The organism is Pseudomonas sp. WMBT8, assembly GCF_050916005.1.
Lineage (GTDB): Bacteria > Pseudomonadota > Gammaproteobacteria > Pseudomonadales > Pseudomonadaceae > Aquipseudomonas.
This window is the reverse complement of sequence record NZ_CP188096.1, coordinates 1,888,111-2,102,679: the sequence shown is the minus strand read 5'-3', so window position 1 is coordinate 2,102,679 and position 214,569 is coordinate 1,888,111. Positions and strand designations below refer to the sequence as shown.

The 214,569-nt window shown below is 59.2% G+C and carries 260 protein-coding genes, 10 tRNA genes and 2 pseudogenes (1 of these 272 only partly in view); 113 read left to right on the top strand and 159 right to left on the bottom strand.

Annotation, left to right across the window (positions count from 1 at the left end; genetic code table 11):
• The 14 genes from ACO77H_RS09830 to ACO77H_RS09765 form a co-directional block, all read right to left on the bottom strand.
• A protein-coding gene (locus ACO77H_RS09830) for a major capsid protein (protein ID WP_432755358.1) crosses the window boundary here: on the bottom strand, positions 1-485 show its 5' portion. The gene continues 484 nt to the left of window position 1, outside the view; 485 of the gene's 969 nt are visible here — the first part of the coding sequence; the start codon lies at positions 483-485; its stop codon lies beyond the left edge, outside the window.
• Between the two features lie 9 nt (positions 486-494).
• A complete protein-coding gene (locus tag ACO77H_RS09825; RefSeq protein ID WP_432755357.1) occupies positions 495-1,241 on the bottom strand; it encodes a DUF6651 domain-containing protein in 747 nt (248 codons plus the stop codon).
• 121 nt (positions 1,242-1,362) lie between these two features.
• Positions 1,363-1,989: a hypothetical protein gene (locus tag ACO77H_RS09820; RefSeq protein ID WP_432755356.1), complete on the bottom strand. Its 627-nt coding sequence runs from the start codon at positions 1,987-1,989 to the stop codon at positions 1,363-1,365.
• A 32-nt stretch (positions 1,990-2,021) separates the two neighbouring features.
• The gene (locus ACO77H_RS09815; protein ID WP_432755355.1) at positions 2,022-3,107 is read right to left on the bottom strand and encodes a hypothetical protein; all 1,086 of its coding nucleotides are present in this window, start codon (positions 3,105-3,107) and stop codon (positions 2,022-2,024) included.
• On the bottom strand, positions 3,107-4,486 hold the full coding sequence (locus tag ACO77H_RS09810; RefSeq protein WP_432755354.1) for a DUF4055 domain-containing protein: 1,380 nt from the start codon (positions 4,484-4,486) through the stop codon (positions 3,107-3,109). Before ACO77H_RS09810 ends, ACO77H_RS09815 begins: the two co-directional genes overlap by 1 nt.
• A gap of 2 nt (positions 4,487-4,488) precedes the next feature.
• Complete coding sequence (locus ACO77H_RS09805) at positions 4,489-5,808, bottom strand: terminase (RefSeq protein ID WP_432755353.1); 1,320 nt, start codon at positions 5,806-5,808, stop codon at positions 4,489-4,491.
• Positions 5,783-6,259, bottom strand: coding sequence for a DUF2280 domain-containing protein (locus tag ACO77H_RS09800; RefSeq protein WP_076964447.1), 477 nt, complete (start codon positions 6,257-6,259; stop codon positions 5,783-5,785). The genes ACO77H_RS09805 and ACO77H_RS09800 overlap by 26 nt, the downstream gene beginning before the upstream one ends.
• Before the next feature lie 31 nt (positions 6,260-6,290).
• Complete coding sequence (locus ACO77H_RS09795) at positions 6,291-6,914, bottom strand: putative metallopeptidase (RefSeq protein ID WP_432755352.1); 624 nt, start codon at positions 6,912-6,914, stop codon at positions 6,291-6,293.
• Positions 6,880-7,350, bottom strand: a complete 471-nt coding sequence (locus tag ACO77H_RS09790) for a proteasome subunit beta (RefSeq protein ID WP_432755351.1) — start codon at positions 7,348-7,350, stop codon at positions 6,880-6,882. Before ACO77H_RS09790 ends, ACO77H_RS09795 begins: the two co-directional genes overlap by 35 nt.
• Complete coding sequence (locus ACO77H_RS09785; RefSeq protein ID WP_432755350.1) at positions 7,347-7,823, bottom strand: DUF2514 family protein; 477 nt, start codon at positions 7,821-7,823, stop codon at positions 7,347-7,349. The genes ACO77H_RS09790 and ACO77H_RS09785 overlap by 4 nt, the downstream gene beginning before the upstream one ends.
• Before the next feature lie 11 nt (positions 7,824-7,834).
• Positions 7,835-8,062 carry a hypothetical protein gene (locus ACO77H_RS09780; protein WP_432755349.1) on the bottom strand — a complete coding sequence of 76 codons (228 nt, stop codon included), beginning with the start codon at positions 8,060-8,062 and terminating at the stop codon, positions 7,835-7,837.
• A 26-nt stretch (positions 8,063-8,088) separates the two neighbouring features.
• A complete protein-coding gene (locus ACO77H_RS09775; RefSeq protein WP_432755348.1) occupies positions 8,089-8,709 on the bottom strand; it encodes a glycoside hydrolase family 19 protein in 621 nt (206 codons plus the stop codon).
• A gap of 3 nt (positions 8,710-8,712) precedes the next feature.
• Entirely contained in the window at positions 8,713-9,054 is a 342-nt protein-coding gene (locus ACO77H_RS09770; RefSeq protein ID WP_432755347.1) for a hypothetical protein, read from the bottom strand.
• Positions 9,051-9,389: a hypothetical protein gene (locus tag ACO77H_RS09765; protein ID WP_032859704.1), complete on the bottom strand. Its 339-nt coding sequence runs from the start codon at positions 9,387-9,389 to the stop codon at positions 9,051-9,053. The genes ACO77H_RS09770 and ACO77H_RS09765 overlap by 4 nt, the downstream gene beginning before the upstream one ends.
• A 186-nt stretch (positions 9,390-9,575) precedes the next feature.
• Between ACO77H_RS09765 and ACO77H_RS09760 the strand changes: the two genes are divergently transcribed.
• Both ACO77H_RS09760 and ACO77H_RS09755 read left to right on the top strand, forming a co-directional pair.
• A complete protein-coding gene (locus tag ACO77H_RS09760) occupies positions 9,576-9,758 on the top strand; it encodes a type II toxin-antitoxin system HicA family toxin (protein ID WP_432755346.1) in 183 nt (60 codons plus the stop codon).
• Positions 9,759-9,806: 48 nt separating this feature from the next.
• A complete protein-coding gene (locus ACO77H_RS09755) occupies positions 9,807-10,268 on the top strand; it encodes a type II toxin-antitoxin system HicB family antitoxin (protein WP_432755345.1) in 462 nt (153 codons plus the stop codon).
• A gap of 124 nt (positions 10,269-10,392) precedes the next feature.
• Here ACO77H_RS09755 and ACO77H_RS09750 read toward each other — a convergent pair whose 3' ends face one another.
• The 13 genes from ACO77H_RS09750 to ACO77H_RS09690 form a co-directional block, all read right to left on the bottom strand.
• A complete protein-coding gene (locus tag ACO77H_RS09750; protein WP_432755344.1) occupies positions 10,393-11,073 on the bottom strand; it encodes a hypothetical protein in 681 nt (226 codons plus the stop codon).
• Entirely contained in the window at positions 11,070-11,654 is a 585-nt protein-coding gene (locus ACO77H_RS09745; RefSeq protein WP_432755343.1) for a recombination protein NinG, read from the bottom strand. The genes ACO77H_RS09750 and ACO77H_RS09745 overlap by 4 nt, the downstream gene beginning before the upstream one ends.
• Positions 11,651-12,379, bottom strand: coding sequence for a metallophosphoesterase (locus tag ACO77H_RS09740; RefSeq protein WP_432755342.1), 729 nt, complete (start codon positions 12,377-12,379; stop codon positions 11,651-11,653). Before ACO77H_RS09740 ends, ACO77H_RS09745 begins: the two co-directional genes overlap by 4 nt.
• Complete coding sequence (locus tag ACO77H_RS09735) at positions 12,376-12,843, bottom strand: recombination protein NinB (protein WP_432755341.1); 468 nt, start codon at positions 12,841-12,843, stop codon at positions 12,376-12,378. Before ACO77H_RS09735 ends, ACO77H_RS09740 begins: the two co-directional genes overlap by 4 nt.
• Complete coding sequence (locus ACO77H_RS09730) at positions 12,840-13,028, bottom strand: helix-turn-helix domain-containing protein (protein ID WP_432755340.1); 189 nt, start codon at positions 13,026-13,028, stop codon at positions 12,840-12,842. Before ACO77H_RS09730 ends, ACO77H_RS09735 begins: the two co-directional genes overlap by 4 nt.
• Entirely contained in the window at positions 13,025-13,762 is a 738-nt protein-coding gene (locus ACO77H_RS09725) for a hypothetical protein (protein ID WP_432755339.1), read from the bottom strand. Before ACO77H_RS09725 ends, ACO77H_RS09730 begins: the two co-directional genes overlap by 4 nt.
• Complete coding sequence (locus ACO77H_RS09720; RefSeq protein ID WP_432755338.1) at positions 13,755-13,973, bottom strand: TraR/DksA C4-type zinc finger protein; 219 nt, start codon at positions 13,971-13,973, stop codon at positions 13,755-13,757. The genes ACO77H_RS09725 and ACO77H_RS09720 overlap by 8 nt, the downstream gene beginning before the upstream one ends.
• A gap of 1 nt (position 13,974) precedes the next feature.
• Complete coding sequence (locus ACO77H_RS09715; RefSeq protein WP_432755337.1) at positions 13,975-14,784, bottom strand: ATP-binding protein; 810 nt, start codon at positions 14,782-14,784, stop codon at positions 13,975-13,977.
• Positions 14,774-15,640: a DnaT-like ssDNA-binding domain-containing protein gene (locus tag ACO77H_RS09710; RefSeq protein ID WP_432755745.1), complete on the bottom strand. Its 867-nt coding sequence runs from the start codon at positions 15,638-15,640 to the stop codon at positions 14,774-14,776. The genes ACO77H_RS09715 and ACO77H_RS09710 overlap by 11 nt, the downstream gene beginning before the upstream one ends.
• Positions 15,640-16,395: a phage antirepressor KilAC domain-containing protein gene (locus ACO77H_RS09705; protein ID WP_432755336.1), complete on the bottom strand. Its 756-nt coding sequence runs from the start codon at positions 16,393-16,395 to the stop codon at positions 15,640-15,642. The genes ACO77H_RS09710 and ACO77H_RS09705 overlap by 1 nt, the downstream gene beginning before the upstream one ends.
• Positions 16,396-16,479: 84 nt before the next feature.
• Positions 16,480-16,722: a hypothetical protein gene (locus ACO77H_RS09700; protein ID WP_432755335.1), complete on the bottom strand. Its 243-nt coding sequence runs from the start codon at positions 16,720-16,722 to the stop codon at positions 16,480-16,482.
• Between the two features lie 18 nt (positions 16,723-16,740).
• Positions 16,741-16,950: a hypothetical protein gene (locus tag ACO77H_RS09695; protein WP_198865702.1), complete on the bottom strand. Its 210-nt coding sequence runs from the start codon at positions 16,948-16,950 to the stop codon at positions 16,741-16,743.
• A gap of 29 nt (positions 16,951-16,979) precedes the next feature.
• On the bottom strand, positions 16,980-17,189 hold the full coding sequence (locus tag ACO77H_RS09690) for a hypothetical protein (protein WP_432755334.1): 210 nt from the start codon (positions 17,187-17,189) through the stop codon (positions 16,980-16,982).
• An 89-nt stretch (positions 17,190-17,278) separates the two neighbouring features.
• Here ACO77H_RS09690 and ACO77H_RS09685 point away from each other — a divergent pair, with 89 nt between their 5' ends.
• Positions 17,279-18,109 (top strand): S24 family peptidase, encoded by an 831-nt coding sequence (locus ACO77H_RS09685; protein WP_432755333.1) that lies wholly within the window; start codon positions 17,279-17,281, stop codon positions 18,107-18,109.
• 69 nt (positions 18,110-18,178) lie between these two features.
• Positions 18,179-18,502 (top strand): hypothetical protein, encoded by a 324-nt coding sequence (locus ACO77H_RS09680; RefSeq protein WP_432755332.1) that lies wholly within the window; start codon positions 18,179-18,181, stop codon positions 18,500-18,502.
• A 51-nt stretch (positions 18,503-18,553) separates the two neighbouring features.
• Here the strand turns inward: ACO77H_RS09680 and ACO77H_RS09675 are convergent, their stop codons facing one another.
• Complete coding sequence (locus tag ACO77H_RS09675) at positions 18,554-18,871, bottom strand: DUF1654 domain-containing protein (protein WP_432755331.1); 318 nt, start codon at positions 18,869-18,871, stop codon at positions 18,554-18,556.
• A gap of 449 nt (positions 18,872-19,320) precedes the next feature.
• On the opposite strand from ACO77H_RS09675, the gene ACO77H_RS09670 reads away from it, so the two are divergent.
• From ACO77H_RS09670 to ACO77H_RS09580, 19 genes are all read left to right on the top strand, one after another.
• Positions 19,321-19,575 carry a hypothetical protein gene (locus ACO77H_RS09670; RefSeq protein WP_432755330.1) on the top strand — a complete coding sequence of 85 codons (255 nt, stop codon included), beginning with the start codon at positions 19,321-19,323 and terminating at the stop codon, positions 19,573-19,575.
• A gap of 1,041 nt (positions 19,576-20,616) precedes the next feature.
• On the top strand, positions 20,617-20,892 hold the full coding sequence (locus ACO77H_RS09665; RefSeq protein ID WP_432755329.1) for a hypothetical protein: 276 nt from the start codon (positions 20,617-20,619) through the stop codon (positions 20,890-20,892).
• Positions 20,889-21,149 carry a hypothetical protein gene (locus ACO77H_RS09660; RefSeq protein WP_432755328.1) on the top strand — a complete coding sequence of 87 codons (261 nt, stop codon included), beginning with the start codon at positions 20,889-20,891 and terminating at the stop codon, positions 21,147-21,149. Before ACO77H_RS09665 ends, ACO77H_RS09660 begins: the two co-directional genes overlap by 4 nt.
• On the top strand, positions 21,133-21,672 hold the full coding sequence (locus tag ACO77H_RS09655) for a DUF2591 domain-containing protein (RefSeq protein WP_432755327.1): 540 nt from the start codon (positions 21,133-21,135) through the stop codon (positions 21,670-21,672). The genes ACO77H_RS09660 and ACO77H_RS09655 overlap by 17 nt, the downstream gene beginning before the upstream one ends.
• 125 nt (positions 21,673-21,797) lie before the next feature.
• On the top strand, positions 21,798-22,025 hold the full coding sequence (locus tag ACO77H_RS09650; RefSeq protein WP_432755326.1) for a DUF551 domain-containing protein: 228 nt from the start codon (positions 21,798-21,800) through the stop codon (positions 22,023-22,025).
• 43 nt (positions 22,026-22,068) lie between these two features.
• Positions 22,069-22,800 carry a hypothetical protein gene (locus ACO77H_RS09645; RefSeq protein ID WP_432755325.1) on the top strand — a complete coding sequence of 244 codons (732 nt, stop codon included), beginning with the start codon at positions 22,069-22,071 and terminating at the stop codon, positions 22,798-22,800.
• Entirely contained in the window at positions 22,797-23,294 is a 498-nt protein-coding gene (locus ACO77H_RS09640; RefSeq protein ID WP_432755324.1) for a siphovirus Gp157 family protein, read from the top strand. Before ACO77H_RS09645 ends, ACO77H_RS09640 begins: the two co-directional genes overlap by 4 nt.
• A 7-nt stretch (positions 23,295-23,301) precedes the next feature.
• Positions 23,302-23,940: a hypothetical protein gene (locus tag ACO77H_RS09635; protein WP_432755323.1), complete on the top strand. Its 639-nt coding sequence runs from the start codon at positions 23,302-23,304 to the stop codon at positions 23,938-23,940.
• 2 nt (positions 23,941-23,942) lie between these two features.
• Positions 23,943-24,254 carry a hypothetical protein gene (locus ACO77H_RS09630; RefSeq protein ID WP_432755322.1) on the top strand — a complete coding sequence of 104 codons (312 nt, stop codon included), beginning with the start codon at positions 23,943-23,945 and terminating at the stop codon, positions 24,252-24,254.
• Positions 24,255-24,311: 57 nt separating this feature from the next.
• The gene (locus ACO77H_RS09625; protein WP_432755321.1) at positions 24,312-25,073 is read left to right on the top strand and encodes a DNA cytosine methyltransferase; all 762 of its coding nucleotides are present in this window, start codon (positions 24,312-24,314) and stop codon (positions 25,071-25,073) included.
• 160 nt (positions 25,074-25,233) lie between these two features.
• A complete protein-coding gene (locus ACO77H_RS09620; protein ID WP_432755320.1) occupies positions 25,234-25,776 on the top strand; it encodes a hypothetical protein in 543 nt (180 codons plus the stop codon).
• Positions 25,777-25,864: 88 nt separating this feature from the next.
• Complete coding sequence (locus ACO77H_RS09615; protein WP_432755319.1) at positions 25,865-26,326, top strand: hypothetical protein; 462 nt, start codon at positions 25,865-25,867, stop codon at positions 26,324-26,326.
• Between the two features lie 49 nt (positions 26,327-26,375).
• Positions 26,376-26,846: a class I SAM-dependent methyltransferase gene (locus ACO77H_RS09610; RefSeq protein WP_432755318.1), complete on the top strand. Its 471-nt coding sequence runs from the start codon at positions 26,376-26,378 to the stop codon at positions 26,844-26,846.
• Between the two features lie 250 nt (positions 26,847-27,096).
• Complete coding sequence (locus ACO77H_RS09605; RefSeq protein ID WP_432755317.1) at positions 27,097-27,303, top strand: hypothetical protein; 207 nt, start codon at positions 27,097-27,099, stop codon at positions 27,301-27,303.
• Positions 27,290-27,469 (top strand): hypothetical protein, encoded by a 180-nt coding sequence (locus ACO77H_RS09600; protein ID WP_432755316.1) that lies wholly within the window; start codon positions 27,290-27,292, stop codon positions 27,467-27,469. Before ACO77H_RS09605 ends, ACO77H_RS09600 begins: the two co-directional genes overlap by 14 nt.
• Positions 27,466-27,642 carry a hypothetical protein gene (locus tag ACO77H_RS09595; protein WP_432755315.1) on the top strand — a complete coding sequence of 59 codons (177 nt, stop codon included), beginning with the start codon at positions 27,466-27,468 and terminating at the stop codon, positions 27,640-27,642. Before ACO77H_RS09600 ends, ACO77H_RS09595 begins: the two co-directional genes overlap by 4 nt.
• Entirely contained in the window at positions 27,639-28,016 is a 378-nt protein-coding gene (locus tag ACO77H_RS09590; RefSeq protein ID WP_432755314.1) for a hypothetical protein, read from the top strand. Before ACO77H_RS09595 ends, ACO77H_RS09590 begins: the two co-directional genes overlap by 4 nt.
• A gap of 142 nt (positions 28,017-28,158) precedes the next feature.
• Entirely contained in the window at positions 28,159-28,461 is a 303-nt protein-coding gene (locus tag ACO77H_RS09585; protein ID WP_432755313.1) for a hypothetical protein, read from the top strand.
• Positions 28,461-28,904, top strand: coding sequence for a hypothetical protein (locus ACO77H_RS09580; RefSeq protein WP_432755312.1), 444 nt, complete (start codon positions 28,461-28,463; stop codon positions 28,902-28,904). Before ACO77H_RS09585 ends, ACO77H_RS09580 begins: the two co-directional genes overlap by 1 nt.
• A gap of 32 nt (positions 28,905-28,936) precedes the next feature.
• On the opposite strand, the gene ACO77H_RS09575 is transcribed toward ACO77H_RS09580, so the two are convergent.
• The gene (locus tag ACO77H_RS09575; RefSeq protein WP_432755311.1) at positions 28,937-29,134 is read right to left on the bottom strand and encodes a hypothetical protein; all 198 of its coding nucleotides are present in this window, start codon (positions 29,132-29,134) and stop codon (positions 28,937-28,939) included.
• 333 nt (positions 29,135-29,467) lie between these two features.
• Here ACO77H_RS09575 and ACO77H_RS09570 point away from each other — a divergent pair, with 333 nt between their 5' ends.
• The 4 genes from ACO77H_RS09570 to ACO77H_RS09555 all read left to right on the top strand — a co-directional run bounded on the left by ACO77H_RS09570 (position 29,468) and on the right by ACO77H_RS09555 (position 35,330).
• The gene (locus ACO77H_RS09570; RefSeq protein WP_432755310.1) at positions 29,468-29,869 is read left to right on the top strand and encodes a hypothetical protein; all 402 of its coding nucleotides are present in this window, start codon (positions 29,468-29,470) and stop codon (positions 29,867-29,869) included.
• On the top strand, positions 29,755-30,936 hold the full coding sequence (locus ACO77H_RS09565) for a tyrosine-type recombinase/integrase (RefSeq protein WP_432755744.1): 1,182 nt from the start codon (positions 29,755-29,757) through the stop codon (positions 30,934-30,936). The genes ACO77H_RS09570 and ACO77H_RS09565 overlap by 115 nt, the downstream gene beginning before the upstream one ends.
• Positions 30,937-31,689: 753 nt before the next feature.
• Positions 31,690-33,639, top strand: a complete 1,950-nt coding sequence (locus tag ACO77H_RS09560; RefSeq protein WP_432755373.1) for an acyltransferase family protein — start codon at positions 31,690-31,692, stop codon at positions 33,637-33,639.
• A 65-nt stretch (positions 33,640-33,704) separates the two neighbouring features.
• Positions 33,705-35,330 (top strand): hypothetical protein, encoded by a 1,626-nt coding sequence (locus ACO77H_RS09555; RefSeq protein WP_432755372.1) that lies wholly within the window; start codon positions 33,705-33,707, stop codon positions 35,328-35,330.
• A gap of 49 nt (positions 35,331-35,379) precedes the next feature.
• Here ACO77H_RS09555 and ACO77H_RS09550 read toward each other — a convergent pair whose 3' ends face one another.
• From ACO77H_RS09550 to ACO77H_RS09415, 28 genes are all read right to left on the bottom strand, one after another.
• Positions 35,380-37,182, bottom strand: coding sequence for a hypothetical protein (locus ACO77H_RS09550; protein ID WP_432755371.1), 1,803 nt, complete (start codon positions 37,180-37,182; stop codon positions 35,380-35,382).
• 56 nt (positions 37,183-37,238) lie between these two features.
• A complete protein-coding gene (locus tag ACO77H_RS09545; RefSeq protein WP_432755370.1) occupies positions 37,239-39,947 on the bottom strand; it encodes a host specificity factor TipJ family phage tail protein in 2,709 nt (902 codons plus the stop codon).
• On the bottom strand, positions 39,944-40,339 hold the full coding sequence (locus ACO77H_RS09540; protein WP_432755369.1) for a hypothetical protein: 396 nt from the start codon (positions 40,337-40,339) through the stop codon (positions 39,944-39,946). Before ACO77H_RS09540 ends, ACO77H_RS09545 begins: the two co-directional genes overlap by 4 nt.
• Before the next feature lie 10 nt (positions 40,340-40,349).
• A complete protein-coding gene (locus ACO77H_RS09535) occupies positions 40,350-40,856 on the bottom strand; it encodes a DUF1833 family protein (protein WP_169901801.1) in 507 nt (168 codons plus the stop codon).
• On the bottom strand, positions 40,853-41,308 hold the full coding sequence (locus ACO77H_RS09530) for a transposase (protein ID WP_432755368.1): 456 nt from the start codon (positions 41,306-41,308) through the stop codon (positions 40,853-40,855). The genes ACO77H_RS09535 and ACO77H_RS09530 overlap by 4 nt, the downstream gene beginning before the upstream one ends.
• A complete protein-coding gene (locus ACO77H_RS09525) occupies positions 41,305-44,220 on the bottom strand; it encodes a tape measure protein (RefSeq protein ID WP_432755367.1) in 2,916 nt (971 codons plus the stop codon). The genes ACO77H_RS09530 and ACO77H_RS09525 overlap by 4 nt, the downstream gene beginning before the upstream one ends.
• A 320-nt stretch (positions 44,221-44,540) precedes the next feature.
• Positions 44,541-45,053 (bottom strand): hypothetical protein, encoded by a 513-nt coding sequence (locus tag ACO77H_RS09520; RefSeq protein WP_432755366.1) that lies wholly within the window; start codon positions 45,051-45,053, stop codon positions 44,541-44,543.
• A 59-nt stretch (positions 45,054-45,112) separates the two neighbouring features.
• Positions 45,113-46,282, bottom strand: coding sequence for a phage tail tube protein (locus tag ACO77H_RS09515; protein ID WP_432755365.1), 1,170 nt, complete (start codon positions 46,280-46,282; stop codon positions 45,113-45,115).
• A 67-nt stretch (positions 46,283-46,349) separates the two neighbouring features.
• Positions 46,350-46,541 (bottom strand): hypothetical protein, encoded by a 192-nt coding sequence (locus ACO77H_RS09510; protein ID WP_432755364.1) that lies wholly within the window; start codon positions 46,539-46,541, stop codon positions 46,350-46,352.
• Positions 46,541-46,945, bottom strand: coding sequence for a phage tail terminator-like protein (locus ACO77H_RS09505; RefSeq protein ID WP_432755363.1), 405 nt, complete (start codon positions 46,943-46,945; stop codon positions 46,541-46,543). The genes ACO77H_RS09510 and ACO77H_RS09505 overlap by 1 nt, the downstream gene beginning before the upstream one ends.
• Positions 46,942-47,331 (bottom strand): HK97 gp10 family phage protein, encoded by a 390-nt coding sequence (locus ACO77H_RS09500; RefSeq protein WP_432755362.1) that lies wholly within the window; start codon positions 47,329-47,331, stop codon positions 46,942-46,944. The genes ACO77H_RS09505 and ACO77H_RS09500 overlap by 4 nt, the downstream gene beginning before the upstream one ends.
• 2 nt (positions 47,332-47,333) lie before the next feature.
• Positions 47,334-47,714: a glutamate 5-kinase gene (locus ACO77H_RS09495; RefSeq protein ID WP_432755361.1), complete on the bottom strand. Its 381-nt coding sequence runs from the start codon at positions 47,712-47,714 to the stop codon at positions 47,334-47,336.
• 1 nt (position 47,715) lies between these two features.
• Positions 47,716-48,084 carry a hypothetical protein gene (locus ACO77H_RS09490; RefSeq protein WP_432755360.1) on the bottom strand — a complete coding sequence of 123 codons (369 nt, stop codon included), beginning with the start codon at positions 48,082-48,084 and terminating at the stop codon, positions 47,716-47,718.
• A 4-nt stretch (positions 48,085-48,088) separates the two neighbouring features.
• A complete protein-coding gene (locus ACO77H_RS09485; RefSeq protein ID WP_432755359.1) occupies positions 48,089-48,367 on the bottom strand; it encodes a hypothetical protein in 279 nt (92 codons plus the stop codon).
• A 49-nt stretch (positions 48,368-48,416) separates the two neighbouring features.
• Positions 48,417-49,385 carry a major capsid protein gene (locus ACO77H_RS09480; RefSeq protein ID WP_432755358.1) on the bottom strand — a complete coding sequence of 323 codons (969 nt, stop codon included), beginning with the start codon at positions 49,383-49,385 and terminating at the stop codon, positions 48,417-48,419.
• Positions 49,386-49,394: 9 nt separating this feature from the next.
• Positions 49,395-50,141 (bottom strand): DUF6651 domain-containing protein, encoded by a 747-nt coding sequence (locus ACO77H_RS09475; protein WP_432755357.1) that lies wholly within the window; start codon positions 50,139-50,141, stop codon positions 49,395-49,397.
• Between the two features lie 121 nt (positions 50,142-50,262).
• Entirely contained in the window at positions 50,263-50,889 is a 627-nt protein-coding gene (locus ACO77H_RS09470) for a hypothetical protein (protein WP_432755356.1), read from the bottom strand.
• 32 nt (positions 50,890-50,921) lie between these two features.
• Positions 50,922-52,007 (bottom strand): hypothetical protein, encoded by a 1,086-nt coding sequence (locus tag ACO77H_RS09465; RefSeq protein ID WP_432755355.1) that lies wholly within the window; start codon positions 52,005-52,007, stop codon positions 50,922-50,924.
• On the bottom strand, positions 52,007-53,386 hold the full coding sequence (locus ACO77H_RS09460; RefSeq protein WP_432755354.1) for a DUF4055 domain-containing protein: 1,380 nt from the start codon (positions 53,384-53,386) through the stop codon (positions 52,007-52,009). Before ACO77H_RS09460 ends, ACO77H_RS09465 begins: the two co-directional genes overlap by 1 nt.
• A 2-nt stretch (positions 53,387-53,388) precedes the next feature.
• Positions 53,389-54,708, bottom strand: a complete 1,320-nt coding sequence (locus ACO77H_RS09455; RefSeq protein ID WP_432755353.1) for a terminase — start codon at positions 54,706-54,708, stop codon at positions 53,389-53,391.
• Entirely contained in the window at positions 54,683-55,159 is a 477-nt protein-coding gene (locus tag ACO77H_RS09450) for a DUF2280 domain-containing protein (RefSeq protein ID WP_076964447.1), read from the bottom strand. Before ACO77H_RS09450 ends, ACO77H_RS09455 begins: the two co-directional genes overlap by 26 nt.
• A gap of 31 nt (positions 55,160-55,190) precedes the next feature.
• Positions 55,191-55,814: a putative metallopeptidase gene (locus tag ACO77H_RS09445; protein ID WP_432755352.1), complete on the bottom strand. Its 624-nt coding sequence runs from the start codon at positions 55,812-55,814 to the stop codon at positions 55,191-55,193.
• Positions 55,780-56,250: a proteasome subunit beta gene (locus tag ACO77H_RS09440; RefSeq protein ID WP_432755351.1), complete on the bottom strand. Its 471-nt coding sequence runs from the start codon at positions 56,248-56,250 to the stop codon at positions 55,780-55,782. The genes ACO77H_RS09445 and ACO77H_RS09440 overlap by 35 nt, the downstream gene beginning before the upstream one ends.
• Positions 56,247-56,723, bottom strand: coding sequence for a DUF2514 family protein (locus ACO77H_RS09435; RefSeq protein WP_432755350.1), 477 nt, complete (start codon positions 56,721-56,723; stop codon positions 56,247-56,249). Before ACO77H_RS09435 ends, ACO77H_RS09440 begins: the two co-directional genes overlap by 4 nt.
• 11 nt (positions 56,724-56,734) lie before the next feature.
• Positions 56,735-56,962, bottom strand: coding sequence for a hypothetical protein (locus ACO77H_RS09430; RefSeq protein ID WP_432755349.1), 228 nt, complete (start codon positions 56,960-56,962; stop codon positions 56,735-56,737).
• Positions 56,963-56,988: 26 nt separating this feature from the next.
• Positions 56,989-57,609: a glycoside hydrolase family 19 protein gene (locus ACO77H_RS09425; RefSeq protein ID WP_432755348.1), complete on the bottom strand. Its 621-nt coding sequence runs from the start codon at positions 57,607-57,609 to the stop codon at positions 56,989-56,991.
• 3 nt (positions 57,610-57,612) lie between these two features.
• Positions 57,613-57,954 carry a hypothetical protein gene (locus tag ACO77H_RS09420; protein WP_432755347.1) on the bottom strand — a complete coding sequence of 114 codons (342 nt, stop codon included), beginning with the start codon at positions 57,952-57,954 and terminating at the stop codon, positions 57,613-57,615.
• Positions 57,951-58,289, bottom strand: coding sequence for a hypothetical protein (locus tag ACO77H_RS09415; protein ID WP_032859704.1), 339 nt, complete (start codon positions 58,287-58,289; stop codon positions 57,951-57,953). Before ACO77H_RS09415 ends, ACO77H_RS09420 begins: the two co-directional genes overlap by 4 nt.
• Before the next feature lie 186 nt (positions 58,290-58,475).
• On the opposite strand from ACO77H_RS09415, the gene ACO77H_RS09410 reads away from it, so the two are divergent.
• Together ACO77H_RS09410 and ACO77H_RS09405 are read left to right on the top strand one after the other, a co-directional pair.
• Positions 58,476-58,658 carry a type II toxin-antitoxin system HicA family toxin gene (locus ACO77H_RS09410; RefSeq protein WP_432755346.1) on the top strand — a complete coding sequence of 61 codons (183 nt, stop codon included), beginning with the start codon at positions 58,476-58,478 and terminating at the stop codon, positions 58,656-58,658.
• 48 nt (positions 58,659-58,706) lie between these two features.
• The gene (locus ACO77H_RS09405; RefSeq protein ID WP_432755345.1) at positions 58,707-59,168 is read left to right on the top strand and encodes a type II toxin-antitoxin system HicB family antitoxin; all 462 of its coding nucleotides are present in this window, start codon (positions 58,707-58,709) and stop codon (positions 59,166-59,168) included.
• A gap of 124 nt (positions 59,169-59,292) precedes the next feature.
• On the opposite strand, the gene ACO77H_RS09400 is transcribed toward ACO77H_RS09405, so the two are convergent.
• The 13 genes from ACO77H_RS09400 to ACO77H_RS09340 form a co-directional block, all read right to left on the bottom strand.
• Positions 59,293-59,973, bottom strand: a complete 681-nt coding sequence (locus tag ACO77H_RS09400; protein ID WP_432755344.1) for a hypothetical protein — start codon at positions 59,971-59,973, stop codon at positions 59,293-59,295.
• Positions 59,970-60,554 carry a recombination protein NinG gene (locus ACO77H_RS09395; RefSeq protein ID WP_432755343.1) on the bottom strand — a complete coding sequence of 195 codons (585 nt, stop codon included), beginning with the start codon at positions 60,552-60,554 and terminating at the stop codon, positions 59,970-59,972. Before ACO77H_RS09395 ends, ACO77H_RS09400 begins: the two co-directional genes overlap by 4 nt.
• Positions 60,551-61,279: a metallophosphoesterase gene (locus ACO77H_RS09390; RefSeq protein ID WP_432755342.1), complete on the bottom strand. Its 729-nt coding sequence runs from the start codon at positions 61,277-61,279 to the stop codon at positions 60,551-60,553. The genes ACO77H_RS09395 and ACO77H_RS09390 overlap by 4 nt, the downstream gene beginning before the upstream one ends.
• A complete protein-coding gene (locus ACO77H_RS09385) occupies positions 61,276-61,743 on the bottom strand; it encodes a recombination protein NinB (RefSeq protein WP_432755341.1) in 468 nt (155 codons plus the stop codon). The genes ACO77H_RS09390 and ACO77H_RS09385 overlap by 4 nt, the downstream gene beginning before the upstream one ends.
• Entirely contained in the window at positions 61,740-61,928 is a 189-nt protein-coding gene (locus ACO77H_RS09380; RefSeq protein ID WP_432755340.1) for a helix-turn-helix domain-containing protein, read from the bottom strand. The genes ACO77H_RS09385 and ACO77H_RS09380 overlap by 4 nt, the downstream gene beginning before the upstream one ends.
• A complete protein-coding gene (locus ACO77H_RS09375; protein ID WP_432755339.1) occupies positions 61,925-62,662 on the bottom strand; it encodes a hypothetical protein in 738 nt (245 codons plus the stop codon). The genes ACO77H_RS09380 and ACO77H_RS09375 overlap by 4 nt, the downstream gene beginning before the upstream one ends.
• Positions 62,655-62,873, bottom strand: a complete 219-nt coding sequence (locus ACO77H_RS09370) for a TraR/DksA C4-type zinc finger protein (RefSeq protein ID WP_432755338.1) — start codon at positions 62,871-62,873, stop codon at positions 62,655-62,657. Before ACO77H_RS09370 ends, ACO77H_RS09375 begins: the two co-directional genes overlap by 8 nt.
• A gap of 1 nt (position 62,874) precedes the next feature.
• On the bottom strand, positions 62,875-63,684 hold the full coding sequence (locus ACO77H_RS09365; protein WP_432755337.1) for an ATP-binding protein: 810 nt from the start codon (positions 63,682-63,684) through the stop codon (positions 62,875-62,877).
• Positions 63,674-64,540: a DnaT-like ssDNA-binding domain-containing protein gene (locus ACO77H_RS09360; protein WP_432755745.1), complete on the bottom strand. Its 867-nt coding sequence runs from the start codon at positions 64,538-64,540 to the stop codon at positions 63,674-63,676. Before ACO77H_RS09360 ends, ACO77H_RS09365 begins: the two co-directional genes overlap by 11 nt.
• A complete protein-coding gene (locus tag ACO77H_RS09355) occupies positions 64,540-65,295 on the bottom strand; it encodes a phage antirepressor KilAC domain-containing protein (RefSeq protein ID WP_432755336.1) in 756 nt (251 codons plus the stop codon). Before ACO77H_RS09355 ends, ACO77H_RS09360 begins: the two co-directional genes overlap by 1 nt.
• A gap of 84 nt (positions 65,296-65,379) precedes the next feature.
• Positions 65,380-65,622 (bottom strand): hypothetical protein, encoded by a 243-nt coding sequence (locus ACO77H_RS09350; protein ID WP_432755335.1) that lies wholly within the window; start codon positions 65,620-65,622, stop codon positions 65,380-65,382.
• A gap of 18 nt (positions 65,623-65,640) precedes the next feature.
• Positions 65,641-65,850 carry a hypothetical protein gene (locus ACO77H_RS09345; RefSeq protein WP_198865702.1) on the bottom strand — a complete coding sequence of 70 codons (210 nt, stop codon included), beginning with the start codon at positions 65,848-65,850 and terminating at the stop codon, positions 65,641-65,643.
• Between the two features lie 29 nt (positions 65,851-65,879).
• Positions 65,880-66,089 (bottom strand): hypothetical protein, encoded by a 210-nt coding sequence (locus ACO77H_RS09340; protein WP_432755334.1) that lies wholly within the window; start codon positions 66,087-66,089, stop codon positions 65,880-65,882.
• Positions 66,090-66,178: 89 nt separating this feature from the next.
• Here ACO77H_RS09340 and ACO77H_RS09335 point away from each other — a divergent pair, with 89 nt between their 5' ends.
• Positions 66,179-67,009, top strand: a complete 831-nt coding sequence (locus ACO77H_RS09335) for a S24 family peptidase (RefSeq protein WP_432755333.1) — start codon at positions 66,179-66,181, stop codon at positions 67,007-67,009.
• Between the two features lie 69 nt (positions 67,010-67,078).
• Positions 67,079-67,402, top strand: a complete 324-nt coding sequence (locus tag ACO77H_RS09330) for a hypothetical protein (protein WP_432755332.1) — start codon at positions 67,079-67,081, stop codon at positions 67,400-67,402.
• A gap of 51 nt (positions 67,403-67,453) precedes the next feature.
• Here ACO77H_RS09330 and ACO77H_RS09325 read toward each other — a convergent pair whose 3' ends face one another.
• On the bottom strand, positions 67,454-67,771 hold the full coding sequence (locus ACO77H_RS09325; RefSeq protein WP_432755331.1) for a DUF1654 domain-containing protein: 318 nt from the start codon (positions 67,769-67,771) through the stop codon (positions 67,454-67,456).
• Positions 67,772-68,220: 449 nt separating this feature from the next.
• Here ACO77H_RS09325 and ACO77H_RS09320 point away from each other — a divergent pair, with 449 nt between their 5' ends.
• From ACO77H_RS09320 to ACO77H_RS09230, 19 genes are all read left to right on the top strand, one after another.
• Positions 68,221-68,475 carry a hypothetical protein gene (locus tag ACO77H_RS09320; protein ID WP_432755330.1) on the top strand — a complete coding sequence of 85 codons (255 nt, stop codon included), beginning with the start codon at positions 68,221-68,223 and terminating at the stop codon, positions 68,473-68,475.
• A 1,041-nt stretch (positions 68,476-69,516) separates the two neighbouring features.
• On the top strand, positions 69,517-69,792 hold the full coding sequence (locus ACO77H_RS09315) for a hypothetical protein (RefSeq protein WP_432755329.1): 276 nt from the start codon (positions 69,517-69,519) through the stop codon (positions 69,790-69,792).
• Positions 69,789-70,049: a hypothetical protein gene (locus ACO77H_RS09310; protein WP_432755328.1), complete on the top strand. Its 261-nt coding sequence runs from the start codon at positions 69,789-69,791 to the stop codon at positions 70,047-70,049. The genes ACO77H_RS09315 and ACO77H_RS09310 overlap by 4 nt, the downstream gene beginning before the upstream one ends.
• Positions 70,033-70,572, top strand: coding sequence for a DUF2591 domain-containing protein (locus ACO77H_RS09305; protein WP_432755327.1), 540 nt, complete (start codon positions 70,033-70,035; stop codon positions 70,570-70,572). The genes ACO77H_RS09310 and ACO77H_RS09305 overlap by 17 nt, the downstream gene beginning before the upstream one ends.
• Before the next feature lie 125 nt (positions 70,573-70,697).
• Positions 70,698-70,925 carry a DUF551 domain-containing protein gene (locus ACO77H_RS09300; protein WP_432755326.1) on the top strand — a complete coding sequence of 76 codons (228 nt, stop codon included), beginning with the start codon at positions 70,698-70,700 and terminating at the stop codon, positions 70,923-70,925.
• A gap of 43 nt (positions 70,926-70,968) precedes the next feature.
• A complete protein-coding gene (locus ACO77H_RS09295; protein ID WP_432755325.1) occupies positions 70,969-71,700 on the top strand; it encodes a hypothetical protein in 732 nt (243 codons plus the stop codon).
• A complete protein-coding gene (locus tag ACO77H_RS09290; protein ID WP_432755324.1) occupies positions 71,697-72,194 on the top strand; it encodes a siphovirus Gp157 family protein in 498 nt (165 codons plus the stop codon). Before ACO77H_RS09295 ends, ACO77H_RS09290 begins: the two co-directional genes overlap by 4 nt.
• 7 nt (positions 72,195-72,201) lie before the next feature.
• On the top strand, positions 72,202-72,840 hold the full coding sequence (locus ACO77H_RS09285) for a hypothetical protein (RefSeq protein ID WP_432755323.1): 639 nt from the start codon (positions 72,202-72,204) through the stop codon (positions 72,838-72,840).
• A gap of 2 nt (positions 72,841-72,842) precedes the next feature.
• The gene (locus tag ACO77H_RS09280) at positions 72,843-73,154 is read left to right on the top strand and encodes a hypothetical protein (RefSeq protein ID WP_432755322.1); all 312 of its coding nucleotides are present in this window, start codon (positions 72,843-72,845) and stop codon (positions 73,152-73,154) included.
• 57 nt (positions 73,155-73,211) lie between these two features.
• Positions 73,212-73,973 (top strand): DNA cytosine methyltransferase, encoded by a 762-nt coding sequence (locus ACO77H_RS09275; protein WP_432755321.1) that lies wholly within the window; start codon positions 73,212-73,214, stop codon positions 73,971-73,973.
• Positions 73,974-74,133: 160 nt separating this feature from the next.
• Positions 74,134-74,676 carry a hypothetical protein gene (locus tag ACO77H_RS09270; protein WP_432755320.1) on the top strand — a complete coding sequence of 181 codons (543 nt, stop codon included), beginning with the start codon at positions 74,134-74,136 and terminating at the stop codon, positions 74,674-74,676.
• A gap of 88 nt (positions 74,677-74,764) precedes the next feature.
• Entirely contained in the window at positions 74,765-75,226 is a 462-nt protein-coding gene (locus tag ACO77H_RS09265; RefSeq protein ID WP_432755319.1) for a hypothetical protein, read from the top strand.
• A gap of 49 nt (positions 75,227-75,275) precedes the next feature.
• Entirely contained in the window at positions 75,276-75,746 is a 471-nt protein-coding gene (locus tag ACO77H_RS09260) for a class I SAM-dependent methyltransferase (RefSeq protein ID WP_432755318.1), read from the top strand.
• A 250-nt stretch (positions 75,747-75,996) separates the two neighbouring features.
• A complete protein-coding gene (locus ACO77H_RS09255; protein ID WP_432755317.1) occupies positions 75,997-76,203 on the top strand; it encodes a hypothetical protein in 207 nt (68 codons plus the stop codon).
• Entirely contained in the window at positions 76,190-76,369 is a 180-nt protein-coding gene (locus tag ACO77H_RS09250; RefSeq protein WP_432755316.1) for a hypothetical protein, read from the top strand. Before ACO77H_RS09255 ends, ACO77H_RS09250 begins: the two co-directional genes overlap by 14 nt.
• Positions 76,366-76,542 (top strand): hypothetical protein, encoded by a 177-nt coding sequence (locus ACO77H_RS09245; protein ID WP_432755315.1) that lies wholly within the window; start codon positions 76,366-76,368, stop codon positions 76,540-76,542. Before ACO77H_RS09250 ends, ACO77H_RS09245 begins: the two co-directional genes overlap by 4 nt.
• Entirely contained in the window at positions 76,539-76,916 is a 378-nt protein-coding gene (locus ACO77H_RS09240) for a hypothetical protein (protein ID WP_432755314.1), read from the top strand. Before ACO77H_RS09245 ends, ACO77H_RS09240 begins: the two co-directional genes overlap by 4 nt.
• A gap of 142 nt (positions 76,917-77,058) precedes the next feature.
• Positions 77,059-77,361, top strand: coding sequence for a hypothetical protein (locus ACO77H_RS09235; RefSeq protein WP_432755313.1), 303 nt, complete (start codon positions 77,059-77,061; stop codon positions 77,359-77,361).
• Entirely contained in the window at positions 77,361-77,804 is a 444-nt protein-coding gene (locus ACO77H_RS09230) for a hypothetical protein (protein ID WP_432755312.1), read from the top strand. Before ACO77H_RS09235 ends, ACO77H_RS09230 begins: the two co-directional genes overlap by 1 nt.
• Before the next feature lie 32 nt (positions 77,805-77,836).
• On the opposite strand, the gene ACO77H_RS09225 is transcribed toward ACO77H_RS09230, so the two are convergent.
• Positions 77,837-78,034 carry a hypothetical protein gene (locus ACO77H_RS09225; protein ID WP_432755311.1) on the bottom strand — a complete coding sequence of 66 codons (198 nt, stop codon included), beginning with the start codon at positions 78,032-78,034 and terminating at the stop codon, positions 77,837-77,839.
• Positions 78,035-78,367: 333 nt separating this feature from the next.
• On the opposite strand from ACO77H_RS09225, the gene ACO77H_RS09220 reads away from it, so the two are divergent.
• Together ACO77H_RS09220 and ACO77H_RS09215 are read left to right on the top strand one after the other, a co-directional pair.
• On the top strand, positions 78,368-78,769 hold the full coding sequence (locus ACO77H_RS09220; protein WP_432755310.1) for a hypothetical protein: 402 nt from the start codon (positions 78,368-78,370) through the stop codon (positions 78,767-78,769).
• Positions 78,655-79,836: a tyrosine-type recombinase/integrase gene (locus tag ACO77H_RS09215; RefSeq protein WP_432755744.1), complete on the top strand. Its 1,182-nt coding sequence runs from the start codon at positions 78,655-78,657 to the stop codon at positions 79,834-79,836. The genes ACO77H_RS09220 and ACO77H_RS09215 overlap by 115 nt, the downstream gene beginning before the upstream one ends.
• A 68-nt stretch (positions 79,837-79,904) precedes the next feature.
• On the opposite strand, the gene ACO77H_RS09210 is transcribed toward ACO77H_RS09215, so the two are convergent.
• From ACO77H_RS09210 to thrS, 9 genes are all read right to left on the bottom strand, one after another.
• A tRNA-Pro gene (locus ACO77H_RS09210) sits at positions 79,905-79,981 on the bottom strand.
• 90 nt (positions 79,982-80,071) lie between these two features.
• On the bottom strand, positions 80,072-80,428 hold the full coding sequence (locus ACO77H_RS09205) for a MerR family transcriptional regulator (protein WP_003174972.1): 357 nt from the start codon (positions 80,426-80,428) through the stop codon (positions 80,072-80,074).
• Positions 80,409-80,711 carry an integration host factor subunit alpha gene (gene ihfA / locus ACO77H_RS09200; protein WP_002553164.1) on the bottom strand — a complete coding sequence of 101 codons (303 nt, stop codon included), beginning with the start codon at positions 80,709-80,711 and terminating at the stop codon, positions 80,409-80,411. The genes ACO77H_RS09205 and ihfA overlap by 20 nt, the downstream gene beginning before the upstream one ends.
• A 3-nt stretch (positions 80,712-80,714) precedes the next feature.
• Complete coding sequence (gene pheT, locus ACO77H_RS09195; RefSeq protein WP_172314741.1) at positions 80,715-83,093, bottom strand: phenylalanine--tRNA ligase subunit beta; 2,379 nt, start codon at positions 83,091-83,093, stop codon at positions 80,715-80,717.
• 26 nt (positions 83,094-83,119) lie between these two features.
• A complete protein-coding gene (gene pheS, locus ACO77H_RS09190) occupies positions 83,120-84,136 on the bottom strand; it encodes a phenylalanine--tRNA ligase subunit alpha (protein WP_169953514.1) in 1,017 nt (338 codons plus the stop codon).
• Positions 84,137-84,244: 108 nt separating this feature from the next.
• A complete protein-coding gene (gene rplT / locus ACO77H_RS09185) occupies positions 84,245-84,601 on the bottom strand; it encodes a 50S ribosomal protein L20 (RefSeq protein ID WP_003174975.1) in 357 nt (118 codons plus the stop codon).
• A 29-nt stretch (positions 84,602-84,630) separates the two neighbouring features.
• Positions 84,631-84,825 (bottom strand): 50S ribosomal protein L35, encoded by a 195-nt coding sequence (rpmI, locus tag ACO77H_RS09180; protein WP_002553160.1) that lies wholly within the window; start codon positions 84,823-84,825, stop codon positions 84,631-84,633.
• A 60-nt stretch (positions 84,826-84,885) separates the two neighbouring features.
• Positions 84,886-85,437, bottom strand: coding sequence for a translation initiation factor IF-3 (infC, locus tag ACO77H_RS09175; RefSeq protein ID WP_169851780.1), 552 nt, complete (start codon positions 85,435-85,437; stop codon positions 84,886-84,888).
• Positions 85,437-87,359 carry a threonine--tRNA ligase gene (gene thrS / locus ACO77H_RS09170; protein ID WP_169953513.1) on the bottom strand — a complete coding sequence of 641 codons (1,923 nt, stop codon included), beginning with the start codon at positions 87,357-87,359 and terminating at the stop codon, positions 85,437-85,439. The genes infC and thrS overlap by 1 nt, the downstream gene beginning before the upstream one ends.
• 350 nt (positions 87,360-87,709) lie before the next feature.
• Here thrS and ACO77H_RS09165 point away from each other — a divergent pair, with 350 nt between their 5' ends.
• Positions 87,710-88,021: a hypothetical protein gene (locus ACO77H_RS09165; RefSeq protein WP_169953512.1), complete on the top strand. Its 312-nt coding sequence runs from the start codon at positions 87,710-87,712 to the stop codon at positions 88,019-88,021.
• Positions 88,022-88,310: 289 nt separating this feature from the next.
• On the top strand, positions 88,311-88,523 hold the full coding sequence (locus tag ACO77H_RS09160) for a cold-shock protein (RefSeq protein WP_003234260.1): 213 nt from the start codon (positions 88,311-88,313) through the stop codon (positions 88,521-88,523).
• Positions 88,524-88,594: 71 nt separating this feature from the next.
• Here the strand turns inward: ACO77H_RS09160 and ACO77H_RS09155 are convergent, their stop codons facing one another.
• Together ACO77H_RS09155 and ACO77H_RS09150 are read right to left on the bottom strand one after the other, a co-directional pair.
• Positions 88,595-88,909, bottom strand: coding sequence for an I78 family peptidase inhibitor (locus ACO77H_RS09155; protein ID WP_169953511.1), 315 nt, complete (start codon positions 88,907-88,909; stop codon positions 88,595-88,597).
• Positions 88,910-89,056: 147 nt separating this feature from the next.
• Positions 89,057-89,362: a hypothetical protein gene (locus ACO77H_RS09150; RefSeq protein ID WP_169953510.1), complete on the bottom strand. Its 306-nt coding sequence runs from the start codon at positions 89,360-89,362 to the stop codon at positions 89,057-89,059.
• Between the two features lie 135 nt (positions 89,363-89,497).
• Between ACO77H_RS09150 and ACO77H_RS09145 the strand changes: the two genes are divergently transcribed.
• The gene (locus tag ACO77H_RS09145; protein ID WP_169953509.1) at positions 89,498-89,710 is read left to right on the top strand and encodes a hypothetical protein; all 213 of its coding nucleotides are present in this window, start codon (positions 89,498-89,500) and stop codon (positions 89,708-89,710) included.
• Between the two features lie 19 nt (positions 89,711-89,729).
• Here the strand turns inward: ACO77H_RS09145 and ACO77H_RS09140 are convergent, their stop codons facing one another.
• Genes ACO77H_RS09140 through ACO77H_RS09110 form a run of 7 tightly spaced genes read right to left on the bottom strand, consistent with a single transcriptional unit; the run spans position 89,730 to position 96,696 of the window.
• Positions 89,730-90,758 (bottom strand): nucleoside hydrolase, encoded by a 1,029-nt coding sequence (locus tag ACO77H_RS09140; RefSeq protein WP_172314743.1) that lies wholly within the window; start codon positions 90,756-90,758, stop codon positions 89,730-89,732.
• A gap of 28 nt (positions 90,759-90,786) precedes the next feature.
• A complete protein-coding gene (gene rbsD, locus ACO77H_RS09135; RefSeq protein WP_169953506.1) occupies positions 90,787-91,188 on the bottom strand; it encodes a D-ribose pyranase in 402 nt (133 codons plus the stop codon).
• Positions 91,185-92,102 (bottom strand): ribokinase, encoded by a 918-nt coding sequence (gene rbsK, locus ACO77H_RS09130; RefSeq protein WP_169953504.1) that lies wholly within the window; start codon positions 92,100-92,102, stop codon positions 91,185-91,187. Before rbsK ends, rbsD begins: the two co-directional genes overlap by 4 nt.
• A 22-nt stretch (positions 92,103-92,124) precedes the next feature.
• The gene (locus ACO77H_RS09125; RefSeq protein ID WP_169953502.1) at positions 92,125-93,147 is read right to left on the bottom strand and encodes a LacI family DNA-binding transcriptional regulator; all 1,023 of its coding nucleotides are present in this window, start codon (positions 93,145-93,147) and stop codon (positions 92,125-92,127) included.
• 3 nt (positions 93,148-93,150) lie between these two features.
• Positions 93,151-94,128: an ABC transporter permease gene (locus tag ACO77H_RS09120; protein WP_169953500.1), complete on the bottom strand. Its 978-nt coding sequence runs from the start codon at positions 94,126-94,128 to the stop codon at positions 93,151-93,153.
• Positions 94,125-95,678, bottom strand: coding sequence for a sugar ABC transporter ATP-binding protein (locus ACO77H_RS09115; RefSeq protein ID WP_169953498.1), 1,554 nt, complete (start codon positions 95,676-95,678; stop codon positions 94,125-94,127). Before ACO77H_RS09115 ends, ACO77H_RS09120 begins: the two co-directional genes overlap by 4 nt.
• A 58-nt stretch (positions 95,679-95,736) precedes the next feature.
• Positions 95,737-96,696, bottom strand: coding sequence for a sugar ABC transporter substrate-binding protein (locus ACO77H_RS09110; protein ID WP_170057814.1), 960 nt, complete (start codon positions 96,694-96,696; stop codon positions 95,737-95,739).
• Between the two features lie 516 nt (positions 96,697-97,212).
• On the opposite strand from ACO77H_RS09110, the gene ACO77H_RS09105 reads away from it, so the two are divergent.
• The 3 genes from ACO77H_RS09105 (at position 97,213) to ACO77H_RS09095 (ending at position 99,441) form a co-directional block, all read left to right on the top strand.
• On the top strand, positions 97,213-98,301 hold the full coding sequence (locus tag ACO77H_RS09105; protein ID WP_057438625.1) for an asparaginase: 1,089 nt from the start codon (positions 97,213-97,215) through the stop codon (positions 98,299-98,301).
• Positions 98,302-98,495: 194 nt separating this feature from the next.
• Complete coding sequence (locus tag ACO77H_RS09100) at positions 98,496-98,747, top strand: DUF1654 domain-containing protein (RefSeq protein ID WP_057438624.1); 252 nt, start codon at positions 98,496-98,498, stop codon at positions 98,745-98,747.
• A 4-nt stretch (positions 98,748-98,751) separates the two neighbouring features.
• A complete protein-coding gene (locus tag ACO77H_RS09095; protein WP_432755309.1) occupies positions 98,752-99,441 on the top strand; it encodes an endonuclease in 690 nt (229 codons plus the stop codon).
• A 37-nt stretch (positions 99,442-99,478) separates the two neighbouring features.
• Here ACO77H_RS09095 and ACO77H_RS09090 read toward each other — a convergent pair whose 3' ends face one another.
• A complete protein-coding gene (locus tag ACO77H_RS09090) occupies positions 99,479-99,853 on the bottom strand; it encodes an SPOR domain-containing protein (protein ID WP_346266498.1) in 375 nt (124 codons plus the stop codon).
• 247 nt (positions 99,854-100,100) lie between these two features.
• On the opposite strand from ACO77H_RS09090, the gene csrA reads away from it, so the two are divergent.
• The 3 genes from csrA (at position 100,101) to ACO77H_RS09075 (ending at position 101,113) form a co-directional block, all read left to right on the top strand.
• Positions 100,101-100,295, top strand: coding sequence for a carbon storage regulator CsrA (gene csrA, locus ACO77H_RS09085; RefSeq protein WP_007920550.1), 195 nt, complete (start codon positions 100,101-100,103; stop codon positions 100,293-100,295).
• Positions 100,296-100,504: 209 nt separating this feature from the next.
• Positions 100,505-100,771, top strand: a complete 267-nt coding sequence (locus ACO77H_RS09080; RefSeq protein WP_432755308.1) for a hypothetical protein — start codon at positions 100,505-100,507, stop codon at positions 100,769-100,771.
• Between the two features lie 90 nt (positions 100,772-100,861).
• The gene (locus tag ACO77H_RS09075; RefSeq protein ID WP_169953490.1) at positions 100,862-101,113 is read left to right on the top strand and encodes a hypothetical protein; all 252 of its coding nucleotides are present in this window, start codon (positions 100,862-100,864) and stop codon (positions 101,111-101,113) included.
• Here the strand turns inward: ACO77H_RS09075 and ACO77H_RS09070 are convergent.
• The 9 genes from ACO77H_RS09070 to ACO77H_RS09030 all read right to left on the bottom strand — a co-directional run bounded on the left by ACO77H_RS09070 (position 101,100) and on the right by ACO77H_RS09030 (position 109,719).
• Positions 101,100-101,780: an HAD-IA family hydrolase gene (locus ACO77H_RS09070; RefSeq protein ID WP_170043458.1), complete on the bottom strand. Its 681-nt coding sequence runs from the start codon at positions 101,778-101,780 to the stop codon at positions 101,100-101,102. The two genes, ACO77H_RS09075 and ACO77H_RS09070, sit on opposite strands and share 14 nt — an antisense overlap.
• A gap of 93 nt (positions 101,781-101,873) precedes the next feature.
• Complete coding sequence (gene pcp / locus ACO77H_RS09065; RefSeq protein ID WP_432755307.1) at positions 101,874-102,512, bottom strand: pyroglutamyl-peptidase I; 639 nt, start codon at positions 102,510-102,512, stop codon at positions 101,874-101,876.
• 7 nt (positions 102,513-102,519) lie between these two features.
• A complete protein-coding gene (locus tag ACO77H_RS09060; RefSeq protein ID WP_169953484.1) occupies positions 102,520-103,470 on the bottom strand; it encodes a DUF979 domain-containing protein in 951 nt (316 codons plus the stop codon).
• Positions 103,467-104,192: a DUF969 domain-containing protein gene (locus ACO77H_RS09055; protein ID WP_169953482.1), complete on the bottom strand. Its 726-nt coding sequence runs from the start codon at positions 104,190-104,192 to the stop codon at positions 103,467-103,469. Before ACO77H_RS09055 ends, ACO77H_RS09060 begins: the two co-directional genes overlap by 4 nt.
• Positions 104,193-104,453: 261 nt before the next feature.
• A complete protein-coding gene (locus ACO77H_RS09050) occupies positions 104,454-105,290 on the bottom strand; it encodes a 5'-nucleotidase, lipoprotein e(P4) family (protein WP_169953546.1) in 837 nt (278 codons plus the stop codon).
• Positions 105,291-105,429: 139 nt separating this feature from the next.
• Positions 105,430-107,877 carry a TonB-dependent siderophore receptor gene (locus ACO77H_RS09045; protein ID WP_432755306.1) on the bottom strand — a complete coding sequence of 816 codons (2,448 nt, stop codon included), beginning with the start codon at positions 107,875-107,877 and terminating at the stop codon, positions 105,430-105,432.
• A 76-nt stretch (positions 107,878-107,953) separates the two neighbouring features.
• Complete coding sequence (locus ACO77H_RS09040; RefSeq protein ID WP_432755305.1) at positions 107,954-108,796, bottom strand: FecR family protein; 843 nt, start codon at positions 108,794-108,796, stop codon at positions 107,954-107,956.
• Entirely contained in the window at positions 108,793-109,314 is a 522-nt protein-coding gene (locus ACO77H_RS09035; RefSeq protein ID WP_170043454.1) for a sigma-70 family RNA polymerase sigma factor, read from the bottom strand. The genes ACO77H_RS09040 and ACO77H_RS09035 overlap by 4 nt, the downstream gene beginning before the upstream one ends.
• A gap of 328 nt (positions 109,315-109,642) precedes the next feature.
• A tRNA-Val gene (locus tag ACO77H_RS09030) sits at positions 109,643-109,719 on the bottom strand.
• A 184-nt stretch (positions 109,720-109,903) separates the two neighbouring features.
• Between ACO77H_RS09030 and ACO77H_RS09025 the strand changes: the two genes are divergently transcribed.
• On the top strand, positions 109,904-111,187 hold the full coding sequence (locus ACO77H_RS09025; protein ID WP_169953476.1) for an NAD(P)/FAD-dependent oxidoreductase: 1,284 nt from the start codon (positions 109,904-109,906) through the stop codon (positions 111,185-111,187).
• 164 nt (positions 111,188-111,351) lie between these two features.
• On the opposite strand, the gene ACO77H_RS09020 is transcribed toward ACO77H_RS09025, so the two are convergent.
• From ACO77H_RS09020 to leuC, 19 genes are all read right to left on the bottom strand, one after another.
• Positions 111,352-111,428, bottom strand: a tRNA-Asp gene (locus ACO77H_RS09020).
• A gap of 105 nt (positions 111,429-111,533) precedes the next feature.
• Positions 111,534-111,610, bottom strand: a tRNA-Asp gene (locus ACO77H_RS09015).
• A 55-nt stretch (positions 111,611-111,665) separates the two neighbouring features.
• Positions 111,666-111,741, bottom strand: a tRNA-Val gene (locus tag ACO77H_RS09010).
• A gap of 107 nt (positions 111,742-111,848) precedes the next feature.
• A complete protein-coding gene (locus ACO77H_RS09005) occupies positions 111,849-112,613 on the bottom strand; it encodes an SDR family oxidoreductase (protein WP_170043540.1) in 765 nt (254 codons plus the stop codon).
• 11 nt (positions 112,614-112,624) lie between these two features.
• On the bottom strand, positions 112,625-113,836 hold the full coding sequence (locus ACO77H_RS09000) for an O-succinylhomoserine sulfhydrylase (protein WP_169953475.1): 1,212 nt from the start codon (positions 113,834-113,836) through the stop codon (positions 112,625-112,627).
• A 66-nt stretch (positions 113,837-113,902) separates the two neighbouring features.
• Positions 113,903-115,408: an amidophosphoribosyltransferase gene (purF, locus tag ACO77H_RS08995; RefSeq protein ID WP_432755304.1), complete on the bottom strand. Its 1,506-nt coding sequence runs from the start codon at positions 115,406-115,408 to the stop codon at positions 113,903-113,905.
• Positions 115,409-115,449: 41 nt separating this feature from the next.
• On the bottom strand, positions 115,450-116,007 hold the full coding sequence (locus ACO77H_RS08990; RefSeq protein WP_169953471.1) for a CvpA family protein: 558 nt from the start codon (positions 116,005-116,007) through the stop codon (positions 115,450-115,452).
• Positions 116,008-116,250: 243 nt separating this feature from the next.
• Positions 116,251-116,910: an SPOR domain-containing protein gene (locus ACO77H_RS08985; protein ID WP_170043451.1), complete on the bottom strand. Its 660-nt coding sequence runs from the start codon at positions 116,908-116,910 to the stop codon at positions 116,251-116,253.
• Positions 116,894-118,201: a bifunctional tetrahydrofolate synthase/dihydrofolate synthase gene (folC, locus tag ACO77H_RS08980; RefSeq protein WP_170057808.1), complete on the bottom strand. Its 1,308-nt coding sequence runs from the start codon at positions 118,199-118,201 to the stop codon at positions 116,894-116,896. The genes ACO77H_RS08985 and folC overlap by 17 nt, the downstream gene beginning before the upstream one ends.
• Positions 118,198-119,118: an acetyl-CoA carboxylase, carboxyltransferase subunit beta gene (accD, locus tag ACO77H_RS08975; RefSeq protein ID WP_172313046.1), complete on the bottom strand. Its 921-nt coding sequence runs from the start codon at positions 119,116-119,118 to the stop codon at positions 118,198-118,200. The genes folC and accD overlap by 4 nt, the downstream gene beginning before the upstream one ends.
• A 244-nt stretch (positions 119,119-119,362) precedes the next feature.
• Entirely contained in the window at positions 119,363-119,995 is a 633-nt protein-coding gene (locus ACO77H_RS08970; RefSeq protein WP_170043449.1) for a phosphoribosylanthranilate isomerase, read from the bottom strand.
• Positions 119,996-120,059: 64 nt separating this feature from the next.
• Positions 120,060-120,884 carry a tRNA pseudouridine(38-40) synthase TruA gene (gene truA, locus ACO77H_RS08965; RefSeq protein ID WP_169953538.1) on the bottom strand — a complete coding sequence of 275 codons (825 nt, stop codon included), beginning with the start codon at positions 120,882-120,884 and terminating at the stop codon, positions 120,060-120,062.
• Between the two features lie 238 nt (positions 120,885-121,122).
• Entirely contained in the window at positions 121,123-123,672 is a 2,550-nt protein-coding gene (locus ACO77H_RS08960; protein WP_432755303.1) for a FimV/HubP family polar landmark protein, read from the bottom strand.
• A 162-nt stretch (positions 123,673-123,834) separates the two neighbouring features.
• Positions 123,835-124,845, bottom strand: coding sequence for an aspartate-semialdehyde dehydrogenase (locus ACO77H_RS08955; RefSeq protein WP_169953461.1), 1,011 nt, complete (start codon positions 124,843-124,845; stop codon positions 123,835-123,837).
• A 239-nt stretch (positions 124,846-125,084) separates the two neighbouring features.
• Complete coding sequence (gene asd, locus ACO77H_RS08950) at positions 125,085-126,197, bottom strand: aspartate-semialdehyde dehydrogenase (RefSeq protein ID WP_169953460.1); 1,113 nt, start codon at positions 126,195-126,197, stop codon at positions 125,085-125,087.
• A gap of 64 nt (positions 126,198-126,261) precedes the next feature.
• Complete coding sequence (leuB, locus tag ACO77H_RS08945; RefSeq protein ID WP_432755302.1) at positions 126,262-127,344, bottom strand: 3-isopropylmalate dehydrogenase; 1,083 nt, start codon at positions 127,342-127,344, stop codon at positions 126,262-126,264.
• A gap of 51 nt (positions 127,345-127,395) precedes the next feature.
• Positions 127,396-128,160 carry a class I SAM-dependent methyltransferase gene (locus ACO77H_RS08940; RefSeq protein ID WP_432755301.1) on the bottom strand — a complete coding sequence of 255 codons (765 nt, stop codon included), beginning with the start codon at positions 128,158-128,160 and terminating at the stop codon, positions 127,396-127,398.
• A gap of 129 nt (positions 128,161-128,289) precedes the next feature.
• Positions 128,290-128,934, bottom strand: coding sequence for a 3-isopropylmalate dehydratase small subunit (leuD, locus tag ACO77H_RS08935; RefSeq protein ID WP_169953454.1), 645 nt, complete (start codon positions 128,932-128,934; stop codon positions 128,290-128,292).
• A gap of 10 nt (positions 128,935-128,944) precedes the next feature.
• Positions 128,945-130,363 (bottom strand): 3-isopropylmalate dehydratase large subunit, encoded by a 1,419-nt coding sequence (gene leuC, locus ACO77H_RS08930; RefSeq protein ID WP_169953452.1) that lies wholly within the window; start codon positions 130,361-130,363, stop codon positions 128,945-128,947.
• Positions 130,364-130,509: 146 nt separating this feature from the next.
• Between leuC and ACO77H_RS08925 the strand changes: the two genes are divergently transcribed.
• On the top strand, positions 130,510-131,400 hold the full coding sequence (locus ACO77H_RS08925) for a LysR family transcriptional regulator (RefSeq protein WP_169953450.1): 891 nt from the start codon (positions 130,510-130,512) through the stop codon (positions 131,398-131,400).
• A 63-nt stretch (positions 131,401-131,463) separates the two neighbouring features.
• Complete coding sequence (locus ACO77H_RS08920) at positions 131,464-134,757, top strand: EAL domain-containing protein (RefSeq protein WP_432755300.1); 3,294 nt, start codon at positions 131,464-131,466, stop codon at positions 134,755-134,757.
• Between the two features lie 28 nt (positions 134,758-134,785).
• Here ACO77H_RS08920 and ACO77H_RS08915 read toward each other — a convergent pair whose 3' ends face one another.
• The 13 genes from ACO77H_RS08915 to gltX all read right to left on the bottom strand — a co-directional run bounded on the left by ACO77H_RS08915 (position 134,786) and on the right by gltX (position 144,969).
• Positions 134,786-136,105 (bottom strand): hypothetical protein, encoded by a 1,320-nt coding sequence (locus tag ACO77H_RS08915; protein WP_262377068.1) that lies wholly within the window; start codon positions 136,103-136,105, stop codon positions 134,786-134,788.
• A gap of 169 nt (positions 136,106-136,274) precedes the next feature.
• Entirely contained in the window at positions 136,275-137,027 is a 753-nt protein-coding gene (locus ACO77H_RS08910; RefSeq protein ID WP_432755299.1) for a hypothetical protein, read from the bottom strand.
• Positions 137,028-137,306: 279 nt separating this feature from the next.
• Positions 137,307-138,605: a hypothetical protein gene (locus tag ACO77H_RS08905; protein WP_432755298.1), complete on the bottom strand. Its 1,299-nt coding sequence runs from the start codon at positions 138,603-138,605 to the stop codon at positions 137,307-137,309.
• A 558-nt stretch (positions 138,606-139,163) separates the two neighbouring features.
• A complete protein-coding gene (locus tag ACO77H_RS08900; protein ID WP_170043442.1) occupies positions 139,164-139,613 on the bottom strand; it encodes an Hsp20 family protein in 450 nt (149 codons plus the stop codon).
• Between the two features lie 118 nt (positions 139,614-139,731).
• Positions 139,732-140,691, bottom strand: coding sequence for a tRNA dihydrouridine synthase (locus ACO77H_RS08895; protein ID WP_169953442.1), 960 nt, complete (start codon positions 140,689-140,691; stop codon positions 139,732-139,734).
• A gap of 67 nt (positions 140,692-140,758) precedes the next feature.
• A complete protein-coding gene (locus ACO77H_RS08890; protein ID WP_169953440.1) occupies positions 140,759-141,190 on the bottom strand; it encodes an acyl-CoA thioesterase in 432 nt (143 codons plus the stop codon).
• 55 nt (positions 141,191-141,245) lie between these two features.
• A complete protein-coding gene (locus tag ACO77H_RS08885) occupies positions 141,246-142,079 on the bottom strand; it encodes an alpha/beta hydrolase (protein WP_169953439.1) in 834 nt (277 codons plus the stop codon).
• Between the two features lie 30 nt (positions 142,080-142,109).
• On the bottom strand, positions 142,110-142,649 hold the full coding sequence (locus ACO77H_RS08880) for a TetR/AcrR family transcriptional regulator (protein ID WP_169953437.1): 540 nt from the start codon (positions 142,647-142,649) through the stop codon (positions 142,110-142,112).
• 183 nt (positions 142,650-142,832) lie between these two features.
• Positions 142,833-142,908: transfer RNA gene (locus ACO77H_RS08875), tRNA-Glu, on the bottom strand.
• 78 nt (positions 142,909-142,986) lie between these two features.
• Positions 142,987-143,062, bottom strand: a tRNA-Ala gene (locus ACO77H_RS08870).
• Between the two features lie 49 nt (positions 143,063-143,111).
• A tRNA-Glu gene (locus ACO77H_RS08865) sits at positions 143,112-143,187 on the bottom strand.
• 77 nt (positions 143,188-143,264) lie between these two features.
• Positions 143,265-143,340, bottom strand: a tRNA-Ala gene (locus ACO77H_RS08860).
• A 147-nt stretch (positions 143,341-143,487) separates the two neighbouring features.
• Complete coding sequence (gene gltX / locus ACO77H_RS08855) at positions 143,488-144,969, bottom strand: glutamate--tRNA ligase (RefSeq protein WP_432755297.1); 1,482 nt, start codon at positions 144,967-144,969, stop codon at positions 143,488-143,490.
• 198 nt (positions 144,970-145,167) lie between these two features.
• Here gltX and ACO77H_RS08850 point away from each other — a divergent pair, with 198 nt between their 5' ends.
• On the top strand, positions 145,168-146,214 hold the full coding sequence (locus tag ACO77H_RS08850) for an HlyD family secretion protein (RefSeq protein WP_169953433.1): 1,047 nt from the start codon (positions 145,168-145,170) through the stop codon (positions 146,212-146,214).
• On the top strand, positions 146,204-147,754 hold the full coding sequence (locus ACO77H_RS08845) for an MDR family MFS transporter (RefSeq protein WP_432755296.1): 1,551 nt from the start codon (positions 146,204-146,206) through the stop codon (positions 147,752-147,754). Before ACO77H_RS08850 ends, ACO77H_RS08845 begins: the two co-directional genes overlap by 11 nt.
• Before the next feature lie 120 nt (positions 147,755-147,874).
• On the opposite strand, the gene uvrB is transcribed toward ACO77H_RS08845, so the two are convergent.
• Positions 147,875-149,890 (bottom strand): excinuclease ABC subunit UvrB, encoded by a 2,016-nt coding sequence (gene uvrB / locus ACO77H_RS08840; protein WP_169953429.1) that lies wholly within the window; start codon positions 149,888-149,890, stop codon positions 147,875-147,877.
• A 343-nt stretch (positions 149,891-150,233) separates the two neighbouring features.
• Here uvrB and ACO77H_RS08835 point away from each other — a divergent pair, with 343 nt between their 5' ends.
• Both ACO77H_RS08835 and ACO77H_RS08830 read left to right on the top strand, forming a co-directional pair.
• The gene (locus ACO77H_RS08835; RefSeq protein ID WP_169953427.1) at positions 150,234-151,430 is read left to right on the top strand and encodes an amino acid aminotransferase; all 1,197 of its coding nucleotides are present in this window, start codon (positions 150,234-150,236) and stop codon (positions 151,428-151,430) included.
• A gap of 115 nt (positions 151,431-151,545) precedes the next feature.
• Entirely contained in the window at positions 151,546-151,755 is a 210-nt protein-coding gene (locus tag ACO77H_RS08830; RefSeq protein ID WP_169953425.1) for a hypothetical protein, read from the top strand.
• On the opposite strand, the gene ptrR is transcribed toward ACO77H_RS08830, so the two are convergent.
• Positions 151,752-152,633, bottom strand: a complete 882-nt coding sequence (ptrR, locus tag ACO77H_RS08825) for a putrescine utilization regulator PtrR (RefSeq protein WP_170057797.1) — start codon at positions 152,631-152,633, stop codon at positions 151,752-151,754. The genes ACO77H_RS08830 and ptrR overlap by 4 nt on opposite strands.
• A gap of 104 nt (positions 152,634-152,737) precedes the next feature.
• Between ptrR and ACO77H_RS08820 the strand changes: the two genes are divergently transcribed.
• Together ACO77H_RS08820 and ACO77H_RS08815 are read left to right on the top strand one after the other, a co-directional pair.
• Entirely contained in the window at positions 152,738-154,129 is a 1,392-nt protein-coding gene (locus ACO77H_RS08820) for an aldehyde dehydrogenase family protein (protein WP_169953421.1), read from the top strand.
• Between the two features lie 82 nt (positions 154,130-154,211).
• Positions 154,212-155,075, top strand: a complete 864-nt coding sequence (locus ACO77H_RS08815) for a sensor domain-containing diguanylate cyclase (RefSeq protein ID WP_170043437.1) — start codon at positions 154,212-154,214, stop codon at positions 155,073-155,075.
• A 37-nt stretch (positions 155,076-155,112) separates the two neighbouring features.
• Here the strand turns inward: ACO77H_RS08815 and tspO are convergent, their stop codons facing one another.
• Positions 155,113-155,553 carry a tryptophan-rich sensory protein TspO gene (tspO, locus tag ACO77H_RS08810; protein ID WP_169953417.1) on the bottom strand — a complete coding sequence of 147 codons (441 nt, stop codon included), beginning with the start codon at positions 155,551-155,553 and terminating at the stop codon, positions 155,113-155,115.
• 115 nt (positions 155,554-155,668) lie between these two features.
• Complete coding sequence (locus ACO77H_RS08805; RefSeq protein WP_169953415.1) at positions 155,669-155,902, bottom strand: hypothetical protein; 234 nt, start codon at positions 155,900-155,902, stop codon at positions 155,669-155,671.
• Positions 155,903-156,118: 216 nt separating this feature from the next.
• On the opposite strand from ACO77H_RS08805, the gene ACO77H_RS08800 reads away from it, so the two are divergent.
• The gene (locus ACO77H_RS08800; protein ID WP_432755295.1) at positions 156,119-157,165 is read left to right on the top strand and encodes an NAD(P)/FAD-dependent oxidoreductase; all 1,047 of its coding nucleotides are present in this window, start codon (positions 156,119-156,121) and stop codon (positions 157,163-157,165) included.
• Between the two features lie 12 nt (positions 157,166-157,177).
• Here the strand turns inward: ACO77H_RS08800 and ACO77H_RS08795 are convergent, their stop codons facing one another.
• From ACO77H_RS08795 to ACO77H_RS08785, 3 genes are read right to left on the bottom strand one after another with little or no spacing between them, the layout of a single operon-like run.
• On the bottom strand, positions 157,178-157,393 hold the full coding sequence (locus ACO77H_RS08795) for a cytoplasmic protein (protein WP_346266496.1): 216 nt from the start codon (positions 157,391-157,393) through the stop codon (positions 157,178-157,180).
• A gap of 14 nt (positions 157,394-157,407) precedes the next feature.
• On the bottom strand, positions 157,408-157,677 hold the full coding sequence (locus ACO77H_RS08790; protein ID WP_432755294.1) for a Rho-binding antiterminator: 270 nt from the start codon (positions 157,675-157,677) through the stop codon (positions 157,408-157,410).
• Between the two features lie 16 nt (positions 157,678-157,693).
• On the bottom strand, positions 157,694-157,924 hold the full coding sequence (locus tag ACO77H_RS08785; RefSeq protein ID WP_169953408.1) for a thioredoxin family protein: 231 nt from the start codon (positions 157,922-157,924) through the stop codon (positions 157,694-157,696).
• Positions 157,925-158,039: 115 nt separating this feature from the next.
• Between ACO77H_RS08785 and ACO77H_RS08780 the strand changes: the two genes are divergently transcribed.
• The 6 genes from ACO77H_RS08780 (at position 158,040) to ACO77H_RS08755 (ending at position 161,550) form a co-directional block, all read left to right on the top strand.
• Positions 158,040-158,609 carry a MarR family winged helix-turn-helix transcriptional regulator gene (locus ACO77H_RS08780; RefSeq protein WP_432755293.1) on the top strand — a complete coding sequence of 190 codons (570 nt, stop codon included), beginning with the start codon at positions 158,040-158,042 and terminating at the stop codon, positions 158,607-158,609.
• Positions 158,606-159,292, top strand: a complete 687-nt coding sequence (locus ACO77H_RS08775; RefSeq protein ID WP_169953404.1) for an MOSC domain-containing protein — start codon at positions 158,606-158,608, stop codon at positions 159,290-159,292. The genes ACO77H_RS08780 and ACO77H_RS08775 overlap by 4 nt, the downstream gene beginning before the upstream one ends.
• A gap of 141 nt (positions 159,293-159,433) precedes the next feature.
• Positions 159,434-159,601 carry a DUF2986 domain-containing protein gene (locus ACO77H_RS08770; protein ID WP_169953403.1) on the top strand — a complete coding sequence of 56 codons (168 nt, stop codon included), beginning with the start codon at positions 159,434-159,436 and terminating at the stop codon, positions 159,599-159,601.
• Positions 159,602-159,669: 68 nt separating this feature from the next.
• Complete coding sequence (locus ACO77H_RS08765; protein WP_169953401.1) at positions 159,670-160,296, top strand: glutathione S-transferase family protein; 627 nt, start codon at positions 159,670-159,672, stop codon at positions 160,294-160,296.
• Between the two features lie 65 nt (positions 160,297-160,361).
• Positions 160,362-160,892 (top strand): AAA family ATPase, encoded by a 531-nt coding sequence (locus ACO77H_RS08760; RefSeq protein WP_273866837.1) that lies wholly within the window; start codon positions 160,362-160,364, stop codon positions 160,890-160,892.
• A gap of 37 nt (positions 160,893-160,929) precedes the next feature.
• Entirely contained in the window at positions 160,930-161,550 is a 621-nt protein-coding gene (locus ACO77H_RS08755; RefSeq protein WP_432755292.1) for a LysE family translocator, read from the top strand.
• Between the two features lie 40 nt (positions 161,551-161,590).
• On the opposite strand, the gene ACO77H_RS08750 is transcribed toward ACO77H_RS08755, so the two are convergent.
• Genes ACO77H_RS08750 through ACO77H_RS08730 form a run of 5 tightly spaced genes read right to left on the bottom strand, consistent with a single transcriptional unit; the run spans position 161,591 to position 168,298 of the window.
• Positions 161,591-161,887: a DUF3144 domain-containing protein gene (locus tag ACO77H_RS08750; protein ID WP_170043428.1), complete on the bottom strand. Its 297-nt coding sequence runs from the start codon at positions 161,885-161,887 to the stop codon at positions 161,591-161,593.
• A 57-nt stretch (positions 161,888-161,944) separates the two neighbouring features.
• Positions 161,945-162,655, bottom strand: a complete 711-nt coding sequence (locus tag ACO77H_RS08745; protein ID WP_170057786.1) for a tRNA (adenine(22)-N(1))-methyltransferase TrmK — start codon at positions 162,653-162,655, stop codon at positions 161,945-161,947.
• Positions 162,652-164,109 (bottom strand): efflux transporter outer membrane subunit, encoded by a 1,458-nt coding sequence (locus tag ACO77H_RS08740; protein WP_432755291.1) that lies wholly within the window; start codon positions 164,107-164,109, stop codon positions 162,652-162,654. The genes ACO77H_RS08745 and ACO77H_RS08740 overlap by 4 nt, the downstream gene beginning before the upstream one ends.
• Positions 164,106-167,207: a MexW/MexI family multidrug efflux RND transporter permease subunit gene (locus tag ACO77H_RS08735; RefSeq protein WP_432755290.1), complete on the bottom strand. Its 3,102-nt coding sequence runs from the start codon at positions 167,205-167,207 to the stop codon at positions 164,106-164,108. Before ACO77H_RS08735 ends, ACO77H_RS08740 begins: the two co-directional genes overlap by 4 nt.
• On the bottom strand, positions 167,204-168,298 hold the full coding sequence (locus ACO77H_RS08730; protein WP_170057783.1) for an efflux RND transporter periplasmic adaptor subunit: 1,095 nt from the start codon (positions 168,296-168,298) through the stop codon (positions 167,204-167,206). Before ACO77H_RS08730 ends, ACO77H_RS08735 begins: the two co-directional genes overlap by 4 nt.
• Before the next feature lie 119 nt (positions 168,299-168,417).
• On the opposite strand from ACO77H_RS08730, the gene soxR reads away from it, so the two are divergent.
• From soxR to ACO77H_RS08710, 4 genes are all read left to right on the top strand, one after another.
• Entirely contained in the window at positions 168,418-168,912 is a 495-nt protein-coding gene (gene soxR, locus ACO77H_RS08725) for a redox-sensitive transcriptional activator SoxR (protein ID WP_169953389.1), read from the top strand.
• Positions 168,913-169,136: 224 nt separating this feature from the next.
• Positions 169,137-170,435 (top strand): MFS transporter, encoded by a 1,299-nt coding sequence (locus ACO77H_RS08720; RefSeq protein WP_432755289.1) that lies wholly within the window; start codon positions 169,137-169,139, stop codon positions 170,433-170,435.
• A gap of 77 nt (positions 170,436-170,512) precedes the next feature.
• The gene (locus ACO77H_RS08715; RefSeq protein ID WP_170043423.1) at positions 170,513-171,406 is read left to right on the top strand and encodes a bestrophin family protein; all 894 of its coding nucleotides are present in this window, start codon (positions 170,513-170,515) and stop codon (positions 171,404-171,406) included.
• A gap of 112 nt (positions 171,407-171,518) precedes the next feature.
• A complete protein-coding gene (locus ACO77H_RS08710) occupies positions 171,519-173,378 on the top strand; it encodes a DUF3857 domain-containing transglutaminase family protein (RefSeq protein WP_432755288.1) in 1,860 nt (619 codons plus the stop codon).
• On the opposite strand, the gene ACO77H_RS08705 is transcribed toward ACO77H_RS08710, so the two are convergent.
• Entirely contained in the window at positions 173,359-173,859 is a 501-nt protein-coding gene (locus tag ACO77H_RS08705) for a DUF2938 domain-containing protein (RefSeq protein ID WP_346266495.1), read from the bottom strand. The two genes, ACO77H_RS08710 and ACO77H_RS08705, sit on opposite strands and share 20 nt — an antisense overlap.
• Positions 173,860-173,970: 111 nt before the next feature.
• On the opposite strand from ACO77H_RS08705, the gene ACO77H_RS08700 reads away from it, so the two are divergent.
• Both ACO77H_RS08700 and ACO77H_RS08695 read left to right on the top strand, forming a co-directional pair.
• On the top strand, positions 173,971-174,633 hold the full coding sequence (locus tag ACO77H_RS08700) for an ArsR/SmtB family transcription factor (RefSeq protein ID WP_169953377.1): 663 nt from the start codon (positions 173,971-173,973) through the stop codon (positions 174,631-174,633).
• Between the two features lie 20 nt (positions 174,634-174,653).
• Positions 174,654-175,091: an N-acetyltransferase gene (locus tag ACO77H_RS08695; RefSeq protein ID WP_432755287.1), complete on the top strand. Its 438-nt coding sequence runs from the start codon at positions 174,654-174,656 to the stop codon at positions 175,089-175,091.
• Here ACO77H_RS08695 and ACO77H_RS08690 read toward each other — a convergent pair.
• Entirely contained in the window at positions 175,085-175,702 is a 618-nt protein-coding gene (locus ACO77H_RS08690) for a helix-turn-helix domain-containing protein (protein ID WP_432755286.1), read from the bottom strand. The genes ACO77H_RS08695 and ACO77H_RS08690 overlap by 7 nt on opposite strands.
• A 142-nt stretch (positions 175,703-175,844) precedes the next feature.
• Between ACO77H_RS08690 and ACO77H_RS08685 the strand changes: the two genes are divergently transcribed.
• The 3 genes from ACO77H_RS08685 to ACO77H_RS08675 all read left to right on the top strand — a co-directional run bounded on the left by ACO77H_RS08685 (position 175,845) and on the right by ACO77H_RS08675 (position 178,573).
• Positions 175,845-176,981, top strand: coding sequence for an NAD(P)/FAD-dependent oxidoreductase (locus ACO77H_RS08685; protein WP_170043420.1), 1,137 nt, complete (start codon positions 175,845-175,847; stop codon positions 176,979-176,981).
• Positions 176,982-177,008: 27 nt separating this feature from the next.
• Positions 177,009-177,395 carry a RidA family protein gene (locus ACO77H_RS08680; RefSeq protein WP_432755285.1) on the top strand — a complete coding sequence of 129 codons (387 nt, stop codon included), beginning with the start codon at positions 177,009-177,011 and terminating at the stop codon, positions 177,393-177,395.
• A 116-nt stretch (positions 177,396-177,511) separates the two neighbouring features.
• A complete protein-coding gene (locus ACO77H_RS08675) occupies positions 177,512-178,573 on the top strand; it encodes a YkvI family membrane protein (protein WP_169953367.1) in 1,062 nt (353 codons plus the stop codon).
• Here ACO77H_RS08675 and ACO77H_RS08670 read toward each other — a convergent pair.
• From ACO77H_RS08670 to ACO77H_RS08655, 4 genes are read right to left on the bottom strand one after another with little or no spacing between them, the layout of a single operon-like run.
• Positions 178,570-179,679, bottom strand: a complete 1,110-nt coding sequence (locus ACO77H_RS08670; RefSeq protein WP_170043417.1) for an agmatine deiminase family protein — start codon at positions 179,677-179,679, stop codon at positions 178,570-178,572. The two genes, ACO77H_RS08675 and ACO77H_RS08670, sit on opposite strands and share 4 nt — an antisense overlap.
• Before the next feature lie 20 nt (positions 179,680-179,699).
• Positions 179,700-180,785: an extracellular solute-binding protein gene (locus tag ACO77H_RS08665; protein ID WP_432755284.1), complete on the bottom strand. Its 1,086-nt coding sequence runs from the start codon at positions 180,783-180,785 to the stop codon at positions 179,700-179,702.
• A gap of 1 nt (position 180,786) precedes the next feature.
• A complete protein-coding gene (gene aguB / locus ACO77H_RS08660) occupies positions 180,787-181,695 on the bottom strand; it encodes an N-carbamoylputrescine amidase (RefSeq protein WP_432755283.1) in 909 nt (302 codons plus the stop codon).
• A gap of 4 nt (positions 181,696-181,699) precedes the next feature.
• Entirely contained in the window at positions 181,700-182,752 is a 1,053-nt protein-coding gene (locus ACO77H_RS08655) for an agmatine deiminase family protein (protein WP_170057774.1), read from the bottom strand.
• A 135-nt stretch (positions 182,753-182,887) separates the two neighbouring features.
• On the opposite strand from ACO77H_RS08655, the gene ACO77H_RS08650 reads away from it, so the two are divergent.
• From ACO77H_RS08650 to ACO77H_RS08595, 12 genes are all read left to right on the top strand, one after another.
• Complete coding sequence (locus ACO77H_RS08650) at positions 182,888-183,757, top strand: LysR substrate-binding domain-containing protein (RefSeq protein ID WP_172313117.1); 870 nt, start codon at positions 182,888-182,890, stop codon at positions 183,755-183,757.
• Positions 183,754-184,326 (top strand): G/U mismatch-specific DNA glycosylase, encoded by a 573-nt coding sequence (gene mug / locus ACO77H_RS08645; protein WP_432755282.1) that lies wholly within the window; start codon positions 183,754-183,756, stop codon positions 184,324-184,326. Before ACO77H_RS08650 ends, mug begins: the two co-directional genes overlap by 4 nt.
• 158 nt (positions 184,327-184,484) lie before the next feature.
• A tRNA-Asn gene (locus ACO77H_RS08640) sits at positions 184,485-184,560 on the top strand.
• 87 nt (positions 184,561-184,647) lie between these two features.
• A complete protein-coding gene (locus tag ACO77H_RS08635; protein ID WP_178123805.1) occupies positions 184,648-184,953 on the top strand; it encodes a ParA family protein in 306 nt (101 codons plus the stop codon).
• Between the two features lie 354 nt (positions 184,954-185,307).
• Positions 185,308-185,622 carry a DUF3077 domain-containing protein gene (locus tag ACO77H_RS08630; protein ID WP_170043413.1) on the top strand — a complete coding sequence of 105 codons (315 nt, stop codon included), beginning with the start codon at positions 185,308-185,310 and terminating at the stop codon, positions 185,620-185,622.
• 5 nt (positions 185,623-185,627) lie between these two features.
• Positions 185,628-185,966 carry a hypothetical protein gene (locus ACO77H_RS08625; RefSeq protein ID WP_432755281.1) on the top strand — a complete coding sequence of 113 codons (339 nt, stop codon included), beginning with the start codon at positions 185,628-185,630 and terminating at the stop codon, positions 185,964-185,966.
• The gene (locus ACO77H_RS08620; protein WP_170043411.1) at positions 185,963-186,262 is read left to right on the top strand and encodes a hypothetical protein; all 300 of its coding nucleotides are present in this window, start codon (positions 185,963-185,965) and stop codon (positions 186,260-186,262) included. Before ACO77H_RS08625 ends, ACO77H_RS08620 begins: the two co-directional genes overlap by 4 nt.
• 41 nt (positions 186,263-186,303) lie before the next feature.
• Entirely contained in the window at positions 186,304-186,483 is a 180-nt protein-coding gene (locus ACO77H_RS08615) for a hypothetical protein (protein WP_432755280.1), read from the top strand.
• A complete protein-coding gene (locus ACO77H_RS08610; RefSeq protein ID WP_170043409.1) occupies positions 186,480-186,806 on the top strand; it encodes a hypothetical protein in 327 nt (108 codons plus the stop codon). Before ACO77H_RS08615 ends, ACO77H_RS08610 begins: the two co-directional genes overlap by 4 nt.
• Positions 186,807-187,221: 415 nt before the next feature.
• On the top strand, positions 187,222-187,965 hold the full coding sequence (locus tag ACO77H_RS08605) for a hypothetical protein (protein ID WP_432755279.1): 744 nt from the start codon (positions 187,222-187,224) through the stop codon (positions 187,963-187,965).
• A 302-nt stretch (positions 187,966-188,267) separates the two neighbouring features.
• Positions 188,268-188,663 carry a DUF1640 domain-containing protein gene (locus ACO77H_RS08600; RefSeq protein WP_170043407.1) on the top strand — a complete coding sequence of 132 codons (396 nt, stop codon included), beginning with the start codon at positions 188,268-188,270 and terminating at the stop codon, positions 188,661-188,663.
• Positions 188,664-188,733: 70 nt separating this feature from the next.
• The gene (locus ACO77H_RS08595) at positions 188,734-189,354 is read left to right on the top strand and encodes a hypothetical protein (RefSeq protein WP_169953352.1); all 621 of its coding nucleotides are present in this window, start codon (positions 188,734-188,736) and stop codon (positions 189,352-189,354) included.
• Positions 189,355-189,372: 18 nt separating this feature from the next.
• Here the strand turns inward: ACO77H_RS08595 and ACO77H_RS08590 are convergent, their stop codons facing one another.
• Genes ACO77H_RS08590 through ACO77H_RS08580 form a run of 3 tightly spaced genes read right to left on the bottom strand, consistent with a single transcriptional unit; the run spans position 189,373 to position 192,947 of the window.
• Positions 189,373-190,605 carry a CaiB/BaiF CoA transferase family protein gene (locus ACO77H_RS08590; protein ID WP_169953349.1) on the bottom strand — a complete coding sequence of 411 codons (1,233 nt, stop codon included), beginning with the start codon at positions 190,603-190,605 and terminating at the stop codon, positions 189,373-189,375.
• A 24-nt stretch (positions 190,606-190,629) separates the two neighbouring features.
• Complete coding sequence (locus ACO77H_RS08585; protein WP_432755278.1) at positions 190,630-192,159, bottom strand: 3-hydroxyacyl-CoA dehydrogenase; 1,530 nt, start codon at positions 192,157-192,159, stop codon at positions 190,630-190,632.
• A gap of 2 nt (positions 192,160-192,161) precedes the next feature.
• The gene (locus ACO77H_RS08580; RefSeq protein WP_169953344.1) at positions 192,162-192,947 is read right to left on the bottom strand and encodes an enoyl-CoA hydratase-related protein; all 786 of its coding nucleotides are present in this window, start codon (positions 192,945-192,947) and stop codon (positions 192,162-192,164) included.
• A gap of 262 nt (positions 192,948-193,209) precedes the next feature.
• Here ACO77H_RS08580 and ACO77H_RS08575 point away from each other — a divergent pair, with 262 nt between their 5' ends.
• From ACO77H_RS08575 to ACO77H_RS08560, 4 genes are all read left to right on the top strand, one after another.
• Complete coding sequence (locus ACO77H_RS08575; RefSeq protein ID WP_169953341.1) at positions 193,210-194,049, top strand: IclR family transcriptional regulator; 840 nt, start codon at positions 193,210-193,212, stop codon at positions 194,047-194,049.
• A 67-nt stretch (positions 194,050-194,116) separates the two neighbouring features.
• A complete protein-coding gene (locus tag ACO77H_RS08570; protein ID WP_170057768.1) occupies positions 194,117-195,271 on the top strand; it encodes an acyl-CoA dehydrogenase family protein in 1,155 nt (384 codons plus the stop codon).
• 83 nt (positions 195,272-195,354) lie between these two features.
• The gene (locus tag ACO77H_RS08565; protein ID WP_170043403.1) at positions 195,355-196,629 is read left to right on the top strand and encodes an MFS transporter; all 1,275 of its coding nucleotides are present in this window, start codon (positions 195,355-195,357) and stop codon (positions 196,627-196,629) included.
• A gap of 187 nt (positions 196,630-196,816) precedes the next feature.
• A complete protein-coding gene (locus ACO77H_RS08560) occupies positions 196,817-197,569 on the top strand; it encodes an alpha/beta fold hydrolase (protein ID WP_169953333.1) in 753 nt (250 codons plus the stop codon).
• A 70-nt stretch (positions 197,570-197,639) separates the two neighbouring features.
• Here the strand turns inward: ACO77H_RS08560 and ACO77H_RS08555 are convergent, their stop codons facing one another.
• Complete coding sequence (locus ACO77H_RS08555) at positions 197,640-199,151, bottom strand: nucleobase:cation symporter-2 family protein (RefSeq protein ID WP_169953331.1); 1,512 nt, start codon at positions 199,149-199,151, stop codon at positions 197,640-197,642.
• A 172-nt stretch (positions 199,152-199,323) separates the two neighbouring features.
• Here ACO77H_RS08555 and ACO77H_RS08550 point away from each other — a divergent pair, with 172 nt between their 5' ends.
• Together ACO77H_RS08550 and ACO77H_RS08545 are read left to right on the top strand one after the other, a co-directional pair.
• Entirely contained in the window at positions 199,324-200,274 is a 951-nt protein-coding gene (locus ACO77H_RS08550) for a LysR family transcriptional regulator (RefSeq protein ID WP_172313130.1), read from the top strand.
• Between the two features lie 143 nt (positions 200,275-200,417).
• Positions 200,418-201,251, top strand: a complete 834-nt coding sequence (locus tag ACO77H_RS08545) for a nucleoside-binding protein (RefSeq protein WP_169953330.1) — start codon at positions 200,418-200,420, stop codon at positions 201,249-201,251.
• Here the strand turns inward: ACO77H_RS08545 and punC are convergent.
• Positions 201,248-202,432, bottom strand: a complete 1,185-nt coding sequence (gene punC / locus ACO77H_RS08540) for a purine nucleoside transporter PunC (protein ID WP_170043401.1) — start codon at positions 202,430-202,432, stop codon at positions 201,248-201,250. The two genes, ACO77H_RS08545 and punC, sit on opposite strands and share 4 nt — an antisense overlap.
• 122 nt (positions 202,433-202,554) lie before the next feature.
• Between punC and punR the strand changes: the two genes are divergently transcribed.
• Positions 202,555-203,472: a DNA-binding transcriptional activator PunR gene (gene punR / locus ACO77H_RS08535; protein WP_169953328.1), complete on the top strand. Its 918-nt coding sequence runs from the start codon at positions 202,555-202,557 to the stop codon at positions 203,470-203,472.
• Positions 203,473-203,571: 99 nt separating this feature from the next.
• Positions 203,572-203,772 (top strand): annotated as a pseudogene (locus tag ACO77H_RS08530) (LysR substrate-binding domain-containing protein); the annotation flags it as partial.
• Here ACO77H_RS08530 and ACO77H_RS08525 read toward each other — a convergent pair.
• Positions 203,769-204,392, bottom strand: coding sequence for an HAD family hydrolase (locus tag ACO77H_RS08525; protein WP_170043400.1), 624 nt, complete (start codon positions 204,390-204,392; stop codon positions 203,769-203,771). The pseudogene ACO77H_RS08530 and the gene ACO77H_RS08525 sit on opposite strands and share 4 nt — an antisense overlap.
• 209 nt (positions 204,393-204,601) lie before the next feature.
• Entirely contained in the window at positions 204,602-205,795 is a 1,194-nt protein-coding gene (gene fabV / locus ACO77H_RS08520) for an enoyl-ACP reductase FabV (RefSeq protein ID WP_432755277.1), read from the bottom strand.
• A gap of 328 nt (positions 205,796-206,123) precedes the next feature.
• Between fabV and ppnN the strand changes: the two genes are divergently transcribed.
• From ppnN to ACO77H_RS08505, 3 genes and pseudogenes are all read left to right on the top strand, one after another.
• Positions 206,124-207,497 (top strand): nucleotide 5'-monophosphate nucleosidase PpnN, encoded by a 1,374-nt coding sequence (gene ppnN / locus ACO77H_RS08515; RefSeq protein ID WP_169954154.1) that lies wholly within the window; start codon positions 206,124-206,126, stop codon positions 207,495-207,497.
• Positions 207,498-207,605: 108 nt separating this feature from the next.
• Positions 207,606-207,707 (top strand): annotated as a pseudogene (locus tag ACO77H_RS08510) (AbrB/MazE/SpoVT family DNA-binding domain-containing protein); the annotation flags it as partial.
• An 84-nt stretch (positions 207,708-207,791) separates the two neighbouring features.
• Positions 207,792-208,166 carry a hypothetical protein gene (locus ACO77H_RS08505; RefSeq protein ID WP_169954155.1) on the top strand — a complete coding sequence of 125 codons (375 nt, stop codon included), beginning with the start codon at positions 207,792-207,794 and terminating at the stop codon, positions 208,164-208,166.
• Positions 208,167-208,281: 115 nt separating this feature from the next.
• Here ACO77H_RS08505 and mqo read toward each other — a convergent pair whose 3' ends face one another.
• Together mqo and ACO77H_RS08495 are read right to left on the bottom strand one after the other, a co-directional pair.
• Positions 208,282-209,928, bottom strand: a complete 1,647-nt coding sequence (gene mqo, locus ACO77H_RS08500) for a malate dehydrogenase (quinone) (RefSeq protein WP_169954289.1) — start codon at positions 209,926-209,928, stop codon at positions 208,282-208,284.
• A gap of 275 nt (positions 209,929-210,203) precedes the next feature.
• Positions 210,204-210,830: a TetR/AcrR family transcriptional regulator gene (locus tag ACO77H_RS08495; RefSeq protein WP_169954157.1), complete on the bottom strand. Its 627-nt coding sequence runs from the start codon at positions 210,828-210,830 to the stop codon at positions 210,204-210,206.
• A 108-nt stretch (positions 210,831-210,938) separates the two neighbouring features.
• Between ACO77H_RS08495 and ACO77H_RS08490 the strand changes: the two genes are divergently transcribed.
• From ACO77H_RS08490 to ACO77H_RS08475, 4 genes are all read left to right on the top strand, one after another.
• Complete coding sequence (locus ACO77H_RS08490) at positions 210,939-212,009, top strand: sugar phosphate isomerase/epimerase family protein (RefSeq protein WP_169954158.1); 1,071 nt, start codon at positions 210,939-210,941, stop codon at positions 212,007-212,009.
• Entirely contained in the window at positions 212,006-212,896 is an 891-nt protein-coding gene (locus ACO77H_RS08485; RefSeq protein WP_432755276.1) for an alpha/beta fold hydrolase, read from the top strand. The genes ACO77H_RS08490 and ACO77H_RS08485 overlap by 4 nt, the downstream gene beginning before the upstream one ends.
• A gap of 142 nt (positions 212,897-213,038) precedes the next feature.
• On the top strand, positions 213,039-213,587 hold the full coding sequence (locus tag ACO77H_RS08480) for a cytochrome b (RefSeq protein WP_170057761.1): 549 nt from the start codon (positions 213,039-213,041) through the stop codon (positions 213,585-213,587).
• Between the two features lie 383 nt (positions 213,588-213,970).
• Entirely contained in the window at positions 213,971-214,450 is a 480-nt protein-coding gene (locus ACO77H_RS08475; RefSeq protein ID WP_170043395.1) for a GNAT family N-acetyltransferase, read from the top strand.
• Positions 214,451-214,569: the final 119 nt, after the last annotated feature.

The window sequence follows — 214,569 nt, the reverse complement described above, 5'->3', positions numbered from 1 at the left end:
TTGTTGATGGCGATGTAACTCACGCCGGCAGTGGCCGAAACATCGTTGGTGGCAGACGGCTGGTTACCAATCGCAGCTACCAGGGCGGCAATCGCAGTGTTCAGCTGGTCCGACATGATGGCTTCTGACAGGTTGCGGCTGATTACTTCCAGCGCCTCTTCCGGGTTCTTCTGCACCCACGACAACTGCGCCGGCTCCCACAGGATGGGACCGAAGCCGCCCGCGATCTTCACAGAGTCGTACTGCTTCTGTGCCAGAGGCGTTGCAGCCTGGGCACCGTTTGCGGCGTAACGGTCTACGCGACGCTGGGCGCCATGCAGGCCGGCCCAGAACGACTCTTGAAGGAAGTCGCCGTCAATGCCTTGAGTGGTCAGGCGGATGGAACCTGCCGAAGCAGCGTTGAATTTCTCAACGTCTTGCGCCAGGGTCTCGATGGTAACGCGTTTGAGGTATTCGTTGAATACCTTCATATTCGAAAGGGCCATTGGGCCTCCTTATTCGCTAGCGGTCAGGCCTTTGATAGCAGCGACTCGATCTTCCTTGCTGCCACCAAAATTGCCCTTGGATTGGTTGTTCGATCCACCGCCGTTGGGAGCACCGCCGCCATTGGCGCCGGAGCCCTTCAGGATGTGATCGCGATGGGGGTACTGTGAGACGAGGGTTTCAAGCGCTTCGTTGAAGTCAGCCAGTTCGCCTGGGCGAGCGCGGCTGAAGATCTTCTGGCCCTGGGTGTCATAGGCGACCACCTTGCCTTCCTCAATCTTGAAGTTGCTGCCAAACGCGGCCTGGACCATATCGGCCGGAACAGCCATTTTCTCGGCGATGAACTGGGAGCGTGCGAAGCTGCCACCGATCTTTTCGGCATACAGCTGCTGCTCGAAGGTCTGCGCCTTGCCGTTGGCTTCGTCCAGCTGACTTTGGAAGGCCTTGCTGATCTCGCCCTTCACCTTCTCGATCTCGCCGGCATCCACCAGCGTTTTAGCGTCGAGATTTGCAACAATGCCCAGGGCCTTTTTGGCCGCCGCAGGGTCGTCGATGCCTTCGAAGCTCTTTACGATCTTCTCGGCGGATTCGGCGCGTACGCGGTGGTCTTTGGCTTCGGCGTTCAGGCGGGTGATGGTGCTGCGAGTGCCCGCAGCATCAAAGGCGACTTCTTTGCCATCGTCTTCGACATATACGGGCTTGCCATCCAGGATCTCAGCGTATTGCTTGCCGTCCACTTCAACAGTCTTGAGTTTCATCATGTCTCTCTAGGCCATCCGGCCATTAGTTGGTGAGCCATCCGGCCCTGTCGCGCCCCGTCCGTCCGAACCGCAGGCAAAAAAAACCCCAGCGGTTGCTGGGGTATCGTTTTCTGTACTATCAGAATGGGAGTTCGTCATCTGGTATGAGGCGCAGATCAAATGCCTCTGCTGCTTGTTTCAGTAGATCTATAGTCCACTCGTCGAAATCGAATTTGTGTACCGATATACCGGTAACAACCTCAAAACAAAGCCCATCCAGTTTTTTCAACCCGAGATTGTTAACAGCTGTAATAATCGGCTTAAGATCATGTCCGCTCCAGTCAAGTTCAAATGACTCACCAGGCTCTAGTTTGCAAGGGATCTTTCCTTTGCTCTTGTCCGGCAGGTCATACCGCAAAGACCTGTGCTTGTTTCCGTGACAGATCCTAATATCTTTGACAGCGCATGCTCTCAGCCCACTACAGCCGACTCTCAGAGTAAGCCAGGCGAGGTCTTGCTCCTGAACCAACATTAGCTGCTCGCTATCACGCGCCAGCTGAAAGCGCTCACTTCGCCTTACCATGCAAAGGCTAGCGATAACTGCAAGCAGAGCGCCAATACCTGACACCCAATCACCTACGCTGCCCCAGTCGGGCACGTACTTAACCGTTGATTGAGGATTCAGGTTAATGCCTGCAGTCAGGCCTCCTAGCGCAGACAGGCCAACTACAAACAGAACCGCAACAACTACTGCGACAATCTTCATCGAAACGTACCAGCGCCTGGAAAAGCTGCGGATTATATGGCACTAGACATGCGCCTGCGAAGCTCGTCTAGGTTCAGGATTCTGCCCTTGTCGTTGTAGAAGTCGCCCAACGTTAGCTTTTCCTGGCGCAGCAGCTTTCCACGCTCTGGTCCGAGGATTTCATCCTGTCGCGCCGCCGACTGTTGCCCCAGCCACTTGGCATAGTTCGTTGACTGCGGAACCTGACCATCCATGCTAGCTCTGGTCGCCTCGTCGCGAATCCCAAGAGATATTGCGCTCTTGAGGATCGGCAGCTTGGTCGATCGGCAGCACCAGTGGATTCTCCCAGGGCCGGCAAGCCATGGGATTTTGTGCCCTATAGGCAGGTAGGTCCCAAGGGTGTAAGGCAACCGGTCCCTGATGCGACAGGTCGTCGACGTGCGCGTGTCGAGGGTGCTTATCCACTCAACGTGACTGATGATGTCGCTGTTCGCCTCGAAAGCCTTATCACTGGCAGCCTCGGCGGTACTCGATACGGCAGACCTGACAACGGTCTCGATCTCCCTGCGCGACTTCTGCAGGATTCCGTCGGCGTACTTCTCTGCCCTGGTACCCATGATGTTGCGGACGATTTCGGCAGTAGTTCTCCCCTCGACCACGCCAGCACGCACAGCATCGCGCACCGAAGCAGCACGAGACGCCTCGATGCCATCCATCCACTCCCTGAGCAGGCGCCCCTGGAATGGACGGGCTTGGGCAATCGCCTTGACCTGGCTGAACTGCGCAACGGCAATCGGGAAGGACTCCTGCACAACGGCGGGGATCACAGCCTGAAGCGCGCCCTGCTGGAATGCGATCTCATAACTGATAACGCCGTCAGTGGCCTGGTCAAGTGCCTGACGGACATCCACGAAAGTTGACTGATTCAGGCGCAGGACTGTGGATAGAGCCGCATCCACCGATGCCGCCGACAGGTTAGGGCCGAGGCTGTCGATCGCCGCAATCAGCGCAGCTCGAAGCTCAGAATCCCTGCAGTTGACGATCTTTATGATTGCCACGACCTGGGCATTGCTCAGATGTTGCAGGTCAACCTCATGCCCGATCAGCTTATCTAACAGCTTCTCGTTTGCGGTTTTCATCACAGCGTACCGAGTGCAGGGCCTTGGCCTTCAATCTTGGCCAACTCCAGGGACCATTCGTATTCGTCACTGATGACGCCACGGCGCTGCATCTCGGCGAACAGGGTTTCCTTGGACAGCATCTCGGCATTGGCCATAGACACCAGCGTCGGCAGCGACACCTCTGGCATGTAGTCAACATCGAAGTTGCCACGAATCTCGACCGCTCCGCCATCGCCAAGACCACGATAGTCAGCCATGGCCTGGAGCAACTGAGCCAGGCAATCGCCGAAGTGGCTTGCCATCCTTGCTAAAGGGGAAAGATCCTGAGCGGCCTCTTCTTCGGCCTGCGTGGCAGTTTTGGTGGCACTCTTCTCTGGCGTGAGCAGCTTGGCGCCTGCCATGCGCATCTCGTCGAGTAGGTCTTGCAGCGCCTCCCGGCCAGCCTTGACGGCAGCTCCGGTGTGCTCGACGTACTTGAGATCTCCATCTTTTGGAAGGTCTGTCAGCGAACCGGTACCCACCTTGAACTCTGGCGGTACAGGCTTTCCCTGATTGTCGTACATAGCCTGCACACCGATCCGCACCAGAATCGGTACACGGATAACGTGAAGGATATTGTCCTGGTCGCTCTGGCTCTGCCAATGCTTGACGTTGAGGTGAGCAAGCTCCAGCAGTGGCGGCTTCGCGGTCATGAAGCCTGTGCGGCCCGTGTAGAAGGTCACCAGGGGGATGTATTTTAGGCTGTTCGTGCCCTCGTCATGCAGAACCATCGCCCCACCCTTCTCCTGTGCGCGGTAGGTCCGCCACGACCCAGGCTCAAGGACCCGAACCTGATAGACGCACTTGACGCCAAAATAGCCATCCGGCTCTTCGACAGACTCGGAGTACCTGAACATAGTGAGTTGGCCGCCATTGGAGCGCCAGCCAAGAACCTGTTCTGGCTTGATCAGTATTGCGTACGGACGAACACCTGCTGCGATTTCCTGGGCCTGGGTGCGGACACCTTCGGCAACGGGGTGATCCACAAGCGCATGGCAAAGGCCGTGACTCAAGCCCTGGCGGAAAAACTCGACAGACCAGGAATTCAGGTCATTGCCAGCATGGTCAATGTCCTTGGCCATTTCCTTGATCTGATCCGGGACATCGTCACCGATCTGCAAACGCTCGGCGAACACCCTGGAGGTCATGTTGCCGACCGTCTCCGAGTAGGCAGGAAGCAACGTGGACAGCCTCAGGCGCTCCTTGTATGAACAATCGTCCTCTGCCGGATACTGAGGCAGCAGGCTCTTGCCTTCATTCCTCATTGCCATCGTACCGCTCATGAGCGGAGTAATCACGGCCCAGTAGGCGCGCATGGCGTCGACAGCAGGCAGCGTGATTGCCGGGTTATCGCTCATGGTTACATTCTCAGTGGTTGGGTTGATGTCATCTCTGCATTAATCGGGTAACGCTTGGCGATGAAGTAGCCGCCGGCATCGTTCATGTGGTCGTGACCCTTCTTAGGATCCTTGTCAGGCTCGCCATTGTCGTTGTAGGTCTGCCGCTCAAGGCACAAAGTGAACTGAGGGCATTGATCAATGTTCACCTTCATCCGGCGCTCGCCGTAGGTGTTCAGGAACATGGCATTAACTGAATTCACGCGGTCTTTCACGCTTGGGTTGGTCGAATCGACCACAACCGTGAAGCCTGCCTTCCTGAGCAGTGATAGATCGGACTCGCTGGCGTTCTTGCTGCTAGTGTTCTGTCCGCTGGCATCCGGGTAGACCGCGATGCTGTGCCCTACAAACCGCGCCTGGATCTTCTCGATCATGTCAGGCGTGTCCCGCACAGAGTGGAACTCATCTAGCGCCAGGGGCAGGCCGTCACGCACGACATAGACAACCGCCGCCATCTTCATGACGTTGAAGTCCATGCCGATATGCAGGGCCTCTCCCGGCTTGATTCGCTCGCTGGTCCGGCACTCTTCACGGCTGAAGGTGTAGTAGACAACGCCCGAGTAGTTCTCAAACCCAGCCTCGTATTCCTGGCGGAAAGTACGCGGGTCCATCTTGCGTTTGGCCGCATCGAGCTCTTCAGGAGGGACGTTCCCGCCCTGGAGTGACGTGTACTGCCAACTCTTGTGATCCGGCTCGCCGCCTGGCTTGCCGTCCAGATAAGTGTCGTAGCAGTGGTTGAAGCCTTTCGGAGTACCAATGCGTAGCGCATGGCCGCCCTTGCGGACTCCTACGTCGGGAATCGTGTACTGGCAGGTCGAAAGCATCGGGCGCAGCACTTCTTCCCAGGCTGCGTATTTGCAGTCCGCCCATTCATCCACCAGGACAAAGAACAGGCCCGACCCGCGCAGATCGTCGTAGTTCTCAAGACCCACGCACCGGATCAAGTGACCGCTCTTGAGCGTTATCAGCATGTCGGTTTCGTTTGGCTTGCTCTCACGCCACTCTGGCGGGATGGCCTGCTTCAGCCTGCGCCAGAAGACGCGCCGGGCCTGTTTCTGTGTAGGGGCCGCGTACCAAATCTCATCCTCGACGCTCACGCCCCACTCAGCAGCCAGTCGCGCAGCTCGGCGCATCTCAGCCTTGCCGAGGAAAGTCTTACCAAACCGGCGCCCACACACAGCATCGCGAAAGCGCGCATTGGGCTGGAATCCCCAGACGTAAATGTTGGCCTGCTTCTTCGTCAGCTGAACCGGTGCATCATAGGTACGGGGTAGTCGGGACATTCTCGTCTGGCTCCAGCGTGTACTCAGCAATGGCGTGCTGCTGATCCGCCTGAGAGCCAAGGGGCTTTTCAGGTTCAAGGCGACGATTCACGTAGACGTCGCCAACCTCTTTAGCGGCCTGCTCCAGTAGCTGGGCAGTAAGCGCCATGTTCTTTGAGTTTTCGGCCTTTACGGCCATCCGCCCGAGGGCGCGCAAACGATAGGCGCGGTTAGCGATTGGTATCTCAGCCGTCTCTTCACGGAATCGCTTACGGGTGTCATGGAACAAGGTCACCCACTTCACCGCTAAGTTCACCCCGGCGCGCTTGGTGGGGTCGTGCGACTCACATAGCTGGCGAGATATCTCAATGCCGAACTCCTGTTTGACCTGCTCCACCACCTGGGAGGGAGTGTCAAAGCACGCCAACGCCTGAACGATGAAGCCTTTCACCTCATTTTTCAGGGCTGCCATAGATTTGGTTCCGTCTAATGCCTGTCAAAAATCAGGCCGACTTGAGCAGACAGGTTCCGCAGGCCCTCGCAATGTTCAATTTCCCCACCTCGGCAGGACTGTTTGCAGCGTCCACCAACGCTTGAACGTCAGGGCTTGCACCGTAGCGGCGGACAACACCGACGAACTCCTCGACATCGTGACCACGCATCTCCAGCTTCGGCGCCCCTTCCTTGTTGAAGGCAGGCTGACCGTACTTATCGTTGGCGTGGGCGATGTGATAAAGCTCATGCTCTACCAGGGCACAGAAGTCGGTGTCGCTGCACTGGGCGCAGTAGTCAGCAGCCAAGGTGACAATGAAGGCCGGCACATCGCCGAACCAATCACGCATCTGTTGCTCCATCCTGGCTTTCTGCCAGCCACCGGCGCGGAACGCTACCTGCTCGGCCTGGCCCAGGACTGTTCTACCCTGCTTCTCGAAGCTCGACGACGCCCACATAACCCGGATGCCTGCATCCAGTAGGTGGGCATGGTCTTCGTTGTGAATGGTGCCGGTGTCGGCGAGGATCTCAGCCTGGAGCCATTCCCACACCTCAGGCGCTGGAGTCAGGCGAATACCGAAGTCGGAGAGGTCAGACAGCTCAAGCAGTGACGCCGGGGGCATTGGTCTTTGCATCGGCCACCCCCTCGTTGATGATCACAGTGCGAACAGCGCCGCCGGTGTAGATGTCTCGCTTGATGGCCGCGCGAACTGCGTCTTCTGCGCTTGCGCCCATATCCATTGCGGCGATGGCATATGCATAGCCACTGCCAATCGCATCAGGGTTTGCCAAATCGAGATCCTGCTTCCAGATGCCCGTCTTGTCGTCATAGCCGACCATCAGCAGCCTTCCACCGTCGACGGCATAGCCTGAGCACTCCACGGGAACTGCTGAGGGCGTACCGAAGTAGGCGGCGATCAAAGCCCTCTCATCGCATACCGCGCCTGATAGGAAGAAGCTGACACCATCGACAACCTGGCACTTTTGCGCGGTGTCAGAAACGATGCGATCGTTTCGAGTCTGGCGGCCGTCATAGGCGATCACGCCGTCTTTGTACGCAATGGTGGTCATGGCTTTGCTCTCATGGCGTCGTAGCTGGCTTCACAGGCGAATCCGGCCCGACGACTTGAGTCAAGCGCTGCTGCCAGTTGGCCCGCATGGTTATCAGCTTCTGTGCGCAACTGGGCGAGCAGATAGGTAAGGTCTTCGATTGTCTTGCCTCTTGCGGCAAGGCGGGCACGGAGATTGGCGCGATCGGCAAGCAGCTTGGTCTGTTGTTCGCGCAGGCTGACACCCATAGCAACAAGCTCAGCAGCATGAGAGTCATCGCTGATCTTTTGATTGGCTGCATCGGTGCGTACCTGCTCAATGGTGTCTTGGAGTTCTTGTTCCGCCTTCCTAGCCTTCTCGCTGTCGTCCTTGGCTTTGGTCGCAATGCCTGCCACGTACTCGGCATGATCCGTCTGGGCGTTGTCCAGGCGGTGCGTCTGGATGGCTACGCCGATCACCAGCGCAACAATGGCGGCAATCAGGTAGCGGACCATTGAGGGACTCCTTACTCAGCCAGAGGCTCGTCGAACGCCTCGATCTGTTTGTCGATCACCTTCAGCGTTTCATTCCGGGCGCCGAGCTTGAAGACGATACGGTTGTGTTCCGCAGAGCCAAGCGCGAGCCACTCGTCTGTGCCCATGAACGCTTCAAGCTTCTTGATTTTTTCAATCTCGTCGGCCTTTTCGGCCAATACGCCTTGCTGGTATTCGGTCAATGCTTTGGTGTCAGCCATGGGGCCATCCTTAGTGGTTGGTGAGTTCATGCCAGCACCTTCAAGGCCACTTGGTAGAGCGCTTCGCGTTCAGCCGCCCCGTTTGGGGTGCGTCCGCGCTTACCGGTGTTGATGATGCTGCCGATGTTCTGGATATCGCCGGCGTCGGCCAGCGCGTTAAGCCCGCTCTCGCTCCAGAAGCTGGCAGCGGAGATGGCCGCGTTCTTGGGGGATTCGAGCAGTGACGGCGTATTAACCAGGTCAATACCCATCAGGCGGCCGTACAAGGCGTAGTTCGACTTACCGGTAATCTGGATCAATCCACGACCGCGGTACTTCCAGCCATCGCCTGGTGCTGTGTTACCCATGCGACTGTTGTAGGCGACGTTTGCAATGCGCTCTGGCTGGTGGGCGTAATCGGCGGCCAACTTGGCATCGAACAGGCGCGGCCAAGTACGCTGCAGCGCAAAGGCGCTATAGCTCAGGTTCTCGACCACACGGGAAAGCCTGCCGCTTTCGTGCCCTATCTGGGCCAGGAAGGCAGCAATACGCAGCTTGGTGTTGATCTGATACAACGCACAGGCATCGTTCAGCGGGTCAGCCCACAGGCGTGCTGTTGCATCCTGGCAGCGCATGATCGCCACCAGATGGGAAGGTGTGATTTTCAATGCTCAGCCCTCGCGCTTGCTTATGCCAGGCGCTTTTTCACAGCGAAGACAGTGCTCGCAGTTAAGCGTCCGGCACAGCCAGACCTTCACCCGCTGCCAGTAGGTGACCATGAAGATGTGGCGGGCACCGGCCAGGGCCAGGGACACATGAAGCGTCAGACCTGCGGTGGTCGGGCCGAAGAAGATGTTCTGGCTGCGCACCATCACGACGAAACCGGTAATGGCGATGGTCGAGTAGATCAGCTTCCCGAGGATGCCGTCCCTCACCTTCCCGCTCAGTACGCACCAGGTCGCCCACAGTGCGATCAGGCCGCAAGCTATGGAGTTGATCAATTCAAGGTTCATGGTGGATTGCCTCCCCCGAACCGCTGGCGGATAAGCGCCCAGAGGTCAGCGGCTTTGATGGCTCGGTTGATTGCTGCAAGGAGCGAACCGCCGAACGTGCCCAGGAGAAAGCCAATGCCGGCGACGATCTTCGGCTCAGTGACATTCAGGTAAGTGCTCACCATGCTCGTCAAATACAGCGAGCAGGCCACACCAGTGATCAAGAACACCATCCAAGCACGCCAGTCGGACAAGTCATCCTTGTGCCACCAGCTTGCAACAACGGCCCCAATCAGGCCCGCAATCAACAATTCGAACCTGTCGATCTTGTCGAGCAGGCGCTGTAGATACTCCATGCGCTCGACTCCGTGGGGCATGTTTTGAATAGGTCGGCTCCAACAGCACTCCCAGCCATAGCGATGGGTGTGGTGGAGCCGTAAATAGCGATCATTTCATAGAAAAATGAATATAAATAAACATATGTGTTTACATGACACATAAATGTTTATATACTGAGCCCATCAACACACATAGGAGGGTTGATGAAGTACAGCGAGTTCAGGAGGTGGTTAGAGGCCCAAGGGGTCGAGTTTTCGAAGTCAGCAAATGGAAGCCACTTCAAAATTCGCTACAAAGGCCGCCAAACGATCTTCCCAAGCCACGGATCAAAGGAAATAGGTGAAGGGCTTAGGAAGGAAATAATCAAACAACTGGGCCTCAAGTGAGGCCCCAACCACCTGAACGCGCTACAAGTCAGCCCTAAGAGAGGAATCATGTTCGACTACAAAATCGTGGCTCACGAGGAAAACGGCCATTACTGGTCATCCTGCCCGGACATCCCAGAAGCTCACAGCGTCGGGGATACCCTGGAAGAGCTGGTCGCGAACGCAGAAGAAGGCATAGCTCTGGCTATGTCGATTTACGTGGAGCGCCGCCAGTCCATCCCAGAATCTACCGACCGTGGAGATTTGCCGGTTCGACTGCCTGGCGTAATCATCGCCAAGGCCCTGTTGTGGAATCTGCTTGTACGCGACGGAAAGACTCGTGGCGATCTGGCGGAAATGCTCAAGATCTCACCAACTGCAGCGGGCCGTTTGATTGACTTTGAGCATGCGTCGAAGCTGGGAAGCATCGAAAACGCATTGGCACTGTTTGGGCTTCGGCTACAGATCACCAGCGTTAATGCCTATGCGGTCGGAACCCATAGCCATCCCAAGATGGGCGTGGAGATATAACGCAAAAACCCGGCTCAATGGCCGGGTTTCTTTACAGTCAACCTCGTTACGCGCAGGAATGACAGGATGAGCTAATAATGCGACATGGCGACATGATATTGCAAGCCCTTTTGAGGGACTATTTTCAAGCCGCCTCCACGGACAGCACCCCAACCGCTTCAAGCATGTGCTGTGCATCGACCAAAGCCTCGTCCACCATCGACTCCAGCACTCCTTTGATGGCCTTGTTCCAACGCTGATAGGTGCGCTCTGTCAGGCCCTGTGAATCCCAGTTCGTCATATCGTAGTTTGACTCGGATAGGACGATCATCTCCCCAGGCTTCGACTCGGCCACTGACCTGGCGTGCTTGTTGGCGCGCGCAACATCTGCGTCGGCTGCTTTGTTGCGCCAGTCCCACTGGCCCTCATCCTTGTTTTCCCGATGCTTTGGAGCTTTGACCTCGATCACGGCGCGCTTTATGCCTTTCGACTGCTGCGGCACAGCCCACACTAGTACCGCCTGCTGAGTGAAGCGCAGCGGCGCCGGCGAAGGCACAACCGCGACAAGCCGCCCGATGGAGTCGATCTTGCGCCCGCGGTGCGTGCTGTACTTCGCCACCAATGCATTCCAGTGGCGCGGGCTGAGCTGGGCATGCAGAAGCTTGTGCACGATGCAGTCAGCAAGCAGGGCCGCATCCTTACCGGTGATCTCCCCCTTCAGTTTGCTGGTCTGCACTCGAGGCTCGACGTTGCACCCGCCGGCACTGTTGATAGTTTCCGCTGCCAGGGCGCGGACGACTGCAGAAATAACGTTTTGGTAGTTCATGCGGCAGCCCTCTTGAGTTCTCTGGTCTTTGCCCGGTAATCGGCGGCCATCGCCTTCAGCTCTTCCACGGTGTACTTCTTTGGCTCATGAGGGCCTTCAAGCCACTCGACAGCCTCGATGCCAATCTTCTCGATCAGGCCAGGCCGATACCCCAGAAGGTTCCCGGACTTGCCCATGTTGCAGTTGCGATTGCACTGAAGGTTTACGTTGAGTGGCTCGAAACGGAGCTCTGGGGCGGCTGCAGTCGTCCTGTAGTGGCCGGCGCAGTACTGAACATCAGCCGTGGTCCCGCAGCTAATGCATGGCTGTCCCGCGTCACGCTGGCGGATCCATGCATTGAAAGCGTGTTGCGTGTCCTTGAGGTGATCCGCTCGAGTCTTGAGCGCCTCCTTGCGCACCTTGATATCCCGGCGGCCGGCCTGGGCCAGCGACTTCTTCTCCTTGGCCTTCTGCACTTCTACGGTGGCCAGCGCACACTTAGGGCTGCACACCGCCTGCCCCAGCCGCTGCGGGACGAATGAGTCCCTGCATGCTGGGTTGCGGCATGTCTTGGGCTTGGGTTGTTTGGCAGAGAGGCTCATGCGCGTCCCTCCCAATCCCAGTGGATTTTTGGATTCACCGGTGGGATGAATTCGAGCGTCTGGAGATTCATCAGCGTGAAGTGCCCGCCACGATGTCCGCCAGTGTCGATATAGGCAACGTTCCCCAGCCAAGTCGCCTCGCTTACGACCTCATGCCCGACGATCATTGCTAGCAAATCTGGAATACCTGATTCGTCCATAGCATCGATACGCTTGCGGCTCCACATAGCTGTGTTGCGCATGTTCTTCTGTTCCTGGCGGCTGTGGATTGGCTCAAGCAACTCGGCCCGGAACTGAGCCCAGGTGGCGCGACCGCATTCAGCGTGAACAATGCCGACCAATCCGCCAGCAGTCTCGACCTCGATGGCGAATGGCAGCTCGGCGAACTGGACACGGAACTCTTCCTGCTCGTCGCGATTCATCCCGGCGAACCAGGAGCCGCCGTTATAGATCCAGTTTTCCGCATCGCAGGTGTCGAAGCGCACGACATAATCGTCATGGTTTCCGCGCACCGCGTTGAACCATGGCTTGTCAAGCCAGGCCAGCACGTCACGGCACTCAGGCCCCCGGTCGACTAGATCACCAACGCTGAAGAGTCGGTCAACTGCAGGATCGAATTCGGTGGCATCCAGCGCGCTCTGCAGCCGGGTGAAGTGCCCGTGAATGTCGCCAACCGCGAAATCTCGGCCGGCAGTGTTCATCTCAAATCGCTTTATCTGGCTCATGCCGCAGCCTCCCATTGCTCTGGCATCTGCCCTTTCGGCTCGCTCCAGGTGACGCCCTTGTCGGCGCCGAAGGCGTACATGCACTCGATCACGTCGCCCAGCTCGGCCACGGTCATGCGCTTGGTGCTGACCCCCAGCATGACCACGCCACCGTTGATGCCCTGGGCCATGCGGATCTCCTGGCGCGCCGCAGCCGTCATCAGCGCCTTCCAGTCCTCGCTGTCGAGCTTCTGCATGACGCCATTGACCGGCCATTCAACCTGGCGGGAGATGTCGCCAAGCATTGCCCACAGCTTGGCGTTCTGCTCCAGGGTGCGGCGGGACTTGACCGGGCGGACGATAATCTCGACGGCGCTATCCGCCGAAAGCTCGAAAGCAAACAGGTAGGCCAGCTTGAACACGTCACGGACGCGGTTACGGCCAGAGATCCAGAAGTGGCGCGGCTTGTGGATTACGTTGGTCATGGCTTCACCGCCTGCCAGTAGGTCGATTGGCCTTCCGAGGTTTTAACGAGCCCCTTGCGCTTCAAGCGCTGGCACGCCTTGCTGACTTCCTCGCGGGTTGAGCCGAGGCCGCTGTGCATGGCCCAGGCGGTAGAGCCGTTGATTCCACGAAGGTGAGCGAGTACTTTCTCGTCAAGCGGCTTCATGACTGCGCTCCCTGGCCCAGGGCGGCGTCGATGGCTGAATCAATGGATGGCTTGCCGTCGGCTATGTACAGGCCGCCGGCAAGGATTCGCTCAAGGGCGCACGGGAGCTTTGTCTCGCCGAATTTTTCGCAGAGGAAGCGATACCGCTCAGCATCCTTGCGCTGGGTGTCGAGGTCAGGCTCGACACCCTGATTGGCGCCGTTGATGCGCTCAACCGTGACGCGCCAGTCACCAATCTCCACGCCGCCGCTGGTTACACCTTCTTCGGTGACAACGCTGCGACCTGAATTCAGCTCACTAGCAACGCTGATCAGGATTCGCGAGCATGCCGACCAGATAGCGGCGCGACCTTCATCGGCTAGGAGTTGGTCCCCGGCACGCTGCACGATCTTCCACTTGTCCGAATCCTTGCGCAGTACCTCCACCTCAGCCTTCAGCTCAGCATTCACCTGCTCGTAGGCTTCGTAGCCGGTGCGTATGCCGGCGACTTCGGCGCGGAGCTGGTCGCGCTCGGCGCAAATGGATTCAAGATCCATGCTGCCCGCGTACTCTGCGTTGACTGAATCAAGCGCAAGTCGCTCAAGCCTCTCGTTCTCGGCGATAAGGGCCAGGACTACCTCTGGGCTCGTAGCTGCGTCGAAATCATCGAAAAGCTTGCTGATCGGCACATCCTGGGATGTCTGGACTTCGACGATGCGCGTAGCCAGCCGCTTCAGTTCGGAATGATCACCCACGGCGCACCCCCAGCTTCCGCACGTCTTCCAGCGCCTTGCACGGAGCGCAAAGCTGAACCCCCGGAATAGCCACACGACGACCCTCCGGTATCCCCTCTCCGCACTCCACGCACTCTGTGGCGCTTATTCCGGTGTAGCTTGGGATCTGGGCAAGGGACCGATTCAGGGCCTCTTGGATTACGATGTCGGCGTCATCACAGATGTCGGCCATGTCAAAAACCCTCCTTGCCACGTTGCGATTCCCACTCAAACGGAATGACGATCACCCCGCCTTCCCGAAGCCTGTCTGCGCAACGCTCACCGATAGCGCTGGCCAAGGCCTTCGCGTCGAGGTTGGAGACGATGACGGTAGGCCGCAGCTCTTCGTAGCGGCCGTTGATGATGGCGAACAGGGTCGTCAGCTCGAAGTCGCTGGGCTTTTCCTTGCTCACGCCGATTTCGTCGAGGATCAGCAGTGATGGGCTGATCAGGCTCGACAGGATCTTGCTTTCGCTTTGATCAGTGGAGGAATCGTTGAACGTCGCCTTGATGGCCTGGAGCACTGAGCCGATGGTGCGATACACGGCGGTAGCGCTCGACGTGGCCATGATCTGGTTGGCGATAGCGACCGACAGATGAGTCTTGCCGGTACCGGGCTTGCCCAGCAACAGTAGGCAGCGGCCGGCGGCGGCGATCTGCTTGAACTCAGCGGCGTACCGGGCACAGGTCTTCAGCGCCTTCTTCTGCTCGGCAGTGTCCGCGATGTAACCGTCGAAGGTTTTGCCAGAGAAGCGCTTAGGGATCAGTGCAGAGCCCAGCTTCTCAGCCATTCGAATACGCAGCGCCTGGGCTTCCTGAGCCTCCTTGCGGGCGGTTTCTTCCTCGTTGCGGATACGGCTGCATTCAGGGCAACCGGTCTTGAACTCCTTGCCGAAAATTACGTTGACCTGTTGCGGGAACTGGCCGTGGTCTTCACAGGCACCGGTGGTTTGCTGCGGAGCCGGGGTAGTGCCGGGCATCGAAACGACTTTTTCAGAACGCATAGGTACCATCCTCCCGCTGGATCAGGCCGGCGGTGTAGTCGCGCTCAGAAAAGCCGGTGTGGCGAGATGAAACCTCACGCTTCACGAATGGCCTGACGTTGCTGGCCCGGTTCTTGTCGTCTTTCACCCACTTCACGAGCAGGGATACCCATTTGGTTTGGGTTTGCAGAAGACCGGTTGTTTCGTGGTGGGCTGTGAAAGGGGCCACGGCCTCCTTGGTGAACAGGTCAGTCGAGACGCCGAAGTGGATGCAGTAGGTCTTCAGCAGATTGGCGTCAGGCATCCAATCAAGGGTCATCTCGACTGGAGCCTTTGGGTCAACAGGCGGTTCGTCATCTTCCAGGGGAAGGTCTTCAAGATCATCGAAGCCTTCGAAGCCCGATCCCTGAATTTCTTCACCCGCGTTGAGAGAGTGGTGTTGATCCCTTCCATTCCCTTCCCCTTCCCTTCCGGGGGGGAGGACTCGACTACCATTCGACGACTCCTCGTCGAGCACTCGACTACCACTCGGCGAGCTTTGGTCAGGGCCTCCGATAAATGCAGGGTATTTGAAGGTGCGCTTGTCGATTTTCTGGTGCCGCCAACCGCGCACATGCAGGTAGGTTTTGCTCTCGACTGAGTAGAGAGCAATCAGGTTGGATGACTTCAGTTCGCCCAGCAGGCCATCAACCGATTCAACGGTTATGTCGTCGCCAGGGAACACGAGGGCCTTAATGGTCCGCGGCGACAACGGGTGATTGCCGCCGTCGTCGCAGAAGTTCCAGATGCCGATGAATAGGAGGCGAGCCAGCGGCGTGCAGGACATCACCTGCTCACTCGACCAGAACTCGGGTTTGACTGTTCGGATGCGCGCCATCATTGGGCCTCCAGTTTGTACTGAGCCCACAGGCCGGCAACCCAGTTGACTCCCTTGGGGGTGAATTTGGATTGGTTGTAGGCATGACCGCTGTCACTGGTGCCGGCGCGCACTTCAAAGCGCCCTGCGTCGATGTGAGGCTGGTAGGCCTGCCACTCACCGCCCATTCGGTACATGATTTTTTTGTCTAAGAGGAATTCGCGGAATCGTGATTCATTGGCCTTGAGCAACTTGGCGGTCTGGCGGAAGCCTTTCAGTCCAGTTGATTCGACGTAACGTTCTACGAAGGCGATCTTAGGCGCAGCCTCAATGAGGGCCTGATTAGCCTGCTGCTGTAGTTCAAACTGTTCGGCCCAGGCACGAGCCGCTGCTGCCGGATTGGAGAAGTCAGGAAGCGTCGCGATAACGCGAGGCCCTTCCAGAGTCTTGAGCTTTTGAAGTACCGACCTGCGGACGGCCTTCGACTCACGCATGCCGACCAACATGCACTGATCAAGGCTCAGGTTATAAGTGGCGACCTGGTTTCCGTGGTAGGGGGTGAAATACTTTTGCACCCCCTCAAGCTCATCGCCAAGCTCATCCTCGATGCGAGAAAGGAAGTGGTCATTCCTAACTGTTGGCTCGCCCGCGAGAGACCGTGCGCCGTTGATCAATTCACGTAGCTCAATGCTGGTCATTGTCCGCGCCACGTTTTGCGATTGCAGAAAACGTGGCGCGGATTCGTTGTTATTGACGACTGATTGGGGAATTGGCATTATTCACTCCAGAACGTTTTGCAATGCGCTGTTGAAGAAACCACCCGGCCAGGTGGTTTTTTTTCGTCTGCTGTTTGGTTGTGGCTAATCAGGACCATCATCAGCCCCTCCTTTTTCGGCCCTTTCGAGGCCCTTTTTGTGTTCAACCAGAGAAAGCAGAGGCGCTTTGCGCTTCATCTGCTCCATCTGGGCCTGGATCGCGAGTGATCTACCTGCACGCAGGTACTCTTTCGTCGCGTTTTCAAGGCTCCATCCGAGCTCGACACTTAACTGTCTAACCTCGTCCTGAGCCCCTTCTTCCAGGAGGTCGAAGGTTCTTTCAGGCATAGGTCCTCCATAGGGCTCTTAAGCTGATTTATCCTGTGCACAGGCATTCATCTCTCGTATCAGCTGGGCGGCACCTAAGCGGCGTGCAACCATTGAAAGTTCGTGGATGTAAGTAGCGAGCTGCATGCCGGCCTGTTTGGCTTCCATGCGCAGGTAGCGCAAATCTTCAGGGGTGTATCGCGCCTTGATCACAGCGCTGCGTTTGTGTGACGGGTCGTCATATGCCATTGGTGAGGCTCCTTGGTTGTTCGAAAGGGTTAAGCGGCGGATTTCTTGAGCGGCTGGGATGGGTCGTCTTCGCGCTTGGCTACAAGCACCCCGCCCGATTCCTTCTCCAGGACGCATTGCATTGGGTAGGAGAACCCGCCCGTGGTCCGGCACTGAGATACCCGGCTGCCGGTCACGCCAAGGGCGTCGCCGATAGCGCGGCCAGTGCCGAAATGTTCAAGTGCTTGGTCGTAGGTCATGGTTGTGTCTCCAGTGTCTACGCCGAGTTTAGAGTTCTTAACAGCACAAGGCAAGTTATCTAAACACTGTTGTGTTTAGAATCCTAAATATGGAATTCAAAGACCGCGTAATGACGCGCATGAGGAAGCTCAACCTCAACGCAACCGACATCAGCAAACTGACTGGCGTTTCTAAAGCGACGGTCAGCTTTTGGTTGAGCGGAACCAATGGCGCCAAGGGGAAGAACTTGCTTTCCCTGGCCAAGGCCTTGGAGTGCTCACCTGATTGGCTTTCAGAGGGTACTGGAGAGCCTGAAGACTCCGGCGCCGTCTATTCCCCTAAGGCAGGCTCATCGAGCGCTGAGCTCGTCGCGCACATGCTGGCATCGAAGGCAGGGAAAAATCTGTCAGAAAAGGCGCGCGAAATGGTTCTGGCGGCGGCAGTTCAGGCGGATACATCTATCGAAGATGATCAGTCGTACCTGCCGGCCAATCTGGCGACCTTACGACCGCTAAAGGAAGAAATACTCATCCCTCAGTACGATGTCCGTGGCGCTATGGGGCATGGCCAGGTGCCAGCCGACTATAATGAAGCAGTGCGCAACCTGGTCGTGCGCGAGGAAATGCTGCGCGAGAAGGGTGTTACCTACACGTCAACTTCTGCCCTAGCCATGATCACCGGTTGGGGCCAGAGTATGGAAGGCACTATCAATGACAAGGACCTAGTCATTGTGGACCGGGGAATTACCGAGTTCATTGGAGAGGGAATCTACGTCGTGACCTGGCATCAGGAGCTGTACATAAAGCGGATGATGCGGCTAGACGAAGACCATTACAGACTGATCTCCGACAATCAGCATTACGAAAACCAGACAGCACGGATTGATGACGTAACCATCCACGCCAAAGTTCTGCTCATCTGGAATGCCCGTAAAGCTTAATAACCCCTCGACCCGATCCATATCCAGCAGATGCGCCGCTGATCAAAAGAGGCCACTTAGGGAATTAGAATGACCAACCGCGACAACTACTCTGGGGCTAGCCGTATTTCGGATCCGACGCAGAGCCAACCTTCTACCCAGCCTAAAAAACCGAAATGGCTCTTGGGGATCATCGCAACCATCGCCCTTTTTGGTGTCATTTTTGTGGTCGCATGGCTTTCTGGACCTATGTCCGATCAAGAATATGCGCAGCACGAAATAGACCTTTGCTGGGGAGACCGTGACGCTAATCCGGTGCCGGCGGTTAGGGATAATATCCAGTGGACGTGCTTGGACAAGCTCTATAAGTACGAATCAAAATACGGGACGTTGGCAGGCGCTAGACGCGGATAATTTGCCAAAACCATGAAAAAGCCCGCCACTGAGCGGGCTTTTTTGTTCCCGTCAAAAAGGTGCCACCTCTTCGACTGAAATGAACTCCTCAACCTCTTCAACCTGAGGGTCATCTTCGGATAAGGCCTCCCATTTAAGCGTGACCGTGCCGTCATCGTTGAATGTCATCTCTATACCGTCTGTCTCAGACAGGAGCCCCATGACCTCATCCCATTCACGGTCTCCATCCGTGTCGAGGCGATGAATTGTCACCCATCGCTGCTGCTGGGCGACTGGATGATTGATCATCGACGAAACTCGTAGCCCGAGGCTTTCTAGGCCGCTCATCACCGCCCTCTCCTGCTGCCCCTGCTTTTTCTTATTGGCCATTTCACGCTCCATTTGACTGTATATCTATACAGTTATAGCCCGATGATACCCATCGTTTTATGAGCCGTAAACCTTTGATCTAACACCCCTGCCCAAGAGCCCATTCGCATCGCCTGTTAAGTTTTCTTAAAATATGTGTTGACGTATTTTGTTAAGTTTTCTAAATTGTCGACATCGCAGCGCTTCAGGGACTGCGAAGGGCCTACCAAGACCCGCCACACGACTGGTGAAGCCGCCAGATAGCCAGGGATCAGCGAAGTGATCTCCCAGCCCCCTAACCGGGGACCGACTGGAACCAACCGTTCTTTGACATTAGATACACGCCGATGAGTGCAGCCAGTAGCTGCTCACGGCTCACAGATGGCGACCTGCTGTTTCAGGCCTGCCATCTGGGTTCACAAATGCCTCTAGTCCCCCTGGAGGTATTTGGAAGCCCAGGAGACCAAGACATGCCCAAGTACATGATCGACTACATCCGACTTTGCCGGGAGTGCAGCCTTGATCTGCGAACGGTAGGAAACATGCTCAGCATCGTGATCCCTTCACTGCAGCGCGAAGCTGCCGAAATTCGCAAGGCCGTAAGCGAGTTTGCAGGGCAGTTTCCTGAATTGGAGCAGGATGCTGAGGAGCTGGAATTGGCGATTCGCGCCGGACTTCAACGCTGCAAACCTCAGCCGCTGCAGCAAGATCTATTCGCTGCATGAACCCACTCCTTGCACGTCCGCCAGACGAAAATTGGCCCGATCCTTTCCTTGGGGAGACTCGTATAGGGAGAGGACGTATCGGAAATCACCTTGAATCGTCCTGATCAAATGTCGTTACAGGCAGGGTGATCCCCGATGCAGATGAATGCCCAGGCTGATGGGTAAGTGTAAGACCTGAGGGATCGCGGGAATCGTGGCCGGTAAAGTGAGTAAGCGCCCAGATGGCCACGGCGAGTCCAAGAATAAGCGGCTGAAACCTTCGCCCCGGTGAAACTCCGGTGTCACTAAGGCCGCTAATAGTCGTGCCGGGATCAGCTCCGGCCTCTGCATCAACCCCGGGGCCCACTGCACATCCCGCCGGGAGGGAGCCGAAAGGTAGCAGAAGCCCGCACATGCGGATTGATTCAATAGGTGGCCACTGCCTTCCCAGTGAGCGAACAACGGAGGGTTTGCCATGAAGTGGAACTAAATAGGCGCTCAGTCGCCAACCCCGCGCCACGTAGGGAGGTCTATGTGGAGCACCGAAAGCCCGGGCAATGCTCGGGCTTTTTTACGCCCGCCAACCGGGTGAACCAACGAATGGAGAGAGTCATGAGCCGTTACCCGTACACAGAAGCATACGACGCTCTTCGGAGCATCCCTGAGAAGGCTAAAGACGGCCTCAGTACGAAGCTGAGCCGAGCTGAATCTGCGCAACTGGTTTCGTTCGTGGCAAGCGCCCTTGGATGCTCAGCCGAAGATCTGGCAATCAAGATCGCTGACTATTCAGCGTCCGCCCGTTCCGCCTAACCCCAAACACTGGAGGTCGCCATGAGCGACGTGAATTGGAGTCGATCCCCTACTGGAGCGCAAGCATGGGCGCCAGAAACAACAAAGTTCATGGCGGGGTTCTACAAAAAAGACGAAATGGGTCGGTGGTATTACGCCACATCAAGGAATAGCGGGTGGTGGAAGATTGATACGCCATCTAGCTATCGAAGGAAGCAAATGGAACAACGACCAACAGAACCAACCGAATAACCCCGCCATGTGGAGGCGACCATGACTTACGAAGTAATAGTTGAAGGGTACGTCCTCCAGGTGGAGGTGACGTATTGCGAGGAAGCTCTGCCAGACGAGTACCGGAATGGCAGCCGGGAACTGACGTTCAACGTGTTGTCCGGGACCATGTACGACGCCGACCGCGTCCCGATGGACGTGTGCCAGATGGAATTGGCCGTGATTGCCGAAAGCAAGGAATACGTTCCCATGATCGAAAGGGAGCTGTGGTTCGAAATTGACGCCCGCAAGCTTGGAAAAGGGAGGCTGGCAGCATGAAAAACTATCACCAGCGCGCCATTGAAATGATCCAGCAGCAGATCACGCAGATCTGCAAGTCATGCCGACCCGATGAAGACTTCTGCGAAGGCTTGATCCAGGCGAATGTCGGGCAAGGCCATATCAGCACCGAGGAATCGGTGGAGCTGATGCAGCTTCTGGTCAACGCCGTATCGGAAAGGCGTCGGGAACTACAGCAACAGAGCGCGGCCAAGCGGCTTGCAGACTACGAACTCCAATATGGGCGAGCGCTATGACCATCATCGCCGGATCATTCAAAGGTATCGCCGAGGCCCTGAGAAATCAGGGTTTCTTGTTTCTGGTAGACGTGAAATGGATCGAGCAGCCTTGCAAGTGTGCGGGCCGCTGGACTTGCAAGGTGGCGATGTGAGTGAGTTCGTAGAAGTGAAGACGAAAGACCTGTCGGGTGTAGCGCTTGATTGGGCTGTGGCGAAGGCTGAAGGCGTTGCCGTGGTCACTGACCCCAATTCCCCAAGCTGTCGGCAGATGGTGGAAGACGCCGAGGCTATCAATGGCTGGTACTGCTATTCGCCATCCACCGATTGGAGCCAGGGCGGCCCGCTGATCGAAAAGCACGCCGTTACGTTGACACCCTTTGCCATCAGTTTCGGCGGATCGCCTTCGTATTGGCTTGTTCAGCCCTGGGATCAGAACTGCTTTCCTGTGTGCGGCTCAACTCCACTCATCGCCGCCTGCCGCGCCATCGCTGCCTCAGTCCTCGGCGACACCGTAAAAGTGCCAAAGGAGCTGCTGTCGTGACCACCCACCAGCAGCACAGGCGCCGCGCCATCCGCTGGGCCTTCTTCATCACCGGCCTGATCTTCTACGCCGTCCTATTCCTGGGCCCCGCTATCGGCGGGCTCATCACTCAATAGGTAAACGTCATGACCGAATGGATTGCATGTAGCGAACGACTGCCCTTGCAAATCGGCGAAGTGGAAGTTTTCGAGTCGATACCCGTAATTGCAACCGATGGACATATCGTCCGCCAGTGCGACTTCGATGCTGGTAATTGGGTGGGTACGCCATGGGCGCAATGGAATACCTACAACGAAATCCCGCCAAGCCAGATAACACACTGGATGCCACTTCCAACTCCGCCAGCCCAATAACCCCCTTCACAGCGCCCCTCTCCGGTGGCGCGGAGAGATAGTCATGTCCGATAAAAACATGCAGATCTGGAATCGCGTCGAGAAGACCGATACCCGGTACACCAAAGACGCCAAGGTCGGCGGCCAGCAGATCACCAGCCTGAACGGCACGGCGATGATCATGAAGGCCACGGAGATATTCGGCCCGGTCGGCATTGGTTTTGGCTGGACGGTGCTGGAAGAACGCTTCGACAAGGGCGCCGAGATCTTCGTCGGCGAAGGCGATAAGCGCGCCACGCTGGGGTTTGAGCTGAACCACACTGTGAAGATCCGCTTCTGGATCAAGCAGGACGGCGAACGCGGCGAGTTCGAACAGTATGGCTGTACACCGTACCTCTACAAGAGCAAGTACGGCACAACGACCGATGGCGAGGCTCCAAAGAAGTCCCTCACCGACGCCATCAAGAAGTCCCTGTCGATGCTCGGGTTCAGCGCCGACGTGTTCCTGGGGATGTTCGACGACAAGGATTATGTCAGCGCCCTGGCGGACGAGCAGGCCATCGAGCAGGCCGAGGATCAGGCTGCCGAGGAAGACCGGCAGAAACAGGAGCGCCTGGATTACATCGCTTCCGTCATCGAATCTCTCAAGACCGCCAGGACGCCGAAGGAACTCAAGTCGTTCCATGACGTGGCCGTGCGCCGCCTCACGCTGCGCAACGACACCAAGGCCGTCACCCGGATCGTGCGCGAGTACGACGAGCAGAAAGCCCGCTTTGATCAGGAGTCAGCAGCATGACCACGCTCTACACGATTGCTGAGCAGTTCAAAGAGCTGGCCGCCCTGGCTGATACCGCCGACGAAGACCTGGCAGTCGCCCTGCGCGACACCATGGAAGGGATCGAAGGCGAGTTCCAGGAGAAGGGAAAGGCCATCGCCATGATCACCCTGAACATCGACGGCGACCTCGAGGCCATCCAGTCACAGATTGATCGGCTGACCGAGCGCAAGCGGATCATCAACAACCGCAAGGAAAGCCTAAAGGAGTACCTGCGCAGCAACATGGAAGCGGCGGGGATCACCAAGATCACCCACCCGTTGTTCACCATCACCTGCGGCAAGGGCAAGCCTGTCGTGGTCATTGACGACGAGAAGGCCATCCCTGATGACTTCGTAAACGTCAAAGTAACCAGCGCACCGGACAAGGCGGCCATCGCCAAGGCTTTGAAGGATGGTCAGGAAGTCCCAGGCGCCCACCCTGAGATCGGCAAAAGCTCGATCAGCATCAAGTGAGGTCATCATGATCAGCAACCACCTAAGCATGGTCGAGGCTCTTCGGCCAGCATGCAACGAACTGGCCCACGACATCGAAGCCTTCTTGATCAGTGGAGGGACTATCCAGGTGCTGGAGGGGCCGAACTTCAGGCCGCCACCGGCAAGACACCACCCAGCTCCAAGGCCCAAGCCAGCCAAGGCAGCAAGCCAGGAGCCCAAGCAAATGACATGCCTGGACAAAATGGCGCTCCGCGATATAGAGCGCGATGAAATGAAGGCATTGCGCGATAAAGCCAAGGATGAAGAGCTGGAGTACGTCAGGAAGCTGGCCGAGACCATGACCTACACCCAGGCCATCCTGATAACCGGCATGCACCTGCGGACGCTGCACAGGCTTGCGGAGAAAGGCGGATTCAAGTTTCAGCGATCAGATTCGCGCAGCAACAAGGATCTGCGGTTTATCGATGAAGAGCGCGACGCCAGAAACGCCGGTCTGATCCGTGAATTCCTGGCGCGAGGTTTCAGCAGAAACCAGGCGCGCGAAAGTACTCAGACCACTCGGAAGAGTTTCGAGCGGCTGCTTGAGAAGTTCGGCATCGACTATCCGAAAGACACCAAAGGCCCAGCGCCTGCCTTTTTCGCGAAACCAGCCCAGCAGGCCTGATCATGGCGGCCCAACAGAAAGAACGATCGGCAAAGACCGCGGCGAAGCGAAAGAGCCGCGGCGAGGAAGAGTTGAGACTCCACACCATGGCCGGCACCCGCCAGGCCTTAGCTGACCTGATGGCCTGGCACGGCATCGAGGAACAGGGCGAGGCCATGACCTTGATGATTCACCACCTGCACGGCCTGGGTCCGGCGGGATCAGCTCAGCTTCTCGCTCCGCCGCGACACGAAATAACCATCAGCGAAAACGTGTCGGCGAAACTTCAACTCGCCTACAACCGCGAATCGCTGCGCATCTGCCACGACGAATAACCCACCCTACTCGCTGCATCCGGTAACCGGAGGGCGGCGCCTACCTGAGAGACGCGTATGGCCGCTTACTATAACGAGTTCGACCCCTACGCAGCCCAGTGGCTGAGAAACCTGATAGAGGCCGGCCACATCGCGCCAGGCATCGTGGATGAAAGGAGTATCGAAGATGTCCACCCAAGCGACCTGCGCGGGTTCACGCAATGCCACTTCTTTGCAGGGATCGGAGTTTGGTCGCTCGCCCTTCGCCGTGCCGGGTTCCCAGATGATCGACCTGTTTGGACCGGTTCCTGTCCTTGCCAACCTTTCAGCGCGGCAGGCGCTGGAGCTGGGTTTGAGGACCCAAGACACCTTTGGCCAAGCTTCGCCTGGCTCATCGGCCAGTGCGAACCTCCAGTCATCTTTGGAGAGCAGGTTGCGAGTGCATCTGAATGGCTCTCACTTGTGCGAGGTGGTATGGAAGGAATGGGTTACGCATTCGGGGCAATGCCTATCCAGGCCGCGAGCGCTGGTGCGTTCCACCTACGGGACAGGATTTACTTTGTGGCCAACGCCGGCGGCCAGGGACTGGCGGAGCGAATCAGCAAGCCCGGAGTTCTACACAAAGTGGCTTGCTCACCCCAAGGGCAAGACGCTACCAATGCTATTAGCTTTGGCCAAGCATGGTTCAACGGACCCGATGGCAAGAAGCGGCCAATTGAACCCGGCATTTACCCGCTGGTTGATGAATCTGCCAGCAGAGTGGGACGACTGCGCGCCTACGGAAACGGCCTTGACGCTAAAGCAGCAACGCAGTTCATAGCCGCCTATCTCGAAACATAGAGGTATCCCCATGATCCGCCAATACTGATTCAGCGAGCTAATGGCTCGACTGACCAATGCTGAGTGGACGGTCATTCAAGATGACCGAGGCAATTATGTGTTTATGCCGGTTGCCTACAGAGGCCGTCGGTTGTGATTTCTGATTATTTGGAGGTGGGTCATGAGTGAAGTTCTTCGATTTAAAACCTGGGTTCCGCAAGAGATCGGCGGCTCAATGATCGAGGATGCCGTGCGCGCATCCGACTTCGACCGGGTAACCGCCGAGCGTGACGCTCTGCAACAGCGCCTGACCGCAGCGGATGATCGCCTGGATCATGCAGTCACAGCGCTGAACGAAATTGCCAAGGTTTCTCGGATGGGTGAAAAGCCTTTTGAGATTGCGACCATGGCTATCGGTGAAATGTCTGCTGGCATAGAGCGGCCCACGCCAATAGCGGAGGTGCCCGATGGCTACTGCATCATGCCCCGCCAACTTACCGCTGAGAATGGCGCCAAAGCCTTGCTGCTCGGCGAGTTCAAGCTGCTGGTCACCAAAGAGTGCCCTGAGTGCTGCGAGCTTGAAGAGCCAGTCGAAGGCTGCTCAATATGCGACGGTGAAGGCGAGTACGGGCAGAAACACACCATCCCGTGGGATCAGATCAAATTCATCTACAGCAAGGCCGTATCGGGCCTGGCCATGAAGGCTGAGTCAGCCAAAACCTGAAAGGAGTACATCCGTACTCCACCCGCAAAACCTGTAACCCCTCCCCCTTCAAAGTCAGCCGCTATAGCGGCAAGGATGCGTTCGCCCAATGAAAGTTACCGACGCAGAAATCCTGCAGGCCATATGGCGCGCGCAGGTCAAAAAAACAGCCCGTGGCGTGATCGACAACTACATCGGCGGCACCAAGGGCCTGAAGCGCGATAGCGAGCAGGACAGACACTTTTCTCAGTATCAATACATGATCGGTCGCGGGAACCTTGGCATTGCGCTTGGCAAGGGCCAGCTCGCTCGGCGCTTAAAGGCGTTGATCGGAGGGGAAAACCTTCAATGGCAGGGGGCGCCCGGCCATGTATACGAGTTTCGTACCGATGCAGCCATGGACGTGTTCCGGTTTGCACGTAACTGGTGGGCAGACCATGGAGTGCCGAGCGGCTGGGATGCGGACAATCAGTGCATGCGAACCATGCGCCTCGATAATTACGACGACCTGGCCGCCCAGCTCGAACAGGAACTGCTGGAGCGCTTCGGAAATCAGGCGGTGACGCCATGAGCGCCACCCTCTGGTTCGCCTACGTCTTCATCTACAAGGGGCCGAGGCCATGAACGCACAAGTCCTCGACCCATGCAGCGCCAGCCGAATGATGTGGTTCGACAAAGGCGACCAGCGCACCCTGTTCGGTGATATCCGCGATGAAGAGCATGTGCTGTGTGATGGGCGGGTGCTGAAGGTCGAGCCCGACGTGATCATGGACTTCCGGAACCTGCCATTCCCCGATGCCACCTTCAACATGGTGGTATTCGATCCCCCGCACCTGGTGCGCGCCGGCCGCGAAAGCTGGCTGCGGCTGAAGTACGGAATCCTGACCGACGACTGGCGCGACGATCTGCGCAAAGGTTTCGCGGAGTGCTTCCGGGTTCTTCGGCCCGGACAGTTCCTGATCTTCAAGTGGAACGAGACCCAGGTCCGGGTCAGCGAAATCTTGGCGCTTACCGACGAACAGCCGCTGTTTGGCCACAAGTCTGGGAAGCGCGAGAAAACGCACTGGATCACCTTCATGAAGAAACCCTAACCCACCTTCTGCCGCCCAGCGCGGCAAGGACACCCCATGTTCTTTATTCCAAAACCAATGAAGTGCCCCAAGTGCGGAACGACTGGGTATTTCGATAGCACTGTCCCATGCCCAAAGTGTCTCGACGAGTTCATCCGCCAGCATGTTCCGGTAATGGTCCACGACCCAGACGGCAAGCCGTACGAACCTGAAAGTCAGGCGACCCTCGACTAATCAAAGCACTGCCGCCAGGTGCGGCAAGGAACCCCCTATGTCTCAGATTGAAATATGGGAAGGACAACGGTTCGCCGCGCAGATGATTGAGCAGGCATCCCACCTACCCAAGTGCATGTTTGATGGTTGCGGGCCGGTGGAGACGATGGTGCGCAACCTTGAAACGGCGTCCCAGGTTCGGCCGGCGGATTACGCGAAGGGAATGCGCCAGGTGATCGAGGTGGCCCGCCATGTCAGCAGCTGAACTGCACGGCCAGAAGATCAACCCATTCGAGCAGGGCTTTCTGGCCTTCATCAAGGGTGCAGGCCCCAAAGACAACCCATTCGACGGGGAAAAATCACCCGTCTCTAACCATCGCTGGGCAGCCGGCTGGAACAAAGCACAGCGTGAAGCTGGGAGGAAGGCATGAGTCAGCACATTGAAATTACTGGCCGGGCGCTGGCCGTCTTGTGGCGCCAATTCCGCGAGTGGGAGCACACGATAGCCTGGATTGCCGGAAACGGAACCATGAAGCGCTGGCATATCGCCTCCAAATCTAAAGCGCTGATCAAGCACGATCGTATTTTACGGGGTGATGCATGAGCGACTACAGCGAACTGAAGCGGCTGGCCCAGGAAGTTAACGATGATTTCCCCCTCAAGGAAGACCTGTGGAACATGGTGTGCACACCATCAGTTGCGATGCACCTAGTGGCAGACATCGAAAAGCTAAAGGCCGAGAACGAAACCTTAGTGGCTGCTGCAGCGGCGCTGCGAGATGAATGGCGGAAAGATCAAGCTGATGCCGAGCGATATAGATGGCTGCGTGACCCGGACAACCAGGAAGACCTTGAGCCGGACAGCGACTACCTGATGCCGCCAATCATCTGCGGCTATGCAGAGCATGAAGACATCCTTTCGATGGAATCGCTCGACAAGGCAATCGACGACGCCATGGGCAGTGGAGATCAGCCATGACCACCCACCGAATCAAAGACAACGCCGGCCGATGGCACCGCGTGTCGAAGTCAACCGCCAAGTCAGGGAGCTACGTCAGCTTCTACCGTGGCGAGCCAAGCCGGCTTTGGATGCCGGGTCAATTCAAGGCTGTGGAGGTCGTATGAGCGACAAGATCAAAGATGACTTAGATGCTGCTATTGCGCACATTCGCGAGCTTGAAACAATCAACAGGTCAGAGCGCGTCACAGTAGACCTGGCCTTTAAGGCCATTAATAGCCAGCTTGGCGCGATGGATGCGCTGGCGCAACGCGCACTCGGCCTGGAGAAAGCCCTCGCTGGCATGCTGTTCGCGTTCGACGACGGCGTAGGACGTGACTGGTCTGCACCACTGCTGGACTACGCACGCACGCTTACACCTGCCGCCGAGTTCCAGTCCCGCGCCAAAGCTGGGGAGGATGAGTGATGACTGATCCAGTAACTCTGTGGGTTACCGGTGCCAGCTGCGGCCTACTGGCAGGCATATTTATTGGAACCATTGGTGGCGAGTGGTGGAATGCAAAGATTTCAAGGGAGTCCGAAGGCGAGAAGTTGGACATGCATCAGATCTATGGTGAGGCGTATTGCGACTATTCACACGGTCCAGCAGTCGGGTTTGCTGGAAAGCCGTCCCTCAGGATCCGCCCATCGACAACCTTTGAAAATGTTCGGGTTCAACCATCAGTACTTTGCGGCCTTTCAGTTAAAAGCCCTGTCACTGACGAAGTTACAAAGCTTTCATGTGGCGACCCAGAGTGCTCCACCTGCTACCCAATGACCCGCGAGCAAGCCAACGAAATCAACCAGCGGTTTTTGCAGGAGCGTGGATATGGCGCATTAAAGCAAGCCGCCAGCCTCAACAACAAGTAAGCGCTCCCCTCCACTCTTACCCGTGATCAGACTCAAAAATCGAGCTTGGAATGCTCAAACGCTGAATAGGCTTCCTGCGCTTGTAAAAGATCAGCATGCAGAGCGGAAAACTCTTTCTTGTCAGCCGCCTTCCAGGGATCAGGGACACGCTGCAGAAAGTCTTCCAGGCGCTTGCCAGCACTGGCGACCCGCCGAATCAAAACCGCTACTTCATTCCAGTATGTGCTCATAGAAACGCTCCTTTACCTGCTGACAAATGAACAAACAAGCAGCGAGGCGCCAAGCCCAAGTAGGGTCGGTCATGTGAAAAACAAACCAAGAACCAAAGCAGGTACACCGACCAAAAACCATGGTTCTACAAAACATCTCAACAACTTCATCAACGCACTCTATAGCGAGCGATGAAGTTTACTAAACGATCGGCACAATTTTAAAGAAAGTTAGCCGGTTTTCAATTCCCGATGGCCTCTGGCGCCAGCTATCTGCACAGCCGAGACCACCCCAACTCAACACCTAACCACTCTCAACAGCACCAGCCGGCGACGGCCTGGCGAGGTATTTCTATGGCCAACACAAAGCTGGCGACGGTCCTAGAGACCGCGCCGCGTTTCATCCGCGCTTCGGCAGCACCCGCATATCTCGGCATGTGCCGAGAGGTTTTCAAAAACACCGTCCGTCCTCACGTCCGTGAATTCCCCATTGGAAAACAGGGCGTTGGCTTTGACCGCCACGAGCTGGACCAGTGGGCAGACGCCTACGTCGAAGCCATGGCGATTGAAAAACAGACCGATCAGGACAACAATCCGCCCCGCAGTGGGCGCCAAGGAGCAAAACAATGGCGCGAAAAACAATGTCGGGCCTCTACGAGAGGAACGGGATTTGGCACATCGACAAAGTCGTCAGAGGTTGCCGACTTCAAGAAAGCACTGGAACAAGCGAGAGGGAAGAAGCCGAGCAGTACTTGATCCATCGGCTGGAAAAGCTGCGCCAGGAGAAGGTTTACGGCGTGCGCCAGGTGCGAACCTGGCGTGAGGCTGCCACGCGGTTCCTGGTGGAGTTCAAAGACCAAGCATCAATCGGGCTTTCCGCTTCACATATTGAGCAGCTCGACCCGTACCTCGGCGATCTGCCAATCACGCACATCGATGACGGCACCCTGGCGCCGTTTGTGCGTGATCGGCAGAGGCCGACCAGGACAGCACAGGGAAAGGTCAGGCCAGGCGTATCGAACAGGACGGTGAACATCGCCCTACAACGAGTCGTCAGGATCTTGAACCTATGCCACCGCAAGTGGCGGGATGCAGAAAAGCGGCCGTGGCTGGAAAGCGTGCCGATGATATCGATGATGGAAGAAAAGAAGTCCAGCAGGAAACCTTACCCGCTGTCATGGGATGAGCAGTCAATGCTGTTCGCCGAGCTGCCGGACCACCTTTTGAGGATGGCCCTCTACAAAGTGAACACCGGGTGCCGGGAACAGGAAGTCTGCAAATTGCGGTGGGATTGGGAGATACGCGTGCCGGCGCTTAACACCAGCGTGTTTCTGATACCTGCCGGGTTCGGCGGGCGAAGTGAGAAAGCTGGGGTGAAGAATGGCGATGAACGCCTGGTGATCCTGAACAAGGTGGCCATGTCGATCATCGACAAGCAGCGCGGCCTGCACAAAGACCTGGTGTTCCCGTACGGGCAACCAGATCAGTTCGGGCCAACGGCAATTCATCGCATGAATGACTCGGCCTGGAAGAAAGCCAGGGTGCGCGCAGCGGACAAGTGGGAGAAGACTCACCAGGCGCCGGCACATCCTGGGTTTAGATCGATCAGGATTCACGACCTGAAACACACCTTTGGCAGAAGGCTACGTGCAGCAAGCGTGACAGAGGAAGATCGCAAAGCATTGTTGGGGCATAAGAACGGCAGCATTACGAGCCACTATTCTACCCCGGAGCTGCAGCATCTGATTGAGGCTGCGAACAAAGTATCTGCAACCGACTCTCGCGGGCCGGCGCTGACTATCTTGAGGAGAAAAACGGGATGACCCCCGCAAAAGTCCCTACGCATGAAAAAGCCCAACCTTTTCAGATTGGGCTAAGTCATTGAAAAATATGGTCGGGACGGAGTGATTCGAACACTCGACCCCTAGCACCCCATGCTTGCGGGCATTCCCAAAAGCCTTAATTACCAATACTTTACGCGGACGCCCACTGCAATCGACGTCTAACAAGGTTGGGCAAGGTATCACGAATCCCCGCAAAACTCCCTACAGGCTTTCGGACAGAAAGCCCCTGCGCCACGGCGTTCTGCCGACCAAGCACAATCAACCCCCCCTGCACCACCACGACTGCGCATACAGCACACCATCAACCAACTCCACGCCGCTCATCGTAAACGCATTGGTGGCCATTCCTGACATGAATGCGTCCAGAAGCGCGGGCAGAGGATCCGCATCAAGCGGCATGCCGACGTTAACCCGAGCAATATTACTCGTGCGGTTCATAGACTCGCACATCTCGTTGTTGACCAGCAGGTCACCACGGACTGGGACGGCCGCCCTTATGTCTGGCCAAGGCCGCGCTACGCCTCGCTCTCTCATAGGGGTGACAAGGAAATGCATGGCTCTCTCGATACTGGTTATGGATACAGCATCGTAAAAGCTTCGTGCCTCTTTTCAAGTCCCGGCTGATAGGCGGCTGCTTGATCTGTCCGTCATAAGCCTGACACGCCCAGCGTTCGCTTGTAGAATCCGGCGCGATATCAATTTGCCCCCGGTTACGCCGGAGAAAGGGAAGTCATGCAAACCAAAAACACAGGCTTCAGGTCTGACATAAACGGCCTGCGCGCCATAGCGGTCATTGCCGTGGTCCTATATCACTTTGGTGTGAAGGGCTTTTCTGGTGGGTTCGCCGGAGTTGATATCTTCTTCGTGATATCTGGCTTCCTCATGACCGGCATTATCTTCCGGCAGACGGACACCGGGAAATTCAGCCTAATCGGCTTTTACCTGTCACGCGCCAAGCGAATCATCCCGGCCCTGGCCGTGCTGTGCCTGGCACTATTGGTTGGCGGATGGTTCCTACTTATCCCCAGCGACTATAAAGAGCTGGGCAAGCACGCGGCATCGAGCATCGCCTTCCTGTCGAACATGGTTTATTGGAAGGAGGTCGGCTACTTCGATACCGCGTCACATGAAAAGTGGTTGTTGCACACATGGTCGCTGTCCGTCGAATGGCAGTTCTACATGGTGTACCCACTGATCATCCTTGCAGCGCGCAAGCTGTTCAGCTTCAACACCACCAGGATGCTTCTGGTTTTGCTCGGCGTGGGCTCATTCGCACTTTGCCTGTACGCAAGCACGCACTACCCGAACACGGCTTTCTATACGCTCCCTGCCCGGTCCTGGGAAATGATCGTTGGCGGCCTTGTCTACCTGTTCCCTGTGCAGATGAAGAAATCTCACAAGCAGTCGGCCAGCATCATTGGCCTGATGATGATCGCTGCCAGTGTCTGGCTTTTCACAGCTACAGATGTTTGGCCGGGTTGGCTTGCCCTGCTCCCGGTGCTGGGGACCGCCCTGATGGTCTGCGCGGCAGATCAAACCTCGATCGTCACCAACAACAAAGTAGCCGGCTGGATCGGTGAAGCCTCTTACTCAATCTACCTATGGCACTGGCCAGTTGTGGTTTTGATCGGCTACTACGGCATGGCGAACAACGTCCCAGTCGTAGCTGCGGGGATTGCTGCGTCTGTAATTCTTGGTTTTGCGTCTCTGTACCTGGTGGAAACGCCTTCCCGGATCATTAAGGTGCCGCTCCCTCAATTGCCACACCTCGCCTGCTACGCGGCCCTGGTCCTTGTAGTTGGCGCCTCGGCCTCGCTTGTATTCGTGAAGCGCGGCGTTGAATCCCGAGTCAGCGACATCGTGGCGGCAGCAGATCGGGAGCGAACCAACAAGAACCCGGCGAGCAAGGATTGCTTTATTGAGTCTGGCGTCGACTCCCCCAAGTGCGTTTTCGGCAACCCAGAGAAGCCGGTAGGCGTTATCGTTATGGGTGACAGCCACGCCGACGCCATCGTTAGCGCGGTGACTGATGCCGCCGGCCCAGAACGCTCAACGCTGTACCTGGGATACATCAGCTGCATGACGATCCCAGGTATGAAGCTGCAAGGGATGCCCGCCGATTACCGGTGTGGTGACTTTGTCAGCAAGCAGATTCAGGAACTCAGTAGCACCCTGCCAGGCGTGCCTTTGGTGGTGACAAACAGATCATCCGTCTATGTCCTGGGCCACAACGAGCGCAAAGACCCGACCACTGGACCGCCGATGTATTTCAGCGAGCCTGGCCCACTGGATGCTGCTTATAAGGAAGAGTTTCGGAAGCGCTACGTGTCTTCGATGTGCGAACTTGCCAAGCACAGGCCTGTGTACGTGACCAAGCCAATCCCGGAAATGGGCGTAAACGTTCCGACTAAACTTGCCAGGGATGAAGTGAAGTTCGGCAAAACCGCTGACATCACGGTATCCCTGGACAGCTACCGCGAGCGCAATGCGTTTGTGGTGTCGGTGATGAGCGATGCGGCCGTAGCCTGCGGAATCAACCTACTGGACCCTGAACCGGCCCTTTGCGATGCGACCGCCTGCTATGGCTCTGTCGATGGAAAGTCGCTGTACTGGGACGACAACCATTTGAGCGAATCAGGCAACAAGAAGTTGGTGCCAATGTTTAATCAGATATGGAATTAATCCACACAAAAAAACATAACCCTTAGAACCAATGAGGGGGCCATTTTCACAACATGGAGCTATGAATGCAAAGCAGCTACAGAGATTTCGTTTCCAGCACTAGGACATTATCGGTACTTGGCGTTATAGCCATGCTCGTTATTGCAGGACTGGTCCTGATGCTCAGGAACCTTGAGCCTCTGACAAACAACATAGCCTACACAGAGGATGGGGTATGGCTCGGTACAGCCATGACCAAGGGTTGGTGGTACACCATAGTAAATGCCAAGACAGATTACTTTGTGTGGGGCAACCTGCTGTTCGTTTACTTGGCGACCCTAGTATCTGATTTTTTCTGTGGTGATAAGCTGGCCTGCTACCCGCAAGCACTATCTTTCTGGTCCTACTTTTTCTACGCCTCAGTGAGCGTCCTTTGCTACTACGTCACGAAAGGGTTTCTGCCGACAGCAATGCGGTGGGCGGTGTTTCTCGCCACGCTGATGATCCCGCTGGGGGATTCTTCGGGCGAGGTGTTCGGAAAGATATCGAACATTGGGTTCTACTTTGTGTTCATCACTGCGCTGCTGATGTTCGCAAAAAGCAGAAGCACCAAAGCGACCCCAATCACAGATATCGCACTACTGCTCTGTGCTTCAACAAACCCGGTATGCCTGGTGCTGACCCTGGCGTTTTCTGTTTTCACGCTGATTGATCGTGATATCAAGAAGTGGATCAAGAAATATGGCGCTGTAACGGCTGGCTGCCTTGTCATTGGCGCTCTCATCTTCTTTAGAATGATCGAATCACCAGCCAAAGGTGTGATCGGTAACTTTAGATTTGAAAGCCTGATCGAAGTCAGCCTTGCGCGGTCTTTCATATATCCGTTCGTATTTCCTTTCTACAACCACCTCACCGACACAGTCGTTGTGATTTTGTCGCTGGCGCTACTGGCATTGTTCGCCGTCTTGCTGACAAAGGAAAAGTCCCGAGAGATCAAAAGCCTCATTTCCATGTGTGCAATTGCATACGTGATTTATGCATTCTTCACCGTCTACATGCGCAAAAACCTGACAGAAGTCCTGGGTGGTTACGCGGGAACATTCCCAGACCGCTACTTCATGGGCCTAAACATAATCGTCACCTTCTCGTTCCTGGTGCTCGCCGGCTCGGCCCTGCGCGGTAGCAAAGCAGTGCGTGTTCTCGGTGCACTGTGCCTGGCTTCGTTCGCCGCGCTGTATCTGGCCAACATCGGCTGGCTGTTTGAAGGCAAGGCTACCCGCACATCAATCGCTGGCGCAGAGAGTTTCCAGGATCAGCTTTGCTCGGCATCGCTGCTGCCTGCAGATGCTGCGGGCAACGTCACCGTCGCTCTGTACCCTATAGGCTGGGCTGCATTGTTTCCGAAAGAAATGGTGACGGCCTCGGCGGGAACGGTCACATGTATGCAAGAAGACACGTCCTACTATGTCACCGACCCTAACTGGGCAAACGGCATTGCAAGGCGGTGGCCGGGGTTCTTCCTGCACAACACGCCTGAAAATGCTGCTGCCTTCAAGATCGGGAACACCGTTCAGTTCGCCGACAAGACGACACGCAAAATCACAAACACGTCAATCACCGATGACCGGCTAAACGTGTTCGTGGAAGGCGAAATACTGCAAGCAAAAAATACCGGGTTCCCATTCAGGTTCACGGTAGTAGAGAAAGAATAAAGCCCCGCAAAAAAGGGCCCAGGCATTTCAGCCTGGGCCCACTCGCGAACTATGCGTAGTACCCATTTATGCGCTTGATCGAAATATCAAACTTCGCGTCTCCGGCCACCCCGCCGTTATGGGTTTGGATATCAATTGTAGATGATGTCTTGGTTGGGATGTATGCAGTAAACCCTCCTGCGCCTGGAGTCACCTTAACAGCTACGTCATCTGCAAACTTTGCAAAATCAGACAGGCCGGCAGTCCTATATAGCCTGTAGTGTCCGCTCCCTAGGGACGTACATGCGAACCCTTCAGGCCCGGCGAGAATGGTCCCATTCGCCGCAATGGTGAACGAGTAGTCCCTATCAAGGCATAACCAATAAACCAGTGACGTAGTTTCCGCAAAAGAACAGTGTTCATTCCAGATTACTTCACAGTTAGGCCCAACTGACCAAAATGGCCTACCGGCGGTGGGGGTGTAACCAAATCCAGCTAAGAACCTCGATGCGCTGCCGAGATTTATCGTAACCCTCCCACCTCCAGAGCTTACCGCCTGGATGTGGTTGAGCACGTACCGCGCAGGGTCCACTCTCGCAAACATGGATCCTTCAATATTTACGAGTACTGGATACACAGATGTATTGTTTACAAAAACATCAGAAACCCCAGCATTGAGCTCTGCATAGAGCCCCAGAATGTTGATAACACTAGCAATATCGCCAGCCCTTGCAGTAAGTAGCAGGCCCGTATGAGAAAACCCAGGAGTGCCATTACCCTCTAGCGTAAGACCATCGAACGTTAAGCAGGCGCCAACCGCCATATCAATGGCATTACCCCAAGTACTGGCGAGACGCGTGTTAGTCCAATGCATTGCATTCGGACCGCTGATACCAAGCGTCGGACCGCCACGGATACCTGCATAGCAGCCAATAGCGTTGAAATTTCGAATGGTGCTAGTGACAACATCATTCAACTCCATAGCAAGAGTCAGGTTCTGCGCGTTGTAGTTATAAATTTCAGTCCGCGTTTTGCTGTTGATCTGAATCCCGGCCCCGCCGCTGTTATCCGTATTTGGGGTCGTTACGTTTGGGCCAACAATGGTCAGGTTGCCAATGCGATCAAACCCACCAAAGTTTTGAGTCATTGGCGATGAACCGGAAAACTTAAAGGCGAAGTCACCATGCTGGTTGCTGATGATGGTCCCCCCTGGAGTCTCCCCTTCAATGTCGTAACGCTTGCTTGCATGACCTGGAAATCCGACCTCAGGGTCGGCGGCGTAATCGCAAATAGCTGGGGCGGACATGTAGTGCACGCCATTCTTGATAACGACCTTTCCGCCTTTTGCGACGGCCGCCACAAGGCCCGCAGACCCCGAGGTACTCAGCGTGATCCGGTCGAGGATCCAGTTGAAGAAGCCTTTGACGGTGGATACGACGCCGGTCGGCAGTGTTGCGCCGATCTGGTCATAGCCTTCTGGTGAGGCCAGGTCCTGCCGCAATGCTTGATCGTCAATCTCAACCAGCTTGGTAAGGTCAGTTGCCCAGGTCCCTGTGAGCGTTACTGGGAAGGCAGCGGGGAACTTCACTCTGTAGGTCCGACCGTCACGATCAATCAGTTGGGTCGGTCTGCTTACGGTGAGTGGCTGGCCGTCTACATAAACAAGGTGCACCGGTTCAAAGCCGGAGTTGGCCAGGAAATCGGAGAAGTCCTGTTCCATTCCGCGAATGGACTTCCTGCTGACCCCCTTGCGGTCCAGATATGAAGGGCTTGAACCATTGGCGAAGAGGTCAATATTTCCTGCGTTGTCAAAGAGATCGCGTGGATCGCTGGAGCCATCGGGCTCTACGGGGTTGCCAGTGTTGTATCGCATGTTTTCTCCAGACGAAAAAAAGCCCGCTCAGTGGCGGGCTTGCGCAAGGTGTCCGGCTATGCCGGCGGGAAGTTGTTGTCGTCTAGATAGACGCGAGCATCGTAATTAACGGCTGTGACGCTGCAGCTGACAGTTCCGCTTGGGTTCACCTCCTTGATGAGCGCGGGGTAGCAGAATTTTGTCTTTGGCCCGAACTGGAGCACTGGCGCGTCCATGGCGCTATCAAGTACTGGCGTGAAGTCCAGACTTGGAATGGTCAGTCGGTAGTCGTCAATGCGGGTTGCCCTATAGGGCCCGGATGCACTCCCATCGCGGCGGCGCAATGCAATCCAGTGCTCACCGCCGGCGGACCAGTTGAGCCTTTCGGATGAGACCAGCATGTGCTCGGAACCCATCGGGGCATACCCCTTGAGCATGGCGCTCTGGCCGTATCCCGGGGTTGTATCTCCCAGCAGCGCATAGTCCAGGTAGCCACTATTGAGTGCGTCCAGCTCCGTCGTGAAGCTGTAGCGTTTACGCTGGTAGACCTGCTGACGGCGGCGGCGCATCCCCCAACGCCAGGCCCGTGTTTTATCGCCTACGCCCTCCAGCCGAACCTTCTCGGTCCTTAAGCCCTGGTCACCTGCGAGTCGGCATTCAACCGTTTCTACCTGCCAGGTCTTGCTGCTCAGGTACTCGACGTCGATACCGTCAAAATCGTCGGCTGTCACATGCTCAGCCTCACGCTTCAGCGGCTTGGTCATGACCTGCGGGTTATAGATGTGGTCGAACTCTGGCCCGCGGGGCTCATCCCGCACCGGACGGATCAGCCCTCGATCAATCGTAAGCTCGGCGAACCCAGCTTGCAGAGCCTCGATCATGCAGGCCTTAACGGTGCTGGGCGTGTCAATTGATCTGTCGTAATAGTCGCCGCGCGCCGTCCATATGGCGTGCAGGCGATCCAGTTCGGCAAGATCAATGTCAGAATTCCCATCCTCAACCGAGTACCCAACACTGCGCGCAACATGGCCAATCCAGGCCGAAATATCACGCGTTGGCTCTTCGGCCGCCCAGGCCCCGCCACGACGAACCGGCAGGATACGGGTTGCGATGAGGGATACCTGGCTCTCAGATTGCGAGGCAATCCTGTTGCCGCCTTTGACCCTTAGAGCAATCATGGTTACGCCGGCATAACTCGTTGGAGCCGCCAAGTTCGCCCGAAGCCCGTACCACTGAACTGTCTCGGCGTGCTGGGTGCTTGTGGACTTCGCCCCAATCCTGCGCATCCTCACCTCTGGACGCATAGCGACAGGAATCGTGATGGTTTCTGTCCACCCAAGCTGGTCGAGCGTGGCGGCGTAGTACGGTATTGAGACGGAGGTCCAGGCACCGGCAGTGGTGATATCCCGGTACTGCAATTCGACCTGTACGCCGTTCTGCCCTACCCACCCCTTTGAGTCGACAATCGCCAGGCCCTGGGGGAAGAAGACGTCCCATGCAATAGTTTTGGTGGTGACGCCATCCGGACAGGCCGGGAATGGACCAGCCCAATCACCCTCCTGCGTGGAGCCATCAAGCCTCAGCGTTGCAAGCGTTGTCGAAAGTGCGTCAAACCCTGGCCACGCCTCATCATCTTCGCCATCACTCGTAAGGCGATCGACTGTGATCGCCGATGTACTCGCAGAGGTGATCCTGTAGCGAAGGCCGCGAAAGCCTATACCCATGGACACATCGCCGGTTTGCAGGCCAACAGCAGCACCGCCATCCGCCCAGTTGAGGGTCATCTCATCTGGTGCACCGCCAACGCCTGGCGTATACGAGTGAACAACGTAGTTGCCGGCGTTTGCACCAACGATCTCGATCTCCATCCCAACGAATGGGGCGACCTGGCCAAGGTCTCCTTTGATAATGTCCCGAGCCGCACCACCATCAACGACGGTGTAGGGATAGCCAACTTCGACACGAACGAGCATGCCGGCGGCCCAGCCAAGTGGGAATTCGCCTGCGCCGTCCGGAATAGAGATGGTGAAACCAGCAAACTGGTAGGACTGAGCCACCGGTACCGGCGCAACGGCATACGTTGCTTTCAACTCGATGCCTGCGGTACCGGTCGAGGTAGCCCCAACCTCTGGCGCGGAATGCCACCACTTGGCGGCAGATTCAGCGGTCAAGTCGGCGCCTGGGCCATAGATCTTGATCTCGGCATCAGCCCCCAAAGAGATTACCGGCGTATCGCCGATAGTGATGTTGCCGACAGGAATCTGGTATTTCCCGCGCCCAACACACAAGAGCATCTCAATCCACTGAGATCGCGGGTCTCTGAAGTAACGGTTTGGCGGAATCGCATAGTCCGGGTACGGCCGCTGTCTGCCGGCGATCTCCCGTATTAGGGAGTTCAGCTTTACCTGGTTTCCTTTGACGGTGGCCAAGCCGAGATCATTACCGCGCTTCATGCCGCCGCCATTGTTCAGCGATGGCATTTTTGGCATCAGCGCGCTCATCACGGCCTTGGCGCCGAACACCAGCGCCAGGGTAATAGAGAACGGATCGGTGCCTTTGGGCTCCCGGTAGATATCGACGCAGTCCTCGGGGCCGAATTCGATAGTTGCCCATTGAGTCGGCAGCGCGCGCTCACCATTGATGAACACGCTCACCGGCAGCGCCGCGGGCTCAACCTCCTCGGGCATGCCGTCTGCGTGAAACCACGAAAGCAAACTCTGTCGCTGCGATACCCCGCGCGTCTCGGCCGGGAACGGAACGATCTTGTTTGGATAGATTGAGATCATTGTCTGTCCCGGTAATAGATGACGGTGTTGTGGTCGCGCGCCCACTGGCTCAGCGGAAGGCATCGGGCGCCGCGCGTAGGGTTGATCTCCAAGACCTTCAGGCGGTCTCCGGCATCGACCACAAGGGCTACGTGGATGCAGATGTGCCCGCGCATGACGGCGGCGATAGCCCCCGGCTCCGGCTGGCAAACCTCCATGTGCTCGGCCTCATTGCGGTACGCCCGGGTGAACTCCTTCGGCTCGGTATTGCGCACATGGCCCCAGCTAGGCAGGAGGCGCATGCCCTGGTACCGGTGGCGTGCGTCCCGAACCATTCCCCAGCAATCGAACTTTTCAGGACCGCGCGCGCCATCCTCATACCTGCAAGACAGGTACGAATTGATCCATTCCATAAGGAGGCCTTTAGAGGTATTTGAGGCAGGGGGTGAAGTTGGTGCTGTAAAGCGCGCGCGGCCATGCGGTACCAATCAGGTCGAAGAACCCGCACTGCATGGTTGCTTGGTTCTGCTCGAAGGAATCGCTGTCGACTGACATCCGATACGGCTTTTCACACGGCGCTGACAGGTCGCTGGCGAGATAAACCCGATATGTAGCTGTGACCCTGGCATTAGCATCCAGGGCCTGATCAGCAAACGCTTGAACTCGTCCAGTGGTGTTGTCCACCCCAAACGCCAGCGCCTGGTTGCCTTTATTGTTCTTCGATGCCAAGGCGATGCCGATGTTGGCCGCCTCAAACGTCAATAGTCGACCGTCCTCCGTGCCACAGATTCGATCCTTGAACCCGTTACAAATCAGCACAGAGGAATCCCAGGCAGGACACGTTAGCTCCAGAGTCCTGACGAAGGCTTCCTTGCCTCCCGAAGCAAGAGCTTCGCGATAAATCTGCCCAAGAATGGCTGAGTCGGTCATGGTTCTGGCCACTCCCTATTAGCTGCCATGTCGATGATGTTCATCATGAACCAGTACTGCGGGAACAATTCCCAGCCTGGCGGGATCAGTGGCGGCTCTCGAAGCTCAAGGGTTCCGGCGAACTCCCAGCGCCGGACCTGAACGAGCGTCGGCCCGGTGTAGTGCCCAGTAAACCGGCACTCGTACTCCTTGAAGCCGGTCGGCGTAAGAAGCGTTGCCTTGAACCACTCAACGCCCTGTGAAAGCGCCCGGGCGTACCACCCCTGAAAAAACGCCATCTGGTTGCTGTCGCAATTCCATTTGGCGTTGATCAGGTAGGGAACCTCGTCGAAGTTGAGCCGCTGACGCGCTCGGCCTGACTCCATCTGCGTACGAAGCATAGGGTCTACAGGGGTTTCGAGCGCGTAGCCGTCTTGCAGCGGGACGGGTAGCTCTGCTGGATACTCAATCATGAACCCACCCCTGCCATTCCGAATTTACTGCTCATGGCCTGATACAACTCGCCGTCTCCCATGATGCTGGCCACGCAGATTTGTAAGACGCTCTGCCCGTCTTCTGAGGTTGTCTTCGACACCTTCCCAGCATTGGCCTTGTCCTCGATAAGGTTCACGGTAAGGCTCACCTGTGTCCCTTGCTGCTGAGAGGTTTCGGCCCCTTGCACTTTGTTGACAGAGACGCTACTCCCGGCCATAGATACGCGCTCGCCGGAGTTGATAGCCTCAAGAAGAGACCTGTTCCGCCTCGTGCCTTCGGCATTTACGACAAACTCTTGCCCGTGCACGATGCCAGCAGGCGCCTTCCTTCCGCCGCCCCCCGTATACCCGCCAGATTCGAACCCCTTGATCAGCGCGAAGGCAGCCAGCAGAGCGCCACCACCAACCACCGCCGCAGCACCGAACGAGCCAATAGACGCGACGAGTGCCGCCGGCAGCCAGGCTGCCAGCGTTGTGCCGGCTGCTGCTGTCTGTACCGCCGTCGTAGTAGCTGTTGCTGCCACGCTAGAGGCTGTAGCAACACCGTCTGCGGCAACCTTCGCCGTAGCCACTGCAGCCGCACCGGTAGCTTCAGCGGCTGTCACCGCGCCTACCTGGGCGATCTGCTGCGCCGCTAGTGCCGCAGAGGTTTGCCCGAATGCAAGCTGAATGCCCTGGTTTACTAGCCATTGAGCGGCCATCTGACCAAGGCTGTTCACCACACCACCCGCAAGCCCCCGGATAACTTGGGTTGCAGACTCACCAAACGTCTGACCATCGAAGGTCATCTTTTCAAACGCGCTTCCGACGCTGGTGGTGATGTTGCTAAACGCCCCGGTGAACATTGACTGGGTCTGTCCAGCAACGTTGGTGGCGCTGGCCTGGAAGTTCTGCAGGGCGGCAGTCCAGCCATTGAGCGGGCTGAGCATTGCCTGATCCATCTGCGCCCATCCAGCTGTCAGCGCTGCCTGTTGCTTCGGCAGAAACTCCTGCGTTAGCGCGATCTGCGCCTGCAAGTCCTGACGCTGCTTCTCCGTCGTGGCGTTGGCCAGTTCGGTACGCAGTTGCAGGATTCGGTCATTGGTCTGCTGCTCAAGCTGCACGCGCTGCTGAAGGCGCTGTGACTGCTGGTCGCCCATCCCGACGCCGGCAGCTTCCAGGCTGTACTGCGTGCGCTGGGTGCTGAGCTGCTTCTCAAGCTGCGCCCGGTATTGCTCGGCCTGGGTAAGGCCTTGGGCGCCCTTGATGGCGGCGGCGTAGTTCGTCGAGGCCTGGGCCAGCGCCTTGCCGTACTCCTCCTGGCTGATCTTGCCCTTGTCCATAGCCAACTGAAGCTGGACCTGCTCCTTCTGTAGGGCCCGCGCCGCTTCCGCAGCTGGGTCGTACTGGGCGTAAAGCTTGGCGAATGTACTTAATGCTTCGGGAACACCCTTTCCTGCAGCTGCCTGAGCCTTAGCCGTAGCCGCCGCAGCGCTTTTGGTTGCCTTCTCAGCCGCTACCTTTGCATCTTTCTCTTCGGCGTACTTGAGAAGTAGCTTTTCCTGCTCAGGAAGAAGCTTTCCGATCTCACCGGTCTCAATCGCATATCGAACTTTTGCCGCTTCCGAATTCTGCCCTTGTAGTGCAGCTTGCTTTTTGAGGCTCGCAAGAAGCTTGTCAAACTCCGCGTTCACAGGCGCTGCGGGACCTTCACCTGCAGGCTTCTGGTCGCCAATGCTGGATGCAGACTTCTCCATTCTCGTAACAATCGTACGAATGGTGCCGGCCTTCCCCTCCAGTTCTGAAATTTGAGCATCTAGCTCTTTTCGGTCATAGAACCGAAACTTAAACAGAACAGTGTCGCTAGAATCATCTTTGGATAGCCGAGCACGGGCCCCCTGCAGGTCACGAATACCGGCCAGAGTCACCCCAAGCTCATTGTTCAGCCCGGCAACGGTCTGCTTGTCGGCTCGGAAGAAATCCAGAAACTCACCGGAGTTGAACCCGTCCATGGCCCTTGCCAAAGAAGCAATACCGTTTGCAAGCCTACTGCTAGCGCCTGCCGCCTCGTCCAGTCTTCCTACCGTAGCAACTAGAGCATTGTTGAAAGCTGTTATGGCTTGGCCGACGGTTAGATTTAGGCTTGAGCTGAGTTGGTCTACCTGATCCTTCTGCTTTTGCAGGGCCTCTACGATAGCGGCTGACGTCAGCTTTCCCTCGGCCCCTAACGAACGAAGTTGGCCGATGGTGACGCCAAGGCCGCGCGCAATTGCCTGCGCCAGTGCTGGTGTTTGCTCAAGGATTGAATTCAGTTCATCGCCGCGCAAGGTGCCAGACGCGAGCGCCTGACCAAACTGGACCATGGCTGCATCTGCCGCCTGAGCACTTGAGCCACTGAGTGCGACAGTCTTTGCTACCGTCTCGGTTACCTTTGCGACATCTTCAAAGCTAAGGCCAAGCTGCCGGCCGTTTTGGGCTATTCGCTGGTAAACCTGTGCGGTTGTCTCAAGTGACTGCCTTGAATTCTGCGCGATGTCATAGACAGACTGCTGCGCGTATGCAAGCTGCTCAGTCCCCTCTGTAACAAGGCGCAACCTATTTGTCAGGTTTGTGTATTGCTCTGCGGCCGCCACAATTTTAGCCGCGCTAAATGCTGCAGCCAGTGGGGCTGCCAGGCCGGACACAGTAGATATGAGGCGTCCTGTGCTGCCCTCAAGACCCCTGACTTTCGATCCGCTGCTTGATGCCTTTTGGCCCATATCATCCATTGATGCGCCAGCTTTTCGCATGGCCGGATCAACTTTGTTTCCTGCCGCCTCCATGGCGTTTAGGTCCTTGGTCATCGACTTTGCATCACGCTGTGCGTCACGCGAGTCAATGGTCACCGCAAGGCGGGATTCCTGCTCGGCCATATCAATCTCCAGGCGTAAAAAAACCCGCTTGGCGGGCCGTTACTTCTTCGGTTTCACCATGGCCTGTTCCTTCTCCTGCTCATCCTCCCAGCGTCGACGGAACTCGTCGTCTAGGGCAAATATCGCCCCGTCGAACTCGTCGCGATCAATTCCGGATGGGTATCGAGATAGGTATTCGGTTATGGCGGCTGGAGAGACAGGTGCGGGAGCTCCGACCATGCCGACGTACTGCCGGGATCGGCTTATGTAGGAATAGGCCTCAAGAATTTCAGCAGTCAGCCCATCGATTTCTGGCTGAGGCGGAACTGGCGCAACATCTTTCAGCCTTTCACGCTTCCAGCGGGCTTTCTCGTTGGCTTCGCCCGCCCACTCTCTACCCCAGATGTACGCGGCGACGGCTTTCCCGAAGTGATCTTGGCCTTCTCCTTGGCGCGGGTCATGATGTCTAGTGATGTGCGAATAGCTAGCCAGTAGACTTCCGGCATCATCCCCATGAGCTGAATACAAAGTTCTGGCGTGTACTTAGCTGGAACCCCCGGGTTCTCTGCAACGTCAACACCTTCCCAATCCTTTATCAGGTATCGCGCTGCCAGCTCGAAAAACAAATCATCTCCGGACTCAAACTCAACATCTGGAACTTCCGAGAGACGGAAATCCTTGGTGCCAGATTTGGTCTGAGTGTCGATTGCATCGAGATGGCGCTGAACCAGGGCCTTGTGCGACTTGAACAGTGGGTTACCGAATGACGCCACAAGGATCTTCGCCCCCTTGGAAAACTCGACCCACCGTGTTCCATCGGAGTCAAGTTCGGGCTTCTTGATTGTAAAGGCCATGGGTATTCCTCTGCGGTAAAAGGCCCAGCACGCACCGCAGGGCGTGCCAGGCAAAGGGTTTAAGCGGTGATGGTGATTTCAGCGGTGTCCGTTTTGGTGACATCCGCTTTGCTGGTAGCCGTGATGGTCGCGGTACCAACTGCCACGCCTTTGACAAGGCCGGTAGCGCTGACGCTGGCCTTGGTGGCATCGGAAGTGGTCCAGGTCACAAGCTGGCTTGCGCCTACCGGAGTTACTGCAGCTTCCAGGTCGACAGTTGCGCCCACGGCAACGCTGGCGGTGGCCGGGGTTACGGCTACAGCGGCAATAACGATTGGCGCCGGAAGACGGGTGATGGTCGGCGGCACACGGCGAGCGGTATAGCTCAGCTCCACCTGGATGATGTCGGTGGCGCCGCCGTCGGGCCAGTCGGCGCTGACTTCCATCTCGGGGATGAAGAAGGTGTAACCACCGTCGGCGTTGTTCAGAGTGAACTCAAAACTGAGCGCGCCGCCGGTCTGCTGAGACTTCCAGTACTGGTAGGCAGTCTTCGACCAGCTCACGGTTACCGATCCGCCCGGCACGAAGGTCGTCTGAATAATGTTGCCTGCGAATGGATTACCGTTGCCTATGCAGCGCTGGGTCTGCGAATTGTTGGCGAACTGCAGGTTAAAAGTATCAACGCATGCGTTGTCTTCGCCCAACTGCACGCCATTGATCTTCAGGCCTGTCACGTCCTTGAAGCCGTAACGTCGCTGGCTTACTTCTGCAGCGGGATTGACGATGAACGACGTGTTGTCGGCCTTGTCATCCCACGAAGTGGCCATGAAGGTAGTAGTGACGCTGATTTCGTTGTCGTTCGGGACCTCGATGTTGATCGTGTCAACCTGGGCTCCGCGAGCGATGCCGGCGATACCAACGTCGGCGTCATAGGCAGCAATGGAGAACGAAATACGCTCGTTACCCATGGTCAGGGTGTTACCGACCCAATTCGCGCCGAAGCAGGATGCCAGGAACTCGTCCAAGGCCCCGTAGCGGAACTTGGTTCCGATGTCGCCGCCGACATCCACGGTGGTCTGGGCGGTGCCTTGTGACATCCGCGTTTCACCGATTTCGTTGTTCTCTTCGGTGTTGTACGTGGGCACCAGTCCGAAGCTGACGCGAGTCAGGACGTTCCAGTTGCCTGGCGGGGTAATCCCCGGAGTTACTTCTCGAATCCACGCTGTCGAGCGCTTAGCACCACTGGACATGGGGTGTTTCTCCTATCAATAGGCGTAAAAAAACCGCCATGTGGCGGTGCAGGAAGAGTGTTTGCGTTTATGCAGGCTGCGTGCGGGCTACGATGATCGGGACATTTTTCCCGACCGCCCTGAACACAACCTCGTTGTGGTGCAGTAGTGGCTCTGGATACTCGACCAGCGAACCGTCAGGCTGTATCGCGCTGGTGGTGTGCGCAACCTCTCGATCAACGACCACGCCGTTGATCTGGACCTTCATCATGTCGGCCATCAATAAGCCCTGTATGGAATACGAACGTTGACCTGGTACCAGCCCAGCCCGTCGTCGCCTACAACTTGCGCTGAGGCGGCGAAGCAATCAAAAGGACCAGATGGGTCGCTGTAGTACTCGAAGTGCTCGACAAGCGTGTCAGCGGCCTTGGTTATCGCCAGCGTGCCCTTGTACGTCGGAACGAATAGCTGAATGACGATTATCCCGGTTCGTCGCACGCAAGGGCCTATGCCGACCTCTGGGGTACTGGATAGGCCCGGAACATCTGCGAGCCTGGCCCAGATCGTTTTCCCGATCGGGTCAAATGGCGCTGGGGCGTTCGGGTAATCTACGGAGCTTGCAGAAATCCCTGCCCACTCAGTCATGCGGCCTATGACGATGCCGCGAATCTGTTCAAAGGTCATGAGCTGTACGCCTGGGATACGCCATTAAAGGAAACTGCGTATATGCCGGCCGGAGCCTGCTTCGAGTGCCCATCCTCAAGCGGCACCGCATAGGGCAGATTGTTCTGGATGAACACTTGAGTGAACGGCTCGAGGCCGGTCATTGCTGAAAGCCCCTGATTGATCGTCTCTGCGCCAGTCGGGTCGACGTTCACGGTGCTGGTGTAAACCGGTGCGCCTACGCTGACGATGTTGTTGCCACGGAACCGGCCTGTGTCCACCGGTGAGCGCAGCACTATCTCGTTTAGCATGGCCATTGCGATTACGCGGACGCGCTTGCTCAGTTCGTCCTTGACCACGCCGGAGAAGAAGCTCGGTGGAGTACTCCAGCCTCTCGACTTAGCCATGACTACTTCCTCAGCTGGATTTCGTAGTGCGCCTTGACGGGGTCGATTCCAGGGCTGACAACCTGGTAAGCGACCTGCGCGCCGGTGAGCAAGTCGGGAGCCGTGATCTTGTGGCCAACCGCAGGAACGTCAGTTGTTTCGTTCGCCAGGCAAATCAGCAGCACGTCACCGACCTTGATGTTGATGTTGTCAACCCGCCGGCTGTCGTAGCTTTCCAGAACGCCGCGCCCGGTGTAGGTAACTGGCTGGGCGGTCGTCTCTTCGGTCACTGGGTCGTAAACGCCTGGGCCCAGGTATTCACCGGTGAACGGCTGAACCGCGTCGGCCAGGTCAGTATCAAACGCCTCGGCCAGGTCGGTCTGGATATCGTCGCGCAGGCCCATTTCAGCACCTCACGACTTTGACCTGGCCTGAGCCAAGGTAGCTGGCCAGCAGCGCCAAGGCGAAGGACTCGCCCGCGCTGATGGTTCGGGACGACTCGGAAAACGACTTGCTGCTGGACACGCTACCAGCCTTCACGGACTTCTCCGTCACGCCGGCTTCCTTCGTTCCGTAGATCCGGCCGGCTGCTGCCTCCCTGGCAATCTCGGCTCCGGCCTGGACCACATCATCCGGGATCGGGTCGAACGCTGGCAGACCGAAATTGGTAAGCCATGTGTTCGCCATCAGCACCGCGCGCGGCTTCTTGTCTTCCGTGGCCCAACTGGAACCCAGCAGGTCGTCCACCTGCGCAACGCTGATGTAAGTCGTCACGGATTTACTCCTGGCCGGCTTTATCGAGCAGTTCGGCGAGTGCTGGGCGCTCGGCTTCAGCGTCGAACTGGATGCCTTTTTCGGTCAGCTTGGCCTTGATCTCTTCTACCCGCAGCCCCTTGGACGGCTTGTCGCCAACCGAAGCCCCCTTCTTGATCGGTTCCGGGTGCTTGTAGTCATCCGGCGCGAACTTGGCGTCGATGATCTTGTAGCCCTTTTGCCGTAGTTCAGCCTTGCGCTCGGCGGTGACCGGGTGTTTCTCGTAAACGATTTTTTCGTCCATGGTGGACTCCTGGAAGGTGGGTCAGGCGACCCGAAGGCCGCCTTCTCGATTACTGAGCAGCGTCGCCGATGGTGATAACGCCAGCCGAGGCCTTGATGCTGTTCGCAACCAGATCCCAGTTGGTGCCGGTGGCCAGCTCGGCGCTGGTTGGCGACTTGCCGCCGTTGGCGGTGTCCCAGGTATAGCCCTTCATGCCCAGGCCGAAGGTGTAGTCGGCTTGCATGGTGGTTTCGATGCGCTCCTTGCCGTTGGAGGTCTGGATGTTGGTAATCAGGTCGGAACCGTCCATCACCACCGCGGCACCGTCGGCCAGGCTCAGCACCTTCTGCTTGTTCGGCGTGCCGGCTTCGTACAGGGCCGCGGCATCAGTGATGATTACGGCCTTGCCCAGGATGTCGACCACCTGCACACCGCTGAACTGGAACAGTCGCTCGGCGTTCGCCAGGTTCTGACCCAGGAGCTTGTGGTACATGGCGCCGGTCATGACCTGGGCAACCAGGCGCTGAGAGGCATCACCGAACAACGCGTGGGCATTGTTGATGGCGATGTAACTCACGCCGGCAGTGGCCGAAACATCGTTGGTGGCAGACGGCTGGTTACCAATCGCAGCTACCAGGGCGGCAATCGCAGTGTTCAGCTGGTCCGACATGATGGCTTCTGACAGGTTGCGGCTGATTACTTCCAGCGCCTCTTCCGGGTTCTTCTGCACCCACGACAACTGCGCCGGCTCCCACAGGATGGGACCGAAGCCGCCCGCGATCTTCACAGAGTCGTACTGCTTCTGTGCCAGAGGCGTTGCAGCCTGGGCACCGTTTGCGGCGTAACGGTCTACGCGACGCTGGGCGCCATGCAGGCCGGCCCAGAACGACTCTTGAAGGAAGTCGCCGTCAATGCCTTGAGTGGTCAGGCGGATGGAACCTGCCGAAGCAGCGTTGAATTTCTCAACGTCTTGCGCCAGGGTCTCGATGGTAACGCGTTTGAGGTATTCGTTGAATACCTTCATATTCGAAAGGGCCATTGGGCCTCCTTATTCGCTAGCGGTCAGGCCTTTGATAGCAGCGACTCGATCTTCCTTGCTGCCACCAAAATTGCCCTTGGATTGGTTGTTCGATCCACCGCCGTTGGGAGCACCGCCGCCATTGGCGCCGGAGCCCTTCAGGATGTGATCGCGATGGGGGTACTGTGAGACGAGGGTTTCAAGCGCTTCGTTGAAGTCAGCCAGTTCGCCTGGGCGAGCGCGGCTGAAGATCTTCTGGCCCTGGGTGTCATAGGCGACCACCTTGCCTTCCTCAATCTTGAAGTTGCTGCCAAACGCGGCCTGGACCATATCGGCCGGAACAGCCATTTTCTCGGCGATGAACTGGGAGCGTGCGAAGCTGCCACCGATCTTTTCGGCATACAGCTGCTGCTCGAAGGTCTGCGCCTTGCCGTTGGCTTCGTCCAGCTGACTTTGGAAGGCCTTGCTGATCTCGCCCTTCACCTTCTCGATCTCGCCGGCATCCACCAGCGTTTTAGCGTCGAGATTTGCAACAATGCCCAGGGCCTTTTTGGCCGCCGCAGGGTCGTCGATGCCTTCGAAGCTCTTTACGATCTTCTCGGCGGATTCGGCGCGTACGCGGTGGTCTTTGGCTTCGGCGTTCAGGCGGGTGATGGTGCTGCGAGTGCCCGCAGCATCAAAGGCGACTTCTTTGCCATCGTCTTCGACATATACGGGCTTGCCATCCAGGATCTCAGCGTATTGCTTGCCGTCCACTTCAACAGTCTTGAGTTTCATCATGTCTCTCTAGGCCATCCGGCCATTAGTTGGTGAGCCATCCGGCCCTGTCGCGCCCCGTCCGTCCGAACCGCAGGCAAAAAAAACCCCAGCGGTTGCTGGGGTATCGTTTTCTGTACTATCAGAATGGGAGTTCGTCATCTGGTATGAGGCGCAGATCAAATGCCTCTGCTGCTTGTTTCAGTAGATCTATAGTCCACTCGTCGAAATCGAATTTGTGTACCGATATACCGGTAACAACCTCAAAACAAAGCCCATCCAGTTTTTTCAACCCGAGATTGTTAACAGCTGTAATAATCGGCTTAAGATCATGTCCGCTCCAGTCAAGTTCAAATGACTCACCAGGCTCTAGTTTGCAAGGGATCTTTCCTTTGCTCTTGTCCGGCAGGTCATACCGCAAAGACCTGTGCTTGTTTCCGTGACAGATCCTAATATCTTTGACAGCGCATGCTCTCAGCCCACTACAGCCGACTCTCAGAGTAAGCCAGGCGAGGTCTTGCTCCTGAACCAACATTAGCTGCTCGCTATCACGCGCCAGCTGAAAGCGCTCACTTCGCCTTACCATGCAAAGGCTAGCGATAACTGCAAGCAGAGCGCCAATACCTGACACCCAATCACCTACGCTGCCCCAGTCGGGCACGTACTTAACCGTTGATTGAGGATTCAGGTTAATGCCTGCAGTCAGGCCTCCTAGCGCAGACAGGCCAACTACAAACAGAACCGCAACAACTACTGCGACAATCTTCATCGAAACGTACCAGCGCCTGGAAAAGCTGCGGATTATATGGCACTAGACATGCGCCTGCGAAGCTCGTCTAGGTTCAGGATTCTGCCCTTGTCGTTGTAGAAGTCGCCCAACGTTAGCTTTTCCTGGCGCAGCAGCTTTCCACGCTCTGGTCCGAGGATTTCATCCTGTCGCGCCGCCGACTGTTGCCCCAGCCACTTGGCATAGTTCGTTGACTGCGGAACCTGACCATCCATGCTAGCTCTGGTCGCCTCGTCGCGAATCCCAAGAGATATTGCGCTCTTGAGGATCGGCAGCTTGGTCGATCGGCAGCACCAGTGGATTCTCCCAGGGCCGGCAAGCCATGGGATTTTGTGCCCTATAGGCAGGTAGGTCCCAAGGGTGTAAGGCAACCGGTCCCTGATGCGACAGGTCGTCGACGTGCGCGTGTCGAGGGTGCTTATCCACTCAACGTGACTGATGATGTCGCTGTTCGCCTCGAAAGCCTTATCACTGGCAGCCTCGGCGGTACTCGATACGGCAGACCTGACAACGGTCTCGATCTCCCTGCGCGACTTCTGCAGGATTCCGTCGGCGTACTTCTCTGCCCTGGTACCCATGATGTTGCGGACGATTTCGGCAGTAGTTCTCCCCTCGACCACGCCAGCACGCACAGCATCGCGCACCGAAGCAGCACGAGACGCCTCGATGCCATCCATCCACTCCCTGAGCAGGCGCCCCTGGAATGGACGGGCTTGGGCAATCGCCTTGACCTGGCTGAACTGCGCAACGGCAATCGGGAAGGACTCCTGCACAACGGCGGGGATCACAGCCTGAAGCGCGCCCTGCTGGAATGCGATCTCATAACTGATAACGCCGTCAGTGGCCTGGTCAAGTGCCTGACGGACATCCACGAAAGTTGACTGATTCAGGCGCAGGACTGTGGATAGAGCCGCATCCACCGATGCCGCCGACAGGTTAGGGCCGAGGCTGTCGATCGCCGCAATCAGCGCAGCTCGAAGCTCAGAATCCCTGCAGTTGACGATCTTTATGATTGCCACGACCTGGGCATTGCTCAGATGTTGCAGGTCAACCTCATGCCCGATCAGCTTATCTAACAGCTTCTCGTTTGCGGTTTTCATCACAGCGTACCGAGTGCAGGGCCTTGGCCTTCAATCTTGGCCAACTCCAGGGACCATTCGTATTCGTCACTGATGACGCCACGGCGCTGCATCTCGGCGAACAGGGTTTCCTTGGACAGCATCTCGGCATTGGCCATAGACACCAGCGTCGGCAGCGACACCTCTGGCATGTAGTCAACATCGAAGTTGCCACGAATCTCGACCGCTCCGCCATCGCCAAGACCACGATAGTCAGCCATGGCCTGGAGCAACTGAGCCAGGCAATCGCCGAAGTGGCTTGCCATCCTTGCTAAAGGGGAAAGATCCTGAGCGGCCTCTTCTTCGGCCTGCGTGGCAGTTTTGGTGGCACTCTTCTCTGGCGTGAGCAGCTTGGCGCCTGCCATGCGCATCTCGTCGAGTAGGTCTTGCAGCGCCTCCCGGCCAGCCTTGACGGCAGCTCCGGTGTGCTCGACGTACTTGAGATCTCCATCTTTTGGAAGGTCTGTCAGCGAACCGGTACCCACCTTGAACTCTGGCGGTACAGGCTTTCCCTGATTGTCGTACATAGCCTGCACACCGATCCGCACCAGAATCGGTACACGGATAACGTGAAGGATATTGTCCTGGTCGCTCTGGCTCTGCCAATGCTTGACGTTGAGGTGAGCAAGCTCCAGCAGTGGCGGCTTCGCGGTCATGAAGCCTGTGCGGCCCGTGTAGAAGGTCACCAGGGGGATGTATTTTAGGCTGTTCGTGCCCTCGTCATGCAGAACCATCGCCCCACCCTTCTCCTGTGCGCGGTAGGTCCGCCACGACCCAGGCTCAAGGACCCGAACCTGATAGACGCACTTGACGCCAAAATAGCCATCCGGCTCTTCGACAGACTCGGAGTACCTGAACATAGTGAGTTGGCCGCCATTGGAGCGCCAGCCAAGAACCTGTTCTGGCTTGATCAGTATTGCGTACGGACGAACACCTGCTGCGATTTCCTGGGCCTGGGTGCGGACACCTTCGGCAACGGGGTGATCCACAAGCGCATGGCAAAGGCCGTGACTCAAGCCCTGGCGGAAAAACTCGACAGACCAGGAATTCAGGTCATTGCCAGCATGGTCAATGTCCTTGGCCATTTCCTTGATCTGATCCGGGACATCGTCACCGATCTGCAAACGCTCGGCGAACACCCTGGAGGTCATGTTGCCGACCGTCTCCGAGTAGGCAGGAAGCAACGTGGACAGCCTCAGGCGCTCCTTGTATGAACAATCGTCCTCTGCCGGATACTGAGGCAGCAGGCTCTTGCCTTCATTCCTCATTGCCATCGTACCGCTCATGAGCGGAGTAATCACGGCCCAGTAGGCGCGCATGGCGTCGACAGCAGGCAGCGTGATTGCCGGGTTATCGCTCATGGTTACATTCTCAGTGGTTGGGTTGATGTCATCTCTGCATTAATCGGGTAACGCTTGGCGATGAAGTAGCCGCCGGCATCGTTCATGTGGTCGTGACCCTTCTTAGGATCCTTGTCAGGCTCGCCATTGTCGTTGTAGGTCTGCCGCTCAAGGCACAAAGTGAACTGAGGGCATTGATCAATGTTCACCTTCATCCGGCGCTCGCCGTAGGTGTTCAGGAACATGGCATTAACTGAATTCACGCGGTCTTTCACGCTTGGGTTGGTCGAATCGACCACAACCGTGAAGCCTGCCTTCCTGAGCAGTGATAGATCGGACTCGCTGGCGTTCTTGCTGCTAGTGTTCTGTCCGCTGGCATCCGGGTAGACCGCGATGCTGTGCCCTACAAACCGCGCCTGGATCTTCTCGATCATGTCAGGCGTGTCCCGCACAGAGTGGAACTCATCTAGCGCCAGGGGCAGGCCGTCACGCACGACATAGACAACCGCCGCCATCTTCATGACGTTGAAGTCCATGCCGATATGCAGGGCCTCTCCCGGCTTGATTCGCTCGCTGGTCCGGCACTCTTCACGGCTGAAGGTGTAGTAGACAACGCCCGAGTAGTTCTCAAACCCAGCCTCGTATTCCTGGCGGAAAGTACGCGGGTCCATCTTGCGTTTGGCCGCATCGAGCTCTTCAGGAGGGACGTTCCCGCCCTGGAGTGACGTGTACTGCCAACTCTTGTGATCCGGCTCGCCGCCTGGCTTGCCGTCCAGATAAGTGTCGTAGCAGTGGTTGAAGCCTTTCGGAGTACCAATGCGTAGCGCATGGCCGCCCTTGCGGACTCCTACGTCGGGAATCGTGTACTGGCAGGTCGAAAGCATCGGGCGCAGCACTTCTTCCCAGGCTGCGTATTTGCAGTCCGCCCATTCATCCACCAGGACAAAGAACAGGCCCGACCCGCGCAGATCGTCGTAGTTCTCAAGACCCACGCACCGGATCAAGTGACCGCTCTTGAGCGTTATCAGCATGTCGGTTTCGTTTGGCTTGCTCTCACGCCACTCTGGCGGGATGGCCTGCTTCAGCCTGCGCCAGAAGACGCGCCGGGCCTGTTTCTGTGTAGGGGCCGCGTACCAAATCTCATCCTCGACGCTCACGCCCCACTCAGCAGCCAGTCGCGCAGCTCGGCGCATCTCAGCCTTGCCGAGGAAAGTCTTACCAAACCGGCGCCCACACACAGCATCGCGAAAGCGCGCATTGGGCTGGAATCCCCAGACGTAAATGTTGGCCTGCTTCTTCGTCAGCTGAACCGGTGCATCATAGGTACGGGGTAGTCGGGACATTCTCGTCTGGCTCCAGCGTGTACTCAGCAATGGCGTGCTGCTGATCCGCCTGAGAGCCAAGGGGCTTTTCAGGTTCAAGGCGACGATTCACGTAGACGTCGCCAACCTCTTTAGCGGCCTGCTCCAGTAGCTGGGCAGTAAGCGCCATGTTCTTTGAGTTTTCGGCCTTTACGGCCATCCGCCCGAGGGCGCGCAAACGATAGGCGCGGTTAGCGATTGGTATCTCAGCCGTCTCTTCACGGAATCGCTTACGGGTGTCATGGAACAAGGTCACCCACTTCACCGCTAAGTTCACCCCGGCGCGCTTGGTGGGGTCGTGCGACTCACATAGCTGGCGAGATATCTCAATGCCGAACTCCTGTTTGACCTGCTCCACCACCTGGGAGGGAGTGTCAAAGCACGCCAACGCCTGAACGATGAAGCCTTTCACCTCATTTTTCAGGGCTGCCATAGATTTGGTTCCGTCTAATGCCTGTCAAAAATCAGGCCGACTTGAGCAGACAGGTTCCGCAGGCCCTCGCAATGTTCAATTTCCCCACCTCGGCAGGACTGTTTGCAGCGTCCACCAACGCTTGAACGTCAGGGCTTGCACCGTAGCGGCGGACAACACCGACGAACTCCTCGACATCGTGACCACGCATCTCCAGCTTCGGCGCCCCTTCCTTGTTGAAGGCAGGCTGACCGTACTTATCGTTGGCGTGGGCGATGTGATAAAGCTCATGCTCTACCAGGGCACAGAAGTCGGTGTCGCTGCACTGGGCGCAGTAGTCAGCAGCCAAGGTGACAATGAAGGCCGGCACATCGCCGAACCAATCACGCATCTGTTGCTCCATCCTGGCTTTCTGCCAGCCACCGGCGCGGAACGCTACCTGCTCGGCCTGGCCCAGGACTGTTCTACCCTGCTTCTCGAAGCTCGACGACGCCCACATAACCCGGATGCCTGCATCCAGTAGGTGGGCATGGTCTTCGTTGTGAATGGTGCCGGTGTCGGCGAGGATCTCAGCCTGGAGCCATTCCCACACCTCAGGCGCTGGAGTCAGGCGAATACCGAAGTCGGAGAGGTCAGACAGCTCAAGCAGTGACGCCGGGGGCATTGGTCTTTGCATCGGCCACCCCCTCGTTGATGATCACAGTGCGAACAGCGCCGCCGGTGTAGATGTCTCGCTTGATGGCCGCGCGAACTGCGTCTTCTGCGCTTGCGCCCATATCCATTGCGGCGATGGCATATGCATAGCCACTGCCAATCGCATCAGGGTTTGCCAAATCGAGATCCTGCTTCCAGATGCCCGTCTTGTCGTCATAGCCGACCATCAGCAGCCTTCCACCGTCGACGGCATAGCCTGAGCACTCCACGGGAACTGCTGAGGGCGTACCGAAGTAGGCGGCGATCAAAGCCCTCTCATCGCATACCGCGCCTGATAGGAAGAAGCTGACACCATCGACAACCTGGCACTTTTGCGCGGTGTCAGAAACGATGCGATCGTTTCGAGTCTGGCGGCCGTCATAGGCGATCACGCCGTCTTTGTACGCAATGGTGGTCATGGCTTTGCTCTCATGGCGTCGTAGCTGGCTTCACAGGCGAATCCGGCCCGACGACTTGAGTCAAGCGCTGCTGCCAGTTGGCCCGCATGGTTATCAGCTTCTGTGCGCAACTGGGCGAGCAGATAGGTAAGGTCTTCGATTGTCTTGCCTCTTGCGGCAAGGCGGGCACGGAGATTGGCGCGATCGGCAAGCAGCTTGGTCTGTTGTTCGCGCAGGCTGACACCCATAGCAACAAGCTCAGCAGCATGAGAGTCATCGCTGATCTTTTGATTGGCTGCATCGGTGCGTACCTGCTCAATGGTGTCTTGGAGTTCTTGTTCCGCCTTCCTAGCCTTCTCGCTGTCGTCCTTGGCTTTGGTCGCAATGCCTGCCACGTACTCGGCATGATCCGTCTGGGCGTTGTCCAGGCGGTGCGTCTGGATGGCTACGCCGATCACCAGCGCAACAATGGCGGCAATCAGGTAGCGGACCATTGAGGGACTCCTTACTCAGCCAGAGGCTCGTCGAACGCCTCGATCTGTTTGTCGATCACCTTCAGCGTTTCATTCCGGGCGCCGAGCTTGAAGACGATACGGTTGTGTTCCGCAGAGCCAAGCGCGAGCCACTCGTCTGTGCCCATGAACGCTTCAAGCTTCTTGATTTTTTCAATCTCGTCGGCCTTTTCGGCCAATACGCCTTGCTGGTATTCGGTCAATGCTTTGGTGTCAGCCATGGGGCCATCCTTAGTGGTTGGTGAGTTCATGCCAGCACCTTCAAGGCCACTTGGTAGAGCGCTTCGCGTTCAGCCGCCCCGTTTGGGGTGCGTCCGCGCTTACCGGTGTTGATGATGCTGCCGATGTTCTGGATATCGCCGGCGTCGGCCAGCGCGTTAAGCCCGCTCTCGCTCCAGAAGCTGGCAGCGGAGATGGCCGCGTTCTTGGGGGATTCGAGCAGTGACGGCGTATTAACCAGGTCAATACCCATCAGGCGGCCGTACAAGGCGTAGTTCGACTTACCGGTAATCTGGATCAATCCACGACCGCGGTACTTCCAGCCATCGCCTGGTGCTGTGTTACCCATGCGACTGTTGTAGGCGACGTTTGCAATGCGCTCTGGCTGGTGGGCGTAATCGGCGGCCAACTTGGCATCGAACAGGCGCGGCCAAGTACGCTGCAGCGCAAAGGCGCTATAGCTCAGGTTCTCGACCACACGGGAAAGCCTGCCGCTTTCGTGCCCTATCTGGGCCAGGAAGGCAGCAATACGCAGCTTGGTGTTGATCTGATACAACGCACAGGCATCGTTCAGCGGGTCAGCCCACAGGCGTGCTGTTGCATCCTGGCAGCGCATGATCGCCACCAGATGGGAAGGTGTGATTTTCAATGCTCAGCCCTCGCGCTTGCTTATGCCAGGCGCTTTTTCACAGCGAAGACAGTGCTCGCAGTTAAGCGTCCGGCACAGCCAGACCTTCACCCGCTGCCAGTAGGTGACCATGAAGATGTGGCGGGCACCGGCCAGGGCCAGGGACACATGAAGCGTCAGACCTGCGGTGGTCGGGCCGAAGAAGATGTTCTGGCTGCGCACCATCACGACGAAACCGGTAATGGCGATGGTCGAGTAGATCAGCTTCCCGAGGATGCCGTCCCTCACCTTCCCGCTCAGTACGCACCAGGTCGCCCACAGTGCGATCAGGCCGCAAGCTATGGAGTTGATCAATTCAAGGTTCATGGTGGATTGCCTCCCCCGAACCGCTGGCGGATAAGCGCCCAGAGGTCAGCGGCTTTGATGGCTCGGTTGATTGCTGCAAGGAGCGAACCGCCGAACGTGCCCAGGAGAAAGCCAATGCCGGCGACGATCTTCGGCTCAGTGACATTCAGGTAAGTGCTCACCATGCTCGTCAAATACAGCGAGCAGGCCACACCAGTGATCAAGAACACCATCCAAGCACGCCAGTCGGACAAGTCATCCTTGTGCCACCAGCTTGCAACAACGGCCCCAATCAGGCCCGCAATCAACAATTCGAACCTGTCGATCTTGTCGAGCAGGCGCTGTAGATACTCCATGCGCTCGACTCCGTGGGGCATGTTTTGAATAGGTCGGCTCCAACAGCACTCCCAGCCATAGCGATGGGTGTGGTGGAGCCGTAAATAGCGATCATTTCATAGAAAAATGAATATAAATAAACATATGTGTTTACATGACACATAAATGTTTATATACTGAGCCCATCAACACACATAGGAGGGTTGATGAAGTACAGCGAGTTCAGGAGGTGGTTAGAGGCCCAAGGGGTCGAGTTTTCGAAGTCAGCAAATGGAAGCCACTTCAAAATTCGCTACAAAGGCCGCCAAACGATCTTCCCAAGCCACGGATCAAAGGAAATAGGTGAAGGGCTTAGGAAGGAAATAATCAAACAACTGGGCCTCAAGTGAGGCCCCAACCACCTGAACGCGCTACAAGTCAGCCCTAAGAGAGGAATCATGTTCGACTACAAAATCGTGGCTCACGAGGAAAACGGCCATTACTGGTCATCCTGCCCGGACATCCCAGAAGCTCACAGCGTCGGGGATACCCTGGAAGAGCTGGTCGCGAACGCAGAAGAAGGCATAGCTCTGGCTATGTCGATTTACGTGGAGCGCCGCCAGTCCATCCCAGAATCTACCGACCGTGGAGATTTGCCGGTTCGACTGCCTGGCGTAATCATCGCCAAGGCCCTGTTGTGGAATCTGCTTGTACGCGACGGAAAGACTCGTGGCGATCTGGCGGAAATGCTCAAGATCTCACCAACTGCAGCGGGCCGTTTGATTGACTTTGAGCATGCGTCGAAGCTGGGAAGCATCGAAAACGCATTGGCACTGTTTGGGCTTCGGCTACAGATCACCAGCGTTAATGCCTATGCGGTCGGAACCCATAGCCATCCCAAGATGGGCGTGGAGATATAACGCAAAAACCCGGCTCAATGGCCGGGTTTCTTTACAGTCAACCTCGTTACGCGCAGGAATGACAGGATGAGCTAATAATGCGACATGGCGACATGATATTGCAAGCCCTTTTGAGGGACTATTTTCAAGCCGCCTCCACGGACAGCACCCCAACCGCTTCAAGCATGTGCTGTGCATCGACCAAAGCCTCGTCCACCATCGACTCCAGCACTCCTTTGATGGCCTTGTTCCAACGCTGATAGGTGCGCTCTGTCAGGCCCTGTGAATCCCAGTTCGTCATATCGTAGTTTGACTCGGATAGGACGATCATCTCCCCAGGCTTCGACTCGGCCACTGACCTGGCGTGCTTGTTGGCGCGCGCAACATCTGCGTCGGCTGCTTTGTTGCGCCAGTCCCACTGGCCCTCATCCTTGTTTTCCCGATGCTTTGGAGCTTTGACCTCGATCACGGCGCGCTTTATGCCTTTCGACTGCTGCGGCACAGCCCACACTAGTACCGCCTGCTGAGTGAAGCGCAGCGGCGCCGGCGAAGGCACAACCGCGACAAGCCGCCCGATGGAGTCGATCTTGCGCCCGCGGTGCGTGCTGTACTTCGCCACCAATGCATTCCAGTGGCGCGGGCTGAGCTGGGCATGCAGAAGCTTGTGCACGATGCAGTCAGCAAGCAGGGCCGCATCCTTACCGGTGATCTCCCCCTTCAGTTTGCTGGTCTGCACTCGAGGCTCGACGTTGCACCCGCCGGCACTGTTGATAGTTTCCGCTGCCAGGGCGCGGACGACTGCAGAAATAACGTTTTGGTAGTTCATGCGGCAGCCCTCTTGAGTTCTCTGGTCTTTGCCCGGTAATCGGCGGCCATCGCCTTCAGCTCTTCCACGGTGTACTTCTTTGGCTCATGAGGGCCTTCAAGCCACTCGACAGCCTCGATGCCAATCTTCTCGATCAGGCCAGGCCGATACCCCAGAAGGTTCCCGGACTTGCCCATGTTGCAGTTGCGATTGCACTGAAGGTTTACGTTGAGTGGCTCGAAACGGAGCTCTGGGGCGGCTGCAGTCGTCCTGTAGTGGCCGGCGCAGTACTGAACATCAGCCGTGGTCCCGCAGCTAATGCATGGCTGTCCCGCGTCACGCTGGCGGATCCATGCATTGAAAGCGTGTTGCGTGTCCTTGAGGTGATCCGCTCGAGTCTTGAGCGCCTCCTTGCGCACCTTGATATCCCGGCGGCCGGCCTGGGCCAGCGACTTCTTCTCCTTGGCCTTCTGCACTTCTACGGTGGCCAGCGCACACTTAGGGCTGCACACCGCCTGCCCCAGCCGCTGCGGGACGAATGAGTCCCTGCATGCTGGGTTGCGGCATGTCTTGGGCTTGGGTTGTTTGGCAGAGAGGCTCATGCGCGTCCCTCCCAATCCCAGTGGATTTTTGGATTCACCGGTGGGATGAATTCGAGCGTCTGGAGATTCATCAGCGTGAAGTGCCCGCCACGATGTCCGCCAGTGTCGATATAGGCAACGTTCCCCAGCCAAGTCGCCTCGCTTACGACCTCATGCCCGACGATCATTGCTAGCAAATCTGGAATACCTGATTCGTCCATAGCATCGATACGCTTGCGGCTCCACATAGCTGTGTTGCGCATGTTCTTCTGTTCCTGGCGGCTGTGGATTGGCTCAAGCAACTCGGCCCGGAACTGAGCCCAGGTGGCGCGACCGCATTCAGCGTGAACAATGCCGACCAATCCGCCAGCAGTCTCGACCTCGATGGCGAATGGCAGCTCGGCGAACTGGACACGGAACTCTTCCTGCTCGTCGCGATTCATCCCGGCGAACCAGGAGCCGCCGTTATAGATCCAGTTTTCCGCATCGCAGGTGTCGAAGCGCACGACATAATCGTCATGGTTTCCGCGCACCGCGTTGAACCATGGCTTGTCAAGCCAGGCCAGCACGTCACGGCACTCAGGCCCCCGGTCGACTAGATCACCAACGCTGAAGAGTCGGTCAACTGCAGGATCGAATTCGGTGGCATCCAGCGCGCTCTGCAGCCGGGTGAAGTGCCCGTGAATGTCGCCAACCGCGAAATCTCGGCCGGCAGTGTTCATCTCAAATCGCTTTATCTGGCTCATGCCGCAGCCTCCCATTGCTCTGGCATCTGCCCTTTCGGCTCGCTCCAGGTGACGCCCTTGTCGGCGCCGAAGGCGTACATGCACTCGATCACGTCGCCCAGCTCGGCCACGGTCATGCGCTTGGTGCTGACCCCCAGCATGACCACGCCACCGTTGATGCCCTGGGCCATGCGGATCTCCTGGCGCGCCGCAGCCGTCATCAGCGCCTTCCAGTCCTCGCTGTCGAGCTTCTGCATGACGCCATTGACCGGCCATTCAACCTGGCGGGAGATGTCGCCAAGCATTGCCCACAGCTTGGCGTTCTGCTCCAGGGTGCGGCGGGACTTGACCGGGCGGACGATAATCTCGACGGCGCTATCCGCCGAAAGCTCGAAAGCAAACAGGTAGGCCAGCTTGAACACGTCACGGACGCGGTTACGGCCAGAGATCCAGAAGTGGCGCGGCTTGTGGATTACGTTGGTCATGGCTTCACCGCCTGCCAGTAGGTCGATTGGCCTTCCGAGGTTTTAACGAGCCCCTTGCGCTTCAAGCGCTGGCACGCCTTGCTGACTTCCTCGCGGGTTGAGCCGAGGCCGCTGTGCATGGCCCAGGCGGTAGAGCCGTTGATTCCACGAAGGTGAGCGAGTACTTTCTCGTCAAGCGGCTTCATGACTGCGCTCCCTGGCCCAGGGCGGCGTCGATGGCTGAATCAATGGATGGCTTGCCGTCGGCTATGTACAGGCCGCCGGCAAGGATTCGCTCAAGGGCGCACGGGAGCTTTGTCTCGCCGAATTTTTCGCAGAGGAAGCGATACCGCTCAGCATCCTTGCGCTGGGTGTCGAGGTCAGGCTCGACACCCTGATTGGCGCCGTTGATGCGCTCAACCGTGACGCGCCAGTCACCAATCTCCACGCCGCCGCTGGTTACACCTTCTTCGGTGACAACGCTGCGACCTGAATTCAGCTCACTAGCAACGCTGATCAGGATTCGCGAGCATGCCGACCAGATAGCGGCGCGACCTTCATCGGCTAGGAGTTGGTCCCCGGCACGCTGCACGATCTTCCACTTGTCCGAATCCTTGCGCAGTACCTCCACCTCAGCCTTCAGCTCAGCATTCACCTGCTCGTAGGCTTCGTAGCCGGTGCGTATGCCGGCGACTTCGGCGCGGAGCTGGTCGCGCTCGGCGCAAATGGATTCAAGATCCATGCTGCCCGCGTACTCTGCGTTGACTGAATCAAGCGCAAGTCGCTCAAGCCTCTCGTTCTCGGCGATAAGGGCCAGGACTACCTCTGGGCTCGTAGCTGCGTCGAAATCATCGAAAAGCTTGCTGATCGGCACATCCTGGGATGTCTGGACTTCGACGATGCGCGTAGCCAGCCGCTTCAGTTCGGAATGATCACCCACGGCGCACCCCCAGCTTCCGCACGTCTTCCAGCGCCTTGCACGGAGCGCAAAGCTGAACCCCCGGAATAGCCACACGACGACCCTCCGGTATCCCCTCTCCGCACTCCACGCACTCTGTGGCGCTTATTCCGGTGTAGCTTGGGATCTGGGCAAGGGACCGATTCAGGGCCTCTTGGATTACGATGTCGGCGTCATCACAGATGTCGGCCATGTCAAAAACCCTCCTTGCCACGTTGCGATTCCCACTCAAACGGAATGACGATCACCCCGCCTTCCCGAAGCCTGTCTGCGCAACGCTCACCGATAGCGCTGGCCAAGGCCTTCGCGTCGAGGTTGGAGACGATGACGGTAGGCCGCAGCTCTTCGTAGCGGCCGTTGATGATGGCGAACAGGGTCGTCAGCTCGAAGTCGCTGGGCTTTTCCTTGCTCACGCCGATTTCGTCGAGGATCAGCAGTGATGGGCTGATCAGGCTCGACAGGATCTTGCTTTCGCTTTGATCAGTGGAGGAATCGTTGAACGTCGCCTTGATGGCCTGGAGCACTGAGCCGATGGTGCGATACACGGCGGTAGCGCTCGACGTGGCCATGATCTGGTTGGCGATAGCGACCGACAGATGAGTCTTGCCGGTACCGGGCTTGCCCAGCAACAGTAGGCAGCGGCCGGCGGCGGCGATCTGCTTGAACTCAGCGGCGTACCGGGCACAGGTCTTCAGCGCCTTCTTCTGCTCGGCAGTGTCCGCGATGTAACCGTCGAAGGTTTTGCCAGAGAAGCGCTTAGGGATCAGTGCAGAGCCCAGCTTCTCAGCCATTCGAATACGCAGCGCCTGGGCTTCCTGAGCCTCCTTGCGGGCGGTTTCTTCCTCGTTGCGGATACGGCTGCATTCAGGGCAACCGGTCTTGAACTCCTTGCCGAAAATTACGTTGACCTGTTGCGGGAACTGGCCGTGGTCTTCACAGGCACCGGTGGTTTGCTGCGGAGCCGGGGTAGTGCCGGGCATCGAAACGACTTTTTCAGAACGCATAGGTACCATCCTCCCGCTGGATCAGGCCGGCGGTGTAGTCGCGCTCAGAAAAGCCGGTGTGGCGAGATGAAACCTCACGCTTCACGAATGGCCTGACGTTGCTGGCCCGGTTCTTGTCGTCTTTCACCCACTTCACGAGCAGGGATACCCATTTGGTTTGGGTTTGCAGAAGACCGGTTGTTTCGTGGTGGGCTGTGAAAGGGGCCACGGCCTCCTTGGTGAACAGGTCAGTCGAGACGCCGAAGTGGATGCAGTAGGTCTTCAGCAGATTGGCGTCAGGCATCCAATCAAGGGTCATCTCGACTGGAGCCTTTGGGTCAACAGGCGGTTCGTCATCTTCCAGGGGAAGGTCTTCAAGATCATCGAAGCCTTCGAAGCCCGATCCCTGAATTTCTTCACCCGCGTTGAGAGAGTGGTGTTGATCCCTTCCATTCCCTTCCCCTTCCCTTCCGGGGGGGAGGACTCGACTACCATTCGACGACTCCTCGTCGAGCACTCGACTACCACTCGGCGAGCTTTGGTCAGGGCCTCCGATAAATGCAGGGTATTTGAAGGTGCGCTTGTCGATTTTCTGGTGCCGCCAACCGCGCACATGCAGGTAGGTTTTGCTCTCGACTGAGTAGAGAGCAATCAGGTTGGATGACTTCAGTTCGCCCAGCAGGCCATCAACCGATTCAACGGTTATGTCGTCGCCAGGGAACACGAGGGCCTTAATGGTCCGCGGCGACAACGGGTGATTGCCGCCGTCGTCGCAGAAGTTCCAGATGCCGATGAATAGGAGGCGAGCCAGCGGCGTGCAGGACATCACCTGCTCACTCGACCAGAACTCGGGTTTGACTGTTCGGATGCGCGCCATCATTGGGCCTCCAGTTTGTACTGAGCCCACAGGCCGGCAACCCAGTTGACTCCCTTGGGGGTGAATTTGGATTGGTTGTAGGCATGACCGCTGTCACTGGTGCCGGCGCGCACTTCAAAGCGCCCTGCGTCGATGTGAGGCTGGTAGGCCTGCCACTCACCGCCCATTCGGTACATGATTTTTTTGTCTAAGAGGAATTCGCGGAATCGTGATTCATTGGCCTTGAGCAACTTGGCGGTCTGGCGGAAGCCTTTCAGTCCAGTTGATTCGACGTAACGTTCTACGAAGGCGATCTTAGGCGCAGCCTCAATGAGGGCCTGATTAGCCTGCTGCTGTAGTTCAAACTGTTCGGCCCAGGCACGAGCCGCTGCTGCCGGATTGGAGAAGTCAGGAAGCGTCGCGATAACGCGAGGCCCTTCCAGAGTCTTGAGCTTTTGAAGTACCGACCTGCGGACGGCCTTCGACTCACGCATGCCGACCAACATGCACTGATCAAGGCTCAGGTTATAAGTGGCGACCTGGTTTCCGTGGTAGGGGGTGAAATACTTTTGCACCCCCTCAAGCTCATCGCCAAGCTCATCCTCGATGCGAGAAAGGAAGTGGTCATTCCTAACTGTTGGCTCGCCCGCGAGAGACCGTGCGCCGTTGATCAATTCACGTAGCTCAATGCTGGTCATTGTCCGCGCCACGTTTTGCGATTGCAGAAAACGTGGCGCGGATTCGTTGTTATTGACGACTGATTGGGGAATTGGCATTATTCACTCCAGAACGTTTTGCAATGCGCTGTTGAAGAAACCACCCGGCCAGGTGGTTTTTTTTCGTCTGCTGTTTGGTTGTGGCTAATCAGGACCATCATCAGCCCCTCCTTTTTCGGCCCTTTCGAGGCCCTTTTTGTGTTCAACCAGAGAAAGCAGAGGCGCTTTGCGCTTCATCTGCTCCATCTGGGCCTGGATCGCGAGTGATCTACCTGCACGCAGGTACTCTTTCGTCGCGTTTTCAAGGCTCCATCCGAGCTCGACACTTAACTGTCTAACCTCGTCCTGAGCCCCTTCTTCCAGGAGGTCGAAGGTTCTTTCAGGCATAGGTCCTCCATAGGGCTCTTAAGCTGATTTATCCTGTGCACAGGCATTCATCTCTCGTATCAGCTGGGCGGCACCTAAGCGGCGTGCAACCATTGAAAGTTCGTGGATGTAAGTAGCGAGCTGCATGCCGGCCTGTTTGGCTTCCATGCGCAGGTAGCGCAAATCTTCAGGGGTGTATCGCGCCTTGATCACAGCGCTGCGTTTGTGTGACGGGTCGTCATATGCCATTGGTGAGGCTCCTTGGTTGTTCGAAAGGGTTAAGCGGCGGATTTCTTGAGCGGCTGGGATGGGTCGTCTTCGCGCTTGGCTACAAGCACCCCGCCCGATTCCTTCTCCAGGACGCATTGCATTGGGTAGGAGAACCCGCCCGTGGTCCGGCACTGAGATACCCGGCTGCCGGTCACGCCAAGGGCGTCGCCGATAGCGCGGCCAGTGCCGAAATGTTCAAGTGCTTGGTCGTAGGTCATGGTTGTGTCTCCAGTGTCTACGCCGAGTTTAGAGTTCTTAACAGCACAAGGCAAGTTATCTAAACACTGTTGTGTTTAGAATCCTAAATATGGAATTCAAAGACCGCGTAATGACGCGCATGAGGAAGCTCAACCTCAACGCAACCGACATCAGCAAACTGACTGGCGTTTCTAAAGCGACGGTCAGCTTTTGGTTGAGCGGAACCAATGGCGCCAAGGGGAAGAACTTGCTTTCCCTGGCCAAGGCCTTGGAGTGCTCACCTGATTGGCTTTCAGAGGGTACTGGAGAGCCTGAAGACTCCGGCGCCGTCTATTCCCCTAAGGCAGGCTCATCGAGCGCTGAGCTCGTCGCGCACATGCTGGCATCGAAGGCAGGGAAAAATCTGTCAGAAAAGGCGCGCGAAATGGTTCTGGCGGCGGCAGTTCAGGCGGATACATCTATCGAAGATGATCAGTCGTACCTGCCGGCCAATCTGGCGACCTTACGACCGCTAAAGGAAGAAATACTCATCCCTCAGTACGATGTCCGTGGCGCTATGGGGCATGGCCAGGTGCCAGCCGACTATAATGAAGCAGTGCGCAACCTGGTCGTGCGCGAGGAAATGCTGCGCGAGAAGGGTGTTACCTACACGTCAACTTCTGCCCTAGCCATGATCACCGGTTGGGGCCAGAGTATGGAAGGCACTATCAATGACAAGGACCTAGTCATTGTGGACCGGGGAATTACCGAGTTCATTGGAGAGGGAATCTACGTCGTGACCTGGCATCAGGAGCTGTACATAAAGCGGATGATGCGGCTAGACGAAGACCATTACAGACTGATCTCCGACAATCAGCATTACGAAAACCAGACAGCACGGATTGATGACGTAACCATCCACGCCAAAGTTCTGCTCATCTGGAATGCCCGTAAAGCTTAATAACCCCTCGACCCGATCCATATCCAGCAGATGCGCCGCTGATCAAAAGAGGCCACTTAGGGAATTAGAATGACCAACCGCGACAACTACTCTGGGGCTAGCCGTATTTCGGATCCGACGCAGAGCCAACCTTCTACCCAGCCTAAAAAACCGAAATGGCTCTTGGGGATCATCGCAACCATCGCCCTTTTTGGTGTCATTTTTGTGGTCGCATGGCTTTCTGGACCTATGTCCGATCAAGAATATGCGCAGCACGAAATAGACCTTTGCTGGGGAGACCGTGACGCTAATCCGGTGCCGGCGGTTAGGGATAATATCCAGTGGACGTGCTTGGACAAGCTCTATAAGTACGAATCAAAATACGGGACGTTGGCAGGCGCTAGACGCGGATAATTTGCCAAAACCATGAAAAAGCCCGCCACTGAGCGGGCTTTTTTGTTCCCGTCAAAAAGGTGCCACCTCTTCGACTGAAATGAACTCCTCAACCTCTTCAACCTGAGGGTCATCTTCGGATAAGGCCTCCCATTTAAGCGTGACCGTGCCGTCATCGTTGAATGTCATCTCTATACCGTCTGTCTCAGACAGGAGCCCCATGACCTCATCCCATTCACGGTCTCCATCCGTGTCGAGGCGATGAATTGTCACCCATCGCTGCTGCTGGGCGACTGGATGATTGATCATCGACGAAACTCGTAGCCCGAGGCTTTCTAGGCCGCTCATCACCGCCCTCTCCTGCTGCCCCTGCTTTTTCTTATTGGCCATTTCACGCTCCATTTGACTGTATATCTATACAGTTATAGCCCGATGATACCCATCGTTTTATGAGCCGTAAACCTTTGATCTAACACCCCTGCCCAAGAGCCCATTCGCATCGCCTGTTAAGTTTTCTTAAAATATGTGTTGACGTATTTTGTTAAGTTTTCTAAATTGTCGACATCGCAGCGCTTCAGGGACTGCGAAGGGCCTACCAAGACCCGCCACACGACTGGTGAAGCCGCCAGATAGCCAGGGATCAGCGAAGTGATCTCCCAGCCCCCTAACCGGGGACCGACTGGAACCAACCGTTCTTTGACATTAGATACACGCCGATGAGTGCAGCCAGTAGCTGCTCACGGCTCACAGATGGCGACCTGCTGTTTCAGGCCTGCCATCTGGGTTCACAAATGCCTCTAGTCCCCCTGGAGGTATTTGGAAGCCCAGGAGACCAAGACATGCCCAAGTACATGATCGACTACATCCGACTTTGCCGGGAGTGCAGCCTTGATCTGCGAACGGTAGGAAACATGCTCAGCATCGTGATCCCTTCACTGCAGCGCGAAGCTGCCGAAATTCGCAAGGCCGTAAGCGAGTTTGCAGGGCAGTTTCCTGAATTGGAGCAGGATGCTGAGGAGCTGGAATTGGCGATTCGCGCCGGACTTCAACGCTGCAAACCTCAGCCGCTGCAGCAAGATCTATTCGCTGCATGAACCCACTCCTTGCACGTCCGCCAGACGAAAATTGGCCCGATCCTTTCCTTGGGGAGACTCGTATAGGGAGAGGACGTATCGGAAATCACCTTGAATCGTCCTGATCAAATGTCGTTACAGGCAGGGTGATCCCCGATGCAGATGAATGCCCAGGCTGATGGGTAAGTGTAAGACCTGAGGGATCGCGGGAATCGTGGCCGGTAAAGTGAGTAAGCGCCCAGATGGCCACGGCGAGTCCAAGAATAAGCGGCTGAAACCTTCGCCCCGGTGAAACTCCGGTGTCACTAAGGCCGCTAATAGTCGTGCCGGGATCAGCTCCGGCCTCTGCATCAACCCCGGGGCCCACTGCACATCCCGCCGGGAGGGAGCCGAAAGGTAGCAGAAGCCCGCACATGCGGATTGATTCAATAGGTGGCCACTGCCTTCCCAGTGAGCGAACAACGGAGGGTTTGCCATGAAGTGGAACTAAATAGGCGCTCAGTCGCCAACCCCGCGCCACGTAGGGAGGTCTATGTGGAGCACCGAAAGCCCGGGCAATGCTCGGGCTTTTTTACGCCCGCCAACCGGGTGAACCAACGAATGGAGAGAGTCATGAGCCGTTACCCGTACACAGAAGCATACGACGCTCTTCGGAGCATCCCTGAGAAGGCTAAAGACGGCCTCAGTACGAAGCTGAGCCGAGCTGAATCTGCGCAACTGGTTTCGTTCGTGGCAAGCGCCCTTGGATGCTCAGCCGAAGATCTGGCAATCAAGATCGCTGACTATTCAGCGTCCGCCCGTTCCGCCTAACCCCAAACACTGGAGGTCGCCATGAGCGACGTGAATTGGAGTCGATCCCCTACTGGAGCGCAAGCATGGGCGCCAGAAACAACAAAGTTCATGGCGGGGTTCTACAAAAAAGACGAAATGGGTCGGTGGTATTACGCCACATCAAGGAATAGCGGGTGGTGGAAGATTGATACGCCATCTAGCTATCGAAGGAAGCAAATGGAACAACGACCAACAGAACCAACCGAATAACCCCGCCATGTGGAGGCGACCATGACTTACGAAGTAATAGTTGAAGGGTACGTCCTCCAGGTGGAGGTGACGTATTGCGAGGAAGCTCTGCCAGACGAGTACCGGAATGGCAGCCGGGAACTGACGTTCAACGTGTTGTCCGGGACCATGTACGACGCCGACCGCGTCCCGATGGACGTGTGCCAGATGGAATTGGCCGTGATTGCCGAAAGCAAGGAATACGTTCCCATGATCGAAAGGGAGCTGTGGTTCGAAATTGACGCCCGCAAGCTTGGAAAAGGGAGGCTGGCAGCATGAAAAACTATCACCAGCGCGCCATTGAAATGATCCAGCAGCAGATCACGCAGATCTGCAAGTCATGCCGACCCGATGAAGACTTCTGCGAAGGCTTGATCCAGGCGAATGTCGGGCAAGGCCATATCAGCACCGAGGAATCGGTGGAGCTGATGCAGCTTCTGGTCAACGCCGTATCGGAAAGGCGTCGGGAACTACAGCAACAGAGCGCGGCCAAGCGGCTTGCAGACTACGAACTCCAATATGGGCGAGCGCTATGACCATCATCGCCGGATCATTCAAAGGTATCGCCGAGGCCCTGAGAAATCAGGGTTTCTTGTTTCTGGTAGACGTGAAATGGATCGAGCAGCCTTGCAAGTGTGCGGGCCGCTGGACTTGCAAGGTGGCGATGTGAGTGAGTTCGTAGAAGTGAAGACGAAAGACCTGTCGGGTGTAGCGCTTGATTGGGCTGTGGCGAAGGCTGAAGGCGTTGCCGTGGTCACTGACCCCAATTCCCCAAGCTGTCGGCAGATGGTGGAAGACGCCGAGGCTATCAATGGCTGGTACTGCTATTCGCCATCCACCGATTGGAGCCAGGGCGGCCCGCTGATCGAAAAGCACGCCGTTACGTTGACACCCTTTGCCATCAGTTTCGGCGGATCGCCTTCGTATTGGCTTGTTCAGCCCTGGGATCAGAACTGCTTTCCTGTGTGCGGCTCAACTCCACTCATCGCCGCCTGCCGCGCCATCGCTGCCTCAGTCCTCGGCGACACCGTAAAAGTGCCAAAGGAGCTGCTGTCGTGACCACCCACCAGCAGCACAGGCGCCGCGCCATCCGCTGGGCCTTCTTCATCACCGGCCTGATCTTCTACGCCGTCCTATTCCTGGGCCCCGCTATCGGCGGGCTCATCACTCAATAGGTAAACGTCATGACCGAATGGATTGCATGTAGCGAACGACTGCCCTTGCAAATCGGCGAAGTGGAAGTTTTCGAGTCGATACCCGTAATTGCAACCGATGGACATATCGTCCGCCAGTGCGACTTCGATGCTGGTAATTGGGTGGGTACGCCATGGGCGCAATGGAATACCTACAACGAAATCCCGCCAAGCCAGATAACACACTGGATGCCACTTCCAACTCCGCCAGCCCAATAACCCCCTTCACAGCGCCCCTCTCCGGTGGCGCGGAGAGATAGTCATGTCCGATAAAAACATGCAGATCTGGAATCGCGTCGAGAAGACCGATACCCGGTACACCAAAGACGCCAAGGTCGGCGGCCAGCAGATCACCAGCCTGAACGGCACGGCGATGATCATGAAGGCCACGGAGATATTCGGCCCGGTCGGCATTGGTTTTGGCTGGACGGTGCTGGAAGAACGCTTCGACAAGGGCGCCGAGATCTTCGTCGGCGAAGGCGATAAGCGCGCCACGCTGGGGTTTGAGCTGAACCACACTGTGAAGATCCGCTTCTGGATCAAGCAGGACGGCGAACGCGGCGAGTTCGAACAGTATGGCTGTACACCGTACCTCTACAAGAGCAAGTACGGCACAACGACCGATGGCGAGGCTCCAAAGAAGTCCCTCACCGACGCCATCAAGAAGTCCCTGTCGATGCTCGGGTTCAGCGCCGACGTGTTCCTGGGGATGTTCGACGACAAGGATTATGTCAGCGCCCTGGCGGACGAGCAGGCCATCGAGCAGGCCGAGGATCAGGCTGCCGAGGAAGACCGGCAGAAACAGGAGCGCCTGGATTACATCGCTTCCGTCATCGAATCTCTCAAGACCGCCAGGACGCCGAAGGAACTCAAGTCGTTCCATGACGTGGCCGTGCGCCGCCTCACGCTGCGCAACGACACCAAGGCCGTCACCCGGATCGTGCGCGAGTACGACGAGCAGAAAGCCCGCTTTGATCAGGAGTCAGCAGCATGACCACGCTCTACACGATTGCTGAGCAGTTCAAAGAGCTGGCCGCCCTGGCTGATACCGCCGACGAAGACCTGGCAGTCGCCCTGCGCGACACCATGGAAGGGATCGAAGGCGAGTTCCAGGAGAAGGGAAAGGCCATCGCCATGATCACCCTGAACATCGACGGCGACCTCGAGGCCATCCAGTCACAGATTGATCGGCTGACCGAGCGCAAGCGGATCATCAACAACCGCAAGGAAAGCCTAAAGGAGTACCTGCGCAGCAACATGGAAGCGGCGGGGATCACCAAGATCACCCACCCGTTGTTCACCATCACCTGCGGCAAGGGCAAGCCTGTCGTGGTCATTGACGACGAGAAGGCCATCCCTGATGACTTCGTAAACGTCAAAGTAACCAGCGCACCGGACAAGGCGGCCATCGCCAAGGCTTTGAAGGATGGTCAGGAAGTCCCAGGCGCCCACCCTGAGATCGGCAAAAGCTCGATCAGCATCAAGTGAGGTCATCATGATCAGCAACCACCTAAGCATGGTCGAGGCTCTTCGGCCAGCATGCAACGAACTGGCCCACGACATCGAAGCCTTCTTGATCAGTGGAGGGACTATCCAGGTGCTGGAGGGGCCGAACTTCAGGCCGCCACCGGCAAGACACCACCCAGCTCCAAGGCCCAAGCCAGCCAAGGCAGCAAGCCAGGAGCCCAAGCAAATGACATGCCTGGACAAAATGGCGCTCCGCGATATAGAGCGCGATGAAATGAAGGCATTGCGCGATAAAGCCAAGGATGAAGAGCTGGAGTACGTCAGGAAGCTGGCCGAGACCATGACCTACACCCAGGCCATCCTGATAACCGGCATGCACCTGCGGACGCTGCACAGGCTTGCGGAGAAAGGCGGATTCAAGTTTCAGCGATCAGATTCGCGCAGCAACAAGGATCTGCGGTTTATCGATGAAGAGCGCGACGCCAGAAACGCCGGTCTGATCCGTGAATTCCTGGCGCGAGGTTTCAGCAGAAACCAGGCGCGCGAAAGTACTCAGACCACTCGGAAGAGTTTCGAGCGGCTGCTTGAGAAGTTCGGCATCGACTATCCGAAAGACACCAAAGGCCCAGCGCCTGCCTTTTTCGCGAAACCAGCCCAGCAGGCCTGATCATGGCGGCCCAACAGAAAGAACGATCGGCAAAGACCGCGGCGAAGCGAAAGAGCCGCGGCGAGGAAGAGTTGAGACTCCACACCATGGCCGGCACCCGCCAGGCCTTAGCTGACCTGATGGCCTGGCACGGCATCGAGGAACAGGGCGAGGCCATGACCTTGATGATTCACCACCTGCACGGCCTGGGTCCGGCGGGATCAGCTCAGCTTCTCGCTCCGCCGCGACACGAAATAACCATCAGCGAAAACGTGTCGGCGAAACTTCAACTCGCCTACAACCGCGAATCGCTGCGCATCTGCCACGACGAATAACCCACCCTACTCGCTGCATCCGGTAACCGGAGGGCGGCGCCTACCTGAGAGACGCGTATGGCCGCTTACTATAACGAGTTCGACCCCTACGCAGCCCAGTGGCTGAGAAACCTGATAGAGGCCGGCCACATCGCGCCAGGCATCGTGGATGAAAGGAGTATCGAAGATGTCCACCCAAGCGACCTGCGCGGGTTCACGCAATGCCACTTCTTTGCAGGGATCGGAGTTTGGTCGCTCGCCCTTCGCCGTGCCGGGTTCCCAGATGATCGACCTGTTTGGACCGGTTCCTGTCCTTGCCAACCTTTCAGCGCGGCAGGCGCTGGAGCTGGGTTTGAGGACCCAAGACACCTTTGGCCAAGCTTCGCCTGGCTCATCGGCCAGTGCGAACCTCCAGTCATCTTTGGAGAGCAGGTTGCGAGTGCATCTGAATGGCTCTCACTTGTGCGAGGTGGTATGGAAGGAATGGGTTACGCATTCGGGGCAATGCCTATCCAGGCCGCGAGCGCTGGTGCGTTCCACCTACGGGACAGGATTTACTTTGTGGCCAACGCCGGCGGCCAGGGACTGGCGGAGCGAATCAGCAAGCCCGGAGTTCTACACAAAGTGGCTTGCTCACCCCAAGGGCAAGACGCTACCAATGCTATTAGCTTTGGCCAAGCATGGTTCAACGGACCCGATGGCAAGAAGCGGCCAATTGAACCCGGCATTTACCCGCTGGTTGATGAATCTGCCAGCAGAGTGGGACGACTGCGCGCCTACGGAAACGGCCTTGACGCTAAAGCAGCAACGCAGTTCATAGCCGCCTATCTCGAAACATAGAGGTATCCCCATGATCCGCCAATACTGATTCAGCGAGCTAATGGCTCGACTGACCAATGCTGAGTGGACGGTCATTCAAGATGACCGAGGCAATTATGTGTTTATGCCGGTTGCCTACAGAGGCCGTCGGTTGTGATTTCTGATTATTTGGAGGTGGGTCATGAGTGAAGTTCTTCGATTTAAAACCTGGGTTCCGCAAGAGATCGGCGGCTCAATGATCGAGGATGCCGTGCGCGCATCCGACTTCGACCGGGTAACCGCCGAGCGTGACGCTCTGCAACAGCGCCTGACCGCAGCGGATGATCGCCTGGATCATGCAGTCACAGCGCTGAACGAAATTGCCAAGGTTTCTCGGATGGGTGAAAAGCCTTTTGAGATTGCGACCATGGCTATCGGTGAAATGTCTGCTGGCATAGAGCGGCCCACGCCAATAGCGGAGGTGCCCGATGGCTACTGCATCATGCCCCGCCAACTTACCGCTGAGAATGGCGCCAAAGCCTTGCTGCTCGGCGAGTTCAAGCTGCTGGTCACCAAAGAGTGCCCTGAGTGCTGCGAGCTTGAAGAGCCAGTCGAAGGCTGCTCAATATGCGACGGTGAAGGCGAGTACGGGCAGAAACACACCATCCCGTGGGATCAGATCAAATTCATCTACAGCAAGGCCGTATCGGGCCTGGCCATGAAGGCTGAGTCAGCCAAAACCTGAAAGGAGTACATCCGTACTCCACCCGCAAAACCTGTAACCCCTCCCCCTTCAAAGTCAGCCGCTATAGCGGCAAGGATGCGTTCGCCCAATGAAAGTTACCGACGCAGAAATCCTGCAGGCCATATGGCGCGCGCAGGTCAAAAAAACAGCCCGTGGCGTGATCGACAACTACATCGGCGGCACCAAGGGCCTGAAGCGCGATAGCGAGCAGGACAGACACTTTTCTCAGTATCAATACATGATCGGTCGCGGGAACCTTGGCATTGCGCTTGGCAAGGGCCAGCTCGCTCGGCGCTTAAAGGCGTTGATCGGAGGGGAAAACCTTCAATGGCAGGGGGCGCCCGGCCATGTATACGAGTTTCGTACCGATGCAGCCATGGACGTGTTCCGGTTTGCACGTAACTGGTGGGCAGACCATGGAGTGCCGAGCGGCTGGGATGCGGACAATCAGTGCATGCGAACCATGCGCCTCGATAATTACGACGACCTGGCCGCCCAGCTCGAACAGGAACTGCTGGAGCGCTTCGGAAATCAGGCGGTGACGCCATGAGCGCCACCCTCTGGTTCGCCTACGTCTTCATCTACAAGGGGCCGAGGCCATGAACGCACAAGTCCTCGACCCATGCAGCGCCAGCCGAATGATGTGGTTCGACAAAGGCGACCAGCGCACCCTGTTCGGTGATATCCGCGATGAAGAGCATGTGCTGTGTGATGGGCGGGTGCTGAAGGTCGAGCCCGACGTGATCATGGACTTCCGGAACCTGCCATTCCCCGATGCCACCTTCAACATGGTGGTATTCGATCCCCCGCACCTGGTGCGCGCCGGCCGCGAAAGCTGGCTGCGGCTGAAGTACGGAATCCTGACCGACGACTGGCGCGACGATCTGCGCAAAGGTTTCGCGGAGTGCTTCCGGGTTCTTCGGCCCGGACAGTTCCTGATCTTCAAGTGGAACGAGACCCAGGTCCGGGTCAGCGAAATCTTGGCGCTTACCGACGAACAGCCGCTGTTTGGCCACAAGTCTGGGAAGCGCGAGAAAACGCACTGGATCACCTTCATGAAGAAACCCTAACCCACCTTCTGCCGCCCAGCGCGGCAAGGACACCCCATGTTCTTTATTCCAAAACCAATGAAGTGCCCCAAGTGCGGAACGACTGGGTATTTCGATAGCACTGTCCCATGCCCAAAGTGTCTCGACGAGTTCATCCGCCAGCATGTTCCGGTAATGGTCCACGACCCAGACGGCAAGCCGTACGAACCTGAAAGTCAGGCGACCCTCGACTAATCAAAGCACTGCCGCCAGGTGCGGCAAGGAACCCCCTATGTCTCAGATTGAAATATGGGAAGGACAACGGTTCGCCGCGCAGATGATTGAGCAGGCATCCCACCTACCCAAGTGCATGTTTGATGGTTGCGGGCCGGTGGAGACGATGGTGCGCAACCTTGAAACGGCGTCCCAGGTTCGGCCGGCGGATTACGCGAAGGGAATGCGCCAGGTGATCGAGGTGGCCCGCCATGTCAGCAGCTGAACTGCACGGCCAGAAGATCAACCCATTCGAGCAGGGCTTTCTGGCCTTCATCAAGGGTGCAGGCCCCAAAGACAACCCATTCGACGGGGAAAAATCACCCGTCTCTAACCATCGCTGGGCAGCCGGCTGGAACAAAGCACAGCGTGAAGCTGGGAGGAAGGCATGAGTCAGCACATTGAAATTACTGGCCGGGCGCTGGCCGTCTTGTGGCGCCAATTCCGCGAGTGGGAGCACACGATAGCCTGGATTGCCGGAAACGGAACCATGAAGCGCTGGCATATCGCCTCCAAATCTAAAGCGCTGATCAAGCACGATCGTATTTTACGGGGTGATGCATGAGCGACTACAGCGAACTGAAGCGGCTGGCCCAGGAAGTTAACGATGATTTCCCCCTCAAGGAAGACCTGTGGAACATGGTGTGCACACCATCAGTTGCGATGCACCTAGTGGCAGACATCGAAAAGCTAAAGGCCGAGAACGAAACCTTAGTGGCTGCTGCAGCGGCGCTGCGAGATGAATGGCGGAAAGATCAAGCTGATGCCGAGCGATATAGATGGCTGCGTGACCCGGACAACCAGGAAGACCTTGAGCCGGACAGCGACTACCTGATGCCGCCAATCATCTGCGGCTATGCAGAGCATGAAGACATCCTTTCGATGGAATCGCTCGACAAGGCAATCGACGACGCCATGGGCAGTGGAGATCAGCCATGACCACCCACCGAATCAAAGACAACGCCGGCCGATGGCACCGCGTGTCGAAGTCAACCGCCAAGTCAGGGAGCTACGTCAGCTTCTACCGTGGCGAGCCAAGCCGGCTTTGGATGCCGGGTCAATTCAAGGCTGTGGAGGTCGTATGAGCGACAAGATCAAAGATGACTTAGATGCTGCTATTGCGCACATTCGCGAGCTTGAAACAATCAACAGGTCAGAGCGCGTCACAGTAGACCTGGCCTTTAAGGCCATTAATAGCCAGCTTGGCGCGATGGATGCGCTGGCGCAACGCGCACTCGGCCTGGAGAAAGCCCTCGCTGGCATGCTGTTCGCGTTCGACGACGGCGTAGGACGTGACTGGTCTGCACCACTGCTGGACTACGCACGCACGCTTACACCTGCCGCCGAGTTCCAGTCCCGCGCCAAAGCTGGGGAGGATGAGTGATGACTGATCCAGTAACTCTGTGGGTTACCGGTGCCAGCTGCGGCCTACTGGCAGGCATATTTATTGGAACCATTGGTGGCGAGTGGTGGAATGCAAAGATTTCAAGGGAGTCCGAAGGCGAGAAGTTGGACATGCATCAGATCTATGGTGAGGCGTATTGCGACTATTCACACGGTCCAGCAGTCGGGTTTGCTGGAAAGCCGTCCCTCAGGATCCGCCCATCGACAACCTTTGAAAATGTTCGGGTTCAACCATCAGTACTTTGCGGCCTTTCAGTTAAAAGCCCTGTCACTGACGAAGTTACAAAGCTTTCATGTGGCGACCCAGAGTGCTCCACCTGCTACCCAATGACCCGCGAGCAAGCCAACGAAATCAACCAGCGGTTTTTGCAGGAGCGTGGATATGGCGCATTAAAGCAAGCCGCCAGCCTCAACAACAAGTAAGCGCTCCCCTCCACTCTTACCCGTGATCAGACTCAAAAATCGAGCTTGGAATGCTCAAACGCTGAATAGGCTTCCTGCGCTTGTAAAAGATCAGCATGCAGAGCGGAAAACTCTTTCTTGTCAGCCGCCTTCCAGGGATCAGGGACACGCTGCAGAAAGTCTTCCAGGCGCTTGCCAGCACTGGCGACCCGCCGAATCAAAACCGCTACTTCATTCCAGTATGTGCTCATAGAAACGCTCCTTTACCTGCTGACAAATGAACAAACAAGCAGCGAGGCGCCAAGCCCAAGTAGGGTCGGTCATGTGAAAAACAAACCAAGAACCAAAGCAGGTACACCGACCAAAAACCATGGTTCTACAAAACATCTCAACAACTTCATCAACGCACTCTATAGCGAGCGATGAAGTTTACTAAACGATCGGCACAATTTTAAAGAAAGTTAGCCGGTTTTCAATTCCCGATGGCCTCTGGCGCCAGCTATCTGCACAGCCGAGACCACCCCAACTCAACACCTAACCACTCTCAACAGCACCAGCCGGCGACGGCCTGGCGAGGTATTTCTATGGCCAACACAAAGCTGGCGACGGTCCTAGAGACCGCGCCGCGTTTCATCCGCGCTTCGGCAGCACCCGCATATCTCGGCATGTGCCGAGAGGTTTTCAAAAACACCGTCCGTCCTCACGTCCGTGAATTCCCCATTGGAAAACAGGGCGTTGGCTTTGACCGCCACGAGCTGGACCAGTGGGCAGACGCCTACGTCGAAGCCATGGCGATTGAAAAACAGACCGATCAGGACAACAATCCGCCCCGCAGTGGGCGCCAAGGAGCAAAACAATGGCGCGAAAAACAATGTCGGGCCTCTACGAGAGGAACGGGATTTGGCACATCGACAAAGTCGTCAGAGGTTGCCGACTTCAAGAAAGCACTGGAACAAGCGAGAGGGAAGAAGCCGAGCAGTACTTGATCCATCGGCTGGAAAAGCTGCGCCAGGAGAAGGTTTACGGCGTGCGCCAGGTGCGAACCTGGCGTGAGGCTGCCACGCGGTTCCTGGTGGAGTTCAAAGACCAAGCATCAATCGGGCTTTCCGCTTCACATATTGAGCAGCTCGACCCGTACCTCGGCGATCTGCCAATCACGCACATCGATGACGGCACCCTGGCGCCGTTTGTGCGTGATCGGCAGAGGCCGACCAGGACAGCACAGGGAAAGGTCAGGCCAGGCGTATCGAACAGGACGGTGAACATCGCCCTACAACGAGTCGTCAGGATCTTGAACCTATGCCACCGCAAGTGGCGGGATGCAGAAAAGCGGCCGTGGCTGGAAAGCGTGCCGATGATATCGATGATGGAAGAAAAGAAGTCCAGCAGGAAACCTTACCCGCTGTCATGGGATGAGCAGTCAATGCTGTTCGCCGAGCTGCCGGACCACCTTTTGAGGATGGCCCTCTACAAAGTGAACACCGGGTGCCGGGAACAGGAAGTCTGCAAATTGCGGTGGGATTGGGAGATACGCGTGCCGGCGCTTAACACCAGCGTGTTTCTGATACCTGCCGGGTTCGGCGGGCGAAGTGAGAAAGCTGGGGTGAAGAATGGCGATGAACGCCTGGTGATCCTGAACAAGGTGGCCATGTCGATCATCGACAAGCAGCGCGGCCTGCACAAAGACCTGGTGTTCCCGTACGGGCAACCAGATCAGTTCGGGCCAACGGCAATTCATCGCATGAATGACTCGGCCTGGAAGAAAGCCAGGGTGCGCGCAGCGGACAAGTGGGAGAAGACTCACCAGGCGCCGGCACATCCTGGGTTTAGATCGATCAGGATTCACGACCTGAAACACACCTTTGGCAGAAGGCTACGTGCAGCAAGCGTGACAGAGGAAGATCGCAAAGCATTGTTGGGGCATAAGAACGGCAGCATTACGAGCCACTATTCTACCCCGGAGCTGCAGCATCTGATTGAGGCTGCGAACAAAGTATCTGCAACCGACTCTCGCGGGCCGGCGCTGACTATCTTGAGGAGAAAAACGGGATGACCCCCGCAAAAGTCCCTACGCATGAAAAAGCCCAACCTTTTCAGATTGGGCTAAGTCATTGAAAAATATGGTCGGGACGGAGTGATTCGAACACTCGACCCCTAGCACCCCATGCTAGTGCGCTACCGGACTGCGCTACGCCCCGACTAGGCGTGAAACTGGGTTCGCTTCATAACGAAGCGATCAGGAATATACCGCAAGCATTTGAAATGTGGAAGTATTTTAAAGGCTTGTTTCACTTTTTCAAAACCACCAGTACATCTTCCAATTCGGAGATCATCTGGCGTATCAGTTGCTTGTATTGGGTGGTGTCGTCTTTGGCTTCATCACCGGACATACGCTGGCGTGCGCCGCTGATGGTGAACCCCTGGTCGTACAGCAACGCGCGGATCTGTCGGATCATCAGCACATCCTGGCGCTGATAATACCGACGGTTCCCGGTGCGTTTGACGGGGTTGAGTTGAGGAAACTCCTGCTCCCAATAGCGCAACACATGCGGTTTTACCGCACAGAGTTCGCTGACTTCACCAATGGTGAAGTAGCGTTTGCCTGGGATGACGGGTAGCTCGTCGTTATGACTTGGTTCCAGCATAAGCCTCAACTCGGGCCTTCAACTTCTGCCCTGGACGAAAGGTGACCACACGGCGAGCCGTGATCGGGATTTCTTCTCCCGTTTTTGGATTGCGGCCAGGCCGCTGGCGTTTGTCCCGCAGGTCAAAATTGCCGAAACCGGACAATTTGACCTGTTCGTTGTCTTCCAGAGCGTGCCTGATTTCTTCAAAAAACAGCTCGACCAATTCCTTGGCCTCGCGCTTGTTCAGACCCAACTCTTCGTACAGACGTTCCGCCATCTCAGCTTTCGTCAAAGCCCCCATACGTCACTTCCTTAACGTGGCGTTCAACCTTTGTTCGAGCGAGGTGAGGATATTTTGCGTCGTGGTATTCACCTCATCGTCATTAAGAGTGCGCGATGGATGCTGCCAGGTCAAGCCAACTGCAAGGCTTTTTCTATGCGGATCAATGCCTTTACCCTGATAGACGTCAAATAGCCTGAGGTCCGTCAGCCATTCGCCTGCATTTTCTCGGATTACTTGCAGCACGGCGCTGGCCGCGACATCACGATCCGCCACCAGGGCCAGGTCACGACGCACTTCCGGGAAACGCGACAGCTCGCTGAATTTAGGCATCTTGCCCGCAGCGACTTCAGCCAACACCAGCTCGAAGACGAACACAGGACGGTCGAGACCGAGGGTTTTCGACAGTTCAGGGTGGATCGCACCGACGAAACCGACCAGGCGACCTTCGCGCTCGATGCGCGCAGTCTGGCCTGGATGCAAGGCCGGGTGGCTGCCAGGGACAAACGCGAAGGCATCCAGCGCGCCGGCAAAGCCCAGCACCGCTTCCACGTCCGCCTTGACGTCAAAGAAGTCCACTGGGTCGCGACCCTGCGCCCAACCTTCCGGCAAACGGCTGCCGCAGACCACACCAGCCAGCATCGGCTCTTGCTTCAGGCCGTCCAGTTGGCCGACAAAGCGCAGGCCGCTTTCGAACATGCGCACGCGGTCCTGCTGACGGTTCAGGTTGTGGGAAAGTGCTTTCACCAGGCCTGGCCACAGGGACGAGCGCATGGCTGCCATGTCGTTGGAGATCGGGTTGGCCAGCAACAGCGGCTCGACACCCGGGGTGAACAGTTCGAACTGCTTGGGATCAATGAAGCTGTAGGTCACCGCTTCCTGATAACCACGGGCGACCAGCAGGCGACGCAGCTCAGGCAGGTGTGCACGGGCTTCGGTCTTGGGTTGCGGGGCCAGGCGCGCTTGCGGGTAACGAACCGGAAGGCGATTGTAGCCGTACAGACGGGCCAGCTCTTCGATCAGGTCGACTTCAAGGCTGATATCAAAGCGATGGCTTGGCACTTCTACACGCCATTGCCCTTCCCCATCAGCGCTGACGCCCAGGCCCAGACCGGTCAGCAGGCGCACGATTTGCGCCTCTTCAATCACCAGGCCGAGCATTTGCTCGACGCGCTGAGCGCGCAACGTCACCGGTGCAATCGACGGCAAATACTGCTCGCTGACCGTCTCGGTGATCGGGCCAGCTTCACCGCCGGTGATTTCCAGCAGCAGGCCGGTGGCGCGCTCCATGGCTTCACGGGCCAGTTGCCAGTCCACGCCACGCTCGTAGCGGTGCGAGGCATCGGTGTGCAAGCCGTAAGAACGAGCCTTGCCCGCCACAGCGATCTGGTCGAAGAACGCGCTTTCAAGGAACACGTCACGGGTCGTCGCGGACACACCACTGTGCTCACCGCCCATCACACCGGCAATGGCCAGGGCGCGGGAATGATCAGCAATCACCAGGGTATCGCTGCGCAGGGTGACTTCCTGGCCATCGAGCAAGACCAGCTTTTCGCCTTCCTCGGCCATACGCACGCGGATCCCACCGTTGATCTCGGCCAGATCGAAGGCGTGCAGCGGTTGACCCAGCTCCAGCATCACGTAGTTGGTAATGTCGACAGCGGCATCAATGCTGCGCACGTCGGCACGACGCAGGCGCTCGACCATCCACAGCGGGGTCGGCCGGGACAGGTCGACATTGCGGATCACACGACCCAGGTAGCGCGGGCACGCGTTTGGTGCCAGCACTTCGATGGAACGCACTTCGTCGTGGACTGCTGGGACCGCTGTCACTACCTGACGCGTGACAGGCACGCCGTACAGCGCACCGACTTCACGGGCCAGGCCAGCCAGGGACAGGCAGTCGCCGCGGTTCGGAGTCAGGTCGACTTCGATGCTGGCGTCTTCCAGGTCCAGATAGACACGGATGTCCTGGCCTACTGGCGCATCAGCCGGCAGCTCCATCAAGCCATCATTGCCTTCGCCAACCTGCAACTCCGCCTGGGAGCACAGCATGCCGTTGGACTCGACGCCACGCAGCTTGGCTTTCTTGATCTTGAAGTCACCGGGCAGCTCGGCACCGATCATCGCAAACGGGATTTTCAGGCCCGGGCGCACGTTTGGCGCACCGCACACGACCTGGAAAGTTTCCGCGCCATTGCTGACCTGGCACACACGCAGCTTGTCGGCGTCCGGGTGCTGCTCGGTGCTCAGCACCTCGCCCACTACCACGCCACTGAAAACACCGGCGGCCGGCGTAACGCTATCGACCTCAAGACCGGCCATCGACAGACGAGCAACCAGCTCATCGCGATTTACCTGCGGGCTTACCCAACCACGCAGCCATTGTTCACTGAATTTCATCCTGCTCTCCTAAAGGTTCGTTACGACTAGCGAAATTGCGCGAGGAACCGCAAGTCGTTGTCGAAGAACAGGCGCAAGTCGTTCACGCCGTAACGCAGCATGGCCAGACGCTCGACGCCCATGCCGAAGGCAAAGCCCGAGAATTCTTCTGGATCGATCCCGGACATGCGCAGCACGTTGGGGTGAACCATGCCGCAGCCCATGACTTCCAGCCAGCCAGTCTGCTTGCAGACCCGGCAGCCTTTACCGCTGCACATCACACACTCCATATCAACTTCGGCGGATGGCTCGGTGAACGGGAAGTAGGACGGGCGGAAACGTACCGCCAGCTCTTTTTCGAAGAACACCCGCAGGAATTCTTCGATGGTGCCTTTGAGGTCGGCGAAATTGATATCGCGATCAACCAGCAGGCCTTCGACCTGGTGGAACATCGGCGAGTGGGTGATATCGGAGTCGCTACGGTACACACGGCCTGGGCAGACGATGCGGATCGGCGGCTGCTGCGATTCCATGGTGCGGACCTGTACCGGCGAGGTATGGGTGCGCAACAGCATGTTCGCATTGAAATAGAAGGTGTCGTGCATCGACCGGGCCGGGTGATGGCCTGGGATGTTGAGCGCCTCGAAGTTGTGATAGTCGTCTTCGACCTCAGGGCCTTCGGCAATGCCGTAGCCGATGTGGGTAAAGAACTGCTCGATACGTTCCAGAGTCCGGGTAACCGGATGCAGACCGCCAGAGGTCTGGCCGCGGCCAGGCAGGGTCACGTCAATGGACTCGGCGGCGAGCTTGGCCGCAAGATCGGCCTCCTCGAACAACGCCTTGCGCGCATTGAGAACCTCTGTGACACGCTCCTTGGCAACGTTGATCAGCGCGCCGACTTGCGGGCGCTGTTCGGCCGGCAGATTGCCCAGGGTCTTCATCACCTGAGTCAATTCACCTTTTTTGCCAAGGTAGTGAACCCGGATTTGCTCCAGGGCATTGATATCTTCAGCGCTTTGCACAGCCTCAAGAGCTTGAGCGACCAGCGCGTCCAGGTTTTCCATGTACAGACTCCAGATACAAAATAGGGGAAGAGCTTGAAGGCTCTTCCCCTATTTATGACGTTTACCACCTTGGACTACGGCGTAGCCCAGGGTGACTGTCGGGGGTACTTAAGCCAAGGTGGCTTTAGCTTTCTCGACAATCGCAGCAAACACCGCTTTTTCGTTCACGGCCAGTTCAGCCAGAACCTTACGGTCGATTTCGATGGACGCTTTTTTCAGGCCAGCGATGAAACGGCTGTAGGACAGACCGTTAACACGAGCACCAGCATTGATACGAGCGATCCACAGAGCGCGGAACTGACGTTTTTTCTGACGACGGTCACGGTAGGCGTATTGGCCTGCCTTGATTACCGCTTGCTTGGCAACACGGAATACGCGTGAACGCGCGCCGTAGTAGCCTTTAGCGAGTTTCAGAATTTTTTTGTGACGCTTACGGGCAATGACGCCACGCTTTACACGAGCCATGAGTTACTTCCTCTATTCTTGATCCAAAATTAACGAAGGCGCAGCATGCGCTCGACTTTTGCCACGTCAGACGGATGCAGCAAGCTGCTACCGCGCAGTTGACGCTTACGCTTGGTCGACATTTTGGTCAGGATGTGGCTCTTGAAAGCGTGCTTGTGCTTGATACCGTTAGCAGTTTTCAGAAACCGCTTAGCAGCACCACTTTTAGTCTTCATCTTTGGCATGTTCGGATACTCCGCATTCAGTTGATAAACATAATCAGAAGGCCTGCCGTGCCCTATTGATTACTTCTTCTTTTTCGGGGCGATGACCATGATCAGCTGGCGTCCTTCCATCTTAGGATGCTGTTCGACGGAACCGTACTCCAGCAGGTCAGCTTCAACCCGCTTGAGGAGTTCCATACCCAGCTCCTGGTGGGCCATCTCACGGCCGCGGAATCGCAAGGATACCTTGGCCCTGTCCCCATCACTCAGGAAACGTACCAGGTTGCGCAGTTTTACCTGGTAATCCCCTTCCTCCGTCCCTGGACGAAACTTGATTTCTTTAACCTGGATCTGCTTCTGGTTCTTCTTGGCTGCGGCAATCTGCTTCTTCTTTTCGAAGATCGATTTGCCGTAGTCCATCAGCTTGCAGACAGGAGGTACAGCATCGGCGGAAATTTCCACCAAATCGAGCTTGGCTTCTTCAGCCTTAAGAAGCGCGTCTTCAATTGACACAATCCCAAGCTGCTCACCCTCAGCCCCAATTAACCGAACCTCGCGTGCCGAGATATTCTCGTTGATCGGGGCTTTCGGTGCAGCTCGTTTATCTTGTCTCATTTCACGCTTAATAATAATTACTCCGAATCTGGGCGACCACGCCGGGAAACCGCTTGCGCGAGGAACTCAGCGAACTGGGCGACGGGCATCGAGCCCAGGTCAGCACCTTCACGAGTACGCACAGCGACAGTCTGCATCTCGACTTCCCGATCTCCGATAACCAAAAGATAGGGAACCTTGAGCAAAGTATGCTCGCGGATTTTAAAGCCGATCTTTTCATTTCTCAAGTCGGACTTGGCACGAAATCCGCTTTCGTTGAGTGTTTTTTCAACTTCAGCGGCAAAATCGGCCTGTTTATCAGTGATATTCATGATCACTGCCTGGGTCGGAGCCAGCCACGCAGGGAACGCGCCCTCGTAGTGCTCGATCAGGATCCCGACGAACCGTTCGAACGAACCGAGGATCGCCCGGTGCAGCATAACCGGGTGTTTACGACTGTTATCTTCGGAGACGTATTCGGCTCCCAGACGGATCGGCAGGTTAAAATCGAGCTGCAAGGTACCACATTGCCAGACACGGCCAAGGCAATCTTTCAGCGAGAACTCGATTTTAGGACCGTAGAACGCGCCCTCGCCCGGCTGCAGATCGTACGCAAGGCCCGCACTGTCTAGCGCTGCGGCCAGTGCAGCTTCGGCGCGATCCCACAGCTCGTCGGAGCCGACGCGTTTTTCCGGACGAGTGGACAGCTTCATTTCCACTTCGGTAAAGCCGAAATCGCGATAAACGTCCATGGTCAGCTTGATGAACGCGGCGGACTCGGCCTGCATCTGCTCTTCAGTGCAGAAGATGTGGGCGTCGTCCTGAGTGAAGCCGCGCACACGCATGATGCCGTGCAGTGCACCCGATGGCTCGTTACGGTGGCAGGCACCGAACTCGGCCAGACGCATCGGCAGCTCGCGGTAGCTCTTCAGGCCCTGGTTGAACACCTGCACATGGCACGGGCAGTTCATCGGCTTGATGGCGTAGTCGCGGTTTTCCGACTGGGTCGTGAACATGTTGTCGGCGTAGTTGGCCCAGTGCCCGGACTTTTCCCACAGGCTACGGTCAACGACCTGCGGAGTCTTGATCTCCAGGTAGCCGTTTTCGCGCTGAACCTTGCGCATGTATTGCTCAAGCACCTGGTACAGGGTCCAGCCGTTCGGGTGCCAGAACACCATGCCCGGCGCTTCTTCCTGGAGGTGGAACAGGTTCAGGCGCTTGCCGATCTTGCGATGGTCACGTTTTTCGGCTTCTTCGATGCGCTGGATGTAGGCAGCCAGCTGCTTCTTGTCAGCCCAGGCAGTGCCGTAGATCCGCTGCAGTTGCTCGTTCTTCGCATCGCCGCGCCAGTAGGCACCGGACAACTTGGTCAGTTTGAACGACTTGAGGAAGCGCGTGTTCGGCACGTGCGGACCCCGGCACATGTCGACATATTCTTCGTGGTAATACAGGCCCATGGCCTGCTCGTCCGGCATGTCTTCCACCAGACGCAGCTTGTAGTCCTCGCCACGGGCGGTGAACACGTCGATCACCTCGGCGCGCGGCGTGACTTTCTTGATGACGTCGTAATCTTTCTCGATCAGCGCGTGCATGCGCTGTTCGATGGCGGCCAGGTCGTCCGGAGTGAAAGGACGCTCGTAGGCGATGTCGTAATAGAAGCCTTCGTCGATGACCGGGCCGATCACCATCTTCGCGGTGGGGTACAGCTGCTTGACCGCATGGCCAATCAGGTGCGCGCAAGAGTGGCGAATGATCTCCAGCCCCTCTTGATCCTTGGGCGTGATGATTTGCAGGCTGGCATCGGAGGTGACCAGGTCGCTGGCATCAACCAGCTTGCCGTCGACCTTGCCAGCCACGGTGGCCTTGGCCAGGCCTGCACCGATGGATGCGGCGACCTCGGCTACGGAAACCGGATGATCGAATGAACGTTGACTGCCGTCGGGAAGAGTAATAGTTGGCATGGCGCCTCCTCTCCTAGTGGTGACCCCTACCAAAGGTCACGTGGGTTGGGATGAGCCAGTACAAGATCCAACACCAGGCCGCTCATTGCTGAGCGCCTGCCTTACAGCGGCAGGAGCCTTTCGGCCAACCGATAATCGAACCAGAGTGACTGGAGTTAAACAAAAGAAGCCTGGCATGAAAAAAGCCAGGTCGTGGATGCTAGCACAGATGAACGGTCATGGCGCTGCCCTACCGCCTTGTAGCGACAAACTCCAGGCTTTTGCAGCCAAAAGTGAACTTGGGCTGTACGACGGGCCTCAAACACACTGAAAATCGCCGTTCGTCATATCGACTCAAGGAGCATCTAACCATGCGCAGCACCTCGATCTTCGCCCTTGCCGCTTCCCTGGCCCTGTTCTCCATCGGCGCACAAGCCGCCGCGCCCTCCAACTGGCCTGCCGGCGCCCGGGACAGCTTTGTTCAGGACTGCAGCGCTGCTGCAAGCCAGAACGTTGATGCCAAAACCGCCAAAGCCCATTGCGAATGTGGCGCGGACAAGATCAACGCAGAATTGAGCACCGCGGAAATCAAGGAGCTGATGACCAACCAGAACGCCAGCCCGGAGCTTAGAAACAAAGCAGTCGCGGCTATTTCGTCCTGCAAGGTCGTAAAGAAAAAGTAAGCACGACGAGAATTCAGTCCATCAAAAGGACCTGAAAACCCTGTGAAAACTGCTATTTCGCACAATTTACACAGCTTTTACGGCTTTTTTTACTAGCGGATATTTCGTGCTAAAGCCCCGTAAACCGGGGCTTACAGCCAGCCAGGGCACTGAAGAAAACGCGATTGATTAGCAAACAGTGCCTTGGGGGGGCTCCCAAGCCGAACATTTCGACTATGATAGCCCAGTGTGCCCAGTTGGCCTGAGCAGCACAGTACTACTGAAAATATATGTTTCTTGGAGATACACCATGTCTAATCGCCAAACCGGCACCGTTAAATGGTTCAACGATGAAAAAGGCTTCGGCTTCATCACTCCTCAAGGTGGCGGTGACGACCTGTTCGTACACTTCAAAGCTATCGAAAGCGACGGTTTCAAAAGCCTGAAAGAAGGCCAAACCGTTTCCTTCGTGGCTGAGAAAGGCCAAAAGGGTATGCAAGCTGCACAGGTTCGCGGCGAGTAATTCTCCGCTGAGCTAAAAAACCCCGTCCATGTGACGGGGTTTTTTATGGGCGATACAAAAGCGCTGCGTTATCAACCGCAGTTGACGCGGGTGATCACCAGGTTGTCATCGGTATTGAGGTTCAGGCGATCGGAGCGGTATTCAAGGGTGATCATATCGTTGGGCTTGAGAATGCGTGCATTCTGCGCACCTGCGCGGGTACGGGCCTGCTCCAGCAATTGCGGCGAGGCTTTCTGCCCGATTGCAAACTCCGCAGCCTTCGATTCACAGCGTGTATGAACAGCCGCAGCCGTGTCTTTGGCCGGCTCAGAGGTACCCGAAGTGCTGCAGCCCGCCAGGACGGTTGCCGCCAACAAAGTACCGAATGATGCGAGCTTCCAAGGCATGAAGCCTCCTATGATAAAAATGGACAGAGATCGTGCGACCGTGATTTGGCCAATTGGTTTCAGAATTGTCACAATTGGCCGTAAGCGAGTCTGCCTGACTCGGCCCTACGGCCGGATGAATCATTCGTCACCAGATATGAACAAGTGTCAGTAGACGTCGATGTAGTCAAACGGCGGATTCGGCCAATTCTGTTTCAGCGCGTTATAAATCTGTGTCACCCATACCTCATCACTGGCCGCTATCCGGCCCACATAGCCCGACCCTGCCGCCCAGGTCTCCAGGCGAAACAACAGGCCGTTGACGTCCATCCCGCCCACCACGCAGGAGGAGATATAGGCGATACCAGCCTTGGTCACCCGCAATTGGGTGTGCTGGTCGTCGCTGGCACTGGCAATCATTTGGCGAACGGCTTCCAATGTGAGGCTCTTGGGGTTGGTCAAATCGATGTGCACGTGGCTTGTCCTGGCAATTAAACAAAGTACCAGTGTCGCACAGCCCTCCCCTCATGCCTAAGTAGCAGTGCCAAACGCGGCGCAAGATGGTTAACTCTGCAGGCCATTCCAGCCTTTGCGAACCGCGAGAACCCGATGACCATCGTTACCATCAATGCCGATATCAAAGCCAAGTGGCCCCAAGGGCAAAGCTCCTACAGCCCAGGCAGCCCGGAAGAATTGGCAATCATCGGCATAGACCTGCTGGTCAAGGAACTGGGCACCCAGGCCGCACAAGCCTTTATCGGCCAGATATTCGAAAAATACCCGGCCGACCATATGGGCGTCGAAGACCCCCAGCGCGAATAGAAACCCGCCAACAGGCCGCTTACTTCAGGCGCGCCAGGCGTTCGGTGAGCAGGTCGAAGAAGCCCTGGGCATCGCCGCTTTCCACCCAGAACACGTTCTTGTCGTGCTTGAGGCCATCGTACCAATCGACGATGGTCTGGCCGAACGTCGGGCCTTCGCGGCTATCGACCACCATATTGGCCTGGCGCCCGGTGAACAGCTCAGGCTTGAGCAGGTAGCCGATCACGGTGGCATCATGCACCGGGCCGCCGCTCATACCGTAGTGCTCCATATCGCCTTTGACGTATTCATTGAGAATATCGCCCACCACTTTGCTGGCGTTGTTGTTCAGGTCGGCGATCTTCTTCAGGCGCGCGTCGCTGGTGAGTATCTTGTGGGTCACGTCCAGCGGCAGGTAGGTCAGCTTGACGCCACTTTTGAGGACAATTTCAGCAGCCGCCGGATCGGCAAACAGGTTGAACTCGGCCACCGGGGTAATATTGCCGCCATTAAAATGCGCGCCGCCCATGACCACCACCTCCTTGATGCCCTGGGTGATTTGCGGCGCCTGGGTCAGTGCCAGCGCCAGGTTGGTCTGCGGGCCGAGCATGGCAATGGTGATGCTATGGGGCTTGGCGGTGCTCAGGGTCTTGATCAGGTAGTCCACCGCATTGCCTTCGGCCAGGCCTTTTTTCGGCTCATGTACGGTGACCCCGGAAATGCCTTCCTTGCCATGGATATTCTCGGCATAGATCGGCGTGCGCAGCAGCGGCTGCGGCGCGCCGGCATACACCGGAATCTCTTCACGGCCCGCCCACTCACGGGCCAACCGGGCATTACGCGAGGTCTTGTCCAGGCGCACGTTGCCAGCCACGGTGGTCAATGCCCGGATATTCAGTTCCTGTGGCGACGCCATCGCAAACAGCAGCGCGACCACATCGTCTGCACCCGGATCGGTATCAATGATCAGGTCGATTTTTTCCGCCGCCTGGGCGCTTGCAGCAGTTAGTACGGACAAAAGCAGCACACTCCGAAACAGGTGTCGCAGGGTTGGGGTTCTACGTTGCATGACGCACTCCTTGTCATTGTGGGAAATGCTAGAAAGTCACGCCAGACACCAGCGCGATATTACAGTAGGGCTGGCACTCGCCTGTACGCACCACCGCGCGTGCCTTGTGGCTGAGCAACTTGAATTGTTCATGACTGAGCAGGCGACGCTCACCCAGGCCACCCTGGTCGAGCGCGTTGAGATCCGCCAGCGCCGGCGGCTGCTTGAGCAGGATTTCCTCGGCCAATACGTGGCTTTCAACCTGCATCTCGCTGAGCACCACGCGCAGGGTGCTGATGAAGTCGGGAATGCCCTGGGTCAGCGCCAGATCGATCAGTTCCACGCCCGGCGGCACTGGCAGACCGGCATCACCGATCACCAGGATGTCGCCGTGGCCAAGAGAGGCAATCAGCCGCGACAGGGCAATGTTGAGCAATGGAGTCTTTTTCATGGGCGAGCAACGCCTTGAACGTCATGCAGTGTAGGAATGGAGGGTTGCGCTCCGGCACGGGTGACCGACAGGGCCGCCGCGACCTGGCCGAAACGAATGGCCTCGGCCTCACCCTGACCATTGGCCAGTGCCGCGGCAAAACCACCGACAAAGGTGTCGCCCGCCGCTGTGGTATCCACGGCCTGCACCTTGGGCGCCAGCAAATGCTCGAAGCCCTGGCCATCGGCGAACAGTGCGCCCTGCGAGCCAAGGGTCACAATGACCTTGCCTGCCCCGGCTTTTAGCAAATGGGCAGCCGCGACCTTGGCTGTTTCCAGCGAGTCCACCGGCACACCGCTCAAGGCCGACGCTTCACTCTCGTTGGGGATCAGGTAATCGATCGCGGCGTACCAGTCTGCCGGTAACGGGCCACTGGCGGGCGCGGGGTTGAGGATTACCGTCTTGCCCAGTTCACGACCGCGCTTGAGGGCATACCCCACGGTATCCATCGGCACTTCGAGCTGGCAGACAATCACCTGCGCCGCTTGCAGCACGGCGTCGAACGCCAGCAGCGACGCGGGTGTCAGCTGGCCGTTGCTACCAGCGACAATCACAATCGCATTCTGGCTACTATCATCGACCACAATCAGCGCGACGCCACTGGAGCCCTGCACCTCACTGACCGCCTGGCAGTCGATACCCTCCACCACCAGCGCATCGCGCAGTTGGGCGCCGTAGGCATCGCTGCCCACACAGCCAATCATCGCAACGTCAGCCCCCAGACGCGCCGCAGCGACCGCCTGATTGGCGCCCTTGCCGCCCGGCACCGTGGCAAACGACTGGCCCACCAGGGTTTCACCGCCGCGAGGCAGCCGGCTGGCCCGGGTCACCAGGTCCATGTTCAAACTGCCTACTACCACTACTGTTGCTGGCATACATCAATACTCATCAATTCGTTCAGCGGTTTGAGGCAAACACGCCAGCCAACGGCGCCGTTGACTCACGCAAGACAATGCTCGGCGTGACAATGCGCTGGTCAGCCGGCAATTGTGGTGTCGCAATCCGTCGCAATAACAACTCCGCCGCCGTTTCCCCCAATTGCAGGATCGACTGGCCCACGGTGGTCAACGCGGGGTACACATAGCGGCTCATTTGAATGTCATCAAAACCTATCACCGACAGCTCGGCAGGCACCCGCAGGTTGCGCTCGGCGGCCGCGCGCAGCACACCGAAACCGATCATGTCGTTGCCGGCGAATATCGCGCTGGGCGGTTGGTCCGCCAACAACTGCACCGCCGCCGCATAGCCGCCGGTACTGGTAAAATCGCTCTCCAGCACGCGACTGGCAGACACGACAATCCCGGCCTCCTGCAACGCACGCTGGTAACCGGCCAGGCGCATCTGCGCGACACGCGTGTGCGCGGGCCCACCGATACAGGCGATATCCCGGTGCCCCAGCTCCAGCAAATGCCGGGTTGCCAGGTACGCGCCCTGCTCGTGATCGATGCGCACCAGATCCACATCAACGCCCTCCAGGCCCCGGTCGACAATGACCATGGGCGTGCGCACCGCCTTGAGGCCCGTGGCCAGGCCACTGTCATCGCCGCCGACCGAGGTGACGATCAAGCCGTCGACACGCTTCTCCAGCAGCACCCGCAAATAATTGCGCTGCTTCTCGGCGTTATCGTCGGAATTGCACAGGATCACGCAGTAGCCATTGCGCTCGCAGTAGTCCTCGATGCCCCTGGCCAGCTCAGCGAAATACGGGTTGAGGCTGTTGGGCACCAGCAAGCCGATGGTCGCGGTGGTCTTGGCCTTCAGCGAGCGGGCGACGGCACTGGGTACATAGTCCAGCTGCTTGATCGCAGCTTCGACCTTGAGCCGCACGGGCTCGCTGACCGGACGGGTCCTGTTCACCACATGGGATACCGTGGTGTAGGAAATGCCCGCCAGCGCCGCCACATCCTTGATGGTTGCCATGGCTCAGCCCCGCCGACTGGCGCGTTGACTGCGGTAGGTGTCGAGCACCACTGCAATCACGATCACGGCGCCGGTAATGATGCGCTTGGTCGGTTCGGTCGCGCCGATCTGCGCCAGGCCGGCCGCCAATACCGAAATGATCAGCACCCCGAAGAACGTGCTGATCACCGAGCCACGCCCGCCCATCAGGCTGGTGCCGCCGATCACCACTGCGGCAATCACCTGCAGCTCCAGGCCGGAGCCCGCATTCGGGTCAGCCGCTTCCAGGCGGGAAATCTGGAACAATGCTGCCACCCCAGCCAACAGCCCCATCAGGCTGAACACCAGGATCTTGTAGGGTTTTGGATTGATCCCCGCCAGACGCACCGCTTCTTCATTGGTGCCGATGCCGATCAGGTAGCGCCCAAAGACGGTACGCGTCAGCACTGCCTGGGCGACGATAATCACCAGCAGCGCAATGATGAATGATGGTGAGATACCAAAGGCCACCGGGTTGGACAGCCAGGCGAAAGAGTCGCCGATATAGGCAGTGCGCGACCCGGTCATCTGGTAGGCCGCGCCACGGGCCATTTCCAGCACGCCCAGGGACACAATGAACGACGGAATCCGCCAGGCCACGGTGATCGAGCCGGTGATGGTCCCCGCCAGTGCCGCGCAACCCATGCCGAGCAGCGCTGCCGGGACCACGCTCCAGCCCCAGCCGAGGATCGCCACGCTGACCGCAGACGCGGCCAGGGCCAGCACCGAACCCACCGACAGGTCGATGCCGCCAATGATCAGGATGAACGTCATGCCCACCGCCAGCACCATCAGGTCGGGAATCTGGTTGGCGATGGTGCTGAACGTGTCATAGGACCAAAAGTGGCTGCTCAGAGCCGAGAACAGCGCGATCATGGCCAGCAAGGCGCCGGCCAGGCCCAGGTAAGTGCCCAGGCCGTAGAAATTACCGCCGGCTTTTGCGGTTGGAGTAGCTGTTTTCATGGGGTTGTCCTGGGCGCCGCTTCATTGAGCAGCGCATCACGTTTCTGATAGCCGGCAAATGCGGCGGCAAGCAATTCGTCCTGGGTCCAGCTGTCCCGCTCAAAGGTCTCGATCAGGCGCCCGGCAGACAGCACCCCGATGCGGTCGCAGATCAGCATCAGCTCGCGCAGGTCACTGGACACCACCACCAGCGCCTTGCCCTGGCGGGTCAAGTCACCAAGCAGCGCATAGATATCGAACTTGGCGCCCACGTCGATGCCACGGGTCGGTTCATCAAACAGCATCACCGCACAATCGCGCTCCAGCCAGCGGCCAATCACCACCTTTTGCTGATTGCCGCCCGACAACTCGGACACCAATTGCGCCGGGCTGGAACTGCGGATACGCATCGCGTCGATCTGGCGCTTGGCCAGGGCCGCTTCATCGCGGCCATTGACCAGGCCGGCGCTGGACACTTTGGCCATATTGCCCAGGGCCGTGTTGGCGCTGATGGACTGGCTGAGCAACAGGCCCTCGCCCTTGCGATCCTCGGTGATCAGCGCAATGCCATGCCCCACCGCGTCCACCGGCGAGCGAATGCTCACCACCCGCGCCGGCGAGCCAAGGGCGACCGTGCCACTGTCGGCCAGGTCGGCACCAAAGATCAGGCGCAGCAACTCAGTACGGCCGGCGCCGATCAACCCAGAGATGCCGTAGATTTCACCGGCCCGCACTTCAAAGGACACATCACGAACCTTGTCCGAACGGGTCAGGCCCGTCACCGTCAAGGCCGGCGCGCCGATGGTGCGCGGGCCGAGGTCGATGTGCTCGCCCAGTTCGCGACCGACCATCAACGTGACCAGTTGCTCGCTGTTGTAATTGGCCATCGGCTCGACACATACCAACTGGCCGTCACGCAGCACCGCAATGCGCTGGGCCACCCGTGCCAGCTCTTCCAGCCGATGGGAAATATAAATAATTGCCACCCCCCGGGCCTGCAGGCGGGTGATTTGTTCAAACAGCATCTCGACTTCACGGGCGGTGAGCATCGCTGTCGGCTCGTCGAGGATCAGTACATGACAGTCGCCGATCAGGTTACGGGCGATCTCGACCATCTGTTGATGGCCGATGCCCAGGCTGCCGACCAGGGTGTCTGGATCGATGGCATCCAGGCCCACTTGCGCCATGGCCTCGATCGCGGCCTTGCGCAGTTGCTTGCGGCTGATCCAGCCACCACGGCTGGGCAGGTTGTCGAGGAACAGGTTTTCGGCCACGGTCAGGGTCGGCAGCAGGTTGAGCTCCTGCATCACCATGCGAACCCCCTGCTTTTCTGCCTGGGTGCGGCTGGCCGGGGCATAGTCCTGGCCGTTGAACTGCATCTGCCCAGTGGTTGGCGTGACCAGGCCGCCGATGATCTTCGACAGGGTGCTTTTGCCCGCGCCATTCTCGCCGGTCAGTGCCAGCACCTCGCCGCGATTGAGCGTCAGGGTTATGTCGGACAGGACGGGCTGGGCATAGGTCTTACCGATACCGCTGACCGAGAGGACAGTGGCCGGTGCGGAAGATGACATAGGAAAGTCTCCAGGCGCCCGCTCGACCTGAGCGGGCGCTGTAGTGCGCAGCCAGGGATTATTGCTTGAGGACGAGTTCAACCGGTGTTTCGATCACACCGTCCACGGACTCGACTTTTTCACCCTTGACCAGCTTCAGCGCATTCTGGATACCAAACACTGCTTGTTGTGCAGCCGCCTGGTCGGCGGTGGCCAGGACGCGACCGTCGTTGAGCATCGGCTTGATCGCGGCAATGTTGTCGTAGCCAACTACCTGCACCTTGCCCGCCTTGCCCGCCGCACGCACCGCAGAAACGGCGCCCAAAGCCATATTGTCGTTACCGGCCAGCAGTGCCTTGAGGTCCGGGTATTCGCTCAACATGGCCGCCGCGACCTTGTTGCCCTGGTCAATTTCCCAGTTACCGGACTGCACGGAGACAATCTTCATGCCGGCCGCATCCATCGCATCCTTGAACCCGGCGGTGCGTTGCTGGGCGTTGGTGGTGGTCGGCACACCTTCGATGATCCCAACCTTGTCACCGCTCGCCAGTTGCTTGGCCAGGTACTCGCCGACCAGGCGCGAACCCTTACGGTTATCCGGGCCGACAAAGGGAACGTCGAGGTTTTTGCTTTTCAGCACTTCAGGGTCGAGGCGGTTATCGATGTTGACCACCTTGATCCCGGCGTCGGAGGCTTTCTTCAGCACGTTGACCAACGCCTTGGAGTCGGCGGGCGCGATGACGATGGCGTTGACTTTGGCGAGAATCATTTGGTTGACGATATCGATCTGCGCCGAGGTATCGGTTTCGTTCTTGATGCCGTTGGTGATCATGTCGAAATCAGCGGCGTGGGCTTTCTGATAGTCCTTGGCACCGTCTTGCATGGTGACGAAAAACTCGTTGGCCAAAGACTTCATCACCAGGCCGACCTTGGGTTTGACGGCGGTGTCATCAGCGAATGCAGAGGAGAGAGGCAGGGTAGCGGATGCGGCAGCCAGCACAGCGGCAGCCAGTAAACGTCCAGCGAATGGCAGCTTCATGGGTTCACTCCGATCTTATGATTATTGTGAGCAACGCCTGCACCTTCACCTCACTCATGGAGTGCTCGTGAAACAGCTCGCAAACGTTTGCGCTAAACAAACTATGCGAAGACTGCTGAATTTTGTCAACGAGAGAAATGTGCTTTTCCTGCGCAGGCTCTAGCGCCTGCCTTACAACTTGACCGCGTGCGGGCTAAACATTCGGGTTGGGTAATCGTTCTCCAAAACGACAGTTGCGCAGGAACACTTCAGGAGGGTGACGCTGATTTTTCCAGGGTGATTTTCGGACAACCGAACGCCGAAGCCGCCAGCGTTCGGAAATTCGGACACGAGTTAAAGCCAGCAAATTTTCTAAATGTAAAAAAATGATTTAAATCAATAAGTTAAAATCAAACTTAGAACAAAATCCGCCTGGTACAAATCCTGCTCTTAAACAGCACCTTGTGGCGCTCAGCGCAGCCCTGGGTGTTCTGGATGAACCTGCACACGCACTCATCAAAACTAGAGAGAAAAATAATGAAATCTGCACTCAAGAACTTTGTTCCGGGCGCCTTAGCCCTGCTGCTGCTCTTCCCGGTTGCCGCCCAGGCCAAGGAAGTTGAATCCAAGACCAAGCTGTCCAACGTGGTCGTGCTGGCCACTGGCGGCACCATCGCCGGCGCCGGCGCCAGCGCTGCCAACAGCGCCACCTACCAGGCCGCCAAAGTCGGTATCGAACAACTGATCGCCGGCATTCCCGAGCTCAGCCAGATCGCCAACGTGCGTGGTGAGCAGGTGATGCAGATTGCTTCCGAAAGCATCACCAACGAAAACCTACTGCAACTGGGTCGTCGTGTCGCCGAACTTGCCGACAGCAAGGACGTGGACGGTATCGTGATCACCCACGGCACCGACACCCTTGAAGAAACCGCCTACTTCCTCAACCTGGTGGAAAAAACCGACAAGCCAATCGTAGTCGTGGGCTCCATGCGTCCAGGCACTGCCATGTCTGCCGATGGCATGCTCAACCTGTACAACGCCGTGGCTGTAGCCGGTAGCAAAGACGCACGCGGCAAAGGCGTACTGGTGACCATGAACGACGAGATCCAGTCGGGTCGCGACGTCAGCAAAATGATCAACATCAAGACCGAAGCCTTCAAAAGCGCCTGGGGCCCACTGGGCATGGTTGTAGAAGGCAAGTCCTACTGGTTCCGCCAGCCGGCCAAGCGTCACACCATGAACTCTGAGTTCGATATCAAGAACATCAAGAGCCTGCCGGATGTTGAAATTGCCTACGGCTATGGCAACGTCAGCGACACCGCCTACAAAGCCCTGGCCCAGGCTGGCGCCAAAGCCATCATCCATGCCGGCACCGGCAATGGCTCGGTACCGGCCAAGGTAGTACCTGCCCTGCAGGAACTGCGTAAGGAAGGCGTGCAAATCATTCGCTCTTCCCACGTCAATGCCGGCGGTTTCGTTCTGCGCAACGCCGAACAGCCTGACGACAAATACGACTGGGTCGTGGCTCATGACCTGAACCCGCAAAAAGCCCGCATCCTGGCCATGGTCGCCCTGACCAAGACCCAGGACAGCAAAGAACTGCAACGCATGTTCTGGGAATACTGAGTCACTGATATAACCCTTGCCGGCGATGGTGGTCCCAGGGATGCCATCGCCGGCAAGCCGGCTCCTACAAAAAATCCTCGCTGTACACCAATCCGCGTAAACCGTTGTCACACGGACTTCTTGAATTTTAAGCAGTTGCGAATTTCCTCACAGTTAAATACTGTATGTTCGTACAGCTAATTAAGGACTCCTCCGTGGCCAAGCCCTCCTCCGCAGCACCGACACCTCCCGACGCCTATCAACGCCTGGCGATCCGCGTGCAAAAAATCATCAATTCCACCAACGCGCAAAAAAACAAGGCCGCGCTGATTTTTCGCCTGCCCGAGGAACCCGAGGACGAATGGGCACGACTACTGGAGGAAATCGCAGAAAACGACAACGTCACCCTCGCCTATCGCGATGATGGCGGCGTGCAGATTTTCTGGGTCGTACCGAAGGAAGATTGAGTCAATGAGTGTCCGTTTTATCGCCCTGCTCTGTGTGTTTTTTGCCACCACCGCCCACGCCCAAGCCCCACGCACCTTCAGTGAAGCCAAGAAAATCGCCTGGAAACTCTACGCCCCGCAATCCACGGAGTTTTATTGCGGCTGCAAATACACGGGTAACCGGGTAGACCTGAAAGCCTGCGGCTACATTCCCCGTAAAAACGCCAACCGCGCGGCGCGCATCGAGTGGGAGCACATTGTCCCGGCGTGGCAGATCGGCCATCAACGCCAGTGCTGGCAGGACGGTGGTCGCAAGAACTGCACACGTACCGATAGCGTCTTCAAACGCGCCGAAGCTGACCTGCACAACCTGGTGCCGAGCATCGGCGAGGTCAATGGTGACCGCAACAACTTCAGTTTTGGCTGGTTGCCGGTGCAGGGTGGGCAATATGGTTCATGCCTGACCCAGGTGGACTTCAAGGCCAAGAAGGTCATGCCCAGGCCATCCATCCGCGGCATGATTGCCCGGACGTACTTTTACATGAGCAAACAATACGGCCTGCGCCTGTCGAAACAGGACCGCCAGTTGTATGAAGCCTGGAACCGTACCTATCCCGTTCAGCCCTGGGAGCGCCAGCGCAATCAGACCGTGGCCTGCGTGATGGGGCGTGGCAACGAGTTCGTCGGCCCGGTGAACCTCAAGGCCTGCGGATAAACGCGAGCGGGATCCACGGATCCCGCCAACCGCCGTATTACGGGCGGGCCTTGTGCTCGATCACCAGCGACTCGGCGTCGGTTTTCTTCTTTTTCACCAGCCTTTCCTGCAATTGGGCCTGCTTTGCTTCGGCCTCGGCCTTGCTCGCGAACGGCCCTAACAGCACCAGGTCCTTGCCGTCTTCCTTGGCCAGATAGAACGTGAAGCCGTTTTCCAGCAACCAGGCGGTCAGGTCACTCAGCGCCTGCAGCTTGTTGTCGGGCGAGCGCACCAGGATGTCCCACTGCACAGCGGCAACCGCAGGAGCCTGGGCCTTGGCGGCTTCAGCCTTGTCTCGGGGGGTGTCGAGATTGGGCCCGTCACCGCATCCAGCCAACGCCAATACCACAAATGCCATCGCTACTTTACGCACTGCCCTGCCCCTTTAAGGATCAAAGAGGCAACTTTATCATTCACTGTCTATTCTGGCCGTCATAAACGTTGGCTTAAACATTGCGAAGGATGTTTCCCAGACCTGTATGATGGCGCCATGGGAATTAATGCCGCCTCCATGCGTCCTAAAGAGGCAGCCACAGGGAAGCGCTTCACAGTAAGCTACACACAACCGACATCCGCCCTGTTAGAAACATGCGTCCTTCAAAGCAATCAAGGAGAAGTCCATGCTGATACTCACCCGCAAAGTCGGTGAAAGCATAAATATCGGTGATGACATTACTATCACCATTCTGGGCGTTAGCGGCCAGCAAGTAAGAATCGGCATCAATGCTCCCAAGGATGTTGCCGTGCATCGCGAAGAGATTTACCAGCGCATCCAGGCAGGCCTGACTGCACCGGACAAACGCGAAACACCTTGAAGCCTCCCCAGTAGCCAGCCCGCTCGCCCCTGTAACGGCTGGCGAAAGCCCCTTGGCCTGCCCACGGAATCCCGTGATCCGCGCAACTTGCGCCAGGCCCCGCCACCAGTGGTCAGCACACAGGTTCAGCCACGGAACTTGCTGCACATTTAGCAGACAAATCTCTCCAGGAACGTAACAAAACCTTACGGTGCATTCGGAGCGCGTTGATGAGGCGATCCCTCAAAGAGCCTTATGCCTACAAATCCTGGATGATTGCCCTACTGATTGCCCTGGCTTTCGTGACAATCGGATACGGCCTCAGGTTTTACATGGAAGGCAGTACCCCCGCGCAGGATGCCGATTCTTGGCCTGACCTGGCGCTGTTTCTCGGTGGCTATCTGTTCTGCTTCTGCCTCAAGCCCCTCCAGGCTGCGATCCAGCGCAAACTCAACCGCCGCGCATTTGGGCGTGATCGCCAGAAAACCCCCTCTTGAAGCACCGATTGGATCCTATATTCAAACTATGAGGAACTATCCACGTCGGTAGCACCCATACCCATATCTTTCATAAAAAACATTATCGATATGGACATAGAACATAACGCCAAGCACCTACAGTCCCTGATCGAACAACTCTCGGTAGATAACCCGAAATCCTCCAGCGAACTGCGGGGCAAGCCCGAAGAAATCCTCGCAGGCCTGCGCGAGCTTTATCTGCTGAAACTGATCACGGGCACCTTCACCCTTGGGCACATTGTCGACCCTCTGGGCCACCAGTGGATTGGCGCGCAAAACATCCTGCTGACCCGGCGCGGCATGGCATTCAAGCCGTTGTAGACGGCAGCAGGCGCAGCCGGCCATCAGCATCGCACTGGGCACGCACGTCGTTATAATTTGCAATAGCCCCATGCTCCGTCAGCATCGGCTCGCCATGGGTGGATGTCACCACTACCACGTCCGCGCCCGCCGCCTCGCCTGCACGAATGCCCGCCGCTGCATCCTCGAACACCAGGCACTCGCCTATCGGCACTCCCAAACGCCGCGCGCCGAGCAGATAACAGGTCGGGTCCGGCTTGCCATTGGTCACATCCTCAGCCGTAACCATGACGGCCGGCGGGACCAGGCCTGCGGCGTGCATACGGCTCAACGCAAGGGCCTTGGGCGCAGAAGTGACCACGGCCCAGCAGTGCGCAGGCAAGCTCTGCAAAAAGGCCACGGCACCTGGGATTGCCACCACGCCCTCCACGTCCTCGATCTCTGCCTCGGTAATAGCGCGCGCTTGCGCGTGCGCGTCCACCCCTGGCAAGGCCTGGCGGCTGATCGTGTCGATGGCCCGCACGCCATGGATGGTGGTCAGGAACGCCTCGACGTCCAGGCCATGGCGCAGCGCCCAGGCAGCCCAGACCCGCTCTGCGGCGGCGATGGAGTTAAGGAGCGTGCCATCCATATCAAACAGAAATGCACGGTACTGGCGATCAAATACGGCCGGATGTTTGGCGGACACTGCTGGGTTTCCTCGTGCGCTCGTCGCCCGTGGTTGGGCCGTGATGCAATCTACGGATCAGCCCAGGCGTTGTAAACGGCGGATCGGCCGTCATCAACAGACCTGGCCAGCGCTCTCGGCGATGTCACGTGGAGTATTCCAGGCGGCCAGGATTGCCACCCGCAGCCCTTCAACCGTTGTCGCCAACGCCATCGAGGGCTGAGGCTCGGCCGCCTGCCCTGGCAGAAAAGGCACATGGATAAACCCACTGCGCACTCCCGACCCCGCCAACGCATGCTGCAAGCTGTAGAACACCTGATTGCATACGAAAGTGCCCGCTGTGTGCGAGACCGAGGCGGCAATTCCGGCCGTGCGTAGCGCCTTGACCATGGCCTTGACCGGCAAGGTGCTGAAGTAGGCAGCAGGCCCCCCAGGAATCACTGCCGTATCCACGGGCTGGGCACCGAGGTTGTCCGGGATCCGTGCATCGTTGAGATTGATCGCAACCCGCTCGATGGAAATATCACTGCGCCCAGGCCCCAGCCCGGTAGCAATCACCAGTTGCGGTCGATGCTCGGCCAATAACTGTTCCAGGCAGGCGCCGGCAGTGGCGAAGGCACAGGGCAATTGGCGGGCGACGATTGTCACCCCGCCTTGCAGTTGCACCCCATCCAGCAGGCGCACTGCCTCCCAGGACGGGTTGATCAGGTCTTGATCGAACGGCTCGAAACCCGTCAGCAGCACAGTCCCCATCACCACCTCACATCAATACATAAAGAAGGACGATATTGACCAGCAACATCATCAACGCCGTGGGCATCTGCGCCTTGATCACCGCGTTTTTGTCCGGTAACTCCAGGAGCGCCGCAGGCACAATATTGAAGTTCGCCGCCATCGGGGTCATCAGCGTGCCGCAGTACCCGGAAAACATGCCGATGGCCGCCATCACCGCCGGGTTGCCGCCATAAATGCCCACCAGTACCGGCACCCCAACCCCGCCGGTCATGACCGGGAAGGCGGCGAAGCCGTTACCCATGATCACGGTGAACAGCGCCATGCCCAGCACGTAGACCATCACCGCCACCAACTTGTAATCCAGGTTGATGTAGGTGGTGGTGACATGAGCCACGGCCGTGCCAACGCCGGCTTCGTTGAACAGCAGGCCGAGCATGGCCAGCATCTGCGGCAGCACCATGGCCCAGCCCAGGGCTTCGGTCAGGCGTCGCGATTCACGCAAGGCCTGCACCGGCGTATCGCGGGTCAGCCAGCAGGCCAACCCCAGGGCAATCAGGCAACCGAGCCCCAGGGACACGAACGTGGTGTTCTTCGGATCCAGCAGCGGCACGCCACCAATCTCGGTGTTCTTGAGCAGCACCGAGCCAATCACCGTGGTCAACGGAATGGCCAGGGCCGGAATAAATAGTTTATGGCCCAGCCGGCCAGCGCTGGCGCGGGACGCCTTGTCATGCAACTCGGCATGGGTGCCACGCCCTACCCCGCCGAGCCCGGCGATCAGTGCCATCAGCACCACGCCAACACCCACCACCACCGACGGCAGGTGCTCGCCCACCAAAAACGGAATGGCGAACAGCAACCAGAACAACGCGCTTGACCAACGCTTGGGATGGGTCCGGTCAGCCAGGATCATGCCCGCCGTAATCAGCAACAAAACGCCGGCGAGCCAGTACAGGTATTGGATGGAAATGATCATTGCGCGGCCTCCGACTGAGCGGTGACTGGCGCAGTGGCCGTCAGCTCACGGGTCAGCCTTCGGTCAAAGCGATGCAAGCGTATGGCATGCACAATGAACGCACAAATCGCCGTGGGGATGCCCCACACCGCAATATGCAGCGGCTCGACATCAATACCCGAACCCAGCAGGAAGGTATGCATCAGGGCAATCGCACCAAAGGCCACGAAGATGTCTTCACCAAAAAACAGCCCCACGTTGTCTGTGGCGGCGCACATCGCCAGGACCTTGTGCCGCACCTTGTCCGGCAGTTTTCCGAAGCGTTTCTCGGCAGCGCCTTCCGCCATGGGCGCCAGCAACGGGCGCACCATTTGCGGGTGCCCGCCAAGGCTGGTCAGGCCCATGGCCGCCGTGGACTCACGAACAAACAGATAGATGATCAGCAGGCGCCCGACGGTGGCGCGCTCGAAGCGCGCAATCCAGTTCTGCGCGTGCAGGCGCAGGCCATGGCGCTCCAGCAGGCCGATAACGGCCAGGGGCAGCAACAGGATCAGTTGCAAGGCGCGGGTCTGCAGGAAGCCATCGCCCATGGTGGCGAGGATTTTTTCCAGGGGGAAGTGCGCGGCAAATCCGGTGGCAATCGCCGCCGCCGTTACCACCAGCAACGGATTGAAGCGCAACACAAAGCCGACCACGATGACGAGCACGCCAATCAGCGGCCACAGGTTCACAACAGTTTGCATGGCGTTGAGTCCTTGATTGCGTGCTGCGACGCCTGCATCGCCGATAAACGATAACGGGCAGCCCGACGCGGATTTTTATTATTGACCGGGTAGGTCGAGGGTCACTGGCGGGCATCTTTGCCGCTTGGAGCGGAGGGTGTCCAACAAGAAAAATTGTTGCTGCAAATCAATAAAGTTTGTGAGGGGATGTAATCCAATCAGGGCTTGCCACGATGTGCAAGGCTCAAACCGTGGCAAGCCCTTTTGGGTCAACCTGCTTGATCAGGGCTGCCAAGCCTTGGAGCCGGCTGCAGCCTTGAATTTGGCGCTGTTTTGCGGTGTGGCGGGCGGCTCGGAATCACCAAAGATGGCTTTGAGCCAATGCCCATCGGTGGGGTTGGGGAAGAGAATAAACTTGCGCCCGAACTGTTGTTTATCCTCGGTCATCAACGCCATGCGTTGCTGCACATCAGACACGTAGTACTTGCGTTTGAAGTCATTGAGGTTGTCGCCCAGCATCACGACCACCTCATAATCCTTGGCAATTTCTATCTGCCGGGGCTCTTTATTGGAAGAGTCGCGATAAACCGTCAGGTGCTTTTCATCGGCAAAGGGCAGCTTGTTCTTACGCAGGTTGGCCAAGGCGTACTCATAGGTTTTTTCGCCCTGGTCACGGCTCGTGACGTAGAAAACCTCGACCCCTTTGGCTTGCGCATAACTCAAGAACTCCACTGCACCGGGGGTGGCCACCGGGCCGTTTTCAGCCACCCATTGGTCCCAGGCGGCATCATCGAAGAACTCTTTGTCCGAATTGATCATGTAGCCCCAATAGCTATTGCTGCTCAACACGGTGTCGTCGATGTCACTGATGATCGCCAACGGCCGATCACCGGCCTTATGCGCTTGCAGAGCGCTGTCCAGGCGCATCTTGGCGACGTTGAAACCTTGATAGTAGAGCGCCTCGAATTCAGCAGCCGTCTGCCTCCAGGCAACGGCTGCCGTCAAATCATTGGAAACAGCGCCTGTGACTTGCCCGGACCATGCGGGCGCGCACTGAAGCATCAAAAGCGAGAAGAGAATGGGAGCGGCCAGGATCTTGTTGGTTTTCTCTACTTTCATTTTCAAACCCATAGTTAAGCTCTAGACAGCCTCAGCAGGCACTGCAAGGGTGTTGTTCTATAACACCCGGCAGGCCGGCTCAATATGGGTGTCGCGATCATGGATCAATCAGACGCAACTTGCGCACACACTGTGCGGTTTACCACTGATGTGTGTAGCTCGCCGTCAGTACGGTGCCTGGCGCAGGCAGGTGGCTGGTGTTGTTGCTGCTACGCATCAGTTGACTGTAAAGCGGGTAGTAACTGCGATTGAACAGGTTCTGGATCCCCATGCTGACCTGATCATTTTCACTGAATTGGTACTGGCTGATCATATCGACGGTGGTGTAACTGTCGACCTTGCGCCGCCCAAAGCTGGCAACACCATCCAGGCGATAGTCGGCGCCGTCAAAAAAGTTGGCCTGCAAGCGGTTGCTCCAGGCTTCAGTCGGCTTGAACTCCAGGTACGCGGTCAGTTTGAGCGGCGGGATGCGATACCCGGTCATGTCTTGCCAGCCACGGCCTTCGGGCTGCTCCCGGCCTTTGATCCAGGTAAAGGTGCCGCCGGCGCCCCAGCGCTCATCGTCGGCCAGCCAGTCGGCACTGCCTTCCACACCGTAGATTCGCTCTTGGGTGCGGGTCAGGATCAGGCCATTGTTGAAACTCTGCACATCCCCAAGCTTGGACGTGGTGTAGAACACGGCCAGGGAGGCCAATGTCTGCTCGCCCAGCGCGCCGCGCCAGCCCAGTTCGTAGTTGTTGGTTTTCACCGGCTCCAGGTTGGAGGAGCCGATATCGAATCCACGCCGGGCATTGCGCATTTGCACCCCGATATCGGGCAGCTGGAACCCCTGGCTGAACGCCGCGTAGACCTCCTGGCCCGCTACCGGCGAGTAGGTCAGGCTGATGTTGGACAGCACCGAATCATAGTGCACCTTGCCCCCGCGAACAGTGGCCGGCTGGGTCGCTGCCGACTCCGAGAGCGGGATAAAGTCATCGTACTGGGCAGTGGCATATTCGTAGCGTACGCCGCCTTCCACCGACCATTGTTCGTTGAGCTTATGCTGCAACTGCGCAAAGCCGCCAAGGCTGCGGGTTGTCAGGTCGGGCATGTAGGTGAGCTTGCCGATCTTGTCAAACACCCTGCCGCCGCTGGCGTCAAAGGCTCGCGGGTCGAAGATGTCGATGGGCATATCGCTGCGCTCCTGGTTGAAGTCAGCGCCCCATAACAACTCTGTAGTGCCCAGGCTCCCCAGCGGCGTGCGTAGCGTGACCCGACTGCCAAACACTTCACTGTTCTGCATGACCTGGTCGACATTGCGTCCACGGGTCGCCACTGCGCGGGCATCGAACGGCGTGAACCGGGTGAAGTAGTCCCGGTAGTAGATCTGCGCATTGAGCGTGCCGCCCAGCACGTCGGCATGGGCGTACTCCAGGTTGAGCAGGGTGTTTTTGATCTGGTTCTGCTCCTCCAACGACAGGCCGGACAACGGGCGCGCAGGCACCGAGCCCGCAGGAAGCCTGGCCACGGACGGGTCGGAGGTGTAGTCGCTGTTTTGCTCGGCGTTGTAATGGCTGGCAGAAAGCTGGATGCGCTGCACATCATCAAGGCGCAAGCCCAACTTGCCGCCGACATTGAAGGTATTGGAGTCGAACAGATCGCCCTGGCTTGGCTCTGGCGCAAGGCGGTGCCCCTTGGCGTCGTAGGAGGCGCCAATGTGGCGGGCACCAAAGTCCAGTGCGTAATCCACCCGGCCCTGGGACCCGGCAACATGATGCTGCAACTGGCCGCCCAGGCCATCGCTACCCAGTTTGCTCAAGGGCGAGACGGCGCTCAGGCTGGTGGTCGCTCGCGGCTCGCCGCCTGCCGGACGCGTCGTGATGGAGATGATGCCCCCAGTCGCACCGGCGCCGTAGATCGCACTGCTGCCACGGATCACTTCGATACGCTCGATCAGCGCGGGGTCGATGTTCGCCAGGTTGCGCGAGGAATCGCGGTTGGTATTGAGCGGAACACCGTCGACCAGCACCAGCATCGTCCGCCCGCGCAAGGTTTGCCCGTAGTCGGTAATGGTCCGGCTTGAGTCGGCCATGCCCGGGATGCTCTTGGCCAGCAAGGTGGCCAGGCTGTCCGAGCCCTGGCGCAGTTGCTCCAACTGTTTGTGTTCGATGACATTGACCTGGCGAGCCTGGGGCACCAGGTCGCTGTCGAGCCGCGAGGCGCTGATGGTCAGGCTGGACAGCTCCATTGTGCCTGGCGTGGGGGCCGGCGCCTGGGAGGTGTTGGCGGTATGCCCCTGGACCACCAGGAACGTTTGCTCATCACGCGCCTGCACCGTCAGCCCGCTTTGGCCGAGCAACCGTTCAAGCGCTTCCTGCAATGTGTAGCGCCCGCGCAAGGCCGGTGCGGTCTTGCCGGCCGTGATTTCACTGGCGAACAGGATCTGTGCCGAAGATTGCCGGGCTACGGCATTCAGGGATTTCTCCAGCGATGCGGCCGGGACATCGAAATCAACCGGGGCAGACTCTGCCAACGACCATTGGCTCAGGAGCAAGCTGCTGGCCAGCAAGGACATGCGCACCGGCGCGCGCAGGAAGGACTGACTCACGTTTTTATTCTCCACGAAGTAGGGTTACAGGGAGATAGCCGTCAGCACTGCGGCGCAACCCTACCTCGGTTGAAGATTATTTTTTCTGGCCGGGGGAATCGATCAGGACCGAGCCATCGGTCGCAGTGGAAACGCGCACCGGCAGGATCCCGGGCAACAGCGCCAGCAAGCGATCAACGTGACCACTGTCAAACACACCGGAAACCGGCAGGCGCGCAAGCCGGGGGTCCATGAGCCTTATGGGCTGGCGGTGATAGCGCTGCAGTGTGTCGATGACGTCTTCGAGCGGAGTGCTTTCAAAGACCAGCCGGCTTTGTTGCCAGGCGGTGACGTCATCCACGTCCACCCGTCCCAACCGAGCCTCTTGCCCCTTATGCACACGCAACTGCTGCCCGGGCTCCAGCGCAGCCACTGCCCCCGTAGCGGCCGCACGCACGGCGACCCTGCCTTCAGCCACCGTGACCTGCACATCCTGTTCCTGGCGCCTGACGTTAAAACGGGTGCCCACCACTCGCACCACAGCCAACCCGGCATCGACCAGAAACGGCCGGTAGACCATCGGCGACACTTCAAACAACGCCTGCCCCGCCTTCAGCTCGACCTGGCGGCTGCGCAGGTGCCAACTGATCGTCATCTCGGTGTTGCTGTCGAGCAACACCTGAGTGCCATCAGCCAGCAGCAGCGCCTGGCGCTGCCCTACCTGGCTGGCAACATGCTCGCTGCGGTAGGCAGGATCAATCCAGGCCACACCTGCAACAATCGCCAACAGCAGCAGCCCGAGGGTTTTTCCTGCCGGGCGTTTGTTTTTCGCGGGCGTCGGCGGGGGCAACGGAAATCGTTGCTTGAGGTCCTCACGAACCCGCGCGATGGCCTCGTCTTCCTGGCTGAAGTCCTTGCTCTTGTGCGGGTCGCGACTCATGGCAAGACCTCCGAGCCTAGATGTGCGCGGCAGATCCCCATACCCAGGCGCAGGTGCTTTTCGACGGTTTTCAGGGAAATACCCAGGCGCGCAGCCACTTCGGCCTGGGGCAGTTCATGCACTTTGTGCATGACAAACACCATTTGGCAGCGCGGCGGCAGACTGGCAATCGCCTCGGTCAGCAGCTCCAGGGCCCTTTCCCCATCAAGATGACGCTCCTGGCTCGGCGCACCGCAGACCACTTGTGGCAACACCGAAACACCGACCACCCAACCCTGGCGCCGACGCTCGCTGCGATACCGGCTGATCGCCATATCGCTGGCGATCTTGCGCAACAAGGCCACTGGCGTGCGCACACCTTGCTTTTCATCCTGCTCAAGCAACTGCAGGCACAAGTCGTGTATCACCTCACGAGCGAAAATCCGTTCGCCAAAACGCCGGCGCACATGATCCACCAACTCGTCGTAGTGCCGAACCAATGCTGCCAGCAGTGTGGGTTTTGGAGGGTCGGCCTGCACAATGACCTGCGCGATGAGAGGAACGGATGACCTGGAGAAAGGTGCGATTGCGCGCAGTATAAATGCGAATGTTTTACATTTGAAGCGTAGAGATGGACCTTTAGGCGCAATCGCTAAGCGGGTCAGAAATGGCAAATTTCTCGGGATAAGCAACGCTACCTCTACCGGGTAGGTCGTCGGCCTTCAAGCGCAGAAACATGAAGCTGAAAGCCGACCTGAAGGTGCAGTGCAATTGTCGGGGCGAAGCTTTGCATGAAATCCCAGGCAACAAAAAAGGGCCCACCTTTCGGTGAGCCCTTCTAGACCGCCCAGCAGAGCGGATTTTGTTTGGTAGGCGCGATTGGACTCGAACCAACGACCCCCACCATGTCAAGGTGGTGCTCTAACCAACTGAGCTACGTGCCTGCTGTGAGGCGGCATTCTACGGAATTCCCGAGGGGTGTCAACACCTTTTTTGCAGCTAAGCCTATGAATATGCGAATTTTTTATTTTTTATTGGCGCCGCTGCTTTTTCCGGGTGGCTGGCAGGGCATTTTCAACTGAGGTAGGATCGGCGCACTCGTAAAAAATATAAAACAGAGGTTCCAGTATGGCGAACACCCCCTACCCCCAGTCCTATTACGCCGCGTCCGCCAATGCGGTACCTCCCCGGCCAGTGCTGCAAGGTGAAGTCGAAACCGATGTATGCGTGATCGGTGCGGGCTATACCGGGTTGTCGAGCGCGCTGTTCCTGCTGGAGAACGGCTTTCGTGTGACGGTGCTGGAAGCCGCGAAGGTAGGTTTCGGTGCATCCGGGCGCAATGGTGGCCAGATCGTCAACAGCTACAGCCGTGATATCGACGTGATCGAGCGTAGCGTCGGTGCGCAGCAGGCACAGCTATTGGGGCAAATGGCATTCGAGGGCGGCAGGATCATTCGTGAGCGGGTCGCCAAGTACCAGATCCAGTGCGATTTGAAGGACGGCGGTGTATTCGCCGCGCTCAATAGCAAGCACATGGGCCACCTGGAGTCGCAGAAGCGCTTGTGGGAACGCTACGGCCATACCCAATTGGAACTGCTCGACGAGCGGCGCATCCGCGAGGTGGTGGCCTGTGAGAACTACGTGGGCGGCCTGCTGGACATGAGTGGCGGGCATATCCATCCGCTCAACCTGGCATTGGGTGAAGCGGCAGCCGTGGAGTCCCTGGGTGGCACGATCTACGAACAGTCCGCCGCCGTGCGCATCGAGCGTGGCGCCAACCCTGTCGTCCACACCGCCCAAGGCAAGGTGAAGGCCAAATTCATCATCGTCGCCGGCAATGCCTACCTGGGCAACCTGGTGCCCGAGTTGGCGGCCAAGTCGATGCCTTGCGGCACACAAGTGATTACCACGGCGCCCCTGGGTGATGAGCTGGCTAAAAGCTTGCTGCCCCAGGACTTCTGCGTCGAAGATTGCAACTACTTGCTCGACTACTACCGACTGACCAGCGACAAGCGCCTGATCTTCGGCGGTGGCGTGGTGTATGGCGCGCGGGACCCGGCGAACATCGAAGCGATCATCCGGCCGAAGATGCTCAAGGCCTTTCCACAATTGAAGGATGTAAAAATCGACTACGCCTGGACCGGCAACTTCCTGCTAACCCTCTCGCGCCTGCCCCAGGTCGGCCGCATCGGCGACAACATCTACTACTCCCAAGGCTGTAGCGGCCACGGCGTGACGTATACGCACCTGGCAGGCAAGGTACTGGCCGAAGCCCTCAGAGGCCAGGCAGAACGTTTTGATGCGTTTGCCGACCTGCCGCACTACCCGTTCCCGGGCGGCCAACTGCTGCGCACGCCATTTGCGGCGCTGGGCGCGTGGTACTACGGGCTGCGGGACAAGCTGGGTTTCTGATCGATACCCTGTAGGAGCCGGCAAGCCGGCTCCTACAAGTTGCATCATCAAATCGCAGACACAAAAAACCCCGGTCTTTCGACCAGGGTCTTTGCTATCGATCCAATCAAGCATAAAGCTCTTCTTGGCGCTCTCAGGGTGTTCAGTGGACCCTGGAACAGATATGGCGCAGCGGACGGGACTCGAACCCGCGACCCCCGGCGTGACAGGCCGGTATTCTAACCGACTGAACTACCGCTGCGTATCGCTCAGACTGCCGAAGTGTCACCTTCAACCGCCTTCAAACATCTGACCGAACAGCCTTGGCTGTTCAATCTCAAATCCGAAACATCGGACCTGGAAAATATGGCGCAGCGGACGGGACTCGAACCCGCGACCCCCGGCGTGACAGGCCGGTATTCTAACCGACTGAACTACCGCTGCGCGTCGGTGCAACCTTTAACGTTGCGTCTTGCCCTAGGGCAAAACTCTCAAGAAGTGGTGGGTGATGACGGGATCGAACCGCCGACCCTCTGCTTGTAAGGCAGATGCTCTCCCAGCTGAGCTAATCACCCTTTGCTTCGTTGAGGCCGCGAAATTTACGCAGGTAGCGGACCTAAGTCAAGAGCCTGCTTGAAGTTTTTCTGAAAAAGACAAAATCGCTTCAAGACCGCTCCCCGCTCTACTCGCTGTAAATCATCTTCTTGCTCATGCCACCATCCACCACGAACTCTTGCCCGGTGACAAACCCGGCGCTACGCGACAGCAGCCATGCCACCATGGCCGCCACATCCTCAACCGTGCCTACCCGGCCCGCAGGATGCTGCGCATGATCGGCGTCACTCAGTGGCTCTGCACGGCGCGCAGCGGGATCACGGGCGTCGATCCAGCCAGGGCTGACGGCGTTGACCCGCACCTCCGGCCCAAGACTGATGGCCAGCGCGTGCGTCAGGGCTAACAGGCCGCCCTTGCTCGCCGCATAGGCCTCGGTGTCCGGCTCCGACTGCCGGGCCCGGGTCGAGGCCAGGTTGACGATGGAGCCACCATGGGCCCGCAGATAAGGTGCGCAGTGCTTGGCCAGCAACATCGGCCCACTGAGGTTCACCGCCAGCACCCGGTTCCAGTACGCCAGGTCCAGGCTATCCAGCGTGATATTGCGCGGATCGGCCACAGCAGCATTGCACACCAGCGCATCCAGGCGCCCGAACTGGCCCAGCACCTCGGCAACTCCCAGCGCCACCTGCTGCTCATCGGCCACATCCATGGTGATAAACCAGGCGTTATCGCCCAGCACCTTGGACACCTTGGCGCCCCGCTCGCGATCCAGGTCGGCCAACACCACTTGCCAGCCTTCGCTGACCAACCAGGCCGCGATCCCCAGGCCGATACCCCGCGCCGCACCTGTCACCAACGCGACCCTGCCATTACTGGCGCCAGCCGCCTCCAGGGACCACTCGATCACAAGGCAGCCAGCCCGCGAGCCAGGTCGGCCTGCAAGTCAGCCACGTCTTCCAGCCCCACCGCAACGCGGATCAGGCTGTCGCGAATACCGGCCGCCTCACGCTCCTGCGGGGCCAGGCGGCCATGGGACGTGGTGCTTGGATGGGTAATGGTGGTCTTGCTATCACCCAGGTTGGCGGTGATGGAAATCAGGCGCGTGGCGTCGATAAAGCGCCATGCGCCCTCCTTGCCACCCTTGACCTCGAAACTGACCACCGCACCGAACCCACGCTGCTGACGCTGGGCCAGTTCGTGTTGCGGATGGCTCTTCAAGCCGGCGTAGTGGACTTTCTCGATGCCGTCCTGCTGCTCCAGCCACTCGGCCAGGGCCTGGGCGTTGGCGCAATGGGCCTTCATCCGCAGACTGAGGGTTTCCAGGCCCTTGAGGAAAATCCAGGCATTGAACGGGCTCAGAGTCGGGCCAGCGGTGCGCAAGAAACCCACTACTTCCTTCATTTGCTCGCCACGGCCGGCCACCACGCCGCCCATGCAACGCCCCTGGCCGTCGATGAACTTGGTGGCCGAATGCACCACAATATCTGCGCCCAGCTTCAGCGGCTGCTGCAAGGCAGGCGTGCAGAAGCAGTTATCCACCACCAACATCGCACCTTTGGCGTGGGCCACTTCGGCGAGGGCGGCGATATCCACTAGCTCTGCCAAAGGGTTGGACGGCGATTCGACGAACAGCAATTTGGTATTGGCCTTGATGGCCCCATCCCAGGCAGAAAGGTCCGCCAGCGGCACGTAGTCGACTTCAATGCCAAAGCGCTTGAAGTACTTCTCGAAGAGGCTGATGGTCGAACCAAACACACTGCGCGACACCAACACGTGGTCACCGGCACTGCACAGGCTCATGACCACCGCGAGGATGGCCGCCATGCCAGTTGCCGTGGCGACGGCCTGCTCTGCCCCCTCCAGTGCCGCGATGCGCTCTTCGAAAGCGCGTACCGTCGGGTTGGTGTAGCGGGAATAGACGTTACCCGGCACTTCGCCAGCAAAGCGTGCCGCCGCGTCTGCCGCAGTGCGGAATACGTAGCTGGAGGTGAAGAACATCGGGTCACCATGCTCACCTTCCGGCGTGCGGTGCTGGCCGGCGCGCACAGCCAGGGTATCGAAAGCCACGCCATCGAGGTCGCTGTCCAACCGACCGGCATCCCATTCCTGACTCATGCTGCCACTCCTTCACTCAATTCTTTATTTAAGATACAAAACCGGCCCCTCAGGGCCGGTAGTTACTCAGTTGTTGTACAGATCGATGATCGCGCTGACCGCCTGGGTCTTGATCTTGGAGGAGTCGTTACGCGCCTGCTCGATCTTGTTCAGGTAAGCCTCGTCGACGTCACCGGTCACGTACTTGCCATCGAAAACCGCGCAATCGAAATGCTCGATCTTGATCTTGCCGCCGCCAACCGCTTCGATCAAGTCAGGAAGATCCTGATAGATCAGCCAATCAGCGCCGATCAGGTCAGCCACATCCTGGGTCGAACGATTGTGCGCAATCAACTCGTGGGCGCTCGGCATGTCGATGCCGTACACGTTCGGGTACCGCACCGCAGGCGCAGCGGAACAGAAGTACACGTTCTTCGCCCCGGCTTCACGGGCCATCTGGATGATCTGCTTGCACGTGGTACCCCGCACGATGGAGTCATCCACCAGCATCACGTTCTTGCCGCGGAACTCCAGCTCGATGGCGTTGAGCTTCTGGCGTACCGACTTCTTGCGAGCCGCCTGGCCCGGCATGATGAAGGTGCGGCCGATGTAGCGGTTCTTGACGAAACCTTCGCGGAACTTGACGCCCAGGCGAGTGGCCAGCTCCAGCGCGGCGGTACGGCTGGTGTCCGGGATCGGGATAACCACGTCAATGTCGTGCTCCGGACGCTCGCGCAGGATCTTCTCGGCGAGCTTCTCACCCATGCGCAGGCGCGCCTTGTACACCGAGACACCGTCGATGATCGAATCCGGACGCGCCAGGTAGACGTGCTCGAAGATGCATGGGGTGAGTTTCGGGCTGATCGCGCACTGACGGGTATGCAGCTTGCCATCTTCGGTGATGTACACCGCTTCGCCCGGCGCCAGGTCACGCACCAGGGTGAAACCCAGCACATCCAGGGACACGCTTTCGGAGGCGATCATGTACTCGACGCCTTCGTCGGTATGGCGCTGGCCGAACACGATCGGGCGGATGCCGTGGGGGTCGCGGAAACCGACGATCCCGTAGCCGGTGATCATTGCCACGACCGCGTAGCCACCCACGCAGCGGTTGTGCACGTCAGTCACGGCGGCGAACACGTCTTCTTCGGTCGGCTGCAACTTGCCGCGCTGGGCCAGTTCGTGGGCGAACACGTTGAGCAGCACTTCCGAGTCGGAATTGGTGTTGACGTGGCGCAGGTCAGATTCGTAAATCTCCTTGGCCAGTTGCTCAACGTTGGTCAGGTTGCCGTTGTGCGCCAGGGTGATGCCATAGGGCGAGTTGACGTAAAACGGTTGAGCTTCGGCCGAAGTCGAGCTACCGGCAGTCGGGTAACGCACATGGCCAATACCCATGTGCCCGACCAGGCGCTGCATGTGACGCTGATGGAACACGTCACGTACCAGGCCATTGTCCTTGCGCAGGAATAACCGGCCGTCGTGGCTGGTCACAATACCGGCAGCGTCCTGGCCGCGGTGCTGGAGGACGGTTAGCGCGTCATACAGCGCCTGATTGACGTTCGACTTACCGACGATACCGACGATGCCACACATGCGACGCAACCCCTACTTAATGAATCTTGACTGAACACTACTTACTGCGGCGTGTTGCCCGGCAAGAGGTGCTCCTTGAACGGAAGATCAGCGGGTACGCTGATTCCGCTGGCCAGCCACTGACTGCTCCACCCCAATATGAGGTTCTTGGACCAGTCTGCAACTAATAGAAATTTTGGCACGAGACTCGACTCCTGCCACCACGAATCCTGCTGTACCGGGCCCAGGCTCAACAGCCCGACCGCAATGACCACCAGCAGCGCGCCACGCGCGGCACCGAAGGCCATGCCGAGAAATCGATCGGTCCCGGAGAGGCCGGTGACACGTATCAATTCGCCGATAAGATAATTGACCATTGCTCCCACCAGCAGCGTGGCGATGAACATGATGGCGCAGCCCGCGATGACACGAGCCGAAGGTGTTTCGATATAACCGGCCAGGTAAACGGCCAGGGATCCGCCGAACATCCAGGCGACGACTCCTGCAACGATCCAGGTCAGCAGCGATAATGCTTCTTTGACGAAGCCGCGGCTTAGACTGATCAATGCGGAGATGGCGATGATGGCTACGATCGCCCAATCAACCCAGGTAAATGGCACAGTGCAGCCTACAGACGGATAAGGCGGCGCATTTTAGCAGAGCGCCGGGCTATCGGTAAGCGGTGTTTGGTGGTCCATTGCAAATCAATGGGTTGTGGCAAGCTACGACCATCTCAAGACAGGCACAAACCAATGTGGGAGCGGGCTTGCCCGCGATAGCGGTGTGCCAGCCAACTGTAATATCGACTGGTGCACCGTCATCGCGGGCAAGCCCGCTCCCACACTGAGACCGCATTGGCAGAATCAGCCGCGCTCTGGCTGGAAGCGCACCACAAAACCTTTCAGGTTCTGCTGGCGACCCAACAGGTCACGCAGGCGGTCCGCCTCGGCGCGCTCGATCAGCGGCCCGACAAATACCCGGTTCTTGCCATCGGCAGTCCGGATATACGCGTTATAACCCTGGCTGCGCAGGGTTTTCTGCAAGGCTTCGGCACTTTCGCGATTGGACAGGCTGGCGAGTTGCACCGACCAACTGATCGGCAAGCCATTCGGATCAATACGACTTTGCCCCACATCAGGCTTGCCCGGGGCTGCCGGCTGCGGCGCCACTGGCTTCGGGGCCGGAGCAGGTGTAGCAGGCTTGGCCGCCACCACCGGTGCAGGAGCAGGCTTTACCACCGGCACACTCGGCTGGATCGGCGCCGAAGGTGCTTGCTGTTCGGCAATTTCCGTATCAGTCGGCACCGGCTCTTCCTCGGGCAACGCCTGCGGCTCAGGCACCACCACTGGCTCGACCTGGACCTGCGGCATCACCGGGGCCTGGGGCGCAGCCGGGGCCTCAACCGTGACCTGGCGCTGCTCGTCCTGGCGAGAAAACAGCATCGGCAGGAAAATCACCGCCAACGCCACCAATACCAGGGCTCCGACCATTCGCTGCTTGTATGCGCTATCCAGTAATGCCATGTGCAGCTTCCTCCGTGGAGCGCCGGGCCAACCACTCAAGCGCCTCGGCAACACAATAAAATGATCCGAACAACAGAATCTCGTCCTCGGCCGTTGCCACCGCGCATTGAGCCTCCAATGCAGCGGTTACGCTTGCATGGGACGTCACCGTCGCGCCAAGGTTCTGCAGCACCGCCTGCACATCATCGGCCGTACGGGTGCGCGGCGTATCCAGCGGGGCGACTGCCCAGGACTGCACACTGCTCAGCAAAGGCGCGACCACACCGTCCAGATCCTTGTCCGCCAGCAGGCCGAACACCGCCAGGCGCCGACCCGCTGGCACCTGGCCGGCCAAACGGCGTGCCAGGTACTGTGCAGCATGCGGGTTGTGCCCAACATCCAGCAATAGGTTCAAGCGCTTGCCTTGCCATTCGAACGAACGACGATCCAGGCGCCCGACCACCTGCGTACGTTGCAAGGTATCGGCGATCTGCGCGCCATTCCACGGCAGATCCAGCAACAGGTAGGCCTGCAGCGCGAGTGCCGCGTTTTCCATGGGCAGGTTCAGCAGCGGCAGGCCGTGCAACTCGACGCCCTGGCCCCGCGTATCGACACCGCGCCACGACCATTGGTCACCAGACACCTCCAGGGCAAAATCACGGCCCCGCAGGAAAAACGGGCAATCCAGCTCGCGCACCTTGTCCAGCAAGGTATGCGGCGGGTCCAGGTCACCACACAAAGCCGGCTTGCCCTGACGGAAGATCCCGGCTTTTTCATAGGCCACGGATTCGCGGGTATCGCCCAGGTAATCGGCATGGTCCACACCAATACTGGTGACCAACGCCAGGTCGGCATCCACCACATTGACGGTATCCAGGCGACCACCGAGGCCGACTTCCAGCACCACCGCATCCAGCTGTTCACGCTCGAACAGCCAGAACGCGGCCAGGGTGCCCATCTCGAAATAGGTCAGGGAAATTTCGCCACGCCCGGCATCCAGCGCCGCAAAGGCTTCGCACAACTGCTCGTCAGTGGCTTCGACGCCGTTGAGTTGCACGCGCTCGTTGTAGCGCAGCAGGTGTGGCGAGCTGTAGACGCCAACCTTCAAGCCCTGGGCCTGCAGCAACGCCGCGACAAAGGCGCAGGTAGAGCCTTTGCCATTGGTGCCTGTGACCGTGATCACCCGTGGCGCAGGCCGACCCAACCCAAGGCGGGCCGCTACCTGTTGCGAGCGCTCCAGACCCATGTCGATGGCTGACGGATGCAACTGCTCAAGGTAGGCGAGCCATTCGCCCAGGGTTCGTTGGGTCATAGGTTTGCAGGCACCGGCGGCACAACGATGGGTTCGACCTTGGGCGCGACGTACACCGGTGTCGGCAAGCCCATCATCTGTGCCAGCAGGCTGCCCAGACGCGGACGCAGTTCGGAACGGGCGATGATCATGTCGATGGCGCCGTGTTCCAGCAGGAACTCGCTACGCTGGAAGCCTTCGGGCAGCTTTTCACGCACGGTCTGCTCGATCACGCGTGGGCCGGCAAAACCGATCAGCGCCTTGGGCTCGCCGACGATTACGTCGCCCAGCATCGCCAGGCTGGCGGAAACGCCGCCGTAGACCGGATCGGTCAGCACCGAGATGAACGGGATGCCCTCTTCACGCAGACGCGCCAGCACCGCAGAGGTCTTGGCCATCTGCATCAGCGAGATCAGCGCTTCCTGCATCCGTGCACCACCGGAGGCGGCGAAGCAGATCATCGGGCAACGGTTTTCCAGGGCGTAGTTGGCGGCGCGTACAAAGCGCTCACCGACAATGGCGCCCATGGAGCCACCCATGAAGGAAAACTCAAACGCCGACACCACTACGGGCATGCCCAGCAGCTTGCCACTGACGGAAATCAGCGCGTCTTTCTCGCCGGTCTGCTTTTGCGCAGCGGTCAGGCGGTCCTTGTACTTCTTGCCGTCGCGAAACTTGAGGCGGTCCACCGGCTCCAGGTCAGCGCCCAGCTCGGCACGGCCATCGGCGTCGAGGAAGATGTCGATACGGGCGCGGGCGCCGATACGCATGTGGTGGTTGCACTTGGGGCAAACGTCCAGGGTCTTTTCCAGCTCCGGGCGGTACAACACCGCGTCGCAGGATGGGCACTTGTGCCATAGACCTTCAGGAACCGAGCTTTTCTTCACCTCGGAACGCATGATCGAGGGGATCAGTTTGTCTACTAACCAGTTGCTCATGCTTTCTTTCTCCAGTACCGGTGGCTTGAACACAGCCCCGCGTATGCCCTTGAGCTAAATTCATTGATGTGGCGATAACAATCACAGGACGGGGTCAGACGTTCGACCAGCCATTTCCTGCACCTGCCCTCAGCCTTCCAGACAACCCGCCAGTGCGTGGCTGCCACTTCATTGGCGCCGCCCGAGGGCAACGCCGGCCTGTTTTACACAGTGGTAGTTACTGACGGCGGCAGACTGCCAGCCGTCACATCGCGCCACTGCTGCTGCGCACTGCCTGCATGAATGCGTGAATCTTGCCAGGATCCTTGATGCCCTTGGCCTGCTCCACCCCGCCGCTGACGTCGACGGCATACGGGCGAACCTGGGCAATGGCCTGCGCCACATTGCCAGCGTTCAAACCGCCCGCCAGGATGATCGGCTTGCTCAAGCCCTGGGGAATCAGCGCCCAATCGAAAGCCTCGCCTGTACCACCGGGAATGCCCTCGACATAGGCATCGAGCAATATCCCACTGGCCCCGGCGTAGGCGGCGCAACTGGCGGCGATATCGTCACCGGCCTTGACCCGCAACGCCTTGATATACGGGCGATGGTAGCCGGCGCAGTCCTCCGGGGTTTCGTCGCCATGGAACTGCAACAGGTCCAGCGGCACGGCATCCAGGGTTTCATTGAGCTCGCAGGCGCTGGCGTTGACGAACAGCCCCACCGTGGTCACGAACGGCGGCAAGCCGGCAATGATCGCCCGGGCCTGCTGCACCGACACCGCGCGCGGGCTCTTGGCATAAAACACAAAACCAATAGCGTCAGCCCCCGCCTCGACTGCCGACAGCGCGTCTTCCATGCGGGTAATCCCGCAAATCTTGCTGCGAACGCCTGACATATCGTCAAAACCTCAGGGGGCTGTCCAGGAAAGTCCCGGATGGTAACAAATGCTTTTCCGGGCGTCAGCCGCCAAGTTCAGTGAAACCTGTGAGGAAGTGTGGCCCGATGAAACGCTGCGGCAGCTCGAACTCATCTCGGTACTCCACATCCACCAGATACAGGCCGAACGGGTGCGCCGTCACCCCGCCGGTCCGCCGCACCCGGCTCTCCAGCACTTCCCTGGCCCACTCCACCGGGCGCTCGCCAGTACCAATGGTCATCAGCACCCCGGCGATATTGCGCACCATATGGTGCAGGAACGCCCCGGCGCGGATATCCAGGACAATCATCTTGCCGTGACGTGTCACCCGCAGGTGGTGGACTTCCTTGATCGGCGACTTCGCCTGGCACTGCCCGGCGCGAAAGGCACTGAAGTCGTGGATCCCCACCAGATGCTGGGCCGCCTCGGCCATGCGCTCGGCGTCCAGCGGGCGGTGGTTCCAGGTGATTTCTTCGTTCAAGTGCGCCGGACGGATCTGATCGTTGTAGATCACATAGCGGTAACGCCGGGCAATGGCCTTGAACCGCGCATGGAAGTGCGCCGGCATGACTTTGGCCCAACTGACGCTGACATCGTGGGGCAGATTGATATTGGCGCCCATGACCCACGCCTTCATCGAACGCTCGGCCTGGGTGTCAAAATGCACCACTTGCCCGCAGGCATGCACGCCCGCGTCGGTGCGCCCTGCGCACATCAATGAAACCGGCGAGTCGGCGACCTTCGACAGGGCCTTCTCCAGGGTTTCCTGCACAGTCGGCACGCCAGAGGCCTGGCGCTGCCAGCCGCGATAGCGCGAACCTTTGTATTCCACGCCCAGGGCGATTCTGAAAAAGCCGGCGGCCGCCATTTCGGCGGCCGCGTTATCTATATTTGCCAAGAGCTGAGAGCCTGATAGTTGCGCAAAGGCGGCCATTATAAAGTGCCGGGCCTGGTCCTGGGGCATTTTGTGGAAGCTGGCTGGCCTGCGATAGCCTCGCCTCGATTCTACCGAAGGACCGAGTCGCCTCTATCGCGGCCAAGCCCGGCTCCCACCTTTAAATGCAAAACGGCGACCCGAAGGCCGCCGCTGCGTTAATTGCCAGTAATCACGCCAGGCGGCTAAGCATTTCCTTGGCTTCGCTGCGTTGGCCGTCGTCGCCTTCGGTGAGGACTTCGGCCAGGATGTCACGTGCACCGCCCTCATCGCCCATGTCGATATAGGCCTGGGCCAGGTCGAGCTTGGTGGCGACTTCGTCGGTGCCCGACAGGAAGTCGAACTCCGGCTCATCGTCGCCCTTGGCGGCATCTTCAGCGGTGAAGCTCGGCTCGATCGACGGGCTTTCCAGGCTCTGGGACAGGCGCTCCAGCTCGGCGTTGACATCGTCAAGCTCGGAGGTGAACGCATCGGGCTTGTCCGATGGCGCAGGTTCGTCGGCCAGGGACAGGTCGAAGTCTTCCGGCAGGTCAAAATCTTCCAGCGCGGCGGGTGTCAGGGTCGGCGGCTCTACCGGTGGCAGGTCCTTCATCTCTTCTTCCAGGCCCGAGAGGAAGTCGTCGTCGGACTGGGAAGCCGGTGCATCCAGTTGCAAGTCGAGATCAAAGTCAGACAAGTCGTCGTCGCTGGCCTTGGCTTCGGTCTGCTGCTGCAAGACCGAGTCGAAGCTCAGGTCATCGACCTCGGGGGCGACCACCGCCGGCGACGCCGCCTCCAGGTCGTCCAGGCTCAGGTCGAAGTCGGTGTCGAACGCATCGGTTTGAGGTGTGGCGGCAGGCGCCGGTTCTTCCTGGAGCAGATCCTTGACGTACTGCGCATCCAGCGCGGCAGCGGCGACTGCAGCACTCACGCCCGCAGCCAGCACGGCCATGGCCGGGTAGCGATTTTTCAACAGTTCGACCTGGGCGTGGTTCTCGCCATTGGCGACCAGTTGGCGCTCCTGGGTCACGAAACCATCCTTGTCGCCCTGCTGGCCGTAGACCTCCAGGAGTTTGAGGCGCAGATCGCTGCGCTTGGGCTCCAGCTTGATCGCTTCTTCCAGCACCGCAGCGGCCTGGTTCAAGTGACCACGGTCCAGATGGGACTGGGCCTGGGCCAGGGCATCAGCGGAACCGGGCTCGATGATGGGCTTGCTCGGCGGCGCCATGCTGGTCGCAACTGCAGCTACAGGCGCCACGGCAACCGGAGCTGGAGCTGGAGCTGGAGCTGGAGCTGGAGCTGGAGCCAGCTTGACGTTTGCCGCCGGGACTTCAAGGCCTTCGAAGCTATCGAGCGACAAGTCTTGTTCAAGTTTTGCGGAAAATTCTGGCTCTTCTGCCAGCGCCCGCGCCATGCGCAGGTGTTTTTCCTCTTCCAGGCGCGCATTGCGATGACGTGCCCACAGCAGCAGGAGCAACAGCACCAAGAGGCCGGCAGCGCCGCCGATCACCCCGAGAACAATGGGGTTGGTCAGCAGGTCATTGAATTTGCCTTCGGTGCTGGACTCGGGCGCAGACTCAGCCGGGCTTTGCACGGGCGCAACCACCGGCGTTTCGGCCGCCGGAGCAGGCGCAGTCGGCGCCGCAGCCAGTTCGGCAGGTATTACCGCCGGCTGCGCCGGGGCACCGCCTTCGGCCTGCAATTTGGCCAATTGGTTGTTCTTCAGTTCGATCAGCCGCTTCAGCTTGTCCAACTGACTTTGCAGGTCAGACATGCGGCTTTTGAGTTCTTCGTTTTCGCGGCGGGTCGAATCCAGGCTTTCCTGGGTCACGGCCAACTTGTTGTTCAGGGCCTTGCTGTCACCTGCGGCGCCTTTGACGCCGGCCTTGGCGGCCTCGGCCGAGACCAGGCTCAGGTTGTCCTTGGCGGCCGTTTGCGACGGCGCTGCGCCAGCCTGGGCGCGCTTGGTGGCGTCCAGCTGCTGACGCCCCGCTGCTTGATTAGCGGCACCGCGACGCCCCTGGCGCCAGGCCGCATTCTGCGCGGTCACTTCGGCAATCGCCTGGGGTTGCGGCAGGCTGGTGCTTTGCACCGGATCCGGCAGGCGCAATACCTGGCCGGTCTTCATGCGGTTGATATTGCCGTCGACAAAGGCGTCCGGGTTCAGCGCCTGGATCGCCAGCATGGTTTGCTGGATCGAGCCGCCATTGCGGTTTTTCGCGGCGATTTCCCACAGGGTGTCGCGAGAAGTCGTGGTGTGTTCAGCCGCCTTGGTCACGCTGGCAGCAGCCGGTGTGGCAAGGCGCGGCGCTGGGGCAATGACCTCTGGAGCCTTTTGCTCGAACTTGGCCGGGTCCAGCAAGACGCTGTAGTCCCGCATCAACCGGCCATTGGGCCATTGCACCTGCAACAAGAAGCGTACGTAGGAGTCGGGCAACGGCTTGCTGGAGGTGACGCGCACCACACTGCGGCCACTGGGGTTGAGCACCGGGGTAAAGGTCAGCTCATCGAGGAACGCCTGGCGATCGACACCCGCATCCACAAAGGCCTGGGAAGACGCGAGGCTGGGCACGATATCGGAGGCGCTGAGCCCGCCCACATCGAGCAGCTCGATCTCCACCGACAACGGCTGGTTCAACTTCGACTTGAGGGTCATCTCCCCAAGTTGCAGCGCTTGCGCCATACCGGAGGACAGCGCCGAGACGGCCGCTATTGCTAACACCAGTTTGCGAACTTGAACCATAGCCTCATCCTTTGTTTGAACACTCCTCGGCCCGCGAGAAGGTTGGGTACCGCTGCCATTCGGCATGGCGAGCCGATAGGTCACCGACGCGCAACTTTTCCTGCATGGGGCCAAGCATAGCGCTTGGCTAGAATCAATCTACAAATTGCCGCCAAGTATCTTTTACACAAGGTGTTTTATCAACAACTGTGCCAGTTGCACCGCGTTAAGCGCCGCGCCTTTGCGTACGTTATCTGACGTCAGCCACAAGTTTAGTTCCGCCGGGTCATCAATACCGGCCCGCACCCGACCCACGTAGACCACGTCCTGACCGACCGCATCCCCAACAGCGGTGGGGTAATCGCCCTCTTCCACCAGTTCGATGCCTGGCGCCGCCTCCAACACGCGATTGACGGCGCCAAGGTCCACGGCCCCCGCCAGTTGCAGGGACACGCTCAGGCTATCGCCAAAAAACACCGGAGCTTGAACGCAGGTTGCGGAAATCTTCAGTAAAGGTAATTCAAGCAGGCTACGCAGTTCGTGGACCAGGCGTTTTTCCAGAGCGGTGTGGCCCTGCGCATCCGGCGTGCCGACCTGGGCCAGCAGGTTGAAGGCCATCTGCCGATCAAAGAACTTGGGCTCCAGGGGCCGCACATTCAGTAGCTCGGCGGTTTGCCGGGCCAGTTCACTGACGGCTTCACGGCCCTGGGCAGACACGGCCAGGTTGGCGGTGACGCTCACGCGCTGGATGTCCAACAGGCCGCGCAACGGTGCGAGCACCACCGCCAGGTGGGTGGCGCAAGGGCTTGGGCTGCCCACCTGGAACGGCTTTTTCAAGCCGTCCAGTACCTGGGCATTGGCTTCCGGCACCACTTGGGGCGCCTGTTCGGCCGGCAGGGCGCCGGACAGGTCGATCAATGAGCAACCGGCTGCCGTGGCGCGCGGCGCGAAACTCAGGGTGACCGCCGGGCCTGCGGCGAAGAAGGCCAGTTGCACCTTGCTGAAATCGAACTCATCGACTTCCCGTACCCGCACGTTTTTGCCGCGAAACGGCACCGACGCGCCGGCCGACTCGCTGCTGGCCAGCAGGTGCAGGGCGCCTACCGGGAACTCAAGTTCTTCGAGGATCTGCACCAGGGTTTCGCCCACCGTGCCGGTGGCGCCGATCACGGCGATATCAAAGGTCTGGGTCATGGAGGCTGCCTCGGGCATTGCGGGGGGAGCGGCACTTTACCGGGTGGTGGGGGGTGAGGCAATTGGCCTGGGGTTTGTGGTGTGGCGCGGGCCGTCATCGCGGGCAAGTCCGCTCCTACATTTGGATTTGTGAACACATTCAAGTGTGGGAGCGGGCTTGCCCGCGATGAGGGCCTAAGGCGCAATAAAAAACCCGCGCCTGTCACCAGAACGCGGGTTTCTTCAACACCACTAAGCGATCAACGCTCCAGCAGAATCCGCAACATCCGACGCAGCGGCTCGGCCGCGCCCCACAGCAATTGGTCACCTACAGTGAAGGCGCCCAGGTACTGGGTGCCCATGTTCAGCTTGCGCAGACGGCCCACCGGTACATTCAGGGTGCCGGTGACCTTGGTCGGGCTCAGCTCCTGCATGCTGATATCACGGCTGTTGGGCACCAGCTTGACCCATGGGTTGTGCTGGCTGATCAGCCCTTCGATATCGGCGATCGGCACGTCTTTATTGAGCTTGATGGTCAGCGCCTGGCTGTGGCAACGCATGGCGCCGATCCGCACGCAAATACCGTCCACCGGGATCGGGTTCTTGAAGCGCCCAAGGATCTTGTTGGTCTCGGCCTGGGCTTTCCACTCTTCGCGGCTCTGGCCGTTCGGCAGTTCCTTGTCGATCCACGGGATCAGGCTGCCGGCCAAGGGCACGCCGAAGTTCTCGGTCGGGTAGGCTTCGCTGCGCATGGCCTCGGCCACACGGCGGTCGATATCGAGGATCGCACTGGCCGGGTCGGCCAGTTGATCGGCGACGGCCGCGTGGGTCGCGCCCATCTGCTTGATCAGCTCGCGCATGTTCTGCGCGCCGGCACCGGAGGCCGCCTGGTAGGTCATGGCACTCATCCACTCCACCAGCCCGGCTTCGAACAGGCCACCCAGGCCCATCAGCATCAGGCTGACGGTGCAGTTGCCGCCGACATAGTTCTTGGTGCCGGCATCAAGTTGCTGGTCGATGACCTTGCGGTTGACCGGGTCGAGGATGATCACCGCGTCGTCCTGCATACGCAGGCTGGACGCTGCATCGATCCAGTAGCCCTGCCAGCCGGCTTCGCGCAGCTTGGGGAAGACTTCACTGGTGTAGTCGCCGCCCTGGCAGGTCAGAATGACGTCGAGGGTCTTGAGCTCTTCAATGTTGTAGGCGTCCTTGAGCGGGGCGATATCCTTGCCCACGGACGGCCCTTGGCCACCGACATTCGAAGTGGTGAAAAACACCGGCTCAATAAGATCGAAATCCTGCTCTTCCAGCATCCGCTGCATGAGCACGGAACCGACCATACCGCGCCAACCGATCAGACCTACACGTTTCATCGCAACTACACCTTGTTAAAAAGTGGGCCGCCTTGCAGCAACAACTGCAAGCGGGCCCGAGAGATTACAGATTCCGCAGCGCGGCGACTACTGCGTCGCCCATTTCCTGCGTCCCGACCTTGGTGCAACCCTGCGACCAGATGTCGCCGGTACGCATGCCCTGGTCCAGCACCAGGCTCACCGCTTGCTCGATGGCATCCGCCGCTTCGCTGAGGTTGAAGCTGTAGCGCAGCATCATCGACACCGACAAAATGGTCGCCAGCGGGTTGGCAATGCCCTGGCCCGCGATGTCTGGCGCCGAACCGTGGCATGGCTCGTACATGCCCTTATTGTTGGTGTCCAGGGACGCCGACGGCAGCATGCCGATGGAACCGGTGAGCATCGAGGCCTGGTCGGACAGGATGTCGCCGAACAGGTTGTCGGTGACGATCACGTCGAACTGCTTGGGCGCACGCACCAACTGCATGGCGGCGTTGTCGACGTACATGTGGCTGAGTTCGACGTCCGGATAGTCCTTGGCCACTTCTTCGACGATCTCGCGCCACAGCTGGCTGGAGGCCAGGACGTTGGCCTTGTCTACCGAGCAGACCTTCTTGCCGCGCACCCGGGCCATGTCGAAACCGACACGGGCGATACGGCGGATTTCACTCTCGCTGTACGGCAGGGTGTCGTAGGCCTGGCGCTCGCCATTTTCCAGCTCGCGCACGCCCCGTGGCGAGCCAAAGTAGATACCGCCGGTCAGCTCACGCACGATCAGGATATCCAGGCCCGCCACCACTTCCGGCTTGAGGCTCGACGCGTCGGCCAGTTGCGGGTAGAGGATTGCCGGGCGCAGGTTGCCGAACAGGCCCAGTTGCGCACGGATTTTCAGCAGGCCGCGCTCCGGACGGATGTCACGTTCGATCTTGTCCCATTTCGGCCCACCCACGGCGCCGAGCAGCACCGCGTCGGCAGCACGGGCACGGTCCAGGGTTTCGTCGGCCAGGGGCACGCCATGCTTGTCGATGGCAGCGCCGCCGATCACGTCGTGACTCAGTTCAAAGCCCAGGCTGTACTTGCTGTTGGCCAATTCCAGGACCTTGACCGCTTCGGCCATGATTTCCGGACCAATGCCGTCGCCAGGGAGAATCAGAATCTGCTTGCTCATGGGTTCCTCATTTCATCAAGCGACCCGCCCTCGGGCAGGTCGGGAAAATTATTAGCGTTCGGCCCAGACCACCAGCACGTCGGTGCTGAAGGTGCCATCGGCTTGAATCTCAAAATAATCGCGCACTTCCTGGCCCATCGCCTTTTGCAGCTCCAGGATCGCGGCGCGCAATACCTCTGGCGTGCGCATGCGCTCGACCCACGAGGTGTATTCCAGGCGCAGGCGCTGGCGCTTGCTGTTGCGTACATGCAGGCCGGCTTCGCTGAGCTGGCGCATCCACTCGCCGGCGGAGTAATCGCGCACATGGCTGGTGTCGCGCAGCACTTCGACGGTTTGCAGGTAAGTGTCCAACAGCGGGCTGCCCGGTGACAAGACATCGACAAACGCCGCTACGCCGCCCGGCTTGAGCACCCGGCGCACTTCGCGCAGGGCCTGGCCCAGGTCGCTCCAGTGATGGGCCGAGTAGCGACTGAACACGAAGTCGAACTCGCCATCGGCGAACGGCAGGCGCTCGGCGGCGCCGTGCAGGGTACGAATATTGTCCAGGCCACGCTCTGCGGCAGCGGCGGCGACCACGTCGAGCATCTGCTGCGACAGGTCGTAGGCCACCACTTCCTTGACCAGCGGTGCTACGTGGAAACTCACGTGACCGGCGCCACAGCCCAGGTCCAGCAGGCGTGCAGCGCCCTGCCCGGCCAGTTCGGCCTGCAGCAGTGCGAATTCGCTGCCCTGGGCGTGCACGGCACTGCTCAGGTAGGCCGAGGCCTGTTCGCCGAATTGTTTTTGCACGACTTGGGTGTGGGCGGTGTTGGTCATGGTGGCTTTCCTCAGGTTTTGGGGTGGCTGTACGGGCGCTATCGCAGGCAAGCCAGCTCCCACAGTTGGAATGCATTCCAGTGTGGGAGTCGGGCTTGCCCGCGATGGGGCCCGCACGGTTACCGCAAATCAGGCATCACGAAACAACCAAGGCTGGCTGGCCCGGTGCTTGGCTTCAAACGCGGCAATTGCCTCGCCGTCCTGCAAGGTCAGGCCGATGTCGTCCAGGCCGTTGATCAGGCAGTGTTTACGGAAGGCATCCACTTCAAAGTGGTACACCTTGCCATCCGGACGGGTCACGGTCTGTGCAGCCAGGTCGACGGTCAACTGGTAGCCCACGTTGGCTTCCACTTGCCCGAACAACTCGTCCACTTCGGCATCGCTCAGGATGATCGGCAACAAGCCATTCTTGAAGCTGTTGTTGAAGAAGATGTCGGCGTAGCTCGGCGCGATGATGCTGCGAAAACCATATTCTTCCAGGGCCCACGGCGCGTGTTCGCGGCTGGAGCCGCAACCGAAGTTTTCCCGGGCCAGCAACACGCTAGCGCCCTGGTAGCGCTCGGCGTTGAGTACGAAATCCTTGTTCAACGGGCGCTTGGAGTTGTCCTGGTAGGCGTAGCCCACGTCCAGGTAGCGCCACTCATCGAACAGATTGGGGCCAAAGCCGGTGCGCTTGATCGACTTCAAGAACTGCTTGGGGATGATCTGGTCAGTGTCCACGTTGGCACGGTCCAACGGCGCGACCAGACCTGTGTGTTGGGTAAAAGCTCTCATCGGGTATTCCTCAGATCAATTCGCGAACGTCGATGAAACGACCGTTGACGGCAGCCGCAGCGGCCATGGCCGGGCTGACCAGGTGAGTACGACCACCGGCGCCCTGACGCCCTTCGAAGTTACGGTTGGAGGTGGACGCGCAATGCTCGCCGGACTCCAAACGGTCCGGGTTCATCGCCAGGCACATCGAGCAGCCCGGCTCGCGCCATTCAAAGCCGGCTTCGAGGAAGATTTTGTCCAGGCCTTCGGCTTCCGCCTGGGCCTTCACCAGGCCCGAACCTGGCACCACAATGGCCTGCTTGATGGTCGAGGCCACCTTGCGGCCCTTGGCGATCACCGCCGCGGCGCGCAGGTCTTCGATCCGCGAGTTGGTGCAGGAACCGATAAACACACGGTCCAACTGGATGTCGGTGATCGCCTGGTTGGCTTTCAAGCCCATGTACTTCAAGGCGCGCTCGATGGAGCCGCGCTTGACCAGGTCGGCTTCCTTGGCCGGGTCCGGCACGTTCTGGTCAACGGCCAGGACCATTTCCGGCGAGGTGCCCCAGCTGACTTGCGGCTTGATCTGGGCCGCGTCGAGTTCAACCACCGTATCGAACACCGCATCCTTGTCGGACACCAGGTCTTTCCAGGCTTCTACGGCGGCATCCCAATCGGCGCCCGCCGGTGCAAACGGACGACCCTTGACGTATTCGACGGTTTTTTCATCCGCCGCGACCATGCCCACGCGGGCACCGGCTTCAATGGACATGTTGCAGATGGTCATGCGGCCTTCGATGGACAGGTCGCGAATGGCGCTGCCGGCGAATTCGATGGCATGGCCGTTGCCGCCAGCGGTGCCGATCTTGCCGATCACCGCGAGCACGATGTCCTTGGCGGTGACACCAAAGGGCAAGGTGCCTTCGACCAGCACCAGCATGTTCTTCATTTTTTTAGCAACCAGGCACTGGGTGGCGAACACATGTTCCACCTCGGAAGTGCCAATACCGTGGGCCAGGGCGCCGAACGCGCCGTGGGTCGAGGTATGGGAGTCGCCGCAGACCACGGTCATGCCCGGCAAGGTCGCGCCCTGCTCCGGGCCGATTACGTGGACGATGCCCTGGCGCACGTCATTCATCTTGAATTCGGTGATGCCGTACTCGTCGCAATAGTCGTCGAGGGTCTGGACCTGCAAACGCGAGACCTGGTCGGCAATGGCTTCGATACCGCCCTTGCGCTCCGGGGTGGTCGGCACGTTGTGGTCCGGGGTGGCGATGATCGAGTCGACGCGCCATGGCTTGCGCCCGGCCAGTCGCAGGCCTTCGAACGCTTGGGGCGAGGTCACTTCGTGGATGATGTGACGGTCGATGTAGATCAGCGACGAGCCATCATCGCGCCGTTTCACTTCATGGGAATCCCAGAGTTTGTCGTAAAGCGTTTTGCCGGCCATCAGTCGGTCCTCATCAGCGTCTTTCTATGCCCTGGGCGTTGAACGATTCAATAACCCTTTGGCTTGTGAGGCTGATGCTATGGCGTTACATTAAATAACTCAAATTCATATTTTTCATGCTTTGGATAACCAACTGGAATACGACCATGGACCTGGCCAACCTCAATGCTTTTATTGCCATCGCCGAAACCGGCAGCTTCTCCGGGGCCGGGGAACGCCTGCACTTGACGCAACCGGCAATCAGCAAGCGCATCGCCGGCCTTGAGCAACAACTGAAGGTGCGCCTGTTTGATCGACTGGGCCGGGAAGTGGGCCTGACAGAGGCCGGGCGTGCCCTGCTGCCCCGCGCCTATCAGATCCTCAATGTGCTGGATGACACTCGCCGCGCCTTGACGAACCTGACTGGCGAAGTCAGCGGACGCCTGACCCTGGCGACCAGCCATCACATCGGCCTGCACCGCCTGCCCCCGGTGTTGCGCACGTTCACCCGGGAATACCCGAACGTGGCACTGGATATTCAGTTCCTGGATTCGGAAGTCGCCTACGAGGAAATCCTCCATGGCCGTGCCGAAGTGGCCGTCATCACCCTGGCCCCGGAGCCCCACAGCCTGGTGCGAGCCACCCCGGTGTGGGACGACCCCCTGGATTTCGTGGTGGCGCCCGAACATAGCCTGGCCAGCAACGCCAGCATCAGCCTGGCCGACATTGCCCGGCACCCGGCGGTATTCCCCGGCGGCAACACCTTTACCCACCATATCGTGCACCGGCTGTTCGAGGCCCAGGGCCTGACGCCGAACATCGCCATGAGCACCAACTACCTGGAAACCATCAAGATGATGGTCTCCATCGGCCTGGCCTGGAGCGTGTTGCCGCGCACCATGCTCGATGATCAAGTGGCCAGTATCGCTTTACCGGGCATACAGCTCAGTCGCCAGCTAGGCTATATCGTGCACACCGAAAGGACGCTGTCGAACGCTGCGCGGGCTTTCATGAGCCTATTGGATGCACAGGTCGATCCGGCTGGGATGCCGGCATGAGGCCGTGCGGCCTGTAGACCCTGCTCCCGCGCCGAATGCCCATAGAGCCAAGGCCCCTTGATAATGCCCAACCCTGTCGATCCCGTGCCGCCGCTGCCGCGCATTCACGCCCTGGACCCCCAGCAGGCGGAACAAAGCTGGGAAAACGCCCCGCAACTGCTGGCGGCGCTCAATGCCGCACGGCTTGGCGCCTGGAGCTGGGATATCGACAGCGGGCGGATCAGTTGGTCGCGCGGCACCCAGGCGCTATTCGGCTTCGACCCCCGGCAGCCATTGCCCAAGGACCTGGACTACCTCGACCTGCTGGCCGCCGAGGACCGCGGCCGCGTGATCCGGGCGTTTCACGCGGTCCTGGCCGGCGCACCCTTCGAACAAGCCATGCATCACCGCATCCAGTGGCCGGACGGCAGCCTGCACTGGCTGGAAATCAATGGCAGCCTGCTGCCGGATGCGTCCGGGCGCCGGCGCATGATCGGGGTGATCCGCGAAACCACCCAGCAGCGCGAACGCGAACATGCCCTGGGCCACTCCGAAAAACGCTTCGCCACGCTGTTCCACCTGTGCCCGAACATGGTCCTGCTGACCCGCCAGGAAGATGGTCTGATCAGCGAAGCCAACCAGTATTTTGAAAGCCTGTTCGGCTGGCCGGTGGCCGATGCCATTGGCCGCACCACCCTCGACCTGGGGCTGTGGGTCCACCCGGAGCAACGGGCCCTGTTGGTCAGGGCGACCCAGCGCAAGGGCGAGCCCATCACCATGGAGGTGCAATTTCGCGCCAGCAACGGGCAAATCCATGACGGCACCCTCAGCGCACAAAAGGTCGAGCTCGAGGACCAGGCCTACCTGATCAGCACCTTCCTCGACACCACCGAACGCAAGAACGCCGAGCAGGCCCTCAAGGACAGCCAGGAACGCCTGGACCTGGCCCTGGACTCGGCCCAGTTGGGCACCTGGGACTGGCATATCCCCAGCGGCATGCTCTACGGCTCGGCGCGGGCCGCGCAGTTGCACGGCCTGGATCCGCACCCGTTCCATGAGTCGTTCGACGCGTTTTTTGAAGGCATGCCCGATGAAGAGCGCGCCAGCATGCGCGATGCCTATCGCACCTTGCGTGAGGGGCCGGCGGGCAACTACCAACTGACCTACCGCGTGCAACTGGAAGACGGCAGCTCGCGCTACCTGGAAAGCCGCGCCCGCCTCTACCGTGACGCGCAGGGCACGCCGGTGCGCATGGCCGGCACCTTGCTGGATATCACCGACCAGGTGGAACGCGAACAGCGCCTGAGTGCGTCTGAAGAGAAATTCGCCAGCCTGTTCCTCGCCAGCCCCGACCCGATCTGCGTCACACGCCTGGCCAGCGGCGAGTTCATCGAAATCAACCCCAGTTTCAGCCAGACCTTTGGCTGGGCCGCCGCCGAAGTCATCAACCACACCGCCGAGCAGATCGGCCTGTGGGATCAGCCAACCCAGCGCCTGCAGCGCATCGAGCAGGTGATCCGCGAGCAGGCGCTGAACAACGTGGCGATCATCGTCCACCACAAGAACGGCCAGCGCCTGACCTGCATGATTTCCAGCCGGCTGATCAAGGTCGGCAACCAGCCCTGTGTGGTCACCACCCTGCGCGATATCACCCAGCAACAGCGCTCGGAGGCGGCGCTCAAGGCCAGTGAGGAGAAATTCGCCAAGGCCTTCCATTCCAGCCCCGATGCGGTGTCCATTACCGAGCGCGACACCGGGCGCTATGTGGAGGTCAATGACGGCTTCTGCCGCCTGACCGGCTACCGCGCCGAAGAAGCCATTGGCCTGACCCTGTACCAGATCGGCATCTGGGCCGATGAAAACCAGCGCGCCGCGCTGTTGGCCGAATTGCAGATCAAGGGCCGCATCCACCACCTGGACATGCTCTGGCACAACAAACGTGGCGAGTTGCTGGCGGTAGAAGTGTCGGTCGAGCCGATTACCCTCAATGAAACCCCGTGCCTGCTGCTGACCGCACGGGATGTCAGCCTGCTCAAGAGCGCGCAGGCGCAGATCCGCCACCTGGCCTATCACGACCCGCTGACCAACCTGCCCAATCGCGCCTTGCTGATGGACCGCCTGAGCCAACAGATCGCCCTGCTTAAACGCCACAACCTGCGGGGTGCGCTGCTGTTTCTGGACCTGGATCACTTCAAGCATATCAACGATTCCCTCGGCCACCCGGTGGGCGACACCGTGCTGAAAATCGTCACTGCGCGCCTGGAGGCCAGCGTGCGCATGGAGGACACCGTAGCGCGCCTGGGAGGGGACGAATTCGTGGTGCTGCTCAGCGGGCTGGAAGGTACTCGGTTAGAGGTCAGCAAGCAGGTGCAGTTGCTGTCCGACACCCTGCGCGAACTGTTGTCCGAGCCGATGTTTCTCGATGGCCAGCGCTTGCAGGTCACCCCCAGCATCGGCGTGGCGCTGATTCCCGACCACGGCTCGACCCCAGCCGACCTGCTCAAGCGCGCCGATATTGCCCTGTACCGGGCCAAGGATTCGGGGCGCAATACCACGCAGATGTTCCATAACAGCATGCAACGCACCGCCAGCGAGCGCCTGCGCATGGAGACAGACCTGCGCCTGGCGTTGTCGCGGGGCGAGTTCAGTGTGCATTACCAACCCCAGGTCGATGCCCGGGGCAATCGCATTGTCGGCGCCGAGGCCCTGGTGCGCTGGCAGCATCCGCAGTTGGGTGCGCAATCGCCGACGGAGTTCATCAAGGTTCTGGAAGACAGCGGGCTGATTCTCGAGGTGGGCACCTGGATCCTCGACGAAGCCTGTGGTGCCTTTGCCCGGCTGATCGCCGAAGGCCTGGTGGAGCCGGACGGCTTCAGCCTGTGCGTGAATATCAGCCCTCGACAGTTTCGCCAGAACGATTTTGTCGAACGGGTAGAGCGCAGCCTCAAGCAGCATCAACTGCCGTTCACCTTGCTGAAACTGGAAATCACCGAAGGCATCGTGATCCAGAACCTGGACGACACCATCGGCAAAATGCGCCGCCTGAAAAAACTCGGGGTCAGCTTCGCCATGGACGATTTCGGCACCGGTTATTCGTCATTGACCTACCTCAAGCGCCTGCCGGTCGATGCCTTGAAGATCGATCAATCGTTTGTGAGGGACGCCACCCACGACCCGAACGACGCCGAGATCATCCGCGCGATCGTGGCCATGGCGCGCAGCCTGAACCTGGAGGTGATTGCCGAAGGCGTAGAAACGCCCGAGCAACTGGCGTTCCTGCAGGGGCTGGGTTGCCATCTGTATCAGGGTTATTTGCACAGCCGGCCGTTACCCCTGGATGCATTTATAGAGCTGTTACGGCCAGGCGCCGGGACCTGAAGAGCGCTCTGGGTCCCTGCGCCGGGTATCACACTAATTTCAATGCCCGGTGGAAGTGCCCCTGCCAGTGCGAGTTTTCCAGGCTGAGTTTTTGCCCATACAGGTCCAGCTTGCCGTCGATCACCGCCACCGAGTGGTAGGTGTTGGCCAAGGTGCCCGTGGTGCCACGAGCCAGTTCTTCAACCGTACTTTCACGGATATAGGCAAACAACCCAAGCCGACGCAATGCGGCGCCGGGGTATTCACCATCGTTGAGTGTTGCCATGGCAACCTCGTAACTTTGGTTGCCACGCGAATCGTTGTTTTCCACCTGGGCCCGCTTGGCACTCACGGCGTACAAGAAGTTGGCATCGTCCAGCAGCGCCGGATTGCTACCCTTCAAGTTGGAGGCAGCCTTGGCCTGTTTCAGTTCATCGTGGGTCAGGGTCAGCTTGAAGGAATCCCTCATGAGCACTTCATAACCCTCAGCCGTGGCGGTGATCTTTTTAAAGATGCCTTGGGGATTTTGTCCAAACCGCATCATGGCCGCCTTGATCGCCGACACGGTGACACAGTTGCCTTCTGCCCCCTGGTAAAAACCGTTCCAGATATCTGCGGGTTGGGTGCCTATGGGCACACTGGATAATTTCAGGTCAGGTAAATCGACGGTTGCGGGCGATACGCCAGGCACAGTCTGGTCATTGAACAACATATAACCGTAACTTCTATCAACCCGCTGTTTTTGCCCATAATTATGTTGGGTATTGTCCATGACAAACGCGGAGCCAAAATTATGGGTTTCCACCACACCTACGGCGCCGCTGGCGGCCATGTAAGTGGCAGGCACAAACTGGGCAAAACCAATCATCCCCATGCCCCGCAGGCAGTTCTGCATCGTTTCACCCTCAAGGCTCTTGTGCAGGACCTTGTCGAAACTGTCATAGCCACCTGCTTGTTGTTTGCGCTTGGCAAAAGCGGCGAGTACAACGTTGGCGTCGTTGATGGCTGCTCGGTCGTTGCCGGAAAATCGCGAGGCCTGCGCCGTAAGTTTTAGTTCATCATGGGACACATGAACCTTAAACTCATCTTTCATCGTAATGTCATAACCATCACCGGTCGATTTAATCTCATCAAACATATCGCGGGGGCTTTGACCAAAGGTCATCATCATCATTTTGATAACAGCCGCATGGGTACTATTGTCAAAATGCTCACCGAATCCACGGGGGGTGGCGGTAAAGGCATTCACGATATCTTGGGGCTTCTCCCCGCTACTAGTTGAAAAAACGTCAGCAGAAACAGCATTGACAGGTTTATCACCCAGCCTATAACTGTCAGTAAATGACCGATTGAGCATATTCACATTCATGACAACCTCCTAACCACAGACTTATTAAAAGTATGACAAACAAGACATCGCGCAAACCCGCGCATGCCAAACATCAGGAAAACCCAAAGTAAAATTAACGTTAAAAACCTGCGCAGGAAAACAACAGCCACTCTTATAATTTAAAACGACAACTACACAACACTACTGATCACCCGATTAACGCCACTGCATCCCCATACCGCGGCGCCCTGCCTTTTCGACCCCATAACTCTTCCTTGCCGTCGATCACTGCGACCGAATGCCGGGCGCGGTTGACCATCCCGACCTGGCCGCGGGCCAAGGTATTTACCGGGACATTTTTTATATGCTTCTTTAAGCCCAAGCGCTCGAACCCTTCCCCTGCGCCACGCTCATCTTCACCATCATTGAGACTGCGGATGGCCGCGCTGAAACTTCTCGCCGCTCGACCATCGTTGTTTTCTATCTGCGCACGCTTGGCACTGGCAGCAAACAAAAACTCAGCGTCCTTGAGCATGCCCCTGTCGCGCCCAAAAAAACGTGCGCCCGCTGCCGCCTGTTTCAACTCCTGGCTGGTCAACGTCAAATGAAAACCGTCACGCATCGTCACGTCATAGCCGCGCTCTGTTTTACTGACATTTTTGTAGATATCAGTGGGGCTTTGTCCAAACTTGTGCATGGCGGCCTTGATCGCTGAAACCGTTACGCAATTGCCATCCGGCCCTTGGCGAAAACCACCCCAGATATCATCGCTTTTGGCCCCATTGCGCTTGGTCGACAAATCCGGAAGAGGTGTCTGGGGCTTTGGCACTAACGGTAAGGGCTTGATTTCAGGCGTGACAGGCGCGGGAACAACCTTGGCTTTATCAAGTTCCCTGCCACCCGACAGCAGCGCTGTAATTTGGCTCATGAACGTACTGAACATTGAAATGATGGTTTGCAAGTCCGCCGCCTGGTTTGCCCCACAGCCGTCCAGTTCAGCGACATGCCTGGGCGAGTGCTGATGGGAAAACCTGCTGACAGCCGAGCCCTGTAGCGAGGGACTAGCGGTCTCAATACTAAAAGCTCCTGCCAAGTACCCGGAACCATTACACATGACGCTGGAAGCACGGTTAACGCTTGAAACAGACATGTTTTTTCTCGCACAAAGTGCCCCTCCGGCCGATCGCTGACCGGAGAAGCAACCGATTGAAGTTAGAGGTCTATTGGCCCAAGAGGCGCGTTAAAACCGGCGATAGGGACGCGCCGACCACCCCATTTCATCAGGGCGGCATTCCGGCCCCGCAGCGGTCACATCCGGCTCAGGCCCAGGCTTATCCGGTAGCACTTCAGGGTTTGGCAGCGGGGATACCTCAGGCTTTACGCGGCTGTCATTCGGGACGGTCGGTTCAGGCACCGCGTCGGGTGTCACCGCTGCAACACGGTTGGGCACCAAGCCCGGCCTCGCCCGACCATCACTCCCAGGCACCTGGGTATCAGGCGTCACCTTCGCATCGTTACCGGGCACTACCGTCGGCTTGGACTGCGGGCCAGGCCTCACCTGAGCGTCGTGGCGTATCACCACACCTGGCTCGGGTTCGAAACGAGGCGTCACTGTGACGCCGCCGCGCGGGCTGGGTGGCTGGTGAGTCGATGGGCAGTGGCAGTTGTTCACATTCACGTTCACCTGCACATGGTTGTCCGACGACACCTTGGCCTGCGCTTCTGGAGTCCCTGGCATAACCTTGACCTGCGGCAGCACCACAGGTTGTTTGCCGCCATCCAACAGTACCTTGACTTCTTTGCCGGGAGTCGCGGGCTTGGTGTCCGTGTCCAGTTTTTGCTCGGGTTTCTTATCGGTATCAACCAGGACCTTGGCGTCCTTGCCCGCGGGCACGGGCTTGCTTTCGGCGTCCGGTTTTAGCTCCGGTTTCTTGTCGCTATCAACCAGGACCTTGGCGTCCTTGCCCGCAGGTACGGGCTTGCTTTCGGCGTCCGGTTTTAGCTGGGGCTTCTTGTCTGTATCAAGCAGTAGTTTGGTGTCGTTGCTCGCAATCGCAGGCTTGCTCTCAGTGTCGGGTTTCTTCTCGGCTAGCTTGTCCGCATCGAGCTGCTTTTTTAAAGCCTGGCCTGAAATCAACAGTTTGCCGGTGGTCTGCGGTGTGTGCGTAGTAGGTTTGTCTCCACCCACCTGTGCCTTTGCATCCTTAGTGGTAATGGCGGCTCTGTCCCCAAGAGCGGGTTTGGTTTCAGACGGTTTATCCGCCGTGGGCAAGGCCTCGGAAGGATGCTTTTTACCCGACAACACATCTCGCATTGCCTTGAAGAGCAGTTCGAACATATCCAGCAGCTTTGCAAGAGCATCCGTACTGACAGTTGTATTTTCCCGCCCAACTTCAACATGCCGAGTGTGTTCCGGCACTACGCTCGACTTAGTATTTAACAACTTACTCACATCACCACTTCCAGGCGGCGCGACCAGATCAAGCTGATGATTAGCAACATTGACGCTCGGAGGATTATTAACAGACAGATAAGACATTATTCATCCCTCTTTCAGAAAAGCACCAGGACGTTCAGACGCCCATGACAAACACTGTTTTTTATGACTTGAAACGGCAGCGACCGTATCGAAGTCACTGGATTCGTGGGGAAATAAGCGTTCTGGTTCCAGATATCGCGGAAAACATAAGGACACTAAAAGGTAACTTAGGACTTTTACCCATGGACTTCTGCCGAAAACCTGCTTTTCTACGGCTTGTGCCTGATAAAAACACGTCATACCCGTTAATAAACTGCTGCGAGGAAAAAAACCGTTATGATTCGCCGAGTGTGCATGACAGCGCCCATGATATTTCCCGCGCGACTAAGACTGCTGCCATGCATCCAAACAAAGAAACACTCTAACTATGCAAACACGCACCCAACCAAGAAAGTTACACACACCTGCTAGCAAACAAATAAAACAACACACCCTCAACTAAACAAAACTCCCCTCGCTATCGATTAAAACACCTGCAACCTCCTTCAAGCCCCTAAACAAAAAAAGGGCGCCAGAGGCGCCCTTTTTGCAGATGATGAAAGATTTAAAAATATGCGCTTAGTGTTGCAGCGCCGGCTTCTGCGCCCCATTGATCGGGATACGCTTGGCCTTCGCTTCTTCCGGCACGACCCGCAACAGATCGATGCTCAGCAAACCGTTACTCAGGTCAGCAGCCTTGATCTCGATATGGTCCGCCAAGCGGAATGACAGCTTGAAGGCCCGCTGGGCAATGCCTTGATGCAGATAGGTGACGCTCTCAGCCTTGGTGTCGCGCTTGCCGCCGCTGACGGTCAACACGCCCTTCTCCACCTGCAACTCCAGATCGTCTTCCTGGAAACCGGCGGCCGCGATCACAATGCGGTATTGGTCTTCGCCATGTTTCTCGACGTTATAAGGTGGGTAGCTGCTGCCCGGCTCATTGCGCAATGCGGTCTCGAACAGGTCGTTGAAACGGTCGAAACCCACGGAAGAGCGGAACAACGGCGCCAGGGAAAATGCGGTACTCATAGGTCAAATCTCCTGAAATATCAGCAAGGTTCTTTATCTCCACGACCCGAGTTCGGCATCGTGTAATCCCTAGATAAGGACCACCCATTACATTTCAAGAGAGGCTGTAAGAAAAATTTCAGGCCGCTTGCGGGTGAGGCATACCGAGCAAACGACTGACCTGCAGCAGATCGGTTTCCCGGCGCAGCGCGGTAAACAGCTCCACGGCTTGCGGGTAATTGCGCGTCAGCATCGCCAGCCACTGCTTCAAGCGGCCAGGAGCCTGGCGCTCAGTCAGTTGCGCTACAGACTGCGTCCAGAACTCCCGGAGCATGGGCTGCATCTCCTCCCAAGTCATCTCTACCACCTCTTCACCTGCACGCGCGGCGGCGATTTGCCGGGCCAGGTCGGGACGCGCTACCAGGCCGCGGCCGAGCATGATGTCTTCGACCCCACTGATCTCGCGGCAGCGTCGCCAGTCCTCGACGCTCCAGATATCACCGTTGGCAAATACCGGCACCTTGACCACGTCCTGCACGCGCGGGATCCATTCCCAATGGGCGGGGGGCTTGTAGCCATCGGCTTTGGTCCGCGCATGCACCACGATGTGCGCCGCGCCACCTTCGGCCAGGGCCGTGGCGCACACCAGTGCGCCATCCGGGCTGTCGAAGCCCAGGCGCATCTTGGCGGTCACCGGGATATGCGCCGGCACCGCACGACGCACGTGCTCGACGATCTGGTTGAGCAGCTCCGGCTCCTTGAGCAGCACCGCACCGCCACGGGATTTGTTGACGGTCTTGGCCGGGCAGCCGAAGTTCAGGTCGATTACCTGCGAACCCAGCTCGCAGGCCAGCGCGGCGTTTTCCGCCAGGCACACGGGGTCGGAACCAAGCAACTGCACGCGCAACGGCACGCCCGCAGCGGTCTTGGCGCCGTGCAGCAGTTCAGGGGCAAGCTTGTGGAAATAGGCCGGGGTCAGCAGGCGGTCGTTGACCCGGATAAATTCGGTCACGCACCAATCGATACCGCCCACCTGGGTCAGCACGTCCCGCAGGATGTTGTCGACCAACCCCTCCATGGGCGCCAAGGCAATTTGCATGGAAAACACTCAACGAAAAACGTGGCGCAGTTTACTGGGTTTCCCACAGTAACCGTTAACCCCCTTGTCAGATGTGCAACGCCACGCCATAGCCCTCGATAAACTCCGCCGGCATGCGCTTGGGCTTGCCGCTGGAGAGTTCGATACAGACAAAGGTGGTTTGTGCACGCAGCAAGGTGGTGCCATCGCTGGGGCGTATCAGTTGGAAGCGCCGGGTCATTTTCAGGCGCTGGTCCCAATCGACGATCCAGGTCGCCAATTGCAACTCATCACCTTCGTAGCCCGCCGCCAGGTAATCGATTTCATGGCGCACTACCGCCATGGCCCGATCCAGGCGCCGGTACTCGCTGAGGTCCAGGCCCAGGCGCTGGGAATGGCGCCAGGCGCAACGCTCCAGCCAGGATACGTAGACGGCATTATTGGCATGCCCCAGGCCGTCGATATCCTCAGGGGCCACCTGCAGATCGATGATAAACGGCTTTGCCAAGTCCCAGCCCATGCCCTGCTCCCGGTCGATTAGTGTCGGCGGCGAGCAGTGTAACCCATCGTTCGGCTCAAGCGGTTTGCCGCGCTGGTTCACGACAGCCGGCCAGTAGCGCCAGTACGCCTTCGACCACCCGGGGATCGGCCAGGACTTTCTGGTGCCCGCCTTGCTCCAGGCGTAACAGGCGGCTGTCGAACCAGGCCTCGTGGATCATCTGCGAAGCCTTGACCGGGACGAAGGTATCGTCTTCGGCATGCACGATCAGGCCCGGGATATTCATTTGATAGTGCGCCACATCCAGGTGCTTGAGCGGGATGCCCAGGGAGTACTCGACCTCTTGGATAAACGCCGCCCGTGCCCGCGCCGGCATGCCGACCACTCCGGCAAAGCCGCGCAATACATCGAGCAAGCGGGAAGGCGCGGCAATGCTCACCAACGCATTGGTGCGCAGGCCCAACTGGATGGCCAGCATCGCACTGGCGCCGCCCATGGAGTGGCCGACCACCGCGTGCAACGGCGGCAACTCAGCGGCAGCCTCCAGCATCGCCCGGGCAAACAGCACCACGTGGGCCTCGCGGCCCGGCGAGCGGCCATGGGCCGGACCGTCGAGGGCAATCACCGAGTAGCCGGCACCCACCAATGCGTTGATCAGGCTGGCGAACTGGGTCGGGCGCCCTTCCCAGCCATGCATCATCAGCACCGCCGGGCCCTGGCCCCAGCGCAGGGCCGACAGGCCAAAGCGCAAGGTGATGCGCTCGGCCTGCGCCAGCAGCGGCAATTCCCAATCACGCGGCGGCAGGTCCCGCGGCGTCATGAAAGCGCGACGCATCTGGTTGGCGATGGTCTGCGGCGCCAGCCTGCCCACGGTGCCGTTGACACGACGAATCCAGCTCAAGGTGCTCATCCATTCAATCCCCAGGCCCGCAAGCCTTGTTCAGCGCACTGCCGACTTGGAGGCGCGTAATACACGGTCCGACAATTCGCCAGGCCCCAGCGCCCGGGCCAATGCCAGACCACCAATCATCAAGGCCATGTCGGCCAGGGCCTTATCGGTGTCTTCCGGGCTGGCAGCCAGTTGTGCGGCCATCAGTTCGACGTGCCGGTTCAATACATCGCGAAATTCATCTGGCAGGCGGCTCATCTCGCCGACCGTGGCCGGGATCGGACAGGCCTGGGCGGTGGAATCACGGTGCTTGCGCGACAGGTAGAACGCCGCCACCAGGGCTCGGCGCTCTTCGCCTGTCAGGCTGGGGTCCATATCGTCGATAGACGCCCGACGCGTGGCCAATAGCTGCTCGAACGCCTCCAGCATCAAGGCGTCCTTGCTTTCAAAGTGGGCGTAGAAGCCACCAACGGTCAGCCCCGCCGCCCCCATGACTTCACCCACACTCGGTTCGGCCGGGCCACGCTGGATCAGCGCGGAGCTGGCGGCCTGCAAAATACGTTCACGGGTTTGCGCTTTCTTATCGCTCATGACGGCCTCCGAATATTACGGTTAAAATATTATCTTCATAATAATTTTTAGCAAGCGCTGAATTCGACCGTTGGTCAGAAGAAGTTCTTTGAAAGAGGGAGGGAGAAAACCCAAACGCCAGACAAACAAAAGGGCCATTCAATAATTGAATGACCCTTAAAAATCCCGCAGAGCGGGTAATCGTGGCGTCCCCTAGGGGACTCGAACCCCTGTTACCGCCGTGAAAGGGCGGTGTCCTAGGCCACTAGACGAAGGGGACACAAACCTTCTATACAACTGATCAGGCTGAACCTGATCGATCCAAGGACGGTGTGGCCGGAACCTTGAACCTGTAAATTGGTGGAGCTAAACGGGATCGAACCGTTGACCTCTTGCATGCCATGCAAGCGCTCTCCCAGCTGAGCTATAGCCCCGATTTTTCGCCTGGCGGCGCAGCAGACCTTGCGAGCTGCTTGTTGAAACTGGCGTCCCCTAGGGGACTCGAACCCCTGTTACCGCCGTGAAAGGGCGGTGTCCTAGGCCACTAGACGAAGGGGACAAAACCTTCTGTACAACATGATCAAGCTGGGCCTGATCGATTCAAGGACGGTGTGGCCAGACCTTGAACCTGTAAATTGGTGGAGCTAAACGGGATCGAACCGTTGACCTCTTGCATGCCATGCAAGCGCTCTCCCAGCTGAGCTATAGCCCCTCATCGGTGAGGACGGGGCGAATCTTAATGGCGCTTTGAAAGGCTGTCAAATTTATTTTCAACAATTTCCAAAGTTTTTTGCCGGGATAACAATCACTTACCGTCAAAACCCCGCAAAGCCGGGGTTTTGCCCTCACCAGCGCTTAACTAGGCGATAGCAGCCAGCAGCTTTTCCCATTCCTTGTTTTCTTTCTTCGATACACCGCCAAGCAAATCAAGGGCTTGGCGCAGACGGAAACGGGTCAGGTCCGGACCGAGGATTTCCATCGCATCGAGTACCGACACCGAGCTGGCTTGCCCGGTAATCGCGGCAAACATCAGCGGCATGGCATCGCGCAGCTTCAGTTCCAGGGATTCGACCACGGCCTGGATGGTCGCGGTGATGGCCTCTTTTTCCCACTGGCGCAGGCTTTCGAGTTTCCACAGGATCAACTGCATCAACTGGCGAACCTGGTCAGACGAGAGTTTTTTCGACTCGAACAGCTTGGCATCCGGGTTCACGCCACCGGCAAAGAAGAAGCTGGCCAGCGGGGCGACCTGGCTGAAAGTCTCCACCCTGCCCTGCACCAGCGGTGCGATCTTCATCATGTACTCGGGGTTCAACGCCCACTGCTGCACACGGCTGGCGAACTCTTCCACCGGCAGGTCACGCAGCCATTGGCCATTGAGCCACGACAGCTTCTCGATATCGAAGATCGGCCCACCCAGCGAGACGCGGGACAGGTCGAAGTTATCGACCATCTCCTGCAGCGAGAACTTCTCGCGCTCGTCCGGCATCGACCAGCCCATGCGGCCCAGGTAGTTGAGCATCGCTTCAGGCATGAAGCCCATACGCTCGTAGAAGGTCACCGAAGTCGGGTTCTTGCGTTTGGACAGCTTGCTCTTGTCCGGGTTACGCAGCAGCGGCATGTAGCACAGCTGCGGCTGTTCCCAGCCGAAATATTCGTAAAGCAGGATCAGCTTGGGTGCCGACGGCAACCATTCTTCACCACGCAACACGTGGGTGATGCCCATCAAGTGGTCGTCAACCACGTTGGCCAGGAAGTACGTCGGCAGGCCGTCGGTCTTCATCAGCACTTGCATGTCCATGCGGTCCCACGGGATCTCCACGTCGCCACGCAACATGTCTGGCACCACGCACACGCCTTCGCTCGGCACTTTCATACGGATCACGTGCGGCTCACCGGCGGCCAGGCGCGCGGCCACTTCTTCCTTGGACAGCAGCAGCGCGCGGCCGTCGTAGCGCGGGGTTTCGCCGCGGGCCTGTTGCTCGGCGCGCATCTGGTCCAGTTCTTCGGCAGTGCAGAAGCACGGGAAGGCGTGGCCCATATCAACCAGTTGCTGGGTGTATTGCTTATAGATGTCGCTGCGCTCGCTCTGGCGATACGGGCCGTGCGGGCCGCCAACATCCGGGCCTTCAGCCCAAGTGATGCCCAACCAGCGCAGGGCATCGAAAATCTGCTGTTCCGACTCACGGGTCGAACGCACCTGGTCCGTGTCTTCGATCCGCAGGATGAATTCACCGCCGTGCTGCTTGGCAAAGCAGTAGTTGAACAAGGCGATGTAGGCAGTACCGACGTGGGGATCCCCAGTAGGCGATGGCGCGATGCGCGTGCGGACGGTGGTCATGGCGGGTCTCGAATGGGCAATAAAGCTGAAAATAAAACAAGGGGCGAATGGTAACAGCCCCAAGCCCCCTGGCTCCAGCGTAGGCCGATCAACAAAGGGCATATAAGCCAAGGTTGGGGCTGGAACCTCGACATGGCTATTTGCCAAATCGTTAGCTGGCTATATTCCATTACCTTTTGTAACTGACACTGCGCCGCCATGCCTGCCCAACTCAAACGCCGCCTGTTTATCTTCCTGTTTATCGTCGCCCTGGTCGCCGCGGGCTTCTTTGCCCATTGGTTCTTCAAGGGACGTTTTTATGAAAGTACCGATAACGCCTACGTGCAGGGCGAGATCACCCGGGTCTCCAGCCAGTTGGGCGCGCGCATCGCCGAGGTGAAAGTGGGCGATAACCAGCACGTAGAAAAAGGCCAGTTGCTGGTCATCCTGGAGCAGGACGACTTCCTGCTGGCCATCGACCGCGCCAACGCCGCCCTCGCCACCCGCGAAGCCGAGCGCTTGCAGGCCACGAGCAAGCTAACCCAACAAGCCAGCCTGATCGCGGCCGCCGATGCCCAGGTGGCGTCCAGCCAGGCGACCCTGGGTCGCGCGCAGATCGACTTGTCCCGCGCGCAAACCCTGCGCAAGCCCGGCTATGTCTCGGAAGAACGCGTCACCACCCTGTCTGCTGACAACCACATCGCCCGCTCCCAGGTCGCCAAGGCCCAGGCTGACTCCCAAGGCCAGCGCCAGCAAGTCAGCGCCCTGAACGCCGAGATCAAGCGCCTCGACGCGCAGATCGCCAATGCCCGCGCCGACATCGCCCAGGCCGAACTGAACCTGACCCGCAGCGAAATCCACGCGCCCATCAGCGGCCTGGTTGGCCAGCGCGCCGCGCGCAACGGCCAGTATGTGCAGGCCGGCGCGTACCTGCTGTCCATCGTTCCCGACCAGGACATCTGGATCCAGGCCAACTTCAAGGAAACCCAGATCGGCCATATGGCCCCCGGGCAGACGGCCGAGCTGACCTTCGATGCCTACGGCGATACCCCCATCGAGGCGCGGGTCGACAGCCTGTTCGCCGCCTCCGGCGCGCAGTTCAGCCTGCTGCCGCCAGACAATGCCACCGGCAACTTCACCAAAGTCGTACAACGGATCCCGGTAAAACTCACCTTTGCCGCCGACAACCCACTGCACGGCAAGATCCGCCCTGGCATGTCGGTGACCGTCAAAGTGAAGATCCAAGACCCTGACCATGGCCGGTGATCAACTGCTGCGCCCGGTCGGCGAACCGACCCGGCGCGACTGGATCGCGGTAATGAGCGTCATGCTCGGCGCCTTCATGGCGGTGCTCGACATCCAGATCACCAACTCCTCGCTCAAGGACATCCAGGGCGCGCTGTCGGCCACCCTGGAAGAAGGCTCGTGGATTTCCACCTCCTACCTTGTAGCCGAAATCATCATGATCCCCCTCACCGCCTGGCTGGTGCAGTTGCTCTCGGCACGGCGCCTGGCGGTGTGGGTCTCGGTGGGGTTCCTCATCGCTTCGCTGATGTGTTCCATGGCCTGGAGCCTGGAAAGCATGATCGTGTTCCGCGCCCTGCAAGGCTTTACCGGCGGTGCGCTGATCCCCCTGGCCTTCACCCTGACCCTGATCAAGCTGCCCGAACACCATCGCGCCAAGGGCATGGCGATGTTCGCCATGACGGCCACCTTTGCCCCCTCCATCGGCCCGACCATTGGCGGCTGGCTCACGGAAAACTGGGGCTGGGAATACATCTTCTATATCAACGTACCGCCAGGGCTGCTGATGATCGCCGGCCTGCTGTATGGCCTGGAGAAAAAGGCCGCGCACTGGGAATTGCTCAAAAGCACCGACTACATGGGCATCCTCACCTTGGCCGTGGGCCTGGGCTGTTTGCAGGTATTTCTTGAAGAGGGGCATCGCAAGGACTGGCTGGAATCGAGCCTGATCGTCAGCCTGGGCAGCATTGCCCTGTTGAGCCTGATCACCTTCGTCATCGTGCAGTTGTCCAAGCCCAACCCGCTGATCAACCTGGGCATCCTCGCCAACCGCAACTTTGGGCTTTCAAGCATTTCCAGCCTGGGCATGGGCGTGGGGCTGTATGGCTCGATCTACCTGCTGCCGCTGTACCTGGCGCAGATCCAGAACTACAACGCCCTGCAAATCGGCGAAGTGATCATGTGGATGGGGGTGCCGCAGTTGTTCCTGATCCCGCTGGTGCCGAAACTGATGAAATACGTGTCGCCGAAGTGGCTTTGCGCGGTGGGATTTGGCCTGTTTGGCTTTGCGAGTTTTTCCTCGGGCGTGCTCAACCCTGACTTTGCCGGCAGCCAGTTCAACCAGATCCAGATCATCCGTGCCCTCGGCCAGCCGCTGATCATGGTCACCATTTCGTTGATCGCCACCGCGTACATCCTGCCCCAGGACGCAGGCTCGGCGTCGAGCCTGTTCAATATCCTGCGAAACCTGGGCGGTGCCATCGGTATTGCGCTGCTGGCGACGTTACTGGATGCGCGGACCAAGACCTACTTTGACTACCTACGCGAAGCCATTGTGCCGACCAACCCGCAGGTGGCCGAGCGCATGGCGATGCTGACCCAGAAGTTTGGCAATGAGACGGCAGCGCTGGGCAAGCTCAGTGAGATTGCGCATCAACAGGCGCAGATCATGGCCTACAACGATGCATTTCACTTTGTGGGGTTGGCGTTGGCGGTGAGCATGCTGGCGATCTTTTTGACCAAGGCGTTGCCGGCGGGGCTCAAGGCTGGGGAAGCCCACTAGACCGAGTTGCCCCTATCGCGAGCAAGCTCGCTCCCACATTCGACTGCATTCCAAAGGTGGAACTCGATCAAATGTGGCAGCTGGCTTGCCTGCGATGAGGCCCGAGCAGTCAACGCAAATTCAGACCGCCAGCAACCGCTCGCGCAACTTGCCAATCTCATCGCGCATCTGCGCTGCCGCTTCAAACTCCAGGTCCCGCGCCAACTGGTACATCTTCTCTTCCAACTGGCGGATACGCTTGGTGATTTCACTCGGCGAGCGCAATTCGTTTTCGTACTTGGCGCTTTCCTCGGCAGCCTTGGCCATGCCTTTGCGCTTCTTGCTGCGCGAACCCGGTACGGTGGCGCCTTCCATAATGTCGGCGACGTCCTTGAACACGCCCTTGGGGGTGATGCCATTGGCCAGGTTGAACGCAATCTGCTTGTCGCGGCGGCGCTCGGTCTCGCCGATGGCCCGCTCCATGGAGCCGGTGATGCGGTCGGCGTACAAGATCGCGCGGCCGTTGAGGTTACGCGCGGCACGGCCGATGGTCTGGATCAACGAGCGCTCGGAGCGCAGGAAACCTTCCTTGTCCGCATCCAGGATTGCCACCAGCGACACCTCGGGCATGTCCAGGCCCTCACGCAGCAGGTTAATCCCCACCAGCACATCGAAGGTGCCCAGGCGCAGGTCGCGGATGATTTCCACGCGCTCCACGGTGTCGATGTCCGAGTGCAGGTAACGCACGCGCACGCCGTGGTCGGCCAGGTAATCGGTAAGGTCTTCGGACATGCGCTTGGTCAGCGTGGTGACCAGCACCCGCTCTTCCAGGGCCACGCGCTTGGTGATTTCCGACAGCAGGTCATCGACCTGGGTCAGGGCCGGGCGGATCTCGATTTGCGGGTCGACCAGGCCGGTGGGGCGCACCAGTTGCTCGATCACCCGGCCCGCATGCTCGGCCTCGTAGTTGCCCGGCGTGGCCGACACAAAGATGGTCTGCGGGCTGATGCTTTCCCATTCGTCAAAGCGCATCGGCCGGTTATCCAGCGCCGAAGGCAGGCGGAAGCCGTATTCCACCAGGGTTTCCTTGCGCGAGCGGTCGCCTTTATACATGGCGCCGACTTGCGGCACGCTGACGTGGGATTCGTCGATCACCAGCAACGCATCCGCCGGCAAGTAGTCGTAGAGGGTCGGCGGCGGCGCACCGGACTCACGGCCCGACAGGTAGCGCGAGTAGTTTTCGATGCCGTTGCAGTAGCCCAGCTCGAGAATCATCTCCAGGTCAAAACGCGTGCGCTGCTCCAGGCGCTGGGCTTCCACCAGCTTGTTATTGGCGCGCAGGTATTCGAGGCGCTCGGCCAGCTCGGCCTTGATCCCCTCCATGGCATCCAAAAGGGTTTCACGTGGCGTCACATAGTGGCTTTTTGGATAGAAGGTAAAGCGCGGCAGTTTGCGGATCACTTCGCCGGTCAACGGGTCGAAGGCCGACAGGCTCTCGACCTCATCGTCGAACAGCTCGATCCGGATCGCTTCCAGGTCCGACTCTGCCGGGTAAATGTCGATCACATCCCCACGCACGCGGAAGGTCGCGCGGGCAAAGTCCATGTCGTTGCGGGTGTACTGCAAATCCGCCAGGCGTCGCAGCAAGGCGCGCTGGTCGAGTTTGTCGCCGCGATCGACGTGCAGCACCATCTTCAGATAAGTTTCCGGGCTGCCCAGGCCGTAGATGCAAGAAACGGTGGTGACGATGATCGCGTCCTTGCGTTCCAGCAGCGCCTTGGTCGCCGACAGCCGCATCTGCTCGATATGGTCGTTGATCGACGCATCCTTCTCGATAAAGGTATCGGAGGACGGCACATAGGCTTCGGGCTGGTAGTAGTCGTAGTAGGAAACGAAGTACTCCACCGCGTTGTTCGGGAAGAACGCCTTGAACTCCCCATACAACTGCGCGGCCAGGGTCTTGTTTGGCGCCAGCACCAGGGTCGGGCGGTTGATCTGCGCGATCACGTTGGCGATGCTGAAGGTCTTGCCCGAACCGGTCACCCCGAGCAACGTCTGGTGAGCCAGGCCGGCCTCGATGCCTTCGACCATCAGGCGGATGGCCTCGGGCTGGTCGCCAGCAGGTTCAAAGCGGGTGACTAGTTGGAAATCCGACATAACGTACCTCTTGAAGTCACCCCAGACTGTAAACCCGTCGGGGACGAAAAAGACCACAGCCCGCGAAGTTTCAGAGCAGACCGTAGGAAAAAACCATGATAGCTGTAGAAGTGGAGGCGAATGTGACGGGTTTCAAGGCACTCGCCCTACATGCCTGTGGCCATCAATGTTGCAATAAGACTAACGGTCGATAAATAAACCGAAAAACTTGGCCGAAAAGCCGTTTCGGCTGTCGCCGCGAGCGGTGTTGGCCTCTATACTAGCTCCCCGTTTGTGCACCGCTCTAGTGCATTCGGCTGGAGCGCGACACGTCCCTCCATTCCCCCATAGAGCTGCCGCAAAAATGAGCCTGTTCTCCGCTGTCGAAATGGCACCACGCGATCCTATCCTGGGCCTCAACGAAGCATTCAACGCCGATACCCGTACTACCAAGGTCAACCTTGGCGTAGGCGTTTACTGCAACGAGGAGGGGAAGATTCCACTCCTGCGTGCCGTTGCCGAAGCGGAAGCCATTCGCGTGGCGCAACACGCCGCTCGTGGCTACCTGCCGATCGATGGCATTGCCGCCTACGACCTGGCCGTACAGAAGCTGCTGTTTGGCGCCGAGTCGCCACTGCTGAGCGCTGGCCGGGTGATCACCGCCCAGGCCGTTGGCGGCACCGGCGCGCTGAAAATCGGTGCCGATTTCCTCAAGCAGCTGCTGCCCAATGCCGTGGTTGCCATCAGCGACCCGAGCTGGGAAAACCACCAGGCGCTGTTTGAAAAAGCCGGCTTCCCGGTGCAGACCTATCGTTACTACGATGCCGCCACCCACGACGTGAACCGCGCCGGCCTGCTGGAAGACCTCAACGCCCTGCCCGCCCAGTCCATCGTCGTGCTGCACGCCTGCTGCCACAACCCGACCGGCGTCGACCTGAGCCCGGCCGACTGGAAAGACGTGCTGGAAGTGGTCAAGGCCAAGAACCTGGTGCCGTTCCTCGACATGGCCTACCAGGGCTTTGGCGACGGTATCGACGAAGATGCCGCCGCTGTGCGCCTGTTCGCCGAGTCGGGCCTGACCTTCTTTGTGTCCAGCTCGTTCTCCAAATCGTTCTCGCTGTACGGCGAGCGCGTGGGCGCACTGTCGATCGTCAGCGAGTCGAAAGAAGAAAGCGCGCGCATCCTGTCCCAGGTCAAGCGCGTGATCCGCACCAACTACTCCAACCCGCCGACCCACGGCGCGGCGATTGTGGCGGCGGTGCTCAACAACCCAGAGCTGCGCGCCCAGTGGGAAGCGGAACTGGCCGAAATGCGCCTGCGCATCCGCGGCATGCGCGAGCAGATGGTCAGCGAGCTGGCCAAGGCAGCGCCGGGCCACGACTTCAGCTTCGTCGGTCGCCAGCGCGGGATGTTCTCCTACTCCGGCCTGACCGTAGAGCAAGTCACCCGCCTGCGTAACGAGTTCGGCATCTACGCCCTCGACACCGGCCGCATCTGCGTGGCGGCGTTGAACCAGGCGAACATCGCTGCCGTGACCAAGGCGATTGTGCAGGTGCTGTAAGCCTGAGTGCGAGGTACGAAGGGGGAAGCCAATGGCTTCCCCTTTTTTGTGCGAGACTCTGTAGGAGCCGGCTCCTACAGAGGCCGTGTTCCTTCACCATTGATATGAGCCGCCTATGAGAAACGACGACCTGGACCTGCGTGCCGACCGCGACGAACTGGACCACTTCACCCCGCGCACGCCCCCAGCCAAGCGGCCAAAAAGCCTGGTCCTGCAAGTCGCCCTGGGCGTCTTCCTCGGCGGCCTGGCCCTGTGGCTGGTACAGCTGGGCGCCACGGCGCTGATGGCGAAACTGGCGATGGGCACCCTGCAATTTGGTGGCTAGCTTGCCGGCTCCTGCAGGGGAATGCGTTCCTCCAGCAGTTGCACAAAGCTGTCCAGACTCTGCGACACCGTGCCCCGGCGCCAGATCAGCCAGGTGTTGAGCAGGCGGAACTCGTCCGCCAACGGCCACACGCTGACCGTGGTAAACCCCGGCATGCTCTCCAGCATACTGCGTGGCATCAGCGCCAAACCGGCGCCGGCGCTGACGCAGGCGAGCATGCCGTGGTACGACTCCATCTCGAAAATCTTCCCCGGCACCGCGCCATCCTGGGAAAACCAACGCTCAAAGTGATGCCGGTACGAGCAGTTGGAGCGAAAGGTATAGATGCTCGCCCCGTTCACATCCTGCCCACGGGTGATCGGCCCGTGATGCAACGGCGCAATCACCACCATTTCCTCTTCAAACACCGCCACGCCTTCCAAGGTGGGGTGCAACACCGGGCCGTCGACAAATGCCGCCGCCAGTCGGCCCGATAGCACGCCTTCGATCATCGTCCCCGAGGGCCCGGTGGTCAGGTCCAGCTCGACCTTGGCGTGTTTCTGGTTGTAGGCCGCAAGCAACGCCGGGATGCGCACGGCGGCGGTACTTTCCAGCGACCCCAGGGCAAATGGCCCCTGGGGTTCCTCACCCGCCACGGTGGCGCGAGCCTCTTGCACCAGGTCGAGGATGCGCCGCGCATAGCCGAGGAAATTCCAGCCGGCAGGCGACAGGCGCAGGCGACTTTTCTCACGGATAAACAACTCCACACCCAGGTCCTGCTCCAGTTGCTTGATACGCGTGGTCAGGTTCGACGGCACCCGATGAATCAATTGTGCGGCAGCGCTGATGCTGCCTTGCTCGGCCACGGCCTTGAAAATCTCCAGTTGCACCAGATCCAAGTCATTCTCCAATCGTGAACGTATTGCTTAATATTATTCAGTTCCCGGAAAAGATACAGCCCCGTACGCTGGGCATCTTCTCCAACACTGCGCAGGACGGTGCCATGACCGCTATTTCTCACCAGACCCATGCCTTGTCGATCAACCCCGCCAATGGCGAAACCGTCGGCAGCTACCCGTACGAATCCGCCGCACAACTGGACGCCGCCCTCACCCGCGCCAGCACCGCCTTTCGCAAAGGTCGCCATACACCCGTGGCACAGCGCGCCGAATTGCTCCTGGCCCTGGCCGGCGCCCTGCGCGAACAAGCTGAAGAAATGGCGCAAATGATCACCCTGGAAATGGGCAAGCCCATCGCCCAGGCCCGTGGTGAAATCGAGAAATGCGCCTTGCTGGCCGAGTGGTACGCCGCCCACGGGCCGGCCATGCTCGCGCCGGAGCCGACCCTGGTCGACAACGGCAGCGCCCGGATTGAATATCGCCCGCTGGGCCCGATCCTCGCCGTAATGCCGTGGAACTTCCCGGTCTGGCAGGTACTGCGCGGTGCCGTGCCGACCATGCTCAGCGGCAACACCTACGTGCTCAAGCACGCGCCCAACGTGATGGGCAGCGCCTACCTGATGCAACGGGCCTTCCACACAGCCGGCTTCGCCGAAGGCTTGTTTGAAGTGATCAACGTCACCGCGCACGGTGTGTCCCAGGCCATCGCCGACCCGCGCATCGCCGCCGTGACCCTGACCGGCAGCGTACGCGCGGGTATCGCCATCGGCTCCCAGGCCGGCGCTGCGTTGAAAAAATGTGTGCTGGAACTGGGCGGCTCCGACCCCTTCATCGTGCTCAACGACGCCGACCTCGATGCCGCCGTGCAAGCCGCGGTGACCGGCCGCTTCCAGAACTCCGGCCAGGTCTGCGCCGCCGCCAAGCGCCTGATCATCGAGCAAGGCGTGGTCGAGGCCTTCACCGCCAAATTTCTTGAAGCCAGCCGGCAACTGGTGATGGGCGACCCGACATCGAACGACACCTATATCGGCCCCATGGCCCGCTTCGACCTGCGCGACGAACTGCACGCACAAGTCCAGGCGACCCTGGCCGAAGGCGCCAGCCTGCTGCTGGGCGGCCACCCCATCGACGGGCCAGGCAACTATTACGCCCCCACCGTCCTGGCCGATGTCACCGACCAGATGACATCGTTCAAGCAGGAACTGTTCGGCCCCGTCGCCTCGATCATCACCGCCCGCGACGCCGACCACGCCGTGGCCCTGGCCAACGACAGCGAGTTCGGCCTCACCGCCAGCGTCTTTACCCGCGACCCGGCCAAGGCGCGCGCGATCGCCAACCAGTTGGAAACCGGCGGCATCTTTATCAACGCCTACAGCGTGTCCGATCCTCGGGTGGCGTTTGGCGGGGTGAAAAAGAGTGGATTTGGCCGCGAATTGTCACATTTCGGCGTGCGCGAATTCTGCAATGCGCAGACGGTTTGGGTAGATCGGCGGTAGGCCGATCATCAAGATTCCTCGTTGCCAGCTTGCGGGTTCAGGATATGATCAGGCCGTTATTTGAACCGGACTGCACTGACCCATGCCCGTTGACCTGCAAGCGCTCTATCCCAAACTGATCCATCTGATGCTGGATACGGTTTTCGTGGTCGACAGGGACAACCAGATTGCATTTGTCAGCGACGCCTGCGAGGCACTGCTCGGCTACCGTGCCGACGAGCTGACCGGCAGCCTGATCACCGACTACATGCACCCCGAAGACCTGGCAGCCACCCGGGCCTCGATTATTCGGGTGATGAACGGCCAGCCCCACGTGGATTTCCGTAACCGCTATATCCGCAAGGATGGCAGCCTCGTCCATATCCTGTGGGCGGCGTTCTGGTCCGAGGATGTCGGCGCGCGGATCGGCGTGGCACGGGACATCACCGCCCTCACCCAGGCCGAGGAAGAACTGCGCTTCCTCGCCCATCACGACCCGCTGACCGCCCTGACCAACCGCTCGCTGTTCAATGATCGCCTCGATTCGGCCCTGCGCAACGCGCGCCGGCAGAAGAGCACGCTGGCGCTGCTGTTCCTGGATATCAATGACTTCAAAGGCATCAACGATGTGCATGGGCATGTCGCCGGCGACCGCGTGCTGTGCACCATCGCCAGGCGCCTGGAAGCCTGTGTGCGCGAGACCGACACGGTGGCGCGGATGGGTGGCGATGAGTTCACCGTGCTGTTGACCGACCTTCATTGCGAAAACGCCGTGGCCGAGAAGGTGCAGCAGATCCTCGCCATCATGGCCGCCCCCCTTGGCCCTGAGTTTGGCCCGGTGAAAATGCCATCATGCAGTATCGGCGTAGCGCGTTACCCGGATGACGGGGAAGATGCCGACACCCTGCTCAGCCATGCCGATGGCGATATGTACCGGGTGAAAAAACTGCACCGCGCGGCGGGGTGAAAGTCGCCCCTGCCCTGGCGATTACCCACGCTGGCCATCAACGGTTACTGCGCAGGATCGAAAAATTCAACGCCGCGGCAACACACAGCCACGCCAGGTAAGGGAACAGGATCAACCCGGTTATCAGGTCCAGGCGCACCGCCAGCACCACCATGGCCGCCACGGTGAGCCAAAGCAGGGTGATAACCACCATCGCGGCGAAAATCCGATGTGCGCCGAAAAACACCGGCGTCCACAGGGTATTCAACGCAATCTGCGCCGCCCACAAGGCCAGCACCGTTTGACTGCCGGGGATCAGGCTCAGGCGGTAACCGGCCCAGGCGAGCAGCAGGTAAATCAGCGTCCAGGCCACCGGGAACAGCCAGTTGGGCGGGGTGAAGCGGGGTTTGACCAGGGACTCATACCAGGCACCGGGCTTGAACATGATGCCGGTGCTGGCAGCGGTGGCGCAGGCGAGCAGGAAGATAAAGAAGGTCATTGGCGGTCCTTGGCTCAAGTCAGCAATCTGGAAAGTGTCCCAGGATTGGACGCCCCGGGGGCCCTGAAAAGTTCAGTATTTCCCGGTACGACAATCTGAACCGCAACGGTACTGGCTAGCCCTTCAACTCGCCGGCGCGATTACTCGCGGCGTCGTCATAAGCCACATACAGCGACTCGGCGACCTGGCTCTTGATGGCCTTGCTGGCCTCCAGCCCCAACACAAAGCCTTCGGCCTTGCCGCCAGCGCGGTTCAGGTCTTCGGCGGTGCTGGCGCCAGTGATCGCGTCCAGCAATTTGGTAGCGTGCGGGCCAACGCCCTTGGGCAGGCTGATCTGGTCGATGCTCATTGCACCACCTCGCAGAAGGTTGGGGATGGGGTGCTGCGGGTAAACGAGGTCATATGCGATACCTTGATGGCTTGGGGCCGATAGCGCGTGGAACCACTGCCGGGCAGGCATGGTAGACCGGGACGGAGGAAAAGGGTTGTATAAACGATCAGGCGCCGATGCTGTAGGATCTTTCACCTTTCGTGGCATCGCCTAGGCAATGGAGCGCAGGTCTAAATGGAAAACCCGCAGGGCAAACGAGTCGTGGTGATTGGCGCCGGTATCGTCGGCGCATCCTTGGCCTATCACCTGGCGCAAAAGGGCGCGCAGGTCAGCCTGGTCGAGGCGCATGAGATTGCGTCAGGCGTCACCGCCACGTCATTCGCCTGGCTCCACGCCACCCATCCGGGGCCCGACCCCATTGCCCAATTACGCGGCGCCGCAATCCAGGAATACCACCGCCTCCAAACCCAGCTGCCCGGCTTGCAGATCCAATGGACGGGCGCCTTGTCTTACGATGGCTCGCCACCGGCCTCGACAAACCGGGTATCACGCGCGCAGATTCTTGAGCTTGAGCCCAACCTCAAGCAGCCCCCTGACTATGCAACGTACGTAGCCGAAGAAGGTGCCCTCGACGCAGTGGCGGCAACCCATGCGCTGGTCGCCGGCGCCCAGGCGCATGGCGCGAAGCTGCTCACTCAGGCGCCGGTGCTGAGGTTTGTCACCGAGGGCCAACAGGTGACCGGCGTCGAAACCTCACAGGGCATCATCCACACCGATATCGTTGTACTGGCAGCCGGGACAGGCACCGCCAGGCTGACAGACATGTTGCACGTATCCCTGCCGATAACCGCATCGCCGTCCATCTTCATCCGCTACAAGCCACAACCCAAGCTTGTGCACACCCTCATTTCCAACCCGCACATGGAAGTGCGGCAAAACGCGGATGGCGTATTGCTGGCAGCCGAGGATTACCTGGGCGACGCCGAGGAAAACCGGGCAGACGCGATAGCACTACGCACAGCCAAGGCGATCGACCATGAGCTCAATGGGCTGGTGTGCCTTGAGCCGGAGCTGGCCTGTGTCGGGCTCAGGCCAATTGCTGCCGATGGCATCCCGATCATTGGCTATCTGCCCCAGGTGGCAGGTGTGTACGTTTGCACCATGCACCCTGGGGTCGCACTGGCTGCGGTCGTGGGTCGGCTTGCCAGTGAAGAGATGCTTGAAGACAAGCCAGCAGAGGCGCTTGGGGGATGTCGTCCGGGTCGATTTTTCCGCGGGTAGGCGCCGGCTTGCCTAGGGCAAGGTCGCGCTCTTGAAAATCGGTTCGCTGTGCAGCACTCGCACCCCATCCGGACCGCTTTCAAGCAGCCGGCGCTCGCTATCGGCGACCAGCAGTTCAAGGCCGTACCCTGCAGCCGCCAGGCACCGCGCGATTTCCTGCGCGGCGTCGTGCGCCCACGGGGTGGCGGATTCGAAATGCCCCAGCAGCCTGTCGTTGCTACTAATCATGAGTCGGTATCTATTCATTCTGTTCTCACACGTTCAATGCGGCCAAAACTGACGTTAAGGCCAAGCGGGGAAATGGCCAGCAATTGGTCAAGTCGCACCTCACACTGGCCACTGTCGCGGGCCAGCAGCAAAAACTCTTCCTTGCTCGCCGCAGTTCGCGTAGTCAGCGCCCTGGCGACGAAGCTGCGCCCGTCGATCAGTTCTACCTGCAGGCGGTAACGGTGCATGCAGGCGATCTCCAGGTAGTCGTGCACATCGCGGTTCAGGGGCTGATACGCGTTCATGATGTTTTCCAGCGCCTTATTTCAGGTCATCGATGGACGCACCGAAATTCAGGTGCAACACCTGGCCGTCGTGAACAAACGCAGGGACTGACTTGACCCCGGCCAGTTCGGCTTCGCCAATGCGCTGGGGTTGTTGGCCAAGGTGGACGACCTCGACCTTGAGTGCCGGGTCCAGCAGGTTGAGCAAGGTCTGCTCAGCGGAAATACAGACGGAGCAACCAGCGTGGTAGAAGCGTGCGTTAGACATTTTGCGTCTCCTTCATTGAGTTGGTATCGATTCGATACCTAACCAAGAATTACCCGCGCGTCGGTATTTGTCAATATAGTATTTAATCGATACTATATGTCGACAGGAGTGACTCATGTCCGACACAACCCTTTTCGATCTGCTTGAACGGCTTGCCAGCCTCAGCCGCATCTGGTTCCGCCAGCACCCGTTGCTGGCCGATTTGCAACCCATCCAGTTGAGCGCGCTGATGTACCTTTCGCGCTGCAACCGCTACTCCAATACGCCGTTGGGCGTGACTGACTATTTGGGCCTGACCAAAGGCACAGTGTCGCAGTCACTCAAGGCGCTGGAGGCCAAGGGGCTGATCGTCAAAACCCAGGATGTGCACGACAAGCGCAGCGTGCATCTGCAGTTGACGGACACGGCGCGCGGCCTGCTGGACGCATTGTTGCCGCCGGACTTCCTCGCCGCCGGTGAGGCACGCATGGGCGCGCGCGGCGGGCAACTGCAGACACTGCTTGGCGAGTTGCTGCGCGAAGTGCAGCGCAGCGCGGACGTGCCCAGCTTTGGCCTGTGCCGCACCTGCCGTTTCCATCAGCACGTCGACGATCTGCCGTTCTGCGGCCTGACCCAGGAACCCCTGGCGCCGAGCGATGCCGCGCTGATCTGTCGTGAACATCAAACCCCGCAGGTGCCTGCATGAGCCTGACCACGATTCGCCTCGACACCCTGCTCACCGGGCGTGCGCAGCCTTTCACCCGGCCCGGTTCCCGCAGCGCCATCGACAAACAGCCGCGACCCGGCCCCCTGAAGGTCGCCACCCTGGGCCTCAGTGGCGACGAACAGGGCGACCTGCGCATCCATGGCGGAGTAGAAAAAGCCATCCACCACTACCCACTCGAGCATTACGCCCGCTGGGCCGAGGAATTGGGGGCCCATCCATTGCTCGCCCAGCCGGGAGCCTTTGGCGAGAACTTCAGCACCACCGGCTGGAGCGAGCATGACGTATGCCTGGGCGATCGCATCCGGGCCGGGACAGCGTTGCTTGAGGTGTCCCAGGGGCGTATGCCGTGCTGGAAACTCAGCGACCGCTTCGCCGTGGCCGAACTGGCCCTGCGCGTGCAGCAGTCGGGCCGCACCGGCTGGTACTACCGGGTGCTGGAGGAAGGTGTGGTGAGCGCCGGCGACAGCCTGCAACTGGTCGAGCGGCAATTTGCCGACTGGTCATTGGCACGCTTGTCCGCTGTGCTGTTCGACAAGCGAATGGAGAGCGAACTGTTGCGCGAATGCCTGGCGCTGCCGTTGGTCCCGTCATGGCGGCGCACGCTGGAGCGGCGCCTGGAAAAAGGCATGACCGAAGACTGGGGGCCCCGCCTGTTGGGTTGAAGCGCGGCGCGGGAGCGAGTGCTGCTACCCCGCCAGATTGTGCGAACAACCCGGCAGATGCCCAGGTTTTTCGCCGCAAAGCCGGCGCCTACTGGGGGTTGAGCTGATATCATCCAGGCATTAACGCGCTGAGTAGAAAGCATGAACCGTCGTAAGAAACTCAATCAGATATTGAAAGCCAACGCCAAAAAGGCCAATGCCAAACTGGCCCCCAAAAGCAAAGAGAAGTACATCAGCAAGGCCGATCGCCTGAAACTGGAGACCGAGCCCGCTCAGGACGCGCCGATTTCCTCTGACACGCCCAGCTGATTCAGGGCACTCTACGCCGGCGCAGCAGTCTGCTTACAGACACCCACTCTCGCCCGGCGGAGCTTCCCATGATGATTGTTCACCACCTCAACAACTCACGCTCGCAGCGCATTCTCTGGCTGCTCGAAGAACTCGGCCTGCCCTACGCGCTCAAGCTCTACCAGCGCGACCCAAAGACCAACCTCGCCCCACCAGAGCTCAAGGCGATCAACGCATTGGGCAAATCGCCGGTGCTTGAAGACGGCACCCGCGTGGTGATCGAGTCTGGCGCCATTGTCGACTACCTGATCCGCCGCCATGGCCAGGGCCGCCTGCAACCCGACCCGGCCACCGCTGCCTACGACAGCTACGTGCAATGGCTGCACTTTGCCGAAGGCTCGGCCATGCTGCCGCTGATGCTCAACCTGTACGTCGGCCGCCTGGGTGAAGCCGGCGCGCCTTTGCACCCGCGGATCGAATCGGAACTGGCCAACTACCTGGGTTACCTGAACGACGCCCTGGCGCAGTCGCCATACCTGCTGGGCGAGGAACTGAGCGGCGCGGATATCCAGATGAGCTTTATCGGCGAAATCGCCAAGGCCCAGGGCAAGTTGCCGGCGTACCCGAACCTGGCCGCGTGGGTCCAGCGGTTCCAGGCCCGGCCGGCCTATCGCAAGGCGCTGGAGAAGGGTGGGGAATACGCGTTTGCCCAGTAAATCACCGGGCGTTTGACTCCTCTTCCAGAGCCGGCATAATTGCCGGCTTTTTTCGGGACGTCCCCATGCAACGGATTGTAATTCTGGGCAACGCCGGCAGCGGCAAATCCACCCTCGCCCGCGCCCTTGGCCAGCGCCTCGGCCTGCCCGTCGTGCACCTGGACACCCTGTTCTGGGAACCCAACTGGGTCGAGACCGACGCCGAACAATTCCGCACACGGGTACGCGAAGCCGTCGCGTCGGACACCTGGGTGTGTGAAGGCAACTACGCCCGACGCACCTTCGACCTGCGCCTGCCCCGTGCCGACCTGATCATCTGGCTGGATACACCGCGACTCACCTGTTTCACCCGGGTACTGATACGCAGCGCCATGAAACGCCCTCGCGCGGATCGGCCCGTGGGGTGTACCGACAAGCTCGACCGGGAGTTCCTGACGTTTCTGGACTTTGTATGGAATTTTGATCGCGGCTATCGGCCGGGTATCGAGGCGATGCGCCTGGCAGTGGGGCCGGATGTTCCGACAGTGCATTTGCGCGGTAACCGGCAGGTGGCAGATTTTCTCGACCGCTTGCCTGGCCTTGCCATCGGCGTGTGATAACGTGCCCCAGGCCCACTGTGCAGGCACCCGCCCCATGTCCATCGCCGATAATCTGCTCGCCTTTACCCTCGCCGCCACCCTACTGACCCTCACTCCCGGGCTCGACACCGCGCTGGTGTTGCGTACCGCCACGGTGGAGGGCAAGCAGAAAGCATTGCGCGCGGCGCTGGGGATCAATGCGGGCTGTTTCTTATGGGGTGCGGCGGTGGCCTTTGGCTTGGGGGCGTTGATCGCAGTATCGGAGCTGGCGTTCAACCTGTTGAAGTACTGCGGCGCCGCTTACCTGGCCTGGCTGGGGCTGAATATGCTGCTGCGCCCACGTACTTCCCTGACGGTCGGCGACGCCCATGCCACACCCGGCACCCGCTGGTTCTTGAAAGGTATGCTGGGCAATGTGCTCAACCCCAAGATCGGGATTTTCTATGTGTCGTTCCTGCCGCAGTTCATTCCCCAGGGCCATTCGTTGATCGCCTGGACATTCGGCCTGGTGAGCATCCATGTGGTGCTCGGCCTGGCATGGTCCTTGACCCTGATCGGCGCCACCCAGCCACTGGCCGCAGTGCTGCGCCGGGGCAAGGTGATCACCTGGATGGACCGCAGCACCGGCCTGCTCTTTGTGCTGTTCGCGGCCCGCCTGGCATTGAGCAAACGCTAATCAGGGCTTGGACAAAGATCCAGCTGGGCGCTGGGGATCACTACGGCTTCGGGGCCGTCATGTACTGGCTGAAGTTGTTGATGTGATCATCCAGATTGTCTTCGAGCATCATCCGGTACTGCTCACAAAAGTACTTGAGCATCGCTTCTCGCGCCTCGGCCATCTCGGCGCCGGACTTGAAGTTGCGCGCACTCGCCCAGGCGTTGAAACGTGTGGTGCCGAACATCATCGAGGCGCTGACCTGGCCCAGGTTCTCGAGGGTTTTGAGTTGCTCGTTCGACAGCTCGATGTGCGCGTCGGCACGGTCATAAAAGGCTTGGTCTGTAGCGTCTGGCATGGTGGAGCACCTGGATGGGATAAGGGTGTCATCAAAATATTTACCGCAGGCATGACCCTAGACCGGGTGCGTCGCCTCCAGCAACTGGGTAATCCAGCGCACCTCTTGCGCCAGTTCCTGCACTTTCTGTTCGGGCAGCGCCTGTCGCGCCTCGGCGAGCTGGCCCAAGGTGCGTTGTTTGTAGCGCAGCAGGCGCTGCCACTTGGCCAGGAAGGCCGGGCTGCGCGCCTGCATCTGCAAGGGGCCGAAGTACAGTTGCTCGGCGCTGTAGCTCACCGGCCCGCTGCGCTCGGCGACGATGATTTCGTAGTCGAAGCGGTTTTCCCGCAGCAACTCCTCGCAAAGGATGCGGTAGCCGTTGTCCATCAGCCACACACGCAACGGTTGTTCGCCGCCGTTGGGTTGCAGGATCAGGCGTTCCCGGCCGCTGAGATGCGCCTTGCCGCGCTCGAGGATGTCGCGGATGGTCTCGCCGCCCATGCCGCAGATACTCACCGCGTCGAGCAGGTCGGCCGGTTCGATAGCCGCCAGGCCATCGGCCAGGCGCACGTGGATGTGCAGTTCGTGGCCGTTGTCGCACACGGTGCGCTGGGCCGCGCGAAATGGCGTCAACGCCACCTCGCCGGCCACTGCCGCGACAATCGCGCCGCGGTTCATCAACGCTACCGGCAGGTAGGCGTGATCCGAGCCGATATCGGCCAGGCGCGCACCGGCTGGCACCTGCGCCGCCACGCGCTCCAGGCGCTTGGACAATGTGTTGTGGTTCAACTGCTGTTCCTTTTCAAGGCACCGTTGGCCTCGCTGAGGGCCGCAGGGTAAAGCCTCGGCGCCCGCCAGGCCAGTGCCTTGTACAGGTCCACCGCATTGCCATAGGACGCAGCCTGCGCCTGGGCAATGGCCTGGCGCAGGTTGAGCAGGTCGCGCAGGCTTTGCTGCACCGACAGGTAACTGCCGGAACCCGCGCCATAACGTCGCTGGGCGATGTCCAGTGCAGCTTCGGCATGCCGTGCCGATTGCACCAGGTTGAGCAGGTGTCGCTGATGCTCGGCCAGTTGGGTGATGGCACCCTCCACTTCTTCCACGGCCACCAGCAGCACCTGTTCAAAGTGCGCGGTCTCGCGCTGCGATAGCGCCTGGGCGCCCCGCAGGCGCGCACGCACGGTGCCCAGGTTGAGTGCCGGCCAGGTCAGGCCTGGGGTCAGCTCGAATGCCCGGGATGCACTGCCCAGGTCACCGTCGCGCAAGGCGAAAAAACCGACAAACCCACCCAGGTTCAAGCGCGGGTACAGGTCGGCAGTCGCCGCGCCCACATCCTCGACACGTGCCGCCAGCAGCCGCTCGGCCTGCACCACGTCCGGTCGATTGCGAATCAACTGGTCGACATCTCCCAACGGCAATTGCCGCGCTACAGGCCCCGGCGCCAGGGCGTCGAGGTCGACGCTAAAACTGCCCGGCCGCTGCCCCGCCAACACCTGCAAGCGGTACAGGCTGCGTTGCAGTTGGCTTTGCAGCGGCGCAATCGCCGCCTGGGCGCGCAGCGCATTGCCGCGGGCGCTCTCCAACTCTTCAGGCAAGCCACTGCCGGCCTGGCTTTGCGCCTCGGTCAGGGCCACCGTCTCTTGCCAACTGCGCACCGCATCCTGTGCCAACCGTAGTTGTTCGCGCTGGCCCTGCGCCGCGTAATAGGCATGGGCCACTTGCGCGGCAATACTCAATTGCACCTGCTCAAGGTCAGCCTGCGAAGCCTCGGCACGGGATTGCGCGGCACGGTTCAAGTGATCGAGACGGCCAAACAGATCCAGCTCCCATTGCAGGTCCAGGCCGGCACGCCAGGACTCGGACAAGCTGCGGCTCGGCCGCGCGCCCGTCACCGCCTGCTGCTCCAGGCTGCGCTGGTACGCCGCCGTACTGGTGACCGTGGGCAGGCGCTGCAACGCTTGCTCGTCGACATACGCGCGAGCCAGCAGCAGGTTTGCGCGCGCCTGGCGCACATCGTGGTTGTGGGCCACGGCGCTATCGATCAGGCGCGCCAGTTGGGCGTCGTCGAAAAAAGTCCACCACGCGGCCACCGGCTGCACCTTGGGCCCGGCGAATTCCTGGGCCTGCGGGCTGGCCAGTTGAATCGGCGCGATCTCGGGCACGCGGTAGTGTGGCCCCACCGAACACCCGCCCAGGCCGGCCAACGCGCCAAGCAACAGTGGGTAATGGATAAACGTCTTCATGGGCGTACCTCGACATGCCCGGGCGCCAGGTACTGCTCGGCATCGGCCAATTGCTGCTGGCGCAGGCCCCGCACCCGGTGATCACGGGCCAGCCAGGCATAAATAGTGGGAAGGACAAACAGCGTAAACAACGTGCCAACCAGCATCCCGCAGACGATCACCACGCCCAGGCCAAAGCGGCTATTGGCCCCGGCACCGTTGGCGAACAGCAGCGGCAGCACGCCGAAGGTCATCGCCGCCGTGGTCATCAGCACTGGCCGCAGACGGATCTGCGCGGCGCGGATGATCGCGCTGGCGCGGTCGAGGTTCTCGCGCACCTGGAGCTCATTGGCGAACTCCACCATCAGGATCCCGTGTTTGCTGATCAGGCCGATCAAGGTCACGAGCCCGATCTGCGTGTAGATATTCAACGTGGCCCAACCCAGCGCCAGCGGAATCAACGCGCCGCAAATGGACAAGGGCACGGTGACCAGAATGATCAACGGATCGACCAGGCTCTCGTACTGCGCCGCGAGCACCAGATAAATCACCACCAGGGCGGCGAGAAACGCCAGCACCAGCGCACTGCCCTCCTGCACGTATTGGCGCGACTCGGACTGCCAGTCGTGGCTGAACCCCGGCGGCAGTTCGCCGGCCAGTTGCTCCAGCAGGGCTACCGCCTGCCCCTGGGAAACGCCCGGCGCCGGAATGGCTTGCAAGGTGCTGGCGTTCTGCTGATCGAACTGCAGCAAGCGGTTCGGCGCCACCGTGATATCCAGGTGCACCAGCGCCGACAGCGGGATCAACTGCCCGCCTTCGGTGCGCACATACTGGCGGGCCAGGGCCTGCGGAGTCAGGCGCTGCTCCTCGGTGCTTTGCGCAATCACATCATAAGAGCGTCCATACAAAGCGAAGCGGTTGATGTACTGCTCGCCCACCAGCACCGCCAGCGAATCGCCGATGTCGCGCATGCCAATGCCCAGGCTCGCGGCCTTGGCCCGATCGACCGTGACTTTGACCACCGGGTTGTTGTAGTCCAGGTCGCTGTCGACCACGGCAAACAGGCCGCTGTCACGGGCACGCTGCTTGAGGGTTTCCATGGTCTGGTACAGCACCGGGTAGTCCTGGGCGCTGCGCAGCACCATCTGCACCGGCAGGCCGCCGCTGGAGCCGGGTAGCGCCGCCACTTGGAAGGCAAAGATGCTGCTGCCCTCGACCTCGCCCACGGCCTGCTGCAACTGGGCCTGGACCTGCTCGGCCGAGCGCTCGCGAGCCTGCCAGGCGCTGAGGTTGATCCCGCCGAAACTGGCCGCCGGCCCGTCGGTACCATTGATGATCCAGGTGTCGGTGGTTTCCGGCAGGCTTTCCATGACCCGATTGAGCTTGCTCGCAAAGCGTTCCGCGTAGTCGAGGTTGGCGTACTGCGGTGACTTGATTGCGGTCAATATCGCCGCCTGGTCCTCGGGCGGCGCCAGTTCGCGCTGCGGTAGCGTGTACAACCACGGCAGGCTCAGGCACACCAGCACGGCAACGCCGCCGCTGATCCAGCGTCGCGCCAGGGAGTAGCCCAACACCCGGCCATAGGTCGCGACCAGTGCGCCAAACACCCGCTCGGCCAACTTGGCCATGCGCCCTTCCTGTTGCCCGGGCTTGAGCAGCAGCGAGCTCATCACCGGCGACAGGGTCAAGGCGACCACGCCCGAGACAATCACCGCCCCCGCCAGAGTCAGGGCAAATTCGCGGAACAGCGTGCCGGTCAGCCCGCCGATCAGGCCGATGGGCGCATACACCGCCGCCAGCGTCAGAGTCATGGCAATCACCGGCCCGGCGATTTCCCGGGCACCGACCAACGCGGCGGCCACCGGCGTCAGGCCTTCTTCGATATGCCGGTGGACGTTTTCCACCACCACAATCGCATCGTCCACCACCAGGCCGATGGCCAATACCATCGCCAGCAGGGTCAGCAGGTTGAGACTGAAGCCGAAGAGCAGCATCAAGGCTGCTGCGCCGAGCATCGACAACGGAATCGCCAGCACCGGAATCGCCACGCTGCGCAGCGAGCCCAGGCACAACCAGATCACCAGCACCACGATCAGCATGGCCTCGAGCAAGGTATGCAGCACCTCCTCGATGGACGCCTCGATAAACCGTGCGGTCTCGTAGGCCAGGGCCACATTGACCCCCGGTGGCAGGGTCTGCTGGATTTGCGGCAGCAGTTTGCGGATCCCATCAACGATCACCAAGGGGTTGCCCGAAGGCGTGGGGAACAACCCCAGGTGCACCGCCGGGCGGCCATTCATGGTGGCGCTGGTCTGGGTTGCCGCAGCGCCCAGCTCCACGATGCCGACATCGCGCAGGCGTACCAGGGCCGTGCCATCGTTGCGAATCACCAGGTCACGGAAGGCCTCGACGCTGGTCAGGTCGGTGTCGATGTGAATGTCGGCCAGCACGAACTGGCCACGGATCTGCCCCGGCGTGGCCTGGTAGTTATTGCGGCGCACCGCTTGCGCCACGTCGGCGGCGGTGACTCCGCGCCCGGCCATGCGATCACTGTCCAGCCACAGGCGCATCGCCAGGTTCTGCCCGCCGAAGGTCTGCACCTTGGCTACCCCGTCGATCCCGGACAGCTGCGGTTCGACCACCCGCGACAGGTAGTCGCTGAGCTCGGGAATCGACAGCGTGTCACTGGCAAACCCCACGTAGGCCACGGCGGTGGAGTCGCCGGCCGACAGCTCGACCACCGGGTCGTAGGCATCGTCGGGCAAGCGGTAACGCACCTGATTGACCTTGGCCATGGTCTCGGCCAGCGCCTGGGTCGAATCGCGGTTGAGGGTCATGCGCAGGGTGATCACGCTGCGCCCCTGGACCGACGACGACGCCAGGTAGTCGATGCCCTCTACCGACGACACGGCCTGGGTGATCGGCTGGGTGACGAAGCCTTGCATCAATTCGGCCGAGGCCCCGGGGTACTCGGTACTCACGGTGATGGTCGAGCTTTCCAGCAGCGGGTACTGGCGTACCGGCAACTGGCCGAGGGCAAACAGGCCGGCGAGGACGATCAGGCTGCTGACCACCAGCGCCAGCACCGGGCGCCGCACAAAACTGTCGGTGAAGCTCATGAGGCGGGTTTCCCTTCAACGTCCAGGGTGTTTTGCTCGACCGCTTCGACGGGCATGCCGTCGCTGAGCTTGAGCTGCCCGGAAACCACCACCTGGTCGTCCAGCGCCAGGCCCGAGGTGACTTCCACCACGCCCTGCCAACGCTCCCCGGTGGTCACCTGGCTGCGACGCACACTCAAGGCGCCGGCCGGATCGGCATTGGCGACAAACACGGTCTGCCCGTAGGCGGTATAGGTGATGGCCGTTTCCGGCACCACCAGCACCCTGGGCGACTGCACCGCCGACAGGCGCACGCTGGCATACATGCCGGCCTGCAACGGCCCGCCGGGGTTGGCCAGGGTCGCTTGCACCCGCACCGAGCGCGACTGGCCGATCAGCGGGTCAATGGCGTTGATCTGCGCCGAAAAATGCTGGCCGGGCAAGGCATCCACCGTGAGTTCGGCGGTCTGGCCGATGCTCAAGCCTGGGGCCGACTGTTCACTCAGGGCGAAATTCACGTGCAGGCGCTGGGCATCCACCAGGCTGGCGATGGCTTCGCCGGTCTGCAGGTATTGGCCTTGATGCACACGGCGGATGCCCAACTGCCCGGCGAACGGCGCGCGGATGGCTTTTTGCGCAATCCGCGCGTCGACCTGTTGCAGCTCGCCCTTGGCCATGTCCAGGGCGGCGGTGGCGTTGTCCAGTTGCTCCTGGGTCGCGACATTCACGGCCTCAAGCTTTTGAATGCGCTGGAACAGGCTCTGGGCATTGCGCAGTTGCGCGTGCAGGCGCAAACGGTCGGCCTGCTCGGGGGCGTCATTGAGCTGCACCAGCAACTGCCCGGCCTTGACCGCTTGCCCGGACTCGAACGCGATCCGCGTGATCCGCCCTGGGGTTTCCGCCGCCACCTGCACCTGGTTGGCCGCTTCCAGTTCCCCGGCGGCAAAGGCCTGGCGAGGCGCCTCGCCCTGGCGCACCTTGGCCAGCGCCACCTTGGCTACCGGCCACGCCGCTGCTGCCTGGGTTGAGGATTGATTGCCCCATAACGTGATAACCAGGGCCAGCACCGCTACCGCTGCCACGCCCCCGCCCACTAGCATCCTTCTGCCCATGCCCTGCTCCGCTGATTTGTGGTGTGTTCGCTGCCGCTCCACCCCACACAGGCGCAAAGCGGTTGCAGCAAAGATCGGGCAGGACTATAAAACCTCAACTTAACTTGAGGGCAACCCCCATGGCAGCAGAAAAGCACCCGGACGGCGTGCGCTCACTCACCATCGGCGAGGTGGCCAGGCGCAGCGGCGTACCGATCTCCACCTTGCACTTCTACGAGTCCAAGGGCTTGATCGCCAGCACCCGCAACGCGGGCAACCAACGGCGCTTCCCGTCGCTGGTGCTGCGCAGCATCGCGATTATCAAAGTGGCGCAACGTACCGGCATCCCTCTGGAAGAGATCAAGCGCGCCCTGGGCCGCTATCCGCCGAACAGCAAACTGACCGCCGCGCAATGGTCAGAAATGTCCTCGGCCTGGCGCGACAACCTCAACGAACGCATCCGAACCCTGCAAGCCCTGCGCGACAGCCTGGACAACTGTATTGGCTGCGGTTGCCTGTCGCTTAACGACTGCCCGTTGCGCAACCCCGGCGATACCTTGAGCCAGGAAGGACCGGGCCCGAGGATCCTCGAGCGCGCCGCTAGCGCATCTGAAATGCAATCATCCAATCCCTGAAGATCAAGGTGGGAGCTGTCGAGCCTTGGCGAGGCTGCGATGGCGGCGGCATTGCTGGAGTTGATGTTGGCTGACCCACCGCTATCGCTGGCAAGCCAGCCACATTTGATCTTCAGGGCCTTGCCAGGTCGGTGCTGACTACGCCGATGACACTTTTGAAGTAAGCCGCCCCGGGCGCTTTCCCGATAATCGAGGGCTTACTGACAAAATGCCGAGGCCCCGCCATGACGCGCGTATCTACCGAACAGGTCCCGCCGCAAATCCTGAGAAAAGTCATCGCCGCCGCCGGTATCGGCAATTTTGTCGAGTGGTTCGACTTCGCCGTGTATGGCTTTCTCGCCACCACTATCGCGCAACAGTTTTTCCCCAGTGGCGATGCCAGCGCGGCGTTGCTCAAGACGTTCGCGGTGTTTGCCGTGGCTTTTGCCTTTCGGCCCCTGGGTGGGATTTTTTTCGGCATGCTGGGCGATCGCATCGGCCGCAAGCGCACCCTGGCGATGACGATTTTGCTGATGGCCGGGGCCACCACCCTGATCGGCCTGCTACCCACGTATGCCGCGATTGGCGTTACCGCGCCGATCCTGCTGTCGTTGATCCGCTGCGCCCAGGGCTTTTCCGCCGGCGGTGAATACGCCGGCGCCTGCGCCTACCTGATGGAACACGCGCCCAGCGATAAACGGGCGTGGTACGGCAGCTTTATCCCGGTGTCGACCTTTGCCGCCTTCGCCTCGGCGGCGGTGGTGGCCTATGCGTTGGAGGCCTCGCTGTCGGCCGAAGCCATGGGCAGCTGGGGCTGGCGCCTGCCGTTCCTGATTGCCGCACCACTGGGCCTGGTTGGCCTGTACCTGCGCTGGCGGCTGGATGAGACCCCGGCGTTCCAGGCGGTCAAGCAGGAGCACGCGGTGGCCCATTCGCCGCTCAAGGAAACCCTGCGCAACCATGGCGCGGCGATCTGCTGCCTGGGCGCCTTTGTGTCGCTGACGGCGCTGTCGTTTTATATGTTCACCACCTACTTTGCCACGTACCTGCAAGTGGCCGGTGGCCTGAGCCGGGCGACGGCGTTGCTGGTGTCGCTGATTGCACTGATCTTCGCTGCGGCAATGTGCCCGCTGGCCGGCTGGTATTCCGACCGCGTCGGGCGGCGCGTCACGGTGATGACCGCCTGCGGGCTGTTGATGATGGTGGTGTATCCCTCGTTCCTGATGGCCAGTTCCGGCTCGTTCGCCGCGTCCATCGTCGGCGTGATGCTGCTGGCGGTGGGCGCGGTGTTGTGCGGCGTGGTCACGGCGGCCCTGCTCTCGGAAACGTTCCCGACCCGCACGCGCTACACCGCCTCGGCGATTACCTACAACATGGCCTACACGATCTTTGGCGGCACTGCGCCACTAGTGGCGACGTGGCTGATCAGCACCACCGGCAGCAACCTGTCACCGGCGTTTTACCTGATTGCCGTGGCCCTGCTCGCGCTGGCCGGGGGCCTGGCCTTGCCGGAGACCTCGCGCATTTCCCTGCACGACGCGTAAGGCGCGGCGAACCTTTCTTGCGCAAACACCGTCCGAGCTAGGGCACTGATGCTTTTCGCCCGCTCGGAGGTTTGTGTTTGAAAGCTGCCATCGTCAAAAAGTACCGCCTGATTATCAAGACCATGGGTTATGTCGGCTGGGCACTGTTCTGGCTGCTGCTTTGGGACATTGCGGTCACCGTGGACTTCATGCTGTTTCTCAACGCGAAGATCAACCTACCGCTGATGCCCCTGACGCTGCTCGGTTCAGCGCTGGTGGTGCTGATCAGTTTTCGTAACACCAGCGCCTACAACCGCTGGTGGGAAGCGCGCACGCTGTGGGGCGCGATGGTCAACAATTCGCGCAGCTTTGCGCGGCAGGTGCTGACGTTGCTCGATGACCCAGGCAGCGAGGTCAACCCGATCAAGTCGACCCTGCTGCGCCGCCACGTGGCCTATGTGAACTGCCTGGCGGCGCACCTGCGGGGCGAGCCGTGCCCGGAGGAAGTGCGGGCGTTTATTCCTGGGGATGAGTTTGCGCGCAACGGTGCTACCAACAACTTTGCCAACGACATCCTGACCGGCTCCGCCGCCCTGCTGGCGCGCGAGTACAAGGCCGGGCGCCTGGACAGTATTCGCCTGGCGCGGCTCGAATCAACCATGGTGGACTTGTCCAACAGCCAGGGCGGCATGGAGCGCATTGCCAATACGCCACTGCCCTACCCGTATGTGTATTTTCCACGGCTGTTTATCTCGCTGTTCTGCCTGATCGTGCCGGTGGGGCTGGTGGAGTCCCTGGGCTGGTTCACCCCGCTGGCATCGACGGTGGTGGGGTTTATGCTGCTGGCCATCGAACGTATCGGCACTGACCTGCAAAGCCCGTTTCGCTCCAGCGAACACCAGATCCAGACCGAAGCCATCTGCGAAACCATCGAGAAAAACCTGCAGTCGATGCAGCGTGATTCGTTGGGGGATGTTCGCAGGGGCCACTAAAAAGCCTGCATTTTTCGGGCATCTATATAATAATGCGTCGCATTAAACGATTCGTTTATCACACCGCGCTCTTCCCCGCCGAGTGAGCGTCGCATTAGTCAGAAGGATCTCTATGCAAGGCTTTTACCTGCCCTCTGTGCGCCTGCTGGGCGCACTGTTTTTGGCTGTCTGTTCACTGACGGCCCAGGCCGCTACCGATGAAACCGACCACTCGGCCACCTTCGAAAAAAACCAACAGTCCTACGTGATCAATGCCGATGGCAGTTTCGTCCAGACCATCGAGCTGGTCACGCGGATCAACGAAGAACGGGCGATCAAGCACAACGCGCAACGTTCGCTGAGCTACAACCGCTCCCTGGAAAACCTCGAAGTGCTGCAAGCCTTCACCCAGAAACCCGATGGCCGCAAGGTGAAGGTGGGCGCCGAACAGATCAAGGAGCAGCAGGAAACTGCCTCTTCCCAGGCGCCGATGTTCCAGGACTCGCGGGTCAAGGTGGTGATTTTTCCAGAGGTGGCGGTCGGTGACCGGCTGGTCCTGCGCTACCAGCGCCAGCGCACTACGGCGCTGTTCCCGCAGCAGTTCGAAGACTTCTTCGTGCCGGACTTCTACGATGCCGAGCAGTTGAGCCTGAGCTACGACTTGCCAGCCGACAAGCCGCTGTTCGTCGATGCCCGGGGCTTCAAGGCCAGCACCCCGGCCGCGGCAGCCGGGCGCAAGGTGTACCGTTGGGACTACGTACCGCAGGAAAAAGCGCGCATGGAAAACGGCGCCGTGTCCTATGTCGATTACGGCCAATTCCTCGCGGTCTCGACGTTCGCCAGCTACAAGGACTTCGCCCAGGCCTATGAGGCCAGGGCGCAGGTCGAAGTGACGCCGGCCATTGCCGCGCTGGCCAAGCAACTTACGGCCAACCTGAGCACCCCGCGCAGCAAAGCCCTGGCCCTGAGCGACTGGGTGCGTAAGAACATTCGTTATGTCGCGGTGTATGTCGGCGCTGGCGGCGTAGTACCGCATCCAGCCCAGGCCGTGCTGGACAACCGCTATGGCGACTGCAAGGACCATGTGGCCCTGCTGGAAGCCATGCTGCGCGCAGTAGCGATCGAGAGTTCGCCGGTGCTGGTCAACCTGGGTAACAGCTACACCCTGGCCAAAGTACCCACCCTGGGCGTGCTCAACCATGCGATCACGTATGTGCCGGCCCTGGATCTGTACCTGGACTCCACCGCCACGGCCATCGCCGCCGGCTACCTGCCGATCCCGGTGCTGGGCAAGCCAGTACTGCTGACGCAGTCCGGCGAATTGGCCAAGACCCCGGCCGCGCAAACCGGCAAGGTCACCAACGACCTGCTATTCAAGGTCGACAGCAACGGCGCGGCGGACTTTGTGCATGCCACCACCGTGGAAGGCTGGGGCTCGGAGTTCAATCGCTACCTGCTCAATGCGATGAAACCGGCTGACCGCGACTCGATGATCCGCAACGTCCTCGGCTGGTACGGGCAAACGGGCCAGGGCACGTTCAAAAGCGACTCCCTGCAGGATGAAGTCAACCCGTTCAAGAACACCCTTGAAGGGCGCACCGACAACCTGGTCAACCTGCCAGGCCCCACCGGCGTGCCAGCGCTCAGCAGCCTGGTCGGCGGCATTGCGCAGAACGTGTTTGCCTTCGCCTCCGAGAAAGACCGCACCCAAGGCTTCGGTTGCCTCTCCGGAGAAACCCAGGAGCAGGCCCGTTTCGAGTTCCCCAAGGAAGTCACCGTGCTCGCCGTGCCCAAGCCGCAGTCCCTGCAACAGGCCGGCTTTGACTACCAGGCCACCTACGCCAAGGAAGGCAACACGGTGCTGATCACCCGCCACTTCAAGTTCGCCCATGCCAATACGGTGTGCAGCCCCGAGGACTTCAAGGCGATGAAGCCGGTGATCGAAAGCATGGTCAACGACCTCAAGAGCCAGATCATCGTGCAGACCCTGTAAGCAGGAGCAGCGCCCAGGCGGCCAGATACAGACCCACCCCAAACACCCCATGGGCCACCGTGCTGCGCAACCGCGCAGTATTGGGCCTGGGGGTTCTGGACGCTGCGATGCCGGCACCCATCGCCGGTTGCAAGATGAAGAACGGCGCGACCACCGATAGCACACCGAAGGTCAGGGCCGGCAGCAACGTAGGCTGTCGCGCCCATTCAAGACCCACCATCAACAGCAGCAACGCCGCAAAGAACACCCCGATCAGGTAATGGGTGACCCAACCCAGCAGCCCCTCCCCCGGCACGGGTGATGATTGGGCGATACCGGCATGCATCCAGCGCCCACGCGGCAGGTGGCCGACCCAACGACCGACCATGGAAAAATCCAGGGACGGCATGCCAAGGCAGCGCTTGAGCAACAACGCCCAAAGATCCATGACCAGGGTCGCACCGGCCCCGATAAACACCGAAAACCCAACAAACTCAAGCACGTCCCTACTCCCTTTGACCATTGGCGGTGAGCGCAGCAGCGGTGCTGAAGCGCCAGCAAAAAAACATTCAATTAATTGATTGAATGTTTGGCCGATGCTAGGATCTTTGCCATGAAACCGTCAAGCCCCTTATTCCCCGCCGATCACTTCATCGCCCTGGCCGACATTGCCCGGACCCTGGGCCACGCCCATCGCCTGGCGCTGCTTGAACACATTGCCCAGGAGGAGCGCTCTGTCGAACAACTGGCGCAACTGTCCGGCGTGTCTGTGGCCAATGCTTCGCAGCATTTGCAGCAACTCAAGCGCGCGGGCATCGTGCAGACGCGCCGTGATGGCAAACGGGTGCTGTACAGCCTGGGGGCCGGTCCGGTGGCGCCTTTGCTGGAAGCATTGCGTGGCTACCTGGCGTTCCAGCATGCCGAGATACGCGAGGTAGCCCTCGATAGCCTGTCGCGACGTGACCGCCTGGAGGGTATATCCATCGAGGAGTTGCTGCTGCAGATGCAAAGCCAGAGCGTGGTGCTACTGGATGTGCGCCCCGAAGACGAGTTCGCTTCAGGGCACTTGCCAGGCGCGCTCAACATCCCGGCTGAGGCCCTGCAACAGCGTTTGGCAGAGCTGCCCAAAGGCAAGCACGTGGTCGCCTACTGCCGCGGGCCTTATTGCGTGCTGTCCACCGATGCCATCAACACCTTGCACGCCCATGGCTTGCCCGCACGCCGGCTGCGCGCCGGGTTTGACGACTGGAAAGCGGCCGGCCTGAGCGTCGAATAACCCATCGCAAGACTTAAAAAATGATCAGACCCCTTGACCCCAAAGACCTCGATTGCGTCCTGCAGATCTGGCTGGATGCCTCGCTCATAGCCCACGACTTTATCGACGCCGCCTTCTGGCAGTCGCAGGTCGAGAACATGCGCAACCTTTACCTCCCTGCATCCCAGACCTTCGTCATTGAGCGTCAATCGACCGTGGTGGGGTTTTACTCGTTGCTCGAGCAGCAGATGGCCGCGCTGTTTGTCGCCCCCGACTGCCAGGGCCAGGGCCTCGGCAAACAGCTGGTGGCGCACGCCAGGAAGCAGCGGCCCGTACTGACCTTGGCGGTTTATAAAAACAACAGCGCCAGTTACCAGTTCTACCTGTCACAAGGGTTTGTGGTCACCCATGAGGAGATCGATGAGCACAGCGGCCAAGCGCAATACTGGATGAGCAGCGTCGCCAGCACACCTCAGTAATCCGTCATCACCACCATCACTTCAGCGTCCGCCTCGCTTTCGGCGAGGTAGATATGGCCGATACCGCTATTGAAATAAGCGGTTTCGCGACAGCCAATGCTGATGGACTCGCCCGTTTCGAATTGAATCCGCACCCGTCCGGACAGCACCACCGCGAACTCCTGGCCGGGGTGGCGGATGTAGTCGTCAAACTGGGTCAGTTCACGGGCGAAGATGCGTGCGTACATCGGCGTCATGCGCCGCCCGGGGAAGTCCCCGGCCATCGGGTGATAGTCATAATTGCCCGTGCTGTAGCCCGCCGCGCTATCTATGGCGGTGCTGACCACGGTGGGCTGGACCTGGTTGGGCGCGGTCGTTTCCGGGATGAATAACTGCGCAATATCCACGCCCAGCGCCCGCGCCGCCGCCGCCAGTTTTTCGTAGCTCACCGATACCTGCGCCAGTTCCATCTTCGACAAGGTCGACAGCGCCACGCCCGAACGCTCAGACAATTGCTTGAGCGTCATCTGCTGGTTTTTGCGGATTCCCCGCAGGCGGGCGCCTACCTGGCTGCGATCTATCAGCGGATGGGCCGTGGAACACGAAGCGGGCGCTGTCTGATCGGAACTCATGCTGACTCTCTGTCGTGGACCAAGCCCGGAATATTAACCCACGAGGAAGGCTTGACTGGGAAATTCTCATACCCTACATTTCTCTTATGTGAGAATTATCAAAAACGAGAAAAACCCATTCGCACACAGAAGGTACTCAGGCATGCAGGACCGCGATTGTTTCGATTTCGCCATTATCGGCGGGGGCATTGCAGGCGCTTCACTGGCCTATCGCCTGGCAAGTGAGGCCAGTGTGGTGGTGCTCGAGCGTGAGAGCCAGCCGGGTTATCACGCCACTGGCCGTTCTGCCGCCATGTTCATGGAAACCTACGGCACCCCGCAGATTCAAGCGCTGACCCGCGCCAGCCGGGCCTTCTACGAGCAACCACCGGCAGACTTTACCGAGCACGCACTGCTGGAGCCTCGCGGCTGCCTGTATGTTGCCAATCACGAACAGCAGCCATTGCTGAAAAAAACCTTCGACAGCCACTTGGCTACCGCAGCCAATGTGTCGCTGATCGATCGCGAACAGGCGCTGTCACTGGTGCCTTGCCTGCGCCCGGAGGCGATCGCCGGTGCCATGCTTGAAACCGAGGCCCGTGACCTGGATGTGCATGCGCTACACCAGGGTTTCCTGCGGGCGATGCGCCGTGCCGGTGGGGTCTTGCAGTGCAACGCGCAGTTGAGTGGCGCCACCCGCCAGGGCCGTTACTGGCTGCTGACATTGGCCGACGGTCGGCAAATGCGCGCACGTAACCTGGTCAACGCCGCTGGCGCCTGGGCCGACCAGGTTGCACAGCTATGCGGCGTAGCACCGGTCGGCTTGCAAGCGTGCCGCCGTACCGCATTCACCTTCGATGGCCCCGAGGGCGTCGACTTTTCACGCTGGCCCGCCGTTATCGGTATCGATGAAAGCTTCTACTTCAAACCCGACGCCGGCCAACTGCTGGGCTCACCGGCCAACGCCGACCCGGTCCCGCCACAGGACGTGATGCCCGAAGAGCTGGATGTTGCCACCGGGATTTATCACATCGAAGCCGCCACTTCCCTGAGCATTCGACGGCCACGCCACAGCTGGGCCGGCCTGCGCTCCTTCGTGGCCGATGGCGACCTGGTGGTCGGCTGGGACGAACAGTGTGAAGGCTTCTTCTGGCTTGCCGCCCAGGGCGGTTATGGCATCCAGTCGGCGGCAGGCGTCTCGCAACTGGCCTGCGCCCTATTGCTCGATCAACCCTTGCCTGAAGCGCTGCGGCGCCAGGGCGTAGAACCACAGCGCCTGGCTGCGGCCCGCTTGCGCTGATCATTCCCTCTGCCGAGGTTCCTTGTCATGTCAGAAAGTCTCCAGCGTTATCCCAGCCACCTGCCCTACCCGTTCTCCAAAGCCATTCGGGCGGGCGATCTGCTGTACCTCTCCGGGCAAGTACCCATGGACCCAAAGGGCGAAGTGGTACGCGGTGATATCCAACTGCAAACCGAAGCCGTCATGAGCCGCATCGGCGAAACCCTGGCCGAATGCGGTGCCGGGTTTGACCAGGTGGTGAAGGCCACGGTGTGGTTATCAGATATGCAGTATTTCGCCGGTTTCAACGAGGTGTACGCACGCTACTTCAAGCAGGGTTTCCCGGTGCGCTCCACGGTGGGTGGTACGCAACTGGCGCTGGGGGTCGATGTAGAAATCGAAGTCCAGGCCTGGGTCGGCCCGCCTACCCGCTGATAGTTCGCCACAAACCTCAAGGCAACGCGTTGGTTCAAGGACTGCGCGTTACGCCTGCGGTGTTTCACAAGCAAGCTCGCACGCCCCTTAACAAAAACAATTCAAGGGAAGTCGTCATGAAAGAGAGTCTGAAGATTGCCGGTGCATTTGTCGGCGTGATCGTTGGTGCGGGGTTCGCCTCGGGTCGGGAACTGTTGCTGATGTTCGTCGATTTCGGCGTATGGGGATTGCTCGGCGCAGTGCTCAGCGCGGCGTTGTTCACCTTCCTTGGGATGGCGCTGGCGGGCATGGGAAACCGCCTGCGCGCCACCTCCCATAAAGATGTGGTGTATGCGTTGTGCGGGCGGCACCTGGGGGTGCTGGTCGACCTGATGATCACCTTTTTCATGTTTGCGGTAACGGTGGTGATGCTCGCGGGCGGCGGCGCATTACTGGAACAGCAGTTCGGCATCCCGGCCACCCTGGGCAGCGTGGCGGTCACCCTGGTGGTGATCGTTATTGTGTGCCTGGACGTGCACAAGGTCATCGGCCTGATCGGCTCGGTCACCCCGTTCTTGATCCTCACGGCAGTCGGCGTGGCGCTGTACGGCGTTGCCACCCGAGGCCTGAGCTTCCCTGAGCTGGACCAACTGGCCGCCCGCCAGAGTGCCGGCGCCAGCCATTGGCTGCTCGGCGCATTGCTGTACGTGTCCTACAACATTGTGGCCGGCGTACCGATCCTGGCAATCATGGGCGGCGCGGCGAAAAGCGAAAAACAGGCGGTCTGGGGCGGAATTCTCGGCGGTGCCATATTGGGCCTGCTGATGCTGGTCATGAGCCTGGGGTTGTTGTCGCGCCTGGACAGCGTGGCGGATCTGCCGATGCCGATGCTGTCCATCGCCAGCGAAGTCTCGCCGGCGCTCGGGCTGCTGATGGCGGTGATTATCTTCCTGATGATCCTCAATACCGCCGTCGGCACTTTGTACTCCTTCTCGGCCCGCCTGCTGCCACCCGGCACCCGTACATTCCGGGTCGGTTCGGCGGCCTTTGCCACACTGGCCTTTGCCGGCAGCCTGATCGGTTTTATCAGCCTGGTCGGCCAGGTTTACCCGCTGTTTGGCTACCTGGGTTTCTTGCTGATCGCGGCCGTGTTGATTGGCTGGTTGCGCCTCGGGCGCCTGGCCGGGGCCACAAGCTAAACCCAAGGCTGATGGCTGGTCACGCAGTGAATGCCACCACCGCCGGCCGCAATGGCGTCGATATCCAGCTGCACCACCTTGCGTCCCGGATAGAGCCGGGACAGCAGGTCGAATGCCTTGCGGTCGGCGGCCTTGTCGCCAAACTGCGGGGCGATCACGGCGCCATTGATCACGAAGTAGTTGATGTAGCCGGCGGCGTAGTCCGGATTGTCACGGCTGAAACGGTTGCTGCGCGGGTTGAGCGGCGGCGATACGGTGTGTATTTGCAACGGCCGGCCATCGGCATCGGTGGCCTGCTTGAGAATATCCAGGTGGGCCAAGGTCACCTGGTGGTCGTAGGACTCGGGGTCGGTGTCCAGGTTGGCGATGACCACGCCCGGCGAGACAAAGCGTGCGTAAAAGTCGACATGGGCGTCGGTAATGTCCTTGCCCTTGATGCCCGGCAACCAGATGATCTTGCGCAAGCCCAGCCGGCTCTTCAGTTCGGCCTCGACGTCGGCCTTGCTCCAGCCGGGGTTGCGGTTGCTATTGATCCAACTGCTTTCGGTCATGATCCCGGTGCCGTGGCCGTCCACTTCGATGGCACCGCCCTCGCCCACCAGTTCGCTGCGGATATAGGTGGCGCCTGCCAGCTCGGCAACGTGAGCCGCCAGTTCGGCATCGTCGGCGTGCTGCTGCTTGTTGCCCCAGCCGTTGAAGTTGAAGTCCACCGCGCCCAACTGGCCATTATCATCCACGACAAAGTTGGCGCCGGTGTCACGCATCCAGATGTCATCCAGTTCGGTGTGCACGAAGGTGATGTTGCGGGTGCCGCATTTTTCTTCGGCCAACTCACGCTCTTCTTCGCGGCAGAACACCGTGACCGGCTCGTACGCGGCAATCGCCCGGGCGATACGGCCCAGGGCGTCCTGCACAGCGGGGGTAAAGTCCTGGTGAATCGCCTCCTGGGCGCCGAAGGCGATAAAGGCACGCTGGTGTTTCTCACCCTCGTCGGGCATGAACCAGCGGCCCAGGAGTGCCGCCTGCACGGGCAGCCCCATGGAGGCGGCGGCGCCCAGGCTGGCCACCACAGCGGCCTGTTTGATGAATTGGCGACGTGTGCTCATGTGTACCTCTGTAGGTGCCGTCATTGACCGACGGCCGTCTTGAATTTAGTCCAAACCCGCATGCGTGCGCGCATATCGGCCTGGGGAATATCCTGGCCGGCCACCAGTCGCTTGAAGGTGGCGTCGTCCGGGTAAATGTCCGGGTTGCTGCCCATGGCCGGATCCACGCTGGCGCGGGCCTTGGCATTGGCCGTGGGGTAGCCGGTGAAATTGCTGATGGCCGCCATGTTCTCCGGGCGCATGACAAAGTTGATAAACGCGTAGGCATATTCCGGATGCCGCGCATCCACGGGGATGGCCATGGTGTCCATCCATACCGTCGTGCCCTCGCGGGGGATGTGGTATTGGAAGCGCGCCTTTTTACCCGCCGCATCCGCCGCCCGTTGCGCCTGGGTCATGTCGCCGCTGTAGCCCAGGGACAGGCACAGGTTGCCATTGACCAGGTCAGTCACCGGCTGCGACTGGAACTTGCGGATGTATGGCCGCAGCTTGAGCAACAGGGCGCTGGCCGCGGCCAGGTCTTCGGGCTTGGCACTGCGCGGTTCGCGCCCCAGGTAGATCAGCGCGACGGCCAGTACTTCGTCGGGCGAGTCGATCAGCGAAATGCCGCAATCGGCAAATTGGCGCGCCAGTTCCGGCTTGAACAACAGGTCCAGGCTATTGACCGGCGCATTCGGCATGCGCTGTAGGATTTGCTCGGCGTTATAGGTCAGGCCAATCGTGCCCCAGGTGTAGGGCACTGTGGCCTGATTGGACGCGCGGTAATGACTGCGCAGTTGTTGCAGGCCTGGTTCGATATCCTCCAGCGCCGCAAGTTTCGCCGGATCCAGCGGTTGCAGGCTGCCGGCGCGCATCAAGCGCTCGCCCACCGTATCGCCGGGGAAGATCAGGTCATAGCCACTGCCACCAGCCATCAGCTTGGCCTCCAGGGTCTCGCTGCCATCCATCACGTCGTAGATCACCTGGATCCCGGTTTCGGCAGTAAAGCGAGCCAGGGTGTCCTCGGCAAAATAGTCGGCCCAGTTGTACAGGCGCAGGATCTTTTCGTCGGCCTGTACCGTCGGGATGACGATGCTCAGGGCCAGGGTGCAGTGGATCAGCTTCATGTCATACCCCTTGGGTCTGCCAGCGTGGATGCAGATGGCGACCGTCCTGGGTCAGCAAGCCGCCATACATGTCCGGGCGGCGGTCGCGGTAGATGCCCCAGGTCAGGCGCTCTTCGGCCATGGCCGCCAGGTCCAGGCACTGGAGCAGCACGCCGCTGCTGGCGCGGTCGGCCTCGGCCAGCAGTGCGCCTTTGTGGTTGCAGATAAACGACGAGCCGTAGAACGCCATCTGCAAGGCCGGGTCGCTGGTCGCCACTTCCCGGCCGACACGATTGGCCGCCACCACCGGCAACAGATTGGCGGCGGCGTGCCCGCGCATGGTCATCTGCCAGTGATCACGGGAGTCCAGGCTGGCACAACCCGGCTCGGAGCCGATGGCGGTGGGAAACAGCAACACCTCGGCGCCCAGCAACGCCAGGCAACGCGCGGTCTCGGGGAACCACTGGTCCCAGCAGATACCCACGCCGAGGCGGCCGAACGCGGTGTCCCAGACCTTGAAGCCAGTGTCGCCGGGGCTGAAGTATTCCTTCTCCTGATAGCCAATGGCGTTGGGGATATGGGTCTTGCGATACACCCCCAGCAGTTGCCCGTCGGCATCGGCCACGCTCAGAGAATTGAAGTAGGCGTTGCCGGCCTTTTCGAACCAGCTCAACGGCAGCACCACGCCCAGCTCCCCGGCCAGCGCGGCGAAGCGCTTGAGCACCGCGCTATGTCGGTACTCCTCAGCCAAGGCCAGGTGTTTGTGTTGCTGTTCGATGCAGAAATACGGCGTGGCAAACAGTTCTTGCAGCAGGATGACCTGGGCGCCCTGGCTGGCCGCTTCACGCACCAGCCGTTCGGCTTGATCAAGGTTGTGCGGCAAATCCCAGGTGCAGGGCATCTGGGTGGTGGCGATGGTCAGCAAGGTCATGGCATCAGCCCTCCACCGGCCAGGCCGGCTGCTGCTGGGTGATGCAATGCACGCCGCCGCCGCCATGGGCCAGGTGGTTGATACGCACCGGTACCACCACGCGATCCGGGAATGCCTGGGCCAGTACCTCGGCAGCCACCTGGTCGGCCGCAATGCCATAGGCCGGCATGATGATCGCGCCGTTGGCGATGTAAAAGTTGGTGTAGGACGCGCAAAACACCTCGGCGTCGGCATCTACCGCCTCGCTGGCCTCAAAGAGCTCGATCAACTCGAACCGGCGGCCCTTGGCATCGGTCGCCAGCTCCAGGGCGCGGCGGTTTTCCCGTGCTACCTCGGCGTACACCGAACCCTGGTCGTGGGTGGCGTCCACCAGCAACACGCCGGGGCGGGCAAAGGCGCACACACCATCGACATGGCCGTCGGTCATATCCCCGGTGACGTAATCCGGATCGCCCGGCAGCCAGATGGTTTTTGTCACCCCCAGCCAGCGCGCAAAGAACGCCTCCATCTCGGCCTTGCCCATGCCCGGGTTGCGATTGGGGTTGAGCAACACCGACTCGGTGGTAATCAACGTGCCCTCACCGTCCACATGAATCGCCCCGCCTTCATTGCTCAACGGCGTGCCAAAGCATGGCAGGCCCAAGTGGTTGAGGGTGCGCCGGGCCAGGCTTTCGTCCAGGTCGTGGGCCGACTTGCCGCCCCACGCGTTAAAACGCCAGCTCACACCGGCCAGGCCCAATTGCGGGTGGCCAATAAAGCTGGGGCCGGAGTCGCGGCACCAACTGTCGTTGACCGCCAGCGCGATCAGTTCGATGTTGGGGCCGCACAGGGCTTTGGCCGTGTCGAGTGCACAAGGGTCAACCACCAGCTTCACCGGCTCGAACCGCGCGATGGCATTGGCGACCCGCGCAAAATCCGCCTGCACTTGGGCCAGGGTCACGCGCCATCCCGCCTCCCAGAGTGCCTGGTTATGGGGCCAGACCATCCAGGTCGCGGCATGCCTGGCCCATTCCGCCGGCATCCTCCAGCCGCTGTGTGGCATCTCGTTCTGCAGCATGACAACCCCCTTCTGAGTTAAGCCTTTGTGTTCACCGAAAACGACGTACACGCTATGGGGATCCATGCTACGTTTGGCCAAACCGCCAAACAAACGATGGATTTTGCAGGAAAATGATTAGAGAAACTTATCAGCATGCTTAAACACTGGCCGCCCCTGGGGGCACTGCGCGGCTTCGAAGCGGCGGCGCGGCTGGGCAGTTTTCACAAGGCTGCCAACGAACTGCACCTGACCCAATCGGCCATCAGCCAACAGATCCGCAGCCTCGAAGCGTACCTGGAACAGCCGCTGTTCTTTCGCAACGGGCGCAGCGTCGCCCTGACCGATGCCGGCCATGATTTCCTCAGCACCACCCAGGCCCTGTTGCAACAGTTGTCAGTGGGCGTACGCCGGCTGGGGCAGTACCGCAAGGCCAATCAACTGGTGCTCAACACCACGCCCGCCTTTGCCCGCCACTGGCTGTTGCCGCGCCTGGCCGACTTCCGCCGACACCACCCGGACGTGGATTTGTGGCTGTTCAGCACCGACGAAGTACCCGACATGGCCACCCAGACCATCGACCTCGCCGTGCGTGACGACATCAGCGCCCAGGCCGAGTGCAGCTTCAAAGTGCTGCACACCGACCGTCTATATCCCGCCGCGCACCCCAGCGTACTGGCCCTGCCCCGCGAGCAACGCACGACCCTGCATGGCGAGCGGGAAATGGACTGGAGCCATTGGGCGGTGGAAGCCGGGATCGACGTGGGCCAGCAGGACCAGGGCCTGAACTTCTCCGACCCCGGCCTGCTGCTGGACGCAGCCTGCGGTGGCCTGGGCATCGCACTGGTCAGCCAGTTACTGAGCCAGCACGCGCGGGACAACGGCCTGCTGCAACCTTTGGTCGACGCGACCATTCGCGGCCCCAACTGGGCCTTGCTGACCCACCGCGACAGCGAAAACGACCCACTGGCGCGCAGCTTCAGCCAGTGGTTGCTGGACAACCTGGCGCAGGGTGCCCCGACATGAGTCAAGGACTGGAAGACATCCTGGCCGAGCGGCTGGCCGTGATTTTTTGCGGGATCAATCCGGGCCTGCTGGCAGCCGCCCAGGGCCATCATTTTGCCGGACGCAGCAACCGCTTCTGGCGCACCTTGCACCTGGCTGGGTTTACCCCACATCAAGTTCAGCCCGAGAATGATCGGACAATCTTGCAGTACCACTGCGGGCTGACGACCGTCGTGGAACGGCCAACGGCGCGGGCCGATCAGTTGTCCCAGGATGAATTCAAGGCGGCGGCCGAGGGCTTTGAAAACAAAATCCGCCAGTATGCACCGCGCTATGTGGCGTTCCTGGGCAAGGCGGGTTATTGCGCGTTGTCGGGGCAACGCGAGGTGGCGTGGGGGCTGCAACCGCGGACGTTGGGGGATGCTGCGGTGTGGGTGCTGCCCAATCCCAGCGGGCGGAATCTGGCGTTTACGTTGGAGCAGTTGGTGGCAGCGTATGGGCGGCTCTGTTTGGCAGCATTCCCTGGAAGGCGCGCAGTTTGCGCCCGTTCAGATAGCGACATGCTGGGTGGCAGCAACGACAGCACATAAGCCATACGCTACGCACTCCCCAGGTTCACGATCAACGTAAACGGCGAGTCGCTGAACTCAAACACCAGATAAAAGGTGCCAAAGGAACCGCGCATATCCTGCTGGAAATCACACAAATCGATTGACTTATCCTTTTCAATCAGTAAGATACGCCGCATTCCGCGATAGCTCAGTTGGTAGAGCAAATGACTGTTAATCATTGGGTCCCTGGTTCGAGTCCAGGTCGTGGAGCCATATCTCAATCGGGTCACCCAAGCTGGTGATCCAGGCATAGCCTGATCTACGCGTCGTCTCTGATTCTTCACTTTAGAGACCATCGCCATGAAAATCGCTGCAGTACTCTCAACAAAAGGCGGACCGAGGAAAACCACGGTCACAGCCAGTCTAGGCGCGTTCTGTGCCGACTCAAGTCTTCACACCCACCTCATTGATCTGGACAACCGGCCTTCGTCGTCATCTTTTATACGATCACGCATGAGGCCCGTTAGTATGTTTAACCCATGGTTACTCAAAACCATAATGCCTATTCACAACCTATCTGCGGCACGTCCCCCCCAAAAAAATACTCATCATGGCAACGATACCTACTTCCCGCGTAATGCCTGTATTCCAGAGCCTCTAGCTTAGTAAATCCGGACAGTATCCATAAGCCGAGCGCACTAAAGTTAAAGCCTTTATCTCAAGATTATGTTTAAAAAGCTCTGTTTGGTTTTGCCTCACCTTCCAAGAAATAGGTGTTAGCAATTTCCTGCATTCACTCCTGATTTTTCATTCCCATTGGTAAGCAATTTCTGCCAAAGCTTTAGGAGTTTTCCAAGGTCACACCTAGAGAACATGAGCACCAAAATTTCTATGCTCTGAACGCGAGCAGGAAATTTGGCATCAGGCTTGGCTCGAAGCCAAATCTGTGAAACGGTCACAATGCCCAAGCCCAGCCTTAGTTCGACATCGCTCGCAGCCTGACACTGACGGAGATGTGAAATGAAAGGTTCTACAGATAGCCAGAATCCCGGTGAGCAATTACTCACCACCGCTCAGCCCTTCCATATGTTCTCGGGAGTCCACCAAAGGAAATATTTACTGCAGGTTCAACCCGGCACTCCGGTTATTGATGCAATGAACACTTCAAGCTGCCTACTGGGCTCCGCTGAACGCCTGCTTGACCATCTGATTGACGGTGAACTGGGCGCTTATGAAATCTATGCGATCCGCTTCCTGATCGAAGCCAGCAAAGCGTTACTGGACTCAGCAACCCACGATGTCGAATTTGGTAATCGCCGCGCAGGTGCCCAATGATTTGCATGCCAAAAGCCGAACGCCTCATGTTTGCCGCTCAGGGTTTAAATGCCCTCACAGAGGTGCTGATCAACGACTTGATTCTCGAAGACATAACCAAAGCACCTGGTGCGATTCGCCAGCAACACATGGAAGGCTATCTGCGCGCAATACAGTGCCTGGGTCTGGAACTGGAGGAGGCTGTCACCGATGCCTGGGAGAACGCAAACAACCCCACATACATCTGCGAAGAAGACAGTAAGCAGGCCTGGAAAGAATCAATAGGAGCGTCTGATACCACCTCGACGCTCACCTGGGTGCATAAAGTCGTGAGAAAGCCTGCACTACAGGAGGCAGGTCAATGAGCAGCCCTCTGAATACCATCATTTCCATCACCGATGAGACGTTGAGCGCCTTGGAGGATGCATATCAAACGCTCAAATCAGCTGAAACCGCATTCAAGGCGTTGAAACTGACAACCGATGAACACTCGGATGCTCACCACATGGCGCGCATGGGAGAGCTGTTCTGCATGGATCAAGCAAACGGTATTGATTGCATGCATGAAGATTTTGAAAACCGGTTCACCGCGGCACTTGTCGAGGATTTGAAACAGCAACGAAATGGTGCATCGCCTGAAGCATACGGAGGGCGCCCATGAAGTAAGTAGACAAGATCCCCTACCGTTTGGAATGCCAATTATTGACCATCAATCAGTTGGCAAAAGTACTCACAAATAATTTGGGACACAACGGCTGCGCTGATCCAGCACAAATCGACATTCATGGAGAGGACGCTATTTTCTCAGCGATCACCTTCCTCAGTGAATTAGCTCACAACGATTTATGTGACTTTCTCAACTCTCTGGAGCGCACACCATGAAAACACTGTCGATAAACGCGCTCCTTCCCTGCATGCTGGAAGAGTTCTCAACGCTAGCACTCAACCCCAAAGCAGTACCTACCGAAGAGCAGGCTGAAAGACTTAAAACCCTTCAAAGAGGCGCTGAGAACTCAGCGCTTGCTGCGGAGTTGGGAGTCAGCGCGATAGGTGCCGCACTTGGTATCTGCGCTGACGAGTTGGGCGAGGTACACATTTGCAACCTGGGGTGGCTTCTCGAGCTGCTGGGAGACCTGTCCGGCACCGCGAGACATATCGAGCATGAGGCGATTTACTATTTGAGGAGAGAAACAGTGCTGCAATAAACCTCCCTAGGATGTCGACGAAACGATCCTTTTCGGGTTCGTTTCGTCAGTTGACACGCAGAAGATCTACACTTTGAACGATCTCGAGCCCTAGGGATGAGTTTCTTGCCGCAAGCCTTAGCAAATGCACGGATCATGCCCCCTGAGCTTATTTGGGTCAACGTATCCAGGAGGAGTCAAAATCTTGCAGTTATGGCAAAATGCTATGCAGGTGGAAAAGAATAGTATTATCTTCTCCCGGCTGCCCGCATGTCATCAAAACGTTACTCGCTCCCCACTGAAGATAGCTTCAAAAAATACGAGCGAAAAGACTACGCCATGGTTGACGTCGGCGACAAAGAACGTGACCTGCGAGTTGAGGATTCGACAGCACTTACCCATTAAAAATTAGATAACCTCAAATCAGGCATTTATCATGGAAGACTTTCTGCAAAAAATCTGGCACGCAAAAACCTGGTTTATCGCCACGCTAATTTTAACATACTGCCTAAGTGGAATTTCTTCCAGCTTATCGGAAATACGTAAAACAGCTAAAAACCAACTAGACCACTCCATACTATTAGATGACACCGGCCCCGAACAAAAGCTTCAACTTAAAATCATTGACCTGTACAAAGAGAGCCACACCGATCTAGGGCCTATATTACTTTATTACAAATCACTCGAAAACAAAGAACACATCAACAAAGAAGAGCAGAGCACTGGTAGAAATTACGCTACTAAAACCGTTGAAAAACTGCGCATCAATTACGCCTCATCGGCAGGAATCAGACTCGCGTGCAGCGAGTGTCGATCCTTACACAAAGAGTTGCTTTCCGGAATGAGTTTAACCACCGAAGTAGCAATAGGCTTCAGTGATTTTTTTGAAAATCCAAACTCAAAAAATGCCAAGCTAAAACTCTCAAATATTTATAACGAAAATCTGAACAAGAATTACAGCATCGCCAGCACTGTCATTCCGGCATTTTCTAGACAGCTAAAAATAGAAATAATAGAAATTGAAAAAAACATAGTCGACTTACACCACCTAAATTTTATTGCTTACGAAATTCTGATTTACGCTCTTTACATCTTAGCTTTCACGATCACCGCCATATGGAAATATACACAATTCAAACTGAAAAACACCAGAACGACAAACCAAAAACTACTTCCTTGACCACTATTTAATATGCGCATAACTCACCACCACAAAACATCATACTTACATTTAGCCTACCAAATAAAAAATATTGAAATTTAGCATCAACAGCCTTTATCGATACGGCCTGTTCAAAGCCATCTCACTCAACCTACAAAAATGCAGGAACCGTCCGACTGGATCATCAAAGCGCTTAAGTCGAATATTTCGCCGGTAGCGCTGTCGTCGAAGCTCTCGTCGATCGAGTGCAACACCCCTCACGGTGACAGGACCTGCCGTCCGGTGGGGTTCTACGTCACTTGCCAGCCGCAGGAGACACGATGAAAATCTCGCTTGCCCTATATGACGCACTGACCTCCATCAGCGTGCCAAACAACAAAGCCAAAGCAGCCGTTAATGCTTGGGAGGACGATGTGAAAAATTTCGCATCAAAGGCTGACTTAGAACGCACCGAATCCCATCTTGAGGGTTCGATCGCAACATTACGTACCGACCTGACCGCAGTGATCAAAGACCAAGGCGCGTCCATCAGAGAGCAGGGCGTGGAGCTACGCGCACTGGTTGAAAGTCAGGCGAGTCAATTTCAAGGGGCTATTTCAAAGCTGGAGTCGGGCATGACCCTGCTGCGCTGGCAGTTCTGGCTTCTGGTCATCTGCTTTGGGTTTCCTATCATCAAAAACCTTTACGAGATTTACGGGAATGTCATTTCCTCCTGACTCATTGCTTTACCATCCCAGCCAACATTAACCCACCAAGACCTACCCATTCGACAAGGAGTCGGACTACGTGAAAAAACTGCATGACCATCCCTTTTTCAAACCGCGCCACCCCATCACTCCCCTGACGCCGGAAACACCCAAGCTATCTTTAGGTACGCTGCTCTCACTGGCAGCCGTGGTGATCTCGATTGCCGCCGCGTCGATTTCCTTCTGGCAACTGGACCTGATGCGTGAGCACAACCGACTGTCCGTACGGCCCTACCTGATGATCACTCCGCATTTAACGGCACAAAAAAGCGGCCTGTACCTGTCCAATGAAGGGATTGGGCCGGGCATCATCACTGCGTTCAGCATTCGCGTTGGCGATGAACACTTCGATGGGCTGGGGGACAGTCGCTGGCCCGCCGTGCTGGAGAAAGCGCGCTTGAATCCTGAATGTTTCGCCAAAGGCTGGCCCACCAAAGGCTCAGCCGTAAGGCCGGGAAACGACATCGTGATTCTGGAGCCGACTAAAAGCACCCAGTTCGGCCCCTTGTGCCTGCTGCAAATGAGCCTGTTCCTACAAAGGAATGACGTATTTGTGCAGATGGACTACGAGTCACTCTACAAGGAGCCCTTCACCTTTTCTGCGCCCTTGAAAATGAATGAAGCCATGGATATGGGCGCGTTGAGCAAAATATTTCAGTAGCAACCCAACGCGCGCCCATCACGGCAACTGCTCAATAACCCCGTTACTCTTCAGTTGCCCCAACTCCTCACCAGACAACCCCAACCGCCCCGCCAACACCTCATCCGTGTGCTGCCCCAGCATCGGCGCTGGTCGCACGTACTCCACTGGCGTGCCAGACATCTTGATCGGGCTGCCAACCATGGCGAAGTCGGGGTTTTGCGGATGGGGGATCTTCACCATCAAGCCACGGGCAATCACCTGCGGCTCTTCCAGGGATTGCGCGATGTTGTTGATCGCACCCACCGGCACTTTCGAGGCATGGATGCAGCTGACCCACTCATCTGCCGTGCGGCCAAGGAAGTGCGCCGACAGCAGCTCGACGATTTCGGCCCGATGGGCGACACGGTCGGCATTGCGCCGAAAACGCGGGTCGTCCGGCAGGTGTGGCAGACCGATGCTGTGGCACAAGGCGATAAATTGGCTGTCGTTGCCACAGGCGATGATGAAGTCGCGGTCGGCGGCGCGAAACACCTGGTACGGCACGATATTGGCGTGGGCATTGCCAAAGCGCTGGGGCACTTTGCCGGAGGCCAGGTAGTTCATGCTCTGGTTGGCCAGGGTTGCCACTTGCACATCCAGCAGGGCCATATCGATGTGCTGGCCGACGCCGGTGCGTTCGCGGCTGAGCAGCGCGGCCTGGATCGCCACGGTGGAATACAGCCCGGTCATCAGGTCAGAAAATGCCACGCCGACTTTTTGCGGGCCGCCGCCCGGCAAGTCGTCGCGCTCACCGGTAATACTCATCAGGCCGCCAATGCCCTGGATGATGAAGTCGTAGCCGGGCTCTTGCGCACGCGGGCCGGTCTGGCCGAAGCCGGTGATGGAGCAATACACCAGGCGCGGGTTGATCTGGGCCAGTGTCGCGTAGTCCAGGCCGTAGCGCGCCAGGGAACCGGCCTTGTAGTTTTCGATCAGCACATCGGAGCTGGCCGCCAGCGCCCGTACCAGTTCCTGGCCTTCGGTACTGGCCAGGTCGATGGCCACCGACAGCTTGCCGCGGTTGGTGGACTGGTAATACGACGCCTGCCCGGACGACTCGCCGGTGTCGGTCTTCATCCATGGTGGCCCCCAGCCCCGAGTGTCATCGCCGCTCTGCGGGCGCTCGATCTTGATCACTTCCGCGCCGAGGTCCGCCAACACCTGGCCACACCATGGGCCGGCCAATACCCGGCTCAAATCCAGTACACGCAAACCTGTTAATGCACCCATTGTTTTTATTCCTGAAAGTCTGTGTCAGCCGATTGCCGGCTCTGGATGGCGCAAGGAAATCCCCAGCAACGCACGGCGTCTCAGCCAGGGGCTGGGGCGGTAGCGTGGGTCGTGGGTGATCTCGCACAGGCGCTGCAAAATCGTCAAAATCCTGCGGGGCCCGAGGGCGTCGCCCCAAGCCAGCGGGCCATGGGGGTAACCGAGGCCCAGGTGTACCGCCTGATCGATATCCTCGACGCTGGCGATGCGCTGCTGCGCAATGTCGCAGGCCAGGTTGACCACCATCGCCAAGGTACGCTGGGCCACAAAGCCAACACTGTCGCCAATCACCGTCACCCCCACGCCATCCCTGGCGAGCAAGGCGTGGGCAGCGTCACGCATCGGCGCGGCAGTCAGCGGGTTTTGCATCAGGGTGCGATGGCGCGACAGGTCGGGCAGAAGGTCAATGCACAAGGTGCGCGCCGGATCGGTGTGGAACCACTCGCAGGTGGCGGTCGCGTCGCGGCCGTAAGGTGCCAGCAGGCACAACGCAGCGGGCGACGGCTGCGCGCCCGTCTCCAATTGCACGCCGAGGTTGATCAGCAAGGTGCTGAGGCGTTCGTGGTCTTCGGGGTTTTCCGTGGCGATCCACACCGGTGGCAGCGTGGTAATAGTCGGCACCGGCTGCGGCTGTGGGCCGTCGATCCTCTGGCCATTTTCGTAGCGGTAGAAACCCTGGCCGGTCTTGCGTCCCAGGCGCCCACCCACCAGCATCTGCCGGGTCAGGGCCGAGGGTTTGTAGCGCGGCTCCTGGTAGAACTGGTTGTAGATTGATTCCATGACCGGGTGGGAAACGTCCAGGCCGGTGAGGTCCAGCAGCTCCAGCGGCCCCATGCGAAAACCCGCACCGTCGCGCAGGATGCGGTCGATATCGCCCCCCTCGGCAATGCCTTCATCCAGCATCTTCAAGGCTTCGGTGCCGTAGGCACGGCCGGCGTGGTTGACGATAAAACCGGGAGTGTCCTTGGCACGCACGCCACGATGGCCGGTGCGCGCAACAAATCCCAGCAAGGCCTCGCCGACGGCTGGCGCGGTGGCCAGGCCGTCGATGACTTCCACCACGCGCATCAGCGGCACCGGGTTGAAAAAGTGCAGGCCGGCGACTCGCCCAGGATGCTGGCAACCCGCGGCAATCGCCGTGACCGACAGCGATGAGGTGTTGCTGGCGAGGATGCACCCCGGCGTCACGATGGCCTCCAACTGGTGCAGCAGGCCACGCTTGGCATCGAGGTTTTCGACAATGGCCTCAACCACCAGGTCGCAATCGTGCAAGGCGTCAAGGCTGGTGGCCACGTGCAGGTTGTGCAACGCGCTGTCCGTGGCCGCCTGGGTGAGCTTGCCCTTGCCGACCAGCTTGGCGAAGGTCGCGTCGAGGCTGTCGCGAGCCGCCTGCGCCGCGCCATCGCGGACGTCGAACAAGCGCACGCGCACGCCGGCCTGGGCGGCAATCTGCGCGATGCCAGCGCCCATGACGCCAGTGCCCACCAGGCCCATGATGTTGATCGAATCGGCCATGGTTATTCCCCGAGGTAGTTGGGTGTGCGTTTCTCGAAGAACGCCGCGGCGCCCTCCTTCTGATCCGCAGAATCGAACAGCAATTGGAACGCCTTGCGCTCCAGTACCAGGGCGCTTTCCAGCGGCAGGTCGGCGCCCGCAAGCATCACTTCCTTGATCTGCTCCACCGCCAGCGGCGGCAGCGCGGCGATCTGCGCCGCCAGCTCCAGGGCTCGTGGCAAGGTCTGGTCGTCGGCCACCACCTCACTAAGCATGCCCATGGCCAGGGCTTCGGGGGCCTTGACCATGCAGCCAGTCAGGGCAATACGCATGGCCTGGAATTTTCCCACCGCACGCACCAGGCGTTGTGTGCCGCCGGCACCCGGCATCAGGCCGAGCTTGACCTCAGGTTGGGCAAAACGCGCCGATTCGCCGGCCACGATCATGTCGCAATGCATCGCCAACTCGCAGCCACCGCCCAGGGCAAAGCCGTTGACCGCAGCGATCACCGGTTTCGGGCAACGGCTGATCGCTTCCCACAGGTACTCGGTGTGTCGGCGATACATCTCGATAGGACTGGCGCTGGCGAACTCCTTGATGTCGGCGCCCGCCACAAAAAACTGCTCGCCACCGGTCAGCACAATGACGCGCACATCCCGGCGCCGGGCCAAGGCACGAAAGTGCCCGGCCAGTTCCTCACGCACCTGGGCGTTAAGGGCATTTTTGACGTCGGGGCGATGGATGCGCACCACGGCAACGCCATTGTCCTGGACGTCGAGGTAGACCACGGGTTGATCAGGATTAGCCACATGTACTCCTGCTGCAATGTTCTTGTTAGTGCGGTCAATGTTAGTTTCGCTATGCGAAATAACATTCCGTATTTAGCCATGATCATAGGTATCGACCCGGCGGGTGTAAATGCAAAAACCGCAACGCCCAATGAAATCTCGATTAACTCATTGTTTATTGAAGGTTAATTAGGAACGCACGGAGAAAACCAATCAGTTGCTTAGTTTCGCACTGCGGAATACAATTTTGTTTTGTTGATTTTATAAAAAAAGAGGGACTACCATGCGCCGCACACCAGAGGCACCTGCAGGCAGCAACGGGTTCGAACATCTGCGGGTGGATCCGATGAATAGCGAGGAGGAGGAAGACAAGGACCGCCAGTTCATCACGGCCCTGGCCCGTGGCCTGGAACTGCTGCGCTGCTTTACCCCCAGCGAAAGCGTGTTGGGTAACCAGGAACTGGCGCGCAAGACCGGCCTGCCCAAGCCGACGATTACCCGCATGACGCACACCCTGACCCGCTTGGGTTACCTCAAGCACCTGCCGCAGTCGGGCCGGTACCAGTTGGATGTGGGGGTGATGGCGTTTGGTTACGCGATGCTTTCCAACCTGTCGGTGCGGGCCGTGGCCCACCCGCTGATGGAAACCATGGCCAAGTACGCCCAGGCCGCCGTCGCAATGGCCACCCGGGACCGCCTGGACATGGTGTACCTGGACGTGGTCCAGGGCGAAGCGAACATGACCATGCGCCGCCAGGTCGGTACGCGCCTGCCGCTGCACTTGAGTTCGGCGGGCCGCGCTTGCCTGGCGGCGATGCCGGAAAACGAGCGTGAGTTCATGCTCGACCATATCCGCCAGCGCCATCTGGAGGATTGGCCGACGATTCGCAAAGGGCTGGAGCGCGCGTTCAGGGACTACACCGACTTCGGCTATTGCATGTCGATCGGGGAATGGCACCGCGATGTCAACGCCATCGCCGTGCCCATGCTGCACGCACAACATGGGCTGTTGACGTTCAACTGTGGCGGGCCGAGTTTCCACCTTTCCCGGGAAAAACTCGAAGACGACATCGGGCCGCGTCTCAAGCACATGGTCAACAACATCGAGGCCGCCGCCCGCTAGACAGATCGGTGCACGGCCTCGGCAGATCAAACAACAGGCCCGCCGAACGGGCCGCCGAGGAATGCACATGATCCGAGACCCGCAAACGCTGCATCTGCTGCTGGATTCCATTCGCCAGTTCGTCAATGAAGCGCTGATCCCACGGGAAAACGAAATCGCCGAGACCGATGAGATCCCGGCGGACATCGTCCAGCAATTCCAGGACATGGGCCTGTTCGGCCTGACCCTGCCCGAAGCCTATGGCGGCCTGGGCGTGACCATGGAAGAAGAAGTCTGCATCGCCTTCGAGCTGGGGCGCACCTCGCCGGCATTCCGTTCCTACTTCGGCACCAATAATGGCATCGGCTCCATCGGCATTCTGCTGGACGGCACCGAGGCGCAGAAACAGCACTACCTGCCCAAGCTGGCCAGTGGCGAGTTGCTCAGTTCGTTCTGCCTGACCGAACCGGACGCAGGCTCCGACGCTGCCTCGCTGAAGACCACCGCCGTGCGTGATGGCGAGCATTACCTGATCAATGGCACCAAGCGCTTTATCACCAATGCGCCCCACGCCGGGATTTTCACGGTGATGGCCCGCACCAACCCGGATATCAAGGGCTCGGGCGGGATCAGCGCGTTTATCGTCGAGCGCAATACGCCGGGGGTGTCCCTGGGCAAGCGCGACCACAAGATGGGCCAGAAAGGCGCCCATACCAGCGACGTGATTTTCGACAATGTGCGGGTCCCCGTCGGGCAACTGATCGGCGGCGTCGAAGGCGTGGGGTTCAAGACCGCGATGAAGGTGCTCGACAAGGGCCGCCTGCATATCGCAGCGGTCAGCGTCGGCGCCGCCGAGCGCATGCTCGACGATGCCCTGCACTACGCCATCGACCGCAAGCAATTCGGCCAGCCGATTGCCGAGTTCCAGTTGATCCAGGCGATGCTCGCCGACAGCAAGGCTGAAATCTACGCGGCCCGCTGCATGGTGCTGGACGCGGCGCGCAAGCGTGACGACGGCCTGAACATCGGCACCGAAGCCTCCTGCGCGAAGATGTTCGCCACCGAGATGTGCGGCCGGGTGGCAGACCGCTGTGTGCAGATCCATGGTGGCGCAGGTTATGTGAGCGAGTATGCGATCGAACGGTTCTATCGCGATGTACGGCTGTTCCGGCTGTATGAGGGTACGACCCAGATCCAGCAGTTGGTGATTGCACGCAACATGATTCGCGAGGCCCAGCACTAACCCCGCCTCTACGGTGGGAGCCGGCAAGCCGGCTCCTACAAACCCCCATAAACCGTGCCCTACAACTACAACAAGGTATCGCTATGGAAGTCGCCGCATCGGCGGGTGCGTTGTCGCCCGCAAAAAACAACCTGTGGATCATTGTTTTCATTTTCTGCTTCCTCGGCCTCTTGATCGATGGCGCAGATTTGATGCTGCTGTCCTACAGTCTCAGCAGCCTGAAAGCCGAGTTCGGCCTGACCAGTGTCGAGGCCGGCAGCCTGGGCAGTTTCACCCTGGCCGGGATGGCGGTCGGCGGGATTTACGGCGGCTGGGCCTGTGACCGCTTTGGCCGGGTCAAGACCGTGGTGTGGAGCATCGTGCTGTTCTCGGTGGGCACCGCGATCCTTGGCCTGACCCACAGCTACTGGCAGTTTGCGGCCACCCGTTTCTTCGCCTCCCTCGGCCTGGGCGCGCTGTATGTCGCCTGCAACACCCTGATGGCCGAATACGTGCCGACCCGCTACCGCACCACCGTGCTTGGCACCTTGCAGGCCGGCTGGTCGGTGGGCTATATCGTCGCGACCTTGTTGGCCGGCTGGATCCTGCCGGACCACGGCTGGCGCTGGCTGTTCTACGTGGCGATCATCCCGGTGATCCTCGCCGTGCTGATGCAACGCCTGGTGCCGGAGCCCCAGGCCTGGCTCAACGCCCAGGCCGAACGCGCGCGGGAAAAAGCCGAAGGCACCCAGCGCGTCTCGGCGAAAAAGCCCGATGGCATGTTCAAGCTGATTTTCAGTGATCCCAAGGCCAGCCGCATGTTCCTGCTCTGGGCGCTGACCGCAGGCTTCCTGCAGTTTGGCTACTACGGGGTCAACAACTGGATGCCCTCCTACCTCGAAGGCGAGTTGGGGATGAACTTCAAGTCGATGACCAGCTACATGGTCGGCACCTACGCGGCAATGATTTTCGGCAAGATCCTCGCCGGCCTCGCGGCCGATCGCCTGGGGCGGCGCGTGGTGTTCGCCTTCGGCGCCTTGGGGACGGCGGTGTTCCTGCCGGTGATCGTGCTGTACCAGAGCCCGGAGAATATCCTTTGGCTGCTGATTGTCTTCGGCTTCCTGTATGGCATTCCCTACGGCGTGAACGCGACCTACATGACCGAGAGTTTCGAGGCGAAATTCCGCGGCTCAGCCGTGGGCGGCGCCTACAACATCGGGAGGATCGGCGCGGCGGTCGCGCCGGCGGCCATTGGCTTCCTGGCGTCCCACGGCTCGATTGGCGTGGGCTTTTTGGTGATGGGCGCGGCGTACTTCATCTGCGGGGTGATCCCGGCGCTGTTCATCCGCGACAAGCAGTTTGACCCGCAAAAACAATAACCCCGCTGTCGGTGCCGGCTTGCCGGCGATAGCGGCGCGTCAGGCCAATACGCTATCGCCGGCAAGCCGGTTTCTCCAATGGGCACTCGCACCAATCCCCCTGGAAAACCTAGCCGTTTTGCCAGTTACTTAAACGTTTTGTTCAAACTATCGTGTACCCCACCAATTTTTGATGGCAGGGCCGGAAATGGAATTCATCGAACAGATCCGCCAGGGCTACGCCGCCTTTCGCGGCTACCAGACCTGGTACCGCGTGACCGGCAATCTCGACAGCGGCAAGACCCCACTGGTCGTCCTCCACGGCGGCCCCGGTGGCACCCATGACTACCTGGACGCCTTCAAGGACGTGGCCGCCAGTGGGCATGCGGTGATTCACTACGACCAACTGGGCAATGGCCACTCCACCCACCTGCCCCACCAGCCCGCCGGTTTCTGGACGGTTGAGCTGTTTCTCGAAGAGCTGGACAACCTGCTCGACCATCTGCGCATCAGCGACCATTACGCAATCCTTGGGCATGCCTGGGGCGGCAGGCTCGGCAGTGAACACGCGCTTCGCCAACCCCGGGGCTTGCGCGCCTTGATCGCCGCCAACCTGGCGGCCGGCTTCGATGACCAACCCTTGTGCCGGATCAACCCGTGGCCCGAAGAAGTGGCACGTACCTTCGCCCAGATGGCGGCCGATCCTACGGTTTACAACGCCCTGCACGGCCCGATCAGCATTGGCCGGCTGACGCAGATCCAAGTGCCAACCCTGATAATTTCCGGGCGGCATGACCAGGCCACACCGCTGGAATTCAAGGCGTTCCTCGATGAAATCGCCGATGTACGCGCAGCGCTGTTTGAAGACTCCAGCCATATGCCCCATGTGGAGGAGCGCCAGCCGTGCATGGGCACGGTGGTGAAGTTTTTGGATGAGGTGTGCTCACCAACGGTCTTCTAAACACCACCAATCAAATGTAGGAGCGATCCGACAAGCCCGCTCCCACATTCAGTTTTTTGCGGTGTTTTGGCTACACCTCGCTGGTTTCAGCCCGCCCCGCCACCGTCGCTTTCTGCAGTGATGCATCCACCAGCGGGATCTCCTTGCCCTCGGCATCAAACAATTTGCCCTTGCTGAAATAATCCCCGTCGCGCAGCGCCGCCACATCCTGGAAGCACAGGCTGCGCTCGGTGCCGGCGACGAACACCGACTGCTGGTCCGAGTTGCCGGCAGTGAAGTGGTTGAACGCCAGGTTCAGCAGGATCGCCATGATCGCCGAGGAACTGATCCCCGAGTGGAAGATGGTCGCGAACCAGCTGGGGAATTGATCGTAGAAGCTCGGCGCGGCGATGGGGATCATGCCGAAACCGATGGAGGTGGCGACGATGATCAGGTTCATGTTGTTACGGTAATCAACCTTGGACAGCGTACGTATCCCACTGGCCGCCACGGTGCCAAACAACACGATCCCGGCGCCGCCCAGCACCGAGGTCGGTACTGCGGCAATCACCCGGCCCATGAAGGGCAGCAGGCCAAGGATCACCAGAAACAGGCCGCCCGTGGCCACCACATAACGACTCTTGACCCCGGTCACCGCCACCAGGCCGACGTTCTGGGCGAAGGCGCTTTGGGTGAACGAACCGAAGATCGGCGCGAACATGCTCGACAGCATGTCGGCACGCAGGCCGTTGCCCAGGCGCTTGGAGTCAACCTTGGTGTCGATGATCTCGCCCACCGCCAGAATGTCCGCCGAGGTTTCCACCAGGGTCACCATGACCACGATGCACATGGACAGGATCGCCGCCACATGGAAGGTCGGCATGCCGAAATGGAACGGCGTAGGGAAGCCGATCATCGGGCCCTGGGTCACGGTAGAGAAGTCCGCCATGCCCAAAAACACCGCGATCAATGTGCCAAACACCATCGCCAGCAGGATCGACAGGCGCGAGATGGTGGCGCTGCCCACTTTGCTCAGCAACAGCACCAGCACCAGGGTGATGGCCGCCAGGCCGATGTTCGGCATGCTGCCAAAATCAGCGGCACGGCTGTTACCGCCCATGGCCCAGCGGGCGGCGACCGGCATCAGCGTCAGGCCGATGGTGGTAATCACGATCCCGGTCACCAGCGGCGGGAAGAACTTGGTAATTCGCGAGAATATCGGGGTAATCAGCAGCCCGATCAGCGACGCGGCCATCACCGCCCCCAGGATCGCCGGCACACCGCCTGCGCCATCGCTGCCGACAATCGCCACCATGGTCGCCACACCGGCAAACGACACCCCTTGCACCAAGGGCAACTGACAGCCAAAAAACGGCAGGCCCAGGGTTTGCAACAGCGTGGCCAGGCCACCGGCAAACAACGACGCGGCGATCAACAGGCCAATATCGGCGGGGGATAGCCCGGCCGCCTGGCCGACAATCAACGGCACGGCCACGATACCGCCGTACATGGTCAGTACATGCTGCAGGCCGTAAGCCATGTTGGCAGCGACGCCAAGATTCTCATCTTCTGGCCGTTGCGGTGACGCCTTCGGGATAGTCATGGTGAGGGGATCTCTGTTTTTGTTGTGCGCTCACTGTATGCAATAGAAAGATTGGATGTCCATAGAGTTGTATACAATCATTTCCACAAGATACCCGGCATCGACGTTACAAAAATCCATTCAGCCGCCCTGCCCCAAGGCTTGAAGCCGTGCCCACAAGGATCTGAAAAAAATGCTCAACCGCACGCTGCGCATCCACTCTGCGGCCATTTGCTACTTCGATATGGTCCGCCGCTGCCATTCGATCCGCGAAGCTGCGCGCCGGCTGAACGTGGCGTCGTCGGCGGTGAACCGGCAGATCCTCAAACTTGAAGACGAAGTCGGCGCGGCCTTGTTCGAGCGCTTGCCCGGTGGGTTGCGCCTGACCGCTGCGGGGGAAATCCTGACCCGCCATGTCACCCTGGTGTTGCAGGATGTGGAACGGGTGCGCGGCGAACTCGAAGGCCTGAACCAGGTGCAGACCGGGCATGTGGAAATCGCCACGGTGGAAGGCGCGACAGTGGAGTTGCTGCCAGCCGTGCTCAAGCGCATGCGCCAGCGCTACCCGGCGGTGACCATCGGGGTGACCGTGCAGGGTTCACAATCGATTCCGGCGGCGGTGATCAACGGCCAGGCAGACCTGGGGCTGGCCTTTGCCCTGCCACGCAGTGCGGAAACCACACAGTTGTGTGTCGGGCATTTCCGCCTGGGTGCGTTGGTGGCACCGGGACATCCACTGGCCTCACACGCCAGCGTCAGCTACACCCTGTGCGCTGAACACGGGGTGATCCAGGCCAACAGCGAGCTGTCGATCCATCACCTGATTGCCCCGCTGCACAAACGTTCGCCGGCTGCGCACAAGCCGTTGCTGCAAAGCAATTCCATGGAACTGGCGCGGCAGTTGGCGCGCCAGCAATTGGGGGTGGCGTTCCAGACGCGGATCGGGATCGAGGCCGATTTGGCCAGGGGTGAGTTGCTGCACATCCCCTTGAGCGACCAGGGCGGGATGTTCAGCGACCTGGGGCTGTATGCGCGCAAAGGTCGGGATTTGCCTACGGCAGTGGAGTCGATGGCCCACCTGATCAGCGAGGAAATCGCTTTGCGCGAACGCGAAGAATCACCCTGTACACCGTGTATTTCCTGACCTTCAGGCCAGCTTCAGTGCTGCCGATTCGGCAGCAGCCCAGTCGATATTCTGTTCTTTGAGCAGCACGGCGGTTGTGTCGATACTGCGCCCGGCGGCCCCTGCACGGCTGCCATGAGCCAAACGCCAAAGGAACTAAAACAATGAAAAAGGCACTGCACGGCGCAACCGTATTACTCACACTCCTCGGCGGCGGGGAGGCTGTCGCGGTGGAATGGATGAACAACAGCGTAGGATTTCGCTACGGGCAACAGTTCACCAATCCGAACAACCCTGACGAGTTCAGCAAGCGCATCTACAGCTTCACCCACGCCAGCGGCTACCAGTACGGCAGCAACTTCCTACATCTCGATGTATTCCTGTCCGACAGCCGCGATCCGCGCAAGGGCACCGATCACGGTGGCAGCGAGGTGTATGCGGTCTACCGGCACCAGTTGTATGCATCACGGGTATTCGACATGCCGCAGGGCACCGGGCTGATCAAGGATTACGCGCTGACCCTGGGGTTCGACGCCAACCGCAACAACAACCTGGCGTCGGCGAAAAAACGCGCCCTGGTGATCGGGCCGACCCTGAAGTTCAATACGGTCGGGGTGCTGGACCTGAGCCTGATGTACTACAAGGAAAACAACCATTCCGGCATCCCAGGCGCGAAAGATCCGAACCACACCTTCGACGACACCTACATGCTCAACCTGACCTGGATGCGCCCGTTCGAGCTCGGCAACCATGGGGCGAAGTTCCAGGGGTTCATCAACCATGTCGGCGACAAGGGCCACGACTACAACAGTCGCGACACCGCCGCAGAAACGCTGATGCGCACGGCACTGATGGTCGCCGTCCGGCCGGGCAAAAGCGTCAAGCCCAACCTATACCTGGGCGTGGGCTACGAATACTGGCATAACAAGTTTGGCGTGGACGGCGGCCGTGGCAGCCGCACCTCAACGCCAACCCTGAATATGGAAGTGACGTTTTAAGCTGCCGCCAACTGCGACTCGTCCGACTTGGGCCGCGCCAGCCAGTAACCCAACACCGCCAGCGGCGCGGTCGCCAGCATCACGATCACCGTGACCAGCAATGGCTGCTCCAGCAACGACGACACCAGCAGGCTGGCGACAAAGCACAAGCCCAGTTGCAGGGTGTTTTGCAGTGCCGCAGCCTTGCCGGAGTTTTCCGAAAACGGCATCAGCGCATTCGCCACTACAATCGGGTAGCTGGCGCCGTTGACCAGGGCCATCAAGCAGAACGGAATCAGCAAGGTGGTCAGCGTCGGCACCGTCAAGGTCGCTACCAAATACAGCGCCACCATGCTCACGCAATACGCCACCAGCAACCAGGGCAACAAGAGTTTGCCCTGGAACCGTTGCAAGGCGCTGCGGCAACTGTAGCCACCCACCAGAAACGCCAGGGTCGGCAGCACATAGCTCAGGCCGATGTCATTGGGGCTGTAGCCCATGCCACCGAGAATAAACGGCGAGGCCGTGAGCCAGGCGAAGAAGCTGGCGGAGCACGCGGCGAAGATCAGCACATTGCCGATGAACACCCGCGACTTGAACAGTTGCCCGTAGCTCAGCCGGGCTTTTTCGCCGTCGGCGGCCAGGCGTTTGGGCATGGATTTGAGAAACAGGGTCGGTAATAGCAGCAACAGCGAGATACCCAGCAACACGGCGAAGATCGCCTGCCAGCCCCAGTGATTCAATACCACCGCGCCCAACAGCGGCGCCAGCGCCGGTGACAGGGACATCAGCGGCATGATGCTGGCAAACACCCGGTGCGCCTTGTCAGCCGGGTACCGGTCAATCACCAACGCCTGCCAACTGACTGCGGCGCTGCACACCCCAATCGACTGTACAAAACGCAAGGCCAGCAGTTGCGGCGCGGTCTCGACCCAGAACATCCCCAGGCAGCCGAGCACGAACAGACTCAGGCCGGCCAACAGGATCGGCTTGCGCCCCAGGCGATCAGACAGCGGGCCCCAGAGCAGTTGCCCCACGGCAAAACCGGCGAGGAAGATGCTCAAACTGGCCCCCACCGCACCGGGGGAAATCTGCAAGTGTTCGCCCATGGCGCCGAACGCGGGCAAGTACATATCCATGGCCAGATAGCCGAGCATGCTCAGCCCCGCCAGGTACCAGGTGAAACCAAAAGAGTTTTTCATTGAAGCCTTGTTAATCCTGCCATCAAACAATTTGCTGACTGGCGCCTATTATGAGGCTGACAGTTGCGCTGTGAAGCGATAATAATTGAACACTCTTATCAATATTTTTGAAGGCAATGCCCATGTGGTCCGAATACTCCCTGGACGTGGTGGATGCCGTGGCCCGTCACGGCAGCTTTAGCGCCGCCGCCCAGGAACTGCACCGCGTACCCTCGGCCATCAGCTACACCGTACGGCAAATCGAAGAGTGGTTGGCGGTGCCGTTGTTTATCCGTCGCCACCGGGATGTGGAACTGACCCCCGCCGGCCGCCTGTTTATCGACGAGGCCCGTGGCGTGATGAAAACCATGCTGGGCACCCGCCGACTGTGCCAGCAAGTGGCCAATGGCTGGAGCGGCCAGCTGAAAGTGGCGGTGGATTCCATCGTCAAACAGCAACGCTGCCGGCAACTGGTGCTGGATTTCTATCGCCAGTTCCCGGAAGTGGAACTGCTGCTGGAGTACGAGGTGTACAACGGTGTGTGGGATGCCCTGGCAGACGAGCGCACCGATATTGTGATCGGCGCCACCAGCGCGGTGCCGGTGGCCAGCCACTTCACGTTTCGCGACATGGGCTTGTTGAACTGGCTGTGCGTGGTCAGCGCCCGGCATCCGCTGGCACAGGTCGAGGGTTTGCTCAGCGACGATCAATTGCGGCCCTTTGCGTCGCTGTGCATGACCGACACCTCACGCAACCTGCCCAAGCGCGACACCTGGACCCTGGATAACCAGCGACGCCTGGTGGTCCCCAACTGGGCCTCGGCCATGGATTGCCTGCAGGACGGGCTGTGCGTGGGCATGGTCCCGGCGCACCTGGTGCAGCCATTGATCGACAGCGGCGAACTGGCCGCCCTGGAACTGTCCCGGCCCTTCCCGGCCAGCCCGTCCTGCGTGGCCTGGGCCCAGGACAAACTGTCACCGGCCATGGCCTGGCTCCTGGACTACCTGGGGGATAGCCAGACCATGAACCAGGAGTGGCTCAACGGGCCCGTTTCACAGTAACCGAGCGATGCCCCGCACAATCATGGGCGGCCTGGGGTGAAGAGCTTGGCCACGCAGGCGCACCGATAGCCCGTCGCTGGCGGCCATGGTGCCCAGGGTGCGGCCGTGGAAGGCATGGGCATCGTGATGCTGCCCGACGCGCTGGTTGGCGCCGACCTGCAGGCCGGCCGGCTGGTGGCGCTACTGCCAGGCTATCAGTCACCCTCGCGCTCGATGCACCTCTTATATGCACAGGATCGCTATCGCCTGCCCAAGCTGCGGGCCTTCGTCGACTTTGCGATCGAACAATGGGCGCGCTAGAAACTCACTCCCAGGGCCTGTAGCTCACGACGGGTCTGCGCGGGTGATACGTGATGAATACCGTGCCAGCCCAGGGCGCTGGCGGCATGGGCGTTTTCGGCCACATCGTCGATAAACACCAGCTCCTCGGGCTGGATATCCGGCAGATGGGCGCACACCTGGTCGAGGCTGGCATGGTAGATCGCCGGGTCAGGCTTGATTAGCTTCACCTCGCCGGACACCACGATATTGCGAAAGTGTTTCAGGAAGGGATAGTTGGCGCGGGCGTAGGGGAAGGTTTCTGCGGACCAGTTGGTCAGGCCGAACAGCGGCACTTTGGCCTCATGCAAGTCTTCGAGTATCGCCACGCCGTCGGCGAGCGGGCCGCGCAGCATTTCATGCCAGCGGTCGTAGTAGGCCCGGATCAGCGCCTCATGTTGCGGGTGTTTGGCAATCAGGCTGTGGGTGCCTTCAGCCAGGGTGCGTCCAGCGTCCTGTTCGGTATTCCAGGCCTGGGTGCAGATGTTCTCGAGGAACCATTGGCGCTCCTCGTCACCGGTAATCAGTTTGCGGTACAGATGCTGCGGGCTCCAATCGAACAGGACACCGCCAAAGTCAAAAACTACTGCACGAATCGTCATGAAGATCCTCCGTTAGCCGAGTGTGATAACGGACGCAGTCTGGCACACCGAGGTCAAGAAGGGGCAAGCAAGGAAAGGTAGGACGGCTCCTAAATGTGAGCTTTTGTAGGAGCCGGCTTGCCGGCGAAAAACCCGAGAACGCCACGGGGCGCCAGGCACCCCGCGTAATCGTTGACGATTTTCGCCGGCAAGCCGGCTCCTACAAGGGGTTAAGCCTGGACCAGACCTTCGATCTTCACGGTCGGATTGACGTCAGCGTCGTAATCCACGCCATCAATCTCAAAACCGAACAGGCGCAGGAACTCTGCCTTGTAGCCGGCAAAATCGCTGATCTCGTTGACGTTGTCATCGGTCACCTGGTTCCACAGCGCCGCCACGGCGTCCTGGACTTTCGGTTCCAGCTCAGCCAGGTCGGCACGCAGGCGGCCATCGGCGTCAAGCTTCGGCTCGCTGCCGTACAGGCTGTCCTTGAACAGGCCGTAGACCTGCTCGATGCAGCCTTCGTGGGTGCCCTGCTCTTTCATCACCTTGAACAGCAGCGACAGGTACAGCGGCATGATCGGGATCGCCGAACTGGCCTGGGTAACCACGGCCTTGAGCACCGAGACACGGGCATCGCCCTTGAGTGCGGCGAGGTTGTCGCGCAGGGTCAGGACTTTCTTGTCGAGGTCTTTCTTGGCCTCGCCGATGGAGCCATTCCAGTAGATATCCTGGGTGAGCTTTTCGCCCAGGTAGGTGAACGCGGTGGTCTTGGCGCCTTCGGCCAGCACGTCGGCGTCACGCAGGGCGTCGATCCACAGCTGCCAGTCTTCGCCGCCCATCACTTTGACGGTGCCGTCGATTTCTTCCTGGGTCGCCGGCTCCAGCGTGGTGTCGACCACAACGCCCTTGTCGGTGTTGATCCCACGCAGGGTCACGGCCTTGCCGATCGGCTTGAGGGTGGAGTTGTGCACCACGCCCTGCGGGTCGGTACGGCGTGGCGCGGCCAGGCTGTAGACCACCAGGTCGATCTTGCCCAGGTCTTTCTTGATGGTTTCGATGGCCAGGCGCTTGATCTCGTCAGAGAACGCATCGCCATTGATGCTCTTGGCGTACAGGCCTTTTTGTGCGGCAAACTTGTGGAAAGCGGCGCTGTTGTACCAGCCGGCAGAGCTGAGCTTGCCTTCCTCGCCTTCTTTTTCGAAAAACACACCAAGGGTGTCGGCGCCACAACCAAAAGCGGCACTGATACGCGCAGCCAGGCCGTAACCGGTGGACGCACCGAGCACCAGGACTTTCTTCGGGCCGCCTTCGATGGCACCGTGCTGGGTCACGTAGTCGATCTGCTCTTTGACGTTCGCTTCGCAGCCAACAGGGTGGGCGGTCACACAGATAAAGCCACGAACCCGCGGTTTGATGATCATAAAATTTCTGCCTCTTCCAAGGTGCCGATGGCCAATGGTGGCCATTACGGCGTCAATCGTACTGGTCTATGACGTCCGAAAAACCGAAGCGTCACGATAGTCGCAATTCTTCTGTTCGCAAAATCCAATCCACACTGGCCAAAGGCACTATATTTTTCCGACAAGGGCGTGAATTCAGCAAATTCTGCGGCATGATGAGGCAGAGCGGAGTTTGCGTCCTGCCTGTAGGGCAGGGAAAATGCCCGTCCTGTGCGACCGTATTCGGCGCTCGTCATCCTCATGCCACTGGCTGTTCAGCGCCCGGTGGCTGCGCTTTCAGGGAATAAGAATGCCTCAACGCCAAGTCATCAATGCCTCCGTCAGCCCCAAGGGCAGTCTCGAAACGCTGTCGCAACGTGAAGTCCAGCAACTGAGCGAAGCCGGTTCCGGCAGCATCTATACGCTGTTTCGCCAGTGCGCCCTGGCAATTCTCAACACCGGCGCCCATATCGACAATGCCAAGACCATCCTCGACGCCTACAAGGACTTTGAAGTACGCATCCATCAACAGGATCGCGGCGTGCGCCTGGAACTGTTGAACGCGCCCGCCGACGCGTTCGTGGATGGCGAAATGATCGCCAGCACCCGGGAAATGCTGTTCAGCGCCCTGCGCGACATTGTCTACACCGAAAACGAGCTCGATAGCCAACGCATCGACCTGAGCACCTCCCAGGGCATCACCGACTACGTGTTCCACCTGTTGCGCAACGCGCGCACCCTGCGCCCGGGTGTCGAGCCGAAGATCGTGGTGTGCTGGGGCGGGCACTCGATCAATACCGAAGAATACAAATACACCAAGAAAGTCGGGCACGAACTGGGCCTGCGCAGCCTCGATGTGTGCACCGGTTGCGGCCCGGGCGTGATGAAAGGCCCGATGAAGGGCGCGACTATTTCCCACGCCAAGCAACGCATCACCGGCGGGCGCTACCTGGGCCTCACTGAGCCTGGCATCATCGCCGCCGAAGCGCCGAACCCGATCGTCAACGAACTGGTGATCCTGCCGGATATCGAAAAACGCCTGGAGGCCTTTGTGCGTGTCGGCCACGGCATCATTATCTTCCCGGGCGGTGCCGGTACGGCCGAAGAATTCCTGTACCTGCTGGGCATCCTCATGCACCCGGACAACCGTGACGTGCCCTTCCCGGTCATCCTCACCGGGCCAAAACAGGCAGCGCCGTACCTGCAACAGTTGCATGCGTTTGTCGGCGCGACCCTGGGTGAGGCGGCCCAGGCCCACTACCAGATCATCATTGATGACCCCGCCGAAGTCGCCCGGCAGATGACCGCGGGCCTCAAGTCCGTCAAACAGTTCCGCCGCGAGCGCAACGATGCCTTCCACTTCAACTGGCTGCTGAAGATCGACGAAGGCTTCCAGCGCCCGTTCGACCCGACCCACGCCAACATGGCCAGCCTGCAACTGAGCCATGCCCTGCCGCCCCATGAACTGGCGGCCAACCTGCGTCGGGCGTTCTCGGGGATTGTGGCGGGTAACGTCAAGGACAAGGGTATCCGCCTGATCGAACAGAACGGCCCGTACGAGATCCACGGCGACCCGAGCATCATGAAGCCGCTGGATGAGCTGTTGAAGGCGTTTGTGGAGCAACACCGGATGAAACTGCCCGGTGGCGCGGCGTATGTGCCGTGCTATCGCGTGGTGCAGTAAGGCACATCGCCAGATCATAGGTTGGATTGCTTTAGGGCTGTCTGATGGGTGTCGAGGGTATGAAGGCGGACTAGGGTTTTACCTATTCAGACCAGCGACACCTACCATAGCGTCCAGGACCTCAAGGGCCTGATTCGCAAACCCGCCACGGCCGTCAGCATTGAACAGGTGAGCCAGGCAGTCGCCGCGCAGGGAGCAAAAGCGCGATGATTGGCCAAGATACCTTGGCGTTGCTGCAACGGACCTGCTTTGGTAAAACCTGTGTTCCACCGCCCTTATTAGAGACTGCCCAACGTGCGCACGCTTCTGCTCGCTGCCCTGCTCCTGACACCCACCCTCGCCCTGGCAGAAACCATCGCCTGGCCGGACCTTCCAGAGACCTGTTTCGTCAGCGGCCGTTCTGCCACCAACGACGATGTCGACAATGGCTGTGCGGCGTTTCTGATCAATGTGAAAGGCAAGGCGGCAGGCACGCCCATCAAGCTGGATATCCCCCAATACGCCATGCACGTCGAAGCAGTTACAGGCAAGGAGACGCCGGTGATCATCATCCAGGCGGAAGAGAACGGCGAGATCAAGGCGGTTGGGTACAAGGAGCTAGGTACCGAACAATTGGGGGCGGCACTGCTCAAGGAAGTGCGGCTGCTGGGAACGAAAAAGCCGGGCTAAAGCCAGCCCAGTTGCGCTCCAATAAAGCTCCACAATCAAAAAACCCGCTGACCGTTACCGGTTCAGCGGGTTTTTAACTGTCGATTCAATCCTGTCTCAGGACTGTGTCGACCGCTTACAGCGCGATGTCAGCCGCCGGCTTGCTCGGCTCGGCCGCAGGCTTGGCAGCCTCGGTCGCCTGTGGGGCAGCCATTTGCGGAATGGCTGGCGGAGGCGTCAGTTGCAGAACCTTGGCAGTGTAGGCCCATTCTTGCGCAACGCGCTCAGGGCTGCCGTTCAGCTTGGTGCCATAGCTCGGCACGATCTGCTTCAGCTTTTCCTGCCAGGCCGGAGTAGCGACCTTGTCCTTGAACACTTTTTCCAGCACGGTCAGCATGATCGGCGCTGCAGTGGACGCACCTGGCGATGCACCCAACAGGCCGGCGATGGTGTTGTCGGCGGAGCTGACCACTTCGGTACCGAGTTTCAGGACGCCGCCCTGCTCTTCGTCACGCTTGATGATCTGCACACGCTGACCGGCTTGCCACAGGCGCCAGTCTTCTTTCTTGGCGTTCGGGAAGTACTCTTGCAGCGCCTTGAAGCGGTCGTCATCGGACTGCATCAGTTGGCCAGCGAGGTACTCGACCAGTGGGTATTCACGAATACCGACTTTGGTCATTGGCCAGATGTTGTGGGTGGTGGTGCTGGTCAGCAGGTCCAGGTACGAGCCTTCTTTGAGGAACTTGGTGGAGAAGGTCGCGAATGGGCCAAACAGGATCACGCGCTTGCCATCCAGCACGCGGGTGTCCAGGTGCGGTACCGACATCGGTGGCGCGCCAACCGAAGCTTTACCGTAGGCCTTGGCCAGGTGCTGCTCGGCAATCGTTGGGTTCTCGGTCACCAGGAACGAGCCACCCACCGGGAAGCCTGCGTATTCCTTGGCTTCAGGAATGCCCGACTTCTGCAGCAAGTGCAGGGCACCGCCGCCCGCGCCGATGAATACAAACTTGGCGTCGGTCTCGGTCTTGCTGCCGTCTTTCAGGTTTTTGTAGCTGACACGCCACGAACCGTCGGCGTTCTTGGTGATGTCCTGCACTTCGCTCGACAGTTTCAGGTCGAACTTGGGTGTGGTCTGCAGGTGAGCGACGAACTGGCGGGTGATCTCGCCGAAGTTAACGTCAGTACCGATTGGTGTCCAGGTCGCGGCGATTTTCTGGTTCGGGTCACGCCCTTCCATCATCAGCGGAACCCACTTCTTGATCTGTACCGGATCTTCGGAGTATTCCATGCCAGCAAACAGCGGGCTCGCCTGCAGCGCTTCGTAACGCTTTTTCAGGAACTTGATGTTGTCATCGCCCCACACAAAGCTCATGTGCGGAGTGGAGTTGATGAACGAACGCGGGTTCTTCAGAACGCCTTGCTGAACCTGCCACGACCAGAACTGGCGGGAGATCTGGAACGCTTCGTTGATCTCGACCGCTTTCGGGATCTCAACGGTGCCGTCCTTGTTTTCCGGGGTGTAGTTCAGCTCAGCCAGCGCCGAGTGACCGGTACCGGCGTTGTTCCAACCATTGGAGCTTTCTTCGGCGACGCCATCCAGGCGCTCGACCATCTCCATCGACCAATCCGGCTGCAGCTCATTGAGCCATACACCCAGGGTCGCACTCATGATGCCGCCGCCGATCAGCAGCACATCGACTTTCTTTGCCTCTTCCGCCTGGACGGAAGTAATCCCCATCGACAAAGCCAGACCCAGCAGGGCAGTGTTCACTTTTTTAAACATCGTAGCACCTATGATAAAACGCCTTCCGCCCTACCGCCCTCGACCTTCCGGCAACCGTGGTGCGCCAAACATCAGGCAACGTCTGGCGGGTTCCCGTACTCGCAAGTACTGCAGGGTGGGCACACAAGGCCGACGTATCGACCTCACTTTTATGTCCCTTCTGCGCTGACTTCTTATCATTATTGGCTTCAGCTACCTCGGCGACAGCTACCCTGCCGGTACGCATTCGGGAGTGCGTACCAGAGAGAGAATAGACCAAGATGGCGCGCAGAATATCATGCTCCGGCGGGATCGGGCGTCTGTTCTGGACTTGACGGTCGTGTTGGCAACAGGCTCAGCGCCACCTCGACAGACTGGCGAAGACGCTCAGGTGTAACGCCATCCCTCGCCTGGATGGAAATACCGTGCAAAAAGGTCGCATAAAAGTCCCCCAGTGCCTGCACGTCGGCACCCGCGCCAAGCTCGCCGCTTTCCTGCCCGCGCTGCAACCTGTCGATAATCGACTGGGTACGTTGCAGGCGGTGCTCGCGCAGCCATTGCTGAACCTCGGCGCCGTCCGGGCTGGTACTGCTTGCGGCACTCACCACCAGGCAGCCGCCGGGCCGACCCGATTGCGTGTAAGTGCTGATGGCATCGTCCAGCATGCCCCTGATCGCGCTTTTCAGGTCTGCCTGCGCCAGCGCATAGTCGGCAAAACCACCCTCGCCGCTTTCATATAACGCCACCGCCTCACGGAACAGCGCCTGCTTGCTGCCAAAAGCGGCGTAAATCCTCGCCGAGGCAATGCCCAGCGCCTCAACCAGCGCCGACATGCTGGTACCCTCGTACCCTTGCTCCCAGAACAACAACATGGCGCGCTGCAATGCCGCTTCCCTATCAAATTCGCGCGGACGTCCGGCCATTAATTGCTTACCTGTGGGTGTGATTTCATCACTTTAACCCATATCGAGTTGACGGTAATGAATGGACGGGCCTATTCTTTGTCAATCGACAAACAATAGGAACACATGATGCGTACGCTTAAAGGACCCAGTTTGCACCTGGCACAATTCAGTGCCGCCGAGCCGCCTTTCAACAACCTGGAGAACATCGCTCAGTGGGCCAAGGCGCAAGGCTTCAAGGCGCTGCAGATTCCGGCCTGGGACAGCCGACTCTTCAATATCGAACTAGCCGCGCAAAGCCAGGCGTACTGCGATGACATCAAGGGCATGCTCGGCGACCACGGCCTGCAGATCAGTGAATTGACCAGCCATATTTTTGGCCAACTGGTGGCGGTGCATCCTGCCTACGACGCGTTGTGGGACGCATCCATTCCAGCACCGCTGCGGGGCAAACCACAGGCCCGTACCGAATGGGCGATCGAACGCATGAAATGGACCATCACGGCCTCGCAACGGCTTGGCCTTGAAGACCTGGGCACGTTTTCCGGCTCCCTCGCCTGGCCCTATCTGTTCCCCTTCCCGCAACGCCCGGAAGGTCTTATCGATGCTGCATTCGATGAACTGGCCCGACGCTGGCGACCGCTGCTGGACCTTGCCGACGAGCAAGGCGTCAACCTCTGCTACGAAATCCACCCCAGCGAGGACCTCCACGACGGCACCAGTTTCGAGCGTTTCTACGAACGGGTTGACCAGCATCCGCGCTGTCGGATCCTGTTCGACCCCAGCCACTTCGTGCTGCAACAACTGGACTACTTGAGCTACCTCGACATTTACCAATCGTTCATCCGCATGTTTCATGTCAAGGACGCCGAGTTCAACGCCACCGGCCGCCAAGGTATCTACGGTGGCTACAGCGACTGGGCCAACCGTGCCGGGCGTTTTCGCTCACTGGGTGATGGCCAGGTGGATTTCAAAGGCATTTTCTCCAAACTCGCCCAATACGACTATCCGGGCTGGGCCACGCTGGAATGGGAGTGCTGCTTGAAAAACCAGGAGGACGGAGCCCGCGAAGGCGTCGAGTTCATCAATCGACATATCATTAAAGTCACCGACCGGGCCTTTGACGACTTCGCCGGTGCGCCGGTCGATCAGCGGCAGATCCAGGCCATGCTCGGCCTTCAGCACGAGGCACGACCATGAACGCTCGCACCGCCCTATCCCTCGATACCAGTGACGATTTCACACACCACTACGTGCGAATCGACGGCAAGAAAATCCACTGCGTCATGGCCGGCGCCGGGCAACCGGTGTTGCTGGTCCCGGGCTGGCCACAAACCTGGTACGCCTTCCGGCATATCATGCAAGCCCTGGCAATTCAGGGCTTCCAGGCCATTGCCGTCGACCCGCCAGGCCTGGGCAACTCAGACCGTCCTGCACTGGGCTTCGACACCGGCAATATTGCCGACGTGCTCCATCGGACGATGCTGGGGCTCGGCATCCCGCGCTATCACCTGGTCGGGCACGATGTCGGCATGTGGATCGGCTATGCGCTGGCAAGTGACCAGCCACACGCCGTGCGCACACTGACCGTAACCGAAGCCGTCATACCCGGCCTGGCCCCACCGCCGCCGATTTTTGTTGCGCCGGAACAAAACATCTTCCTGTGGCACTTCCTCTTCAACCAGATCCAGGACCTGCCCGAAGCCCTCACCACCGGGCGGGAGGAAACGTACCTCAACTTTATGTTCGACCGCTGGTCATTTCACCGCGACTCCGTTGCGTCCGACGTCTACATTCGCGCCTATTCGACACCCGGTGGCTTGCGCGCAGGGTTCGACTATTACCGCGCGATTCCCGAAACCATCCGGCAAAACACCGAGCGCGCTACCCGCATGCTGGAAATGCCGGTACTGGCCATCGGCGCCGAACATGCCACTAACGACGCCCCCCTGGTGACGCTCCAGGGGCACGCAACCGACCTGCGCGGGGCGATCATCGCCGATTGCGGGCATTTTGTGATGGAGGAGGCACCGCAGGCATTCGTGGAACATCTGCTTGGTTTTCTGCAGGCGCATCCTGAAAGCTAAAGGCTCAGGCCAGAGGAGTGACGGAACAACCTCGGGCGTGCTGGAATCAGGAAAGTCGATGGGAATCATCAAGTTTTTATGGTTTTCAGCCCTGCCCAATTGTCGATAATCGCGCCTACTCAAAAGGGAAGCGCGTATCCAGATGACACAGGCAAAAAGCTATACAGCCACGGCAAAGTGGCTGCACTGGAGCATGGCGCTCATCTGGATTGCCGCCTGGCTGGTGGGAATCGTGGCCGTTCACTGGCGCGATGAATTAAACCCGCAGCATCAACTCACTTTTTTACACAAGGCGATGGCTAGCACCCTGCTGTTGCTTATCGTCCTACGTATCGCCTGGCGCCTGACCCATGCAGCGCCGGCGATGCCCGACACCATGACACCGATGGTCAAGCGTGCTGCGCTCATTGGCCACCTGTTGCTGTATATCGTGGCGCTAGTCGGACTGCCGATATCCGGCTGGTACTGGAGTTCGGTGGCGGACAAACCCATCCTGGTTGCCGGCTTATTCCTGCTACCGCCGCTGGTGGAGGCGGATAAGAGTCTCTATGACCTGGCAAAGGCAATTCATACCTACAGCGCGTGGTTATGCGGTGCTCTTGTGGGAGGGCATGTGATGGTGGCGCTGAAGCATCACTTTGTTGATAAGGACAAGGTACTGGCGGGGATGCTGCCGGGGCGCGTCGACTGATGTGGGAACGCCCCGGATACCTGGCCTCAACGAGGCCACTCCGTTCCTGATAAACTGATCGCCCTTCGCCTTCCCCGTCCAGATACTTCAATGCCCCTACAAATTGCATCAATGCCACTTTCCCGCCGGTTTTCGGTTGCGCCGATGATGGATTGGAACTACTAAGCCAAAGAGTCTTTAAAACAAAGGCCTACAGCTCACCCAGCTTTAGCTCGTACCACTTATGTACCACTGGACTCCTTTCGATCCATACCTACGCCCTGACTAGCCGCCTTAGGCATCAGGCAGATAACGGCCAGAAGCGGACGTACGCGACACGAGCTTGGTTGCCCCTTAATCTTTTTTGTGAGAGGTTGAGGGACGCTGATTCATCAAGGAAGATCATGGACATTCGATCGACAGAAACAGAGGATTGGATGCTACTAAAGCAAGTCCGACTCGCCGCGCTTTTGGACACGCCAACGGCATTTGGTGTCAGTTATCAAACTGCTGCCGCATACACTGATGAACAGTGGAAAGTTAGAGCCTCATCAACCGGAACAGCATTTTGGCTGGCACTCGACAAAGGTAGACCTGTCGGAATGATCGGTGCCGCAGTCAATAGTGCACATCGCTTTAACTTGATAGGAATGTGGGTTGATCCTGCTGCCCGGGGCTCAGGAGTAGCAACTCAGTTGGTAGAAGTTGTGAAAGCTCGCGCTACCGCGGAAGGCTTTGATCGCGTTTTTCTCGACGTATCGCCCGACAATGCGAGAGCCTCGAACTTCTATCTCAAGCAAGGTTTTATTTTCATGGATGAATGGGAGCCGTTAGAAAGTCATCCGTATATTACGGTTCAGACGATGCTCTGGATCGGAAGCTGATTCACGAGTTCGCTCTTAGCCGGATGTCCCTTAGAGGTCGGCTCCTGCACGTCACAACGGAAAGAAACCGGCCAATTTCTATCGACGCTGACCGGCCGCTTAGGGTCGATTGCTGCCAG

Bases quoted from the DNA above. Each gene is read 5' to 3' on its own strand.
- ACO77H_RS09825 (WP_432755357.1), bottom strand. From the start codon at position 1,241: ATGAAACTCAAGACTGTTGAAGTGGACGGCAAGCAATACGCTGAGATC.
- ACO77H_RS09820 (WP_432755356.1), bottom strand. From the start codon at position 1,989: ATGAAGATTGTCGCAGTAGTTGTTGCGGTTCTGTTTGTAGTTGGCCTG.
- ACO77H_RS09815 (WP_432755355.1), bottom strand. From the start codon at position 3,107: ATGAAAACCGCAAACGAGAAGCTGTTAGATAAGCTGATCGGGCATGAG.
- ACO77H_RS09810 (WP_432755354.1), bottom strand. From the start codon at position 4,486: ATGAGCGATAACCCGGCAATCACGCTGCCTGCTGTCGACGCCATGCGC.
- ACO77H_RS09805 (WP_432755353.1), bottom strand. From the start codon at position 5,808: ATGTCCCGACTACCCCGTACCTATGATGCACCGGTTCAGCTGACGAAG.
- ACO77H_RS09800 (WP_076964447.1), bottom strand. From the start codon at position 6,259: ATGGCAGCCCTGAAAAATGAGGTGAAAGGCTTCATCGTTCAGGCGTTG.
- ACO77H_RS09795 (WP_432755352.1), bottom strand. From the start codon at position 6,914: ATGCAAAGACCAATGCCCCCGGCGTCACTGCTTGAGCTGTCTGACCTC.
- ACO77H_RS09790 (WP_432755351.1), bottom strand. From the start codon at position 7,350: ATGACCACCATTGCGTACAAAGACGGCGTGATCGCCTATGACGGCCGC.
- ACO77H_RS09785 (WP_432755350.1), bottom strand. From the start codon at position 7,823: ATGGTCCGCTACCTGATTGCCGCCATTGTTGCGCTGGTGATCGGCGTA.
- ACO77H_RS09780 (WP_432755349.1), bottom strand. From the start codon at position 8,062: ATGGCTGACACCAAAGCATTGACCGAATACCAGCAAGGCGTATTGGCC.
- ACO77H_RS09770 (WP_432755347.1), bottom strand. From the start codon at position 9,054: ATGAACCTTGAATTGATCAACTCCATAGCTTGCGGCCTGATCGCACTG.
- ACO77H_RS09765 (WP_032859704.1), bottom strand. From the start codon at position 9,389: ATGGAGTATCTACAGCGCCTGCTCGACAAGATCGACAGGTTCGAATTG.
- ACO77H_RS09760 (WP_432755346.1), top strand. From the start codon at position 9,576: ATGAAGTACAGCGAGTTCAGGAGGTGGTTAGAGGCCCAAGGGGTCGAG.
- ACO77H_RS09755 (WP_432755345.1), top strand. From the start codon at position 9,807: ATGTTCGACTACAAAATCGTGGCTCACGAGGAAAACGGCCATTACTGG.
- ACO77H_RS09750 (WP_432755344.1), bottom strand. From the start codon at position 11,073: ATGAACTACCAAAACGTTATTTCTGCAGTCGTCCGCGCCCTGGCAGCG.
- ACO77H_RS09745 (WP_432755343.1), bottom strand. From the start codon at position 11,654: ATGAGCCTCTCTGCCAAACAACCCAAGCCCAAGACATGCCGCAACCCA.
- ACO77H_RS09740 (WP_432755342.1), bottom strand. From the start codon at position 12,379: ATGAGCCAGATAAAGCGATTTGAGATGAACACTGCCGGCCGAGATTTC.
- ACO77H_RS09735 (WP_432755341.1), bottom strand. From the start codon at position 12,843: ATGACCAACGTAATCCACAAGCCGCGCCACTTCTGGATCTCTGGCCGT.
- ACO77H_RS09730 (WP_432755340.1), bottom strand. From the start codon at position 13,028: ATGAAGCCGCTTGACGAGAAAGTACTCGCTCACCTTCGTGGAATCAAC.
- ACO77H_RS09720 (WP_432755338.1), bottom strand. From the start codon at position 13,973: ATGGCCGACATCTGTGATGACGCCGACATCGTAATCCAAGAGGCCCTG.
- ACO77H_RS09715 (WP_432755337.1), bottom strand. From the start codon at position 14,784: ATGCGTTCTGAAAAAGTCGTTTCGATGCCCGGCACTACCCCGGCTCCG.
- ACO77H_RS09710 (WP_432755745.1), bottom strand. From the start codon at position 15,640: ATGGCGCGCATCCGAACAGTCAAACCCGAGTTCTGGTCGAGTGAGCAG.
- ACO77H_RS09705 (WP_432755336.1), bottom strand. From the start codon at position 16,395: ATGCCAATTCCCCAATCAGTCGTCAATAACAACGAATCCGCGCCACGT.
- ACO77H_RS09700 (WP_432755335.1), bottom strand. From the start codon at position 16,722: ATGCCTGAAAGAACCTTCGACCTCCTGGAAGAAGGGGCTCAGGACGAG.
- ACO77H_RS09695 (WP_198865702.1), bottom strand. From the start codon at position 16,950: ATGGCATATGACGACCCGTCACACAAACGCAGCGCTGTGATCAAGGCG.
- ACO77H_RS09690 (WP_432755334.1), bottom strand. From the start codon at position 17,189: ATGACCTACGACCAAGCACTTGAACATTTCGGCACTGGCCGCGCTATC.
- ACO77H_RS09685 (WP_432755333.1), top strand. From the start codon at position 17,279: ATGGAATTCAAAGACCGCGTAATGACGCGCATGAGGAAGCTCAACCTC.
- ACO77H_RS09680 (WP_432755332.1), top strand. From the start codon at position 18,179: ATGACCAACCGCGACAACTACTCTGGGGCTAGCCGTATTTCGGATCCG.
- ACO77H_RS09675 (WP_432755331.1), bottom strand. From the start codon at position 18,871: ATGGCCAATAAGAAAAAGCAGGGGCAGCAGGAGAGGGCGGTGATGAGC.
- ACO77H_RS09670 (WP_432755330.1), top strand. From the start codon at position 19,321: ATGCCCAAGTACATGATCGACTACATCCGACTTTGCCGGGAGTGCAGC.
- ACO77H_RS09665 (WP_432755329.1), top strand. From the start codon at position 20,617: ATGACTTACGAAGTAATAGTTGAAGGGTACGTCCTCCAGGTGGAGGTG.
- ACO77H_RS09660 (WP_432755328.1), top strand. From the start codon at position 20,889: ATGAAAAACTATCACCAGCGCGCCATTGAAATGATCCAGCAGCAGATC.
- ACO77H_RS09655 (WP_432755327.1), top strand. From the start codon at position 21,133: ATGGGCGAGCGCTATGACCATCATCGCCGGATCATTCAAAGGTATCGC.
- ACO77H_RS09650 (WP_432755326.1), top strand. From the start codon at position 21,798: ATGACCGAATGGATTGCATGTAGCGAACGACTGCCCTTGCAAATCGGC.
- ACO77H_RS09645 (WP_432755325.1), top strand. From the start codon at position 22,069: ATGTCCGATAAAAACATGCAGATCTGGAATCGCGTCGAGAAGACCGAT.
- ACO77H_RS09640 (WP_432755324.1), top strand. From the start codon at position 22,797: ATGACCACGCTCTACACGATTGCTGAGCAGTTCAAAGAGCTGGCCGCC.
- ACO77H_RS09635 (WP_432755323.1), top strand. From the start codon at position 23,302: ATGATCAGCAACCACCTAAGCATGGTCGAGGCTCTTCGGCCAGCATGC.
- ACO77H_RS09630 (WP_432755322.1), top strand. From the start codon at position 23,943: ATGGCGGCCCAACAGAAAGAACGATCGGCAAAGACCGCGGCGAAGCGA.
- ACO77H_RS09625 (WP_432755321.1), top strand. From the start codon at position 24,312: ATGGCCGCTTACTATAACGAGTTCGACCCCTACGCAGCCCAGTGGCTG.
- ACO77H_RS09620 (WP_432755320.1), top strand. From the start codon at position 25,234: ATGAGTGAAGTTCTTCGATTTAAAACCTGGGTTCCGCAAGAGATCGGC.
- ACO77H_RS09615 (WP_432755319.1), top strand. From the start codon at position 25,865: ATGAAAGTTACCGACGCAGAAATCCTGCAGGCCATATGGCGCGCGCAG.
- ACO77H_RS09610 (WP_432755318.1), top strand. From the start codon at position 26,376: ATGAACGCACAAGTCCTCGACCCATGCAGCGCCAGCCGAATGATGTGG.
- ACO77H_RS09605 (WP_432755317.1), top strand. From the start codon at position 27,097: ATGTCTCAGATTGAAATATGGGAAGGACAACGGTTCGCCGCGCAGATG.
- ACO77H_RS09600 (WP_432755316.1), top strand. From the start codon at position 27,290: ATGTCAGCAGCTGAACTGCACGGCCAGAAGATCAACCCATTCGAGCAG.
- ACO77H_RS09595 (WP_432755315.1), top strand. From the start codon at position 27,466: ATGAGTCAGCACATTGAAATTACTGGCCGGGCGCTGGCCGTCTTGTGG.
- ACO77H_RS09590 (WP_432755314.1), top strand. From the start codon at position 27,639: ATGAGCGACTACAGCGAACTGAAGCGGCTGGCCCAGGAAGTTAACGAT.
- ACO77H_RS09585 (WP_432755313.1), top strand. From the start codon at position 28,159: ATGAGCGACAAGATCAAAGATGACTTAGATGCTGCTATTGCGCACATT.
- ACO77H_RS09580 (WP_432755312.1), top strand. From the start codon at position 28,461: ATGACTGATCCAGTAACTCTGTGGGTTACCGGTGCCAGCTGCGGCCTA.
- ACO77H_RS09575 (WP_432755311.1), bottom strand. From the start codon at position 29,134: ATGAGCACATACTGGAATGAAGTAGCGGTTTTGATTCGGCGGGTCGCC.
- ACO77H_RS09570 (WP_432755310.1), top strand. From the start codon at position 29,468: ATGGCCAACACAAAGCTGGCGACGGTCCTAGAGACCGCGCCGCGTTTC.
- ACO77H_RS09565 (WP_432755744.1), top strand. From the start codon at position 29,755: ATGTCGGGCCTCTACGAGAGGAACGGGATTTGGCACATCGACAAAGTC.
- ACO77H_RS09560 (WP_432755373.1), top strand. From the start codon at position 31,690: ATGCAAACCAAAAACACAGGCTTCAGGTCTGACATAAACGGCCTGCGC.
- ACO77H_RS09555 (WP_432755372.1), top strand. From the start codon at position 33,705: ATGCAAAGCAGCTACAGAGATTTCGTTTCCAGCACTAGGACATTATCG.
- ACO77H_RS09550 (WP_432755371.1), bottom strand. From the start codon at position 37,182: ATGCGATACAACACTGGCAACCCCGTAGAGCCCGATGGCTCCAGCGAT.
- ACO77H_RS09545 (WP_432755370.1), bottom strand. From the start codon at position 39,947: ATGATCTCAATCTATCCAAACAAGATCGTTCCGTTCCCGGCCGAGACG.
- ACO77H_RS09540 (WP_432755369.1), bottom strand. From the start codon at position 40,339: ATGGAATGGATCAATTCGTACCTGTCTTGCAGGTATGAGGATGGCGCG.
- ACO77H_RS09535 (WP_169901801.1), bottom strand. From the start codon at position 40,856: ATGACCGACTCAGCCATTCTTGGGCAGATTTATCGCGAAGCTCTTGCT.
- ACO77H_RS09530 (WP_432755368.1), bottom strand. From the start codon at position 41,308: ATGATTGAGTATCCAGCAGAGCTACCCGTCCCGCTGCAAGACGGCTAC.
- ACO77H_RS09525 (WP_432755367.1), bottom strand. From the start codon at position 44,220: ATGGCCGAGCAGGAATCCCGCCTTGCGGTGACCATTGACTCGCGTGAC.
- ACO77H_RS09520 (WP_432755366.1), bottom strand. From the start codon at position 45,053: ATGGCCTTTACAATCAAGAAGCCCGAACTTGACTCCGATGGAACACGG.
- ACO77H_RS09515 (WP_432755365.1), bottom strand. From the start codon at position 46,282: ATGTCCAGTGGTGCTAAGCGCTCGACAGCGTGGATTCGAGAAGTAACT.
- ACO77H_RS09510 (WP_432755364.1), bottom strand. From the start codon at position 46,541: ATGGCCGACATGATGAAGGTCCAGATCAACGGCGTGGTCGTTGATCGA.
- ACO77H_RS09505 (WP_432755363.1), bottom strand. From the start codon at position 46,945: ATGACCTTTGAACAGATTCGCGGCATCGTCATAGGCCGCATGACTGAG.
- ACO77H_RS09500 (WP_432755362.1), bottom strand. From the start codon at position 47,331: ATGGCTAAGTCGAGAGGCTGGAGTACTCCACCGAGCTTCTTCTCCGGC.
- ACO77H_RS09495 (WP_432755361.1), bottom strand. From the start codon at position 47,714: ATGGGCCTGCGCGACGATATCCAGACCGACCTGGCCGAGGCGTTTGAT.
- ACO77H_RS09485 (WP_432755359.1), bottom strand. From the start codon at position 48,367: ATGGACGAAAAAATCGTTTACGAGAAACACCCGGTCACCGCCGAGCGC.
- ACO77H_RS09480 (WP_432755358.1), bottom strand. From the start codon at position 49,385: ATGGCCCTTTCGAATATGAAGGTATTCAACGAATACCTCAAACGCGTT.
- ACO77H_RS09475 (WP_432755357.1), bottom strand. From the start codon at position 50,141: ATGAAACTCAAGACTGTTGAAGTGGACGGCAAGCAATACGCTGAGATC.
- ACO77H_RS09470 (WP_432755356.1), bottom strand. From the start codon at position 50,889: ATGAAGATTGTCGCAGTAGTTGTTGCGGTTCTGTTTGTAGTTGGCCTG.
- ACO77H_RS09465 (WP_432755355.1), bottom strand. From the start codon at position 52,007: ATGAAAACCGCAAACGAGAAGCTGTTAGATAAGCTGATCGGGCATGAG.
- ACO77H_RS09460 (WP_432755354.1), bottom strand. From the start codon at position 53,386: ATGAGCGATAACCCGGCAATCACGCTGCCTGCTGTCGACGCCATGCGC.
- ACO77H_RS09455 (WP_432755353.1), bottom strand. From the start codon at position 54,708: ATGTCCCGACTACCCCGTACCTATGATGCACCGGTTCAGCTGACGAAG.
- ACO77H_RS09450 (WP_076964447.1), bottom strand. From the start codon at position 55,159: ATGGCAGCCCTGAAAAATGAGGTGAAAGGCTTCATCGTTCAGGCGTTG.
- ACO77H_RS09445 (WP_432755352.1), bottom strand. From the start codon at position 55,814: ATGCAAAGACCAATGCCCCCGGCGTCACTGCTTGAGCTGTCTGACCTC.
- ACO77H_RS09440 (WP_432755351.1), bottom strand. From the start codon at position 56,250: ATGACCACCATTGCGTACAAAGACGGCGTGATCGCCTATGACGGCCGC.
- ACO77H_RS09435 (WP_432755350.1), bottom strand. From the start codon at position 56,723: ATGGTCCGCTACCTGATTGCCGCCATTGTTGCGCTGGTGATCGGCGTA.
- ACO77H_RS09430 (WP_432755349.1), bottom strand. From the start codon at position 56,962: ATGGCTGACACCAAAGCATTGACCGAATACCAGCAAGGCGTATTGGCC.
- ACO77H_RS09420 (WP_432755347.1), bottom strand. From the start codon at position 57,954: ATGAACCTTGAATTGATCAACTCCATAGCTTGCGGCCTGATCGCACTG.
- ACO77H_RS09415 (WP_032859704.1), bottom strand. From the start codon at position 58,289: ATGGAGTATCTACAGCGCCTGCTCGACAAGATCGACAGGTTCGAATTG.
- ACO77H_RS09410 (WP_432755346.1), top strand. From the start codon at position 58,476: ATGAAGTACAGCGAGTTCAGGAGGTGGTTAGAGGCCCAAGGGGTCGAG.
- ACO77H_RS09405 (WP_432755345.1), top strand. From the start codon at position 58,707: ATGTTCGACTACAAAATCGTGGCTCACGAGGAAAACGGCCATTACTGG.
- ACO77H_RS09400 (WP_432755344.1), bottom strand. From the start codon at position 59,973: ATGAACTACCAAAACGTTATTTCTGCAGTCGTCCGCGCCCTGGCAGCG.
- ACO77H_RS09395 (WP_432755343.1), bottom strand. From the start codon at position 60,554: ATGAGCCTCTCTGCCAAACAACCCAAGCCCAAGACATGCCGCAACCCA.
- ACO77H_RS09390 (WP_432755342.1), bottom strand. From the start codon at position 61,279: ATGAGCCAGATAAAGCGATTTGAGATGAACACTGCCGGCCGAGATTTC.
- ACO77H_RS09385 (WP_432755341.1), bottom strand. From the start codon at position 61,743: ATGACCAACGTAATCCACAAGCCGCGCCACTTCTGGATCTCTGGCCGT.
- ACO77H_RS09380 (WP_432755340.1), bottom strand. From the start codon at position 61,928: ATGAAGCCGCTTGACGAGAAAGTACTCGCTCACCTTCGTGGAATCAAC.
- ACO77H_RS09370 (WP_432755338.1), bottom strand. From the start codon at position 62,873: ATGGCCGACATCTGTGATGACGCCGACATCGTAATCCAAGAGGCCCTG.
- ACO77H_RS09365 (WP_432755337.1), bottom strand. From the start codon at position 63,684: ATGCGTTCTGAAAAAGTCGTTTCGATGCCCGGCACTACCCCGGCTCCG.
- ACO77H_RS09360 (WP_432755745.1), bottom strand. From the start codon at position 64,540: ATGGCGCGCATCCGAACAGTCAAACCCGAGTTCTGGTCGAGTGAGCAG.
- ACO77H_RS09355 (WP_432755336.1), bottom strand. From the start codon at position 65,295: ATGCCAATTCCCCAATCAGTCGTCAATAACAACGAATCCGCGCCACGT.
- ACO77H_RS09350 (WP_432755335.1), bottom strand. From the start codon at position 65,622: ATGCCTGAAAGAACCTTCGACCTCCTGGAAGAAGGGGCTCAGGACGAG.
- ACO77H_RS09345 (WP_198865702.1), bottom strand. From the start codon at position 65,850: ATGGCATATGACGACCCGTCACACAAACGCAGCGCTGTGATCAAGGCG.
- ACO77H_RS09340 (WP_432755334.1), bottom strand. From the start codon at position 66,089: ATGACCTACGACCAAGCACTTGAACATTTCGGCACTGGCCGCGCTATC.
- ACO77H_RS09335 (WP_432755333.1), top strand. From the start codon at position 66,179: ATGGAATTCAAAGACCGCGTAATGACGCGCATGAGGAAGCTCAACCTC.
- ACO77H_RS09330 (WP_432755332.1), top strand. From the start codon at position 67,079: ATGACCAACCGCGACAACTACTCTGGGGCTAGCCGTATTTCGGATCCG.
- ACO77H_RS09325 (WP_432755331.1), bottom strand. From the start codon at position 67,771: ATGGCCAATAAGAAAAAGCAGGGGCAGCAGGAGAGGGCGGTGATGAGC.
- ACO77H_RS09320 (WP_432755330.1), top strand. From the start codon at position 68,221: ATGCCCAAGTACATGATCGACTACATCCGACTTTGCCGGGAGTGCAGC.
- ACO77H_RS09315 (WP_432755329.1), top strand. From the start codon at position 69,517: ATGACTTACGAAGTAATAGTTGAAGGGTACGTCCTCCAGGTGGAGGTG.
- ACO77H_RS09310 (WP_432755328.1), top strand. From the start codon at position 69,789: ATGAAAAACTATCACCAGCGCGCCATTGAAATGATCCAGCAGCAGATC.
- ACO77H_RS09305 (WP_432755327.1), top strand. From the start codon at position 70,033: ATGGGCGAGCGCTATGACCATCATCGCCGGATCATTCAAAGGTATCGC.
- ACO77H_RS09300 (WP_432755326.1), top strand. From the start codon at position 70,698: ATGACCGAATGGATTGCATGTAGCGAACGACTGCCCTTGCAAATCGGC.
- ACO77H_RS09295 (WP_432755325.1), top strand. From the start codon at position 70,969: ATGTCCGATAAAAACATGCAGATCTGGAATCGCGTCGAGAAGACCGAT.
- ACO77H_RS09290 (WP_432755324.1), top strand. From the start codon at position 71,697: ATGACCACGCTCTACACGATTGCTGAGCAGTTCAAAGAGCTGGCCGCC.
- ACO77H_RS09285 (WP_432755323.1), top strand. From the start codon at position 72,202: ATGATCAGCAACCACCTAAGCATGGTCGAGGCTCTTCGGCCAGCATGC.
- ACO77H_RS09280 (WP_432755322.1), top strand. From the start codon at position 72,843: ATGGCGGCCCAACAGAAAGAACGATCGGCAAAGACCGCGGCGAAGCGA.
- ACO77H_RS09275 (WP_432755321.1), top strand. From the start codon at position 73,212: ATGGCCGCTTACTATAACGAGTTCGACCCCTACGCAGCCCAGTGGCTG.
- ACO77H_RS09270 (WP_432755320.1), top strand. From the start codon at position 74,134: ATGAGTGAAGTTCTTCGATTTAAAACCTGGGTTCCGCAAGAGATCGGC.
- ACO77H_RS09265 (WP_432755319.1), top strand. From the start codon at position 74,765: ATGAAAGTTACCGACGCAGAAATCCTGCAGGCCATATGGCGCGCGCAG.
- ACO77H_RS09260 (WP_432755318.1), top strand. From the start codon at position 75,276: ATGAACGCACAAGTCCTCGACCCATGCAGCGCCAGCCGAATGATGTGG.
- ACO77H_RS09255 (WP_432755317.1), top strand. From the start codon at position 75,997: ATGTCTCAGATTGAAATATGGGAAGGACAACGGTTCGCCGCGCAGATG.
- ACO77H_RS09250 (WP_432755316.1), top strand. From the start codon at position 76,190: ATGTCAGCAGCTGAACTGCACGGCCAGAAGATCAACCCATTCGAGCAG.
- ACO77H_RS09245 (WP_432755315.1), top strand. From the start codon at position 76,366: ATGAGTCAGCACATTGAAATTACTGGCCGGGCGCTGGCCGTCTTGTGG.
- ACO77H_RS09240 (WP_432755314.1), top strand. From the start codon at position 76,539: ATGAGCGACTACAGCGAACTGAAGCGGCTGGCCCAGGAAGTTAACGAT.
- ACO77H_RS09235 (WP_432755313.1), top strand. From the start codon at position 77,059: ATGAGCGACAAGATCAAAGATGACTTAGATGCTGCTATTGCGCACATT.
- ACO77H_RS09230 (WP_432755312.1), top strand. From the start codon at position 77,361: ATGACTGATCCAGTAACTCTGTGGGTTACCGGTGCCAGCTGCGGCCTA.
- ACO77H_RS09225 (WP_432755311.1), bottom strand. From the start codon at position 78,034: ATGAGCACATACTGGAATGAAGTAGCGGTTTTGATTCGGCGGGTCGCC.
- ACO77H_RS09220 (WP_432755310.1), top strand. From the start codon at position 78,368: ATGGCCAACACAAAGCTGGCGACGGTCCTAGAGACCGCGCCGCGTTTC.
- ACO77H_RS09215 (WP_432755744.1), top strand. From the start codon at position 78,655: ATGTCGGGCCTCTACGAGAGGAACGGGATTTGGCACATCGACAAAGTC.
- ACO77H_RS09205 (WP_003174972.1), bottom strand. From the start codon at position 80,428: ATGCTGGAACCAAGTCATAACGACGAGCTACCCGTCATCCCAGGCAAA.
- ihfA (WP_002553164.1), bottom strand. From the start codon at position 80,711: ATGGGGGCTTTGACGAAAGCTGAGATGGCGGAACGTCTGTACGAAGAG.
- pheT (WP_172314741.1), bottom strand. From the start codon at position 83,093: ATGAAATTCAGTGAACAATGGCTGCGTGGTTGGGTAAGCCCGCAGGTA.
- pheS (WP_169953514.1), bottom strand. From the start codon at position 84,136: ATGGAAAACCTGGACGCGCTGGTCGCTCAAGCTCTTGAGGCTGTGCAA.
- rplT (WP_003174975.1), bottom strand. From the start codon at position 84,601: ATGGCTCGTGTAAAGCGTGGCGTCATTGCCCGTAAGCGTCACAAAAAA.
- rpmI (WP_002553160.1), bottom strand. From the start codon at position 84,825: ATGCCAAAGATGAAGACTAAAAGTGGTGCTGCTAAGCGGTTTCTGAAA.
- thrS (WP_169953513.1), bottom strand. From the start codon at position 87,359: ATGCCAACTATTACTCTTCCCGACGGCAGTCAACGTTCATTCGATCAT.
- ACO77H_RS09165 (WP_169953512.1), top strand. From the start codon at position 87,710: ATGCGCAGCACCTCGATCTTCGCCCTTGCCGCTTCCCTGGCCCTGTTC.
- ACO77H_RS09160 (WP_003234260.1), top strand. From the start codon at position 88,311: ATGTCTAATCGCCAAACCGGCACCGTTAAATGGTTCAACGATGAAAAA.
- ACO77H_RS09155 (WP_169953511.1), bottom strand. From the start codon at position 88,909: ATGCCTTGGAAGCTCGCATCATTCGGTACTTTGTTGGCGGCAACCGTC.
- ACO77H_RS09145 (WP_169953509.1), top strand. From the start codon at position 89,498: ATGACCATCGTTACCATCAATGCCGATATCAAAGCCAAGTGGCCCCAA.
- ACO77H_RS09140 (WP_172314743.1), bottom strand. From the start codon at position 90,758: ATGCAACGTAGAACCCCAACCCTGCGACACCTGTTTCGGAGTGTGCTG.
- rbsD (WP_169953506.1), bottom strand. From the start codon at position 91,188: ATGAAAAAGACTCCATTGCTCAACATTGCCCTGTCGCGGCTGATTGCC.
- rbsK (WP_169953504.1), bottom strand. From the start codon at position 92,102: ATGCCAGCAACAGTAGTGGTAGTAGGCAGTTTGAACATGGACCTGGTG.
- ACO77H_RS09125 (WP_169953502.1), bottom strand. From the start codon at position 93,147: ATGGCAACCATCAAGGATGTGGCGGCGCTGGCGGGCATTTCCTACACC.
- ACO77H_RS09120 (WP_169953500.1), bottom strand. From the start codon at position 94,128: ATGAAAACAGCTACTCCAACCGCAAAAGCCGGCGGTAATTTCTACGGC.
- ACO77H_RS09115 (WP_169953498.1), bottom strand. From the start codon at position 95,678: ATGTCATCTTCCGCACCGGCCACTGTCCTCTCGGTCAGCGGTATCGGT.
- ACO77H_RS09110 (WP_170057814.1), bottom strand. From the start codon at position 96,696: ATGAAGCTGCCATTCGCTGGACGTTTACTGGCTGCCGCTGTGCTGGCT.
- ACO77H_RS09105 (WP_057438625.1), top strand. From the start codon at position 97,213: ATGAAATCTGCACTCAAGAACTTTGTTCCGGGCGCCTTAGCCCTGCTG.
- ACO77H_RS09095 (WP_432755309.1), top strand. From the start codon at position 98,752: ATGAGTGTCCGTTTTATCGCCCTGCTCTGTGTGTTTTTTGCCACCACC.
- csrA (WP_007920550.1), top strand. From the start codon at position 100,101: ATGCTGATACTCACCCGCAAAGTCGGTGAAAGCATAAATATCGGTGAT.
- ACO77H_RS09080 (WP_432755308.1), top strand. From the start codon at position 100,505: ATGAGGCGATCCCTCAAAGAGCCTTATGCCTACAAATCCTGGATGATT.
- ACO77H_RS09075 (WP_169953490.1), top strand. From the start codon at position 100,862: ATGGACATAGAACATAACGCCAAGCACCTACAGTCCCTGATCGAACAA.
- pcp (WP_432755307.1), bottom strand. From the start codon at position 102,512: ATGGGGACTGTGCTGCTGACGGGTTTCGAGCCGTTCGATCAAGACCTG.
- ACO77H_RS09060 (WP_169953484.1), bottom strand. From the start codon at position 103,470: ATGATCATTTCCATCCAATACCTGTACTGGCTCGCCGGCGTTTTGTTG.
- ACO77H_RS09055 (WP_169953482.1), bottom strand. From the start codon at position 104,192: ATGCAAACTGTTGTGAACCTGTGGCCGCTGATTGGCGTGCTCGTCATC.
- ACO77H_RS09050 (WP_169953546.1), bottom strand. From the start codon at position 105,290: ATGAAAGTAGAGAAAACCAACAAGATCCTGGCCGCTCCCATTCTCTTC.
- ACO77H_RS09040 (WP_432755305.1), bottom strand. From the start codon at position 108,796: ATGAGTCGCGACCCGCACAAGAGCAAGGACTTCAGCCAGGAAGACGAG.
- ACO77H_RS09025 (WP_169953476.1), top strand. From the start codon at position 109,904: ATGGCGAACACCCCCTACCCCCAGTCCTATTACGCCGCGTCCGCCAAT.
- ACO77H_RS09000 (WP_169953475.1), bottom strand. From the start codon at position 113,836: ATGAGTCAGGAATGGGATGCCGGTCGGTTGGACAGCGACCTCGATGGC.
- purF (WP_432755304.1), bottom strand. From the start codon at position 115,408: ATGTGTGGCATCGTCGGTATCGTCGGTAAGTCGAACGTCAATCAGGCG.
- ACO77H_RS08985 (WP_170043451.1), bottom strand. From the start codon at position 116,910: ATGGCATTACTGGATAGCGCATACAAGCAGCGAATGGTCGGAGCCCTG.
- folC (WP_170057808.1), bottom strand. From the start codon at position 118,201: ATGACCCAACGAACCCTGGGCGAATGGCTCGCCTACCTTGAGCAGTTG.
- accD (WP_172313046.1), bottom strand. From the start codon at position 119,118: ATGAGCAACTGGTTAGTAGACAAACTGATCCCCTCGATCATGCGTTCC.
- ACO77H_RS08970 (WP_170043449.1), bottom strand. From the start codon at position 119,995: ATGTCAGGCGTTCGCAGCAAGATTTGCGGGATTACCCGCATGGAAGAC.
- truA (WP_169953538.1), bottom strand. From the start codon at position 120,884: ATGGCGGCCGCCGGCTTTTTCAGAATCGCCCTGGGCGTGGAATACAAA.
- ACO77H_RS08960 (WP_432755303.1), bottom strand. From the start codon at position 123,672: ATGGTTCAAGTTCGCAAACTGGTGTTAGCAATAGCGGCCGTCTCGGCG.
- ACO77H_RS08955 (WP_169953461.1), bottom strand. From the start codon at position 124,845: ATGACCCAGACCTTTGATATCGCCGTGATCGGCGCCACCGGCACGGTG.
- asd (WP_169953460.1), bottom strand. From the start codon at position 126,197: ATGAAACGTGTAGGTCTGATCGGTTGGCGCGGTATGGTCGGTTCCGTG.
- leuB (WP_432755302.1), bottom strand. From the start codon at position 127,344: ATGAGCAAGCAGATTCTGATTCTCCCTGGCGACGGCATTGGTCCGGAA.
- ACO77H_RS08940 (WP_432755301.1), bottom strand. From the start codon at position 128,160: ATGACCAACACCGCCCACACCCAAGTCGTGCAAAAACAATTCGGCGAA.
- leuD (WP_169953454.1), bottom strand. From the start codon at position 128,934: ATGAGAGCTTTTACCCAACACACAGGTCTGGTCGCGCCGTTGGACCGT.
- leuC (WP_169953452.1), bottom strand. From the start codon at position 130,363: ATGGCCGGCAAAACGCTTTACGACAAACTCTGGGATTCCCATGAAGTG.
- ACO77H_RS08925 (WP_169953450.1), top strand. From the start codon at position 130,510: ATGGACCTGGCCAACCTCAATGCTTTTATTGCCATCGCCGAAACCGGC.
- ACO77H_RS08920 (WP_432755300.1), top strand. From the start codon at position 131,464: ATGCCCAACCCTGTCGATCCCGTGCCGCCGCTGCCGCGCATTCACGCC.
- ACO77H_RS08915 (WP_262377068.1), bottom strand. From the start codon at position 136,105: ATGAATGTGAATATGCTCAATCGGTCATTTACTGACAGTTATAGGCTG.
- ACO77H_RS08905 (WP_432755298.1), bottom strand. From the start codon at position 138,605: ATGTCTTATCTGTCTGTTAATAATCCTCCGAGCGTCAATGTTGCTAAT.
- ACO77H_RS08900 (WP_170043442.1), bottom strand. From the start codon at position 139,613: ATGAGTACCGCATTTTCCCTGGCGCCGTTGTTCCGCTCTTCCGTGGGT.
- ACO77H_RS08895 (WP_169953442.1), bottom strand. From the start codon at position 140,691: ATGCAAATTGCCTTGGCGCCCATGGAGGGGTTGGTCGACAACATCCTG.
- ACO77H_RS08890 (WP_169953440.1), bottom strand. From the start codon at position 141,190: ATGGGCTGGGACTTGGCAAAGCCGTTTATCATCGATCTGCAGGTGGCC.
- ACO77H_RS08885 (WP_169953439.1), bottom strand. From the start codon at position 142,079: ATGAGCACCTTGAGCTGGATTCGTCGTGTCAACGGCACCGTGGGCAGG.
- ACO77H_RS08880 (WP_169953437.1), bottom strand. From the start codon at position 142,649: ATGAGCGATAAGAAAGCGCAAACCCGTGAACGTATTTTGCAGGCCGCC.
- gltX (WP_432755297.1), bottom strand. From the start codon at position 144,969: ATGACCACCGTCCGCACGCGCATCGCGCCATCGCCTACTGGGGATCCC.
- ACO77H_RS08850 (WP_169953433.1), top strand. From the start codon at position 145,168: ATGCCTGCCCAACTCAAACGCCGCCTGTTTATCTTCCTGTTTATCGTC.
- ACO77H_RS08845 (WP_432755296.1), top strand. From the start codon at position 146,204: ATGGCCGGTGATCAACTGCTGCGCCCGGTCGGCGAACCGACCCGGCGC.
- uvrB (WP_169953429.1), bottom strand. From the start codon at position 149,890: ATGTCGGATTTCCAACTAGTCACCCGCTTTGAACCTGCTGGCGACCAG.
- ACO77H_RS08835 (WP_169953427.1), top strand. From the start codon at position 150,234: ATGAGCCTGTTCTCCGCTGTCGAAATGGCACCACGCGATCCTATCCTG.
- ACO77H_RS08830 (WP_169953425.1), top strand. From the start codon at position 151,546: ATGAGAAACGACGACCTGGACCTGCGTGCCGACCGCGACGAACTGGAC.
- ACO77H_RS08820 (WP_169953421.1), top strand. From the start codon at position 152,738: ATGACCGCTATTTCTCACCAGACCCATGCCTTGTCGATCAACCCCGCC.
- ACO77H_RS08815 (WP_170043437.1), top strand. From the start codon at position 154,212: ATGCCCGTTGACCTGCAAGCGCTCTATCCCAAACTGATCCATCTGATG.
- tspO (WP_169953417.1), bottom strand. From the start codon at position 155,553: ATGACCTTCTTTATCTTCCTGCTCGCCTGCGCCACCGCTGCCAGCACC.
- ACO77H_RS08805 (WP_169953415.1), bottom strand. From the start codon at position 155,902: ATGAGCATCGACCAGATCAGCCTGCCCAAGGGCGTTGGCCCGCACGCT.
- ACO77H_RS08800 (WP_432755295.1), top strand. From the start codon at position 156,119: ATGGAAAACCCGCAGGGCAAACGAGTCGTGGTGATTGGCGCCGGTATC.
- ACO77H_RS08795 (WP_346266496.1), bottom strand. From the start codon at position 157,393: ATGATTAGTAGCAACGACAGGCTGCTGGGGCATTTCGAATCCGCCACC.
- ACO77H_RS08790 (WP_432755294.1), bottom strand. From the start codon at position 157,677: ATGAACGCGTATCAGCCCCTGAACCGCGATGTGCACGACTACCTGGAG.
- ACO77H_RS08785 (WP_169953408.1), bottom strand. From the start codon at position 157,924: ATGTCTAACGCACGCTTCTACCACGCTGGTTGCTCCGTCTGTATTTCC.
- ACO77H_RS08780 (WP_432755293.1), top strand. From the start codon at position 158,040: ATGTCCGACACAACCCTTTTCGATCTGCTTGAACGGCTTGCCAGCCTC.
- ACO77H_RS08775 (WP_169953404.1), top strand. From the start codon at position 158,606: ATGAGCCTGACCACGATTCGCCTCGACACCCTGCTCACCGGGCGTGCG.
- ACO77H_RS08770 (WP_169953403.1), top strand. From the start codon at position 159,434: ATGAACCGTCGTAAGAAACTCAATCAGATATTGAAAGCCAACGCCAAA.
- ACO77H_RS08765 (WP_169953401.1), top strand. From the start codon at position 159,670: ATGATGATTGTTCACCACCTCAACAACTCACGCTCGCAGCGCATTCTC.
- ACO77H_RS08760 (WP_273866837.1), top strand. From the start codon at position 160,362: ATGCAACGGATTGTAATTCTGGGCAACGCCGGCAGCGGCAAATCCACC.
- ACO77H_RS08755 (WP_432755292.1), top strand. From the start codon at position 160,930: ATGTCCATCGCCGATAATCTGCTCGCCTTTACCCTCGCCGCCACCCTA.
- ACO77H_RS08750 (WP_170043428.1), bottom strand. From the start codon at position 161,887: ATGCCAGACGCTACAGACCAAGCCTTTTATGACCGTGCCGACGCGCAC.
- ACO77H_RS08740 (WP_432755291.1), bottom strand. From the start codon at position 164,109: ATGAAGACGTTTATCCATTACCCACTGTTGCTTGGCGCGTTGGCCGGC.
- ACO77H_RS08735 (WP_432755290.1), bottom strand. From the start codon at position 167,207: ATGAGCTTCACCGACAGTTTTGTGCGGCGCCCGGTGCTGGCGCTGGTG.
- ACO77H_RS08730 (WP_170057783.1), bottom strand. From the start codon at position 168,298: ATGGGCAGAAGGATGCTAGTGGGCGGGGGCGTGGCAGCGGTAGCGGTG.
- soxR (WP_169953389.1), top strand. From the start codon at position 168,418: ATGGCAGCAGAAAAGCACCCGGACGGCGTGCGCTCACTCACCATCGGC.
- ACO77H_RS08720 (WP_432755289.1), top strand. From the start codon at position 169,137: ATGACGCGCGTATCTACCGAACAGGTCCCGCCGCAAATCCTGAGAAAA.
- ACO77H_RS08710 (WP_432755288.1), top strand. From the start codon at position 171,519: ATGCAAGGCTTTTACCTGCCCTCTGTGCGCCTGCTGGGCGCACTGTTT.
- ACO77H_RS08700 (WP_169953377.1), top strand. From the start codon at position 173,971: ATGAAACCGTCAAGCCCCTTATTCCCCGCCGATCACTTCATCGCCCTG.
- ACO77H_RS08695 (WP_432755287.1), top strand. From the start codon at position 174,654: ATGATCAGACCCCTTGACCCCAAAGACCTCGATTGCGTCCTGCAGATC.
- ACO77H_RS08690 (WP_432755286.1), bottom strand. From the start codon at position 175,702: ATGAGTTCCGATCAGACAGCGCCCGCTTCGTGTTCCACGGCCCATCCG.
- ACO77H_RS08685 (WP_170043420.1), top strand. From the start codon at position 175,845: ATGCAGGACCGCGATTGTTTCGATTTCGCCATTATCGGCGGGGGCATT.
- ACO77H_RS08680 (WP_432755285.1), top strand. From the start codon at position 177,009: ATGTCAGAAAGTCTCCAGCGTTATCCCAGCCACCTGCCCTACCCGTTC.
- ACO77H_RS08675 (WP_169953367.1), top strand. From the start codon at position 177,512: ATGAAAGAGAGTCTGAAGATTGCCGGTGCATTTGTCGGCGTGATCGTT.
- ACO77H_RS08670 (WP_170043417.1), bottom strand. From the start codon at position 179,679: ATGAGCACACGTCGCCAATTCATCAAACAGGCCGCTGTGGTGGCCAGC.
- ACO77H_RS08665 (WP_432755284.1), bottom strand. From the start codon at position 180,785: ATGAAGCTGATCCACTGCACCCTGGCCCTGAGCATCGTCATCCCGACG.
- aguB (WP_432755283.1), bottom strand. From the start codon at position 181,695: ATGACCTTGCTGACCATCGCCACCACCCAGATGCCCTGCACCTGGGAT.
- ACO77H_RS08655 (WP_170057774.1), bottom strand. From the start codon at position 182,752: ATGCTGCAGAACGAGATGCCACACAGCGGCTGGAGGATGCCGGCGGAA.
- ACO77H_RS08650 (WP_172313117.1), top strand. From the start codon at position 182,888: ATGCTTAAACACTGGCCGCCCCTGGGGGCACTGCGCGGCTTCGAAGCG.
- mug (WP_432755282.1), top strand. From the start codon at position 183,754: ATGAGTCAAGGACTGGAAGACATCCTGGCCGAGCGGCTGGCCGTGATT.
- ACO77H_RS08635 (WP_178123805.1), top strand. From the start codon at position 184,648: ATGAAAATCGCTGCAGTACTCTCAACAAAAGGCGGACCGAGGAAAACC.
- ACO77H_RS08630 (WP_170043413.1), top strand. From the start codon at position 185,308: ATGAAAGGTTCTACAGATAGCCAGAATCCCGGTGAGCAATTACTCACC.
- ACO77H_RS08625 (WP_432755281.1), top strand. From the start codon at position 185,628: ATGCCAAAAGCCGAACGCCTCATGTTTGCCGCTCAGGGTTTAAATGCC.
- ACO77H_RS08620 (WP_170043411.1), top strand. From the start codon at position 185,963: ATGAGCAGCCCTCTGAATACCATCATTTCCATCACCGATGAGACGTTG.
- ACO77H_RS08610 (WP_170043409.1), top strand. From the start codon at position 186,480: ATGAAAACACTGTCGATAAACGCGCTCCTTCCCTGCATGCTGGAAGAG.
- ACO77H_RS08605 (WP_432755279.1), top strand. From the start codon at position 187,222: ATGGAAGACTTTCTGCAAAAAATCTGGCACGCAAAAACCTGGTTTATC.
- ACO77H_RS08600 (WP_170043407.1), top strand. From the start codon at position 188,268: ATGAAAATCTCGCTTGCCCTATATGACGCACTGACCTCCATCAGCGTG.
- ACO77H_RS08590 (WP_169953349.1), bottom strand. From the start codon at position 190,605: ATGGGTGCATTAACAGGTTTGCGTGTACTGGATTTGAGCCGGGTATTG.
- ACO77H_RS08585 (WP_432755278.1), bottom strand. From the start codon at position 192,159: ATGGCCGATTCGATCAACATCATGGGCCTGGTGGGCACTGGCGTCATG.
- ACO77H_RS08575 (WP_169953341.1), top strand. From the start codon at position 193,210: ATGCGCCGCACACCAGAGGCACCTGCAGGCAGCAACGGGTTCGAACAT.
- ACO77H_RS08570 (WP_170057768.1), top strand. From the start codon at position 194,117: ATGATCCGAGACCCGCAAACGCTGCATCTGCTGCTGGATTCCATTCGC.
- ACO77H_RS08565 (WP_170043403.1), top strand. From the start codon at position 195,355: ATGGAAGTCGCCGCATCGGCGGGTGCGTTGTCGCCCGCAAAAAACAAC.
- ACO77H_RS08560 (WP_169953333.1), top strand. From the start codon at position 196,817: ATGGAATTCATCGAACAGATCCGCCAGGGCTACGCCGCCTTTCGCGGC.
- ACO77H_RS08555 (WP_169953331.1), bottom strand. From the start codon at position 199,151: ATGACTATCCCGAAGGCGTCACCGCAACGGCCAGAAGATGAGAATCTT.
- ACO77H_RS08550 (WP_172313130.1), top strand. From the start codon at position 199,324: ATGCTCAACCGCACGCTGCGCATCCACTCTGCGGCCATTTGCTACTTC.
- ACO77H_RS08545 (WP_169953330.1), top strand. From the start codon at position 200,418: ATGAAAAAGGCACTGCACGGCGCAACCGTATTACTCACACTCCTCGGC.
- punC (WP_170043401.1), bottom strand. From the start codon at position 202,432: ATGAAAAACTCTTTTGGTTTCACCTGGTACCTGGCGGGGCTGAGCATG.
- punR (WP_169953328.1), top strand. From the start codon at position 202,555: ATGTGGTCCGAATACTCCCTGGACGTGGTGGATGCCGTGGCCCGTCAC.
- ACO77H_RS08525 (WP_170043400.1), bottom strand. From the start codon at position 204,392: ATGACGATTCGTGCAGTAGTTTTTGACTTTGGCGGTGTCCTGTTCGAT.
- fabV (WP_432755277.1), bottom strand. From the start codon at position 205,795: ATGATCATCAAACCGCGGGTTCGTGGCTTTATCTGTGTGACCGCCCAC.
- ppnN (WP_169954154.1), top strand. From the start codon at position 206,124: ATGCCTCAACGCCAAGTCATCAATGCCTCCGTCAGCCCCAAGGGCAGT.
- mqo (WP_169954289.1), bottom strand. From the start codon at position 209,928: ATGTTTAAAAAAGTGAACACTGCCCTGCTGGGTCTGGCTTTGTCGATG.
- ACO77H_RS08495 (WP_169954157.1), bottom strand. From the start codon at position 210,830: ATGGCCGGACGTCCGCGCGAATTTGATAGGGAAGCGGCATTGCAGCGC.
- ACO77H_RS08490 (WP_169954158.1), top strand. From the start codon at position 210,939: ATGCGTACGCTTAAAGGACCCAGTTTGCACCTGGCACAATTCAGTGCC.
- ACO77H_RS08485 (WP_432755276.1), top strand. From the start codon at position 212,006: ATGAACGCTCGCACCGCCCTATCCCTCGATACCAGTGACGATTTCACA.
- ACO77H_RS08480 (WP_170057761.1), top strand. From the start codon at position 213,039: ATGACACAGGCAAAAAGCTATACAGCCACGGCAAAGTGGCTGCACTGG.
- ACO77H_RS08475 (WP_170043395.1), top strand. From the start codon at position 213,971: ATGGACATTCGATCGACAGAAACAGAGGATTGGATGCTACTAAAGCAA.